General features: G+C 55.4%; 207 protein-coding genes, 2 tRNA genes and 6 pseudogenes (2 of these 215 only partly in view). 144 read left to right on the top strand and 71 right to left on the bottom strand.

Annotated elements, in window-relative coordinates; translation table 11 throughout:
- On the bottom strand, positions 1 to 107 hold the beginning of the coding sequence (locus ACQG1K_RS13405; RefSeq protein ID WP_022648520.1) for a non-heme ferritin-like protein. Its footprint begins 397 nt before the window's first position; the window shows 107 of its 504 coding nt (coding positions 1–107); the start codon lies at positions 105 to 107; the stop codon falls past the left edge of the window.
- A gap of 505 nt (positions 108 to 612) precedes the next feature.
- Here ACQG1K_RS13405 and ACQG1K_RS13400 point away from each other — a divergent pair.
- The 6 genes from ACQG1K_RS13400 to otsA all read left to right on the top strand — a co-directional run bounded on the left by ACQG1K_RS13400 (position 613) and on the right by otsA (position 7,413).
- Positions 613 to 1,170 carry a DJ-1/PfpI family protein gene (locus ACQG1K_RS13400; RefSeq protein WP_426721000.1) on the top strand — a complete coding sequence of 186 codons (558 nt, stop codon included), beginning with the start codon at positions 613 to 615 and terminating at the stop codon, positions 1,168 to 1,170.
- Positions 1,171 to 1,486: 316 nt separating this feature from the next.
- Complete coding sequence (araF, locus tag ACQG1K_RS13395) at positions 1,487 to 2,476, top strand: arabinose ABC transporter substrate-binding protein AraF (RefSeq protein WP_426720838.1); 990 nt, start codon at positions 1,487 to 1,489, stop codon at positions 2,474 to 2,476.
- Positions 2,477 to 2,547: 71 nt separating this feature from the next.
- On the top strand, positions 2,548 to 4,062 hold the full coding sequence (gene araG / locus ACQG1K_RS13390) for an L-arabinose ABC transporter ATP-binding protein AraG (protein ID WP_023300465.1): 1,515 nt from the start codon (positions 2,548 to 2,550) through the stop codon (positions 4,060 to 4,062).
- Between the two features lie 14 nt (positions 4,063 to 4,076).
- The gene (araH, locus tag ACQG1K_RS13385) at positions 4,077 to 5,057 is read left to right on the top strand and encodes an L-arabinose ABC transporter permease AraH (RefSeq protein ID WP_367074269.1); all 981 of its coding nucleotides are present in this window, start codon (positions 4,077 to 4,079) and stop codon (positions 5,055 to 5,057) included.
- 153 nt (positions 5,058 to 5,210) lie between these two features.
- On the top strand, positions 5,211 to 6,014 hold the full coding sequence (gene otsB, locus ACQG1K_RS13380; RefSeq protein ID WP_022648515.1) for a trehalose-phosphatase: 804 nt from the start codon (positions 5,211 to 5,213) through the stop codon (positions 6,012 to 6,014).
- Entirely contained in the window at positions 5,989 to 7,413 is a 1,425-nt protein-coding gene (gene otsA / locus ACQG1K_RS13375; protein WP_426720839.1) for an alpha,alpha-trehalose-phosphate synthase, read from the top strand. Before otsB ends, otsA begins: the two co-directional genes overlap by 26 nt.
- A 15-nt stretch (positions 7,414 to 7,428) precedes the next feature.
- Here otsA and uspC read toward each other — a convergent pair whose 3' ends face one another.
- Positions 7,429 to 7,857: a universal stress protein UspC gene (gene uspC / locus ACQG1K_RS13370; RefSeq protein WP_022648513.1), complete on the bottom strand. Its 429-nt coding sequence runs from the start codon at positions 7,855 to 7,857 to the stop codon at positions 7,429 to 7,431.
- A gap of 797 nt (positions 7,858 to 8,654) precedes the next feature.
- Between uspC and flhD the strand changes: the two genes are divergently transcribed.
- The 6 genes from flhD (at position 8,655) to cheW (ending at position 14,060) form a co-directional block, all read left to right on the top strand.
- A complete protein-coding gene (gene flhD / locus ACQG1K_RS13365) occupies positions 8,655 to 9,005 on the top strand; it encodes a flagellar transcriptional regulator FlhD (protein WP_003859693.1) in 351 nt (116 codons plus the stop codon).
- Positions 9,006 to 9,007: 2 nt separating this feature from the next.
- On the top strand, positions 9,008 to 9,586 hold the full coding sequence (gene flhC / locus ACQG1K_RS13360; protein WP_022648512.1) for a flagellar transcriptional regulator FlhC: 579 nt from the start codon (positions 9,008 to 9,010) through the stop codon (positions 9,584 to 9,586).
- A gap of 123 nt (positions 9,587 to 9,709) precedes the next feature.
- Complete coding sequence (gene motA / locus ACQG1K_RS13355) at positions 9,710 to 10,597, top strand: flagellar motor stator protein MotA (RefSeq protein ID WP_426720840.1); 888 nt, start codon at positions 9,710 to 9,712, stop codon at positions 10,595 to 10,597.
- Positions 10,594 to 11,523 (top strand): flagellar motor protein MotB, encoded by a 930-nt coding sequence (gene motB, locus ACQG1K_RS13350; RefSeq protein WP_022648511.1) that lies wholly within the window; start codon positions 10,594 to 10,596, stop codon positions 11,521 to 11,523. The genes motA and motB overlap by 4 nt, the downstream gene beginning before the upstream one ends.
- A 4-nt stretch (positions 11,524 to 11,527) precedes the next feature.
- Positions 11,528 to 13,537, top strand: coding sequence for a chemotaxis protein CheA (cheA, locus tag ACQG1K_RS13345; RefSeq protein ID WP_353416550.1), 2,010 nt, complete (start codon positions 11,528 to 11,530; stop codon positions 13,535 to 13,537).
- A gap of 19 nt (positions 13,538 to 13,556) precedes the next feature.
- Positions 13,557 to 14,060 carry a chemotaxis protein CheW gene (cheW, locus tag ACQG1K_RS13340; protein WP_003859699.1) on the top strand — a complete coding sequence of 168 codons (504 nt, stop codon included), beginning with the start codon at positions 13,557 to 13,559 and terminating at the stop codon, positions 14,058 to 14,060.
- A gap of 96 nt (positions 14,061 to 14,156) precedes the next feature.
- Here the strand turns inward: cheW and ACQG1K_RS13335 are convergent, their stop codons facing one another.
- The gene (locus tag ACQG1K_RS13335; protein WP_032624032.1) at positions 14,157 to 15,416 is read right to left on the bottom strand and encodes a dicarboxylate/amino acid:cation symporter; all 1,260 of its coding nucleotides are present in this window, start codon (positions 15,414 to 15,416) and stop codon (positions 14,157 to 14,159) included.
- A 426-nt stretch (positions 15,417 to 15,842) separates the two neighbouring features.
- On the opposite strand from ACQG1K_RS13335, the gene ACQG1K_RS13330 reads away from it, so the two are divergent.
- From ACQG1K_RS13330 to ACQG1K_RS13245, 18 genes and pseudogenes are all read left to right on the top strand, one after another.
- Positions 15,843 to 16,415: a spore coat protein U domain-containing protein gene (locus ACQG1K_RS13330; protein WP_022648508.1), complete on the top strand. Its 573-nt coding sequence runs from the start codon at positions 15,843 to 15,845 to the stop codon at positions 16,413 to 16,415.
- 7 nt (positions 16,416 to 16,422) lie between these two features.
- The gene (locus ACQG1K_RS13325; RefSeq protein WP_022648507.1) at positions 16,423 to 16,968 is read left to right on the top strand and encodes a Csu type fimbrial protein; all 546 of its coding nucleotides are present in this window, start codon (positions 16,423 to 16,425) and stop codon (positions 16,966 to 16,968) included.
- 16 nt (positions 16,969 to 16,984) lie between these two features.
- A complete protein-coding gene (locus ACQG1K_RS13320; protein WP_023300459.1) occupies positions 16,985 to 17,746 on the top strand; it encodes a fimbrial biogenesis chaperone in 762 nt (253 codons plus the stop codon).
- Entirely contained in the window at positions 17,722 to 20,106 is a 2,385-nt protein-coding gene (locus ACQG1K_RS13315) for a fimbria/pilus outer membrane usher protein (RefSeq protein WP_032624033.1), read from the top strand. The genes ACQG1K_RS13320 and ACQG1K_RS13315 overlap by 25 nt, the downstream gene beginning before the upstream one ends.
- Positions 20,103 to 21,065: a Csu type fimbrial protein gene (locus ACQG1K_RS13310; RefSeq protein WP_023300457.1), complete on the top strand. Its 963-nt coding sequence runs from the start codon at positions 20,103 to 20,105 to the stop codon at positions 21,063 to 21,065. Before ACQG1K_RS13315 ends, ACQG1K_RS13310 begins: the two co-directional genes overlap by 4 nt.
- Before the next feature lie 86 nt (positions 21,066 to 21,151).
- Positions 21,152 to 22,819: a methyl-accepting chemotaxis protein II gene (tar, locus tag ACQG1K_RS13305; protein ID WP_032624034.1), complete on the top strand. Its 1,668-nt coding sequence runs from the start codon at positions 21,152 to 21,154 to the stop codon at positions 22,817 to 22,819.
- A gap of 44 nt (positions 22,820 to 22,863) precedes the next feature.
- Positions 22,864 to 24,465, top strand: a complete 1,602-nt coding sequence (tap, locus tag ACQG1K_RS13300) for a methyl-accepting chemotaxis protein IV (protein ID WP_032624035.1) — start codon at positions 22,864 to 22,866, stop codon at positions 24,463 to 24,465.
- Between the two features lie 19 nt (positions 24,466 to 24,484).
- On the top strand, positions 24,485 to 25,351 hold the full coding sequence (gene cheR, locus ACQG1K_RS13295) for a protein-glutamate O-methyltransferase CheR (RefSeq protein WP_017384409.1): 867 nt from the start codon (positions 24,485 to 24,487) through the stop codon (positions 25,349 to 25,351).
- On the top strand, positions 25,348 to 26,397 hold the full coding sequence (locus ACQG1K_RS13290) for a protein-glutamate methylesterase/protein-glutamine glutaminase (RefSeq protein WP_014884341.1): 1,050 nt from the start codon (positions 25,348 to 25,350) through the stop codon (positions 26,395 to 26,397). The genes cheR and ACQG1K_RS13290 overlap by 4 nt, the downstream gene beginning before the upstream one ends.
- A 17-nt stretch (positions 26,398 to 26,414) precedes the next feature.
- Positions 26,415 to 26,804 (top strand): chemotaxis response regulator CheY, encoded by a 390-nt coding sequence (gene cheY / locus ACQG1K_RS13285; RefSeq protein ID WP_000763862.1) that lies wholly within the window; start codon positions 26,415 to 26,417, stop codon positions 26,802 to 26,804.
- Positions 26,805 to 26,814: 10 nt separating this feature from the next.
- On the top strand, positions 26,815 to 27,459 hold the full coding sequence (cheZ, locus tag ACQG1K_RS13280; protein ID WP_022648501.1) for a protein phosphatase CheZ: 645 nt from the start codon (positions 26,815 to 26,817) through the stop codon (positions 27,457 to 27,459).
- 149 nt (positions 27,460 to 27,608) lie between these two features.
- Positions 27,609 to 28,757 (top strand): flagellar biosynthesis protein FlhB, encoded by a 1,149-nt coding sequence (gene flhB / locus ACQG1K_RS13275; protein ID WP_022648500.1) that lies wholly within the window; start codon positions 27,609 to 27,611, stop codon positions 28,755 to 28,757.
- Complete coding sequence (gene flhA / locus ACQG1K_RS13270; RefSeq protein ID WP_126291680.1) at positions 28,750 to 30,828, top strand: flagellar biosynthesis protein FlhA; 2,079 nt, start codon at positions 28,750 to 28,752, stop codon at positions 30,826 to 30,828. The genes flhB and flhA overlap by 8 nt, the downstream gene beginning before the upstream one ends.
- Complete coding sequence (gene flhE, locus ACQG1K_RS13265) at positions 30,828 to 31,220, top strand: flagellar protein FlhE (protein WP_063150077.1); 393 nt, start codon at positions 30,828 to 30,830, stop codon at positions 31,218 to 31,220. Before flhA ends, flhE begins: the two co-directional genes overlap by 1 nt.
- A gap of 261 nt (positions 31,221 to 31,481) precedes the next feature.
- A pseudogene (locus ACQG1K_RS13260) lies at positions 31,482 to 33,071 on the top strand (MFS transporter).
- A complete protein-coding gene (locus tag ACQG1K_RS13255; protein ID WP_045308666.1) occupies positions 33,071 to 34,210 on the top strand; it encodes a glycoside hydrolase family 88/105 protein in 1,140 nt (379 codons plus the stop codon). Before ACQG1K_RS13260 ends, ACQG1K_RS13255 begins: the two are co-directional and overlap by 1 nt.
- Before the next feature lie 245 nt (positions 34,211 to 34,455).
- Positions 34,456 to 34,746, top strand: coding sequence for a hypothetical protein (locus tag ACQG1K_RS13250; RefSeq protein WP_022648496.1), 291 nt, complete (start codon positions 34,456 to 34,458; stop codon positions 34,744 to 34,746).
- A 45-nt stretch (positions 34,747 to 34,791) separates the two neighbouring features.
- Positions 34,792 to 35,232 (top strand): DUF3421 domain-containing protein, encoded by a 441-nt coding sequence (locus ACQG1K_RS13245; RefSeq protein ID WP_367074280.1) that lies wholly within the window; start codon positions 34,792 to 34,794, stop codon positions 35,230 to 35,232.
- Positions 35,233 to 35,277: 45 nt separating this feature from the next.
- Here the strand turns inward: ACQG1K_RS13245 and argS are convergent, their stop codons facing one another.
- Complete coding sequence (argS, locus tag ACQG1K_RS13240; RefSeq protein WP_022648494.1) at positions 35,278 to 37,011, bottom strand: arginine--tRNA ligase; 1,734 nt, start codon at positions 37,009 to 37,011, stop codon at positions 35,278 to 35,280.
- A 238-nt stretch (positions 37,012 to 37,249) separates the two neighbouring features.
- Between argS and ACQG1K_RS13235 the strand changes: the two genes are divergently transcribed.
- A complete protein-coding gene (locus ACQG1K_RS13235; RefSeq protein ID WP_023306486.1) occupies positions 37,250 to 37,810 on the top strand; it encodes a VOC family protein in 561 nt (186 codons plus the stop codon).
- A 78-nt stretch (positions 37,811 to 37,888) separates the two neighbouring features.
- Positions 37,889 to 38,632, top strand: coding sequence for a copper homeostasis protein CutC (gene cutC, locus ACQG1K_RS13230; RefSeq protein WP_063841092.1), 744 nt, complete (start codon positions 37,889 to 37,891; stop codon positions 38,630 to 38,632).
- Between the two features lie 260 nt (positions 38,633 to 38,892).
- On the opposite strand, the gene cmoB is transcribed toward cutC, so the two are convergent.
- Genes cmoB through ACQG1K_RS13205 form a run of 5 tightly spaced genes read right to left on the bottom strand, consistent with a single transcriptional unit; the run spans position 38,893 to position 42,473 of the window.
- The gene (gene cmoB / locus ACQG1K_RS13225) at positions 38,893 to 39,864 is read right to left on the bottom strand and encodes a tRNA 5-methoxyuridine(34)/uridine 5-oxyacetic acid(34) synthase CmoB (RefSeq protein WP_032648765.1); all 972 of its coding nucleotides are present in this window, start codon (positions 39,862 to 39,864) and stop codon (positions 38,893 to 38,895) included.
- Positions 39,861 to 40,604 (bottom strand): carboxy-S-adenosyl-L-methionine synthase CmoA, encoded by a 744-nt coding sequence (cmoA, locus tag ACQG1K_RS13220; RefSeq protein WP_003859735.1) that lies wholly within the window; start codon positions 40,602 to 40,604, stop codon positions 39,861 to 39,863. The genes cmoB and cmoA overlap by 4 nt, the downstream gene beginning before the upstream one ends.
- A gap of 40 nt (positions 40,605 to 40,644) precedes the next feature.
- Complete coding sequence (locus tag ACQG1K_RS13215) at positions 40,645 to 41,040, bottom strand: MAPEG family protein (RefSeq protein WP_003859737.1); 396 nt, start codon at positions 41,038 to 41,040, stop codon at positions 40,645 to 40,647.
- Positions 41,041 to 41,091: 51 nt separating this feature from the next.
- Positions 41,092 to 41,910, bottom strand: a complete 819-nt coding sequence (locus ACQG1K_RS13210; protein WP_367074284.1) for a DUF72 domain-containing protein — start codon at positions 41,908 to 41,910, stop codon at positions 41,092 to 41,094.
- Positions 41,907 to 42,473 carry a hydrolase gene (locus ACQG1K_RS13205; protein ID WP_023300447.1) on the bottom strand — a complete coding sequence of 189 codons (567 nt, stop codon included), beginning with the start codon at positions 42,471 to 42,473 and terminating at the stop codon, positions 41,907 to 41,909. Before ACQG1K_RS13205 ends, ACQG1K_RS13210 begins: the two co-directional genes overlap by 4 nt.
- A gap of 263 nt (positions 42,474 to 42,736) precedes the next feature.
- On the opposite strand from ACQG1K_RS13205, the gene aspS reads away from it, so the two are divergent.
- From aspS to ruvB, 6 genes are all read left to right on the top strand, one after another.
- Positions 42,737 to 44,509 (top strand): aspartate--tRNA ligase, encoded by a 1,773-nt coding sequence (aspS, locus tag ACQG1K_RS13200; protein ID WP_023300446.1) that lies wholly within the window; start codon positions 42,737 to 42,739, stop codon positions 44,507 to 44,509.
- Between the two features lies 1 nt (position 44,510).
- Positions 44,511 to 44,954, top strand: coding sequence for a dihydroneopterin triphosphate diphosphatase (nudB, locus tag ACQG1K_RS13195; RefSeq protein ID WP_023300445.1), 444 nt, complete (start codon positions 44,511 to 44,513; stop codon positions 44,952 to 44,954).
- Positions 44,955 to 44,981: 27 nt separating this feature from the next.
- On the top strand, positions 44,982 to 45,722 hold the full coding sequence (locus ACQG1K_RS13190; protein ID WP_003859747.1) for a YebC/PmpR family DNA-binding transcriptional regulator: 741 nt from the start codon (positions 44,982 to 44,984) through the stop codon (positions 45,720 to 45,722).
- 34 nt (positions 45,723 to 45,756) lie between these two features.
- Positions 45,757 to 46,278, top strand: coding sequence for a crossover junction endodeoxyribonuclease RuvC (gene ruvC, locus ACQG1K_RS13185; protein ID WP_014884319.1), 522 nt, complete (start codon positions 45,757 to 45,759; stop codon positions 46,276 to 46,278).
- A gap of 80 nt (positions 46,279 to 46,358) precedes the next feature.
- The gene (gene ruvA, locus ACQG1K_RS13180) at positions 46,359 to 46,973 is read left to right on the top strand and encodes a Holliday junction branch migration protein RuvA (protein WP_022648487.1); all 615 of its coding nucleotides are present in this window, start codon (positions 46,359 to 46,361) and stop codon (positions 46,971 to 46,973) included.
- Positions 46,974 to 46,981: 8 nt separating this feature from the next.
- Positions 46,982 to 47,992 carry a Holliday junction branch migration DNA helicase RuvB gene (gene ruvB, locus ACQG1K_RS13175; RefSeq protein WP_006811035.1) on the top strand — a complete coding sequence of 337 codons (1,011 nt, stop codon included), beginning with the start codon at positions 46,982 to 46,984 and terminating at the stop codon, positions 47,990 to 47,992.
- A gap of 52 nt (positions 47,993 to 48,044) precedes the next feature.
- Here the strand turns inward: ruvB and znuB are convergent, their stop codons facing one another.
- Positions 48,045 to 48,830 carry a zinc ABC transporter permease subunit ZnuB gene (gene znuB / locus ACQG1K_RS13170; protein ID WP_022648485.1) on the bottom strand — a complete coding sequence of 262 codons (786 nt, stop codon included), beginning with the start codon at positions 48,828 to 48,830 and terminating at the stop codon, positions 48,045 to 48,047.
- Entirely contained in the window at positions 48,827 to 49,582 is a 756-nt protein-coding gene (gene znuC / locus ACQG1K_RS13165; protein ID WP_426720841.1) for a zinc ABC transporter ATP-binding protein ZnuC, read from the bottom strand. The genes znuB and znuC overlap by 4 nt, the downstream gene beginning before the upstream one ends.
- A gap of 77 nt (positions 49,583 to 49,659) precedes the next feature.
- Here znuC and znuA point away from each other — a divergent pair, with 77 nt between their 5' ends.
- The 3 genes from znuA (at position 49,660) to lpxM (ending at position 53,030) form a co-directional block, all read left to right on the top strand.
- A complete protein-coding gene (znuA, locus tag ACQG1K_RS13160; protein WP_032622452.1) occupies positions 49,660 to 50,604 on the top strand; it encodes a zinc ABC transporter substrate-binding protein ZnuA in 945 nt (314 codons plus the stop codon).
- A gap of 15 nt (positions 50,605 to 50,619) precedes the next feature.
- Positions 50,620 to 51,939 (top strand): murein DD-endopeptidase MepM, encoded by a 1,320-nt coding sequence (mepM, locus tag ACQG1K_RS13155; protein ID WP_063146310.1) that lies wholly within the window; start codon positions 50,620 to 50,622, stop codon positions 51,937 to 51,939.
- A gap of 119 nt (positions 51,940 to 52,058) precedes the next feature.
- Positions 52,059 to 53,030, top strand: a complete 972-nt coding sequence (gene lpxM / locus ACQG1K_RS13150; RefSeq protein WP_367074289.1) for a lauroyl-Kdo(2)-lipid IV(A) myristoyltransferase — start codon at positions 52,059 to 52,061, stop codon at positions 53,028 to 53,030.
- Between the two features lie 43 nt (positions 53,031 to 53,073).
- Here lpxM and pyk read toward each other — a convergent pair whose 3' ends face one another.
- Both pyk and ACQG1K_RS13140 read right to left on the bottom strand, forming a co-directional pair.
- Positions 53,074 to 54,516 carry a pyruvate kinase gene (pyk, locus tag ACQG1K_RS13145; RefSeq protein ID WP_003859767.1) on the bottom strand — a complete coding sequence of 481 codons (1,443 nt, stop codon included), beginning with the start codon at positions 54,514 to 54,516 and terminating at the stop codon, positions 53,074 to 53,076.
- 114 nt (positions 54,517 to 54,630) lie between these two features.
- Positions 54,631 to 55,500, bottom strand: a complete 870-nt coding sequence (locus tag ACQG1K_RS13140; protein WP_003859769.1) for a MurR/RpiR family transcriptional regulator — start codon at positions 55,498 to 55,500, stop codon at positions 54,631 to 54,633.
- Between the two features lie 354 nt (positions 55,501 to 55,854).
- Here ACQG1K_RS13140 and zwf point away from each other — a divergent pair, with 354 nt between their 5' ends.
- The 9 genes from zwf (at position 55,855) to ACQG1K_RS13095 (ending at position 68,136) form a co-directional block, all read left to right on the top strand.
- Complete coding sequence (gene zwf, locus ACQG1K_RS13135) at positions 55,855 to 57,330, top strand: glucose-6-phosphate dehydrogenase (protein ID WP_022648481.1); 1,476 nt, start codon at positions 55,855 to 55,857, stop codon at positions 57,328 to 57,330.
- Positions 57,331 to 57,564: 234 nt separating this feature from the next.
- On the top strand, positions 57,565 to 59,376 hold the full coding sequence (gene edd, locus ACQG1K_RS13130) for a phosphogluconate dehydratase (RefSeq protein WP_023300442.1): 1,812 nt from the start codon (positions 57,565 to 57,567) through the stop codon (positions 59,374 to 59,376).
- Positions 59,377 to 59,415: 39 nt separating this feature from the next.
- Positions 59,416 to 60,057: a bifunctional 4-hydroxy-2-oxoglutarate aldolase/2-dehydro-3-deoxy-phosphogluconate aldolase gene (gene kdgA / locus ACQG1K_RS13125; RefSeq protein ID WP_367074292.1), complete on the top strand. Its 642-nt coding sequence runs from the start codon at positions 59,416 to 59,418 to the stop codon at positions 60,055 to 60,057.
- Between the two features lie 338 nt (positions 60,058 to 60,395).
- A complete protein-coding gene (locus ACQG1K_RS13120) occupies positions 60,396 to 62,909 on the top strand; it encodes a DUF2345 domain-containing protein (protein WP_367074294.1) in 2,514 nt (837 codons plus the stop codon).
- Entirely contained in the window at positions 62,906 to 65,020 is a 2,115-nt protein-coding gene (locus ACQG1K_RS13115) for a T6SS effector phospholipase Tle3 domain-containing protein (RefSeq protein WP_426720842.1), read from the top strand. Before ACQG1K_RS13120 ends, ACQG1K_RS13115 begins: the two co-directional genes overlap by 4 nt.
- A gap of 9 nt (positions 65,021 to 65,029) precedes the next feature.
- Positions 65,030 to 65,749, top strand: a complete 720-nt coding sequence (locus tag ACQG1K_RS13110; RefSeq protein WP_367074297.1) for a T6SS immunity protein Tli3 family protein — start codon at positions 65,030 to 65,032, stop codon at positions 65,747 to 65,749.
- Positions 65,750 to 65,752: 3 nt separating this feature from the next.
- Positions 65,753 to 66,472: a T6SS immunity protein Tli3 family protein gene (locus ACQG1K_RS13105; protein ID WP_367074299.1), complete on the top strand. Its 720-nt coding sequence runs from the start codon at positions 65,753 to 65,755 to the stop codon at positions 66,470 to 66,472.
- A gap of 12 nt (positions 66,473 to 66,484) precedes the next feature.
- A complete protein-coding gene (locus ACQG1K_RS13100; protein ID WP_022648473.1) occupies positions 66,485 to 66,742 on the top strand; it encodes a PAAR domain-containing protein in 258 nt (85 codons plus the stop codon).
- The gene (locus ACQG1K_RS13095) at positions 66,742 to 68,136 is read left to right on the top strand and encodes a hypothetical protein (RefSeq protein ID WP_367074301.1); all 1,395 of its coding nucleotides are present in this window, start codon (positions 66,742 to 66,744) and stop codon (positions 68,134 to 68,136) included. The genes ACQG1K_RS13100 and ACQG1K_RS13095 overlap by 1 nt, the downstream gene beginning before the upstream one ends.
- A 61-nt stretch (positions 68,137 to 68,197) precedes the next feature.
- Here ACQG1K_RS13095 and purT read toward each other — a convergent pair whose 3' ends face one another.
- Entirely contained in the window at positions 68,198 to 69,376 is a 1,179-nt protein-coding gene (gene purT / locus ACQG1K_RS13090) for a formate-dependent phosphoribosylglycinamide formyltransferase (protein WP_367074303.1), read from the bottom strand.
- Positions 69,377 to 69,548: 172 nt separating this feature from the next.
- Between purT and ACQG1K_RS13085 the strand changes: the two genes are divergently transcribed.
- Both ACQG1K_RS13085 and ptrB read left to right on the top strand, forming a co-directional pair.
- A complete protein-coding gene (locus ACQG1K_RS13085) occupies positions 69,549 to 70,199 on the top strand; it encodes a tellurite resistance TerB family protein (RefSeq protein ID WP_022648470.1) in 651 nt (216 codons plus the stop codon).
- Between the two features lie 75 nt (positions 70,200 to 70,274).
- Entirely contained in the window at positions 70,275 to 72,350 is a 2,076-nt protein-coding gene (ptrB, locus tag ACQG1K_RS13080; RefSeq protein ID WP_022648469.1) for an oligopeptidase B, read from the top strand.
- On the opposite strand, the gene exoX is transcribed toward ptrB, so the two are convergent.
- The 3 genes from exoX to ACQG1K_RS13065 all read right to left on the bottom strand — a co-directional run bounded on the left by exoX (position 72,332) and on the right by ACQG1K_RS13065 (position 73,999).
- Positions 72,332 to 72,994, bottom strand: a complete 663-nt coding sequence (gene exoX / locus ACQG1K_RS13075; RefSeq protein ID WP_022648468.1) for an exodeoxyribonuclease X — start codon at positions 72,992 to 72,994, stop codon at positions 72,332 to 72,334. The genes ptrB and exoX overlap by 19 nt on opposite strands.
- Positions 72,995 to 73,018: 24 nt before the next feature.
- On the bottom strand, positions 73,019 to 73,657 hold the full coding sequence (locus tag ACQG1K_RS13070) for a nitrilase-related carbon-nitrogen hydrolase (protein ID WP_367074306.1): 639 nt from the start codon (positions 73,655 to 73,657) through the stop codon (positions 73,019 to 73,021).
- Between the two features lie 111 nt (positions 73,658 to 73,768).
- Positions 73,769 to 73,999 (bottom strand): DNA polymerase III subunit theta, encoded by a 231-nt coding sequence (locus tag ACQG1K_RS13065; protein ID WP_003859784.1) that lies wholly within the window; start codon positions 73,997 to 73,999, stop codon positions 73,769 to 73,771.
- A gap of 137 nt (positions 74,000 to 74,136) precedes the next feature.
- Between ACQG1K_RS13065 and yobA the strand changes: the two genes are divergently transcribed.
- Genes yobA through ACQG1K_RS13050 form a run of 3 tightly spaced genes read left to right on the top strand, consistent with a single transcriptional unit; the run spans position 74,137 to position 75,734 of the window.
- A complete protein-coding gene (yobA, locus tag ACQG1K_RS13060) occupies positions 74,137 to 74,508 on the top strand; it encodes a CopC domain-containing protein YobA (RefSeq protein WP_023300433.1) in 372 nt (123 codons plus the stop codon).
- 1 nt (position 74,509) lies between these two features.
- Positions 74,510 to 75,379 (top strand): copper homeostasis membrane protein CopD, encoded by an 870-nt coding sequence (copD, locus tag ACQG1K_RS13055; RefSeq protein ID WP_367074308.1) that lies wholly within the window; start codon positions 74,510 to 74,512, stop codon positions 75,377 to 75,379.
- 16 nt (positions 75,380 to 75,395) lie between these two features.
- Positions 75,396 to 75,734, top strand: a complete 339-nt coding sequence (locus ACQG1K_RS13050; protein ID WP_022648464.1) for a YebY family protein — start codon at positions 75,396 to 75,398, stop codon at positions 75,732 to 75,734.
- A 321-nt stretch (positions 75,735 to 76,055) separates the two neighbouring features.
- Here the strand turns inward: ACQG1K_RS13050 and ACQG1K_RS13045 are convergent, their stop codons facing one another.
- From ACQG1K_RS13045 to ACQG1K_RS13015, 7 genes and pseudogenes are all read right to left on the bottom strand, one after another.
- On the bottom strand, positions 76,056 to 77,141 hold the full coding sequence (locus ACQG1K_RS13045) for a tyrosine-type recombinase/integrase (protein ID WP_367074310.1): 1,086 nt from the start codon (positions 77,139 to 77,141) through the stop codon (positions 76,056 to 76,058).
- On the bottom strand, positions 77,110 to 77,382 hold the full coding sequence (locus ACQG1K_RS13040) for an excisionase (protein WP_219939851.1): 273 nt from the start codon (positions 77,380 to 77,382) through the stop codon (positions 77,110 to 77,112). Before ACQG1K_RS13040 ends, ACQG1K_RS13045 begins: the two co-directional genes overlap by 32 nt.
- Before the next feature lie 120 nt (positions 77,383 to 77,502).
- On the bottom strand, positions 77,503 to 78,027 hold the full coding sequence (locus ACQG1K_RS13035) for a hypothetical protein (RefSeq protein ID WP_367074312.1): 525 nt from the start codon (positions 78,025 to 78,027) through the stop codon (positions 77,503 to 77,505).
- Positions 78,028 to 78,083: 56 nt separating this feature from the next.
- The gene (locus ACQG1K_RS13030; RefSeq protein ID WP_367074314.1) at positions 78,084 to 78,299 is read right to left on the bottom strand and encodes a TraR/DksA family transcriptional regulator; all 216 of its coding nucleotides are present in this window, start codon (positions 78,297 to 78,299) and stop codon (positions 78,084 to 78,086) included.
- Positions 78,300 to 78,617: 318 nt separating this feature from the next.
- On the bottom strand, positions 78,618 to 78,836 hold the full coding sequence (locus tag ACQG1K_RS13025; protein WP_006176198.1) for a hypothetical protein: 219 nt from the start codon (positions 78,834 to 78,836) through the stop codon (positions 78,618 to 78,620).
- Positions 78,833 to 79,384, bottom strand: a complete 552-nt coding sequence (locus ACQG1K_RS13020) for a phage N-6-adenine-methyltransferase (protein WP_367074316.1) — start codon at positions 79,382 to 79,384, stop codon at positions 78,833 to 78,835. The genes ACQG1K_RS13025 and ACQG1K_RS13020 overlap by 4 nt, the downstream gene beginning before the upstream one ends.
- Before the next feature lies 1 nt (position 79,385).
- Positions 79,386 to 79,652: pseudogene (locus ACQG1K_RS13015) on the bottom strand (hypothetical protein); the annotation flags it as partial.
- Here ACQG1K_RS13015 and ACQG1K_RS13010 point away from each other — a divergent pair.
- Positions 79,647 to 79,826: pseudogene (locus ACQG1K_RS13010) on the top strand (hypothetical protein); the annotation flags it as partial. The pseudogenes ACQG1K_RS13015 and ACQG1K_RS13010 sit on opposite strands and share 6 nt — an antisense overlap.
- A 58-nt stretch (positions 79,827 to 79,884) precedes the next feature.
- Positions 79,885 to 80,304: pseudogene (locus ACQG1K_RS13005) on the top strand (hypothetical protein); the annotation flags it as partial.
- Positions 80,305 to 81,383: 1,079 nt separating this feature from the next.
- Here ACQG1K_RS13005 and ACQG1K_RS13000 read toward each other — a convergent pair.
- Together ACQG1K_RS13000 and ACQG1K_RS12995 are read right to left on the bottom strand one after the other, a co-directional pair.
- Complete coding sequence (locus ACQG1K_RS13000) at positions 81,384 to 82,499, bottom strand: SGNH/GDSL hydrolase family protein (protein WP_199004918.1); 1,116 nt, start codon at positions 82,497 to 82,499, stop codon at positions 81,384 to 81,386.
- On the bottom strand, positions 82,496 to 83,566 hold the full coding sequence (locus ACQG1K_RS12995; protein WP_047364830.1) for an acyltransferase family protein: 1,071 nt from the start codon (positions 83,564 to 83,566) through the stop codon (positions 82,496 to 82,498). The genes ACQG1K_RS13000 and ACQG1K_RS12995 overlap by 4 nt, the downstream gene beginning before the upstream one ends.
- A 143-nt stretch (positions 83,567 to 83,709) precedes the next feature.
- On the opposite strand from ACQG1K_RS12995, the gene ACQG1K_RS12990 reads away from it, so the two are divergent.
- Together ACQG1K_RS12990 and ACQG1K_RS12985 are read left to right on the top strand one after the other, a co-directional pair.
- Positions 83,710 to 84,015, top strand: a complete 306-nt coding sequence (locus ACQG1K_RS12990) for a hypothetical protein (protein ID WP_182410459.1) — start codon at positions 83,710 to 83,712, stop codon at positions 84,013 to 84,015.
- A 1-nt stretch (position 84,016) separates the two neighbouring features.
- Positions 84,017 to 85,285, top strand: a complete 1,269-nt coding sequence (locus ACQG1K_RS12985) for a Y-family DNA polymerase (protein ID WP_367074318.1) — start codon at positions 84,017 to 84,019, stop codon at positions 85,283 to 85,285.
- Positions 85,286 to 85,714: 429 nt separating this feature from the next.
- Here the strand turns inward: ACQG1K_RS12985 and ACQG1K_RS12980 are convergent, their stop codons facing one another.
- Entirely contained in the window at positions 85,715 to 86,695 is a 981-nt protein-coding gene (locus ACQG1K_RS12980; RefSeq protein ID WP_426720844.1) for a VirK/YbjX family protein, read from the bottom strand.
- A gap of 167 nt (positions 86,696 to 86,862) precedes the next feature.
- Between ACQG1K_RS12980 and pphA the strand changes: the two genes are divergently transcribed.
- A complete protein-coding gene (gene pphA / locus ACQG1K_RS12975; protein ID WP_320683873.1) occupies positions 86,863 to 87,507 on the top strand; it encodes a protein-serine/threonine phosphatase in 645 nt (214 codons plus the stop codon).
- Between the two features lie 34 nt (positions 87,508 to 87,541).
- Here pphA and ACQG1K_RS12970 read toward each other — a convergent pair whose 3' ends face one another.
- From ACQG1K_RS12970 to yebS, 4 genes are all read right to left on the bottom strand, one after another.
- The gene (locus tag ACQG1K_RS12970) at positions 87,542 to 87,781 is read right to left on the bottom strand and encodes a YebV family protein (RefSeq protein ID WP_006811010.1); all 240 of its coding nucleotides are present in this window, start codon (positions 87,779 to 87,781) and stop codon (positions 87,542 to 87,544) included.
- Between the two features lie 104 nt (positions 87,782 to 87,885).
- Entirely contained in the window at positions 87,886 to 89,349 is a 1,464-nt protein-coding gene (gene rsmF, locus ACQG1K_RS12965) for a 16S rRNA (cytosine(1407)-C(5))-methyltransferase RsmF (RefSeq protein ID WP_045308319.1), read from the bottom strand.
- Between the two features lie 56 nt (positions 89,350 to 89,405).
- Complete coding sequence (locus tag ACQG1K_RS12960; protein ID WP_367074323.1) at positions 89,406 to 92,039, bottom strand: PqiB family protein; 2,634 nt, start codon at positions 92,037 to 92,039, stop codon at positions 89,406 to 89,408.
- Positions 92,008 to 93,291, bottom strand: coding sequence for a membrane integrity lipid transport subunit YebS (gene yebS, locus ACQG1K_RS12955; protein WP_022648459.1), 1,284 nt, complete (start codon positions 93,289 to 93,291; stop codon positions 92,008 to 92,010). The genes ACQG1K_RS12960 and yebS overlap by 32 nt, the downstream gene beginning before the upstream one ends.
- A gap of 132 nt (positions 93,292 to 93,423) precedes the next feature.
- Here yebS and ACQG1K_RS12950 point away from each other — a divergent pair, with 132 nt between their 5' ends.
- From ACQG1K_RS12950 to htpX, 4 genes are all read left to right on the top strand, one after another.
- Complete coding sequence (locus tag ACQG1K_RS12950; RefSeq protein ID WP_006811006.1) at positions 93,424 to 93,921, top strand: GAF domain-containing protein; 498 nt, start codon at positions 93,424 to 93,426, stop codon at positions 93,919 to 93,921.
- 96 nt (positions 93,922 to 94,017) lie between these two features.
- A complete protein-coding gene (gene proQ / locus ACQG1K_RS12945; protein WP_003859895.1) occupies positions 94,018 to 94,704 on the top strand; it encodes an RNA chaperone ProQ in 687 nt (228 codons plus the stop codon).
- Positions 94,705 to 94,723: 19 nt separating this feature from the next.
- Positions 94,724 to 96,772 (top strand): carboxy terminal-processing peptidase, encoded by a 2,049-nt coding sequence (prc, locus tag ACQG1K_RS12940; RefSeq protein ID WP_367074327.1) that lies wholly within the window; start codon positions 94,724 to 94,726, stop codon positions 96,770 to 96,772.
- 193 nt (positions 96,773 to 96,965) lie between these two features.
- Complete coding sequence (gene htpX, locus ACQG1K_RS12935) at positions 96,966 to 97,847, top strand: protease HtpX (protein WP_003859899.1); 882 nt, start codon at positions 96,966 to 96,968, stop codon at positions 97,845 to 97,847.
- 51 nt (positions 97,848 to 97,898) lie between these two features.
- Here the strand turns inward: htpX and ACQG1K_RS12930 are convergent, their stop codons facing one another.
- On the bottom strand, positions 97,899 to 99,272 hold the full coding sequence (locus ACQG1K_RS12930; RefSeq protein WP_367074329.1) for an MFS transporter: 1,374 nt from the start codon (positions 99,270 to 99,272) through the stop codon (positions 97,899 to 97,901).
- Between the two features lie 175 nt (positions 99,273 to 99,447).
- Here ACQG1K_RS12930 and kdgR point away from each other — a divergent pair, with 175 nt between their 5' ends.
- On the top strand, positions 99,448 to 100,239 hold the full coding sequence (kdgR, locus tag ACQG1K_RS12925) for a DNA-binding transcriptional regulator KdgR (protein ID WP_022648455.1): 792 nt from the start codon (positions 99,448 to 99,450) through the stop codon (positions 100,237 to 100,239).
- Positions 100,240 to 100,302: 63 nt separating this feature from the next.
- On the opposite strand, the gene ACQG1K_RS12920 is transcribed toward kdgR, so the two are convergent.
- Positions 100,303 to 100,542 (bottom strand): YobH family protein, encoded by a 240-nt coding sequence (locus tag ACQG1K_RS12920; RefSeq protein WP_022648454.1) that lies wholly within the window; start codon positions 100,540 to 100,542, stop codon positions 100,303 to 100,305.
- 160 nt (positions 100,543 to 100,702) lie between these two features.
- Here ACQG1K_RS12920 and mgrB point away from each other — a divergent pair, with 160 nt between their 5' ends.
- The 6 genes and pseudogenes from mgrB to rlmA all read left to right on the top strand — a co-directional run bounded on the left by mgrB (position 100,703) and on the right by rlmA (position 105,061).
- The gene (gene mgrB / locus ACQG1K_RS12915) at positions 100,703 to 100,846 is read left to right on the top strand and encodes a PhoP/PhoQ regulator MgrB (protein ID WP_003859906.1); all 144 of its coding nucleotides are present in this window, start codon (positions 100,703 to 100,705) and stop codon (positions 100,844 to 100,846) included.
- Between the two features lie 74 nt (positions 100,847 to 100,920).
- The gene (locus ACQG1K_RS12910) at positions 100,921 to 101,208 is read left to right on the top strand and encodes a YebO family protein (protein ID WP_023300358.1); all 288 of its coding nucleotides are present in this window, start codon (positions 100,921 to 100,923) and stop codon (positions 101,206 to 101,208) included.
- Between the two features lie 669 nt (positions 101,209 to 101,877).
- Positions 101,878 to 102,022, top strand: a pseudogene (locus ACQG1K_RS12905) (DUF2627 domain-containing protein).
- Positions 102,023 to 102,034: 12 nt separating this feature from the next.
- Entirely contained in the window at positions 102,035 to 102,244 is a 210-nt protein-coding gene (cspE, locus tag ACQG1K_RS12900) for a transcription antiterminator/RNA stability regulator CspE (RefSeq protein WP_001062678.1), read from the top strand.
- 216 nt (positions 102,245 to 102,460) lie between these two features.
- Complete coding sequence (gene ftsI, locus ACQG1K_RS12895) at positions 102,461 to 104,206, top strand: peptidoglycan glycosyltransferase FtsI (RefSeq protein ID WP_023300357.1); 1,746 nt, start codon at positions 102,461 to 102,463, stop codon at positions 104,204 to 104,206.
- Between the two features lie 39 nt (positions 104,207 to 104,245).
- Positions 104,246 to 105,061: a 23S rRNA (guanine(745)-N(1))-methyltransferase gene (gene rlmA / locus ACQG1K_RS12890; protein WP_048966749.1), complete on the top strand. Its 816-nt coding sequence runs from the start codon at positions 104,246 to 104,248 to the stop codon at positions 105,059 to 105,061.
- Here the strand turns inward: rlmA and mntP are convergent.
- From mntP to manX, 5 genes are all read right to left on the bottom strand, one after another.
- The gene (gene mntP / locus ACQG1K_RS12885; RefSeq protein WP_367074332.1) at positions 105,058 to 105,624 is read right to left on the bottom strand and encodes a manganese efflux pump MntP; all 567 of its coding nucleotides are present in this window, start codon (positions 105,622 to 105,624) and stop codon (positions 105,058 to 105,060) included. The two genes, rlmA and mntP, sit on opposite strands and share 4 nt — an antisense overlap.
- A 400-nt stretch (positions 105,625 to 106,024) precedes the next feature.
- Positions 106,025 to 106,483 (bottom strand): DUF986 family protein, encoded by a 459-nt coding sequence (locus tag ACQG1K_RS12880; RefSeq protein ID WP_022648449.1) that lies wholly within the window; start codon positions 106,481 to 106,483, stop codon positions 106,025 to 106,027.
- Positions 106,484 to 106,537: 54 nt separating this feature from the next.
- Positions 106,538 to 107,389 (bottom strand): PTS mannose transporter subunit IID, encoded by an 852-nt coding sequence (locus tag ACQG1K_RS12875; RefSeq protein WP_006810994.1) that lies wholly within the window; start codon positions 107,387 to 107,389, stop codon positions 106,538 to 106,540.
- Positions 107,390 to 107,401: 12 nt separating this feature from the next.
- Positions 107,402 to 108,202, bottom strand: a complete 801-nt coding sequence (manY, locus tag ACQG1K_RS12870; protein WP_022648448.1) for a PTS mannose transporter subunit IIC — start codon at positions 108,200 to 108,202, stop codon at positions 107,402 to 107,404.
- A gap of 47 nt (positions 108,203 to 108,249) precedes the next feature.
- Entirely contained in the window at positions 108,250 to 109,212 is a 963-nt protein-coding gene (gene manX / locus ACQG1K_RS12865; protein WP_022651434.1) for a PTS mannose transporter subunit IIAB, read from the bottom strand.
- Between the two features lie 463 nt (positions 109,213 to 109,675).
- Between manX and yoaE the strand changes: the two genes are divergently transcribed.
- Complete coding sequence (yoaE, locus tag ACQG1K_RS12860; protein WP_367074334.1) at positions 109,676 to 111,229, top strand: CNNM family cation transport protein YoaE; 1,554 nt, start codon at positions 109,676 to 109,678, stop codon at positions 111,227 to 111,229.
- A gap of 6 nt (positions 111,230 to 111,235) precedes the next feature.
- Here the strand turns inward: yoaE and ACQG1K_RS12855 are convergent, their stop codons facing one another.
- From ACQG1K_RS12855 to pabB, 4 genes are all read right to left on the bottom strand, one after another.
- Positions 111,236 to 112,834, bottom strand: a complete 1,599-nt coding sequence (locus ACQG1K_RS12855; RefSeq protein ID WP_023300353.1) for an EAL domain-containing protein — start codon at positions 112,832 to 112,834, stop codon at positions 111,236 to 111,238.
- 130 nt (positions 112,835 to 112,964) lie between these two features.
- Positions 112,965 to 114,329 (bottom strand): L-serine ammonia-lyase, encoded by a 1,365-nt coding sequence (sdaA, locus tag ACQG1K_RS12850; RefSeq protein WP_022648444.1) that lies wholly within the window; start codon positions 114,327 to 114,329, stop codon positions 112,965 to 112,967.
- Between the two features lie 184 nt (positions 114,330 to 114,513).
- Complete coding sequence (locus tag ACQG1K_RS12845; protein ID WP_022648443.1) at positions 114,514 to 115,092, bottom strand: CoA pyrophosphatase; 579 nt, start codon at positions 115,090 to 115,092, stop codon at positions 114,514 to 114,516.
- The gene (pabB, locus tag ACQG1K_RS12840) at positions 115,089 to 116,423 is read right to left on the bottom strand and encodes an aminodeoxychorismate synthase component 1 (protein WP_032622420.1); all 1,335 of its coding nucleotides are present in this window, start codon (positions 116,421 to 116,423) and stop codon (positions 115,089 to 115,091) included. The genes ACQG1K_RS12845 and pabB overlap by 4 nt, the downstream gene beginning before the upstream one ends.
- A gap of 61 nt (positions 116,424 to 116,484) precedes the next feature.
- On the opposite strand from pabB, the gene ACQG1K_RS12835 reads away from it, so the two are divergent.
- Positions 116,485 to 116,664, top strand: coding sequence for a YoaH family protein (locus tag ACQG1K_RS12835; protein ID WP_022648441.1), 180 nt, complete (start codon positions 116,485 to 116,487; stop codon positions 116,662 to 116,664).
- A 6-nt stretch (positions 116,665 to 116,670) separates the two neighbouring features.
- Here ACQG1K_RS12835 and ACQG1K_RS12830 read toward each other — a convergent pair whose 3' ends face one another.
- Entirely contained in the window at positions 116,671 to 117,015 is a 345-nt protein-coding gene (locus ACQG1K_RS12830) for a RidA family protein (protein WP_022648440.1), read from the bottom strand.
- 133 nt (positions 117,016 to 117,148) lie between these two features.
- Here ACQG1K_RS12830 and ACQG1K_RS12825 point away from each other — a divergent pair, with 133 nt between their 5' ends.
- From ACQG1K_RS12825 to rnd, 5 genes are all read left to right on the top strand, one after another.
- On the top strand, positions 117,149 to 119,059 hold the full coding sequence (locus tag ACQG1K_RS12825; protein ID WP_023303884.1) for an ATP-dependent DNA helicase: 1,911 nt from the start codon (positions 117,149 to 117,151) through the stop codon (positions 119,057 to 119,059).
- A 66-nt stretch (positions 119,060 to 119,125) separates the two neighbouring features.
- A complete protein-coding gene (gene tsaB, locus ACQG1K_RS12820; RefSeq protein WP_023300348.1) occupies positions 119,126 to 119,821 on the top strand; it encodes a tRNA (adenosine(37)-N6)-threonylcarbamoyltransferase complex dimerization subunit type 1 TsaB in 696 nt (231 codons plus the stop codon).
- 37 nt (positions 119,822 to 119,858) lie between these two features.
- On the top strand, positions 119,859 to 120,440 hold the full coding sequence (locus ACQG1K_RS12815) for a Slp family lipoprotein (protein WP_023300347.1): 582 nt from the start codon (positions 119,859 to 119,861) through the stop codon (positions 120,438 to 120,440).
- A 203-nt stretch (positions 120,441 to 120,643) separates the two neighbouring features.
- Positions 120,644 to 122,329 (top strand): long-chain-fatty-acid--CoA ligase FadD, encoded by a 1,686-nt coding sequence (fadD, locus tag ACQG1K_RS12810; RefSeq protein WP_367074337.1) that lies wholly within the window; start codon positions 120,644 to 120,646, stop codon positions 122,327 to 122,329.
- An 83-nt stretch (positions 122,330 to 122,412) separates the two neighbouring features.
- The gene (gene rnd, locus ACQG1K_RS12805; protein ID WP_123059168.1) at positions 122,413 to 123,528 is read left to right on the top strand and encodes a ribonuclease D; all 1,116 of its coding nucleotides are present in this window, start codon (positions 122,413 to 122,415) and stop codon (positions 123,526 to 123,528) included.
- An 86-nt stretch (positions 123,529 to 123,614) separates the two neighbouring features.
- Here the strand turns inward: rnd and minE are convergent, their stop codons facing one another.
- From minE to minC, 3 genes are read right to left on the bottom strand one after another with little or no spacing between them, the layout of a single operon-like run.
- Positions 123,615 to 123,881 (bottom strand): cell division topological specificity factor MinE, encoded by a 267-nt coding sequence (gene minE / locus ACQG1K_RS12800; RefSeq protein ID WP_003859937.1) that lies wholly within the window; start codon positions 123,879 to 123,881, stop codon positions 123,615 to 123,617.
- A 3-nt stretch (positions 123,882 to 123,884) separates the two neighbouring features.
- Complete coding sequence (gene minD / locus ACQG1K_RS12795; RefSeq protein ID WP_003859938.1) at positions 123,885 to 124,697, bottom strand: septum site-determining protein MinD; 813 nt, start codon at positions 124,695 to 124,697, stop codon at positions 123,885 to 123,887.
- Between the two features lie 22 nt (positions 124,698 to 124,719).
- Entirely contained in the window at positions 124,720 to 125,427 is a 708-nt protein-coding gene (gene minC / locus ACQG1K_RS12790; protein WP_022648434.1) for a septum site-determining protein MinC, read from the bottom strand.
- 123 nt (positions 125,428 to 125,550) lie between these two features.
- Here minC and ACQG1K_RS12785 point away from each other — a divergent pair, with 123 nt between their 5' ends.
- The 3 genes from ACQG1K_RS12785 to ACQG1K_RS12775 all read left to right on the top strand — a co-directional run bounded on the left by ACQG1K_RS12785 (position 125,551) and on the right by ACQG1K_RS12775 (position 127,067).
- Complete coding sequence (locus ACQG1K_RS12785; protein WP_006810982.1) at positions 125,551 to 125,826, top strand: YcgL domain-containing protein; 276 nt, start codon at positions 125,551 to 125,553, stop codon at positions 125,824 to 125,826.
- 47 nt (positions 125,827 to 125,873) lie between these two features.
- Complete coding sequence (locus ACQG1K_RS12780) at positions 125,874 to 126,533, top strand: fumarylacetoacetate hydrolase family protein (protein WP_022648433.1); 660 nt, start codon at positions 125,874 to 125,876, stop codon at positions 126,531 to 126,533.
- Between the two features lie 93 nt (positions 126,534 to 126,626).
- Positions 126,627 to 127,067: a YcgN family cysteine cluster protein gene (locus tag ACQG1K_RS12775; protein WP_022648432.1), complete on the top strand. Its 441-nt coding sequence runs from the start codon at positions 126,627 to 126,629 to the stop codon at positions 127,065 to 127,067.
- Between the two features lie 99 nt (positions 127,068 to 127,166).
- Here the strand turns inward: ACQG1K_RS12775 and dsbB are convergent, their stop codons facing one another.
- Both dsbB and nhaB read right to left on the bottom strand, forming a co-directional pair.
- Positions 127,167 to 127,697 (bottom strand): disulfide bond formation protein DsbB, encoded by a 531-nt coding sequence (gene dsbB, locus ACQG1K_RS12770; RefSeq protein ID WP_032622423.1) that lies wholly within the window; start codon positions 127,695 to 127,697, stop codon positions 127,167 to 127,169.
- 46 nt (positions 127,698 to 127,743) lie between these two features.
- Positions 127,744 to 129,282, bottom strand: coding sequence for a Na(+)/H(+) antiporter NhaB (gene nhaB, locus ACQG1K_RS12765; RefSeq protein ID WP_323633601.1), 1,539 nt, complete (start codon positions 129,280 to 129,282; stop codon positions 127,744 to 127,746).
- A gap of 202 nt (positions 129,283 to 129,484) precedes the next feature.
- On the opposite strand from nhaB, the gene fadR reads away from it, so the two are divergent.
- Positions 129,485 to 130,204, top strand: coding sequence for a fatty acid metabolism transcriptional regulator FadR (gene fadR / locus ACQG1K_RS12760; protein WP_003859951.1), 720 nt, complete (start codon positions 129,485 to 129,487; stop codon positions 130,202 to 130,204).
- A 112-nt stretch (positions 130,205 to 130,316) separates the two neighbouring features.
- Here fadR and ACQG1K_RS12755 read toward each other — a convergent pair whose 3' ends face one another.
- Positions 130,317 to 131,849 (bottom strand): SpoVR family protein, encoded by a 1,533-nt coding sequence (locus tag ACQG1K_RS12755; protein ID WP_426720846.1) that lies wholly within the window; start codon positions 131,847 to 131,849, stop codon positions 130,317 to 130,319.
- Positions 131,850 to 132,170: 321 nt separating this feature from the next.
- On the opposite strand from ACQG1K_RS12755, the gene ACQG1K_RS12750 reads away from it, so the two are divergent.
- Positions 132,171 to 133,469: a D-amino acid dehydrogenase gene (locus ACQG1K_RS12750; protein WP_022648428.1), complete on the top strand. Its 1,299-nt coding sequence runs from the start codon at positions 132,171 to 132,173 to the stop codon at positions 133,467 to 133,469.
- Positions 133,470 to 133,478: 9 nt separating this feature from the next.
- Positions 133,479 to 134,549 carry a catabolic alanine racemase DadX gene (gene dadX / locus ACQG1K_RS12745; RefSeq protein ID WP_022648427.1) on the top strand — a complete coding sequence of 357 codons (1,071 nt, stop codon included), beginning with the start codon at positions 133,479 to 133,481 and terminating at the stop codon, positions 134,547 to 134,549.
- Positions 134,550 to 134,712: 163 nt separating this feature from the next.
- Here dadX and ACQG1K_RS12740 read toward each other — a convergent pair.
- A pseudogene (locus tag ACQG1K_RS12740) lies at positions 134,713 to 136,380 on the bottom strand (potassium/proton antiporter); the annotation flags it as partial.
- A 98-nt stretch (positions 136,381 to 136,478) separates the two neighbouring features.
- Positions 136,479 to 137,393, bottom strand: coding sequence for a muramoyltetrapeptide carboxypeptidase (ldcA, locus tag ACQG1K_RS12735; RefSeq protein WP_063150099.1), 915 nt, complete (start codon positions 137,391 to 137,393; stop codon positions 136,479 to 136,481).
- Positions 137,394 to 137,500: 107 nt separating this feature from the next.
- Here ldcA and emtA point away from each other — a divergent pair, with 107 nt between their 5' ends.
- The gene (gene emtA, locus ACQG1K_RS12730; RefSeq protein WP_022648424.1) at positions 137,501 to 138,112 is read left to right on the top strand and encodes a membrane-bound lytic murein transglycosylase EmtA; all 612 of its coding nucleotides are present in this window, start codon (positions 137,501 to 137,503) and stop codon (positions 138,110 to 138,112) included.
- 37 nt (positions 138,113 to 138,149) lie between these two features.
- On the opposite strand, the gene ycgR is transcribed toward emtA, so the two are convergent.
- Entirely contained in the window at positions 138,150 to 138,881 is a 732-nt protein-coding gene (ycgR, locus tag ACQG1K_RS12725) for a flagellar brake protein YcgR (protein WP_022648423.1), read from the bottom strand.
- Positions 138,882 to 139,041: 160 nt separating this feature from the next.
- Between ycgR and ACQG1K_RS12720 the strand changes: the two genes are divergently transcribed.
- Positions 139,042 to 141,144, top strand: a complete 2,103-nt coding sequence (locus ACQG1K_RS12720) for a TonB-dependent siderophore receptor (protein WP_367074344.1) — start codon at positions 139,042 to 139,044, stop codon at positions 141,142 to 141,144.
- Between the two features lie 72 nt (positions 141,145 to 141,216).
- Here ACQG1K_RS12720 and ACQG1K_RS12715 read toward each other — a convergent pair whose 3' ends face one another.
- The 3 genes from ACQG1K_RS12715 to ACQG1K_RS12705 all read right to left on the bottom strand — a co-directional run bounded on the left by ACQG1K_RS12715 (position 141,217) and on the right by ACQG1K_RS12705 (position 145,182).
- Positions 141,217 to 142,899 carry an alpha,alpha-trehalase gene (locus ACQG1K_RS12715; protein ID WP_367074346.1) on the bottom strand — a complete coding sequence of 561 codons (1,683 nt, stop codon included), beginning with the start codon at positions 142,897 to 142,899 and terminating at the stop codon, positions 141,217 to 141,219.
- A 213-nt stretch (positions 142,900 to 143,112) separates the two neighbouring features.
- Positions 143,113 to 144,123, bottom strand: a complete 1,011-nt coding sequence (gene gap, locus ACQG1K_RS12710; RefSeq protein WP_023306461.1) for a type I glyceraldehyde-3-phosphate dehydrogenase — start codon at positions 144,121 to 144,123, stop codon at positions 143,113 to 143,115.
- Positions 144,124 to 144,201: 78 nt separating this feature from the next.
- Positions 144,202 to 145,182: a GlxA family transcriptional regulator gene (locus tag ACQG1K_RS12705; RefSeq protein ID WP_022648419.1), complete on the bottom strand. Its 981-nt coding sequence runs from the start codon at positions 145,180 to 145,182 to the stop codon at positions 144,202 to 144,204.
- Between the two features lie 930 nt (positions 145,183 to 146,112).
- On the opposite strand from ACQG1K_RS12705, the gene ACQG1K_RS12700 reads away from it, so the two are divergent.
- From ACQG1K_RS12700 to comJ, 35 genes are all read left to right on the top strand, one after another.
- Positions 146,113 to 146,607, top strand: coding sequence for a hypothetical protein (locus tag ACQG1K_RS12700; RefSeq protein WP_006810964.1), 495 nt, complete (start codon positions 146,113 to 146,115; stop codon positions 146,605 to 146,607).
- A 23-nt stretch (positions 146,608 to 146,630) separates the two neighbouring features.
- Positions 146,631 to 147,134 (top strand): type VI secretion system lipoprotein TssJ, encoded by a 504-nt coding sequence (gene tssJ, locus ACQG1K_RS12695; RefSeq protein WP_022648418.1) that lies wholly within the window; start codon positions 146,631 to 146,633, stop codon positions 147,132 to 147,134.
- A gap of 28 nt (positions 147,135 to 147,162) precedes the next feature.
- Positions 147,163 to 148,506, top strand: coding sequence for a type VI secretion system baseplate subunit TssK (gene tssK / locus ACQG1K_RS12690; RefSeq protein WP_023300335.1), 1,344 nt, complete (start codon positions 147,163 to 147,165; stop codon positions 148,504 to 148,506).
- 17 nt (positions 148,507 to 148,523) lie between these two features.
- Positions 148,524 to 149,762, top strand: coding sequence for a DotU family type VI secretion system protein (locus ACQG1K_RS12685; protein ID WP_003859963.1), 1,239 nt, complete (start codon positions 148,524 to 148,526; stop codon positions 149,760 to 149,762).
- Between the two features lie 2 nt (positions 149,763 to 149,764).
- Positions 149,765 to 153,385 (top strand): type VI secretion system membrane subunit TssM, encoded by a 3,621-nt coding sequence (gene tssM / locus ACQG1K_RS12680; protein WP_023306458.1) that lies wholly within the window; start codon positions 149,765 to 149,767, stop codon positions 153,383 to 153,385.
- A gap of 16 nt (positions 153,386 to 153,401) precedes the next feature.
- On the top strand, positions 153,402 to 154,118 hold the full coding sequence (tagF, locus tag ACQG1K_RS12675) for a type VI secretion system-associated protein TagF (protein WP_045308303.1): 717 nt from the start codon (positions 153,402 to 153,404) through the stop codon (positions 154,116 to 154,118).
- A gap of 11 nt (positions 154,119 to 154,129) precedes the next feature.
- A complete protein-coding gene (tssA, locus tag ACQG1K_RS12670) occupies positions 154,130 to 155,146 on the top strand; it encodes a type VI secretion system protein TssA (protein ID WP_426720847.1) in 1,017 nt (338 codons plus the stop codon).
- 75 nt (positions 155,147 to 155,221) lie between these two features.
- Complete coding sequence (tssB, locus tag ACQG1K_RS12665; RefSeq protein ID WP_022648413.1) at positions 155,222 to 155,746, top strand: type VI secretion system contractile sheath small subunit; 525 nt, start codon at positions 155,222 to 155,224, stop codon at positions 155,744 to 155,746.
- Positions 155,747 to 155,749: 3 nt separating this feature from the next.
- The gene (tssC, locus tag ACQG1K_RS12660; RefSeq protein WP_006810956.1) at positions 155,750 to 157,249 is read left to right on the top strand and encodes a type VI secretion system contractile sheath large subunit; all 1,500 of its coding nucleotides are present in this window, start codon (positions 155,750 to 155,752) and stop codon (positions 157,247 to 157,249) included.
- Positions 157,250 to 157,328: 79 nt separating this feature from the next.
- Positions 157,329 to 157,754: a Rap1a/Tai family immunity protein gene (locus tag ACQG1K_RS12655; protein WP_032624078.1), complete on the top strand. Its 426-nt coding sequence runs from the start codon at positions 157,329 to 157,331 to the stop codon at positions 157,752 to 157,754.
- A gap of 3 nt (positions 157,755 to 157,757) precedes the next feature.
- Positions 157,758 to 158,252 (top strand): T6SS effector amidase Tae4 family protein, encoded by a 495-nt coding sequence (locus ACQG1K_RS12650; protein ID WP_022648411.1) that lies wholly within the window; start codon positions 157,758 to 157,760, stop codon positions 158,250 to 158,252.
- Positions 158,237 to 158,686 carry a T6SS amidase immunity protein Tai4 family protein gene (locus tag ACQG1K_RS12645; protein WP_063147830.1) on the top strand — a complete coding sequence of 150 codons (450 nt, stop codon included), beginning with the start codon at positions 158,237 to 158,239 and terminating at the stop codon, positions 158,684 to 158,686. Before ACQG1K_RS12650 ends, ACQG1K_RS12645 begins: the two co-directional genes overlap by 16 nt.
- 180 nt (positions 158,687 to 158,866) lie before the next feature.
- The gene (locus ACQG1K_RS12640) at positions 158,867 to 159,349 is read left to right on the top strand and encodes an Hcp family type VI secretion system effector (RefSeq protein WP_014884229.1); all 483 of its coding nucleotides are present in this window, start codon (positions 158,867 to 158,869) and stop codon (positions 159,347 to 159,349) included.
- A gap of 240 nt (positions 159,350 to 159,589) precedes the next feature.
- Positions 159,590 to 159,820 carry a hypothetical protein gene (locus tag ACQG1K_RS12635; RefSeq protein WP_123906481.1) on the top strand — a complete coding sequence of 77 codons (231 nt, stop codon included), beginning with the start codon at positions 159,590 to 159,592 and terminating at the stop codon, positions 159,818 to 159,820.
- A 129-nt stretch (positions 159,821 to 159,949) separates the two neighbouring features.
- Entirely contained in the window at positions 159,950 to 160,966 is a 1,017-nt protein-coding gene (locus tag ACQG1K_RS12630) for a hypothetical protein (RefSeq protein WP_367074354.1), read from the top strand.
- Positions 160,967 to 161,359: a hypothetical protein gene (locus ACQG1K_RS12625; protein ID WP_367074356.1), complete on the top strand. Its 393-nt coding sequence runs from the start codon at positions 160,967 to 160,969 to the stop codon at positions 161,357 to 161,359.
- A 254-nt stretch (positions 161,360 to 161,613) separates the two neighbouring features.
- Positions 161,614 to 161,787: a hypothetical protein gene (locus tag ACQG1K_RS12620; protein WP_225648634.1), complete on the top strand. Its 174-nt coding sequence runs from the start codon at positions 161,614 to 161,616 to the stop codon at positions 161,785 to 161,787.
- Positions 161,788 to 161,877: 90 nt separating this feature from the next.
- The gene (gene tagH / locus ACQG1K_RS12615) at positions 161,878 to 163,653 is read left to right on the top strand and encodes a type VI secretion system-associated FHA domain protein TagH (protein WP_032624080.1); all 1,776 of its coding nucleotides are present in this window, start codon (positions 161,878 to 161,880) and stop codon (positions 163,651 to 163,653) included.
- Entirely contained in the window at positions 163,650 to 164,447 is a 798-nt protein-coding gene (locus ACQG1K_RS12610; RefSeq protein WP_367074358.1) for a PP2C family protein-serine/threonine phosphatase, read from the top strand. The genes tagH and ACQG1K_RS12610 overlap by 4 nt, the downstream gene beginning before the upstream one ends.
- A gap of 16 nt (positions 164,448 to 164,463) precedes the next feature.
- Positions 164,464 to 165,450 (top strand): hypothetical protein, encoded by a 987-nt coding sequence (locus ACQG1K_RS12605; RefSeq protein ID WP_367074360.1) that lies wholly within the window; start codon positions 164,464 to 164,466, stop codon positions 165,448 to 165,450.
- 9 nt (positions 165,451 to 165,459) lie between these two features.
- Complete coding sequence (locus tag ACQG1K_RS12600) at positions 165,460 to 166,272, top strand: type VI secretion system accessory protein TagJ (RefSeq protein ID WP_058677558.1); 813 nt, start codon at positions 165,460 to 165,462, stop codon at positions 166,270 to 166,272.
- On the top strand, positions 166,265 to 166,828 hold the full coding sequence (gene tssE / locus ACQG1K_RS12595; protein WP_015570336.1) for a type VI secretion system baseplate subunit TssE: 564 nt from the start codon (positions 166,265 to 166,267) through the stop codon (positions 166,826 to 166,828). Before ACQG1K_RS12600 ends, tssE begins: the two co-directional genes overlap by 8 nt.
- 2 nt (positions 166,829 to 166,830) lie before the next feature.
- Complete coding sequence (gene tssF, locus ACQG1K_RS12590; RefSeq protein WP_023300321.1) at positions 166,831 to 168,702, top strand: type VI secretion system baseplate subunit TssF; 1,872 nt, start codon at positions 166,831 to 166,833, stop codon at positions 168,700 to 168,702.
- Positions 168,699 to 169,742, top strand: a complete 1,044-nt coding sequence (tssG, locus tag ACQG1K_RS12585) for a type VI secretion system baseplate subunit TssG (protein WP_367074362.1) — start codon at positions 168,699 to 168,701, stop codon at positions 169,740 to 169,742. Before tssF ends, tssG begins: the two co-directional genes overlap by 4 nt.
- 38 nt (positions 169,743 to 169,780) lie before the next feature.
- Positions 169,781 to 172,396, top strand: a complete 2,616-nt coding sequence (gene tssH, locus ACQG1K_RS12580; protein WP_045621071.1) for a type VI secretion system ATPase TssH — start codon at positions 169,781 to 169,783, stop codon at positions 172,394 to 172,396.
- Positions 172,397 to 172,420: 24 nt separating this feature from the next.
- Complete coding sequence (locus ACQG1K_RS12575) at positions 172,421 to 173,854, top strand: serine/threonine protein kinase (RefSeq protein WP_023300318.1); 1,434 nt, start codon at positions 172,421 to 172,423, stop codon at positions 173,852 to 173,854.
- 25 nt (positions 173,855 to 173,879) lie between these two features.
- Positions 173,880 to 175,346, top strand: coding sequence for a phospholipase (locus tag ACQG1K_RS12570; protein ID WP_367074364.1), 1,467 nt, complete (start codon positions 173,880 to 173,882; stop codon positions 175,344 to 175,346).
- Positions 175,343 to 176,104, top strand: coding sequence for an ankyrin repeat domain-containing protein (locus ACQG1K_RS12565; protein ID WP_023300316.1), 762 nt, complete (start codon positions 175,343 to 175,345; stop codon positions 176,102 to 176,104). Before ACQG1K_RS12570 ends, ACQG1K_RS12565 begins: the two co-directional genes overlap by 4 nt.
- A gap of 52 nt (positions 176,105 to 176,156) precedes the next feature.
- A complete protein-coding gene (locus ACQG1K_RS12560) occupies positions 176,157 to 176,573 on the top strand; it encodes a hypothetical protein (RefSeq protein ID WP_022648397.1) in 417 nt (138 codons plus the stop codon).
- A gap of 84 nt (positions 176,574 to 176,657) precedes the next feature.
- Entirely contained in the window at positions 176,658 to 179,240 is a 2,583-nt protein-coding gene (locus ACQG1K_RS12555) for a type VI secretion system Vgr family protein (RefSeq protein WP_063148594.1), read from the top strand.
- 1 nt (position 179,241) lies between these two features.
- Positions 179,242 to 179,748, top strand: coding sequence for a hypothetical protein (locus tag ACQG1K_RS12550; RefSeq protein WP_223861994.1), 507 nt, complete (start codon positions 179,242 to 179,244; stop codon positions 179,746 to 179,748).
- Between the two features lie 207 nt (positions 179,749 to 179,955).
- Complete coding sequence (locus tag ACQG1K_RS12545; protein WP_038416219.1) at positions 179,956 to 180,396, top strand: DcrB-related protein; 441 nt, start codon at positions 179,956 to 179,958, stop codon at positions 180,394 to 180,396.
- Between the two features lie 3 nt (positions 180,397 to 180,399).
- Positions 180,400 to 184,902 carry an RHS repeat-associated core domain-containing protein gene (locus ACQG1K_RS12540; protein WP_367074367.1) on the top strand — a complete coding sequence of 1,501 codons (4,503 nt, stop codon included), beginning with the start codon at positions 180,400 to 180,402 and terminating at the stop codon, positions 184,900 to 184,902.
- An 11-nt stretch (positions 184,903 to 184,913) separates the two neighbouring features.
- The gene (locus tag ACQG1K_RS12535) at positions 184,914 to 185,138 is read left to right on the top strand and encodes a hypothetical protein (protein WP_023330151.1); all 225 of its coding nucleotides are present in this window, start codon (positions 184,914 to 184,916) and stop codon (positions 185,136 to 185,138) included.
- A 347-nt stretch (positions 185,139 to 185,485) separates the two neighbouring features.
- Complete coding sequence (comJ, locus tag ACQG1K_RS12530) at positions 185,486 to 185,992, top strand: competence protein ComJ (RefSeq protein ID WP_237764922.1); 507 nt, start codon at positions 185,486 to 185,488, stop codon at positions 185,990 to 185,992.
- A 70-nt stretch (positions 185,993 to 186,062) separates the two neighbouring features.
- Here the strand turns inward: comJ and ychF are convergent, their stop codons facing one another.
- Positions 186,063 to 187,157, bottom strand: a complete 1,095-nt coding sequence (ychF, locus tag ACQG1K_RS12525) for a redox-regulated ATPase YchF (protein ID WP_010432886.1) — start codon at positions 187,155 to 187,157, stop codon at positions 186,063 to 186,065.
- Positions 187,158 to 187,283: 126 nt separating this feature from the next.
- Positions 187,284 to 187,868, bottom strand: a complete 585-nt coding sequence (pth, locus tag ACQG1K_RS12520) for an aminoacyl-tRNA hydrolase (protein WP_006810922.1) — start codon at positions 187,866 to 187,868, stop codon at positions 187,284 to 187,286.
- A 274-nt stretch (positions 187,869 to 188,142) separates the two neighbouring features.
- Between pth and ychH the strand changes: the two genes are divergently transcribed.
- Both ychH and ACQG1K_RS12510 read left to right on the top strand, forming a co-directional pair.
- Positions 188,143 to 188,418, top strand: coding sequence for a stress-induced protein YchH (gene ychH, locus ACQG1K_RS12515; protein ID WP_022648382.1), 276 nt, complete (start codon positions 188,143 to 188,145; stop codon positions 188,416 to 188,418).
- 120 nt (positions 188,419 to 188,538) lie between these two features.
- A complete protein-coding gene (locus tag ACQG1K_RS12510; protein WP_063199318.1) occupies positions 188,539 to 189,597 on the top strand; it encodes a MerR family transcriptional regulator in 1,059 nt (352 codons plus the stop codon).
- Here ACQG1K_RS12510 and dauA read toward each other — a convergent pair.
- The 4 genes from dauA to lolB form a co-directional block, all read right to left on the bottom strand.
- Complete coding sequence (gene dauA / locus ACQG1K_RS12505) at positions 189,583 to 191,262, bottom strand: C4-dicarboxylic acid transporter DauA (protein WP_022648380.1); 1,680 nt, start codon at positions 191,260 to 191,262, stop codon at positions 189,583 to 189,585. The genes ACQG1K_RS12510 and dauA overlap by 15 nt on opposite strands.
- 124 nt (positions 191,263 to 191,386) lie before the next feature.
- Entirely contained in the window at positions 191,387 to 192,334 is a 948-nt protein-coding gene (gene prs, locus ACQG1K_RS12500; protein ID WP_003856663.1) for a ribose-phosphate diphosphokinase, read from the bottom strand.
- A gap of 125 nt (positions 192,335 to 192,459) precedes the next feature.
- A complete protein-coding gene (ispE, locus tag ACQG1K_RS12495) occupies positions 192,460 to 193,329 on the bottom strand; it encodes a 4-(cytidine 5'-diphospho)-2-C-methyl-D-erythritol kinase (protein ID WP_023300294.1) in 870 nt (289 codons plus the stop codon).
- Positions 193,326 to 193,937: a lipoprotein insertase outer membrane protein LolB gene (gene lolB, locus ACQG1K_RS12490; RefSeq protein ID WP_032676197.1), complete on the bottom strand. Its 612-nt coding sequence runs from the start codon at positions 193,935 to 193,937 to the stop codon at positions 193,326 to 193,328. Before lolB ends, ispE begins: the two co-directional genes overlap by 4 nt.
- Before the next feature lie 201 nt (positions 193,938 to 194,138).
- Here lolB and hemA point away from each other — a divergent pair, with 201 nt between their 5' ends.
- Genes hemA through kdsA form a run of 6 tightly spaced genes read left to right on the top strand, consistent with a single transcriptional unit; the run spans position 194,139 to position 199,442 of the window.
- On the top strand, positions 194,139 to 195,395 hold the full coding sequence (gene hemA, locus ACQG1K_RS12485) for a glutamyl-tRNA reductase (RefSeq protein WP_003856666.1): 1,257 nt from the start codon (positions 194,139 to 194,141) through the stop codon (positions 195,393 to 195,395).
- A gap of 41 nt (positions 195,396 to 195,436) precedes the next feature.
- Positions 195,437 to 196,519 carry a peptide chain release factor 1 gene (gene prfA / locus ACQG1K_RS12480; protein ID WP_003856667.1) on the top strand — a complete coding sequence of 361 codons (1,083 nt, stop codon included), beginning with the start codon at positions 195,437 to 195,439 and terminating at the stop codon, positions 196,517 to 196,519.
- Positions 196,519 to 197,349, top strand: coding sequence for a peptide chain release factor N(5)-glutamine methyltransferase (prmC, locus tag ACQG1K_RS12475; protein WP_367074372.1), 831 nt, complete (start codon positions 196,519 to 196,521; stop codon positions 197,347 to 197,349). The genes prfA and prmC overlap by 1 nt, the downstream gene beginning before the upstream one ends.
- The gene (sirB2, locus tag ACQG1K_RS12470; protein WP_023300291.1) at positions 197,346 to 197,738 is read left to right on the top strand and encodes an invasion regulator SirB2; all 393 of its coding nucleotides are present in this window, start codon (positions 197,346 to 197,348) and stop codon (positions 197,736 to 197,738) included. The genes prmC and sirB2 overlap by 4 nt, the downstream gene beginning before the upstream one ends.
- A 3-nt stretch (positions 197,739 to 197,741) precedes the next feature.
- Positions 197,742 to 198,551 carry an invasion regulator SirB1 gene (sirB1, locus tag ACQG1K_RS12465; protein WP_022648376.1) on the top strand — a complete coding sequence of 270 codons (810 nt, stop codon included), beginning with the start codon at positions 197,742 to 197,744 and terminating at the stop codon, positions 198,549 to 198,551.
- A gap of 36 nt (positions 198,552 to 198,587) precedes the next feature.
- Entirely contained in the window at positions 198,588 to 199,442 is an 855-nt protein-coding gene (kdsA, locus tag ACQG1K_RS12460; protein ID WP_022648375.1) for a 3-deoxy-8-phosphooctulonate synthase, read from the top strand.
- A gap of 106 nt (positions 199,443 to 199,548) precedes the next feature.
- On the opposite strand, the gene chaA is transcribed toward kdsA, so the two are convergent.
- On the bottom strand, positions 199,549 to 200,649 hold the full coding sequence (gene chaA, locus ACQG1K_RS12455) for a sodium-potassium/proton antiporter ChaA (RefSeq protein ID WP_003856672.1): 1,101 nt from the start codon (positions 200,647 to 200,649) through the stop codon (positions 199,549 to 199,551).
- A gap of 268 nt (positions 200,650 to 200,917) precedes the next feature.
- Here chaA and chaB point away from each other — a divergent pair, with 268 nt between their 5' ends.
- Together chaB and ACQG1K_RS12445 are read left to right on the top strand one after the other, a co-directional pair.
- Complete coding sequence (gene chaB, locus ACQG1K_RS12450; RefSeq protein WP_003856674.1) at positions 200,918 to 201,148, top strand: putative cation transport regulator ChaB; 231 nt, start codon at positions 200,918 to 200,920, stop codon at positions 201,146 to 201,148.
- Between the two features lie 177 nt (positions 201,149 to 201,325).
- The gene (locus ACQG1K_RS12445) at positions 201,326 to 202,021 is read left to right on the top strand and encodes a gamma-glutamylcyclotransferase (RefSeq protein WP_017384255.1); all 696 of its coding nucleotides are present in this window, start codon (positions 201,326 to 201,328) and stop codon (positions 202,019 to 202,021) included.
- Positions 202,022 to 202,051: 30 nt separating this feature from the next.
- Here ACQG1K_RS12445 and ACQG1K_RS12440 read toward each other — a convergent pair whose 3' ends face one another.
- From ACQG1K_RS12440 to ACQG1K_RS12430, 3 genes are all read right to left on the bottom strand, one after another.
- The gene (locus ACQG1K_RS12440; protein WP_015570352.1) at positions 202,052 to 202,291 is read right to left on the bottom strand and encodes a hypothetical protein; all 240 of its coding nucleotides are present in this window, start codon (positions 202,289 to 202,291) and stop codon (positions 202,052 to 202,054) included.
- A 196-nt stretch (positions 202,292 to 202,487) separates the two neighbouring features.
- Positions 202,488 to 204,272 (bottom strand): methyl-accepting chemotaxis protein, encoded by a 1,785-nt coding sequence (locus ACQG1K_RS12435; protein ID WP_023306429.1) that lies wholly within the window; start codon positions 204,270 to 204,272, stop codon positions 202,488 to 202,490.
- Positions 204,273 to 204,378: 106 nt separating this feature from the next.
- Complete coding sequence (locus ACQG1K_RS12430; protein WP_023300288.1) at positions 204,379 to 204,732, bottom strand: DsrE/DsrF/TusD sulfur relay family protein; 354 nt, start codon at positions 204,730 to 204,732, stop codon at positions 204,379 to 204,381.
- 73 nt (positions 204,733 to 204,805) lie between these two features.
- Between ACQG1K_RS12430 and nasR the strand changes: the two genes are divergently transcribed.
- From nasR to ACQG1K_RS12395, 7 genes are all read left to right on the top strand, one after another.
- On the top strand, positions 204,806 to 205,978 hold the full coding sequence (gene nasR, locus ACQG1K_RS12425; RefSeq protein WP_063138065.1) for a nitrate regulatory protein NasR: 1,173 nt from the start codon (positions 204,806 to 204,808) through the stop codon (positions 205,976 to 205,978).
- A gap of 227 nt (positions 205,979 to 206,205) precedes the next feature.
- Positions 206,206 to 207,453: a CmpA/NrtA family ABC transporter substrate-binding protein gene (locus tag ACQG1K_RS12420; RefSeq protein ID WP_022648370.1), complete on the top strand. Its 1,248-nt coding sequence runs from the start codon at positions 206,206 to 206,208 to the stop codon at positions 207,451 to 207,453.
- Between the two features lie 2 nt (positions 207,454 to 207,455).
- A complete protein-coding gene (gene ntrB / locus ACQG1K_RS12415) occupies positions 207,456 to 208,334 on the top strand; it encodes a nitrate ABC transporter permease (protein ID WP_022648369.1) in 879 nt (292 codons plus the stop codon).
- Between the two features lie 9 nt (positions 208,335 to 208,343).
- On the top strand, positions 208,344 to 209,132 hold the full coding sequence (locus tag ACQG1K_RS12410) for an ABC transporter ATP-binding protein (RefSeq protein ID WP_023300285.1): 789 nt from the start codon (positions 208,344 to 208,346) through the stop codon (positions 209,130 to 209,132).
- Between the two features lie 12 nt (positions 209,133 to 209,144).
- Positions 209,145 to 213,131: a nitrite reductase large subunit NirB gene (nirB, locus tag ACQG1K_RS12405; RefSeq protein WP_426720848.1), complete on the top strand. Its 3,987-nt coding sequence runs from the start codon at positions 209,145 to 209,147 to the stop codon at positions 213,129 to 213,131.
- Positions 213,128 to 215,605: a nitrate reductase gene (locus ACQG1K_RS12400; RefSeq protein WP_367074382.1), complete on the top strand. Its 2,478-nt coding sequence runs from the start codon at positions 213,128 to 213,130 to the stop codon at positions 215,603 to 215,605. Before nirB ends, ACQG1K_RS12400 begins: the two co-directional genes overlap by 4 nt.
- Before the next feature lie 174 nt (positions 215,606 to 215,779).
- Positions 215,780 to 217,198, top strand: coding sequence for a YchO/YchP family invasin (locus ACQG1K_RS12395; RefSeq protein ID WP_063841128.1), 1,419 nt, complete (start codon positions 215,780 to 215,782; stop codon positions 217,196 to 217,198).
- Between the two features lies 1 nt (position 217,199).
- Here the strand turns inward: ACQG1K_RS12395 and narL are convergent, their stop codons facing one another.
- Both narL and narX read right to left on the bottom strand, forming a co-directional pair.
- Positions 217,200 to 217,850, bottom strand: coding sequence for a two-component system response regulator NarL (gene narL, locus ACQG1K_RS12390; RefSeq protein WP_003856701.1), 651 nt, complete (start codon positions 217,848 to 217,850; stop codon positions 217,200 to 217,202).
- A complete protein-coding gene (narX, locus tag ACQG1K_RS12385) occupies positions 217,843 to 219,639 on the bottom strand; it encodes a nitrate/nitrite two-component system sensor histidine kinase NarX (RefSeq protein WP_058677184.1) in 1,797 nt (598 codons plus the stop codon). Before narX ends, narL begins: the two co-directional genes overlap by 8 nt.
- Before the next feature lie 309 nt (positions 219,640 to 219,948).
- Here narX and ACQG1K_RS12380 point away from each other — a divergent pair, with 309 nt between their 5' ends.
- The 5 genes from ACQG1K_RS12380 to narI all read left to right on the top strand — a co-directional run bounded on the left by ACQG1K_RS12380 (position 219,949) and on the right by narI (position 228,387).
- Positions 219,949 to 221,346, top strand: coding sequence for a NarK family nitrate/nitrite MFS transporter (locus tag ACQG1K_RS12380; protein ID WP_367074386.1), 1,398 nt, complete (start codon positions 219,949 to 219,951; stop codon positions 221,344 to 221,346).
- Positions 221,347 to 221,727: 381 nt separating this feature from the next.
- On the top strand, positions 221,728 to 225,471 hold the full coding sequence (locus tag ACQG1K_RS12375; protein WP_023300281.1) for a nitrate reductase subunit alpha: 3,744 nt from the start codon (positions 221,728 to 221,730) through the stop codon (positions 225,469 to 225,471).
- Positions 225,468 to 227,003, top strand: a complete 1,536-nt coding sequence (narH, locus tag ACQG1K_RS12370) for a nitrate reductase subunit beta (protein ID WP_032624103.1) — start codon at positions 225,468 to 225,470, stop codon at positions 227,001 to 227,003. Before ACQG1K_RS12375 ends, narH begins: the two co-directional genes overlap by 4 nt.
- Positions 227,000 to 227,710 (top strand): nitrate reductase molybdenum cofactor assembly chaperone, encoded by a 711-nt coding sequence (narJ, locus tag ACQG1K_RS12365; RefSeq protein ID WP_022648360.1) that lies wholly within the window; start codon positions 227,000 to 227,002, stop codon positions 227,708 to 227,710. The genes narH and narJ overlap by 4 nt, the downstream gene beginning before the upstream one ends.
- Positions 227,710 to 228,387: a respiratory nitrate reductase subunit gamma gene (gene narI, locus ACQG1K_RS12360; RefSeq protein WP_022648359.1), complete on the top strand. Its 678-nt coding sequence runs from the start codon at positions 227,710 to 227,712 to the stop codon at positions 228,385 to 228,387. The genes narJ and narI overlap by 1 nt, the downstream gene beginning before the upstream one ends.
- Before the next feature lie 211 nt (positions 228,388 to 228,598).
- Here narI and ACQG1K_RS12355 read toward each other — a convergent pair.
- The 4 genes from ACQG1K_RS12355 to ACQG1K_RS12340 form a co-directional block, all read right to left on the bottom strand.
- Positions 228,599 to 228,683: transfer RNA gene (locus ACQG1K_RS12355), tRNA-Tyr, on the bottom strand.
- A 34-nt stretch (positions 228,684 to 228,717) separates the two neighbouring features.
- Positions 228,718 to 228,802, bottom strand: a tRNA-Tyr gene (locus tag ACQG1K_RS12350).
- A gap of 157 nt (positions 228,803 to 228,959) precedes the next feature.
- Entirely contained in the window at positions 228,960 to 229,802 is an 843-nt protein-coding gene (gene purU, locus ACQG1K_RS12345; protein WP_003856715.1) for a formyltetrahydrofolate deformylase, read from the bottom strand.
- A gap of 41 nt (positions 229,803 to 229,843) precedes the next feature.
- Positions 229,844 to 230,308, bottom strand: a complete 465-nt coding sequence (locus ACQG1K_RS12340; protein ID WP_022648358.1) for a YchJ family protein — start codon at positions 230,306 to 230,308, stop codon at positions 229,844 to 229,846.
- Positions 230,309 to 230,421: 113 nt separating this feature from the next.
- Here ACQG1K_RS12340 and rssA point away from each other — a divergent pair, with 113 nt between their 5' ends.
- Positions 230,422 to 230,686, top strand: the beginning of a protein-coding gene (gene rssA, locus ACQG1K_RS12335) for a patatin-like phospholipase RssA (protein ID WP_228338640.1). The gene runs 638 nt beyond the window's last position; only the first 265 of its 903 coding nucleotides appear in the window; its start codon is at positions 230,422 to 230,424; the stop codon falls past the right edge of the window.

Raw genomic sequence — 230,686 nt, 5'->3', positions numbered from 1 at the left:
AGGCTTTTTCTGGAACACCAGGCGCTCAAATGCAGATGCAGATTTGAAGCATAAAACTCCAGGTTCATCTGGGCATTCAGTTTTTGCATCATCGTTTGGGTAGTCATACTCATATCCTTATTGACTGTGGGACTTGATGGTCCGCTACGAAACCTGACCCGGCAGGTACTGACAATTGAATAACAGAAAAAGATTTCTGCAAGGTAAACAAACTCGAAAATTCACGTCCTGTGTTCGATTTAAATAAGCATACGCTTCTCTTTGAATTAAGAAAACTCTTAGTTGGGCTGTGTTTACCATACATTACAAATTTAAATATAGCGCAGAACAGAAAACAGGTGGCGAGATAAAATATTTTTTATCTTTATGTTTTTAATGATATTAAAATCAGTGCTTCCCATTTTTATCGTTTCAGGAAACCTTCTGTGGCGGGAAATTCTGTGAAAGTGTTAAATCAGAAATAATAACTGCAAATATATCCTGCTGTAGCAAATTTGAGCTAAATCAATTTTCCCGCAATATACGGTTCTGTGATCGCGTCGTAAGATTGTTATCTAACAAATCTGGAAAATGAAACGATGTTTTATATCTTTTCACTTGTAGGGGTTTATGATGACAAAAGTTGCGGTGCTGCTGGCACCTGGTTTTGAAGAAGCAGAAGCGATTATCATAGTTGATATCCTGCGTCGCTTGCAGATTGAGGTGGAAACGCTGGCCTGCGCGGAGTCCCGTGCGGTAGTGAGTTACCACAATATCCCCATGGTGGCTGACAGTACCTTAACGGAACGTTTTAATAGGCTGTATGACGCGGTCGTGTTACCCGGTGGGCCGCAGGGGAGTATCAATCTGGCGGCTAACCAGGAGGTGATCCGCTTTGTTTCCGCGCATGACGAGCACGGCAAACTCATCTGCCCGATCTGCTCTGCGGCTGCGCGGGTGCTGGGCGCAAACGGGCTACTGAAGGGGCGGCGCTACGTCTGTTCCGGCGATCTGTGGCAGACCGTTGATGATGGAGTATATGTGGATGCGCCGGTCGTGGAGGATAACAACCTCATCAGCGGCAAGGGGCTGGGGCACGCTTTTGACTTTGCGCTGACGCTCTCTGCGCGTCTGTTGGGCGACGATGCCCCCGTGCGCGATCATGCTGAACACATCTATTACCGCTGGTAAATTTTCTGCCGGACGCTAAGGCGTCCGGGTTACAGGGATTACTTAGCTGACCTTATGGATAATCCTGCTTAACTCCTTTCCATTTGTAGGACAATTACGTCCTTTTTTATGTCATTTTTCGCTGAATTTATGTACGCAATTACTGTAATTCTGCGGTGTGATGTCGCTCTCTTATGGATGATTAATTTCCCGCTAAAACTATCTCCAGCAATAACGCTTATAACGAGGTAAGCGCTAATGCCTTGTTTTAAGTCCGATTAAATAAGTTGTTCGCCATTATTCCCTACAGATAAGAATGCTAAAGCTGGAGTTTACCATGCACAAATTTACTAAAGCGCTGGCGGCCATCGGCCTGGCTGCCGTTATGTCACAATCCGCTATCGCTGAAAATTTAAAGCTCGGTTTTCTGGTTAAACAGCCGGAAGAACCGTGGTTCCAGACCGAATGGAAATTTGCTGATAAAGCCGGAAAAGATTTGGGATTTGAGGTAATTAAAATCGCCGTACCTGACGGCGAGAAAACGCTTAACGCCATTGATAGCCTGGCGGCGAGCGGCGCGAAAGGTTTCGTTATCTGTACGCCGGATCCAAAGCTGGGTTCAGCGATTGCCGCGAAAGCGCGCGGTTATGACATGAAAGTGATTGCGGTGGACGATCAGTTCGTGAATGCCAAAGGCAAACCGATGGATACCGTTCCGCTGGTGATGATGGCGGCCACCAAAATCGGCGAGCGTCAGGGCCAGGAGCTCTATAAAGAGATGCAAAAACGCGGCTGGGATGTAAAAGAGACCGCCGTGATGGCGATTACCGCTGACGAGCTGGATACCGCCCGTCGTCGTACCACGGGCTCAATGGACGCCCTAAAAGCGGCTGGCTTCCCGGAAAAACAAATCTACAAAGTCCCGACCAAATCCAATGATATCCCGGGCGCCTTTGATGCGGCGAACTCCATGCTCGTCCAGCATCCGGAGGTGAAACACTGGCTGGTGGTGGGGATGAACGATAACACCGTGCTGGGCGGCGTGCGTGCAACGGAAGGCCAGGGCTTTAAAGCACCGGACATTATCGGGATCGGCATCAACGGCGTGGACGCCGTGAGCGAACTGTCTAAAGCGCAGGCGACCGGCTTCTACGGCTCTCTGCTGCCAAGCCCGGATGTCCACGGCTATAAATCCAGCGAAATGCTTTACAACTGGGTGACCAAGGGGGTTGAGCCGCCGAAATTCATCGAAGTAACCGATGTGGTGCTGATCACCCGCGATAATTTCAAAGAGGAGCTGGCGAAAAAAGGACTGGGCGGTAAGTAATACGCTGTGATTGCGCCCCTCACACGCCGTGAGGGGCCTGACGTACACACTACAGGAATCACGGAGTCGTTATGCAACAGTCTGATCCGTATCTCTCTTTCCGCGGCATCGGTAAAACATTCCCCGGCGTAAACGCGCTGACCGATATCAGCTTCGACTGCTATGCCGGCCAGGTTCATGCCCTGATGGGGGAGAACGGCGCGGGAAAATCCACGCTGCTAAAAATTCTCAGCGGCAACTACACGCCCACCACCGGCACGCTGGCCATTCGCGGCGAAGAGGTGGCCTTTGCCGATACCACGGCAGCGTTAAACGCGGGCGTCGCCATCATCTATCAGGAGCTGCATCTCATTCCTGAAATGACCGTGGCGGAGAACATCTACCTGGGCCAGCTTCCGCATAAAAGCGGCGTGGTCAACCGCTCGCTGCTCAACTATGAAGCGGGCTTGCAACTCAGGCACCTTGGGCTGGATGTCGATCCACAAACGCCCCTCAAGTATCTCTCCATCGGCCAGTGGCAGATGGTGGAAATTGCCAAAGCGCTGGCGCGTAACGCCAAGATCATCGCTTTTGACGAGCCAACCAGCTCGCTCTCGGCGCGTGAAATTGAAAACCTCTTTCGCGTGATCCGCGAGCTGCGCAAAGAGGGCCGCATCATTCTGTACGTCTCCCACCGTATGGAAGAAATTTTTGCCTTAAGCGATGCCATCACCGTGTTTAAGGATGGCCGCTACGTGCGCACCTTCACCGATATGCAGCAGGTCAATCATGACCAGCTGGTGCAGGCGATGGTCGGGCGCGATCTGGGGGATATTTACCACTGGAAGCCGCGCGAGTACGGCCCTGAGCGTCTGCGTCTGGATAGCGTTAAAGCCCCAGGCGTGCGCACACCTATTTCACTCTCGGTGCGCAGCGGCGAAATCGTCGGGCTGTTTGGCCTTGTGGGGGCAGGGCGCAGCGAGCTGATGAAAGGGCTGTTTGGCGGGACGCGTATTACCCAGGGCCAGGTCTTCGTCGACGGGAAAAAGGTCGATATACAGAAGCCTGCGCAGGCGATTAACGCGGGCATCATGCTCTGTCCGGAGGATCGAAAGGCCGAAGGCATTATTCCAGTGCACTCGGTGCGCGACAACATCAACATCTCTGCCCGGCGCAAGTTCATCCGCGCGGGATGTCTGATTAACGACGGGTGGGAGGCGCGCAACGCTGATCACCATATCCGTTCGCTGAACATCAAAACTCCCGGGGCTGAACAGCTGATCATGAACCTGTCCGGCGGCAACCAGCAAAAAGCCATTCTGGGGCGCTGGCTGTCGGAAGACATGAAGGTCATTTTGCTGGATGAACCAACGCGCGGTATCGACGTGGGGGCGAAACACGAAATCTATAACGTCATCTATGAGCTGGCAAAACGCGGCGTGGCGGTGCTGTTCGCCTCCAGCGATCTGCCCGAGGTGCTGGGCGTCGCTGACCGCATTGTAGTGATGCGTGAAGGCGAAATTGCCGGTGAATTGCTGCATGAACAGGCGAATGAACAACAGGCGTTGAGTCTCGCCATGCCTAAAGTTAGCCAGGCTGTCGCCTGAGTAAGGAGTCAATGATGTCCTCTGTTACTACATCCGGAGCGCCGAAGTCGGCTTTCAGTTTTGGCCGCATCTGGGACCAGTACGGCATGCTGGTGGTTTTTGCCGCCCTGTTCGTTGCGTGCGCGATTTTTGTGCCAAACTTCGCGACCTTCATCAACATGAAGGGGCTGGGGCTGGCCATCTCCATGTCCGGCATGGTGGCCTGCGGAATGCTATTATGCCTGGCCTCCGGCGATTTTGACCTGTCGGTCGCCTCGGTGATTGCCTGTGCCGGGGTCACCACTGCCGTGGTGATCAATATGACCGAAAGCCTGTGGATCGGCGTGCTGGCGGGGCTGATGCTCGGCGTGCTGAGCGGTCTGGTGAACGGCTTTGTGATTGCGCGCCTGAAGATTAACGCCCTGATCACGACGCTTGCGACCATGCAAATCGTGCGCGGTCTGGCCTATATCATCTCCGACGGTAAGGCGGTGGGGATTGAAGACGAGCGCTTCTTTACGCTGGGCTATGCCAACTGGCTGGGCTTGCCTGCGCCTATCTGGCTGACGGTAGCCTGTCTGATCCTGTTTGGTTTCCTGCTTAACCGCACCACCTTTGGTCGTAATACCCTGGCGATTGGCGGGAACGAGGAAGCGGCGCGTCTGGCGGGTGTCCCGGTCGTACGGACCAAGATCATTATCTTTGTGCTTTCCGGGCTGGTGTCGGCAGCGGCGGGGATTATTCTGGCGTCGCGTATGACCAGCGGCCAGCCAATGACCTCTATCGGTTATGAGCTGATTGTCATTTCAGCCTGCGTATTGGGGGGAGTATCCCTCAAGGGCGGCATCGGAAAAATCTCATATGTGGTGGCGGGGATCCTGATTCTGGGGACCGTGGAGAACGCCATGAACCTGCTTAATATTTCTCCGTTCTCTCAGTACGTCGTCCGCGGCCTGATCCTGCTGGCAGCAGTGATCTTCGACCGTTACAAGCAAAAAGCTAAGCGTACCGTCTGATTTATTTTTAGCCACTTATCTGCTCAACTATTAACCATAGTTGACCCACTGACCGGCCCGCCAGTTATGCTGACGGGCCGGTTGCTAAATGGCGAGCGCCGTCACACTGTCTATACTTACATGGCTGTTTTGTTCACTGTAAGGAGGATTAGGGTGGCTGACTTGTTAACCGCACCGCCTGTACTGCCCGGAAAATTTGCTTTCTTTTTTGACCTCGACGGGACGCTCGCCGGAATTGAACCGCATCCTGACGACGTCGTTGTACCGGATCTGGTGTTAGAGAATTTGCAGCAGCTCTCCCGACAGAACGAGGGGGCACTGGCATTGATTTCAGGGCGCTCAATGGCCGAGCTGGATGTGCTCGCCAGTCCCTATCACTTTCCGCTGGCCGGTGTGCACGGAGCGGAGCGCCGCGATATCCATGATCAACTGCATATAGTTTCACTCCCCGATACGCTGGTTCAGGCGCTGCATGCGCAACTCTCTTCTGCTCTGGAACTGCTTCCCGGTACGGAACTGGAAGCCAAAGGCATGGCCTTTGCGCTGCACTACCGTCAGGCGCCTCACCATGAGGCGGCGATCTTTTCGGTAGCAAGAAGCGTGGCGGAAGCCCATCCGGAGCTGGCGTTACAGCCGGGTAAATGTGTGGTCGAGATTAAACCAGCAGGAATTAATAAAGGCGCTGCCATTGCAGCGTTTATGGCGGAAGCGCCGTTTAAAGGGCGTACGCCAGTATTTTTTGGGGATGACCTGACCGATGAGGCCGGGTTCAGCGTGGTAAACCAGGCCAGTGGCATGTCTGTCAAGGTAGGGCCGGGTGAAACCGTTGCCGGATGGCGGCTGGAAAACGTCGCCAGCGTCTGGCAGTGGATATCTGATGTCGCTAACCAGCAACAACAACAAATAGCGCAAAACAACGGGAGAAATCATTATGGGTCGCTTAGTCGTCGTCTCTAATCGCATCGCACCGCCGGATGATAAAAAAGCCAGTGCCGGTGGCCTGGCGGTCGGGGTATTAGGTGCCCTCAAAGCCGCGGGTGGACTCTGGTTTGGCTGGAGCGGGGAAATCAGTAATGATGAGAAACCGCTTAAAAAGGTGTCACGGGGCAATATCACGTGGGCTTCCTTCGCACTCAGTGAGAAGGACTATGATGAATATTATTCCGAGTTCTCAAACGCCGTGCTGTGGCCAGCGTTTCACTATCGTCTGGACCTGGTGAAATTCCAGCGTGAATCCTATGAAGGCTATATGCGCGTTAATGCGCTGCTGGCAGATAAACTGCTGCCGCTGATCGAAGAAGACGATATTTTATGGATCCACGACTACCATCTGCTGCCTTTCGCCAGAGAGCTGCGAAAACGTGGTGTGAATAACCGAATCGGTTTTTTCCTGCACATTCCTTTCCCGACGCCGGAGATTTTCACGGCACTGCCGCAGCATGAAGAGATCCTTGAGGCGCTGTCCGATTACGACCTGCTCGGTTTCCAGACGGAAAACGACAGGCTGGCCTTCCTCGACAGCGTGTCCGGTAAAACCCGACTGGTCACTCACGGCGGCAAATCTCACACCGCGTGGGGACGTAATTTCCATACCGAGGTCTACCCGATTGGTATTGAGCCAGACGAAATTGCCGAGCAGGCCTCCGGTCCATTGCCTCCGAAGCTTGCCCAGCTTAAGGATGAACTCAAGCACGTTAAGAATATCTTTTCGGTTGAACGACTTGATTATTCCAAAGGGTTGCCGGAGCGATTCCTCGCGTACGAAACCCTGCTGGAAAAATTCCCGCAGCATCACGGCAAGATTCGTTATACCCAGATAGCGCCGACCTCACGCGGTGAGGTTCAGGCCTATCAGGATATCCGTCACCAGCTTGAGACCGAAGCAGGGCGCATCAACGGGCGCTACGGGCAGCTTGGCTGGACACCACTTTTCTATTTGAATCAGCACTTTGAGCGCAAAATTCTGATGAAAGTGTTCCGCTATGCGGACGTCGAGCTGGTCACGCCCCTACGCGACGGGATGAATCTGGTGGCAAAAGAGTATGTTGCAGCACAAGATCCTGCTGACCCGGGTGTGCTGGTGCTGTCTCAATTTGCCGGTGCGGCAAACGAGTTAACCTCAGCGCTGATTGTAAACCCTTACGATCGCGATGACGTGGCAAATGCCCTGAACCGTGCGTTAACTATGCCGCTTGCGGAACGTATTTCACGCCATTCGGAAATGATGGAGACCATCATGAAGAATGATATTAACCGCTGGCAGGCGCGTTTTATTGACGATTTGCGCGCGATCCAGCCGCAAAGTCAGGAAGGTGATCTGCAAAAAAAGATCGCGACCTTCCCTAAACTCGCCTGATTTTCTCCGGGGGCATTAATTGCCCCCAAGAGGTACCAGCAGGACATCAACCTGGCTTGACGAAACGATAGATTTTGCCGAGCATGCCGCACGAGAAAAAAAACTCTGGTTATGATTTCCGCAAATAACCAGGTCAATATTCTCTTTCTGACAGATGTCGAGTATATGCGCGCTTAATTCACCGGTCGCGATAACGGTCTGATGAATCGGATAGTCTGCCCTCTCCACCAACTCTTGCAGGAATTGGTGCGTTTCCTCCTGCAATACCTCACGTATATCTTCCAGCATCGGCGCAGCCAGCTGATTATACATTTCGGGTTCCGCGGCCAGCGTGATCAGGCTGATGCGGGCATTGGCGGGGCGGGCGATGGATACGGCTCGGGCGACAAGCTGGTGGCTTTCGGGAGAAACAGCAACTGAAACAAGCAGATGGGAGTAACTCATCACGCACTCCTTTGATGTCAGAATGACAAGTTTCCCCAGCTTTACCGCGAAAATGTCATTACTGCAAGAGGTGAATGCGTCATTAGTGTGAAGCTTATCATAATTATTCATTAATTATTCTTATAAGAAGAATAACTGAAAAGATGGCCTAAATGAAAAAAATTAACAGCTTAACGTAAATTACACATTTTCCCTTCCAGGTGGTTAACTCGCCTTAACTCATCATCAACCCGGCGTAGATCGTTACGCAACGAAACTGATTTTTGTGTTGCCAGCGTTAACCTACTGTTTTTACTTTATTAATTAATGGTAGTTTCAACGTGAAGTTTTCCCCATAGCAGATCAATGCGGATTTGCCCTGTCTTTACATTTCCCAGACCCAATTCCCCCGTCCGGATGCATGAGTATTCGTTCCTGAAGAATATAAACAAGCTTGGGTTGGATAAAAAACACCCAAATTACAAGTCACGCTGATGGATTTATGGGTTACATTCGCGTAAATTATGTGACGCAGATCACATTTTTTTTAAATTCCAGGGGGGGGCTGCATTGTATGTGTCAAAACTGACGAGTAGAGTTTGCGTCGAATTAGGAAAAATCTTAGTTATTTGTAAGAAAAGATAAAATGTGTAACCGACATTTTGGCCATGTTAACCGGTCACGCGCTTTACGACGTACAAACCTAAATTCAACTATGCATTTGGCCTTTTCTTTTTATACCGGGTGATTTCCCGGCGACATCACGGGGTGCGGTCTTTCCGCATAAAAATAATAGTTGGTTATTCGGGATGGGAAAAATGCATACATCCGAGTTGCTAAAACATATTTACGACATCAATTTGTCGTATTTATTGCTCGCGCAGCGTTTGATTAGTCAGGACAAACCGTCAGCGATGTTTCGTCTGGGTGTTAACGAAGAGATGGCAACCATGCTGGGGGGATTAACACTTCCGCAGATGGTCAAGCTGGCTGAAACCAATCAGCTTGTCTGCCAGTTCCGTTTCGATAACCCGCAGACCATTACGCGTCTGACTCAGGAATCCCGCGTGGACGATCTGCAACAGATTCACACCGGTATTCTTCTCTCCACCCGCCTGCTCAACGAAATCAGCCAGCCTGACGACGTAGCCCGGAAGAAAAGGGCTTAACAATGAGCGAAAAAAGCATTGTTCAGGAAGCCCGTGATATCCAGCTGGCAATGGAACTCATCACGCTGGGTGCGCGTTTACAAATGCTGGAAAGCGAGACGCAACTGAGCCGTGGTCGTTTGATCAAGCTGTATAAAGAATTGCGTGGTAGCCCACCGCCAAAAGGTATGCTGCCGTTTTCGACTGACTGGTTCATGACCTGGGAGCAGAACATCCATGCTTCCATGTTCTGTAACGCCTGGCAGTACCTGCTTAAAACGGGCTTATGCAGCGGCGTGGATGCCGTGATTAAAGCCTACAAACTTTACCTTGAGCAATGCCCGCAGCAGGAACAGGGACCCCTGCTGGCGCTGACCCGCGCCTGGACGCTGGTGCGTTTTGTTGAAAGCGGAATGCTTGAATTGTCGCGCTGCAACTGCTGTGACGGCAATTTTATTACCCACGCGCACCAGCCTGCGGGCAGCTTCGCCTGTAGTTTATGCCAGCCTCCATCCCGAGCCGTAAAAAGACGTAAACTTTCCCGGGATGCTGCCGATATTATTCCACAACTGCTGGATGAACAGATCGAACACGCTGTTTAACCCGAACCTGTGGGCAAGATTCCAGCAGCGGTAAGCGATTACCGCTGCTTTTTTTTACCCTGCGTTCAGGTCACGCGCTCGAAATGAACGTCCTGCCATAGTCACTAGCGGAAGGATGATGTCGTGCTTATCTTATTAGGTTACCTGGTAGTTCTCGGTACAGTTTTCGGCGGTTACATGATGACCGGCGGGCACCTTGGAGCACTCTATCAACCGGCTGAACTTGTCATCATCGGCGGTGCAGGGGTAGGGGCTTTTATCGTTGGTAACAACGGTAAATCGATCAAGGGCACGCTGAAGGCGATTCCGCTGCTGTTTTGTCGCTCGAAATACACCAAAAGCATGTATATGGATCTTCTGGCGCTGCTCTATCGCCTGATGGCGAAGTCACGTCAGCAAGGAATGTTCTCGCTGGAGCGGGACATTGAAAACCCGAAAGAGAGCGAAATTTTCGCCAGCTACCCGCGTATTCTGGCTGACGCGATGATGCTCGATTTTATCGTCGATTACCTGCGACTGATCATCAGCGGCAACATGAACACCTTCGAAATTGAAGCCCTGATGGACGAAGAGATCGAAACCCACGAAAGCGAATCTGAAGTGCCAGCCAACAGCCTGGCGCTGGTGGGCGACTCGCTTCCGGCGTTTGGTATCGTTGCGGCGGTGATGGGGGTGGTTCACGCGCTGGCCTCGGCGGATCGTCCGGCGGCTGAACTGGGCGCCCTGATTGCCCACGCGATGGTCGGGACTTTCCTCGGTATCTTGCTGGCGTACGGTTTTATCTCCCCGCTGGCGAGCGTGCTGCGTCAAAAGAGCGCGGAAACCACCAAAATGATGCAGTGCGTGAAGATCACGCTGCTCTCCAACCTCAACGGTTACGCACCACCGATCGCCGTCGAATTTGGCCGTAAAACGCTGTACTCCAGCGAGCGTCCGTCGTTTATCGAGCTTGAAGAACACGTGCGCGCGGTGAAAAACCCCAACCAACAGACGACAACTGAGGACGCATGAAAAACCAGTCCCATCCGATCGTCATCGTAAAAAAACGCAAGCATAAGGGGCACGGGCACGGTTCTCACGGCTCATGGAAGATCGCGTACGCCGATTTTATGACCGCCATGATGGCCTTCTTTCTGGTGATGTGGCTGATCTCCATCTCCAGCCCGAAAGAGCTTATTCAGATTGCGGAATATTTCAGAACACCGCTGGCGACGGCGGTCACCGGCGGGCCGCGCATATCGAACAGCGACAGCCCGATCCCCGGCGGCGGTGACGATTACACCCAGCAGCAGGGCGAAGTGAAAAAACAGCCTAACATCGACGAGCTGAAAAAACGGATGGAGCAGGCGCGCCTGAAAAAACTGCGCGGTGACCTGGATCAGCTGATTGAGGCGGACCCTAAATTGCGCGCGCTGCGTCCGCATCTGAAAATTGACCTGGTGCAGGAAGGGCTGCGTATTCAAATCATCGACAGCCAGAACCGACCGATGTTCAAAACCGGCAGTGCCGACGTGGAGCCCTACATGCGCGATATTCTGCGCGCGATTGCACCGGTGCTGAACGGCATTCCGAACCGCGTTAGCCTCTCCGGTCACACGGATGATTTCCCGTACGCCACGGGAGAGAAGGGATACAGCAACTGGGAGCTTTCTGCCGATCGCGCCAACGCCTCGCGTCGCGAGCTGGTGGCGGGTGGGCTTGATGATGGCAAGGTCCTGCGCGTGGTCGGCATGGCTGCAACCATGCGCCTGACCGACCGCGGACCGGATGACGCCATCAACCGTCGTATCAGTCTTTTAGTGCTGAACCAGCAGGCGGAGCAGGCCATCCTGCATGAAAACGCCGAAAGTCAGAATGAGTCACTGGACGATTTAAAACAGCCTGGGGCCGTCCCTTCGGCTGCCGTTCCAACATCGCCACCAGCCAATCCGAGGTGATAGCGTGAGCATGGATATTACCGATTTTTACCAGACATTTTTTGATGAAGCCGACGAATTGTTGGCCGATATGGAGCAACATTTGCTGGATCTGGTGCCCGAGGCACCGGACTCAGAACAGCTCAACGCCATCTTCCGTGCGGCGCATTCCATTAAAGGCGGAGCCGGAACGTTTGGATTTACCATTTTGCAGGAAACGACCCATTTAATGGAAAACCTGCTGGATGAAGCACGACGCGGTGAGATGCAGCTCAATACCGACATTATCAACCTGTTTTTGGAAACGAAAGATATTATGCAGGAACAGCTCGACGCCTATAAAAGTTCGGCAGAGCCTGATGCCGCCAGCTTTGAATACATCTGCAACGCGCTGCGTCAGTTAGCGCTGGAAGCCAAAGGTGAGGCGTCTGCGCCCGTTGTCCCTGCGGCAAAACTGAGCGTTGTTGACGCCGCGGCCAAACCAGACAGTGCGCCTGATGCGCCCGCAGGAAAATTGCGCGTAGTGCTGTCACGGCTGAAAGAGAACGAGGTCAACCTGCTGGAAGAGGAGCTGGGTAACCTGGCGACGCTCAGCAACGTGGTGAAGGGTAAAGACAGCCTGGCCGCGACGCTCGACGGCGGGATCGGTCAGGATGACATTGTGGCGGTGCTGTGCTTCGTGATTGAAGCGGATCAAATTGCGTTTGAAACCGAGGCGGCGGCCGTTGAAGTGCCCGCGCCGGCAGAAATTGCCCCTGCGGTAGTTGCCGCTGCCCCTGCACTGAAAGCCGTGCCCAAAGAGACGGCCGCCCCGGCCCGCGGTGAAAAACCGGCGGCGCGCTCCAGCGAGTCAACGAGCATTCGCGTGGCGGTGGAGAAAGTGGATCAGCTGATTAACCTGGTGGGTGAACTGGTGATCACCCAGTCGATGCTGGCCCAGCGCTCCAACGAGCTGGACCCGGTGACCCACGGCGATCTCATCACCAGCATGGGCCAGTTACAACGTAACGCCCGCGATTTGCAGGAATCGGTGATGTCCATCCGCATGATGCCGATGGAATATGTCTTCAGCCGCTTCCCGCGCCTGGTGCGCGACCTGGCCAGCAAGCTCAACAAACAGATCGAACTCACGCTGATGGGCAGCTCCACCGAGCTGGATAAGAGCCTGATTGAACGCATTATCGACCCGTTAACGCACCTGGTGCGTAACAGCCTCGACCACGGCATTGAGCTGCCGGAAAACCGCGTGGCAGCCGGAAAATCGCCAGTGGGCAACCTGATCCTGTCAGCAGAACATCAGGGCGGCAACATCTGCATCGAAGTGACCGATGACGGCGCGGGCCTGAACCGCGAGCGCATTCTGGCGAAGGCGATTTCGCAGGGCATGGCGGTCAACGAAAACATGACTGACGAAGAAGTGGGCATGCTGATTTTTGCCCCGGGCTTCTCAACCGCAGAGCAGGTCACCGACGTTTCCGGCCGCGGCGTGGGCATGGACGTGGTGAAACGTAACATTCAGGAGATGGGCGGTCACGTTGAGATCCAGTCTAAGCAGGGCGCGGGCACCACGATCCGTATCCTGCTGCCGCTGACGCTGGCCATTCTTGACGGCATGTCCGTTAAAGTGGCGGACGAAGTCTTTATTCTGCCGCTGAACGCGGTGATGGAATCCCTCCAGCCGCGCGAAGAAGATCTGCATCCGCTGGCGGGCGGCGAGCGCGTGCTCGAAGTGCGCGGCGAGTACCTGCCGCTGGTGGAACTGTGGAAATTGTTCGAAGTGGACGGGGCAAAAACCGAGGCCACGCAGGGTATCGTTGTGATCCTGCAAAGCGCCGGACGCCGCTACGCGCTGCTGGTCGATCAGCTGATTGGTCAGCATCAGGTGGTGGTTAAGAACCTGGAAAGTAACTACCGCAAAGTGCCGGGGATCTCTGCTGCCACCATCCTGGGTGATGGTAGCGTCGCGCTGATCGTCGATGTATCGGCACTTCAGGGATTAAATCGTGAACAACGTGTGGCGAACACAGCCGCCTGATTAAGTAAAAGGTAATAACATGACCGGTATGAGTAACGTAACGAAACTGGCGGGCGAGCCCTCTGGGCAGGAATTCCTGGTTTTCACTTTAGGTGATGAAGAGTACGGTATCGACATCCTGAAAGTGCAGGAAATTCGCGGGTACGATCAGGTAACGCGCATCGCGAATACGCCAGCGTTTATCAAGGGTGTGACCAACCTGCGCGGTGTGATTGTGCCTATCGTGGATCTGCGCGTGAAGTTCAGCCAGGGCGATGTGGAGTACAACGATAACACGGTGGTGATTGTTCTGAATCTGGGGCAGCGCGTGGTGGGGATTGTGGTGGACGGCGTGTCAGATGTGCTGTCGCTGACCGCCGATCAAATCCGTCCTGCGCCGGAGTTTGCGGTCACGCTGTCGACGGAATACCTGACAGGGCTGGGTGCGCTCGGCGAGCGTATGCTGATTCTGGTGAATATTGAGAAGCTGCTGAACAGCGAAGAGATGGCGCTGCTGGATATCGCGGCGAATCACGTGGCATAAAATAAAGCCGGGTGGCGCTGACGCTTACCCGGCCTACGTGTTCGAGCCATTCGTAGGCCGGGTAAGGCGAAGCCGCCACCCGGCTCTTTTGTAACCTTACGCCTCCTGCTCCACCAGCTCTGCCTCCGCTTCCCGCGCCCCTTCATTCTGCGACAGCATCGCCGTCGCAATCCCGTTCCCCAGCACGTTAATGGCGGACCGTCCCATATCCAGGAAATGATCAATCCCCATCAGCAGCAGGATCCCGGCCACCGGAATATTAAAGCTCGGAATGGTTGCCGCCAGCACCACCAGCGACGAGCGCGGTACACCCGCAATGCCTTTCGAGGCCAGCATCAGCGTTAACATCAGCACCGTCACCTCGGTGAAACTCAGGTGAATGTTGTACGCCTGGGCGATAAACATTGAGGCGAACGAGCAGTACACCATGGAGCCGACCAGGTTAAACGAGTAGCCGATCGGCAGGACGAAAGAGGCGATATTACGTGAACAGCCGAAGCGCGCTAACTGCTCCAGCGTTTTCGGGTATGCCGCTTCTGAGCTGCTGGTGGTAAACGCCACCAGCACCGGATCTTTCAGCATCGCCACCAGACGGAAAATCTCTTTCTTCAGTACCATGTAACCCACGGCCAGCAATACCAGACAGGTCAGGAGGATCGCCACATAATAACCGCCAATAAACGAGGCATAGTTCAGCAAAATGCCCAGCCCCTGGGTGGCAATGACGGACGAAATCGCCGCGAAAATGGCCAGCGGCGCAACGTACATCACGTAGCCCGTCACCTTCAGCATAATGTGGGATACCACATCCAGCGCCGCGACCAGCGGGGCGTTGAATTTTTGGCCCAGTGACGCGCCGCCAATGCCGAAGAACATCGAGAAGACCACAATTTGCAGGATCTCATTGTTCGCCATCGCGCCGGCAATGCTGGTTGGAATGGTGTGTGACAGGAAGGCTTTCAGCGACATCCCGCTCACGGCCAGGCCGGTATCAACCGTCTCTGTCGGAATGCTCAGGTTCAGACCGCTGCCGGGTTGTTCAAGGGTAACAATAAACAGCCCCACCAGAATGGAAAGTACGGATGAGCTGATAAACCACACCATCGCTTTACCCCCGACGCGCCCAATCGTAGACGTTTCACCCAGCCTCATAATGCCCACCGTCAGGGTGCTGAACACCAGCGGGGCTATCACCATCTTGATCAGCCGCAGGAAAATATCGGTCAGCAGGGTGATGTTCTCCGACCAGGCCTGTATCGCGTCGGACGAAGCATACTCATGGATCGCCGCACCGGAAAGAATGCCCGCCAGCATGAAAATCACGATGAAGAGCGTGAGTTTGTTTGCACTTGCCACAAAAAGATCCTCTATGCGCTAAAAGAGTTTCCTGCGTCAATGCATACAAAATTTTTATTTAAGCGCAGGAAAATATTCGGGGCATAAATTGAAGTAAAGCTGCGTGAGTTACAACTTGTTTTTATTTTTTATGAAATTCGTTGTTTTTATCATGACGATATATTGTGACTCAGATCACACTACAGGCGATATATCCTCAAGTTAAGCAAGAATAATGCCCTTTTTTTTTGCTAACCCTTTGTAATGTTTGTTAATAACCTGTTAATTCGAGCGGGGTTGCCCTCTTTTTGATGAAAGTGGTTGAAGTGCTAACCATAAACTAAATTCTCAGTAACCGCGCCGGGGAATGTTTAAGCGGGGCTAACATACTGAACAGTATGAATAAAATATGGCAAGCGAACCTATATTTCTTCTGGAGGGTGGTAAATGAAAAGAAAACTTCTTTTTATCTGCGCGGGCACGCTGCTGACGGCGGCAACGGTCGGTCAGGCTCTCGCGGTCACCAGTAGCGGCACTATCGGCGCGACGTTGACGCTGACAAACGGCTGCTTGATCAACGGCTCGCCAACGCAAAACGGCATTAACTTCGGGACGCTGGATTTCGGCACTCATCCTGCAACATTCTCCACCCTGACAACCCAGTTAACCGGTGCCAGCGGAGGAAACACCTTTACCATTCAATGTACCACTGCCAGTTACACGGTGGCGATCACCGGCAACACTAACGCTACCGCACCCGGAACCGTTGTCGGCACCCCAGGTACGCCGGGCCGCTATCTGGTCAACACCGCCAATGCGGCGCAGGGCGTTGCCTACAGCCTGTTCAGCGATAGCGGTTACAACAACGTGGTTGCGAACAATGCCGCGTTGCCGGTCGCCTCTACTGCGGGTGGGGTGGATAGCTACACCCTCTACGCACGCATTACGGGCGGCGGCAATAGCGTAACGGTCGTACCGGGAACCTATACCGACACGATTAACGTCAGCGTCACCTACTGATTCAGCCATGAAGGCATTGTTATGTCTGCGCGACAGCGCAGAGGGCGTCGTGCACCCTTTTTTAACCCTGTTGGTCGGGCTGATGTTGATCCCAGACGCCGGGGCGGTGACGTCTCAGTCATTCAGGGTGAGCGCGACGGTTGTGCCTGGATGCTCGGTGAGCACCGGCACCGGCGGGCGTTTCGGTACGCTGAATTTCGGGACCCGCAGCGGCGTGGAGAGCGCACCGGTCAGCACCAGCTTTGTTGCCGACGGCGCGTTGTCCATCGCCTGCACACCGGGTGTGGCGCTAAGTATGAGCATTAATGGCGGTCAGAATTATAGCTCTGTGCGGCGGATGACGCGTTCAGGCGGGACAGAGGTGGTCGGTTACCGGCTCTACAGCAGCAGCTCTTTGGCCGCAAACAGTGAAATTGGGGTTAACCAGGCAATACCGATTACCTATACCAACAGCAATAACATCGCGCTGCCTCTTTTTGGCGTCGCGCTTTTGACCGGGTTTAGCCCGTCAGGAACGTATTCAGATCAACTCACCGTGACCTTGTCATGGTAGGAAAGGGAGAGCATTGATGAAGCCATTTTTCAGGCGGTCAGGCCTGTTGAGTCTGTTGGGGATAACGGCCCTTACAGCGGTTAAGGCGCAAGCAGCCGCAACCATTCTTCTTTGGCCTATCGATCCGTGGCTTTCGGCAGACGCCAGAGCAACTGAATTGTGGATCCAGAATCAGGGCAACAGCGCCACGACAATGCAGATACGCATTGTGCGCTGGAAACAGGAGGGCGGATATGAGCGTTACACCGCCCAGCAGGATGTGGTCGCCAGCCCGCCGATCGTGACTATCGCTAAAGGCAGTAAACAGCTTATTCGCCTGATTAAGCAGGGGACGATCCCGTCCGGCGTCGAGCAAGCCTACCGCATCATTGTGGATGAGATTCCCCAGCCGGATGCAAAAGCGGAACCGTCTATGGGCCTCAAACTGCAAATGCGCTATTCCATTCCCTTATTTGTTTATGGACAGGGGATCCCCACCCTCAACGAAGGAGAGCATCACGCGCTGGCGAACACTCAGCAGCTCAACTGGCGGGTCATTCAGGAGGAGGGGAAACCCGCGCTTGAGGTCCGCAATCAGGGGAACGTTCACGTCAGGCTCAGCCAGGTTGCGGTTGAGCAGGGCGGGCAAAAACGCACGGTTGCCGAGGGGCTGCTGGGTTATGTGCTGCCAGGCAGCACCCGAAGCTGGCCGCTTCCGGCAGGGATTTATCAGCCGAATCGGATGAGCGCGCAAATTAATGCCAGGGATACGCAATGGCAATCGACGCCCGTCAACTGAAACCGGCGATGATGATCCTGCTTTGCGTCAGTACCAGCGCATTTGCCGAAACCGGCGACGACAGTTTACCGCCGCCGCCGGACGCTCGGACGATGAACGGCGAAGCTGTATTCCAGCTCGCCCTGGTGCTGAACCACTATGACACGGGTCTGGTGGTGCCGGTGACGCAGCGCGAGGGCGCCTGGTTTATTTCAGGAGCGGATTTGCTTCGCGCCGGACTGCCGCAGGAGCATGTGCCTGCCGGAGAGGTGAACCTTTCAACGCTCTCATCGGTACGCGTAGAGTATGACAGCAGCGCCCAGCGGCTCATGCTGACGGTCCCCCGGGACTGGGTTGCGGCACGGATCACGTCGTTTAGCGGTCAGAGCGCGCAAAGCAAGCCGCATTATGGCCGGGGCGCGCTGCTCAACTACGACGTTTATACCAACCATACCGAACATACGGGCGGCCAGGCGTCGGTGTGGCATGAGTTCCGCTATTTCAACGAAGACTATTCGTTTTCTTCGACAGGGTACGCCCGACAGAATTTCGCCGGAAGCAGCGGGCAGCAGGAAGGATACGTGCGCTATGACTCAACCCTGCTGATCACCAACGAGGAGGATGCCACCACCTGGACCGTCGGGGACGTCATCAGCGATGCGCTGAGCTGGAGCACCAGCGTGCGGATGGGCGGGATCAGCTACGGGCGCGACTTCTCCCTGCGTCCGGATCTGGTGACCTGGCCGCTGCCGGCGTTTTCCGGTGAGGCGGCCGTCCCGACCTCGGTCGATCTCTTTATTAATGGCTACCGTTCCGGCTCCACCCGCCTTCAGCCGGGGCCGTTTACCCTCACTAATCTGCCGTACATCAACGGCGCAGGGGATGCGGTACTGGTCACCACCGACGCGCTGGGACGTCAGGTGAGCACCACGCTGCCGTTTTATGTCAGCAGCGATCTGCTGAAGCAGGGGTTAAGCGACGGCGCCGTGACGCTGGGCAGCCTGCGGCGCAACTACGGTATAGAGAATTTTGACTATGGCCCGGCGGCGGGCAGCGGATCGTATCGCTACGGGGTGACCGACTGGCTGACGCTGGAGGGGCATGCGGAAGGGGCGGAGTCGCTGGCGCTCGGCGGCGCGGGCACGGTGCTGAAGCTCGGGCGTTTTGGCGTGGTGAACACGTCTTATACCCAAAGCCGGATGCGCGGCGACGAAGGGGGCCAGATGAACTGGGGCTATCAGTACAGCACCAGCGAGTTTAGCGTAGCGACCCAGCATACCCGACGCGACCGCGGCTTCGGCAACCTCGCCCTGTACGATCAGCCCACCGTTTATGATGAATATGATAACCCCGTTGCCAGCCTGAGCCGCAATACCGACCAGTACTCCTTAACCTTTAACCTCGGTGATTACGGCAATATCGGTGCGGCGTGGATCGGCGTGGAGAGTTTTGACAGCCGGAAAACCGAGCTGCTCAACCTCTCCTGGAGCCGAAATCTGTGGCGCTCAAGCAGTATTTACCTGGCGGCCAGCCGTGACCAGCAGCGGGATGACTGGACGGTTGCGCTGTCGTTGCAGGTCCCTCTGGGCGAACGTGACAGCGCCGCCGTTACCTTTGAAAACACGCCTGACGCAGGCAGCACTCAACGCATTAACTACAACCACTCGATGCGGTCTGACGGCGGCTTTAGCTGGAACATGGCCTGGGCCAACCAGTCGCGGTCGAGTAACTATCAACAGGCCACGCTCGGCTGGCGGAATAACAATGTTGAGCTTCAGGGCGGCGGCTACGGTGAGAAGGGGATGATGACCTGGTGGGGCGAGGCGATGGGCTCTGTCGTCCTGATGGACGGTGAGCTGTTTGCGGCGAACAAAATCAACGATGCGTTTGTGGTGATCAGCACCGACGGACATCCGGACGTACCCGTCAGCTACGAGAACCAGCCAGTTGGTAAAACCAATAACAAAGGTTATCTGCTGGTCAGCGGCGTTTCCGCCTATTACCCGGCGAGCTACCGCATTGATACCCTGAACTTACCTGCGGATACCCGGCTGAAAGAGACCGAGCGTCGGGTGGCGATTCGTCGGCATAACGGTTATCTGGTGGATTTCCCGATGGAGCAGGAGCGGGTTGCCAGCGTGATCCTGCATGACGCGCAGGGCAATGCGATCCCGGTGGGAAGCCAGGTCAAACGCGCGTCCCGCAGTAGCGCGGTTGTTGGCTACGACGGCCTCGCCTGGCTGGAAAACCTCAACGATGTGAATCCTCTGGAGGTCATCACCCCGGACGGTAAACGCTGTATCGCAACGTTGAACGTGGGCGCAAATCCCGAGCATAAGCTGCAAACCTACGGTCCGCTGACCTGCCGGGAGGCGCCGTGAAACGCCTGTTGATAGCCATACTGTTGCTGTTCTCGGGCAGCGGCTGGGCGGCCTGCACCGTCAGTACGGTGAACGCCTCGTTTGGCAGCGTCACCTCATTCGCCCTGAGCAGTACGGGGGAGGTGCAAACCACCGGCACGCTGGTGGTGTCCTGCGATACTGTTCTCAACCTGCTAACCAACGACTCGGTGACGCTGACCTACACCTCGGCGTCGATAGCCGCCAACAGCCGCGCCACCATGAAGCGTACCGATAATGCGGCCATCGCGGACGTTATCCCCACGCGCCTGTGCGGTGCCACTGGCTGCGGCGGAAACAGTGAAGTACAAATCAGCAAAACCTATACCTGGAATGGCAACACCCTGCTCGGGCTGCTGGGGTCAAGGCGCTACAACATTCCGCTTTATTTCCGTACTGTGCCGGGGCAGAACGTCACGGCCGGGCCGTACCAGGTGTTGTTAACGTTCAGCATCAACTACAACGTGTGCGCCGTTGGCGCGGGCGGGCTATGCCTGACCCCGCAAACCGGCACGGCAACTACCTCCATTCTCCTCAACATGACCGTGACCAACGATTGCAGCACGATGACCACGCCGGACGTGAATTTTAACAGCGCGCCGCTGGTGCAAAATTTTCCCACCGTTTCGCAGTCGATCGCCGTCACCTGCACCAAGGGCAGCACCTACACCATAGGCATTAATAATGGAGCAAACGCCCTGAACAACGTTCGTCGTATGGTTAGCGGCAGCAATTTTATGAGTTACGACATCTATAAAGAGGCGACCAGCAACCGCTGGGGCGGCAGTGGCAGCGAGCGCTGGGCCAGCGCCAGCTCATCCCAGGTCAGTACCGACGGGCTTTTACGCACCTATAACTACAGCGCTAAGGTCCTGACCAGCCAGGCCACGCCGCCTGCCGGAACCTACACCGACACGCTGATCGTTGACGTCGCGTTCTGACACCCCGCGCTTTTCCCTTTCGCAAATGTAAAGTTCCCGTGGCCCCTGCCGATAACACCGTTAATCAATCGATGAGAAGGTGTTGTATGTTGAACCGTATCCGCGTTGTCACAATGCTTATGATGGTGCTGGTCATTTTCGCACTTCTTCAGCTTATTTCTGGCGGCCTCTTTTTCTCCTCGTTAAAACAGAACCAGGACAGCTTCGCGGCCTCGAACGATTTGCGGATGCAGCAAAGCGAACTGACCACAACCTGGGATCTGATGTTGCAGACGCGTATCAATCTGAGCCGCTCGTCTGCCCGCATGATGATGGATCCGAACAACCAGCAGAGCAGCGCAAAAACGGAACTGCTGAAGAATGCGCGCGCCACGCTGGCAGACGCGGCGAAACATTACGAGGCCTTCAAAAAAATCGCCCCTCAGCCCGCAATGGCGCAGGCGAGCGCGAACATAGATGAAAAATATCTGGCCTACTTCGCCGGCCTCACGGAGCTGGTGCAGTTCCTGGAGAAGGGCAATATGGACGCCTATTTCGCGCAGCCGACCCAGGGCATGCAGAACGCCCTCGGCGCGGCGCTCGGCGAGTACGCCAAAGCCAGCGGCGAGCTTTATCACTCCGCCTTTACGCAAAGCCAGAACGACTACCGTTTCGCGAAATGGCAGATGGCGGTGCTCGCCCTCGCGCTGGTCATCGTGCTGGTGGCCGTGTGGTACGGCATTCGTCATATCCTTCTTAATCCGCTTGGCCGCGTCATTGCCCATATCCGCGATATTGGCCGGGGCGATCTCACGAAAACGCTGACCGTTTCTGGTCGCAACGAGATCACCGAGCTGGCGACCAGCGTCGACCATATGCAGCGTTCGCTGATTGATACCGTCGCCAACGTGCGCGAGGGGGCGGATGCCATCTATACCGGCACGAGTGAAATCGCGATGGGCAACAACGATCTCTCGTCCCGTACCGAACAGCAGGCGTCCGCTCTGGAAGAGACGGCGGCCAGCATGGAGCAGCTCACCGCGACCGTGAAGCAGAATGCCGACAACGCCCGTCAGGCGTCGCAGCTTGCAGAAAGCGCGTCCGACACCGCCCAGCGCGGCGGTCGGGTGGTCGACGGCGTGGTGAAAACCATGCATGACATTGCCGACAGCTCGAAGAAAATCGCCGATATCATCAGCGTTATCGACGGCATCGCCTTCCAGACCAACATTCTCGCGCTGAACGCGGCCGTTGAAGCGGCGCGTGCGGGCGAGCAGGGACGTGGGTTTGCCGTGGTCGCTGGCGAAGTACGTAACCTCGCCAGCCGCAGCGCCAATGCGGCGAAAGAGATCAAAGCCCTGATTGAAGACTCTGTTTCACGCGTGGATACCGGCTCGGTGCTGGTGGAAAGTGCGGGTGAAACCATGAATGACATCGTGAATGCCGTGACGCGCGTGACGGACATCATGGGTGAAATCGCCTCTGCATCGGATGAGCAGAGTCGTGGTATTGACCAGGTCGCTCTGGCGGTATCGGAAATGGATCGTGTGACGCAGCAAAACGCCGCCCTGGTGCAGGAGTCCGCTGCCGCGGCCGCTGCGCTTGAGGAGCAGGCGAGCCGCCTGAAAATGGCCGTCTCGGCGTTCCGTCTTACTTCAAAAACAACAAATACGGTCAGCTCGCGGTCAGCGTACAGCGAAGCAACCCCGGCGCCCGTGACAACACCTACGCGCGCAGCGGTGACCGGACAAGATGAAAACTGGGAAACATTTTGACTGACAATTAAACCGCGGCTGCTTGCCGCTTGATGGGAGCGTGGATGTTAAATCGTATTCGTATCTCGACCACACTGTTTTTGATTCTGATCCTGTGTGGGGTTTTGCAGGTTGGCAGTAACGGGTTGTCTTTCTGGGCGTTTCGCGATGGCTATCAGAATTTGCAGGAAGTTGAGACGAGTAATCAGCAGCGCTCCGCACTGGCACAAACGCGTGCCGTGCTGTTACAGGCAAGCACTGCGCTGAACAAAGCAGGGACGTTAACCGCGCTGAGCTATCCGCCGGATGATATTAAGGCGCTGATGGTCGTGGCCCGCAGCAGCCTGAAGCAGGCCGACGCGCAGTTTAAGGCGTTTACGGCGCAGGAGGCGGTGAGTGAGAAAGAGAAAACGCTGAAGGTCGCCATGAAAAAGACCTTTGATGTGTGGTACGGCGATCTCGACCATCAGGCGACGTGGCTGGAGAACAACCAGCTCTCTGACTTCCTGACCGCGCCGGTGCAGGCGTCTCAGGCGGCATTTGACGACAGCTTTAACGCATGGCAGCAGGATATTAACCAGTTTGTGGCGCGTGCCGGTGCGGACAGCCGTACCAGCTACCGCATGTCAGGGGTGATTTTCCTGACCATGGTGATCCTGGCCGCCCTGCTGACCGGCGGCTCGCTGTGGTGGTCGCGCAAAATGATCGTCCAGCCGCTGGCGATCGTCAGCAGCCACTTCGACAGTATGGCGAAGGGCGACCTGGCGCGTCCGGTGGCCGTGTATGGCAGGAATGAAATATCAGCGATTTTCGCCAGCCTGAAGGCGATGCAGAGTTCGCTGCGGGAAACGGTAAGCAACGTTCGTCAGGGCAGTTACGCCATGCATACCGGGATCTCCGAGATTGCGGCAGGCAATAACGACCTCTCATCCCGCACCGAACAGCAGGCGGCATCGCTGGCGCAGACGGCGGCCAGCATGGAGCAACTGACCGCGACGGTAAGCCAGAACGCCGATAACGCGCGTCAGGCGTCCGACTTGTCAAAACAGGCGGCGATGACGGCGAAACGTGGGGGCGACCAGGCTTCTCACGTCGCCAGCACGATGCAGCAGATTGCCGCCAGCTCGCAGAAAATTGGCGACATTATCAGCGTCATCGACGGTATCGCGTTCCAGACCAATATTCTGGCGCTGAACGCGGCCGTTGAAGCGGCGCGTGCCGGAGAGCAGGGGCGCGGGTTCGCGGTGGTTGCCGGTGAAGTCCGAAACCTCGCCAGTCGCAGCGCCAACGCGGCGAAAGAGATCAAAGGGCTGATAGAAGAGTCGGTCTCCCGCGTTCAGCAGGGCTCCGCGCTGGTGGATACCGCCGCGCAGACCATGCACGAGATTGTCACCTCCGTGACGCGGGTTAACGACATTATGGGCGAGATTGCCTCGGCGTCTGATGAACAACGCCGTGGTATTGAGCAGGTGGCGCAGGCCGTTACACAGATGGATCAGGTTACGCAGCAGAACGCCTCACTGGTGGAAGAGGCGGCGGCGGCTACCGATCAGCTGGCAAACCAGGCGGATCACCTTACCGGGTTGGTCGCCGTATTTAATGTGAAAGAGCACGTTGAAGCAGTAACAGAAGTCGGACGGTCACAGGCCGTACCCGTTGTATCCTGAATGTGATTGAGAAGGCGCTATGACATCACCCATGCCCTCAGGGCAAACGTCATTATTGTTGCAGATGACACAGCGCCTCGCGCTGTCCGACGCGCATTTTCGTCGGATATGTCAGTTAATCTACCAGCGTGCGGGGATCGTGCTTGCGGACCATAAGCGAGACATGGTCTACAACCGGCTGGTGCGGCGCTTGCGCACGCTGGGGCTGGATGATTTTGGCCGCTATCTGAGCATGCTCGAAGCGAACCAGAACAGCGCCGAATGGCAGGCATTTATCAACTCATTAACCACCAACCTGACCGCGTTTTTCCGCGAGGCGCATCACTTCCCGGTGCTGGCGGAACACGCCCGTCGCCGTAGCGGAGAGTATCGCGTCTGGAGCGCGGCAGCCTCTACCGGGGAAGAGCCGTACTCGCTGGCCATCACCCTTGCAGACACCCTGGGAATGGCGCCGGGCCGCTGGAAAGTGTACGCCAGCGACATCGACACCGAAGTGCTGGAAAAAGCCCGTAACGGCGTTTATCGCCAGGATGAACTAAAAACGCTGTCTCCTCAGCAGCTACAGCGTTACTTCATGCGCGGTACCGGCCCGCATGAAGGACTGGTGCGCGTACGCCAGGAGCTGGCGAACTGCGTGGAATTTGCTCCCGTTAATTTACTGGATAAGCAGTACAACGTGCCGGGGCCATTCGACGCCATTTTTTGCCGTAACGTGATGATCTATTTTGATAAAACGACGCAACAGGACATTCTGCGTCGCTTTGTTCCGTTGCTCAAGCCTGACGGTTTACTGTTTGCCGGGCACTCGGAAAACTTCAGCAACCTCGTGCGTGAGTTTAGCCTGCGTGGGCAAACGGTTTATGCGCTGAGTAAGGAAAAAGCATGAGTAAAATCAGGGTATTGTCTGTCGATGATTCGGCGCTGATGCGTCAGATCATGACCGAAATCATCAATAGCCACAGCGATATGGAGATGGTGGCAACAGCGCCCGATCCGCTGGTCGCGCGGGATTTAATCAAAAAATATAACCCCGACGTGCTGACGCTGGATGTCGAAATGCCACGCATGGATGGCATCGATTTCCTGGAAAAATTAATGCGCCTGCGCCCGATGCCGGTGGTGATGGTGTCATCTCTGACCGGTAAAGGTTCAGAAATCACCCTGCGCGCGCTGGAGCTGGGGGCGGTGGATTTTGTCACCAAGCCGCAGCTCGGCATTCGCGAGGGGATGCTGGCGTACAGCGAGATGATCGCCGAGAAAATCCGTACCGCGTCGCGCGCAAAACTGGCGGCCCACAAGCCGATGGCCGCGCCGGCAACCCTGAAGGCCGGACCGTTACTCAGCTCGGAAAAACTGCTGGTCATTGGGGCGTCAACCGGAGGAACAGAGGCAATTCGCCATGTACTCCAGCCATTGCCGCTCTCAAGCCCGGGTATCCTGATTACGCAACATATGCCGCCGGGCTTTACCCGCTCATTCGCGGAGCGCCTGAATAAGCTGTGCCAGATCAGCGTGAAAGAGGCGGAAGACGGCGAGCGCGTGCTGCCAGGTCACGCGTATATCGCCCCGGGTGACAAACATATGGAGCTGGCGCGCAGCGGGGCGAACTATCAAATCAAAATTCATGACGGGCCGCCGGTTAACCGGCACCGTCCGTCGGTGGATGTGCTGTTTCATTCGGTGGCGAAACATGCGGGGCGCAACGCCGTGGGGGTGATCCTGACGGGGATGGGCAACGACGGCGCCGCCGGAATGCTCGCGATGCACCAGGCTGGCGCCTGGACGATTGCGCAGAATGAAGCAAGTTGTGTGGTGTTCGGCATGCCGCGCGAGGCCATCAATATGGGTGGCGTAAGCGAAGTGGTCGATCTTAGCCAGGTAAGCCAGCAGATGCTGGCGAAAATCAGTGCCGGACAGGCAATACGTATTTGACTCAGGAGTATTATTTTATGGCGGATAAAGAGCTTAAGTTTTTGGTTGTGGATGACTTTTCCACCATGCGTCGCATTGTGCGCAACCTGCTAAAAGAGCTAGGCTTCAACAACGTTGAAGAAGCAGAAGACGGGGTGGATGCGCTGAACAAACTCCAGGCTGGCGGGTTTGGTTTTGTGATTTCCGACTGGAACATGCCGAACATGGACGGTCTCGAACTGCTGAAAACCATCCGCGCGGATGCAGGCATGGCCTCTCTGCCGGTGCTGATGGTGACCGCAGAAGCGAAGAAAGAGAACATTATTGCCGCTGCACAGGCGGGCGCAAGCGGCTACGTGGTGAAGCCATTCACCGCGGCGACTCTGGAAGAGAAGCTCGGGAAGATCTTCGAGAAACTCGGCATGTGAGGTGATGGAAATGTTGCAACCTGCTATGAAACCCGTTGAAGAACATTCGCCGAGCGACATTATTGCCCGTATTGGTAGCCTGACCCGCATGCTGCGCGACAGCCTCCGTGAGCTGGGGCTGGACCAGGCTATCGCCGAAGCGGCGGAAGCCATCCCCGACGCGCGCGACCGTCTGGACTACGTGGTGCAGATGACCGCGCAGGCGGCCGAGCGAGCGCTGAACAGCGTTGAGGCGTCACAGCCGCACCAGGATGCGATGGAGAAGGGGGCGAAAGCGCTGACCCAACGCTGGGATGAGTGGTTTGAGAACCCCATTGAGCTGGCGGATGCCCGCGAACTGGTAACGGACACCCGTCAGTTCCTGGGCGATGTGCCAGGGCACACCAGCTTCACCAATGCGCAACTGCTGGACATCATGATGGCGCAGGATTTCCAGGACCTCACCGGCCAGGTGATCAAGCGCATGATGGATGTGATTCAGGAGATTGAACGTCAGCTGTTGATGGTGCTGCTGGAAAATATTCCGGAACCGGCTGCCCGTCCGAAACGCGAGAACGAAAGCCTGCTCAATGGTCCACAGCTTGACACCAGTAAAGCGGGCGTGGTGGCAAGCCAGGATCAGGTGGACGATCTGCTGGACAGTCTTGGTTTCTGATTGCCCTTCTGCCTCAGGCTGTGAACGCGGCCTGAGGTTGTTCAGAACAAAAACAGCGAAAAGAGCCCGAATAAACGGGCTTTTCCCGCCATTGGATTTTCTCTGCGCTGGCATGATACCCGTGAATTAATGGGCTGCGAGCAGGCACAGTGGCAGAAGAGAACGACGACAAAACAGAAGCCCCCACACCCCACCGACTTGAAAAAGCCCGTGAGGATGGGCAGATCCCCCGATCCCGAGAGCTGACCTCCCTGCTGATCCTGGTGGTGGGCGTCTGCATAATCTGGTGGGGCGGGGAGATGCTTGCCCGCAGACTGGCGGGAATGCTCTCTGCTGGCTTACGTTTTGATCACAGCATGGTCAATGACCCCAATCTGATCCTCATTCAGATCATCAACCTGGTTAAAAGCGCCATGATCGCTCTGCTGCCGTTGATTGCCGGGGTGGTCATCGTGGCTCTTGTTTCGCCGGTCATGCTCGGTGGCCTGGTGTTCAGCGGTAAATCGCTGCAACCGAAATTCTCCAAGCTCAACCCGCTACCCGGTATTGCGAAAATGTTTTCAGCTCAAACCGGGGCTGAGCTTCTTAAAGCGATCCTGAAATCGCTTCTTATGGGCAGTGCTGCCGGGTTTTTTCTGTGGCACCACTGGCCGGAGATGATGCGTCTGATCAGTGAATCCCCCATGACGGCGATGAAGAATGCCCTGAACCTGGTCGGATTAGGCTCGCTGCTGGTGGTTCTCAGCATTATTCCGATGGTGGCGTTCGACGTTATCTTCCAGATCTTTTCCCATATCAAGAAGCTGCGAATGTCGCGTCAGGATATTCGCGATGAATATAAACAGATGGAAGGCGACCCGCACGTCAAGGGCCGTATCCGCCAGATGCAACGTGCTGCCGCGCGTCGTCGCATGATGGAAGATGTGCCGAAAGCCGATGTGATTGTCACTAACCCGACCCACTACTCCGTGGCGCTTCAGTACGACGAAAACAAAATGAGCGCACCGAAAGTGGTGGCGAAAGGGGCCGGGCTAATTGCGCTGCGCATTCGTGAAATCGCGACGGAAAACCGCGTACCGATCCTTGAAGCACCGCCATTAGCCCGTGCGCTGTATCGCCACGCGGAAATTGGACAACAGATCCCGGGCCAGCTCTACGCCGCTGTCGCAGAGGTGCTGGCCTGGGTGTGGCAACTGAAACGCTGGCGTTTAGCGGGCGGTCAACGACCTGTAAAACCTGAGAACCTTCCGGTGCCTGAAGCACTGGATTTTTTGAACGAGAAGGACACTGATGGCTAATCTGGTGGCAATGTTGCGCCTGCCCGGCAACCTGAAATCGACGCAATGGCAGATCCTTGCCGGACCGATTCTGATCCTGCTAATTCTGTCGATGATGGTGCTGCCGTTACCGGCATTTATCCTCGACCTGCTTTTCACCTTCAACATTGCGTTGTCCATCATGGTGCTGTTGGTGGCGATGTTCACCCAGCGCACGCTGGAGTTCGCCGCGTTTCCAACGATCCTGCTGTTCACCACGCTGCTGCGCCTCGCGCTGAACGTTGCCTCCACGCGTATCATCCTGATGGAAGGGCACACCGGCGCGGCGGCGGCGGGCAAGGTGGTCGAAGCCTTCGGTCACTTCCTGGTGGGCGGCAACTTCGCCATCGGTATCGTGGTGTTCGTCATTCTGGTGATTATCAACTTCATGGTTATCACTAAAGGGGCGGGGCGTATCGCAGAAGTGGGCGCGCGCTTCGTGCTCGACGGGATGCCGGGCAAGCAGATGGCAATCGACGCCGACCTGAATGCCGGGCTGATTGCGGAAGATGAAGCAAAAAAACGCCGTGCCGAAGTGACCCAGGAGGCAGATTTCTACGGCTCCATGGACGGTGCGAGTAAGTTTGTGCGCGGTGACGCCATCGCGGGCATTCTGATCATGGTGATTAACGTCGTCGGCGGCCTGCTCGTCGGCGTGCTGCAACACGGCATGGACATGGGCAACGCAGCCGAAAGCTATACGCTGCTGACCATTGGTGATGGTCTGGTGGCGCAGATCCCGGCACTGGTGATCTCCACCGCGGCGGGCGTAATTGTGACCCGCGTCAGCACCGATCAGGATGTAGGCGAGCAGATGGTGGGGCAGTTGTTCAGCAACCCGCGCGTTATGCTGCTCTCCGCGGCGGTACTGGGCCTGCTCGGTATGGTGCCGGGCATGCCAAACCTGGTATTCCTGCTGTTCACTGCCGCGCTGCTGGGCCTTGCCTGGTGGATGCGTGGCCGCGAAACTCAGCCTAAGGCAGAGCCAGCGCCGGTCAAAATGCCTGAGAACACCCAGGCGGTGGAAGCCACCTGGAACGACGTTCAGCTCGAAGATTCGCTGGGGATGGAAGTGGGGTACCGCCTGATCCCGATGGTGGATTTCCAGCAGGATGGCGAATTGCTTGGCCGTATCCGCAGCATTCGTAAAAAATTCGCCCAGGACATGGGCTTCCTGCCGCCGGTGGTGCATATCCGGGACAATATGGATCTCCCGCCCGCACGCTACCGCATCCTGATGAAAGGGGTGGAAATCGGCAGCGGTGATGCGTACCCCGGCCGCTGGCTGGCGATTAACCCTGGCACGGCCGCTGGCACGTTGCCGGGTGAGCAGACGACCGACCCGGCCTTTGGTCTGGCGGCCATCTGGATTGAGAGCGCCCTGAAAGAGCAGGCGCAGATCCAGGGTTACACGGTTGTTGAGGCCAGTACCGTGGTCGCGACGCACCTCAACCATCTGATTGGCCAGTTCTCCGCGGAACTGTTTGGACGTCAGGAGGCGCAGCAGCTGCTTGACCGCGTAACGCAGGAGATGCCGAAGCTGACCGAAGATTTGGTGCCGGGCGTGCTGACCTTAACCACCCTGCACAAAGTGCTGCAAAATCTGCTCGATGAGAAGGTGCCGATCCGCGATATGCGCACCATTCTGGAAACACTGGCCGAGCATGCGCCGCTCCAGAGCGATCCACATGAGCTGACGGCGGTGGTGCGCGTGGCGCTCGGGCGCGCCATAACCCAGCAATGGTTCCCGGGAACCGGCGAAGTGCAGGTGATTGGCCTGGACACGCCGCTGGAACGTCTGCTGCTTCAGGCCCTACAGGGCGGTGGCGGGCTGGAGCCGGGTCTGGCGGACAGATTGCTGGCGCAAACCCAGGAGGCGCTGGCGCGTCAGGAGATGCTGGGCGCGCCGCCGGTGCTGCTGGTGAATCATGCGCTGCGTCCGCTGCTGTCGCGCTTCCTGCGCCGGAGCCTGAACCAGCTGGTGGTGCTGTCGAATATGGAGCTGTCCGATAACCGCAATATTCGCATGACGGCGACCATAGGAGGGAAATAATGCGTAAGGGGCTGTGGATCTTATTTTTCCCGCTGGCGGTGCAGGCCGCAGGCGAGGGGGCATGGCAGGCCAGCAGTATTGGCTTAACGCTCAACCATCGGGGGGAGTCGATCTCCTCCCGTCCGCTGTCAGCCTCTGAGCCCGTCTCCGGGCAGATGACGCTGGTGGCCTGGAATTACACCCTGACGGGACCCACACCGGCCGGGTTGCGGGTGCGGCTGTGCTCGCTGACCCGCTGCGCGGAAATCGAGGGCCAAAGTGGCATCACCCAGGCCTTCAACGGGGTGTCTGCTCAGGAACCTTTACGCTTTATCTGGGAAGTGCCAGGCGGCGGACGCCTGATCCCGGCGCTGAAGGTTCAGCGCAACGAGGTGCTCGTCAACTACCGCTAACTGCCCGCCTTTTCGCCAGTCTTCAGGCATTTCTGAAGGCTGGCTCGCAAAATTGACCTTCCCTTTTGATACAAAAGAAACGCTGTTTTATAAATCAGTGACACGCGTATTGACACTCTTTGCATTTTTGCCATTCACCACCCTGTGATGGCAGAAACAGAAAGGTTTCACCAGGTCGATACTTTTACTGTAGCCGTGTAAAAGCTCCCGGACGAGGTTTGCTTACAGGGAGTCTCCCAAAACTGATTAGGGTTGACGGCAATGAAAACACGTAAAATTGGACTCGCAAATTATCTTGCTTACGGTTCAGGGGACTTCCTCGGAGCGGGGACTACCGCCCTGACGGCCGCCTGGCTTTTGTATTTTTTATACGACCTTCTGTGGACTCACACCGATTGAAGCAACCTTTATCTTCGCCGCCGCAAGGGTGCTGGATGCGGTTGTCAGTCCGTTAATGGGCTTCTTAACCGATAATTTTGGTACCACCTGGCTGGGTAAGCGTTTTGGCCGGCGTAAGTTCTTCATCCTGCTCGGTATTCCCTGCGTTTTCAGCTACTCGCTGATGTGGGTAGGGGACATGAGTTTCTGGTATTACCTGCTGACGTATCTGATCTTTGATATTGTTTACACCATGATTCTGGTGCCGTATGAAACGCTGGTGCCGGAAATGACTGACGATTTCAAACAAAAAACCAAATTCTCCGGGGCGCGTATCTCCATGGCCCAGATGTCCGCCATTCTGGCCTCCTTCCTGCCGGGGATCCTGCTCACGCATTTCGGCAAAGACAACGCGATCTCCTTCTTCTATGCAAGCCTGGTCTTCTCCGTACTCTGCGCGCTGATGCTTACTTTCGTCTGGTTCTTCACCTGGGAGCGTCCGCGGGAAGAGTGGTCTGAAGCAGCCCTGCGCGCTGAAGAAGAGAAGAAAAAGCTGACCCTGGGACAGAGCCTGAACCGTCTTTTTGTCGAATTAAGTTCGACGCTGCGTATCAAGATTTTCCGCCAGCATCTGGGCATGTATCTCGGCGGCTATATTGCCCAGGATGTGTTCAACGCCGTATTCACCTATTACGTGGTGTTTGTACTGATGCAGGAAGCATCCATGGCGTCCAACCTGCTGGGCACGATGGCCATCTTCCAGTTCCTCGCCGTGATTGGCATGATCCCGCTGTGCATTCGCTTCGGACCTGCGCCGTCTTACCGCATGGTGGTCGTGCTGTTTGGCCTGGCCTCGCTCTCTTACGCGGTGCTTTATTACGCGGGCCTGAGCGACGTTTACGCTCTGCTGCTGCTGATCTCTGCGGTTGCCGGTCTTGGCCGCGGGGGTATCAACTACGTACCGTGGAATACCTACACCTACATTGCTGACGTGGACGAAGTGATCACCGGTCAGCGTCGCGAAGGGATCTTCGCGGGCATCATGACGCTGACCCGTAAAGCGTCCCAGGCCGGTGCGGTAATGCTGGTGGGGATCGTGATGCAGATGTCTGGCTTTGTCAGCGGTCAAAAAGTGCAGCCTGCGGAAGTGAGCCACACTATCCTGATGATCCTGAGCGTCGGCACCATTCTGGTACTGTTCTGCGGCTTCCTGGTCTCCCTGCGCTTCAAACTCAATTTGCAGACCCACAGCACCCTGCGTGAAGAGACCGCGAAAATGCGCGAGTCCGGCCATGCGATGCCGGAGGCGGCGACCCCGCAGGCCCGCGCCACCGTGGAGATGCTGGCCGGTATGCCGTATGAATCCCTGTGGGGCAACAACAATATCGGTTACCTGAATCGCAACAAGCCGGCGGCCCCTTCACTGAAGGATCGTGCGGTACTGAATTCGACATACAACAGAGGTTAAGATGATGAAAGTTTGGCCTGTCAAACATAGCCCGTTACTGCGTCAGCCTGAGCGCTTTATCGCCAGGGATGAACTGAAATCGCTGATTCAAAAGGTGACGCATAATCTGGTCAATATCCACGACAAAACGGGTGAGTTTTTGCTGCGGCTGGACGACGGACGCGTAATCGACACCAAAGGCTGGGCCGGATGGGAATGGACGCACGGCGTTGGTTTGTACGGTATCTGGCAGTATTACTGCCAGACCGGTGACGCAGGCATGCGCGAGATTATCGACAGCTGGTTTACTGACCGTTTCGCAGAAGGCGCAACCACCAAAAACGTGAATACCATGTCGCCGTTCCTGACGCTGGCGTATCGCTACGAAGAGACCAAAAACCCGGCCTGGCTGCCGTGGCTGGAAAGCTGGGCGGAATGGGCGATGAATGAGATGCCGCGCACCGAACATGGCGGCATGCAGCACATCACACTGGCGGAAGAGAACCATCAGCAGATGTGGGATGACACGCTGATGATGACGGTGCTGCCGCTGGCGAAAATCGGCAAGCTGCTTAATAAGCCGGAGTACGTCGAGGAGGCGATCTATCAGTTCCTGCTCCACGTACAGAACCTGATGGATCGTGAGACGGGGCTGTGGTTCCACGGCTGGAATTACGACGGCAATCACAACTTTGCCCGGGCCCGCTGGGCGCGCGGCAACAGCTGGCTGACCATCGTGATCCCGGATTTCCTCGAACTGGTGGATCTGCCAGAAAACAACGCCGTTCGTCGCTATCTGGTGCAGGTGCTAAATGCGCAGATCGCCGCACTGGCAAAATGTCAGGATGAGAGTGGATTGTGGCATACGCTGCTGGACGATCCTGATTCTTATCTGGAGGCGTCGGCCACGGCAGGGTTTGCCTACGGCATTCTGAAAGCCGTGCGCAAGCGGTATGTCGGTGCAGAGTATGCAGAGGTGGCGGAGAAAGCGATCCGCGGTATCGTGCAAAACATCTCGCCGGAAGGGGAACTGCTGCAAACGTCCTTCGGGACGGGGATGGGCAGCGATCTGGCGTTTTACCGCCAGATACCGCTGACCTCGATGCCGTATGGCCAGGCAATGGCGATTCTGTGTCTGACGGAATATTTACGGAAATATTTTTAATACCTGAATAATAATCTCATTACTGCAAAGCCTCTTTTAGAAGAGGCTTTTTTTTATAATGGCACCGGGAAAATACCTTACGCCATCAATATCAGGCGTGTTATATATTGATGGAGTGAATACTAGGCTGGAAATACATTACGCTTAGTATTAAATCGTGATTTTCTTCACAAAACACAATCCGTATTTATCCTATTTTTTATCTGCGTTAAGATTCTTCTAATATTCATACAAGGAGTGATGCAATGGAAAATACAATGGGCGGTATTATCGTTAACCCTGCTGTAAATATGCATGCCGATAAAATGTCTGATGAACATATCAATATGTTCGACACGGTTTTCAAGGATATTGATGGTGCGGGTTATTTCCCACTACTGTATGTCGGAAGCCAGCTTGTGGCTGGCCAGTTCCATACCTTTATTGCGCTTCGCCGTTTTATCCATGCGGAAGGCCCGGAAAAATCACTGGTTAAGGTGATTATTTTTCAAAGCCTGAATAATGACTTTGCCATTCATTCAATTTCTGAGTTTTAATTATTTTAACTACGGATAATTATTTAGACTGAAAAGGACATCATTATGTGGAAATCAGCGAAAAGGGATGAGTTTATCCCATTGGACGCGCCTGTAGCAGGTTATGAAATAGGTGTTCCTGGTATCAAAGGACCATCTCCATTGTTTATTATTCGCGCAAAAGTGAATGGTGGGATTCATCCGGGGAAATGGGTGTTCGGCAATACGGCATGGGTCCCATGGGGAGGAAGAGAGCACTTTTGTAATGAATTTGAAGTTTACGTGGGCGCTTTAAAATGGGTAGACGTTAAGGATAAACATTTCCCACCGAATATGGTTGAGGCGGGACATGAAGCCAATGGCACTAAGCTCTACATTGCCCGCGCAAAATTCGATAACGGTCTCTTTGTGGGTAAAGCTGGAAGTCACCTCAGCAGAGGTTGCTGCATCGGCTATAACGGCAGAGAGTATGAATTAGATACCTTCCAGGTACTCGTTCACGACTGATGGCGTTCATTTATAAAAAAACCCGGCAACCGCCGGGTTTCTTTTTTACATACGTTCTATGGTTTCGATACCCAGGGTATCCAGACCCAGTTTCAGGGTCTTCGCCGTCAGCTGCGCCAGCTTCAGGCGGCTGTTACGCACCGCTTCGCTCTCGGCGGTCAGGATAGGGCAGTGTTCGTAGAAGCCAGAGAACAGACCGGCCAGATCGTAAAGGTAAGCACACATAACGTGCGGCGTACCGTCGCGCGCGACCACAGAGAGCGTCTCTTCGAACTGAAGCAGGCGGGCAGCCAGCTGTGCTTCACGGTCTTCGGTAAGGGTCACCGTGGCGTTCGCCAGCACGCTTTCGTCAATACTGGCTTTACGGAAGACGGAGAGTACGCGGGTGTAAGCGTACTGCATGTATGGCGCCGTGTTGCCTTCAAACGCCAGCATGTTGTCCCAGTCGAAGATATAGTCGGTGGTACGGTTCTTGGAGAGATCCGCGTATTTTACCGCACCGATCCCAACCGCGTTAGCCAGTTTCTCCAGCTCGTCAGCAGGCATATCCGGGTTCTTCTCGGCCACCAGGCGACGGGCGCGTTCCAGCGCTTCATCCAGCAGATCGGAGAGCTTCACGGTGCCGCCCGCACGGGTTTTGAACGGCTTACCGTCTTTACCCAGCATCATGCCGAACATGTGGTGTTCCAGCGGCACGGAATCCGGCACATAACCCGCTTTACGCACGATAGTCCACGCCTGCATCAGGTGCTGGTGCTGACGGGAGTCGATGTAATACAGCACGCGGTCCGCATGCAGGGTTTCGTAACGGTATTTTGCACAGGCGATATCGGTGGTGGTGTAGAGGTAGCCGCCATCCTTTTTCTGGACGATCACGCCCATCGGTTCGCCTTCCTTGTTTTTATACTCATCAAGGAATACTACCGTTGCGCCTTCGCTTTCCACCGCCAGGTTTTTGGCTTTCAGGTCCGCCACAATGCCCGGCAGCATCGGGTTATACAGGCTTTCACCCATTACGTCGTCGCGGGTCAGGGTCACGTTCAGACGGTTATAGGTAAGCTGGTTCTGGGACATGGTGATGTCCACCAGCTTGCGCCACATCTCGAGGAAGTACGGATCGCCGCCTTGAAGTTTCACCACGTAGCTGCGCGCGCGCTCGGCAAAGGCTTCGTCTTCGTCGTAGTGTTTTTTGGCTTCACGGTAGAAACCTTCCAGGTCTGCCAGCGCCATTTCGCCTGCGTTTTCCTGCTGCTGTTTTTCCAGATACGCAATCAGCATACCGAACTGCGTGCCCCAGTCGCCTACGTGGTTTGCGCGGATCACCTTGTGACCGAGGAACTCCAGGGTACGCACGGCCGCATCACCGATAATGGTGGAGCGCAGGTGACCGACGTGCATCTCCTTCGCCACGTTTGGCGCGGAGTAGTCAACCACCACGGTCTGCGCTTCTGGCTGAGCCACGCCCAGACGGTCAGATTTCAGCGCCGCGTCAACGTGGCTTGCCAGGAACGCAGGCTCAAGGAAAATGTTGATAAAGCCCGGACCGGCGATTTCGGTTTTGCTGGCGATGCCGTTGAGATCCAGATGCGTCAGTACCTGCTCAGCGAGCTGTCGCGGCGGCATGCCCAGTTTTTTAGCCACTGCCATCACGCCATTAGCCTGATAGTCGCCAAACTGTACTTTCGCTGACTGACGAACCTGTGGTTCGCAATCCGCAGGCGCACCTGCGGCAATCAGTGCCTGACTGACTTTTTCTGAGAGAAGAGCCTGAATATTCACCTGGATACCTTACGTTTTTGATGCGGGTAAAAAACACCCACGCCAGTTTAAGAATTTAGGGCGGGAGTATACTGCAAATGCCCTCGGGCGTCAGCCCTGCGGGGGGCGAAGATCGCTCAGAATCCAGGCGAAGACGGTATGCATAATCATGCAGTCGAAAAAACCGTGATTATGCGGTTGGTCGACAGAGGGCAACAGAGTAAATTAGCGGCTTTGCGACACGAAACGAGACTGACCTATGGCGAACTGGCACACCATTGACGAACTGCATGATATTTCCGCAGATTTACCGCGCTTCACCCAGGCGTTCACAGAACTTGCCACCCGTCTCGGGCTGGATATCGCGCCGCTTGAGGCCGATCACATCTCTTTGCGCTGCCACCAGAATGCCACCGCAGAACGCTGGCGGCGTGGCTTTGAACAGTGCGGTGAACTGCTGTCAGAGAATATCATTAACGGTCGCCCGATTTGCCTGTTCAAACTTCACGCGCCGGTTACGGTGGCGCACTGGCAATTCACCGTTGTGGAACTGCCCTGGCCAGGAGAGAAGCGTTATCCGCACGAAGGCTGGGAGCATATCGAAATTGTTCTGCCTGGGGAGCCCGAGACGCTGAACGCCCGTGCGCTGGCGCTGCTTTCCGACGAGGGGTTAAGCCAGCCGGGTATTTTCGTCAAAACCAGCTCGCCAAAAGGTGAGCGCGAACGCTTACCGAACCCTACGCTTGCCGTAACGGACGGCAGCGTGACGGTGAAATTCCATCCCTGGACTATTGAGCAGATCGTCGCCAGCGAAGCGTAAGCACTGTGAGCGTCGATCCAGACACGAATCGGGCAACGTGCCACGATGGTACGTTGAGTAAAATTTAAGGAGGATGACATGGCGCTGCTGGAAATTTGTTGTTACAGCGTGGAGTGTGCCGTCACTGCGCAACGGCAGGGGGCCGATCGCATCGAGCTTTGCGCGGCACCGAAAGAAGGAGGATTAACCCCGTCCTTTGGCGTGCTGAAATCAGCTCGTCAGGCCATCACCATTCCGGTGCACCCAATTATTCGCCCGCGCGGCGGTGATTTTTGTTATACGGCGGGTGAGTTCAGTGCCATGCTTGAGGATATCGCCCTCGTCCGTGATTCCGGTTTTCCGGGCCTGGTGATCGGTGTGCTGGACGAAGAGGGAAACATCGATCTCTCGCGTATGCGCCAGGTCATGCGTGCAGCCCAGGGAATGGCGGTCACTTTTCATCGTGCGTTCGATATGTGTCAGGATCCGATACAAGCCTTTGATACGCTGGCAGAACTGGGCGTGGCGCGCGTTCTAACGTCGGGCCAGCAGCCCTCGGCTGAAAAAGGACTGAAATTAATTACGGAACTAAAAGCACATTCCGGTGTTCCAATAATCATGGCGGGCGCAGGAGTACGCGCCAGCAATCTGGAACTGTTTTTAAACGCAGGGGTGGAAGAGCTACACAGCTCGGCGGGTAAATGGATACCTTCACCCATGCGTTATCGCAATACAGGGTTGTCAATGTCGACGGATGCTGAAGCGGATGAGTACTCGCGCTACGGTGTGGATGGAGAGTCGGTTGCGGAAATGAAATCGCTGATTGAACGTCATCACGTGTAGCAACGTACCGATTTTTACCGCGCATCATGTCGCCCAATATGATGCTTGCTTGTACCAGGCCCCTGCAAATTACACAGGGGCCTTTTTTTCTCCTTCATATTTCAAGCCGCAGCCGCGTTGGCCGCCTCGCTCACCCCGGTCACTTACTGATGTAAGCTCCCGGGGATTCGCTGCGTTGCCGCCTTGCTGCAACTTGAACTATTTTGGAGAAAACGTGCGACGCGTAGGCCGGGTAAAGCGCAGCCGCCACCCGGCACAAACTACGGCTTGGTCGCAATCAATACCGCACGCATCGGGGCCGGATAGCCTTCGACGGTTTTGCTGTGGTCGTCCGGATCGAGGAACTGCTCCAGCGATTCGGTGATCATCCAGTCGGTGCGACGCTGTTCCTCAACCGACGTCACGCACACATCGGCGATGCGTACATCGACAAACCCACATTTCTCCAGCCAGTTCTTCAGCGCCAGCGCGGAAGGGATGAAGTAAACGTTGCGCATCTGCGCATAGCGATCGCCTGGCACCAGAACGGCATGTTCATCCCCTTCGATGACCAGCGTTTCCAGCACCAGCTCACCGCCGCTGACCAGCTGATCTTTCAGTTGCCAGAGATGCTCCAGCGGGGAACGACGGTGGTACAGCACGCCCATCGAGAACACGGTATCAAAGGCTTTCAGAGCAGGGAGTTGCTCGATACCCAGCGGCAGCAGGTGCGCGCGCTGGTCGTTACCTAGCAGCTTTCGCACCGCTTCAAACTGGCACAGGAACAGCTGCATCGGATCGATACCGACGGCCAGATGCGCGCCTGCGCCGATCATGCGCCACATGTGATAGCCGCTACCGCAGCCCACGTCCAGAATGGTGCGCCCGGTCAGGTCGGATAAATGCGGCAGAACGCGATCCCACTTCCAGTCTGAGCGCCATTCGGTATTGATGTTCACGCCGTACAGCGAGAACGGCCCTTTGCGCCACGGCATCAGGTTACGCATCAGCGTTTCGATGCGGTTGATCTGCCCGGCCGGGAGCGGCTCTTCGCTCTCCGCCGTCACGCTGTGCAGTAAATCCAGACGATGAGGCGTCAGTTCAGGCAGAAACTCCACGGCGTTGGACCACTGCTTCAACAGACCATGCTGCTGATCGCGCTGCCAGGTGGCAATTTGCGCAGGCAGGGTTTCCAGCCAGTGGGATAGGTGGTTTTTGGCAATCAGCTGATAGAAATTACCGAACTCGATCATGCTGCGTCTCCGGCTTTCAGCGCCACCAGAGAACCAAAGTTAAAGCACTGGAACCACAGTTCGCTGTGTTCAAATCCGGCTTTGCGCAGGCGCGCTTTGTGTGTTTCAACGGAATCCGTCAGCATGACGTTTTCAAGCATGCTGCGCTTCTGGCTGATCTCCAGCTCGCTGTAGCCGTTTGCACGCTTGAAATCATGGTGCATGTTGAATAGCAGTTCGCCCACGCTGGCGTCTTCAAAGCTGAATTTCTCAGACAACACCAGCGCGCCGCCCGGGTTGAGGCCCTGATAAATTTTATCCAGCAACCGCTGACGATCGTCCGGCACCAGGAACTGAAGGGTAAAGTTCAGGACCACCATCGAGGCGTTCTGGATGTCGATATCGCGGATATCGCCTTCCACCACCTCCACAGGCGTAGGGGCTTTATATGCGTCAATGTGGCGACGGCAGCGTTCAACCATGGCCGGTGAGTTATCGACAGCCACAATCTTGCAGCCTTCGTGATGAACGTTACGACGAATGGACAGCGTTGCCGCTCCCAGCGAACAGCCCAGGTCATAGACCTGCGTGCCGGGTTGAACGAAACGCTCCGCCAGCATGCCGATCATGGAGATGATATTGGAATAACCGGGAACAGAGCGCTGGATCATATCCGGGAAGACTTCGGCTACCCGTTCATCAAAGGTCCAGTCGCCCAGGCTGGCGATAGGCGCGGAAAAAAGCGTGTCGCGATCTGACATAACGTAAAAATCCGGGAAAAATAAAGGGGCATATTGTGCGCTAATGGAAGGAGAAAACCAACTCCCACGGCATATACCAAAGGTTAGCCAGCACCATCAGCAAAAGCGAGCACCAGGTCGCGCTCATGCCGGAACGACGCCAGCGGATCAGGCGGTGGTGAAAACCATAATAATGCATCAAACGCCCTGCAATCAGCAGCAGCCCACAGACGTGCACCATCCAGGTTTCAGCGCCATCCATCTCCATTAACAGCAGTAAAATTAACGCGACGGGAATGTACTCGACCGCGTTGCCGTGGATCCGGATTGCGCTTTGCAGCTCAGAAAAGCCCCCGTCACCGTAGGAGACGCGGTACTGCATTCTCAGGCGCACAACATCAAATGAAAATTTAATCAGCAGTAATGCACCTAACACCGCATACAGCGCGCTGACCATACTAACTCCCTGTTTTTGGCAGATGGCACGTCTCTATGATAGGGGGTGATTTCAGAAAAGAGAAGATTGTTGTGGGATGGACGGCGCGGGGCCAACCGACGGAACCGCCTGCTGCAAGGCCTGCCAGAGAGCATCGACCAGTTCAGGTGCCTGGGCAATATCCGGCGTATGTAAAAACAGGTACGGGGTGGTGGTTTGCTCCCGTTTCGCGAGCGTTTGCAGCCAGACGGCGAACATCTCTTCATTCTGTTGCATGTTATCGCTGCCGATAAACCGCACCATCGGGTTCTGCGCGGTAACAATGGCGTGAACCGGTACTTTCGGTTTTTTGCGCTGGGCATCAACAACGGCTTCGCTGTGCGGGATTGCGCTGTGCACGGGGCGGCTGTCGAGGATCACGCGGTTGACCGATCGTTCATGCAGGCCGCGATTCAGCGCTTTCTCCGCGTCGCCTTTGGCAAAGAAATCTGGATGCCTCACCTCCACACCGTACGTGAAATCGTGGGGCAGGGCGTCGAGAAACTGCCAGAGGGCTTGTAGATCGCGCGGACCGAACGTGGCGGGAAGCTGGAGCCAGTACTGGCCAACACGGTTTGCCAGGGGCGACATCCGGGTGAAAAACTCGTGGGTTAAATCATCGCAGTTTCGCAGTGCGGCGTTGTGGGAGATGGTTGCCGGAAATTTGAAGCAAAAGCGGAAATCGTCGGTGGTTTGCTCGCGCCAGCGCTCGACGATCTCCGCGCGGGGCAAGGCGTACAGCGTGGTATTGCCCTCCACGCAGTTAAAGTGTCGGGCATACTCTTCAAGGCCAGTAATACCCAGGCGCACCCATTTCGGGTGCGACCACTGGGGCAAACCCACGTACATCATAGCGCGCTGAGGATCTCATCCGTGCTGCGCACGCGACCAATACGCGGGAAGATATGGGTCATGCTGCCCTGATGCTGATCCGCAGAGGCTGCGCTGCACGCATCTTCCGCTATCACCAGGTTAAAGCCCAGCTCCCAGGCGTTACGGGCGGTGGATTCCACACCGATGTTGGTGGAGATCCCGCACAGAATAATAGTGTCTATCCCGCGACGGCGCAGCTGGAGCTCCAGGTCAGTGCCATAGAATGCGCCCCACTGGCGTTTGGTGACTTCTACATCGCTGTCGCGTTTACCGAGTGAGACCGGGTACGTCCACCAGTTGTCCGGCAGCGCATGCGCCGGGGCCTGAGCATCAACTGGCTGCTTTAGCGCTTCGGCGAAATCAGTGGACCAGCCGACGCGCACCATGACGACAGGCGCACCGCTGGCCCGGCATTTTTCCGCCAGACGCGCAGCGCGGCTTACGACATCGTCAGCGGTGTGTGGACCACCGGCAAAAGGCAGGATCCCTTCCTGTAAATCAATGACCACAAGGGCGGTTTTGGTGGCATCAAGCGTTAACATTGTCACTCCAGTAAAATTAATTGCTTTTTTACACCTTACGACGGGATGGCCTGTTATCGGTCGGATAATTTTGTTAATTTTTGTGAGAATAGACAATAAGAGCACAGCAAACACGCGTCAGGCCGTGCTTCGCTCTTATCGTGCGGCAGAATTTCCAGTATAATAGCCGCCTTTTTTCATCCAGTTGTGACATACAGAAAGCTGCGACATCGTAGCCTGTAAGACAGGCGACAATCAGCCTGCGGCTAATTAAGGGATATCTCATGCGTACAGAATATTGCGGGCAGCTGCGTCAGTCCCACGTCGGGCAGCAGGTCACCCTGTGTGGTTGGGTCAATCGTCGTCGCGATCTTGGTAGCCTTATCTTTATTGATATGCGTGACCGCGAAGGTATCGTTCAGGTGTTCTTCGATCCGGATCGCGCTGATGCGTTGAAGCTGGCCTCTGAGCTGCGTAATGAGTTCTGCATTCAGGTGACGGGCACCGTGCGTGCGCGTGACGAGAAAAACATCAACGCCGACATGGCGACCGGTGCTATCGAAGTGCTGGCGTCCGATCTGGTGATTATCAATCGCGCAGAAGCGTTGCCGCTGGACTCCAACCACGTCAACACCGAAGAAGCGCGTCTTAAATACCGCTACCTGGATCTGCGTCGCCCGGAGATGGCTCAGCGCCTGAAAACCCGTGCGAAAATCACCAGCCTGGTGCGTCGCTTTATGGATGACCACGGTTTCCTCGATATCGAAACCCCGATGCTGACCAAAGCCACGCCGGAAGGCGCGCGCGACTACCTGGTGCCATCCCGCGTCCATAAGGGCAAATTCTACGCGCTGCCACAGTCACCACAGCTGTTCAAGCAGTTGCTGATGATGTCAGGCTTCGACCGCTACTATCAGATCGTGAAATGCTTCCGCGATGAAGATCTGCGTGCAGACCGTCAGCCAGAATTTACCCAGATCGATGTGGAAACCTCCTTCATGACCGCCGAGCAGGTGCGTGAGGTGATGGAAGCCCTGGTGCGTAGCCTGTGGAACGACGTAAAAGGCGTTGAGTTGGGCGATTTCCCAATCATGACCTTCGCGGAAGCCGAGCGTCGCTACGGCTCCGACAAACCAGACCTGCGTAACCCGATGGAGCTGGTGGACGTGGCAGACCTGGTGAAAGCCGTTGAGTTCGCGGTCTTTGCTGGTCCGGCTAACGATCCGAAAGGCCGCGTGGCTGCCCTGCGCGTACCGGGCGGTGCTGCCCTGAGCCGTAAGCAGATTGACGACTACGGCAACTTCATCAAGATCTACGGTGCGAAGGGTCTGGCCTATATTAAAGTAACCGAGCGTGCTAAAGGTCTGGAAGGCATTACCAGCCCTGTTGCGAAATTCCTGAATGCGGACATCGTGGAAGCTATTCTGGAGCGCACCGGCGCGCAGGACGGCGACATGATCTTCTTCGGCGCAGACAACAAGAAAGTCGTTGCGGATGCGATGGGCGCGCTGCGTCTGAAGCTCGGCAAAGACCTCAACCTGACCGATGAAAGCAAATGGGCCCCGCTGTGGGTGATCGACTTCCCGATGTTTGAAGACGACGGTGAAGGCGGCCTGACCGCGATGCACCACCCGTTCACCTCGCCAAAAGACATGACGGCGGCGGAGCTGAAGGCAGCACCGGAAGATGCGGTAGCGAATGCCTACGATATGGTTATCAACGGCTACGAAGTGGGCGGCGGCTCCGTGCGTATTCACAGCGGTGAAATGCAGCAGACCGTGTTCGGCATTCTGGGCATTAACGAGCAGGAGCAGCGCGAGAAGTTTGGCTTCCTGCTGGACGCCCTGAAATACGGTACGCCTCCGCACGCGGGTCTGGCCTTTGGTCTTGACCGTCTGACCATGCTGCTGACCGGCACCGACAACATCCGTGATGTTATCGCCTTCCCGAAAACCACCGCAGCGGCGTGTCTGATGACTGAAGCGCCAAGCTTTGCCAACCCGGCCGCGCTGGCTGAGCTGGGCATTGAGGTGGTGAAGAAGGAAGAGAAAAACTGATATGGCATATAAGCGTCCCGTTTCGGTTCTGGTGGTCATTTATGCAGAAGACTCGAAGCGGGTGCTGATGTTGCAGCGGCGCGACGATCCTGATTTCTGGCAGTCGGTTACCGGCAGTCTGGAAGAGGGAGAGTCCGCGCCGCAGGCCGCCGCGCGTGAAGTAAAGGAAGAGGTCGCCATTGACGTTGCTCGCGAGCAACTGACCCTGAAGGACTGTCAGCGCACGGTGGAGTTTGAAATTTTTAGCCATTTACGTCATCGCTATGCACCGGGAATTGAGCGCAATACGGAATCGTGGTTCTGCCTTGCGCTTCCCCATGAGCGGGAGATCGTGTTCACGGAACACCTGACCTACCGCTGGGTGGATGCGGCGGATGCCGCCGCACTGACCAAGTCATGGAGCAACCGGCAGGCGATAGAAGAATTTGTAATTAACGCTGCCTGAGAAGGCGCGATTTTTGGAGAACTTTTTATGGCAGGTCATAGTAAGTGGGCCAACACCAAACACCGTAAAGCGGCACAGGATGCCAAACGCGGTAAAATCTTTACCAAAATCATTCGTGAGCTGGTTACAGCGGCGCGTCTGGGTGGCGGCGATCCGGCCTCTAACCCACGACTGCGCGCGGCGGTGGATAAAGCCCTGTCCAACAACATGACGCGAGACACCCTGAACCGTGCAATCGCACGTGGCGTGGGCGGTGATGAAGACGCGAACATGGAAACCATCATTTATGAAGGTTACGGTCCTGGCGGTACGGCGGTGATGGTAGAGTGCCTGTCCGACAACCGTAACCGTACCGTTGCGGAAGTGCGCCACGCGTTCACCAAAACCGGTGGTAACCTGGGCACTGACGGTTCTGTAGCGTACCTGTTCAGCAAAAAAGGCGTCATCTCCTTCGAGAAAGGCGACGAAGATGCGATCATGGAAGCGGCGCTGGAAGCCGGTGCGGAAGACGTAGTGACCTACGACGACGGCGCTATCGATGTCTACACCGCATGGGAAGAGATGGGTGCCGTGCGCGATGCGCTGGAAGCGGCAGGTCTGAAAGCGGATAACGCTGAAGTGTCCATGATCCCTTCCACAAAAGCGGACATGGATGCAGAAACCGCACCGAAACTGCTGCGTCTGATCGACATGCTCGAAGACTGCGACGACGTGCAGGAAGTGTATCACAACGGTGAAATCTCTGATGAGGTTGCAGCGACTCTCTGATGAGAGCCTGTAAACCGTTTACGGGAGACGCGTGATGTCGATTATCCTCGGGATTGACCCCGGCTCACGCGTCACCGGGTATGGCGTTATCCGTCAGGTGGGACGCCAGCTAACCTACCTCGGCAGCGGCTGTATTCGTACCAAAGTGGACGATCTGCCGTCGCGCCTGAAGCTCATTTATGCGGGCGTGTCGGAGATCATCACCCAGTTTCAGCCGGACTTTTTCGCCATCGAGCAGGTCTTTATGGCGAAGAACGCTGACTCGGCGTTAAAGCTCGGGCAGGCGCGCGGCGTGGCGATAGTTGCCGCCGTGAACCAGGACCTGCCAGTGTTTGAATACGCGGCCCGTCAGGTTAAGCAGACGGTGGTGGGCATAGGTAGCGCGGAGAAAAGCCAGGTGCAGCACATGGTGCGTACCCTGCTGAAGCTCCCGGCGAACCCGCAGGCCGACGCCGCCGATGCGCTGGCCATTGCGATTACCCACTGCCACGTCAGCCAGAACGCGATGCAAATGAGCGAGTCGCGGCTCAATCTGGCGCGAGGCAGATTACGATAATGACAAATCAGGCTGGATGTTTATCCAGCCTTTTTTTATTATGTCGGCAGTTAATTTCATCCAGAACGCAGGAGCGTCACGTGATAGGCAGACTCAGAGGCATCATCATTGAAAAACAACCCCCGTTAGTGCTGCTGGAAGTGGGTGGCGTGGGCTATGAAGTCCATATGCCGATGACCTGCTTCTACGAGTTGCCGGAGGCGGGCAAAGAGGCGGTTGTCTTTACCCAGTTTGTGGTGCGTGAAGACGCTCAGCTGCTGTATGGATTCAATAACAAACAGGAACGCACCCTGTTCCGCGAATTAATCAAAACCAACGGCGTCGGGCCCAAGCTGGCGCTGGCGATTCTGTCCGGTATGTCAGCGCCACAGTTTGTGAATGCCGTTGAGCGCGAAGATCCGGCTGCGTTAATTAAACTTCCGGGCATCGGCAAGAAAACCGCCGAGCGCCTGATTGTCGAGATGAAGGACCGCTTTAAAGGTCTGCATGGCGATCTGTTCACCCCGGCGGCCGATCTGGTGCTGACTTCACCGGGCGGGCCAGCGACGGATGATGATGCCGAGCAGGAAGCGGTTGCCGCGCTGGTGGCGCTGGGCTATAAACCTCAGGAGGCCAGCCGTATGGTGAGTAAAGTTGCCAAACCGGATGCCAGCAGTGAAACTCTGATTCGTGAAGCGCTGCGCGCTGCATTGTGAGGTAAAGGATGATTGAAGCAGACCGCCTGGTATCGGCAGGCACCATTCAGCCAGATGACGTGGTGGATCGCGCGATCCGTCCAAAACTGCTGGATGAGTACATTGGCCAGCCGCAGGTTCGTTCTCAGATGGAGATTTTCATCCAGGCGGCAAAGCTGCGCGGCGATGCGCTCGATCACCTGCTGATTTTTGGTCCGCCGGGGTTAGGTAAAACCACCCTGGCGAATATCGTCGCCAACGAAATGGGCGTTAACCTGCGTACCACCTCCGGCCCGGTGCTGGAGAAAGCAGGGGACCTGGCGGCGATGCTGACCAACCTCGAACCGCATGACGTGCTGTTTATCGATGAAATCCACCGCCTGTCACCGGTGGTGGAGGAAGTGCTCTATCCGGCGATGGAGGATTACCAGCTGGATATCATGATCGGCGAAGGCCCGGCCGCGCGCTCGATCAAAATCGATCTGCCACCGTTTACTCTGATTGGTGCCACGACGCGAGCCGGCTCGCTGACCTCACCGCTACGTGACCGTTTTGGTATCGTGCAGCGTCTGGAGTTTTATCAGGTGCCCGATCTTCAGCATATTGTGGGTCGCAGCGCGCGCTACATGGGGCTGGATATGAGCGAAGAGGGAGCGTTTGAAGTGGCGAAACGTTCCCGCGGTACGCCGCGTATCGCCAACCGCCTGCTGCGTCGCGTGCGTGATTTTGCCGAGGTGAAGCACGATGGCACCATTTCGGCTGACATTGCTGCGCAGGCGCTGGATATGCTGAACGTTGATGCCGAAGGCTTTGACTATATGGACCGTAAGCTGCTGCTGGCGGTGCTGGATAAGTTCTTTGGCGGGCCGGTGGGGTTGGATAACCTGGCGGCGGCAATTGGCGAAGAGCGTGAGACTATCGAGGACGTGCTGGAGCCGTATCTAATCCAGCAGGGCTTCTTACAGCGTACCCCGCGTGGTCGTATGGCGACGGTGCGGGCGTGGAATCATTTCGGCATTACGCCGCCCGCGATGCCGTAAGTAGCGATTAATGGTAGCCCCGGTAAGCGAAGCGCCACCGGGGACATGCTGACTACTGCGCGGTCTTTTTCATCATACTGAAAATAAACAACACCGCCGCGCACAATACCACCGACGGCCCTGCTGGCGTGTCATAGAAAGCCGAGAAGGTTAAGCCGCCCGTCACCGCGATCATTCCGATAATCACCGCGATACCGGCCATTTGCTCCGGCGTACGCGCAAAACGACGCGCCGTGGCGGCAGGGATTATCAACAGCGACGTGATGATCAGCGCGCCAACAAATTTCATCGCCACCCCGATGGTTAACGCCGTCACCAGCATCAAGAGCAGCTTCACGCGCTGAAGCTTCACGCCGTCGACAAAGGCCAGATCGGGGCTGACGGTCATTGCCAGTAAATTCCGCCACTGCCACAGCAGGATCCCGAGCACCACCACCACGCCAATGGCAATCGAAATCAGATCTTCGGGCGTGACGGCCAGCAGATCGCCGAACAGATAGGCCATCAGGTCCACGCGGATGTTGGACATCAGGCTCACCACCACCAGGCCCAGCGACAGGGCGCTGTGCGCCATAATGCCGAGCAGGGTATCAATGGCCAGGTGAGGGCGTTTTTCCAGCCAGACCAGACCGGCGGCCAGCAGCAGCGTGACGACAATCACCGCATAAAAAGGGTTCACGTCCAGCAACAAACCAAACGCGACACCCAGCAATGACGCATGGGCCAGCGTATCGCCGAAATAGGACATTCTGCGCCAGACGACAAACGAGCCGAGTGGACCCGCGGCGCAGGCAAGCATAATCCCGGCCAGCCAGCCGGGCAATAACAGTTCAATCATGAGTGTCCATTTCCCCGACGCAGGACAATTCGTCCCTGTAAATCATGGCGGTGATTGTGATTATGGCGATAGATGCCCAGCTGTTCGGCGCCACGATGGCCAAACATGGAGATAAATTCGGGATGCATTGACACCACTTCCGGCGTGCCGGAACAACAGGTGTGATGGTTCAGGCACAGCACTTCGTCGGTTTTGGCCATTACCAGATGCAGATCATGGGAGACCATCAGCACCGCGCAGTTAAGCTCCCGACGGAGCTGGTCGATAAGATCGTACAGCGCAACCTGACCGTTGACGTCGACACCCTGCGTCGGCTCGTCCAGGACCAGCAGCTGAGGGCTGCTGAGCAGGGCGCGGGCAAGCAATACGCGCTGGGTTTCACCGCCCGACAGCTTTTGCAAAGGCGCCTCAACAAGATGTCCCGCCTGAACGCGTTTTAGCGCCGGTAGGATATCCGCTTTACGCGTACCGGGACGGAGACGCAGGAAGCGGCTCACCGTCAGGGGCAGGGTGGCATCAAGATGTAATTTTTGCGGCACATAGCCGATACGCAATTTGTCCTCGCGGACGATAACACCTGCGTCAGGGGCTACCAGGCCTAATACGACGCGCACCAGCGTCGATTTGCCTGCACCGTTAGGGCCGAGCAGCGTGAGTATTTTGCTGGGCTTCAGATTCAGCGACACGTCAGAAAGGACGCGGCGCTGGCCGAATGAGACCGAAACATTTTCAAGAGAAACTAAAGTCGTCATGTCAATTTAAGCTTGCAGAAGTCATCGAATGTTATAATATCACATTCCACGCATTCATTACGATGATTAGTCGCATTATGTTACAGAAAAATACGCTTCTTTTCGCAGCTTTATCCGCTGCTCTTTGGGGGACAACAGCACAAGATGTTAACGCTGCCGTTGTCGCTTCGCTTAAACCACTTGGCTTTATCGCCGCTGCCATCGCCGACGGTGTGACGGACACAGAGGTTCTTCTGCCTGACGGGGCCTCCGAGCATGATTATTCTCTGCGTCCGTCTGATGTAAAACGCTTACAGAACGCGGACTTAGTCGTCTGGATTGGTCCTGAGATGGAAGCGTTCATGCAGAAATCCGCTAAACAGGTCCCTGCGGAGAAACAGGTGACGATTGGTGAGCTGTCCGCTGTGAAACCGTTGCTGATGAAAGGGGCTGAGGACGAGGGCGACGAACACGACCACGACCATGCTCATGGCGAAAAAGGTGACGACCATCACCATCACGGTGAATACAACATGCATCTCTGGCTCTCCCCAGAGATAGCGCGGCTTACAGCGGTTGCAATCCACGACAAATTAGTGGAACTTATGCCGCAAAGTCGAATCAAACTCGACGCCAACCTGAAGGATTTTGAGGCTCAATTAGCCGCAACCGACAAACAGGTAGGTAACGAGCTCGCACCGCTTAAAGGAAAAGGGTACTTCGTTTTTCATGATGCCTACGGGTATTACGAGAAACATTACGGTCTGACCCCATTGGGGCATTTTACCGTCAACCCTGAAATTCAGCCTGGTGCGCAGCGTTTACATGAAATCAGAACACAGTTGGTTGAGCAAAAAGCGACATGCGTTTTTGCTGAGCCACAGTTCAGGCCAGCGGTCGTAGAAGCCGTGGCCAGGGGAACATCCGTGCGCATGGGAACCCTTGACCCGCTAGGTACGAACATCCAGTTGAGCAAAGCGAGCTATTCGCAGTTCCTCAGCCAACTGGCGAATCAGTATGCGAGCTGCCTGAAAGGAGATTAACGAGGAAGTGAATACGTGCAACAGATAGCCCGCTCTGTCGCCCTGGCATTTAACAATCTGCCTCGACCCCACCGCGTTATGCTGGGGTCGCTTACAGTTCTCACGTTAGCGGTCGCCGTCTGGCGGCCCTATGTTTACCACCCGAGTTCTGCCCCTATTATTAAAACCATCGAACTGGAGAAGAGCGAGATCCGCTCTCTGCTGCCTGAGGCCAGCGAGCCTATCGATCAGGCCGCACAGGAAGATGAAGCTATTCCCCAGGATGAGCTGGATGACAAGATCCAGAATGAAACCGGCATTCATGAATATGTTGTTTCTACTGGCGATACGCTGAGCAGCGTCCTGAACCAGTACGGTATCGACATGGGCAACATTAGCCAGCTTGCCGCATCCGATAAAGAGCTGCGTAACCTGAAAATTGGTCAGCAGCTTTCCTGGACCTTAACGCCCGACGGCGATCTGCAACGTCTGACCTGGGAGATGTCCCGTCGCGAAACCCGCACTTACGATCGCACCGCAAACGGTTTCAAAATGACCAGTGAAATGCAGCAGGGCGACTGGGTTAACAGCGTGATGAAAGGGACCGTCGGCGGCAGCTTTGTTTCCAGTGCCCGCGATGCTGGCCTGACCAGCGCTGAAATCAGCTCGGTGATCAAAGCCATGCAGTGGCAGATGGATTTCCGCAAACTGAAAAAAGGCGATCAGTTCTCTGTCCTGATGTCCCGCGAAATGCTGGACGGTAAGCGCGAGCAGAGCCAACTGGTGGGTGTTCGCTTGCGTTCAGACGGCAAAGACTACTACGCCATTCGCGCGGAAGACGGTAAGTTCTATGACCGCAGCGGTACGGGCCTGGCAAAAGGCTTCCTGCGTTTCCCAACGGCGAAACAGTTCCGTGTCTCCTCCAACTTTAACCCGCGTCGTCTGAACCCGGTAACGGGTCGCGTAGCGCCGCACCGTGGCGTTGACTTCGCCATGCCGCAGGGCACGCCAGTGCTGGCGGTAGGGGATGGTGAAGTGGTCATGGCGAAACGCAGTGGTGCTGCTGGCTATTACGTGGCTATTCGTCACGGTCGCACGTACACCACCCGCTACATGCACCTGCGTAAACTGCTGGTCAAACCGGGCCAGAAAGTGAAACGTGGCGATCGCATCGCGCTGTCCGGTAACACAGGCCGTTCGACGGGGCCGCACCTGCACTACGAAGTGTGGATCAACCAGCAGGCGGTTAACCCGCTGACGGCGAAACTGCCGCGCACCGAAGGGCTGACCGGGAAAGATCGCAAAGAATACCTGGCGCAGGTGAAAGAGGTGATGCCACAGCTGCGCTTCGACTAAGCTAACACCCTCAAAAATAAGCCGGCGTCAGTGTGCGCCGGCTTTTTCTTTTGTACGCGGACGGCTGCCTCGCTACACTATCTGAATATATTTTTGCGTCACCAGACCCTGGAACCCGCATGGAAACCAAAAAAAACAATATTGAGTACATTCCCGAGTTTGAAAAATCCTTTCGCCACCCGCGTAACTGGGGCGCCTGGCTTGGCGTATACGCGTTTGCTGGCATGGCGTTACTACCTGCTTCCCTCCGCGATCCGGTTCTTGGAAAAGTGGGGTGCCTGGCAGGGCGCTTAGGTAAAAGCGCACGCCGCCGGGCGCAAATAAACCTTCTGTACTGCTTCCCGGATAAAACCGACGTCGAACGCGAAGCAATCATTGATGACATGTATACCACCGCGCCACAGGCCATGGCGATGATGGCGGAACTGGCGCTGAAAGGGCCGGAAAAGATCGTCGACCGCGTTGACTGGAAAGGGCTGGAAATCATCGACGAGATGCGTCGCAATGATGAAAAAGTGATTTTCCTGGTGCCGCACGGTTGGGGGGTCGACATTCCGGCAATGTTAATGGCATCGCAGGGCCAGAAAATGGCGGCGATGTTCCATAATCAGGGAAACAAAATCTACGATTTCGTCTGGAATACCGTGCGCCGTCGCTTTGGCGGACGCCTGCACGCCCGTAACGATGGCATTAAGCCTTTCATTCAGTCGGTACGTCAGGGTTACTGGGGCTACTATCTGCCCGATCAGGATCACGGTCCTGAGCACAGCGAGTTTGTCGATTTCTTCGCGACCTATAAAGCTACGCTACCCGCGATTGGTCGCCTGATGAAAGTCTGCCGTGCCCGCGTGATCCCGCTGTTCCCGGTTTATGACGGTAAAACGCATCGCCTGAGCATTGAGGTACGTCCGCCGATGGACGATCTGCTGACCGCGGACGATCGCACCATTGCACGCCGCATGAATGAAGAGGTGGAAGTGCTGGTGGGGCCACATAAGGAGCAATATACGTGGATCCTGAAGTTGCTCAAAACGCGTAAACCTGGCGAAATAGAGCCGTACAAGCGTAAAGAGCTTTTCCCGAAGAAATAGGAAACCTTCACCCCTCTCCCCTTAGGGGAGAGGGGATCGGAGCTTACTCTACGGTCAGTACGCGGGTGGTATTGGTTGAGCCGATGGTGCTCATCACGTCACCTTGCGTCACGATAACGATATCACCGGATACCAGATAACCTTTGTCGCGCAGCAGGTTCACAGCATCGTGCGCGGCGGCCACACCGTCATTGGTGCTGTCGAAGTAGACTGGCGTCACGCCGCGATACAGCGCCGTCAGGTTCAGCGTACGCTCATGACGGGACATGGCGAAGATCGGCAGACCGGAGCTGATGCGAGACGTCATTAGCGCGGTACGGCCAGATTCGGTCATGGTGATGATCGCCGTGACCCCTTTCAGGTGGTTGGCTGCGTACATCGCGGACATCGCAATCGCTTCTTCCACATTGTCGAACTGGATATCCAGGCGGTGCTTGGAGACGTTAATGCTTGGGATCTTCTCCGCACCCAGGCAGACGCGCGCCATGGCGGCCACGGTTTCCGCCGGATACTGACCCGCAGCGGTTTCTGCTGACAGCATCACCGCGTCAGTACCATCCAGCACGGCGTTCGCCACGTCCATGACTTCCGCACGGGTTGGCATTGGGTTGGTGATCATGGATTCCATCATCTGGGTGGCGGTGATCACCGCGCGGTTCAGCTGACGCGCGCGACGGATCAGCGCTTTCTGGATACCGACCAGTTCAGGGTCGCCAATTTCCACGCCCAGATCACCACGGGCAACCATCACCACGTCAGACGCCAGGATCACGTCGTCCATCGCGTCCTGATCGCAGACCGCTTCAGCGCGTTCCACTTTCGCAACGATTTTCGCATCGCAGCCTGCATCACGCGCCAGGCGGCGAGCATAGTTCAGATCTTCGCCGCAGCGGGGGAAGGAGACGGCCAGATAATCCACGCCGATCTGCGCTGCGGTCACGATATCCGCTTTGTCTTTATCGGTCAGCGCTTCGGCAGACAGGCCACCGCCGAGTTTGTTGATGCCTTTGTTGTTGGAGAGCGGGCCGCCGACGGTCACTTCGGTGAACACCTTCATACCCTGAACTTCCAGCACTTTCAGCTGTACGCGTCCGTCGTCCAGCAGCAGGATGTCGCCAGGCACAACGTCAGCAGGCAGACCTTTGTAGTCGATACCCACTTTTTCCTTATCGCCTTCGCCTTTGCTCAGGTTGGCATCCAGCAGGAATTTATCGCCGATGTTGAGGAAGACTTTGCCTTCTTTAAAGGTCGATACGCGGATTTTTGGACCTTGCAGGTCACCGAGGATAGCAACATGGCGGCCCAGTTTAGCTGCGATTTCACGCACTTTGTCGGCACGTAATTTATGGTCTTCTGGCGTACCGTGAGAGAAGTTCATGCGCACCACGTTGGCACCCGCGGCGATAATCTTTTCGAGGTTATTATCGCGGTCGGTGGCCGGGCCTAGGGTGGTGACGATCTTGGTTCTGCGAAGCCTTCTGGACATGTAATACTCCGTTGACTGAAACAACTTTGGTGTTGCGTGAACATAGAATCGGCCTTCATCTATCGCAAGGCAGTAGCGAGGGGACCGAATGCCGTAAATCGTACATCGTCGTTATTAGGGAACATCGCTCTTTATAAGCAATTCTTTATCAAAACGCGATTCTTTCAGGGCTTCCTTGACCCGCTTCAAGTTATCCCGGAATTTTGCGCCCCGGCGTAAAGTAAAACCGGTCGCCAGCACGTCGATGACCGTCAGCTGCGCCAGGCGGGAGACCATCGGCATGTACATGTCGGTGTCTTCCGGTACGTCCAGGGTAATGGCGAGCGTTGCTTCCCGGGCCAGCGGCGTACCTGCCGTCGTCAGGGCGATGACCATCGCATCGTTGTCACGCGCGAGTTGCGCCAGCTCCACCTGGCTCTTGGTGCGGCCCGTATGGGAGATGAGTACCACGACATCATCTTCGCTACAATTCATACAGCTCATGCGTTGCAGCACAATGTCATCGGAGTAAATCACCGGCACGTTAAAGCGAAAGAACTTATTCATGGCGTCATGCGCCACGGCGGCGGACGAGCCAAGGCCAAAGAAGGCAATCCGTTTGGCCTGCGTAAGAAGATCGACAGCGCGATTCACTGAACTCATGTCCAGAGACTGGCGAACATGGTCGAGCGTGGCCATTGCCGATTCAAATATTTTTGCGGTGTAAGCATCGACGCTGTCGTCTTCATCTACATTGCGATTAACATACGGGGTACCGTTTGCCAGACTTTGTGCCAGATGCAGTTTAAAATCAGGAAAGCCGCGGGTGTCCAGACTACGACAGAATCGATTGACCGTCGGTTCGCTGACGCCCGATTCCTGTGCCAGAGCGGCGATGCTTGAATGAATCGCCTGAGCGGGCGCGGCGAGAATAACTTCGGCCACTTTGCGCTCGGATTTGCTAAGGTGTTCCAGTTGAAACTGGATTTTTTCCAGCATGTTCATTGTTAACAAGACGCTCATGAGGGCATAAACGATTTCATAGAGTTGAAACCTTGATTCGATTTAGCCGATATTACCCCCGGGACACCCGAAAGGGTAATTGTCGACAAGAAATGTTGTTGTTTTTTTTCATTACTTGATCGACGTCGGGTTTTGCTCTGCCCCTGTTGCGCAAAGAATCGACGTTTGTTGCGTCACCAGACGGGCGTAATGGCCCGCGCGACGAAAAATCACCGTATCGCACGCGTCGTTAAGCGCTAATGGTTTCAGGAAACGCGTAAAAGCAGTACAGTGCATTGTAATAAAATTACAACGATACCTGGCAGAGTACCAGGAGATCTAACTGAGGAGAATGACATGGCGGTAACGCAAACAGCCCAGGCATGTGACCTGGTCATTTTCGGCGCGAAAGGCGATCTTGCACGCCGAAAATTGCTGCCTTCCCTGTATCAGCTCGAAAAAGCGGGCCAGATCCATCCCGATACCCGAATTCTTGGGGTAGGGCGCGCCGACTGGGATAAGGAGGCTTATACCAAAGTCGTGCGCGAGGCGCTCGAAACCTTCATGAAAGAGAAAATCGATGAAAGCCTTTGGGATAAGCTGAGCGGGCGTCTCGATTTCTGCAATCTGGACGTCAACGATGTAAGCGCCTTTACCCGTCTGGGTGAAATGCTGGACCAGGAAAATCGCGTCACCATTAACTATTTCGCCATGCCGCCAAGCACCTTCGGCGCCATCTGCAAAGGTCTGGGCGAAGCGAAGCTGAACGCCAAACCGGCGCGCGTGGTGATGGAGAAGCCGCTGGGTACGTCGCTTGCAACCTCGCGTGAAATCAACGACCAGGTGGGCGAGTTCTTTGAGGAGTGTCAGGTTTACCGTATTGACCACTATCTGGGTAAAGAGACGGTTCTGAACCTGCTGGCGCTGCGTTTTGCCAACTCCCTGTTTGTGAACAACTGGGACAACCGCACTATCGACCACGTGGAAATTACCGTGGCGGAAGAAGTGGGCATCGAAGGCCGCTGGGGCTACTTCGACCAGGCCGGCCAGATGCGTGACATGATCCAGAACCACCTGCTGCAAATTCTGTGCATGATTGCCATGTCTCCACCGTCAGATCTGACGGCCGACAGCATTCGTGACGCCAAAGTGAAAGTGCTGAAATCACTGCGCCGTATTGACCGCTCCAACGTGCGTGAGAAAACCGTGCGCGGCCAGTACACCGCAGGTTTTGCCCAGGGGAAAAAAGTCCCTGGCTATCTGGAAGAAGAGGGCGCGAACAAGTCCAGCAACACCGAAACGTTTGTGGCGATCCGCGTGGATATCGACGACTGGCGCTGGGCCGGCGTGCCGTTCTACCTGCGTACCGGGAAACGTCTGCCGGCAAAATGCTCCGAAGTGGTGGTCTACTTCAAAAATCCGGAACTGAACCTGTTCAAAGAATCCTGGCAGGAACTGCCGCAGAACAAACTGACTATTCGTCTGCAACCGGATGAGGGTGTGGATATTCAGATCCTGAACAAAGTGCCGGGTCTTGATCACAAACACAACCTGCAAACCACCAAGCTCGACCTGAGTTACTCTGAAACTTTCAACCAGACGCATCTGGCCGATGCTTACGAGCGTCTGCTGCTGGAAACCATGCGTGGTATCCAGGCGCTGTTCGTCCGCCGCGATGAAGTGGAAGAGGCGTGGAAGTGGGTGGACTCAATCACCGAAGCGTGGGCAGCCGACCAGGACGCGCCAAAACCGTATCAGGCGGGAACATGGGGACCTGTCGCCTCCGTTGCGATGATCACCCGTGATGGCCGCTCCTGGAACGAGTTTGAATAACCCCCATCTTTAGCCCAAAGGTGTTATTTTACCGGTAACATGATCTAACACAGCAAGTGGCATAATTTTTAATCTTTTAAGCTCCGCGTGGATTCACCCGCGGAGCTTTTTTTATTACACTCCCTTCAGACATTTTGCCCCTGTGCTCCGGATATCAGGCGTTTCAGCGTTGTTAACAACCGTCAGAAACTGTGTAAACTCCCGAGCCTGGACAGATAAATTAGAGGAGCTTTTATGAATCCGACATTGTTACGCGTAACACAACGCATCGTTGAACGCTCGAAAGAGACCCGTGCTGCCTACCTTGCCCGCATCGAACAGGCGAAGAGTGAAACGGTCCATCGCTCACAGCTGGCCTGCGGGAATCTGGCCCACGGCTTTGCCGCCTGCCAGCCTGGTGATAAAGACGCGCTGAAAAGCATGCTGCGTAACAATATCGCCATCATTACTTCCTATAACGACATGCTTTCAGCCCACCAGCCGTATGAGGTTTACCCGTCTATCATCCGCAATGCGCTGCACAGCGTGAACGCGGTGGGCCAGGTTGCAGGCGGCGTGCCGGCCATGTGTGATGGCGTGACTCAGGGACAGGACGGTATGGAGCTGTCTCTGTTGAGCCGCGAAGTGATCGCCATGTCGGCGGCAGTGGGCCTCTCTCACAATATGTTTGATGGCGCGCTCTACCTGGGCGTATGCGACAAAATCGTCCCGGGACTGGTGATGGCCGCGCTGTCGTTTGGCCATCTGCCAGCGATTTTTGTGCCGTCAGGCCCGATGGCAAGCGGTCTGCCAAACAAGGAAAAAGTCCGTATCCGCCAGCTGTATGCCGAAGGAAAAGCGGACCGTCAGGCGCTGCTGGAAGCGGAAGCCGCGTCCTATCACGCGCCGGGCACCTGTACGTTCTACGGTACGGCCAACACCAACCAGATGGTGGTCGAGTTTATGGGGATGCAGCTACCGGGCTCGTCGTTCATCCAGCCGGATGCGCCACTGCGTAAAGCGCTGACCGAAGCCGCAGCCCGTCAGGTGACGCGTCTGACCGGTAACGGCAACGAGTGGATGCCAATGGGCAAAATGGTGGATGAAAAAGTCATCGTCAACGGGATTGTCGCCCTGCTGGCGACCGGCGGTTCAACCAACCATACCATGCACCTTGTCGCGATGGCGCGCGCGGCGGGCATTCTGATCAACTGGGATGACTTCTCCGAGATCTCTTCCGTGGTACCGCTGATGGCTCGTCTGTACCCGAACGGTCCGGCGGACATTAACCACTTCCAGGCCGCGGGCGGCGTGCCGGTGCTGATGCGCGAGCTGCTGAAAGGCGGCCTGCTGCATGAGGATGTCAACACGGTGGCGGGCTTTGGCCTGCATCGCTATACCCTTGAGCCGTGGCTGAACAACGGTGAGCTGGACTGGCGCGAGGGGGCGAGCAACTCGCTCGATCCTCAGGTTATCGCGACCTTCGAACAGCCGTTCTCTCCTCACGGCGGCACCAAAGTGCTGAGCGGTAACCTTGGGCGTGCCGTAATGAAAACTTCTGCCGTGCCGGAAGAGAATCAGGTTATCGAAGCCCCGGCGGTGGTGTTTGAAAGCCAGCACGACGTTTTACCTGCCTTCGACGCGGGTCTGCTTGATAAAGACTGCGTAGTCGTGGTGCGTCATCAGGGACCAAAAGCGAACGGGATGCCAGAATTACATAAACTTATGCCGCCGCTTGGTGTATTATTGGACCGCCGTTTCAAAATTGCGCTGGTGACCGATGGACGCCTCTCGGGGGCATCAGGTAAAGTGCCTTCAGCGATTCATGTCACCCCGGAAGCCTACGACGGCGGCCTGCTGGCGAAAGTCCATGATGGAGACATGATCCGCGTTAACGGTCAGACAGGCGAGTTAACCCTGCTGGTGGACGAAGCAGAGCTGGCGGCGCGTCAGCCACATATTCCTGACCTGAGCGCATCCCGAGTGGGTACCGGACGCGAGATGTTTGGTGCGTTGCGTGAGAAACTCTCCGGTGCGGAGCAGGGCGCAACCTGTATTACGTTTTAAGACGACTTGATTTTAACGATCTGGCGAGAGAAAACTCTGATGAAAAACTGGAAAACAAGTGCAGAAGCAATCCTGACTACTGGCCCTGTCGTGCCGGTTATTGTGGTAAACAAACTGGCGCACGCTGTCCCAATGGCGAAGGCGCTGGTTGCGGGTGGCGTTCGTGTTCTGGAAGTGACCCTGCGTACTGCCTGTGCGATGGATGCGATTCGCGCTATCGCCAAAGAAGTGCCGGAAGCGATCATCGGTGCTGGTACGGTTCTGAATGCGCAGCAGCTGGCGGAAGTGACCGAAGCGGGCGCACAGTTTGCCATCAGCCCGGGCCTGACCGAGCCGCTGCTGAAAGCCGCAACCGAAGGTTCTATTCCGCTGATCCCGGGTATCAGCACCGTTTCTGAACTGATGCTGGGTATGGACTACGGCCTGAAAGAGTTTAAATTCTTCCCGGCTGAAGCGAACGGCGGCACCAAAGCGTTGCAGGCGATTGCAGGCCCATTCTCCCAGGTGCGTTTCTGCCCAACGGGTGGCATCTCTCCGGCCAACTACCGCGACTACCTGGCGCTGAAAAGCGTGCTGTGCATCGGTGGCTCCTGGCTGGTTCCGGCGGATGCGCTGGAAGCAGGCGACTGGGATCGCATTACTAAACTGGCTCGCGAAGCGGTAGAAGGCGCGAAACAGTAACAAATGCTCAATGCATAAAGCAGGCCCTCTGGCCTGATGCTGGTCACTTTATGTGACCAGCATGTATAAGTTCTTCTTCTTCTTCCCACAAACATTTTTAATATCCCTAACCCCCAGGCGTATCATTCTTCATTATTAAATAATCCCTCACTTATATACTTGATGAATAATTCATTCTTAATTTATCTGTGATGAGATTGTCTGGGCTCTTTTTATTTATTTTGTGAATAATGTTACTTCCTTTGAGTCAATTCAACTTGAGGTTGGGTATTTTAATAGGAGAACGATAGGTGTATTGTTTTTAATAAACGGAACGTTTGTTAAAAGGATAGATAATAATGTCAGGGGAATCTGAGGTGGCTCAACGGCGGGACACGTTAAACAGATACTTATTGTATTTCCCGCGTAGCAAAAATGTTATTTCTGATGTTCATTCTTTTACAGGAAAAGAGATATTAAGCGAGCCTTATCGCTATACCATTCGCTTTACCAGTCCGGATCAAAACATTGCCATTAATGCTGTTCTTAATCAAAGGGCTGAGTTTATTCTGCGTGCACCCAATCTGGAAGCCTCATGGCATGGGCAAACCTCCTGGCTGCCGGTTCGCCAGATTAATGGCACGATCACCCAATTTTCCCGGCTGATGTCTTCAGGTGACGAAGCACTGTATGAATGCGTGCTGGAGCATGAGCTGGCGCTGCTGGATCAAAATTACCGTTCTGCGGTTTACATGAACATGACAGTCCCGGAGCTCGTTACAAAGCTGATGAAGGACAGTGGTCACTTTGACGGCTACAACATTGATTTTGAGCAACTGAGCCACAGCTATCCACGACGGGAAATGATCATTCAGTGGAAAGAAACCGATTTGCGGTTCATCCGTCGGCTGCTGGCAGAGATAGGGATCTGGTTCCGTTTTGAGAATCACAACAAAGTGAAAACGGAAACCGTCGTTATTTTTGGGGATTCTGCGCGTCGTTACAACTTCAGCGACAAACAGATGCCTTATGTCCGACATTCAGGCATGACCAGTTATAACGAATACATCACCGATCTGGAGGAGCAGCACGGCCTGATCCCAAAAAATGTGTTGGTTCGCACCTATAACTACCGTGACCCGCAATCGCCGCAGACGGATAAGACCATTAAAACGAGCGATATTCCCGAAGGTGTAACGACAGGCCAACACTATCACTATGCCGATCACTATCTTGCTGCGGGGGATTTTCACGGTGAAGAGGCGGAAACCGCCGCATTTTACGCTCGTCTGCGTTATGAACGCCTGTTGAACGGACAGAGTCTTCTGGGGGCGACAAACAGCGATCCCGAGCTTCAGCCAGGCATTATGTTTTATCCCTCAGGGCCTGTACCTGACGGGTTTAAGTCCGGGTTTGTGATAACTGCGATGATTATCCGCGGCAGCCGTGCTGAACACTATCGCGCCGTACTTTCTGGGATCCCCTATATCCACGGCTATAGCTTCCGTCCTGAATACATATCCCGGCCGGTGATAGCCGGAACGGTGCCCGCCAGAGTGATGGCTATCGGGGGAGATAAAACCTATGCCGGACTTGATGCGGTTGGACGCTACCGGGTTAAGTTCGATTTTGACCTTGATGAAAAACGGGTCGGATTTGAAAGCGCCCTGGTACGCCTCGGCAGGCCGTACGCCGGTGACACTTTTGGTATTCACTTTCCGTTGCTGGAGGGGACTGAAGTTGCCGTTGGTTTTGAAGGCGGCGACCCGGACAGACCTTTTATCGCCCATGTCATGCACGACGGCAGTCACCCGGATTTAGTCACAAACCGTAACGATACCCGAAACGTGATCCGCACGGCCGCGTTGAACAAGATCCGTCTTGAAGATCGTCGCGGGCAGGAACACATCAAAATCTCTACCGAGTACGGCAAAGGGCAAGTGAGTGTGGGCCACCTGGTTGATGCTGAGGGCAAAAAGCGCGGGGAAGGTGTGGAGGCTCGCACCGACGACTGGATGGCGCTGCGTGCTGCCAAAGGCGTGATGATCACCACGGAAGCACAGTCCCGCGCGGGGGGTAAGCAACTGGATATGACAGCGGCTATTGCACAACTCGAAAAGGCGTTATCGCTGGCGATGACCCTACAGCAAAGTGCGCTTACGGCAGGTGCGAGTAATGTGGAAACCGATCGGCAAAATGCGCTCAGCCAGACGCTGAGTCATCTCGCGGAGCCCGGTATTTTGGCATATGGAAAAAGTGGAATTGCGCAGGTTACGCCGGACAGCCTGCAATTGTCAGCCGGGAAAGACCTGATTGCCACAGCGGGCGGGAATGCCAGCGTGAATGTGGTGAAAAAATTCTCGTTGGCCGTAGGGGAAAAACTGTCGCTGTTTGCCCGCAAACTCGGCATCCAGATGATTGCCGGTGCGGGGGATATTACGACGCAGGCGCAGCGGGGCGAAATGCACATGCTGTCGCAGCAGGATTTCACGCTGACGAGCACCGCCGGGAAAATGAACGGCAGTGCCAGAATGGGAATGCAGTTTGTCTGCGGGGGCGGCGGGATCCGGATCAGCCCGACCGGACTGGTCACGATTTTCTCGCCGACGGGCATTGAGCTCAAAGCGCCGAGCCTGAAATACGACGGTCCGGAAAGTGTGTCGGTACCGACGCCATCCTTTGACAAAGGCGCCTTTAAACTTCGCTACAAACTGCACGCCTGCGATGATCCGGAGCAAATTCTGGCAAACAAAAAATTCAGGCTGACCAGTGCATCCGGTCAGGTGGTGGAAGGCGTGACGGACAGCTCCGGTCGTTCAACACTGCTCGATGCTGACGACCTCGACAGCTATAAAATGGAGATAATGGAATGACGGAGGCGAAGACAAAACCCTACGCTCCACGGGTGGTATCAGAAGGCGATATTCCGGTACACAAAACCCTGGGCGAAGTCGCCCAGACGCGCAACGTCGGGATACCGCGCCCGATGCCCGGCATTGTGATCCTCGTCCATGGCGTGAACGATGTGGGTGAAGCCTACCAGAATCAGGAGAAAGGTATACTTACCGGGCTGGGTAAGCGACTTAACCGGCAGGATTTTTACGCCCACGAATGGAAAGACTACGGAATTATTACTCCCGGGCGTTCTCCCATCATCCCGTTTTACTGGGGATATAAACCGGTTACGCATGCTGACTACCGGGCGGACCAGAAGCGCTACCGGGAGGAAGTCGGGAAGCTGAGTGACAATGCGCATCTTCCCTATGATGCGTACCAGGAAGATAACGAGACGAATAAAAAGTCGCTGGGTAATGACGGAAAAGGGCCGTTTCAGTACCAGAACGATAACTTTAAGAACGCACTTGATAAGAGTTTTGCCAAGGGGGGCGGGACCTTTGCCAACGCGACGACGACGATCCCGGATATGCTGGGGCCCGGCGCCGGTGGCTTCGGCGTTGCCGCTGCGGGATTTGCCTCGCTGCACTTCAATGATGGCGATTTTACCCATCCCATTTATGAAAACCCGCACCGCATTTACCAGTTTTTTGCCGCTCAACGGCTGGCGGATTTGATTTTAACTATCCGCCGAAATCCGGTCACAGCAAATGATGTTATCAACGTAGTGGCGCACAGTCAGGGCACTATCCTTACCATGCTGGCGAATATGTTGGTCAAACAAGAGGGATTAAAGCCTGTCAACTGTGTCATTCTTAATCACTCACCGTATTCTCTTAAGTCGCGCGTGGCTGAAAATATTCAGCCGGGTTATCAACAGACCGACGATGCCAGACAGCAGACATTTAAAAATTTCTGTCGCCTTATGCATACGCAATGGAAAGGTGGCGGGAAAATAGCAGAGAGCGAATTACTGGCTCTGGAGGCCTCCTGTACCCTGCGTAAACCTTCCGATAATCCGCTGCGAACGGATGACAGATATTGCCGAAGCAACGACGGTAAAGTGTATAACTACTTTTGCCCGAATGACGGCGTCGTGTCGCTGGAGAATGTGCAGGGGGTTGGCTGGCGGGGCATTCCTCAGAATATTGCCAGTGATATACCGAATCTGTTTCAGCGCGTGTTTTACCAGCATGGTGAAGTAGGAAAAATCCCTGACGCTAACCCCTTTGAGCTACCATCGCGAAATGAGGGGGATGCAAAATATGCCTTTCTCACGAACGCCAGTTACAGCGCTCGCGATGTGTTGATAAACGGTGAGGAGTTACCGGAACCTTTTATTTTCAAACTCCAGGGGGAGGATAATCACCCGGATAACGATCCTAAAACCAGTGATAAACCGTATACCTATTATGTCGATCCGGACAGCCCGGATGCCTACATTTCCTATTCCGCCAAAGCCAGCGCCATTAAGCGCACGGTAACGACAACCTTTGCTGTGAACCGCTATCAAAATATTGGCTGGCAGCCTGGTCACGTTTTATCTGCTTCAGAGCTTAAAGAAGAGAGTTTTGAACGCAAGCATGAAGTTATTTATGGTGAGGTGTCAGGTTCGCGTGATTTTCAGTTAGTTACCCTTACCTGGAAGAAAACACCGGAAGAACTGCAAGCGGAATGGCAGAAAATCGACCCGGTAGGCTACAGCCAGCACTCCTCTATTGTGATGAGCGAATTTGTGCCATCGCACGCTATGGCGTTTGATTTGGCTATTGGGCAGTGCAAATCATTCGATTATCAGGCGGGGAAATTTTGGGAAGGGTTGCTACATCGTGCGGACTGGCGCGATCCGCAGAACGGTTATCAATTTGCGAAAGATTATTACAAAACGGGACGACTCAATGAGCAGTTTACAAAGAACTACATGAACAAACCTGACGAGGTTTTACCGACAGGAGTATTTGGGGTAAAGAACCACTTTAACAATTCCACAATGGTTAAACCGTCCCGCGATCTGGCTGTTGGAAATCAGGAAATAGCAAACCTGCAATGGGATATGCCGAAACCCAAGAGTGAGAGTCAGCTGGCTTAAGGATTGAGCATGAAAAAATTATGTGTGGGTCTGTCAGCAGCAGTATTGGTGCTGGCGACCGGATGCCAGGCGAAAGAACCGCCGACACAGGTTGTTTATCGGTTCGATGATCATCGTTATCTCGAACTGAAAGGCTGGGATTGCGAAGGTGAACTCTGGTTTAGCGATATTAAGAAAGGTATCCATTCACAGATTGCCAGTCAGTTTTATCGAATCTTCACCAAAAAATTCGTGCATCCTTCAGAGCACTATCTTGCTATTCCGTGGTGGGGAAATGTTACTGGTGGTTTTTCAGTATCAAAAGACTATGGGAAAACGTGGGAAAGAGGTGGTGCATCTATGTCATCAGGGAGCAATGAACCTGATGGAAGTAACGCTCCTTATTATGATGATGTTATATCTTTCACCGTCGTCAGCGATCAGGGCTTTTTACTGACCAAACACCGGCTGTATATGTCGTCAAAACCATTTGAAGACCCGCGCATTCTGCCCGGCGGGCCGGGGATTGCCTATACCGTGGATGACGGAATGGGAAACAAAGTCAGCGGGAAGCTGGAACCCGGTTCTTCTGGTCCTGCTTGGGGGCTGGATTACATCACCAAAGAAGGTCTGCACGAAGATATAGCTCAATTTAAGACAAACTATCAGGACCTACCCGACAGCGTACCCGACGTGAAAGGCTATACCGGCTGGGATCATATGCGCTGTGATATGGATGCGGGGCGATAACTGATGAAAGGATTATGTACCGTTCTCGCAGCTACTTCCGTTGTGCTGGCAACCGGATGCCAGGCGAAAGAACCGCCCACACAGGTTGTTTACCGGTTCGATGATCATCGTTATCTCGAACTGAAAGGCTGGGATTGCGAAGGTGAACTTTGGTTTAGCGATACTAAGAAAGGTATCCATTCACAAATTGCCAGTCAGTTTTATCGAATCTTCACCAAAAAATTCGTGCATCCTTCAGAGCACTATCTTGCTATTCCGTGGTGGGGAAATGTTACTGGTGGTTTTTCAGTATCAAAAGACTATGGGAAAACGTGGGAAAGAGGTGGTGCATCTATGTCACCAGGGAGCAATGAACCTGATGGAGGTAACGCTCCTTATTATGATGATGTCATATCTTTCACCGTCGTCAACGATCAGGGCTTTCTACTCACCAAGCACCGGCTGTACATGTCGTCAAAACCATTTGAAGACCCGCGCATTCTGCCCGGTGGGCCGGGGATTGCCTATACCGTGGATGACGGAATGGGAAATAAAGTAAGCGATACGCTGGACCCCCGTTTCCCTGGCTGGGCCTGGGGAATGGTCTATATGACTAAGCAGGGGCTTAAGCACAGCACGCAGCAATTTAAGGCTAACTGGCAAGATTTACCCGACAGCGTACCCGAAGTGAAGGAGTACACCGGCTGGGATCATATGCGCTGTGATATGGATGCGGGAAAATAGGGAGATAAAGCGATGAAAGGCGTCATTAGGTTAAACGATCCGCTGATAAGCGGAGGAAAAGTCACTAAGGCCTCTGGGGCAGACTTTATGGGTCAGCCCGTGGCCTTGAAAGATGATCTTGTGCAGTGTCCGCTCCATAAAGGGACGTTCCCAATCACTGAATGTCACCCAACCTGGACCATGCATGGCCGTGGGGTTGTGGTAGATGGCTGTCGCGCGGCGTGTGGATGTGAAATCAAAAGTACCTTACCTGTGGCGGGAGCTTCGTAATGCGCGCGTGGTGGTTATACAAAAAACAGCCAGACCCGGATTCCACTCTGCCAGTCGTCATGATTGTTTTCCTCTATGTGATAGCCGTCGCAATGGGCCTCGCGATCCGGGCTCTAACCTGGCCTGAACAGGAACACGTTACGGCTCTCTTTTTTGTGCCTTCAGTTATTCTGCCCATCTGTGTTGTGTCGTTGTTAGTTTTTACAAGTTTCATATTTCATGACGCCAACATTCATTATGCTGAAACCCGAAAATTCATAGCAAAAGAGCAGGAGATTAATTTAAAGGCGTATGCGCGGAAAAATATGGCTATCGCAGCATGGTCTTCAATAACCCCCCTGGAGCAACCCGCGCTGAATATGTTGAAACTGGAAGGCGAATTTCCGCTGGCACCGAAAACGCCGGTTAACATTCAGTTGGAAGATCGCTTCGACCAGACCAGGAATGAACAGATGTTTTACCGCTTACTGGACCCGATGGCAGAAAAATTGAAGGGCTATAACTACCGTATTTTTGAAACCGTTGTCTGGGTTCGCGGAGGGAGCGGATCCTGCATTGATGAACTGAGACGCACTCTGGAGCGGTTGGGTATTGAAACGGCCAGCACGTGTAAAATTGAGTACAGCACAGAATGCCCTGACTACGCGATCGTTAGCCAATGGATGAACTTATCTGATTACAAAGTTGAAAACCGACTGATTGTTATCGTTCATTTACATGAAGAAAGCGGCGAATCAAAGAGCATGGAAAATGCATGTGCATTCCTGCTGACCAGTCATTATGTCCGGGAGGAGGGCGAAAAACCGGTATATTTATATCAGCCTATGTCTGATGTGACCGATGTAGAGGACAACATGGCGGTCTTCCTTGAGACGGGTTCGGTACTTACGCCGAAAAATCTCTGGTATACCGGGCTGTCCCGTATTGAAAAATATCCATTAATGCAGGCACTGGACAAAAAAGCGCTCACGGTGGAACGGCTGGATATCGATGCCTCTCTGGGCGCAAAGAGTGCCGGGTATCGGTGGCTGGCTCTGGCATTTGCGGCGGATGCGGTAAAATATGCCCAGGGGGAGCAACTGGTAGCATATTCAGACAAAAACAAATTTTGTATTACTGCGCTTTCCTCCATGAAGACAGCTATCCCAAATAAACTTACCTGGTGTAACTGGAGTAATCCCCTTTATCCTGCGGGGATGGCGGCTTTATTCTGCGTGTTATCCCTCATTGCCTATCGTATCAGTTTACTGGCGCAAAACGATCCGCCAGCAATCTGGGAACTGATTGCGAGCATAATCATTCCCTTCGTTATTTTTATAGGCCTCGGTAGTTTTGTTTTCATCTCGAAAACGAATGAAGCCTACGAGGACATGGAATACGAATGGAAGCGATAGAAACGAAACAACGTTAATCATGCTATGTGGCTGGTCGCTTACTTGACCAGCCTTTAGTTATTTACCCTGTCACTTTCACCGCAGTGGCCGCTTTTTTCGCTCTCGCGACGGCTTCGTCCACGTTTTCCCCGGTCGCTAATGCCACGCCCAGACGACGGGCTCCGTCGATCTCCGGTTTGCCGAACAGCCGAACCTGCAAGCCTGCGCCTACCGCACCTTCGACGTTGTCAAAGGTGACATTCTGGCTGGTCAGCTGCGGCAGGATCACCGCCGAGGCTGCCGGGCCGTACTGACGGATGCCGCCAACCGGCAGGTCGAGGAAAGCACGTACGTGCAGCGCGAACTCAGAGAGATCCTGCGAAATCAGCGTGACCATCCCGGTATCGTGCGGGCGAGGGGAGACTTCACTGAAGATCACCTCGTCGCCGCAAACAAACAACTCCACGCCGAACAGGCCGTAGCCGCCCAGCGCCAGCACCGTTTTGCGGGCGATCTCCTGCGCGCGTGCCAGCGCCAGCGCGCTCATCTGCTGCGGCTGCCAGGATTCGCGATAATCGCCGTCTTCCTGGCGATGACCAATCGGGTCGCAGAAATAAACGCCATCCACGGCGCTGACGGTGAGCAGGGTAATTTCAAAATCAAATTTCACCACGCCTTCTACGATGACGCGCCCGGCACCGGCACGGCCGCCCTGCTGGGCATAGTCCCAGGCTTTGTCCAGCGTGCTGCTGTCGCGGATAAAGCTCTGCCCTTTGCCAGAGGAGCTCATTACCGGCTTAATGATGCACGGGTAGCCAATCTCCTCTACGGCCTGGAGAAACGCAGCTTTATCCCCGGCAAAACGGTAGCTGGAGGTCGGGAGCTGTAATTCTTCTGCCGCCAGGCGACGAATGCCTTCCCGGTTCATGGTCAGTTTTGCCGCTGTGGCACAGGGCACCACGCGCTGGCCTTCCTGTTCAAGGGCAACCAACATCTCAGTGGCAATGGCCTCAATTTCAGGTACCACGAAATCCGGTTTTTCGTCGGCAATTAACGCCCGCAGGGCATTACCGTCAAGCATATCGATGACGTGCGAGCGATGCGCGACGTGCATGGCGGGCGCATTCGCATAACGGTCCACCGCAATCACTTCCACACCCAAACGCTGGCATTCAATGGCCACTTCTTTACCCAGTTCACCCGATCCCAACAGCATGACGCGCGTCGCGGCAGGACGCAGCGCAGTTCCTAAACGAGTCATAAAAATCCCCCTGAAAAAGATGCAGGCAGTATAAACGAAAACGTTTGCGTCTGTCTTGTATAGGGATAACCCGGACAGGGGAGAAATTTGCGCTTCTTTAGCACTGACAGACATTTCCTGACACCCGCTCGCTTAGGCTGTGAAGGTTACGCACTGTTACGTGAGGAAAAATATGTCAGGCTGGATGAATCAACTGCAATCCCTGTTGGGACAAAAAGGCTCGTCGTCCGGCGAGCAGGGTCTGAGCAAGCTGCTTGTGCCGGGTGCGCTCGGCGGGCTGGCCGGTTTGCTGGTTGCCAATAAATCATCGCGGAAACTGCTTACCAAATACGGTACCGGCGCGCTGCTGGCGGGCGGAGGGGCTATTGCAGGCTCCGTCTTATGGAACAAATACAAAGACAAGGTGCGCAACGCGCATCAGGATGAACCGCAGTACGGGAAGCAGGTATCGCCGTTAGATTTACGCACCGAGCGTCTGATCCTCGCCCTGGTCTTTGCAGCCAAGAGCGACGGGCATATTGATGCCAGTGAACGTGCCGCAATTGAACAGCAGATGCGGGAAGCGGGCGTTGAGGAGCAGGGCAGGGCGCTGGTGGCGCAGGCCATCGAACAGCCGCTCGATCCGCAGCGTCTGGCGCAAAGCGTGAAAAACGAAGAAGAGGCACTGGAACTCTATTTTCTGAGCTGTGCTGCCATCGATATCGATCACTTTATGGAGCGCAGCTACCTGAACGCCCTGGGTGATGCGCTGAAGATCCCACAGGACGTTCGTGAGGGAATTGAGCAGGATATTCAGCAGCAGAAGCAGACCCTCGCGGGCTAGAAGGCCATGTTTCGCTTGCATCATACGCGTGTTTTGCCAACCTTATAGGATGTAAAACGAAAAAGTAAGAATGCCATGCCTCCAAAAGCCCGACGTACTCCTTATGCGATCACCACGCATGGCGATACGCGTATCGATAACTACTACTGGCTGCGGGACGATTCTCGTTCCCGGCCAGAGGTGCTCGACTATCTGCACGAGGAAAACGACTATGGCCGCCAGGTCATGGCCAGCCAGCAGGCGCTTCAGGATCAGCTCCTGAACGAAATGGTGCAGCGTATCCCCCAGCGTGATGTCTCTGCCCCGTGGTGCAAAAACGGTTATCGCTATCGCCATATTTATGAGCCGGGAAACGAATATCCCATCTACCAGCGCCAGTCTGTGCTGAGCGCCGAGTGGGACGAATGGGAGATCCTGCTGGATGCTAACAAACGTGCTGCCCACAGTGAGTTTTATACGCTGGGCGGCATGTCCATTTCCCCCGATAACGCCATTATGGCGCTGGCTGAGGATTACCTCTCCCGCCGCCAGTACGGTTTGCGTTTCCGCAATCTTGAAACGGGAAACTGGTATCCCGAAATGCTGGATAATGTCTCCCCCGATTTCGTCTGGGGTAACGATTCAGAAACGGTCTACTACGTTAAAAAGCATGCCTCAACGCTGCTGCCTTATCAGGTCTGGCGTCATACGGTGGGGACCGATTCCGCCGACGATGAGCTTGTGTATGAAGAAAAAGACGAGACGTTCTACGTCAGCCTGCATAAAACCTCGTCTCGCCACTACGTGATTATCTTCCTTGCCAGCGCCACCACCTCTGAGGTGCTGCTGCTGGATGCCGAACTGCCGGATGCCCAGCCGTTATGCTTCCTGCCGCGCCGTAAAGATCATGAGTACAGTCTGGATCACTTCCAGCACAGCTTTTACCTGCGTTCGAACCGCGAGGGCAAAAACTTTGGCCTTTATAAAACCAAAGTGCGCGATGAACGGAAGTGGGAAGTGTTAATTCCTGCGCGCGATCAGGTGATGCTGGAGGGGTTCACCTTGTTTACCGACTGGCTGGTGGTGGAAGAGCGTCAGCGCGGACTGACCAGTATCCGCCAAATCAACCGCAAAACCCGCGAAGTGGTGGGCATTGCGTTCGATGACCCGGCTTACGTGACGTGGATCGGCTTTAACCCGGAACCGGAATCGTCCCGCCTGCGGTACGGCTATTCGTCAATGACTACCCCGGACACGTTGTTTGAGCTGGATATGGACACCGGGCAGCGTCAGGTGATTAAACAGGCTGAGGTCCGGGGATTTGAGTCGGAAAATTATCGCAGTGAACACCTGTGGGTGACCGCGCGCGACGGCGTTGAAGTCCCCGTGTCTCTCGTCTACCACAAGGATCACTTCAACAAAGGTAAAAACCCCATCCTCGTCTACGGTTACGGCTCCTACGGATCCAGCATGGACGCCGATTTCAGCAGCAGCAGGCTGAGCCTGCTCGACCGCGGTTTTGTTTATGCGATTGCCCATATTCGCGGCGGCGGCGAGCTGGGTCAGCACTGGTATGAAGACGGAAAATTTCTCAAAAAGAAAAATACCTTCAATGACTACCTTGATGTCTGCGATGCGCTGATCGCGCAGGGTTATGGCGATCCGCAACTCTGCTTTGGCATGGGGGGCAGCGCCGGAGGCATGTTAATGGGAGCCGTGGTAAACCAGCGGCCTGAACTGTTTAAAGGCGTTATCGCTCAGGTGCCGTTTGTGGACGTGGTGACGACCATGCTGGACGAAACCATTCCGCTGACCACCGGGGAGTTTGAGGAGTGGGGGAACCCGCAGGATGAAACCTATTACCGCTACATGAAAGAGTACAGCCCGTACGATAACGTCGAGGCGAAAGCCTATCCGCATATGCTGGTGACCACCGGCCTGCACGATTCCCAGGTACAGTACTGGGAGCCCGCGAAATGGGTGGCGAAGCTGCGTGAGCTAAAAACTGACGATAATCTGCTGCTGCTGTGTACCGATATGGACTCGGGGCACGGAGGGAAATCAGGGCGATTTAAATCCTATGAAGGGGTGGCGCTGGAGTACGCCTTTTTGATTGGCCTGGCGCAGGATACGCTGCCAGGCCGCGCGGGAACTCAGGCTTCGCCTAAATAATGCTTCAGCGTCAGGCGCAGTTCCGGGCTCATTCTGTCGAGGTTGTTGTACAGCCAGCGCAGATAGCCCGGATCGTTGTCCGCCACTTCCGATACCGGTTTTCCACGATATTTACCGAACGTGAAGGTGGTCAGTAGGGCGGGGCGGCCGGTAATGGTCGCCATATCGTCCGGCGTCCAGCCGGAAGTATTCATGATATCAATCAGGAGCGCTGCGGTGATGTAGCAGTCATAGAGGGCGCGGTGATGATGCAGTCCTTCCGGCGTCCGCACGCTTAGTTTGCGCGACTTATACAGCGCCATATTGCTGTATTTGATCCCCGGCCACAGACGGCGCGCCAGCTTCATGGTGCAAATCCATTCACCGGGCATCTCCGGCAGCACGCGGCGGTCAAAGCTGGCGTTATGGGCGACATACCACTGGCTACCGTGGTAAAGAGGGATGATCTCTTCAATCCACGGCTTATCCGCCACCATCGATTCCGTAATGCGATGAATTGCCATCGCCTGCGCACTGATGGGACGGTCCGGGCGCACCAGGTGGCTCATTGGATTGACTATCTTTCCGTCAACCACGTCGACAGAGGCGACTTCCACAATTCCACCCTGCAAATCGCAGGTTTCGGTATCGATGACGCGCAGCATTGATCGCTCCTGATCCTAAAATGCCTAGCCTAATGGAATGATATCCCCTTGCCAACCCTGTCGGCCCAAAGAACCGGTTAACAGCAACTCTCCCTTATCGGCACGCACGATCAGCTGACCTTTTTCATCCCATAACGCGCTACCGCTGCGCGCGTTCGCCATTAATACCGCGATGGCGTACTTATGCGCGAAGCGTTGTAACGAACTGATGGATTGCCGCCAGCGTTGCTCACCCACCGCCAGGCTGCTGGTGAACAGCGTTGCCTCTGGGTCCAGTTCCGGGGCGTCAGCCTGATTATCAACGATGGTTAACCGTTTATTGCCAGGATTAACACCCGCACCGTTACCCTGCGGATAACGCCGGATGGTCGACAGGTTAGGGGGGAATAGCGCGAGTCCTTTCTGTTGCTGGAGAGTAATACCGGCAATCACCGTGATGAAACGTGACTGCGCCGCGTGAAGGAGGGGGGCAAGCTGCAAATCGTCAGGGGGTGGGGGTAAGGTTGTTCCGCCAGGGCCGGTAAGCGAAAGCTCCGGAAAGACGACTAAATCGCACCCATGCGAGGCAGCCTCGGCAATAAAGTGCAGGTGATGTTTTACGTGCTCATCAACACAGTTGTGCCGCGGAGCATACTGAGCCGCGGCAATAGTCCATCGTGACATCGTGACTTCCTTATACACTAAGTCGCTGGGATTTTAAGATTACACCTAAATTTATCAGGGTTTTCTTATCCTGCCACATAACGCGTAAGGAAGTGTAACGGGACGTTAAGCTTATTTAACTTTAGGTTCGTACGGCAGGCGCGAGAGATTAACGGAGGCGAGGCGATGCGCAATAAGACGTTCGCGGAACCAGTCGCGCAGATGCGCAGGTTGTTCACGCTCTACCACTTCAGCCACGACGGGCATGTTGTAACGCTCTTTGAATGCGACCCCCGCGGCGGCGAGATCGACATTCACTTTGTCCATCTCGTCCTGAGGAAGGGCGGCCAGGTTAACGTTCATTTCCTTCTCCTTTTTCTGCGGCGGCAACGTTACCGCGATTGTTCAACGATGACAAGGGAGCAAAGGATGTTCCTCGACTCGTTAATTATACAGAGTTATTCTTTAGCATTCAGGCATAACGAAAAGGAATGATTGTGATGCACTTTACCCCTTCCCGCGTCGCGTGTGCGCTGGTGTTTCTGCTCTCTTCGGCAATCGCGCCATCAGCTCTGGCCCATGCGCACCTTAAGCAACAATCCCCGCAGGAAAATACCGTCGCGACGGCACCCGACGTCATTACCCTGAATTTCTCGGAAGGCATTGAACCTGCCTTCAGCGGCGTCGTGGTGACGGACGCGCAGCAGCACAAAATCCAGACCGGCGCGGTGAAGCGTGACGAGAAGGATAACGCAAAGCTGATTGTTCCTCTTGAGAAACCGTTGACGACCGGCACCTATACGGTGGACTGGCATGTGGTCTCCGTGGACGGCCACAAAACCAAGGGCAGCTATCACTTTAGCGTGAAATAGTATGCTGGCCCTGAGCTACGTAGCGTTTCGCTTTATCCATTTTGTTGCGCTGATACTACTTTTCGGCAACGCGCTATACAGTGTCTGGTTTGCACCGTCTTCGTTGCAGCGCCTCATGACGCAGCGTTTCCAGCGCCAGCAGAATATCGCGGCCTTAATCAGCCTGATGGCTGCTCTGCTGATGTTCGGCCTGCAAAGTGGGTTAATGTGCAACGGCTGGGGTGATGTCATTCGCCCGCCGGTCTGGCGCAGCGTGCTGGGCACGCAGTTTGGTGGCGTCTGGCTGTGGCAAATGGTGCTGGCCGCTGTGACCGCGGGTGCTGCATGGCTTACCCCGCAAAAGGGCTCACGGCTGTTACTGCTCGCGATGGGGCAACTGGTGCTGCTGGCGGGCGTGGGACATGCCGCGATGAACGGTGGCGCGCCGGGTGCGTTGCATCGTCTGAACCATGCGCTTCACCTGCTCTGCGCCGCCACCTGGGTGGGCGGTTTACTGCCGCTGCTGTTCTGTATGCGGCTGGCGAAAGGCCGCTGGCAGCCAGCCGCTATCTTTACCATGATGCGCTTCTCCCGTGTGGGGCATTACGCCGTGGCGGGCGTGCTGCTGACCGGGATAATCAATACGCTCTTTATTGTGGGCATAGACGTGCCGTGGGAAGCGCCTTATGTACGGCTGTTGTTGTTCAAATGTGCGCTGGTCATCATGATGGTGGCAATTGCGCTGGCGAATCGGTATTTTCTTGTGCCACGCTTTCGCCCTGATGCCGGGCGGGAACAACAGATTTTTATCAGGATGACACAGGCAGAAGTGGTGCTGGGCGCGCTGGTACTGGCGGCCGTCAGCCTGTTCGCGACCTGGGAACCCTTCTGACAAGGTTTAATAACTTATGAAAAAGACACTGCTTTCTCTTTTACTTCTCACCTGTGCCAGCAGTGCGCTGGCCGCGCCGCAGGTCATCACCGTCAGCCGGTTTGAAGTGGGTAAGGACAACTGGGCATTTAATCGTGAAGAGGTCATGCTCACCTGCCGTCCCGGTAACGCGCTGTATGTCATCAATCCCAGTACGCTCGTGCAGTATCCGTTAAATGACGTAGCGGAGCAGCAGGTTGCCAGCGGGAAAAGTAACGGACAGCCTGTCAGCGTGATCCAGGTGGATGACCCGGCAAACCCCGGGCAGAAGAAGAGTCTGGCACCGTTTATTGAGCGCGCTAAAAAGCTCTGCTAGCCGTCAGGTTTCCAGTAAAAAAAACCGCAGGTGCTTGTAAAAGCTCTGCGGTTTTTCACATTTAGTGATGTTCTGACGCTTTTTTTCAGACCACTTTTACTGTGGACTGGAAAACCTGACGTCGTCATCTATTCTTAAAGGGCAAGGCGATTGAGCCTGCATTAATGCCAACTTTTAGCGCACGGCTCTCTCCCAAGAGCCATTTCCCTGGACCGAATACAGGAATCGTATTCGGTCTCTTTTTATCTATTTGTTTCATAAGAGTTTTTTCGGTCTCAACACGAAATCCCCCGAAAATTACTCGAATATTCCATATCCTGTCTAAACCATAACATACTCTGCACCGCGTGCGTCCAGGTATTTTTTGGTCATTGTTAAATTTTTGTGGCCGAGTAAACGCTGAGCAAATTCTTCCCCTCGCTCCTTTTCATAGAGCCTGCTCGCCAGACTTCTGATCTCATGAAACGGCGGTGGGTTAGGGCCGAATTTTAACCCGGTCGAATCCCTTATCTCTGCGAACGCCTGGGTGAGTCCGTCAGGAGTTAGCGGCCCTGGCTTTCTTCCCCCGCGGCGAACCGGCGAGTAGAGCATGAAATCGGAAGGGTTGTTCACCCGGCATCGATCAATGACATCCTGCAACACAAGCCCGGCGACGTCCAGCCTCAAATCAAGGGGGAGCGCCAGTTTGTGACCTGTTTTCTCCTGAGTAACGAAAAGCCTCCCGTCTTTAACGTCACTGAACCTGAACAGTGAGATATCCTCCCGCCGCTGGCCGGTGATTAGCGCAAGATCGCATGCGTTAGGTGCCCAGTCAGAATGAGTTAACGCGGCCCGGCGGATGACGGTGAAATGCTCGAGCAGCAGGCGCTCTCGCTTAACTTTCGGCGTCGGCGTTCGCGTCGGCTCAGCCGGGTTCCTGTCGACATGTCCTTCTACGATCGCTTCCCTGAAGATGTCCATCAGTACAGACCGCAGTCCGGAAGCCATGCTCTTTTTATCGCAGAGAATGTATGCTTCAAGAAATGAGGCGATATCCTTAGTCGTGACTGATGCGAGGGGTATTTTCCCGAACTCTTCCTTTATGGTAGCGATCTGGTTTCGCCTGACCTTCATCGTATTTGGTTTCAGCTCGCGCCGCTCGAGAATCACCTCGTAACGCTCCAGCCATGCGGCCACTGTGAAAGTGGGCACGTCCTTTATGCGATCCAGGAGAGAAGAGGGAAGGTAATTCTGGTCGATGTAGTTATTGGCCTCAATGGCCTGCGCAACGGCGTCCTTGCGATCAATCCGCCCAAGAGAAATCTCCTGCCCGGTCACCGGATTGCGCCAGCTGTAAAGTCTGTCTCTTTTACGATAGGTCAGGTTACGGGGCAGGTTAGCGTCGTAACGTACTGGCCTTTTCGCCATGAGTCAGTCTCTCCAGTAAGGTGCCGCCGGACGGCAGTTTGGTGTGTTTCGGTTTAGCGCGCAGATTCTTCTTGCGCGGGTCCACGTAGATAGCGTCAGGCTTGACCTTATATTCCTTTCCGTGCAGCTCCGGCGCGGGATAAATTCGCCCCTCCCGCGTCCATCGACGCAGAGTAGAAAGGGAGGGCGGAGTCGTGTAGACCTCAGCAGCCCATTCCTGCAAGTTGAGAAGCTTAGCCATGAGAACTCCTTAGCCGCCTGGCATTATATGCGAGGCGGCGTTGACGTGTTGATTAATCGAAATCAGATAAGAAAAAACCGCCCGTAGGCGGTGAGAATTAGTTGTTAGTGGTTGTAAATATTACTTTATTTTCAGTGCCCTTTTAGCTTCCTGCACAAGCCCATCCAGTAATGTTTCTGATGCCTCAAGATCTGCTTCAGCGGCCTCAAGGGAATTTATTGCATCATCCCTATAGTAGTCAGAGCGAGTTTCTGCCCTCATTTTGACAAAATCATTCAACAACTTAGATGCTTTTGGGGTCAACGTAAAATCAGAAAGTTGAGCTATTCGTTCAAGTTCCTGTATATCCTCCCAATAAAGGTCTCTGAGTAACTTTTCCTGTTCAGGAGGGTGTCTGTTAAACGTTTCATCTTGTTCCTGCGTGAGGCTATATTCTAGATTCAGAAAATAGCGGTCAGTCATTTTGACCCTATAAGCTTTATCGATTACATCGGTGAATGAGCCCAGTCGTTTTTCCCACCACTTTTCTTTGTAAAATCGATTGAGAGCAAATTTAGCGGTTAAGAATGCAGCTACAATACCGGTTACCAGCCCAATGATTATTTTTGAAGTTAGGTCGTAATAATCGAACTCATTCCCACTCATGAGCATATCCTTGTAAATGTTAGTAGGATCCAAGAAAACACTATCTGCATATTACTTCACCTGAAAATTTTTAACTTCAACTCAATCTCTTCTTGGCAACTGGCGCACGTCTTGCAGCCGGGAACGGCAGCGCGCCGCGGCGCCGGGATATCCTCACCGCATTCAGCGCAATGCTCAGCTGATTCGGCGTTGCGGTTTACTCGGTGAGCGGAAAGGGCAGCGTTACGCTGAAGCTCTTCAATCTCTGCTGCGGTATCGATGATATCGGCCATGGTCAATGCTCCCGGAACTGTCGGTTAATTCGGTTGAAGGTGAACGCCAGCAATAAAAAAGGCCGCGATAGCGACCTAGTGATTTGCGATTTCATGGCTGTATCCACCCCTTGCCTTTGACGTGCTGGATGACACCAAGCTTCCTGAGCGACTGGAGTCGGCGGTCAAGGATGCGGAAGACGTCCATTGGGTGCTTTCCTTCTGCCTCAGCAATGACGAGGCACTCCTGTCTGACGGAAGGGCTAAATATCTTCGAAAACGAGGTTGGCTGAGCGCCGATAGCGCTTAACACTTCGCTATCCAGTTTCGCGTATTTGGTCACGATTCCACTCCGAAGCGGCGATTAAGCCTGCCTGTGTATACGACGAACTCCAGGAGGCTAACTCCCAGAGCTTCAATTTTCTTGTGATGCTTATTGATGATGGGAGGCACCGTTTCGTTCCAGTTAGGCTTTGGCTTCTTGCGCATGGCCTGCTGTATTTCTTCGGTGCAGCGGCGGCAGGCGGCGCGGATGGCGTTGTCTGTTTCTGGCGTCATGCGGCCTCCCGTCGGGCGAGAAGTTTCGCCCCGAAAGCCATCAACTCGTCCCGGTCCACAGTTGCGAAGTGGCAGTGTGTACGCGGGTACGGTCGCCAGATGATGAGCATTGAGCCTTTGTTGTTGCCGCTAACCGGCTTACCGGTGACCGGGTTGATAAAAGCCAGCCGCCCGGCGGTGATGAAGCGAACTTCGCTGGCGGTCTGGATAGCCTCCTTAAACCAGCCAACCGATGTGTCTGCCGGAACCAGCATGACCGTGCCGATCTGATTTGCGCTTTCCGTAGCGGCCTTCTTAACGAACGGTGTGATGTCGCTGTATGGCGGGTTCATCCAGACGTAGCCAGGTAAATTCAGGTAATCAGCCCAGGGAGTCTCCAGTGTATTCTGCTCGGCGGTGATGAACTTCCGGCACAGTGCGTTATGAGGCGCCGCGGCGGCATCCAGCTGGAAGCAGAACTCAGCATCAAGGGAGGCGAAGAGGGCTGGTGGAGTGCGCCAGAGGTCGCGCTGATCCGCTGGCGTGTTGCTGCCGGTGTAATCGGTCATATCAAACCTCGAAAGCAAGTTGTGGCGTGAACCGATCGCGATCTGCGTCGTAATTCAGCGAACTTGCAGAGTTAAAGGCTTCAATGCGCTCAACCAGCACCGCAGCGCGTGTTTCTTTGCTTGCCGGCGCGTAGGCTGATTTATCCCACGCTTTGTCGATGCCGATGTTTCGCGCCACATTAGTACTGTCGGCTGACGACAGTGGGATGTGTCGGAATATATCGGCGTTCAGCATGCGCAGGCCGTGAAGCTTTGTTATCGGATACCCAACATTCAGCTCAATATCTGGAACGGAGACACTGTGCAGCTTCCGTCGCGCTACCTCATCGCGACCGTTGAGGAACTGGACAGTCAGCTATGGACGGTCAACAGCATCAAACCGAACACAGATAACACGGTATCTCTGACCGTCGCGGAATACAGCGACGCCATCTACCAATAAGAACCGTCCCCGACCAACCAGACCCGGCCACTGCGCCGGGTTTTTTTATGGAATCAATATGGCTACGCAACCAACGCAAGATGCAGTACCAAGCGAATCACCTCGCGACCTGAAATTCAACGCGGGGAAAATTGACGAATTCGTTACATCGATGGGGTGGACATACACCGACCGATTCGGTGTGCAGCATTACACCATTGAAGGCATGCGCTGGCTTGCGCAGCAGGCTATTGCCGCATTTGGCTACATCACTCTGGATAGCTTTGAAGATGGAAATACGCTCACCCTCCCTAACCAGGTTCTTCGCCTTGAGGCGACAGGCGAATACTACCGCTGGGATGGTGCATTTCCAAAAGACGTTCCTGCTGGTTCAACGCCAGATTCTGCTGGTGGCGTAGGGGTAGGAAAGTGGCTCAGTGTAGGAGATGCTACTCTGCGCTCAGACCTTGCAGAAAGCGATGGTTTGAAGCTCACCGGTCAAAAGGTTAACTATGGAATTCCTTCCGGTTCGAGTTTAACGCGGGGGCTGATCTGGGCGTTTGATAAGATTAAGGGCTGGTTACGCGTAGGCGGATCTGATCTCGAACCACTTGACGACGAAAAAGACTTTTGGCGCGGACTGCCCTCTAAAAACTCATGGGGTGATCCTGCAAACATAGGTGACTATTCTGTTTCATTTGGCCGAAATGGGGCATCTTTTGCAGTTTATACCGCAACATTTGGTCATGACTGTGTGACCTATGGGGTGGCTTCCTTGGCTGGCGGTGCTGGCAGCGCGACAGGTAACCCGGATGACATCACCTCACCAAATGCTGAAGGGTACTGTTCTTTTGCATTCGGGAAAAATGTCATTGCCCTTGGCGCAAAGTCTGCAGCGCTCTGCGAAGAAACGGAAGCCAACTCGCGCGCTGCATTTGCAGCAGGGTACTTTACTCAGGCCAGGGCGGGATTCACTACTGACCCGGGAGGGGTGGCAAGCGATGGAATTGGCGCAACAGCGCTGGGTCACTCAACGAGAGCAGCGGGTGATGGTGCGTTTGCCGTTGGTCGTTATGCTCAGGCATACGGCGGTGCTATTGTCATCGGATCTGGCATTAACTCCGGCAACCAAGCTGTAAACTCAAGCACTAAATCCGTGGCAATCTTTGCCAATTCTGTCGTGCCTGCGATAACGGCAAAGGCGGCAGGTGGTGGTGTTACTGATATGCCGTTTGTTGGCGTTCATACGTTAGACCCAAAAGAGCCATTGGATGTTGCGATGCCCAACGGCACTAACGCCGCTTTCAGAATCACTGGAAGTGGCGGTGCAAAAATAAAGCTTCAGGGAACATCTAACACTGATACAGGGCTCGACATAGCCTCTCTTGAATGGACCAGCACTAATGGAGGGAGCGCGGTAGGAACCTTGAAGATCAACATGAACAACGGAGCGCAGAGCATTGAACTATCAGCTGATGGAATGGTGGCTTTGAAAAATGTTAAAACACTTGATGAAATATCCGGTGCCCCTGCGGGCACCATCTATAAAGATGCTTCAAACTTCCTGAAAATTGTTGTTTAAGAGAAGTCATCGCCAAGGAAGGCTGTGAGCAGCGCTTCTGCGATCACCCTGTGACCAAAATCGGCAGGGTGGTTAGCGCCATTACCTGTAATAGCGTAGATGTTTTTGCGCTGAAGCATCTGAACCCAGACGTTTGTTATATCGACAAATGTCACATGATTATATTTCAGAGATAACTTTTTCAACTCTTCGCTGTATAGCGGGAAATACTCTTTCTTCGGCAGCACCCACTCAGGATTCGGAAGGGTAGAAGAAAGCAGTACGATTCGCGCATGCTTATTTTTGCTTTTGATATTTTTTATCAGGGCATCGATGCTGAAATAGTATTCTTTTGGCGGTAGATCATTCGAATCGTTCATACCGAAAGAAATGATATAAACATCAGAATCAAGCTTCGTGAGTCTTCCGTCAGTGCTGTAGTAGGCGTTATTAGAGGTCCATCCCGGCACCGATGGGTTGTAGTAATGATATTTGCCGCCCTTCATCATAGACATGTAAGCAGACACCAGTCCGACATATGGTGGCTGATGTGGTTCTGAGTATATGTCGCTGGCATTCGCTCCGAAAGTAATGCTATCCCCGTAATACGTCACCTTCATTTCCTGCAGGCTTTTAACGTAATTACGTAAGTCTGTAACCCCGCCACTCATTTTCAGGTAAAGGCGATCTGCCTTCTTGTAAGACGCCGAAATCTGATATTTCTGGTATTCAGTCGTAACGTTGATGTTAAAGTTTTCATCTTCTTTCAGCGGCTTTTTAAATCCTGATTTAGCTACCGGGATAGCAGAGCCATCAGGGATTGCTATTTTGTCGCCTGATACCCTGAAATCGGTACCGTTATGATAGAGCTCACCGGTAGTCTGATTGAACATCATGACCGGGCCGGTAGGCCTGAACAGTAGTCTTTCGCGTTTAAAATCCTCAGATGCGTAAATAGTATCCGAATAAACGAATTTCCCACCAAAGAAAGAAGGGTGAATATTAAACTTATTCACAATGTAGTTGCTGCACTTTACATCCGTGCACGTCGTGTAGTCATCAGGTGCAGCTGGTATTTCAGCTGCGGCACAAAATGACACAGACAATAGTGAAGCAATAATTAATTTTTTCATTTAGCTTTTCCGTATGCTTTTTTCTTTATCCAGCCATTAACAGGCTTTTCAATAAACTTATAGCAGGCAAGGGCGATAACCTGGCAGTAGATGTAATAGACGATAACATAAGGAACTATGCTCACTGTCTTATCAAGGCCAAGTTGCGTCCAGATAAACAGAAATACCGGCGCTGAGATACCGTGAGACAGATACAGGCTGTAAGATGAGTCGCCCAGCAGCAAGAAAGTGCGGTTGTGAGGAATAACCCCTTCAAGGCTCAGAGCCGACCAGACAATCACGAACGCCGGGATGCCCCATGTCAGCAGTCGGGAATAATCGTTATAAGCAAAAACACCCGAGTTAGCGAAAGCAAAAAGCGGGAAGAAAGAAGCAATTCCCACCCACGCCAGCCACTTCGGCAGGACGCATCCTGCTGAGTACATGCGGTAAAGATACATACCGAGGATGAATTCGATAAACATCTGGCTGGACAGAGTTACCAGAACTTTACTTTCACCGTGAGCTAAGGCGTTACCTGCGCCGAAAATTACCAGGGCGCAGACTGAATAAAACTCGAGTGAGTTGGCTTTTTTAATGCCAATCGCAAGAAGACCCGCAAGCAAGAAATAGAACAGGAATTCAAACTGCAAAGTCCAGCCGATTCCAAGAATTGGTGGCTTGTCAAAGTTCATGAACGTCATCGTTTTGATGATCCACATGAGGTCTAGCCGCGAGCCGTTGAAGATATATGCGAAATCTGCAGTAGGTTGGGATATAGCACCAGAGTCAACCAGCCATGATATGAACACAACAACCAATGTTGCCACAAGGTACAACGGCCATATGCGAGTAATGCGGCGCTTTATGAAACCCAGCGGTGTTAATTTTGGCGTCATACCATCCTTATAGAGGCCGCCGTAAATAATGTACGGCATTATAAAGCCGCTGATGATGAAAAATATGTCAACGCCAACACCGCCAAGGTTTGTGATCTGTGGGGTGATGCCATAAACGGCAAGGTTTGCGTGAGCATAAATCACGAGGAAGGCGGCAAGGAACCGCAGGTACTGGATGTTGGCAATCATCGTCAACTTTCTTGTCTGTTAAAAGGCGAGTGATTTTAACAGTTAAGATGAATCCGATCATTCTCTTTGGTTTGAACATTGACCTCCCTATCAACATTAATAATACTGTATGTACATACAGTTATTTTTTGATGGGGCCCAGAATGCACTCTACTACACCACGATTCAGGCTTGACGAGATCTGTAAAGTTAACGGCAACTCTCGCCTAGTAGAAACCACAGGTGGTTACGCTATCTTCCAGACTGACCATTTGCCGGGCAATGGCGCGCGCGTTTTGCTTTGCGTATCAGGTCGTCTGCAGTTTGCTGTTGTTATGGGACAGTCACTCATAACTGAAGAAGGAGAGTGCATAGAGGGCGATATCCTGAAGGATGTTGTCGTGATGGGAGTCGTCACGTTCTTCATAAATGGCGCCACGGCATTCACTGATGAAAACCCGGTGATATGACATGTTTGCGCTTGTAGATGTCAACTCGTTCTATGCGAGCTGCGAGACAGTATTCAGACCGGATCTACGGGGGAAGCCGGTTGTCGTGCTCTCAAATAATGACGGCTGTGTAATTGCACGCAGCTCCGAGGCCAAGGCCGCTGGAATTACCATGGGTGAGCCATTCTTCAAGCAAAAAGAGCTGTTCCGGCGCGCTGGTGTTGTTTGCTTCAGCAGCAACTATGAGCTGTATGCTGATATGTCGAACCGGGTAATGACAACGCTTGAAGAAATGAGTCCCCGCGTCGAAATTTACAGTATCGATGAAGCTTTTTGTGACCTGACGGGCGTTCGGAACTGTCGGGACCTGACGGAGTTCGGCAAAGAGATCCGCGCTACGGTTCTGAAGCGTACGCATCTAACCGTCGGGGTTGGCATCGCGCAGACAAAAACACTCGCTAAGCTGGCAAACCACGCCGCCAAGAAATGGCAGAGACAGACGGGTGGGGTAGTGGACCTATCAAATGTCGATCGGCAGCGTCGGCTGTTGGCGATCGTGCCTGTAGAGGATGTTTGGGGCGTTGGTCGCAGAATCAGTAAAAAGCTTAATGCCATGGGGATCAAAACAGCTCTGGACCTTTCTGAACAGAGTACGTGGATTATTCGAAAGCACTTCAATGTGGTCCTGGAGCGAACGGTCCGGGAACTGCGCGGCGAACCATGTCTTGAACTGGAGGAGTTTGCACCGGCAAAGCAGGAAATCGTCTGCAGTCGCTCATTCGGCGAACGCGTCACCGAGTACGAACAGATGCGCCAGGCTATCTGCAGCTATGCCGCCCGTGGTGCTGAAAAACTTCGGGGTGAGCATCAGTACTGCCGTTTTATCTCCGCTTTCGTCAAGACCTCTCCATTTGCCCTTAATGAGCCGTATTACGGAAACAGCGCATCGATAAGGCTGCTCACGCCAACGCAGGACAGCAGAGACATCATCAACGCCGCGGTAAAGTGTCTGGACAAAATATGGAAGGACGGTCACCGGTACCAGAAATCGGGCGTCATGCTGGGTGACTTCTTCAGCCAGGGCGTGGCCCAGCTCAATCTGTTCGACGACAGTGCGCCTCGAGCTGGTAGCGAGAAGTTAATGGAAGTGCTGGATCACCTGAATGCAAAGGACGGAAAGGGAACGCTCTATTTTGCCGGGCAGGGTATACAGCAGCAGTGGCAGATGAAGCGTGAAATGCTGTCGCCTCGATACACTACGAGATTTTCAGATTTGCTTGTTGTCCGATAAAAGAGGTGCGCACCTGATAAATCTTACAATCGGATCGGTGGTGATTATGGTGACGGCAGTGGCGGGAGTAAAGCGGCATGTTGCGAAACTGGAAGGAGCTACGCAAAGTTGGGGAGATTTCGGATCGAAGCGATCTCGAAGTTCACTCGTCGCCCACTCGAAAAAGATGGCAACGGTTTGATCTTGAATCGATGTATTGGTAAGCATTGAAACCCGAATTTAACGGGTTTCTGATGTGTAAGTGTTTGAATATAATCAAAAAAGACTGGTTGAAGCGGAAACAGGAATCGTATTCGGTCTCTTTTTATCTGCATGAAAATAAACGATAAAATCCGGTTTTCGTCTCAGCAGAAGGTTCACTTCCTGTGCGCCTGCTTCAAACATACCACAACCCGGCAGGCGTAAGTCCAGTCCTTTTTGGCTGTTTTGTTAAATTTTTGTTTGTATTTTGCCTGAGACGACTGCGGGATCAATGCGCGCATGTACGGAAGCCGCAATATCATCAAGTAACGCAAAGCGGCGACGGTATTCGGCGCGTTTTTTGCTGGCAATCTCCTCCAGTGCTTTACGCTCCATCTGGAGCGGCAACTGCCAGCAGAAGGAGGAGAGTTTCTTTCCGTTCAGGCCTTCCCAGAACTCGTCGTAGCTGGCGTGAAAATGACGCCCTTTGCTCAGACGGTAGCGCAGCGCGCGGAAAACATGGCCTTCATCGCTGACGGCAAAAATCGCGCTGATGTTCGAGCGTGAGGCAAGCTGGAAGATCACCTCCATCAGCACGCGTTTCGGGAAAAGCCCATGGCAGGCACGGGTAGCCTGCTTAATCACCTCCCGTGAAACATGACGACGGGGACCCTGGAGGCCGACGATCACCAGCACCATACGGCCGTTACTGCGTGCGACACAGAACGTCAGGCTGGCAAGCAGCGTGTTGTCATTGTCATGCAGCCAAAGCGTGCTTTCGCCTTCACGTTCAGCCTTACCTGCGGACGAGACGTGGACGGTATAGATTTCGCCGTTTTTTGCCTCGAACTGGACAACCGGCACCTCTTGCGGATTGATCAGCGCGTGGGCGAGGGCGGTATTTGTCAGACTATCAATCCACTGATAGTGGCTGACGATAGCATCGGCCCGGTCGTTTGAGTTCAGGCCACGCATCAGATACTGGCGGTGAGTTTTGCTCGGCAAGGTAATTTGAGAGGTGAGCAGCCTGTCGAAATCATCGCGTCCGGATAGCGCCTCCAGCATGCGATGGGTGGAGGACCAGAATAAAAGCGAGCGCAGAAGGAACTTTAACCGGTAATCACGTTTGTGCCAGATTGGGCCGGGAACGCGTTTCCCTCTCACCAGTTCAGAAATAATATTTGTGCGATGCGGATAAAAAACATCGTTTTGCAGGTGTATGTTTGACACGTGAAAATCCCTCTTTTTATTCCGCATTATTTTAAAGGCCAGGGAATAAGGGATTAATAGCGCAGCGATCTTTATTTCCGGCTGGTTTATGGTTTGTTTGGATTCGCGATATCCATCGTCGGCTCATGACATTTTCTGTGGCAGCTATACTTCTTACAGGAGGCGTTATGTATCAGAAAATAGAGGGAGAACACTGGCGTCATGTCTGGGTTGTCAGCGATATTCATGGTTGCTATCAGTGGCTTATGGAAGAGCTGAAACGACGGCATTTTAATCCTGCTGCGGATCTGCTTATCTCGGTGGGGGATATTATCGACCGCGGTCCCGACAGCATGAAATGTTTACAGCTGATGCAGGAAAAGTGGTTTTATGCGGTACGCGGTAATCACGAGCAAATGGCGTTAGATGCGCTTGAAAATAATGATTTTAGTCTCTGGAAGATAAATGGCGGTAACTGGTTTACCGGGCTTACGGTCGCTCAACAAAAGCAGGCGAAGGATTTACTCGACGCGTGTCGGGACTTACCGCACATTATTGAAATAACCTGCAAAAACGGTCTGAACGTGATTGCTCATGCGGATTATCCCGCCGCCGAATATGCCTGGCATAAGCCGGTAGATGCCCAGCGGGTGCTGTGGGATCGCGACCGGTTAATGGGCTTTATGGTGGGTAGAGGGCAGGGCATTAGCGGTGCGGATCACTTCTGGTTCGGACATACGCCTGTGGACAAGCGCTACGATTTCAACAATCTGCACTACATTGATACGGGAGCGGTGTTCGGGGGCTTTCTGACGCTGACGCAGCTTCAGTAATAAATAACCCGCCTTCGGGCGGGTTCTCTTTGGGTTATGCAAGACGCAAGACCCAGGCATCGGTTTTACTGTCGTAATGTTCACGGTACAGAACGGAATGTTCCCCATCAAGGATCGCCGGGACGCTGGTATCTGCATCCCAGGCGTCCAGTTGCATGCACAAATCCGGATCGGATTTGCAGGGAATACTTAACGTTCGTTCGCCTTGTGCTTCGCCACGCAATTCAGCGTCGTCGATTTCAAAAGCGCCAATGCGTACGCTGGTTTTCGTCATAATGCTCTCCGGTTTGTTGCCCAAAATCTGGTATGACCAGTGCAGTCATCCATTTTTGATCCTAGACAAGGAGAGCGAAATCGCCAGTAAAAAAATGCGTTTTTTCAGTCAGTGCGGCTGTTACCGGTAAACAGGCGACCATCGCGTACCAGTTCACGCGGATAGCTGTTTTTCAGCCGCGAGCCGACTTTTTTCGCCAGCCCGAGCGGATAGCCCTGATACGTCACGATGACTTCATCCTGTGACGGGCCGTCTTCCGGGTAAACGTCACGACCGCGATACCACTCTTCCGCTTCATGATGCGTCAGGGCGAAGGTGTTCTCATTGCCTGCCAGCGCAATGACCGCTTCGTGCTGCCAGCGATAGCCTTTGTTGTGGATCTCCGCCAGGCGAATACCGAGGCGGGAGAAACGCACCTTACCAATCAGCGGTTCGATGTTGACCGGGAACAGCCACAGCTCTTTGTCACGCATCCAGAGGCGCAGGCTCTCATCCCAGTGCAGTCCCACTTTGCTGGCAGCCGCTTGCGCCTGTGCCGCCTCACGGCCTTTGACCGGCGCGAACGGGAAGTTGCCGACCTTAAACTTAGGGACAGGCAGCGGATCGACGGCGCGGGTTTTACGCAGTCGTGCGACAAAGAACCCCTCGCAATCGTAAATCTGCGGGAAGACGTGCAGGAAGCCTTCAGGGGTGGCCGCGTGACTGGCCGAATCGAAGAGGGTGTCCAGCGGCAGAAACTCGACGGCATCCGCATAGCGTTGCCTGAGCCACAGGCAGACGTCCTCGTTTTCATCGCGGTTCAGCGTGCAGGTGGAGTAAACCAGCGTTCCACCGGGGCGCAGGGCATGAAACGCACTGTCGATCAGTTCACGCTGCGTGGCGGCGATCTCCAGGTTGCTTTCAACGGACCAGTTTTTTAACGCATCAGGATCTTTACGCACTACGCCTTCGCCGGAGCAGGGCGCGTCGAGCAGGATGGCATCAAAAGCTTCCGGCAAGGCAGCGCCAAACACGCGACCGTCGAAGTGTGTTAACGCGACGTTGTGGATCCCGCAGCGGCTGATATTGGCGTGCAGGACTTTGACGCGGCTGGCGGAAAATTCGTTGGCGAGGATCGCGCCGCGGTTGTTCATCCGGGCGGCAATTTGCGTGGTTTTAGAGCCCGGCGCCGCCGCGACATCCATCACCCGCTCAGGCTGGTTTCCGTCGGCAAACAGCGCGGCAACCGGCAGCATGGAGCTGGCTTCCTGAATATAAAACAGCCCGCTCAGGTGCTCGGCGGTGCTGCCGAGTGGCAGGCTCTCCTCGTCATCCCGCTCGATCCAGAACCCTTCCTCACACCACGGCACCGGCGTCAGCTGCCAGCCGTAGGAGGAGACGAGATCCAGAAACGCTCCGACGCTGATTTTCAGCGTATTGACGCGAATACTTCGACGCAAAGGGCGCTGGCAGGCGGCGACGAAATCGTCGAAAGAGAGATGAGCAGGAAGCGCCTCGCGCATCTGTGCGAGGAATTGTTCAGGAAGAAATACGGAGTTTTGAGCCACGGGCACACCACAGGGAAACATTCAGGCGCGCAGTGTAACATAAAGGCTCCGGCGCGTTGACACCGGAGCCTGCGAGATTAACGCGGCAGCGCCGTTCCCCATTCGCGCCACTCTTTCGGTTCACTTTCCAGCAGCAGGAAGTGTTTTCCTGCCTGCGCCTTAGGCGCCAGAGGCGTGCCAGGCGGCGTCGCGAAGGCAATGCCGCCGCGAATGAACTGGTTAAAGGTCCCCGTTTTGACCACGCCACCGGTCAGGCCGAAGTCCAGCGAGTAGCCTGAAGCGAGCCAGAACACTGAGTTGTTGCGAACCAGATGCTGATAACGCTGGCTGATGCGCAGGCCGACCATCACGCGGTCGGACAGATTACCCAGCGTCAGGCTTGTTACTGTCCCCACTTCAATACCGCGGAACAGGACCGGCGTACCGATGCCCAGCGAACCGGCTTCCGGTACCTCAACCACAATGCTCAGACCGTCCAGATAACGGGAATCGGTGATGGTCGCCTCCTGCAACTCAAACTCACGACGCGCGTTGCCCCGACCCGGTTCAACGTTAATGTACGGCTGAAGTATGGTGTCGAGATGCTCAACCCCTGCGGCAGAAATTTGCGGCGTAACCACCGAGAAGCGCGAGCCTGCCCGGGCGAACGTCTGTACATATTCCGGATAAAGCACGGCGGTAGCCTGAACTTCATTGCGCGCGGTGATCAGCGTCAGCTTCTGAACCTGCCCGATATCAATTCCGAGATAGCGGATAGGCATGCCTTCTGCCAGTTTACCGGCATCAAAGGTGTGCAGGGTAATCTGTCCCCCGACGGCGCGCGCCGCGGTTTCAGACGGGAAGAGGATCCGCTTGTCACCTTTACGCATGTTGCCGCCCGCGCCGCTCAGGTTATCGAAGCTGATCGCACCGCGCAGGGCACGGGAGAGGGGAGACGCCTGTACGGTCAGCCCGTTGCCGTTGAGCTGCACTTTCGCGCCGCCTTCAGCCCAGAACACGCTGTTTGGCGTGAGCAGCTTGCGATACTCCGGCTTGATATGCAGTTCGATATCAAACGCTTCCGCACGAGGACGAACGGTGATCACTTCTCCGACCTCAAACTTACGATAAAGCACGACGGAGCCTGCCTGGACATCCGGCAGCGTTTCAGCGCTTAAGGTCAGCGTGGTGGTCGGCAGGTCGCCGAGGCTGTTTTCAATGGCTTTGTCCAGATTGGCGAACAGTGGATAGCTCTCACGCAGCGCGCCTTTGCTGCCCGGCAGAATGCGGATCCCGCCGTTAACCCACTCGCTGGCGCTGGCGCCGAGGAACTCAACGCCGTCCAGACCCACCTTCACGTCGACCCGGCTGTTCACCACAAATTTACTGTCGCCGTGCACAAGGTTGCCGTACTGCGGATCGATGGCGGCGGAGAAGGAGACCCCTTTTTCCGTCAGCTTTCGTTCCAGAACCTGACCCACCTGCACACCGTGCAGGATTAGCGGTTGACCGGCTTCGATACCATAGCTTTCCGGCGCATTCAGCTTAACCGTCAACACGCCCGGTTTTTGCAGCAGAGCTTTATCCGCCGGCGCGATGACAAAGTTTTTATTCGGCGCACCTTCACCGGGGATCAGCTCAAAGGTGCTTCCCGTCAGCAGGGAACTGATGCTAGCGTCGCTGAGGGAGAGCTTCGGATTACGCAGCTCGATGCGTGTTTTTTCCCGCAGGAGGTCCACAACGCTCGGATCCACCGTCATTTCGCCGGTAACGGAGCCGCCCGCGTTGAGGGTTAATTTTGTCAGTTGCCCGACCTCTAAACCCTGGTACATCAGCGGGGTCGAACCGGCTTTCAGGCCTTTGGCATCCGGCAGGGTCAACTTGACGATGACACCGCGCTGGCTGTGTGCCAGGTCGGCGTACAGACCAAAGGTATCCTCTGCGGCGGCAGGGCTGGAGTCAGCAGGTGAGTCGAAGGCGATAGCGCCATTCACCAGCGCCGCCAGGCTCTCAAGCTTCACTTTCGCACCGCTTAAGCTCAGGTCGGCATCGACACCGGAGACGTTCCAGAAGCGGCTGCCTTTTTTTACCAGGTTGGTAAAACGGCGATCGATCAGTACATCAATGGTCACGCCATCTTTGTTCGGGTTAATGGCGTAGTCGTAAACGCGGCCAACCGGAATTTTGCGGAAATAGACCAGAGAACCACTGTTCAGCGAGCCCAAATCCGGCGCGCGGAGGTGGATCATCAGATCGCCGTTATTCAGCCGATATTTCGGCTGGGTATCCAGCGCAACAAAGTGATCCTGTGGCTCACCTTTGCCAGGCATCATGCCGATATAGTTACCGCCCACAAGCGCATCCAGCCCGGAAACGCCGGCCAGGGAGGCTTTAGGCGTGACCAGCCAGAACTGCGTTTCGGCGCGCAGGGCATCCTGCATGTCAGACTTAATGCTCGCCCGGACCTGGATTTTGTTCAGCCCTTTGCCGAGGGAAATATCCTGCACGGTACCCACTTCCACCCCCTGGAAGCGAACGGGGGTACGTCCGGCGACAATGCCGTCCGCAGACTGGAAATCAATCGTGATGGTACTTCCGCGATCTTCATAGCTCGTCCAGATAAGCCAGCCTGCGATCATCAGCGCGATGACAGGCAGCAACCAGAATGGCGAAATGCGGCGTTTTGTTTTAATTCTCGCTTCAGTCGGCGAAGCGGGCGTTTCCTGACTCATGTGCGTCCCAAAGTAAGCGGCTGTCCAGCCATTCCACTGCAAGAATAGTCAATATCACCGCAGAGCCGAAATAAAAAGCTGCGGGTCCCATGGTAAAAGCAAGTAACTGATCGCGATTGATGAGCGACATCATCAGCGAAATCACGAACAAATCCAACATCGACCAGCGACCAATCCAGGTCACGAATCGCAGAAGCAGGATGCGGGTGCGTAGTCCTTGTTCGCATTTAAAGTGAATGCTGATAAGTAGCGTAAACATCACCACCACTTTGGTAAAGGGCACCAGAATACTGGCGATGAACACAATGGCGGCAACCCCCACGTTACTGTGCGCCAGAGAGATAATCCCCGAAAGGATAGTATCTTCCTGTCGGGCGCCGTTCACATAAATTACGGAGATCGGCAGCATATTGGCCGGGAATAAAAATATCAGTGAGGCGATAAGCGCCGCCCAGCATTTTTGCAGGCTGTTGTTGCGCCGCAATCTTAACGGAATGTGGCAGCGAGGACACCTCCCGCGTTTATCCGGAAAACCGGTGTAATGGCACCCCAGGCAGACGCGCAGGTTTTCATCAGGCCGGGTCGCGGGACGCTGAGGGTAAAATCGCTCCCAAAGCTGTTCAACATTCAGATGAATCAGGGTCAAAATACTCAGCAGGACCAGTGAAATAAACGCAAAAAGGCCAATGCCGGGTTGTAAAAACGCATAATCCTGCACCTTAATGGAGGCCACGCCGACGCCCACCAGATAGATGTCCAGCATCACCCACTCCTTGAGCTTTTCCAGCATGAGCAGGACAGGGCGCAGGTTCATCCCCAGAATGTTGCCAAACCACAGGTAGGCAATTGCCGCGACCAGCACCAGCGGCGCGCCGACGACGCAGAACAGCACCATAGCGCCGGTGAGCGGATCGCCCTCGCGCGTCATCTGCCAGATCCCCTGCAATACGTTAGCGTCAATACGCACGCCAAGCAGGTAGAGCTTTAACAGCGGCTCGGTCCAGGCGAACGGCATCAGCAGCAGCATGGTAACCGCCATTGCCGCCAGACGCGTCAATGACCAGTCCCGGCCATCGCGAATTTTGGCATCGCAGCAAGGGCAAAAAGCACTTTGGTGCGATTTCATCTTCGGCAACATAAAAAGCGTATCGCACTGGGGACAACGCTGATAATGTGCACGAGGCAGAGCCTGGCTTACCGTACGGACAACGATCTTTCTTGTCGGCGTAATTTGGGGTGTTTTTAGGGCCATCAGTCGCACACAGATAAGTATTGTTGAAAGTTATAATAACTCATGAACGGATTCATCTTGAGCATGAGCGCATTTAATGCTTATTTTAATAGGCTATGCGGTAATTATGTAAGATAACTAAGTGATTGAATAATGAACAAAACAGAATTCTACGCGGATCTGAATCGCGATTTTAAGGCATTAATGGCAGGGGAAACCAGTTTCTTAGCCACTCTGGCAAATACCAGTGCGTTACTGTTCGAACGCCTTTCTGACGTGAACTGGGCGGGCTTTTATCTGCTGGAAGGCGACACGCTGGTGCTGGGGCCTTTCCAGGGGAAACTCGCCTGCGTACGCATCCCGGTAGGTCGCGGCGTGTGCGGTACCGCAGTGGCGACCCGTCAGGTTCAGCGTGTCGAAGATGTACATGCGTTTGACGGCCACATTGCCTGCGATGCCAGCAGCAATTCTGAAATCGTACTGCCGCTGGTGGTTAAAAATCAGATTATTGGCGTTCTGGATATCGACAGCACGGTCTTCAGCCGCTTTACTGCCGAGGATGAGCAGGGGCTGCGCGCGTTGGCCGCAAACCTGGAAAATGTTCTGGCAGAGACCGATTATCATAAATTCTTTGCGAGCGTCGCAGGATAATCAACGGATAACGTAGCATTTACTGATAGCGTCATTATAATGTCGCCTGTTCATGCCTGCGCTTGTTGGCAACGTCCGTTGTAATCAGGAAATTTCATGGAAAATCAACCTAAGTTGAATAGCAGTAAAGAAGTTATCGCATTTCTGGCCGAGCGTTTCCCGCAGTGCTTCAGCGCTGAAGGTGAAGCGCGTCCTCTGAAAGTCGGTATCTTTCAGGATCTGGTCGCGCGCGTTGAGGGGGAGATGAACCTCAGCAAAACGCAGCTTCGTTCTGCCTTGCGCCTTTATACCTCGAGCTGGCGTTACCTGTACGGTATCAAGCCGGGTGCGACCCGTGTCGACCTTGACGGCAACCCGTGTGGTGAGCTGGACGAGCAGCACGTAGAACATGCGCGTAAGCAGCTTGAAGAAGCCAAAGCTCGCGTTCAGGCACAGCGTGCTGAACAGCAGGCCAAAAAACGCGAAGCCGCAGCGGCAAACGGTCAGGAAGACGCCCCTCGTCGCGAGCGTAAACCGCGTCCGGCACCGCGTCGTACTGAAAATAACGATCGCAAACCGCGTGCTGACAAACCAGCAGCTAAAGCCCCACGTGCGCCGCGCGAAGAGCCGCGCCACACCCCAGTTTCGGACATCAACGCCCTGAGCGTAGGTCAGTCTCTGAAGGTTAAAGCGGGTAACAATGCGATGGATGCCACCGTACTGGAAATCACCAAAGATGGCGTTCGTGTACAGCTGACTTCTGGTATGTCAATGATTGTACGCGCAGAACACTTGTTGTTCTGAAACGGAGGCCGAGCCTGGCATGAACACTTTTTTTAAGCTCACCGCGCTGGCTGGCCTGTTTGCTATAACAGGCCACGCTTTCGCTGTGGACGATATTACGCGTGTTGATCAAATTCCGGTTCTCAAGGAAGAGACTCAGCACGCGACGGTGAGTGAGCGCGTGACGTCGCGCTTTACTCGTTCGCACTATCGTCAGTTCGATCTCGATCAGGCCTTTTCGGCCAAAATCTTTGACCGTTATCTGAACTTGCTGGATTACAGCCATAACGTACTGCTGGCCAGCGATGTCGAACAGTTCGCTAAACGCAAATCCGAAGTGGGTGATGAGCTGCGCTCCGGAAAGCTGGATCTTTTCTACGATCTGTACAACTTATCGCAAAAGCGCCGTTTTGAGCGTTATCAATACGCGCTGAAAGTGCTGGAACGTCCGATGGACTTTACCGGCAACGACACCTTTAATCTGGACCGCAGCAAAGCGCCATGGCCGAAAGATGAGGCTGAACTGAACGCGCTGTGGGACGGAAAAGTCAAATATGACGAACTGAGCCTCAAGCTCACAGGCAAAGACGAGAAAGAGATCCGTGAGACGTTAAACCGTCGCTACAAATTCGCAATTCGTCGTCTGGCGCAGACCAACAGTGAAGATGTTTTCTCGCTGGCGATGACCGCGTTTGCGCACGAAATTGATCCGCACACTAATTATCTCTCTCCACGTAACACCGAACAGTTCAATACCGAAATGAGCCTGTCTCTGGAAGGTATCGGTGCTGTGCTTCAGATGGACGATGACTACACCGTTATCAACTCCATGGTGGCCGGTGGCCCTGCATCGAAAAGCAAAGCGATCAGCGTAGGCGACCGTATTGTCGGTGTAGGTCAAACCGGAAAGAGCATGGTGGACGTGATTGGCTGGCGACTTGATGACGTAGTTGCGTTGATCAAAGGGCCGAAGGGCAGCAAAGTTCGCCTGGAGATCCTGCCTGCCGGAAAGGGGACCAAAACCCGTATCGTTACTCTGACCCGTGAGCGTATCCGTCTGGAAGATCGCGCGGTGAAAATGTCGGTGAAAACCGTGGGTAAAGAGAAGGTTGGCGTTCTGGATATCCCTGGCTTCTACGTTGGCCTGACCGATGATGTGAAAGTGCAGCTCCAGAAGCTTGAAAAGCAGAATGTCAGCAGTGTGATCATCGACCTGCGCAGCAACGGCGGCGGGGCATTGACCGAGGCCGTCTCGCTCTCAGGGCTGTTTATCCCGTCTGGCCCGGTGGTTCAGGTGCGCGATAACAACGGTAAAGTGCGTGAAGATGCCGATACCGATGGCGTGGTCTACTATAAGGGTCCGCTGGTGGTGCTGGTCGATCGCTTCAGCGCCTCTGCATCGGAAATCTTCGCTGCTGCCATGCAGGATTACGGCCGGGCGTTAATCGTCGGCGAACCGACGTTTGGCAAGGGCACCGTTCAGCAGTACCGCTCTCTGAACCGGATTTACGACCAGATGCTGCGTCCTGAATGGCCGGCGCTGGGCTCAGTACAGTACACCATTCAGAAGTTTTACCGTGTTAACGGCGGCAGTACGCAGCGCAAAGGCGTGACGCCGGACATCATGATGCCGACAGGTACCGAAGAGACGGAAACGGGCGAGAAGTTTGAAGATAACGCGCTGCCGTGGGATAGCATTGATGCCGCGACATTCGTGAAATCGGGTGATATGAAACAGTTCGGACCGGAACTGCTGAAAAATCACAACGACCGCATCGGGAAGGATCCGGAATTCCAGTACATCATGAAGGACATCGCGCGTTTCAACGCTCTGAAAGCGAAACGGAACATTGTCTCTCTGAACTACGCCCAGCGTGAGAAAGAGAACAATGAAGATGACGCGACACGTCTGGCGCGTATCAACGATCGCTTCAAACGTGAAGGCAGGCCTCTGCTCAAAAAACTGGACGATCTGCCTAAGGATTACCAGGAGCCCGATCCGTATCTGGACGAGACGGTGCATATCGCGCTTGATCTCGCGAAGCTGGAAAAAGAGAAACCTGCCGTTCAACCTGCTCCGACAAAATAATCCCCCAACAGGCACAAGAAATTGTGCCTGTTTCTTTTTGTTCCTCATCCTTCCGTCAGGCAGATTTCCAATTGTGTAAAGTTGTGTCTTTCTGGTGACTTACGCCGTCTGGATGCTTGAAAATAGCCGCAATACCCATACGATGTGGGTAATCGCATAGTGCGTTTTGTTAAACTGAGGTTAAAAGAATATTATGATGCGAATCGCGCTCTTCCTGCTCACCAACCTGGCGGTGATGGTGGTATTCGGGCTGGTGCTAAGCCTGACGGGAATTCAGTCGAGCAGCGTTCAGGGTCTGTTGATTATGGCGCTGCTGTTTGGTTTCGGTGGCTCTTTCATTTCACTGCTGATGTCGAAGTGGATGGCACTGAAATCCGTGGGCGGTGAAGTTATTGAGCAGCCGCGTAACGATATGGAACAGTGGTTGATGAGCACGGTTGCTCAGCAGTCAAAGCAGGCGGGCATAGCCATGCCGCAGGTGGCGATCTACCACGCGCCGGATATCAACGCGTTTGCTACCGGTGCGCGTCGTGACGCGTCCCTGGTGGCCGTCAGTACCGGTCTGCTGCAAAACATGAGCCGTGACGAAGCGGAAGCGGTTATTGCTCACGAGATCAGCCACATCGCTAACGGCGATATGGTCACCATGACCTTGATCCAGGGCGTGGTGAACACCTTCGTTATCTTTATTTCCCGTATTCTGGCGCAGATTGCTGCCGGATTTATGGGTGGCAACCGTGATGAGGGTGAAGAGAGCAACGGTAACCCGCTGATCTATTTTGCTGTTTCAATGGTGCTGGAGCTGGTGTTCGGTATCCTGGCAAGCATCATTACCATGTGGTTCTCCCGTCATCGTGAGTTCCACGCGGATGCCGGTTCTGCGAAACTGGTGGGTCGTGAGAAGATGATTGCTGCGCTGCAACGTCTGAAAACCAGCTACGAGCCGCAGGAAGCAAACAGCATGATGGCCTTCTGCATCAATGGTAAATCAAAGTCGCTGAGCGAGCTGTTTATGTCACACCCGCCGCTGGATAAACGTATTGAAGCGCTGCGAAGCGGCGAGTACCTGAAGTAATACCCGCCGGATGAAAAAAACCGGGCAGGAGACAATCTCCGCCCGGTTTTTTTATGCCTGCGCCTTTGGCTGGGTCACACGAAGGCCGCTAATGATAGCCGCGAGGGTCGCCAGTGTCCCTGCGGTAATCAGCGCAACGTGTGTCGCATTTTGCCCGGCAAGGTTAAACATCAACGCCACCATTGCGGCCCCGGTGCTTTGCCCTAACAGTCTTGCCGTACCCAGCATCCCGCTGGCACCACCGCTGCGATGACGTGGGGCAGAGGTGATAATTGTGTGGTTGTTAGGTGACTGGAACAGACCGAAACCTGCCCCGCACAGGATCATGCGCCAGATAATATCCAGATCCCCCGGCGAGGAGGGCAGGAGCGACAGCGCAAACAGTACTGCTGCCATGACGATCAGCCCGATAGCCCCCAGCAGTCCGGCATGAACGCGCTCAATAAGGTACCCGGCCAGCGGGGCCATCACCATGGTTGCCAAAGGCCAGGGCGTGAGCAGCAAGCCTGTTTCCACTTCCGAACGGCCAAGCACGCTCTGCAAAAAGAATGGCAGCGCAACCAGCGCCAGCATCTGGGCGCAGAACGAGCAAATGGAGGTACAAATTGATAGCGAAAATAGCGGAATACGCAGCAAATCGACCGGCAGTAACGGCACGGGCAGCGCCAGCTGGCGTCGTACAAAGAAAAAGCCGATGATAAGCAGGGCAACGATTTCTGTGGCAATGAGCGACAAAGACTGTCCCTGCGCAAATCCGCTCAGCGCAGTAATCAGCAGGCCAAAGGTCAGCGCGTTCATCACAGCGCTGGGCAGGTCAAAACGTGGCATGGTGTTTTTCGGACCATTTTCCGGAAGATAGCGCAGGGCGAAGAAGATCGCCACAATGCCCAGCGGCACGTTAATGGCAAACAGCCACTGCCACGAGGCTACGGACAGAATGGCGGCGGCAATCGTCGGCCCGGCGGCGGACGACACGGCCACAATAAAGGAGTTAATGCCCATGCCGCGCCCCAGATGGCGATGAGGATAGATAAGCCGTATCAGGGCCGTGTTCACGCTCATTAGCGCCGCACCGCCAAAACCCTGTGCGATACGCGCAAGCGTAAGGGTGTGCAGTGAATCGGAAAGGGCACAGAAGAGCGAGGTGAGAGTAAAGACCACCAGCCCGCACTGATAAACCCGGCGATAACCAAACATATCGCCCAGGAAAGAGAGTGACAAAAGGGAAATCACAATCGCTATCTGGTACGCGTTCACAATCCAGATGGAGCTTGCCGGAGAAGCATTAAGGTCTTTGGCAATGGTAGGAAGAGCCACATTGGCAATCGCACCGTCAAGGACAGCCATCGAAATGCCGATGACAATAGTGGCAATTGCCCCGTACCGCTGGGGTAAGGGCAGGCCATCAGAAACGTTTTTTTGCATGGGAAAAGAATGACTCAGTGTGAAATTATTTTCAGAGTAACTATTTTAGCATCTTTATTTCGGTTTTATGTCGCAGATTTGTAACGAAGTAAACCCAGATAGATTGCAGTGCGCATCACACGAATTTATAATAACCGGTTCTGATTTTTATAAAACACTCTCCATGAGGTGATAAATGGCAATCGCAGATTTGGATAAGCAGCCAGATTCTGTTTCTTCCGTGCTGAAGGTGTTTGGCATCTTGCAGGCGCTCGGAGAAGAGCGTGAAATTGGTATTACAGAGTTGTCGCAGCGTGTGATGATGTCGAAAAGCACCGTTTATCGCTTTTTGCAGACGATGAAATCATTGGGTTATGTCGCGCAGGAAGGAGAATCAGAAAAATATTCTCTGACCCTGAAACTGTTTGAATTGGGCGCCCGCGCCTTGCAGAACGTGGATCTGATCCGCAGCGCTGACATTCAGATGCGTGAACTTTCGCGGTTGACGAAAGAGACCATTCACCTCGGCGCACTGGATGAAGACAGCATCGTTTACATCCACAAAATTGACTCCATGTACAACCTGCGCATGTATTCACGCATCGGTCGTCGTAACCCGCTGTACAGTACCGCAATTGGTAAAGTCCTGCTGGCCTGGCGCGATCGTGAAGAGGTTAAGCAAATCCTTGACGGTGTGGAATACAAACGCAGCACCGATCGCACGATTACCAGTACGGATGAACTGCTGAGCGTGCTGGATAAAGTGCGTGAGCAGGGTTATGGGGAAGATAACGAAGAGCAGGAAGAAGGGTTGCGCTGCATCGGTGTGCCGGTGTTTGACCGCTTCGGCGTTGTCATTGCGGGACTGAGCATCTCTTTCCCAACGCTGCGTTTCTCCGAAGAGCGTCTTCATGAGTATGTGGCAATTCTGCATACCGCAGCGCGCAAAATTTCAGAGCAGATGGGCTATAACGAATACCCGTTCTGATCAATGCCTCCAATAAAAACGCCGCACTCTTGCGGCGTTTTTGTAAGCGAAATTTAGCTCTGATTAGCCGTTATCCACCACAACAGATGATTTACGCAGCACAGGACAGTTGGTTAACCCGATGATCCCGCTGTCGGAATGGATGTACTGAGCCGTGCTTACCCCCTGGGCGGTGAGATATTTACACTGAATACCCAAACCCGCGGCATTCTCTTTGCTTCCCATTAATACGCCATACCCACTTAACAGCAGGCCGATCCACACAAGTGCCAGTACAATTATCGTACGAACGAGTAAACGCATCGATGCCTCTTTTTTCTTTGTTGTCATGGAGTAAGCGTAACGGGTTTACGCAGTGAAACAAGTGCACGATTCCGAAAAGCGTCTGTTGAAGGTACAGTTAGCCCCTGTTTAAGATAGCCGTGATAACCTGGCTACATCAGGTCATAAGACGGAGTGTGGAGTGAAAAAAATACGCTGGGTAATTCTGATTATAGTGCTGATAGCATGCGTGGTGCTGTGGACGCAGACTATCAATGTGATGTGCGATCAGGATGTACAGTTCTTTAGCGGCATTTGTTCAATCAATAAGTTTATCCCCTGGTAGTGGCTATTTTTGCACTGAGCGATGTCCTTACGTGGCTGCAGTGGTAAAATGACTGTTTTTACTGAGGTGGTGAAATGGGTGAGTTAATGAATTCGGGGCTGCTGAGCATTGCATCCCTGGTAATGTCTTTGGTGGTGCTGGTCGTTGGACTGGTGCTGTGGTTCTTCGTTAATCGCGCCAGCTCCCGCACAAACGAGCAGATTGAGCTGCTGGAAGCATTGCTCGATCAGCAGAAACGGCAGACTGCGTTGCTGCGTCGTCTGTGCGAAGCCAACGAGCCGGAGGAGAAAGCGGTGCCGAAGGAAGCTGATGCTCAAAAACAAGACGAGGAAGAGTTCATTCGCCTGGTGGCCGAACGATAGTCTGCCCTGAACGGGGAGGTGGCCTGACGTGCGGCGTAAATCTCCTCCCTTATCAAATGTGACCCATAACATCCCAACATATAATTAAGCAGCAGTTAACTACTGTTTCAGTATACTGAAAACTGGCGAATATTTATCCTTATACAAGTCATACCGTTTCGTTGAATAAATTGTGAGCTTTAACTTTCCCGAAGTGTTTTATTTTTATCGAAACGTTTTGCTTGCCTTGTTTTGAGGCAGAGTCATAAAAATTTCATTATTTTGGTGCAGAATAACGCTTATTAAATGGTGGATTTTAATACAGTTAGCAAAATGTATTTAACATCGTTTATTCACTGTCACACTCTGGTGCATTGCGATGTTTTCAGCATAACTTTTCACAAAATGTTCTAACTCAGTCATTCCTTTAAAGAAATTCAGGGATTGGGATGGACGCTTTGAAATGATTGAGCTATGTTTAAAAAGTCTTTGATTACAGGGCGCGCCAGCGCACCCTGTGGGCGGTGAGGTCAGGTGGCGCTTCATTTGACAATTCGCATAACTGTGCAGATTGTTATGGAGTAACGCCTGAATTTGTGCGGCGGATCGAGACACGTTTAAAAATGGCTTGCCATATTAAACGTTGTGTGTGATAACACGTTTTGGGTCAAACGAGGTACAGTTCTGTTTATGTGTGGCATTTTCAGTAAAGAAGTCCTGAGTAAACACGTTGTCGTTGAATACCGCTTCTCTGCCGAACCTTATATTAGTGCCTCAAGCAGTAATGTCTCAGTTTTATCTATGTTAAAGCCTGCGGGCTAAGAAAACACTCTAAGGAATTTTGCAAATGGCAAAGATTAAAGGTCAAGTTAAGTGGTTCAACGAGTCTAAAGGTTTTGGTTTCATTACTCCTGCTGACGGCAGCAAAGACGTGTTCGTACACTTCTCTGCAATCCAGGGTAACGGCTTCAAAACTCTGGCTGAAGGCCAGAACGTTGAGTTCGAAATTCAGGACGGCCAGAAAGGCCCAGCTGCGGTTAACGTAACTGCTATCTGATCGAATCACTGCTGACTGAAGCGCTTAGCGCTTCGATCTCAGACATAAGCCTCGCCGATGCGGGGCTTTTTTATTCACTTATTTTTCAAAATGTTACGTATTCCTCCTCTGTTATTATCTTGTTGCAAACCCGCGAGATTATTAGCATTGTTTTCCCGCCTTATTATCCCTTTTTCCCGTTAAATCAGGGCGTTGATTAACAGCCCTGGGGTTAAAGTGAAAAAAAAGACAATAACGGCCAACGGAAACTTTACACCGGCACGTTTTGCACTTCTGTGTCTCGCCATCTTTTGTAGCCTTGCTTTTCTGTTAGGCCGCGTGGCATGGCTACAAATTATCAAACCGGATAATCTGGTGAAGCAGGAGGATATGCGTTCTCTGCGCGAAGTGGCGATAGACGCCCCGCGCGGGATGATTGTTGACCGTGAAGGGCGTCCCCTTGCGGTAAGCGTACCTGTTCAGGCCGTCTGGGCCGATCCTAAAACTGTGCTTGATAAAGGGGGGATCGGCTTTGATTCGCGCTGGCAGGCCCTGGCAAATGCTTTACACCTTTCTCTGAGCACGCTCGCATCGCGAATAAACAGCAATCCGCACGGGCGATTCATTTATCTAGCTCGTCAGGTTGATCCCTCCCAGGCAAAGTGGATTGATAAGCTGCGTCTTCCCGGTATCAACCTACGCGATGAGTCCCGTCGCTTTTATCCTGCCGGACACGTGGCGGCAAACCTGATTGGCTTCACTAATATTGATGGTCAGGGTATTGAGGGCGTCGAGAAAAGCTTTAACACGCAGCTCACCGGGAAGGCAGGCGTGCGGCTGGTCAGGAAAGATCGATACGGGCATGTGGTTGAGAACCTCACGGAGGTAGCGCCCGTACCGGCACATAATATCCAGCTTAGTATCGATGAACGCCTGCAAACTATCACCGAAGACGCGCTGGATAATGCCGTGGCGTGGAATAAAGCCGAGTCAGGCGCGTCGGTGCTGATTAATATCCAGACGGGCGAAATTCTGGCGATGGCGAGCTTCCCTGACTTCAACCCCAACAATCGGGAAGGGGCAACGCTGGATGACTTTCGTAATCGCGCGATCAGCGACACCTTTGAACCGGGTTCGACCGTTAAGCCTCTGGTGCTGATGACGGCGCTACAGCAGGGGCTGGTGCAGCCTGACAGCGTGATAGACACGCATCCCTACACCATTGATGGTCATCGTATTCGCGATGTGGGTTACTACCCCGAGCTGACCATGACCGGGATCCTGCAAAAATCCAGCGACACGGGCGTATCCCGTCTTTCTCTCGCGATGCCCGTGCAACGGTTACTTGATACCTATAAAAACTTTGGTTTTGGCGAGAGTACCGGGCTTGGCTTAACGGGAGAAAGCTCAGGTTTACTGCCGCAGCGAAAATTCTGGAGTCAGTTAGACAGGGCGACCTTTGCCTTTGGGTATGGCCTGATGGTTACCCCCCTCCAGCTGGCGCATGTGTATGCCACCATCGGTAGCTATGGCATTGAACGGCCTCTGTCCATCACCCGTATCGATCCCCCCGTGATTGGCAAACGGGTGATGCCCGGGGAGATTGTTCACGAGGTGGAACACATGATGGAGAGCGTCGCGTTACCCGGCGGTGGCGGGATCAAAGCGGCGGTGCGTAACTATCGTGTGGCGATTAAAACCGGGACGGCCAAAAAAATCGATGAACACGGTAAGTATGTGGATAAATACGTCGCCTACACAGCAGGCGTTGCGCCCGCCAGCGATCCCCGTTTTGCACTGGTGGTGGTGATCAACGATCCGAAAAACGGAGCCTACTACGGCGGGGCCGTTTCCGCGCCCGTGTTCAGCGAAATTATGGGTAACGTCTTGCGCCTGGAAAACGTGAAGCCAGACGGACTGCCGGCAGATTCTGACCATCTGATCGTGATGCGTCACCCAGCCGTTTATAACCCTGGCGAATAGCGGTACACTTCGCCTTTTGGTTTTCGCCCTGGAGCTGTCATGTCTTTCAGTTGTCCCCTTTGCCACGCGCCGCTGACGCGCGCGGAGAAAACGTTTATCTGTCCACTGGGACATCAGTTTGACCGGGCTAAAGAGGGCTATGTCAATCTTCTGCCGGTACAGCACAAGCGCTCCCGGGATCCGGGTGACAGCGCGGAGATGATGCAGGCGCGCCGGGCGTTTCTTGACGCCGGGCACTATCAACCGCTCAGGGATGCCGTTGTCGACTTACTCCGTCAATATCTGACAGAAGGCGCATCCGCCATGCTGGATATCGGCTGCGGTGAGGGCTACTACACCGCCACGTTTGCTGACATCGCGGCTGGGAAAGGCGCCGAAACTTACGGGCTGGACGTGTCGAAAGTGGCTATCCGTGCAGCAGCAAAACGCTACTCAGCGGTAACGTTCTGCGTGGCCTCCAGCCACCGCCTGCCGTTTGAGGAAGCGAGTATGGACGCCGTGGTGCGTATCTATGCCCCGTGCAAGGCAGAGGAGCTGGCGCGCGTCGTTAAGCCCGGCGGGTGGGTTATCACCGTTACGCCGGGACCGCGTCATCTGCTGGAGCTAAAAGGGCTGATCTATGATGAAGTTCACCTGCATGCGCCGCACTCTGAACAGCTGGCGGGCTTCGCGTTAAAGCAGGCGCAGTCAGTGGCGTATGAGATGACGTTGCAGGGAAGTGAAGCGGTGGCGTTACTGCAAATGACGCCGTTTGCGTGGCGGGCAAAACCAGAGGTGTGGGAAACGCTGGCAGCACAGACAGAATTTCGCTGCCAGACGGATTTCAGCATCCATTGCTGGCAGCGCGAAGATTAACCCGCGAAGTGTGCCCAGAGTATTTGGGCACCAATTCCGATCAACACGATACCGCCCAGAATTTCGGCGCGTTTGCCTAACAGCGGGCCAATGAACCGCCCCACCATCATCCCCAGCGTTGACATAATCAGCGTGGCGCAGCCAATCGCCAGCGCGGTGGCGATAATATTGACCTGCAAAAACGCCAGACCGACACCGACGGCCATTGCGTCCAGGCTGGTTGCGATAGCGGTTGTCACCAGAAGCCAGAAGCCGTGGCGTTGCAGCGGCCCATCATCTTCATCGCTGTTGCCACGAAAACCTTCAATTACCATGCGTCCGCCGAGGAACACCAGCAGCACGAAGGCGATCCAGTGGTTCCACTCCAGCACAAACTGGCTGGCGAGCATCCCCAGACCCCAGCCAATAAGCGGCGTCAGCGTTTCGATTGCGCCAAAGATGAGACCAGTGCGCAGGGCTTCGGAAAATTTAGGTTTATGGAGAGTGGCACCTTTACCGATAGAGGCGGCAAATGCGTCCATGGACATGCCAAAAGCCAGAAGGATCGTAGCGGAGATGTTCATAAGTGCGTCCAGACCGGGGATATCCATATGACACATCACTGCCCCCAGTAAACAGCAGTTGATGTATCTATGGTCTCGCCTGATCGCTTTTGGCACAGTAAGTGTGCTGAATACGATCCGTACGCGCCACGTTTTGCAACGAGTATGTTGACACGTACATTTCCCGCAGGCAGGAAATCGGCTACTCCCCAACGACGGGCGCAACCTTAACATATTTTGAGAATATAAAACAACAACGAAGATGGCTTTATAAAGCCACTATGTTGATAACGATTTTCATTTAGGTTTATGCGTAAAAGTATCGTTAATAAATATAAGTTAATTCGCAGGGGAGATATAGCATCGGCTATATTTCTGGTTTGAGAATAATACAATACATAGCCGATGCTATAAAATTAATTCATTGAGTTTTAAGGAGTAATTTGTAGATTTTTTCCAGGTCGTCAATATTTTTGACCCGAATGAGCAGGCGGCGTTGTTCTAATTGCATCACCAGAACTCCGTCTTCGGATAAATTCATCTCTTTAATGCGGTTATATTCTATCCAGACATTGGCGAAGAAGAATCCGTGTTTTTTAAAAATGAGTTTTGGCGAGCGGATCCAGAACAGGTAAATCGCCATTAATGCCAGCGCACATAATAACCATGTGGTTAATATTGCGCCGTGGCTGGTCACATTATTGTAAATCAGGATGACTACCAGACCGGCGAAGATAAACGCATCAATGCGCCCACGGCGTAAGAGGGGAAGGGTCAGCAGCGTCTCGCCGTGGCGGCGAGGCATAATGAACTCGTCATAGATCGCGTAAGCCAGAAGGGCAACAATAAATAAAACCAGTACGGTGTCCGTGACAGTCATTCATCCTCCAGATAAAAAGACCGGGGGCAAGCCCCCGGTCGGTAACGCATTTTATTACAGACCCAGCAGGCCGACGGCGTAGCCCGCGATACCGATGACGAAGAAGCCAACGATGATCCACAGCGGGTTCACTTTCTTACGCAGCAGCCACATACAGGCGAAGGTTAACAGCAGCGGTACCAGGCCAGGCATCAGCTGGTCCAGAATGGTCTGCACGGTGGTGACGCGCGTCTGACCATCCTGACCGGTGATCGTCGATACCACCAGCGGGATGTTCACGTGCGTCCACTTGTTAACCAAAGCCCCCATTACAAACAGGCCGAGGATTGACGCCCCCTCAGTCAGTTTTTGCAGGAAGCCGCCGCCCATATCCTTAACGATATCCACCCCTTTACGGTAACCATACGCCACGCCGTAGTAGCGGGTCAGCAGACGCACCGCGTTGAACAGGATAAAGAACAGCAGGGGACCAAGCAGACTGCCGCTCATGGCGATCCCGGCGCCCAGTGCCGCAAAGACCGGACGCACGGTACCCCAGAAGATCGGGTCGCCCACGCCTGCCAGCGGCCCCATCAGACCGACTTTAATACCGTTGATAGCACCATCGTCGATCTCAGCCCCGTTTGCACGCTGCTCTTCCATCGCCAGCGTTACGCCCAGAACAGGCGCCGCTACGTAAGGGTGAGTGTTGAAGAATTCCAGGTGACGCTTAATTGCCTGACGGCGTGCTTCGTTGTTTTCCGGATACAGGCGTTTGATTGCCGGCACCATGGAGAAGCAGAAGCCGAGCGCCTGCATACGTTCGAAGTTCCATGAACCCTGAAACAGGTTAGAACGGATGAACACGCCACGAATATCACCCGGAGTGAGTTTTTTCTCAGTGGTAGTTTTTGTCATATCAACCATTTCGCTCACCTGTTAGTCCAGTTCGTTATCGAGATCGTTGTTACCAGCAGCCTGCGCAGGGGCACCCGCGACACGGTTGTATTTCGGGCTGAGCTGGATATAAAGAATCGCCATCACCGCACCAATCACACCCAGCGCAACCAGGTTGAAGTTGGTGAATGCAGCGGTAACGAAGCCAAGGTAGAAGAACGGCATCAGATAGCCTGCGCGCATCATGTTGATGACCATCGCGTAACCTACGACCACAATCATACCGCCCGCGATATTCAGACCGCCGGTGACCACTTCTGGTATGGCGTTCAGCATACTTTGAACTTCACTGGTCCCAACGGAAATCGCCACGATAACGGCCGGAATAGCGATACGCATCGCCTGCAGGAACAGGGACGAGACGTGGATCCAGGAGAGCGCTGTCAGGTTGCCGTTATCGGCCGCCTTATCCGCCGCGTGCTGGAAGGCAACGGTGATGGTACGAACAATGATGGTCAGCACCTGGCCTGCCGCGGCTAGTGGAATGGCCAGCGCGATACCGGCACCGATACTCTGATGACCGGCGATAACCAGAACGGTCGAAATAATGGACGCCAGCGCGGCATCTGGCGCAACTGCCGCACCGATGTTCATCCAGCCGAGGGCGATCATTTCCAGGGTACCACCGATGATGATACCGGTTTTCATGTCACCGAGAACGGCGCCAATCAACGTACAGGCCACCAGAGGGCGGTGGAACTGAAATTCATCAAGTACGGACTCCATACCCGCAATACACGCGACGATGAACACCAGCACAATCTGAAGAGTAGTAATCTCCATTGCACTTCTCCTATTACATAAGCTCTATATGAAAAACCGGCCCGGGCTTATTTCCCCACTTTGCCGATCAAATCCATCATTTTCAGTTTCTGATCCGTGGAAACCTTACGGGCTTCCAGCTCGATACCGCGTGCATTCAGCTTGTTGAAGGCCTCGATATCTTTCGCATCCACTGAAATCGCGTTGTTGACCTGCGTTTTGCCCTGACGGAAAGCCATACCGCCAATGTTAACGGAGGTGATTTTCACGCCGCCTTCAACAATGCGTTCAACGTCTGTCGGGTTGGTGAACAGAAGCATCACGCGTTCGCCCGCATATTTCGGGTTGTTGTAAACGCGGATCATTTTGGCGACATCCACGACGTGCGCGGTGACGCCCGGCGGTGCAACCTGGGTAAGAAGGGTTTTACGGACAGTGTCGGCGGCCACTTCGTCACTGACCACGATGATGCGTTGTACGTTGGTCTCTTTGGTCCAGCGCGTCGCCACCTGGCCGTGGATCAGACGGTCATCAATACGCGCAAGGCCGATAACCATGTAATCGTTCGGACCCATTGGCTTCGCCGGTGCCGCGGCTTTTGGTGCAGCAGGGGCAGGGGCAGGTTTTTCAACCGGCTGTGCTTTCAGCGCCTTCACGCCTTCGCGACCGGTTTCCACCGCCAGCGCCACCAGCTCGTCAAAGCCTGGGTTGTCGTCACGCGCCATGAAGGTTTCCACCAACATTGGGATATTTACCCCGGCGACGACTTCATAATGCTCTTTATCGACGACAATGCGGCTGGCAGCGTTGAACGGGCTGCCGCCCCATGTATCCACGAGAAACAGCACGCCTTTGCTGGTATCCAGCTTCTCAAGCTGAGCAGTGTACTTTTCAATCAGCGTCTCGGCGTTTTCACCGGGAACGAAATCGATCCAGCCGACGTTTTCCTGCTCGCCCAACAGCATTTCTGCCGTTTTGAGTAACTGCTCCGCAGCCCAACCATGTGTGCCTATGACAATAGCAATGGTCACTTGCTACCTCCTATTATTATCATTTATACGTCTGCCAGGCAGGCGTACTGAGAATCGTATTGGCGAACCGAATCGATTCAGATAAGGGTTAGAGTTCTAAAAAACCAAGACTTCCGCGAATTATTTTAGATAGTGAAAAAATAATTTATGTGATGAAGATCCGTAATTTAGCTACGCCTTACAGATTTTTCTGTAAGATAAACCACGTGTGTTACAGAAGTTTGCAAAGGAACGTAAATCTTTGCTAAAAACCCATTGTCTCTGATATGTTTAGCGTCCGTTTAATTATTCAGGAGTATAGGGCTACAGCCCACTATATGGACCGTCACCGACGTCAGTCATCTTCCAGGCCATTCCGCGCCTTATTCACCGGCGACCTTCGCCACGCATCGACCCCCATTCCCTTTGAAATGCCCGAAATTAGCGGGGCACCGTTTTGTCATTCCTTTAGCAGGAGCGTGTCATGGAATTCTTAATGGACCCGTCAATCTGGGTAGGCTTGCTTACGCTGGTCGTGCTGGAGATCGTTCTCGGTATTGATAACCTGGTGTTTATTGCCATCCTTGCGGATAAGCTGCCGCCGAAACAGCGTGATAAAGCCCGTCTGATCGGCCTCTCGCTGGCGCTGATCATGCGACTGGGCCTGCTGTCCGTGATCTCGTGGATGGTTACGCTGACTAAGCCTCTGTTCACCGTCATGGATTTCACCTTCTCCGGCCGTGATTTAATCATGCTGGTGGGGGGGCTTTTCCTGCTGTTCAAAGCTACAACAGAGCTGCATGAACGGCTGGAGAACCGGCAGCATGATGATGGCCACGGTAAGGGGTATGCCAGCTTCTGGGTGGTGGTCCTGCAGATTGTGGTGCTTGATGCGGTCTTCTCTCTGGATGCGGTGATTACAGCGGTTGGCATGGTGAACCATCTGCCGGTGATGATGGCGGCTGTTGTGATTGCGATGGCGGTAATGCTGCTGGCGTCGAAACCGCTGACGCGTTTCGTCAATCAACATCCGACGGTCGTCGTGCTGTGTCTGAGTTTCCTGTTGATGATTGGTCTGAGCCTGGTGGCAGAAGGTTTTGGTTTCCATATACCGAAAGGCTACCTGTACGCCGCGATTGGCTTCTCGATTCTGATCGAGCTGTTTAACCAGATTGCGCGCCGTAACTTCATTAAGCAGCAGTCGAATCAGCCGCTGCGCGCGCGTACCGCCGATGCGATCCTGCGCCTGATGGGCGGGCGTCGTCAGGTGAACGTGCAGGCGGATAACGAGAACCGTAACCCGGTTCCGGAAGGCGCGTTTGTGGAAGAAGAACGCTACATGATCAACGGCGTGCTTTCGCTGGCCTCCCGCTCCCTGCGCGGCATTATGACGCCGCGCGGTGAAATCAGCTGGGTGGACGCCAACCTGAGCGTCGACGAAATTCGCCAGCAGCTGCTCTCCTCGCCGCACAGCCTGTTCCCGGTCTGTCGGGGCGAGCTGGATGAGATCATCGGTGTGGTGCGCGCGAAAGAGATGCTCGTGGCGCTGGAAGAGGGCGTCAACGTCGAGGCCGTAGCGGCCGCGTCGCCTGCCATCGTGGTGCCGGAGACGCTGGATCCGATTAACCTGCTGGGCGTGTTGCGTCGTGCTCGCGGGAGCTTTGTTATCGTCACCAACGAATTTGGTGTGGTACAAGGTCTGGTAACGCCGCTGGACGTGCTGGAAGCCATTGCCGGTGAATTCCCTGATGCGGATGAAACGCCAGAAATCGTTGCCGACGGTGACGGCTGGCTGGTGAAAGGCACCACCGACCTGCATGCGCTCTCGCACACGCTGGGCGTCGAAAACGTGGTCAATGACGATGAAGACATCGCCACGGTAGCGGGGCTGGTGATTGCCGTTAACGGGCAGATCCCGCGTATCGGTGATGTGCTTGAGCTGCCGCCGCTGCAAATTACCATCGTTGAAGCCAACGACTATCGCGTTGATATGGTTCGTATTGTTAAAGAGCACTCTGTACACGACGAAGAAGAGTAACGCTATCTAGCGTAACGGCAATAAAGGCACGATGTGTCCGTTGTGACGGGCTGGCGGAGGGTTACTTTCCGCCAGCCATTTCGGAAACTCCCGCAGCGGCATCGGCCGCGCATACAAGTACCCCTGCAAAATATGTACGCTGTGGCGGCGCAAATAGCGTGACTGCTCCTCGGTTTCAACCCCTTCTGCAACCAGTTCAATATTCAACCTCTGGCCCAGCGCAATAATAATATCCGTTACCGTTGAGTTCACGGCGTCGGTGCCGATCGCGGTGGTGAAGGATTTATCAATTTTCAGCACGTCCGGGTGAAGTTTTTCAAGCCACGAAAGAGAACTATTGCCCGTACCAAAATCATCAATCGCAAGCTTCACCCCTTTGCGATGCAGCTCCCGCACGATGCGGTAATCCACATCGAGCAACGCATCGCGTTCGGTTAACTCTACAATCAACTTTTGAACAGGGTTCGCCTTAAACCAGATGCGGTTGAGATCCCGGATCAGCGCAGCGCGGCGAAAATGGCTGGCGGCCACGTTGATGCCAATATGGAAATCCCGTGAGGCCGGGAAAAAGCCTATCTGCCGCACCGTTTCGCTGATGACGTAGCGGGTAAGCGGAACAATCAGGCTATGTTCTTCAGCCAGGGGGATAAAGACATCGGGAGAAATCCAGCCCTGACGCGGGTTGTTCCAGCGCAGGAGGATCTCGACGCCAACGCATTCCCGGGTGCGGGCGTTTACCAGCGGCTGGCAGAAGAGTTCAAACTCCCGGGCAGCAATCCCCATATTAATTTCCCAGGTGAAACTTATGCGTCGCGCCGTGGCAAGCCAGGCGATATAGCCCATCAGTAAACTGAGCATCAACGCCAGCGGTAGCTGGGTAGGCAGATTTTTCAATGCCATTTGGCCTGCCCCCGGGCCGCTGACCGTGACGCTGAAAGGGTAGTGCTGTGAAGACTGTTCCAGCAGGGAGGCGTGTTCATCGAAGGTCGGCGTATTCGTCACCTGCTGCCCGTCGCGGAGAAAATTATCGCCTACTCTCAGGACCACGTCGGTGATTTGTGGCCGCTGTGGCTCCAGAATCATTTTGGTGATGAGATCGATATTCACTACCTCCATCAACCCGTCACTGCCGTCGCCCGCAAGGGGTGACCACTGAATCAGTACCGGACTGCCCTTTAACAGCCACCGATCGGTCAACAAGATCAGCCTGGGTTCACTGGACGGAAGCATCGGCTCAATGTCACTGACGGGCATATTTCGGCTGCCAAATACGCTCGAGCAATACAGTATTCCGTCTTTGACGAGGGCGATGGAGCGCACGGTCTGGAGGATCGCCGCCTGTTTTCGCAGAATCGGATTCGCTTCAGCGCAGGGCATATCAACCAGAAAACGTAGAGTTTCACGCTGGGTTTCTAACGCAAGAAGCACCTTATCAAGCGCACGCACGGTGTGGTGAGTAAAGTCGTGGATCCGATCCTGATTAATGTTGCGCTGTGAAATAAAGCGAATGCCCAGCGTCAGGACGAGCGTAACGAGCGCAACCGTAACACAGACGATAACGCGTTTTCGGCGATAGTCTTTAATGATCGTTTGTGCAGTTTGCATGAACGGTCGCCTGATAAGCACCGGCCGGAAAAGCCAGACGCAACAGTGACAGTGTAGTGGGGAAAACGTGAAGCGACGAGAGGCGGTGGGAAAATTCGCCCATCTGTTGCAGATGGGCGAAAAGGAAGGTTTAGTCGCACTGCACCTTAATGGCCAGACCGCCGCGCGAAGTCTCACGGTACTTCGCGTTCATGTCCTTGCCGGTTTCGTACATTGTTTCAATAACCTTATCCAGTGACACGCGTGGCTCGCTGGTACGGCGCATCGCCATACGCGAGGCGTTGATCGCTTTGACGGAGGCGATGGCGTTACGCTCAATGCACGGTACTTGCACCTGGCCGGCAACCGGGTCACAGGTCAGACCGAGGTTGTGCTCCATGCCGATTTCCGCCGCCACGCACACCTGCTCAGGGCTTGCGCCCAGCAGTTCCGCCAGACCGGCCGCCGCCATAGAGCAGGCCACGCCCACTTCACCCTGACAGCCTACTTCGGCACCGGAGATGGAGGCATTCATCTTGTACAGCGCGCCGATAGCGCCTGCCGCGAGGAAATAACGGATATAGATCTCCGGTGTCACGGGCTCAATAAAGTGATCGTAGTAGGCCAGCACCGCCGGAACGATACCGCACGCGCCGTTGGTTGGCGCCGTCACCACGCGACCGCCCGCTGCGTTCTCTTCGTTAACCGCCAGCGCAAACATGTTCACCCAGTCAACCACATTCATAGGGTCATTGGAGAATTTGTCGGTGGTGACCAGCATGCGGCGCAGCGCAGAGGCACGACGCGGTACGCGCAGAGGCCCAGGCAGAACACCCTCGGTGTTCATCCCGCGGTCAATACAGGCGCGCATGGTTTGCCACACGTTAGCAAAATAGTCTTCGATCTCTTTCTTGCTGTGCAGCGCCAGTTCGTTCTGCATCACCATGCCGGACAGGGACAGACCGGTCTCTTTGCAATAGGCCAACATCTCGGTGGCAGATTTAAACGGATAGGGCACATTCACATCGCCCGCGCTCTCTTTGCCAAAGTGTTCTTCGTCAACGATAAAGCCGCCGCCGATGGAGTAGTAGGTTTTACTGTAGATCTCTTTTTCGCCGCTCCAGGCGTGGATGGTCATACCGTTTTCATGCAGCGGCAGGTTGTCGCTACGAAAACGCATCCCGTCATCCTGCGGGAAGTCCACTTCGTGCTGACCGTTAGCCAGCAGCAGACGACCGCGCGTTTCCACGTCGCGGATAAATGCCGGAATGGCATCAATATCAACTGTGTCCGGCATATTGCCCGCCAGACCCATAATAATGGCGATATCGGTGTGGTGGCCTTTACCCGTTAATGACAGTGAACCGTAAACGTCTACGGCGACACGGGTAACGCTTTCCAGTAATCCTTTTTCGACCAGATCATCGACGAACTGTTTACCGGCCTTCATCGGCCCTACAGTGTGGGAAGAAGATGGACCAATCCCCACTTTGAACATGTCGAATATACTAATCACTTTCACACTCCTGACAGGGTTACTGGGGTTCCAGTAACGATGTTATAACTGCGCATAGTGTAAGAGGGAACACTAACCTCGGCTTAACTATTCACATGAATTAAACTAATGGTTAACGATGGTTTAGCTAATAGCGCGACGCCGATCGCAAACCTGCCAGAAAAGGGTGGAATGTAAAGTATAGTCAAGGCTTCAGGCCGATTTGTAGCGCAAGCTCACGAATGATGCCTGCCGTCATGCCCCAGACAAAATAATGCTGATACCACGACAGCCAGACCCGATGATCGTGCCCGCGGCGGTGAATATCCAGAGGATGATAGCGGCCCAGACGAAGGGCCTCTTCAAGCGGCATTTCGAACACCGCTGAAACTTCATCGACGCTGGCGTGATACTGAAGATCGGGCGGAATAATGCCGACGACCGGCGTAACCTGAAAACCGGTTACGCTGTCCACTGGCGGCAGCACGCCAATTACCTCGACCGCCTCCGGGGGGATCGCCACCTCCTCATGCGCTTCGCGCAGCGCGGCGGCAATCAGGGAAGCATCGGTGCTGTCCACCGCGCCGCCCGGAAACGCAACCTGACCGGCGTGTTTTCGCATATGCGGTGAGCGCTGGGTAAGCAACAGACCCGGCTGTTCACGACGCACGACCGGGATCAGTACCGCCGCCTGACGTTGATTCAGCGCGGCGCGGTTAACCTGGGGCCGCAGAAGCTGAAAACGCGACAGAAAATCATCCAGCGTCAGGTTGTCTTTCTTCACCGTGAGTTCTCCAGTTGTTTCAGGATACGATTCACTTTATCAAAGGTTTCCTGATATTCCGCCCCGGCCTGGCTGTCGGCTACAATGCCGCCGCCTGCGGAACAGTAAAGGTTACCGTCGCAGGCCGTCAGGGTGCGAATAGTGATGCTGGTATCCATGGTTCCGCACAGGCTCACATAGCCGATGCTGCCGCACCAGGCGTTGCGGCGATGCGGTTCCAGTTCGTCGATGATCTCCATCGCGCGGACCTTCGGCGCGCCGGTGATGGAGCCGCCCGGAAACGCGGCGCGGAGCAGATCGCAGGCGGTCCGCGAGGCCGGCAGGCGTGCAGTGATAGTACTGACCAGATGATGTACCGCCGGGAAAGGCTCCACAACGAACAGCTCCGGCACGCGCACGCTGCCCGGCTCGGCGACGCGGCCAATATCATTGCGCATCAGATCGACAATCATCAGGTTTTCAGCGCGATCTTTCGGCGAGGCCGCCAGCGTCTCCGCCTGCTGGCGGTCGGCGTTAGCATCGGCAAGGCGCGGCAGGGTGCCCTTGATCGGGCGGGTCTGAATAATACCGTCAGCCAGATGAATAAAACGCTCAGGCGAAAGGCTGAGGATGGCGCCGTGTTCAAGGCGTAAAAATGCGCTAAACGGGGCCTTATTGCTGGCATTGAGGCGGGTAAATGCCTGCCATTCGTCTCCCCGGTACGCCGCCTGGAAACGCTGGGCAAGGTTGACCTGATAACAGTCGCCGCTGTGAAGATACGCCTGCACGCGAGAGAATTTTTCCGCATATTCCGCCGCGCTCATGTTCGAGTGCCAGCCAGAGGTCAGCATAAAGTGTTCCGCTGTGGCGGGCCGTTGCGCCTCAAGCCAGGCCAGACGCGCCTGCACGTCTCGGTGGCTAAGCAGGGAAACCGTCTGCTTACGGTGATCCACGATTAGCGCCCAGTCATACAGCCCCACCGCCATATCCGGCAGGGAAATATCCGCCTGCGCATGCTCGGGCAGCTTTTCGAAACGGCGACCCAGATCGTAACCAAACAGGCCCAGCGCGCCCCCCTGGAAAGGCAGATCCGGATCCGGTGTGGCAGATAAGCCCAGAGCATGGATCTCGTTCTGAAGCCGCATCAGCGGATCGTCCGTGGGTGACAGCGCATCGGTCGTCAGCGTTTTAACCGGGTCGGCCACCAGAATATCAAAGCGGCTGTAGGGGTGATCCGCATGCCCGGAGTGCAGCAGCATGGCAAAAGGAAGGTGGCTCAGACGGGCAAACCAGAACTCGGCGGCGTCTGCACGCCAGGGTAAGGTCATAACAGTGGGGAAGCGCATGTTCATGTATGGCATACTACCGGGTAGCGTGAAATAATTAGCGCGAATAATTTAGCAGGAGTTAACGATGTTTGCAGGTTTACCTTCTCTCAGTCATGACCAACAGCAGAAAGCGGTAGAGCGGATTCAGGAACTGATGGGCCAGGGTATGAGCAGCGGAGAAGCGATCACCGTCGTCGCTCAGGAAATTCGCGCCAGTCATACCGGCGAACGGATTGTGGCGCGATTTGAAGATGAAGATGAATAACCGGGCTTAAACTGCCGCGATAATCTTAATCTCCACCTTATACTCCGGTTTCATCAGCGTGGCCTGTACGGTGCAGCGTACAGGCGCGTGACCCGCCACTACCCACGCATCCCAGGCTTTATTCATCTCCGCGAAGTCGTCTTTATTCGCCAGGAAAATCGTCGCGTCCAGAATGCGGGATTTATCGCTGCCCTGTTTTTCCAGTACGGCGTCGATCTGCGCCAGGGTGTTAGCGGTTTGCTCGAAGGCGTCGGCGTCCAGATTGGCAGGGACACCGGTGTAGTACAGCGTCTGGTTGTGGATCACCACATCAGACCAGCGGGCTTCGGCATCAATGCGCGTAATTGTCATAAACGTATCCTCGTTATCTTTCATCGTCAGGCGGCAAGACTGCCATATTGTTCCGCCGTCGTCACTATTTGGGGTGGCACCGGAGAGAAGGGGCTGACATAATCCCTGTGCAAAAATACAGTGAGAGAACACCGTGGCAGACGATTTTTCCCCTGAAGGTCAGTTAGCACAGGCAATTCCCGGTTTTAAACCGCGCGAACCCCAACGTCAGATGGCGCATGCCGTCGCGCACGCCATCGACAAGGCGCAGCCGCTGGTTGTGGAGGCCGGCACCGGTACGGGGAAAACCTACGCTTACCTCGCTCCTGCGCTGCGGGCGAAAAAAAAGGTGATCATCTCTACGGGATCAAAAGCGCTCCAGGATCAGCTCTACAGCCGCGATTTACCCACGGTGGCGAAAGCGCTGAAATACAAAGGGCGTCTGGCCTTGCTGAAAGGGCGTTCTAACTATCTGTGTCTGGAGCGTCTCGAACAGCAGGCACTGGCGGGCGGTGACCTGCCGGTACAAACACTCAGCGATGTGATCGTCCTGCGCGCCTGGGCCAACCAGACGGAGGAGGGGGACATCAGCACCTGCGCGAGCGTGCCGGAAGACTCCCCGGCCTGGCCGCTGGTGACCAGCACCAACGACAACTGCCTCGGCAGCGACTGCCCGCTGTATAAAGACTGCTTTGTGGTGAAAGCGCGTAAAACGGCGATGGACGCCGACGTGGTGGTGGTGAACCATCACCTGTTTCTTGCGGATATGGTGGTCAAGGACAGTGGTTTCGGCGAGCTGATCCCGGAGGCGGAGGTGATGATCTTCGATGAAGCCCATCAGCTACCGGACATCGCCAGCCAGTATTTTGGCCAGTCGCTCTCCAGCCGTCAGCTTCAGGATCTGGCGAAAGATATTACTATTGCCTATCGCACCGAGCTCAAAGATACCCAGCAGTTGCAGAAGTGCGCGGACCGCCTGGCGCAATGCGCACAGGATTTCCGCTTACAGCTTGGCGAGCCGGGCTATCGCGGCAACCTGCGCGAACTGCTCGCGGACAAAAATATCCAGCGCGCGCTGCTGCTGCTCGATGATGCCCTTGAACTCTGTTACGACGTGGCGAAGCTATCCCTCGGACGTTCAGCGCTGCTGGACGCCGCCTTCGAGCGGGCCACGCTCTACCGTGGGCGGCTGAAGCGGCTGAAAGAGATCAACCAGCCGGGCTACAGCTACTGGTATGAATGTACCTCGCGCCACTTCACCCTGGCGCTCACGCCGCTGACCGTTGCCGATAAATTCAAAGAGGTGATGGCGCAAAAGCCCGGCACCTGGGTCTTTACCTCGGCCACGCTGTCGGTCAACGACGATCTGCACCACTTTACCGAGCGTCTCGGCATTGAGCAGGCTGAATCCTTACTCCTCCCAAGCCCGTTCGACTATGAGAAACAGGCGCTGCTGTGCGTGCCACGCAATCTGCCGCTGCCTAACCAGCCAGGGGCGGCGCGCCATCTGGCGGCCATGCTAAAGCCGATGATTGAGGCCAACAACGGACGCTGCTTTATGCTCTGCACCTCTCACGCCATGATGCGCGATCTGGCCGAGCAGTTCCGCGCGACCATGACGTTGCCGGTGCTGTTGCAGGGGGAAACCAGCAAAGGCCAGCTGCTCCAGCAGTTTGTCAGCGCCGGTAATGCCCTGCTGGTGGCGACCAGCAGCTTCTGGGAAGGGGTGGACGTGCGCGGCGATACGCTCTCGCTGGTGATTATCGATAAGCTGCCATTCACATCGCCGGACGATCCGCTCCTGAAAGCACGCATGGAGGACTGCCGTCTGCGCGGGGGCGATCCGTTCGACGACGTCCAGTTGCCGGACGCGGTTATCACGCTTAAACAGGGGGTAGGGCGACTGATACGCGACGTCACCGACCGCGGAGTGCTGGTGATCTGCGACAATCGCCTGGTGATGCGTCCCTACGGCGCCACCTTCCTCGCCAGCCTGCCGCCCGCGCCGCGCACGCGGGATATTAAACGCGCGGTCCGCTTCCTGGCGAACCCGACGGCGGAGTAATTCTTCCCGGAGTGTGTTAAGATGCGCGCCATTTTGTGACTGACCATTGCGAGAGCGCGACGACTGATGCGAATTCTGGCTATTGATACCGCGACAGAGGCCTGTTCCGTTGCCCTGTGGAACGACGGTACGACTTTTGCTCATTTCGAAGAGTGCCCACGGGAACACACCCAACGTATTCTGCCCCTGGTAAAAACCATTTTAACCGAGGGCAACACCGCCCTGACTGACCTCGACGCGCTGGCCTACGGCCGTGGCCCGGGCAGCTTTACGGGCGTACGTATCGGGATTGGCATTGCGCAGGGGCTGGCGCTGGGCGCTGACCTGCCGATGATCGGCGTTTCAACGCTTGCGACCATGGCTCAGGGTGCCTGGCGCATGACCGGCGCCAGCCGCGTGCTGGCCGCGATTGATGCCCGCATGGGTGAAGTCTACTGGGCGGAGTACACCCGTGACGAAAACGGCGTCTGGCACGGCGAAGAGTCGGAAGCCGTGCTTAAACCTGAAGCCGTCACCGAGCGCCTGAAACAGCTCACCGGTGAGTGGGCGACGGTCGGAACCGGCTGGCCGGCATGGCCTGAGATGGCGAAGGACACCGGCCTTACGCTGGTGGACGGTAACATGCTCCTGCCTGCCGCCGAAGATATGTTGCCTGTTGCCTGTCAGCAGCTTGCCGCAGGAAAAACCGTGGCCGTTGAACACGCCGAGCCGGTTTATTTACGAAACACCGTCGCGTGGAAGAAACTTCCTGGCCGCGAGTGAATCTCAGTAACAGGAACTGAGAAAAAGGAGTCGCATCATGGCGGTTCAGACTAAAGTTGTACGCTTTTTTATGGCAGGCGCGGTTGCCATAGCACTGAGCGGGTGCGTCACCGTTCCTGATGCGATCAAGGGCACCAGCCCGACGCCACAGCAGGATCTGGTACGCGTGATGAATGCTCCGGAGCTGTATGTCGGGCAGGAAGCGCGCTTTGGCGGCAAGGTGGTTGAAGTGCTAAACCAGCAGGGGAAAACCCGGCTGGAGATTGCCACCGTTCCACTGGACAGCGGCGCACGGCCTGTTCTGGGTGAAGCCTCGCGCGGGCGGATCTACGCTGACGTCAGCGGCTTCCTCGATCCGGTAGATTTCCGCGGGCAGCTGGTGACCGTCGTCGGGCCGATTACCGGTTCGGTGGCGGGGAAAATCGGCAATACGCCATACAAATTTATGACCATGCAGGTGAACGGCTACAAACGCTGGCGTATCGCCCAGCAGGTGGTGATGCCGCCACAGCCAATCGATCCGTGGATGTGGGGTCCACATCCGTATCGTTACGGCTACGGTGGCTGGGGTTGGTACAATCCAGGCCCTGCACAGGTTCAAACAATCGTAACTGAGTAACTTACTGTTATTGTTAGGAAAGAGACAGCGGCTCAGCCGCTGTCTCTGTTTTTTTACGGACAAAACGAAAAAAAAGAGTGACGCGCTTCGCAACCTGCAATCTGAGCAATTAATAAACTGGTACGCTGAGTTAATATAATGTTAACAAACTGTTTATTATCGGGGCTGTGATGACGACGAACACTCATTTCAGAGGTGATGCATTGAAAAAGGTTTGGCTTAACCGTTATCCCGCGGATGTCCCTGCGGAGATCAATCCTGACCGTTATCAATCCCTGATTGAATTATTTGAACACTCGGTACGGCGCTACGCTGACCAGCCCGCATTTGTGAATATGGGCGAAGTGATGACTTTCCGTAAGCTGGAAGAGCGCAGCCGGGCGTTTGCGGCCTATTTACAGGAAGGGTTGGGCTTGCAGAAAGGGGATCGCGTCGCGCTGATGATGCCAAACCTGCTGCAATACCCGGTGGCGCTGTTCGGGATCCTCAGGGCGGGGATGATCGTGGTTAACGTTAACCCGCTCTATACCCCACGCGAGCTGGAACATCAGTTGAATGACAGCGGTGCGGCGGCGATTGTGATTGTCTCCAACTTTGCCCACACGCTGGAAAAAGTCGTTGAAAGAACTCAGGTTAAGCACGTCATTCTGACGCGCATGGGCGACCAGCTCTCTTCCGCGAAAGGTACGCTGGTCAACTTTGTCGTGAAATACGTTAAGCGGCTGGTGCCGAAATACCACCTGCCGGATGCCATCTCTTTCCGCCGCGCGCTGCATGCGGGCTATCGGATGCAGTACGTTAAGCCGGAGATCGTGTCAGAAGATCTGGCTTTCCTGCAATACACCGGCGGTACCACCGGCGTGGCTAAAGGGGCGATGCTGACCCATCGTAACATGCTGGCGAACCTTGAACAGGTGAACGCCACCTACGGGCCGCTACTGCACCCGGGCAAGGAGCTGGTGATCACCGCGCTTCCGCTGTATCACATTTTTGCGCTGACCATGAACTGCCTGCTGTTTATCGAGCTTGGCGGTCAAAACGTATTGATCACCAACCCGCGCGACATTCCGGGGCTGGTTAAAGAGCTGGCGAAATACCCGTTCACCGCCATGACCGGCGTGAACACCCTGTTTAACGCGCTGCTTAACAATAAAGAGTTCCAGCAGCTCGATTTCTCCACGCTGCATCTTTCTGCGGGCGGCGGGATGCCGGTTCAGCAGGCGGTTGCCGAGCGCTGGGTAAAACTCACCGGACAGTATCTGCTGGAAGGCTATGGTCTGACGGAGTGCGCCCCGCTGGTCAGCGTCAACCCGCATGACATCGACTACCACAGCGGCAGTATCGGTCTGCCGGTCCCGTCGACGGAAGCTAAACTGGTGGACGATGAGGGTAACGAAGTGCCTCACGGCGAACCGGGCGAGCTGTGCGTCAGAGGGCCGCAGGTGATGCTGGGCTACTGGCAGCGCCCAGATGCCACGGATGAGATCATCAAAGACGGCTGGCTGTACACCGGCGACATCGCGGTGATGGATGACGAAGGTTTTCTGCGTATCGTCGATCGCAAGAAAGACATGATCCTCGTTTCCGGTTTCAACGTCTATCCGAACGAAATCGAAGACGTGGTGATGCAGCACAGCGGCGTGCTGGAAGTGGCAGCGGTGGGGGTTCCTTCCGGCAGCAGTGGTGAAGCGGTGAAGATATTTGTGGTCAAGAAAGATCCTTCTCTTACCGAGGAAGCGCTGATAACGTTTTGTCGCCGGCAGCTGACGGGCTATAAAGTGCCGAAGCTGGTGGAATTCCGCGATGAGCTGCCGAAATCCAACGTCGGGAAGATATTACGACGAGAATTACGTGACGAAGCCCGTGCCAAAGTGGACAATAAGGCCTGAGCTTCACGTTAATCGCCCAGACGCCGGTTAAGCCGGCGTTTTTTATGGGCGCAAACAAAAGAGAGTCCGATTTGAATTACCAGATGATCACTACCAACGACGAGCTGGCTTCGCTGTGCGAGGTGACGCGTGATTTCCCCGCTATCGCCCTGGATACGGAATTTGTCCGTACCCGCACGTACTACCCGCAACTGGGCCTGATCCAGATGTATGACGGCAAACACGTGTCGTTGATTGACCCCCTCGGCATTACCGACTGGGCGCCAATGCGCGAGCTGTTGCTTGATACCGCCGTGACCAAATATCTGCACGCCGGCAGTGAAGATCTGGAAGTCTTTCTCAACACCTTTGGCATCATGCCGCAGCCGCTGATTGATACCCAGATCCTCGCGGCGTTCAGCGGTCGTCCGCTCTCCTGGGGCTTCGCGGCGATGGTGGAAGAGTACACCGGTCTGACGCTGGATAAGAGCGAATCGCGTACCGACTGGCTCGCGCGCCCGCTGACGGCGCGTCAGCTTGAATACGCCGCGGCAGATGTATTCTACCTGCTGCCGATTGCTGGCCAGCTTATGAAAGAGGCTGAGGCGTCCGGTTGGCTGTCTGCCGCCCTGGACGAGTGCCGCATGACGCAGCAGCGTCGTCAGGAAGTGGTTGATCCGAAAGAGGCCTGGCGTGACATCACTAACGCCTGGCAGCTGCGCACCCGTCAACTGGCCTGTCTGCAACTGCTGGCTGACTGGCGGCTGCGTAAAGCGCGTGAGCGCGATCTGGCGGTTAACTTCGTGGTGCGTGAAGAACACCTGTGGGCGGTGGCGCGCTATATGCCGGGTAGCCTTGGCGAACTGGACAGCATTGGCCTTTCCGGGAGTGAGATCCGTTTCCACGGTAAAACGCTGCTCGCGCTGGTAGAGAAAGCTCAGCAGCTGCCGGAGGACGCACTGCCAGAACCACTGCTTAACCTGATGGATATGCCGGGCTACCGCAAGGCGTTCAAAGATATCAAAGCGCTGGTGCAGACGGTGGCGGGGGAAAGCAAACTGAGCGCCGAACTGCTGGCTTCACGTCGTCAGATTAACCAGCTGCTGAACTGGCATTGGAAGTTGAAACCGCAAAATGGTTTACCTGAACTGGTCGCCGGATGGCGGGGGGAACTGATGGCTGAACGCCTGAACACCCTGCTGGAAGGGTATCCGCGCTAAAGAATTGTAGCCCCGGTAAGCGCCGCGCCACCGGGGAAATTGCCGGGCGGTACGATGCTTGCCCGGCCTACAAAACCACAAACGGATTAACGCGACTCTTCCGCTTCCGGAAGCGTCACGTTCAGCTCCAGAATCGAAATATCCCCGTCTTTTTGCTCCAGCTGAACGGTGACCATTTCCGGGTCGATCTGTACGTATTTGCAGATCACTTCCAGAATGTCTTTGCGCAGCTGCGGCAGGTAGTGCGGTTCGGCGTCGCTACGACGACGTTCCGCCACAATGATTTGCAGACGTTCTTTTGCGATGTTGGCGGTGCTTTTTTTCCGCGAGAGAAAAAAGTCCAGTAATGCCATAACTTATCCTCCGAACAGGCGTTTGAGGAAACCTTTCTTCTCTTCTTCAATGAAGCGGAAAGGACGTTCTTCTCCCAGCAGACGGTCAACGGTATCCGCATACGCTTTACCCGCGTCTGCCTGTGTATCCAGGATCACGGGCTCGCCCTGGTTAGAGGCGCGCAATACGGACTGATCTTCCGGGATCACGCCAACCAGTTTGATGCGCAGGATCTCCAGCACGTCTTCCATGCTCAGCATGTCACCTTTGTTCACCCGACCCGGGTTGTAGCGGGTCAGCAGAAGGTGCTCTTTGATCGGCTCCTGGCCATTTTCCGCGCGACGAGATTTCGAGGCCAGAATGCCGAGAATACGGTCGGAGTCACGTACTGACGAGACTTCCGGGTTAGTAGTGATGATGGCTTCATCCGCGAAGTAGAGCGCCATCAGCGCGCCGGTTTCGATACCGGCCGGGGAGTCGCAGACCACGAAGTCGAACTCCATCTTTTTCAGATCGTCGAGGACCTTTTCCACGCCTTCACGGGTCAGCGCGTCTTTATCACGGGTCTGGGACGCCGGGAGAATGTAGAGGTTCTCGGTACGCTTATCTTTAATTAGCGCCTGGTTAAGCGTGGCATCGCCCTGAATGACGTTCACGAAGTCATACACCACGCGACGCTCGCAACCCATGATCAGGTCCAGGTTACGCAGACCGATATCGAAGTCGATTACGACGGTTTTCTTTCCCTTCTGGGCCAAACCAGTAGCGATGGCCGCGCTGGAGGTGGTCTTGCCAACGCCTCCTTTACCCGAAGTCACAACAATAATGCGTGCCATAGAAATTCCTTGTTAAAAGGGATCAATTTAACGGTTGAACGGTCAAAGCGTTATCTGCCAGCTGCAGACGAGCCGCTTTGCCATAAAATTCGGCTGGGATTTTATCGCTCAGCCAATATTCACCTGCGATAGACACCAGTTCTGCCGTCAGGTGAGTACAAAAAATTTGTGCTTCTCGATCGCCGCTGGCGCCCGCAAGCGCACGCCCACGCATCATACCGTAAACGTGAATATTGCCGTCTGCAATCAGTTCTGCGCCCGCACTGACGTGGCTTGTAACAATCAGATCACAGTTTGGCGCATAAATGCGCTGACCGGAACGAACCGGCAGATCAATCAATCGCGTTTTTGTGACTGGGGCTACATTTTGCGCCGAAGGCGGGGGAGCGGGAACGGTTGCAGGCGTTGCGCGCGGGGATTTTTCTTTACCCTCGTTTAACAAGGGCAAACCCGCGCGTTCAATTTCGGCTTTTAACTCTGCGTCTTTACAGCCGCTTATACCCACGATGCGCAACCCCGTGGAGACGACGGCCTGCTGGAGTCGCTTCCAGTTAACCGGCCCCTCAAGGTCGCTTACATTAACGACAACAGGAGCATGCTTAAGAAAAGCGGGAGCCTGCGCGATTTTGTCTTCTAACGCCTGACGAATAACCTCGGGTTTTGCATCATGCAAATGAACCACTGATAAGGTGAAGCTACTGCCTTTAAGCTCGATGGGCGTATTTGACATCCTGGCCTTACTCAATTTGCTATTAACCGCAACACATCGCCGCGATATTCCGAAGAGTATCAGGCATGTTATAGTCAGGAGTATATAGAGGCAAGCAACCACCCATTAATTCAGAGTAAAAACATGTTTTGTGTGATCTACAGAAGTACCAGCCGCGACCAGACCTACCTTTATGTCGAAAAGAAAGACGATTTTTCCCGCGTGCCTGAGGAATTAATGAAAAGCTTTGGCCGACCGCAACTGGCGATGCTGCTGCCGCTGGACGGCCGTAAGAAGCTGGTGAACGCCGATCTGGAGAAAGTCAAAAAGGCGTTAACCGAGCAGGGCTATTATTTACAGCTTCCGCCGCCACCGGAGAATTTATTAAAACAGCATCTTGAGGTGAGCGGAAAGAAATAAGCCCGGGTCACTCCGGGAACAACTCATCAACCGATTAGGGGTCGACCATGTATCAACATCATAACTGGCAAGGTGCATTACTGGATTATCCCGTCAGCAAAGTGATCTGCGTGGGCAGCAACTATGCAAAACATATTCAGGAGATGGGCAGCGCCGTGCCGGATGAGCCGGTTCTGTTTATTAAGCCAGAAACCGCACTGTGCGATATTCGCCAGCCGCTGGTTCTGCCGCAGGGGCTGGGCTCGGTGCATCATGAAGTGGAGCTGGCGGTGCTGATCGGCGCGACGCTGCGCCAGGCGACCGAAGAGCATGTAGAGAAAGCGATTGCGGGTTACGGTGTCGCGCTCGACCTGACCCTGCGCGACGTCCAGAGCAAAATGAAGAAAGCGGGGCAGCCGTGGGAAAAAGCCAAGGGCTTTGACAATTCATGCCCGATTTCCGGTTTCGTTCCGGTGAGTGAATTTACCGACGACCCGCAGAATACGCCCCTCAGCCTGAAGGTCAACGGCGAGATTCGCCAGCAGGGGACGACCGCTGACATGATCCATAAGATCGTTCCGCTGATTGCCTACATGAGCCGCTTCTTCACCCTGAAACCCGGCGACGTGATCCTTACCGGCACTCCGGAAGGTGTGGGGCCGCTGCACAGTGGCGACGAGCTGGACGTCAGTTTTAACGGCCTGTCGCTGAAAACCCGCGTGCTGTAAAAGCACCTTGCCGCCTGAAAAGGGCGGCAAAACTTGCATCAACGTGCCAGACTCGTTATAAGGTGCGCTCTATTTTGACGTGTGGACATCCCGATGAACGACATTCCTTTCTGGCAAAGCAAAACTCTCGACGACATGACCGACGCGGAGTGGGAATCGTTGTGTGACGGCTGTGGGCAGTGCTGCCTGCATAAGCTGATGGATGAAGATTCGGATGAGATCTATTTCACCAACGTAGCCTGCAAGCAGTTAAACATCAAAACCTGCCAGTGCCGCAACTACGAGCGCCGTTTCGACTATGAGCCGGACTGCATCAAGTTAACTCGTGAAAATCTGCCGACCTTTGAGTGGCTGCCGCATACCTGCGCGTATCGCCTGCTGGCGGAAGGTAAAGATCTGCCCACATGGCATCCGCTGTTGACGGGGTCGAAGGCGGCGATGCACGGCGAGCGTATTTCCGTGCGCCACATTGCGGTGAAAGAGTCCGAGGTGCAGGACTGGGAAGACCACATTATGAATCATCCTAATCGGTGATAATAAAAAACCCGCCGAGGCGGGTTTTTTATTGTGCGCAATTTTGTCGGGTGGCGCTGCGCTTACCCGACCTACAAAACTGACGTTGCCGTTTTGCTTTTACCTTCCAAAAAGATCGCGTTTCTTTGGCTTGAACGGCTGGGCAATCAGCACCAGCAGCGCTACCACGAAGTAGGCGACAAAAATGCCCACCAGCCACTGCGGCATCTCCAGCGTCAGAAACTCCCACTGGCGTACAGAGCAGTCACCGGAGGCCACAAACACCTGCGGCAGCCATTTATCCAGCGGCAGCCAGCTCGGGAAGCGGGCGGCAAAGTCGCAGGTCATAAACGGCGACGGGTGAAGCTGCATCTGGGTGTGCTCCCAGGCAAGCGCAATCCCTTTCCCGGCGCTGTACAGCCAGATGGCAATTGCGGCATAGCGTAACGGTGTTTTAGGTGCAATCGCACCTACCAGACCCGCGCCCATAATGCCGAACAGCGCACAACGCTCATAAATACACAGGACGCAAGGTTTCAGCCCCATCACATGCTGAAACCACAGCGCGACCATTTCCAGCGCAAAGGCGGTCAGGGCCATCAACAACCACGCTCCGCGACCGCGTGAGCACTGGTTCAAAAATCGCAACATAATCATTTCCCTGGAACATGCTTAGACAGCGCAGTGTAAACGAATTTTAATGCGCCGCAAGTATACCTGCTTGCAACAACCATTGCGTACAGGGAACGAGAGTAATTTTGATGCACAGCAAACCAACAAGGGTAAGCACCAGCGTGTACGGCAGCGCCATCCAGACCATTCTTCCATAAGAAAGTCGTATGAGTGGCGCCAGCGCCGAGGTCAGCAGGAAGAGGAAGGCCGCCTGACCGTTCGGGGTTGCCACGGAGGGGAGGTTGGTTCCAGTGTTGATCGCCACCGCCAGCAGCTCGAACTGTTCACTGCTGACAATCCCTTGCTCCATCGCGGCTTTGGCCTCATTGATGTATACCGTCCCGACAAAGACGTTATCGGATATAGAAGACAACAGACCGTTAAACAAATAGAACAGCGTTAGCTGCGAATCTGGCGTGGCCTGAAGCACAAACGCGATGATTGGCGCGAACAGATGTTGGTCAATAATCACCGCCACGACGGCGAAAAACACCGCCAGCAGGGCGGTAAACGGCAGCGCTTCGGTAAAGGCTTTTCCGATAGCATGTTCGTCCGTGACGCCGCTCAGGCTGGTTGCAAGAATAATTACCGACAGACCAATCAGCCCCACCTCGGCAAGGTGGAAGGCCAGCGCAGCGATAAGCCACACGCCGATGATGCCCTGTGCAATCAGGCGCAGCGTCTCCTGGCGCGTGCGTTGTTTGCGGCTCTGCTCGTCAAACTTATGCAGCTCCTGACGGACCTGATCGGGCAACTTCGCGCCATACCCAAAAAGGTTGAATTTTTCGACCAGCACGCAGGTCGCTAAGCCGCAGATCAGAACGGGCACGCTGACCGGCGCCATGCGCAGGAAAAATTCGCCAAAATGCCACTCAGCCGCTTTGGCGATAATCAGGTTTTGCGGCTCTCCAACCATTGTCATCACGCCGCCCAGCGCCGTCCCCACGCCCGCATGCATCATCAGGCTGCGCAGAAACGCGCGGAACTGCTCGAGCACATCGCGGTTGTGCGCCTCAACGTGGCTGTCGTCCTGCAAGTTATCGCCAGGACGAGACGAGGCGACCCGGTGGTAAATGCCGTAAAAGCCGACGGCGACGCTGATCACCACCGCCACAACCGTCAGCGCATCCAGGAAGGCAGAGAGGAAAGCCGCGGCGAGGCAAAACGCCAGCGAGAGCAGCGTTTTCGACGGAATGCTCAGCAGCATACGGGTGAAGATAAACAGCAGAAGCTGCTTCATAAAGTAGATCCCCGCCACCATGAAGATCAGCAGTAGCAGGACTTCAAGATTCGACGCAATCTCGTTTTTAACATGCTCCGCGCTGGTCATTCCAATGACCACGGCTTCCAGCGCCAGCAGCCCGCCGGGCAGCAGCGGATAGCACTTCAATGCCATCGCCAGGGTAAAGATAAACTCGGCGACCAACATCCACCCGGCAACGAAGGGATCCAGCAAAAAGATAACGGGATTAACGACCAGGAATACCAGTAGAGTGAGTTTGTACCAGTCAGGTGACTGACCTAAAAAGTTGCGCCACAGCGCGCGCCCAAATGAAATTTCCACGACAGACGTCCTTTCCCCGTCAAATAAGACAAGACATCAGTATACGCAAAAACGGCGGCGGAGAGGGGGATAAAGCCATTTTGTAAATTTCATAAAAATGAAACGGCGATCCCTCTTTTCTGTCTCTGCTGCGCTATCTGCCTCTGCGCGCCTCTGGTATGATGAGTGCAATTTGCTAAAGCTGTGTAATGGAAATCTCACTATGGTCATTAAGGCGCAGAGCCCGGCGGGTTTCGCGGAAGAGTACATCATTGAAAGCATCTGGAATAATCGTTTCCCTGCGGGATCAATTCTACCTGCTGAACGCGAACTCTCTGAACTGATTGGCGTCACCCGTACCACGCTGCGAGAAGTGCTCCAGCGTCTGGCGCGCGATGGCTGGTTGACGATACAGCATGGCAAACCCACTAAGGTGAATAACTTCTGGGAAACGTCCGGGCTGAATATTCTGGAAACGCTGGCGCGTCTCGATCACGAAAGCGTACCGCAGCTGATTGACAATCTGCTTTCGGTGCGCACCAACATCGCTACCATTTTCATCCGCACCGCGTTTCGTCAGCATCCTGAAGATGCGCTGAAGGTGCTTGCCACCGCCAATGAGGTGGAAGACCACGCGGACGCCTTTGCGACCCTCGACTACAACGTGTTCCGCGGTCTGGCGTTTGCTTCCGGCAATCCGGTTTACGGTCTGATCCTGAATGGAATGAAAGGATTATATACACGCATTGGTCGTCACTACTTTGCCAACCCTGAAGCCCGCAGCCTGGCGCTCGGCTTCTACCATAAACTGAGCAAGCTCTGCACCGAAGGGCTGCACGATCAGGTCTATGAAACGGTGCGTCGTTATGGCCACGACTCCGGTGAAATCTGGCACCGAATGCAGAAAACCCTGCCGGGCGATCTGGCGATTCAGGGCCGGTAAAAGAAAAAACCTCTCTATTGAGAGGATTTTTTTCGCCCGGTGGCGCTTCGCTTACCGGGCCTACAAAACCCTTAGGCCGGGTAAGGCGTAGCCGCCACCCGGCTAAAACGCACTACAGCGTATTCATCCGCGCCGGACACCGGTCCAGCAGCTCCACGCTGCCATCTTCATTCTGCTGCTCCAGCGACACGTCAAATCCCCACAGGCGATGCACATGCTTCAGCACTTCCTTACGCCCCTTATCCAGCGGTGCGCGGTTGTGAGGGATATAGAGCAGCGTCAAAGAGCGGTCACCGCGCAGATCCACATTCCAGACCTGAATGTTCGGTTCAAGATTGCTCAGGTTGTATTGAGACGACAGGCGCGAGCGGATCTCACGATAGCCCTCTTCGTTGTGGATCGCAGAGATCTCCAGGTAGTTGTTGCGGTCATCATCCAGTACGGTGAAGAAGCGGAAATCACGCATGATCTTCGGCGACATGAACTGGCTGATAAAGCTCTCATCCTTAAAATCACGCATCGCGAAGTGCAGCGTTTCCAGCCAGTCAGAACCGGCAATATCCGGGAACCAGTATTTGTCCTCTTCGGTGGGCGACTGGCAGATACGCTTGATATCCTGGAACATGGCAAAGCCGAGTGCGTACGGGTTAATGCCGCTGTACCACGGGCTGTTATACGCTGGCTGGAATACCACGTTGGTGTGGCTGTGCAGAAACTCCATCATAAACCGCTCGGTGACTTTTCCTTCGTCATACAGGTGGTTAAGAATGGTGTAGTGCCAGAAGGTCGCCCAGCCTTCGTTCATCACCTGGGTCTGCTTCTGAGGATAGAAATACTGGCTCACCTTGCGCACGATGCGCAAGATCTCACGCTGCCACGGCTCCAGCAGTGGGGCGTTCTTCTCCATAAAGTAGAGCAGGTTTTCCTGCGGCTCGGAAGGGTAACGACGCGCCTCGGCGACGGTTTTCTCCTCCTCACGTTTCGGCAGGGTGCGCCACAGCATATTCACCTGGCTTTGCAGATACTCCTCGCGGCTCTTCTGCCGGGCTTTCTCTTCCTGCAATGAGATCTTCTGCGGACGCTTATAGCGATCAACGCCGTAATTCATCAGCGCGTGGCAGGAGTCCAGCAGCTTCTCTACCTCGTCCACGCCGTAGCGCTCTTCGCAGTCGGTAATGTATTTGCGGGCGAAGATCAGGTAATCGACGATGGAGCTGGCGTCCGTCCAGCTGCGGAACAGATAGTTATTTTTGAAGAACGAGTTATGTCCATAGCAAGCGTGCGCCATCACCAGCGCCTGCATGGTAATGGTGTTCTCCTCCATCAGATAGGCAATACACGGGTTAGAGTTAATAACGATTTCATACGCCAGCCCCTGCTGTCCGTGCTTATACAGTCGCTCCGTTTCAATGAATTTTTTACCAAACGACCAGTGCGGATAGTTAATCGGCATCCCGACGCTGGAGTAAGAGTCCATCATCTGTTCCGAGGTGATGACTTCAATCTGATGGGGATAGGTGTCCAGACGATAGAGTTTGGCCACCCGGTCGATCTCCGCCAGGTAGACATCCAGCAACTCGAAGGTCCAGTCGGGTCCATCGCTCAGACGTGTGCTGTCCCTTGACATGGAATCTAGTGTAGCCATTAGCGCGCCCTCGTTGTTGGTCGCTCTCTCTGACTGGAGAGCCTCCTTTCAAGCATAGATCACCCCATTCAAATACGCGGGGCGCAGAAATTTTTTCTTTGCGATTTCCCGTTTTCGATACGGCAAAAAAAGCGGTGCTAGCAGAATTTTCTACTGGTTAAAAATAACGCGCAGCAGGAGATCCCAAATAAGCGCCATCCCCTGATACAGCGGGATATGTGAGTTGAGTCACCATAAAAAAGTCATATGTTGAATAATATTTTCAGCTAGGTTATCAATCTGTAATTAGATGATTGTTCTTTTGCTCATAATGGAGTGGCTATGCGTGTTGTCATACTGGGAAGTGGTGTCGTTGGCGTAACCAGCGCCTGGTATTTAAGTCAGGCGGGACATGAGGTTACCGTTATCGATCGCGAATCCGGTCCGGCGCTGGAAACCAGTGCGGCGAATGCGGGGCAGATCTCCCCGGGCTACGCTGCGCCGTGGGCGGCCCCGGGCGTTCCGCTGAAGGCGATCAAATGGATGTTTCAGCGACATGCGCCGCTGGCGATAAGCCTTGACGGCACACAGTTCCAGCTTAAGTGGATGTGGCAGATGCTGCGCAACTGCGATACCCGCCACTACATGGAAAACAAAGGGCGCATGGTGCGCCTCGCAGAATACAGCCGCGATTGCCTGAAAGCGCTGCGTTCCTCAACGGGGATCGAATATGAAGGGCGCCAGGGCGGCACACTTCAGCTGTTCCGTACCGCGCAACAGTACGAAAACGCGACCCGCGATATCGCCGTGCTTGAAGATGCGGGCGTACCGTATCAGCTGCTGGAAGCCAGCCAACTTGCCCAGGTGGAGCCAGCACTTGCCGAGGTCGCGCACAAGCTGACGGGCGGCCTGCGTTTACCGAACGATGAAACTGGCGACTGCCAGCTTTTCACCCAGCGTCTGGCGCGCATGTGTGAGCAGGCCGGGGTGAAATTCCGCTTCAACACCTCTGTCGACAAGCTGCTGTCGGAAGGGGAGAAGATTTACGGCGTGAAGTGTGGAGAAGAGGTGATCAAAGCCGATGCTTACGTGATGGCGTTCGGATCCTATTCTACCGCGATGCTGAAAGGGATCCTGGATATCCCGGTCTATCCGCTGAAAGGCTACTCCCTGACCATTCCCGTGAAAGAGGACAGCGGCGCGCCAGTATCAACCATTCTTGATGAAACCTACAAAATCGCCATCACCCGTTTCGATAACCGGATCCGCGTCGGCGGCATGGCGGAAATCGTGGGCTTCAATACCGAACTGCTCAAACCACGTCGTGAAACGCTGGAGATGGTCGTCGGCGATCTCTTCCCGCGCGGCGGTTTCATTGAGCAGGCGACGTTCTGGACCGGCCTGCGTCCAATGACCCCGGACGGCACGCCGATTGTGGGCCGTACGCCATACAAAAATCTGTGGACAAATACCGGCCACGGTACGCTTGGCTGGACCATGGCCTGCGGTTCGGGCCAGCTGCTTAGCGACCTGATTTCCGGGCGGACGCCGGCAATTCCGTTTGACGATTTAAGCGCCGCACGCTATCAATCAGGGTTTACCCCCTCGCGTCCACAACACCTGCACGGCGCGCATAATTAAGGAGTCGTCATGTCCCGTCCCATTCTGGCCCAGCTGGATTTGCAGGCGCTGAAGGATAACCTGCAAATTGTTCGTCGTGCTGCGCCGGGTTCTCGTGTCTGGTCGGTGGTGAAAGCCAACGCCTACGGTCATGGTATCGACCGTATCTGGAGTGCGCTCGGCGCCACCGACGGTTTTGCCTTGCTGAATCTGGAAGAGGCCATCCTGCTGCGTGAGCGCGGCTGGAAAGGACCGATCCTGCTGCTGGAAGGATTCTTCCATGCGCAAGATCTGCCTCTGCTGGATAAGTACCGCCTGACGACCAGCGTTCACAGTAACTGGCAGATCAAGGCCATTCAGGACGCGAAGCTGCATGCCCCGCTGGATATCTATCTCAAAGTGAACAGCGGTATGAATCGTCTGGGCTTCCAGCCTGAACGTGTGCACACGGTCTGGCAGCAGCTTCGTGCGCTGAAAAACGTCGGTGAGATGACGCTGATGGCGCATTTTGCCGATGCGGAAAAGCCGGACGGCATTGCCGATGCTATGGTCCGCATTGAGCAGGCGGCAGAAGGGCTGGACTGTCCGCGCTCGCTGTCGAACTCAGCGGCAACGCTCTGGCATCCCGAGGCGCATTACAACTGGGTGCGCCCGGGGATCGTTCTGTACGGCGCGTCACCCTCAGGTCAGTGGCAGGATATCGCCAACAGCGGCCTGAAGCCGGTGATGACGTTACGAAGCGAAATTATCGGCGTGCAAACCCTGAAAGCGGGCGATACGGTGGGCTATGGCAGCCGCTATCGGGCAGCGGGCGAACAGCGTATCGGTATCGTGGCGGGGGGCTATGCAGATGGTTATCCGCGCATCGCCCCGAGCGGCACGCCGGTGTGGGTCGATGGCGTGCGTACGGGCACGGTAGGCACCGTCTCAATGGACATGTTGGCTATTGATTTGACGCCATGTCCTCAGGCGGGGATCGGCTCACCGGTTGAGCTGTGGGGCAATGAGGTTAAAATTGATGATGTGGCCGCTGCGGCGGGTACTGTCGGGTATGAACTGATGTGCGCGCTGGCGTCAAGAGTGCCTGTTGTGACGGTGTAACATGTGTGTGCCGGGTGGCGGCTTCGCCTTACCCGGCCTACAAAAGCCCGAACGTAGGCCGGGTAAGCGTTAGCGCCACCCGGCAAAAAAGCAGCTACTCCGCCGCCTCCTCCTCCATCGGCCTTACGCCGACTTTGCGCACCGCGTTATCCTCTTTCTCGGCCACCGTCCAGACCATCCCGGCAAACTCCACCTGGTCACCGACGACCGGTGCAGCCCCTAATAATTGCTGAATAATCTCGCCCAGTGTTTGCTGGTTATCGCGATTCTCCATTCCTCCCTCCAGGCCATAAATCAGCGCCACATCCGCAAAGCGGGCGCTGGCTTCGAGGATAAAATCGCCGAAGAAACGCTGATCCAGCGCCACCGGGGGCGACTGGCTGAACAGCTTGCCAAGGGCAGGCAGGTCGCGCTCGCGGCCAATCACGCAGAGGATATCGTTCTCTCGCAGCCGCGTGCTGCCGGTCGGGTGAAGCAGGGCGTTATCCCGGAACAGGGCGGCAATACGCGTTTCAGCGGGCATATGCAGATCGCGTAGCGAAGCACCCACGCACCACTTATCGGCGCTTAGCTGATAGACAAACTGTTCCCACGGGTTGTCTGGGTGAATATCCAGCCCCACGCGGGAGACCGGCCAGCCAACGGGCGGTACCACCACTTTGGCTTTTTTCGCCGCCCAGCCCAGCGACGTCCCCTGGAACAGCAGCGATACCAGCACCACGAAGAAGGCGACGTTGAAGAACAGACGAGCGTTGTCCAGCCCGGCCATCATCGGGAAAACCGCCAGGATAATCGGCACCGCGCCGCGCAGCCCCACCCAACTGATAAATATCCGCTCACGCAGGTTAAACCCGCGGAACGGCAGCAGCCCGGCAAACACCGACAGCGGACGGGCGATGAAGATCATCCAGGCCGACAAAAGCAGCGCTGGCACGACGATAGGCAGCAGGTCGGAAGGCGTCACCAGCAGGCCCAGCACCAGGAACATGGCGATCTGTGCCAGCCAGGCCAGCCCGTCAAAGTTTTGCAGTATCGCATAACGGTTACGAATCGGTCGGTTGCCCAGCAGGAATCCACAGAGGTAAACCGCCAGAATACCGCTGCCGTCCAGCGCGGTGGTGACGGCAAAGATCAGGATCCCGCCGCTCAGGGCCAGCAGCGGGTAAAGGCCGGAAGGCAGCGTAATACGGTTGATTGTCTGCTGTAACAGGTAACCGCCGCCGAGACCAATGATAATCCCGAGGCCAAACTGCTGGAGGATGTGCCAGGCGAACATCCAGCTCAGGCCAGTTTCGTGCTGCTGGATCATCTCAATCAGGGTGATGGTCAGGAACACCGCCATCGGATCGTTGCTGCCGGATTCAATCTCAAGCGTGGAGCCAACGCGCTCGTTCAGCCCCTTGCCGCCGAGCAGCGAGAACACCGCCGCCGCATCGGTAGAGCCGACAATCGCGCCAATAAGCAGGCCTTCCATCATATCGAGGTTAAACAGCCAGGCTGCCATCATACCGGTCAGGCCGGAGGTGATTAGCACGCCGACGGTAGCCAGAGACAGCGCCGGGCCTAAGGCAACGCGAAACGAACTTGCCTGGGTGCGCATGCCGCCGTCCAGCAAGATCACCGCCAGCGCGAGGTTACTTACCATATAGGCGAAAGGGTAATTATCGAAGGGGATACCGCCGATTCCGTCAACCCCCGCCAGCATGCCGATAGCCAGGAAAATGACAAGAATAGGTATGCCAAGGCGCGATGAAAATGAACTTAATAAAATGCTGAAGGTTACCAGGATGGAACCCAGAATGAAAAGACTGATTATCGCTGTGGCACTCAATGTCGTCTTACTCCCACCTCAATGTGAACGCTGTTATTAAAACCCTAACATATTAACAACTGTATCTGCGTTTTATTGAGGGGGGAATAACGGCTTTTTTATGCCTTTAAGACCGGATGACCGCTGATTGTTAACCGACTGCCTGAATTACCGTGTGCAAGGTGCGCCCGGGCACCCAGTGGCAAGGTAACGGTTTGCTGCTCATGGCCGAAATTCAGACCGGCGATCACCGGAATATCCAGCCGGGAACGAATGAAATCGACCATCGTCTCCAGCGTGTAGCCCGCGTCGTAATCGTTGGGGGCTGACCCGCTGAAACTGCCCAGCACAATGGCCGACTGCCGATCCAGGATCCCGGCGTGATAAAGCTGTAACAGCATGCGTTCGACGCGGAACGGGTGTTCGTTGATATCTTCCAGCACCAGAATGCCGTCCTCGATCTGCGGCAGCCACGGTGTCCCAATCAGCGATACCAGCATCGCGAGGTTTCCGCCCCACAGCTGCCCTTCACATTCCCAGTGCGGTCCGTTGCCTTGCCACTCGACGGTAAACGTCGGGTTTTGCAGGGCGCGCCAGAAATGGTCCTGCGTAAACGCATCCAGCTCCGGCGCACCAAAGTTGCCGGCCAGCATCGGGCCGCTAAAGGTAATGACGTTATGCAACGCCAGCAGGCCGAGCTGGATCGCCGTGAAATCGCTGTGTCCGCAGATTAACAGCGGATCCTGCTGCTGGCGTGCGGCTAGCCCGGCCCAGTCGATGCTCTCCAGCAGCCGGCTTGCGCCATAGCCGCCGCGCACGGCCAGCACAATGGTGTTTTCACCTTCCAGCGTTGCCAGGCTGTTGATATCGCTCAGTCTCTGCGCCTCCGTACCGGCAAAACGCTGCATGCGGCGGGGGATAATTGTCTGATTTTCTACCTGATGGCCCATTTCCAGCAGGCGCTGAACGCCCCGCTGTGCCGCCTCCTGGTTGATGCAGTAGCCCGACGGTGCAATGAGATGAAACTGAGGCATGGCAATTCCTTGCTGAATGAGAATCTAATTGTCTATATCATGCCGCTTATACGCCGCCTGCTTCAAGGGGCGACGTACCGCGATGACCGGCTATAAGGATAGATGACGTGAAATTGAGATGGTTTGCTTTTTTGATTGTGTTGCTCGCTGGCTGTAGTTCAAAACATGATTATAAAAATCCCCCCTGGAATCCTGAAGTCCCGGTAAAGCGGGCCATGCAGTGGATGCCGATCAGCGAACAAGCCGGGAAGGCCTGGGGCGTGAGCCCGCGCCTGATCACCGCGATCATCGCCGTGGAGTCCGGCGGTAACCCGACGCTGGTGAGTAAATCGAATGCGGTGGGGCTGATGCAGTTAAAAGCCTCTACGGCGGGAAGAGAGGTCTATCGCTACATGGGCTGGAAGGGACAGCCATCCACCAGCGAGCTGAAAAACCCGGAACGTAATATCTCTATGGGAACCGCTTACCTGAGCATTCTGGAGCATGGCATTCTGAAGGGGATTGACGATCCGGAAGTGATGCAATATGCGCTGGTGGTGTCGTACGTTAACGGAGCTGGCGCGCTGCTCCGAACCTTCTCATCCGATCGTAAAGAGGCGATAGAAGAAATTAACGATATGGATAAAGATGAATTCTTCGAACACGTTGTGAAGAATCATCCGTCAGCACAGGCTCCACGTTATATCTGGAAAGTACAGAAAGCAATGGACGCCATGTAACGTCTTTGTCGGGCGGCAGCACGCTGCCCGACGCCTTTCAGCGCACTTTATTCGCGCGTTCCCGCGCTTCACGCTCCAGTGAAAAAATGATGCGCTGTAGTTCGCGCTCGGCGCCTGGCCCGACATTCAGAAAGCGAAAACTCAGTCGCGGCGTGGTAATGGTTTCGTTTTTGCCGTCCACCACCTTGCGCTCGCTGATGGCAATCAGCTGGGCGTCAAACCAGAAGCGTCCCCATCCGCCCATATCCAGCTCGATCTGACTAAAACGCATACCTTCCACCAGCCCTTCCGGCTTCGGCATATCCATCAACGCTCCCATGCCGCCCAGCGACAGGTCGAAGAGACGAAAGCGGATCTCTTTTTTGTCCGGCATTTTCGCCTTACAGAAGTAGGCCGGGTGAAGCGGGGCGCTGATGCGAAAATACTCGCGGCGCTGCACGAACCAGAGATTAGCGGGCAGGGGGGTGATAAACGCAGGCAAACCCTGGTACACGATCGTGGTCAGGCGAGGCAGTATAAACTCAACTTTAGCCCCCTGCGTTTCGGCCATCACCGAGAGGTTTTCTGCCTGTAGCGCGGCACGGTTTTCATCGCTCTGGCTACCCAGATCCACGATCAGGTGTTCTGCCGTCACGTCCAGGATCTTGCTGATAAACTGGCTGGTTGACCAGTTGATGCGCAGCGGCACCTCGCCCTTTTTCAGGTCGCGTAACACCCCTAATACAGCCAGCGGATTTTGTTTCAGGAACTGCTCACTGTAGCTACTCACGCCAGATGGCTCCTCGATAGATGACAGACTGTCTCTGGGTTATCGGCACGCTGGCATGAAACTTAATACAAACGATCTGTTTTTCTCCGCTGATATTGATTCGGTAATAAAAATGATAATAATTGTCGTTCCCAATATCATCTAATAATAAGACGACACTATGAGCACCTCACGTTTTGCGTTAGGCGCGTTGGCAGGCGCCGTTACGCTGGCATTGCAGACACAGGCTTTCGCAGAAGAACCCACCATCGTGGTAACCGGTACAGAGCAGGGCAGCGCGCTCCCTGCCTGGACCAATAGCGCCACGAAATCAGCCGTCGCGGAAAGTAAAACGCCGCAGGTGATCAACACCATCGCCGCTAAAGAGATTGAGCAGCGGCACGCCAGTTCGGTAAACGAGATCCTGCGCTATGCGCCGGGCGTTTCCACGGAGGTGCGCGGGAGCACCTCTTACATGAGCGAGTACAAAATCCGCGGGTTCAACGTCGATCAGGAGTTCTACAACGGCCTGCAACTTCCCTATAACGTCACCGGGAACACCAAAGCGCGAATCGATCCGCTGCTGATTGAGAGCGTCGATATCCTGAAGGGGCCGTCATCCGTGCTGTATGGCGGCGGCTCCCCGGGTGGGCTGGTCAATATTCAGAGTAAAAAGCCGCAGAAAGAGGCGAAAACGGAACTGGGCTTTAATACCGGAAACCGCAATCTGAAAGAGGGGTACCTGGATTCCACGGGGCAGATCGCGAACAGCGACTGGAACTATCGTCTGCTGGGCAAAGCGACGGAAAGTGACGAACAGGCGCACACCACGCGCTATGAAAACTATCTGGTGGCCCCCTCCGTGACCTGGCAGCCGGATGACAAAACGCGCCTGACCATTGACGTGCTGGCGCAAAATACGCCGAGCCTGACGCCGTCTGATCCGATGCCGCTAAGCTATCTGCGGTCTAAATACGCCGATCGTCGTGACTATGCCGGGGATGAGTGGAGCGGTTTCAAACAGCGCCAGTGGATGCTGGGCTACAGCTTTGAACATGAGTTTGACAGTGGCTGGGGCTTTAACCAGAAAGCGCGCTACTTTGACGTGGATACCCACCAGCGCAGCGCCTATTCCACCGGGACGGGCAGCGAGGTCTACCAGCTTAACCGCTTCGCCTATACCACGGATGAAGATTTGCAGAGCTTCAACATTGATAATCAGGTTACCCGAACCGTCGCGCTGGGGGACTGGCAACATCATCTGCTGGCGGGCTTTGACTACCAGAAGCTGAACTCTCACTTCCATTATCGTTACGCCTCGTCCACACCGGGTATCGATATGCGCAATCCGGATCACTCGCAGATCGATAACGATGCACTGGGGCTTGAAACAGCGCAGAAAAACCGTCTCGGCTATCAGCAGAATGGCTATTACCTTCAGGATCAGATTGCGTTTGGCGGGCTTAACGTGCTGGCCAGCCTGCGCTTTGACGACTACCGTTCCGTCACCACCAACTATCTGCAAAACGGTGACAAAGCCTGGGTATCGCAGGATCGCCTCACCAAACGACTGGGGGCGCTTTATGCCTTCGAAAATGGTCTCTCGCCGTTTATCAGCTATTCGGAAGGTTTCGCACCGGTATCGCCGCAGGGTACGCTGACCGCGAAAGGCGTTAAGCCCACCACCAGTAAGCAGGTGGAGGGTGGGGTGAAATATCTGCTGGCGGAATATGCAACTACCTTCACCGCCTCGGTGTTTAACATTCGTCAGAAAAATGTGGTGACCAGCGATCCGGGCTTCCTCAACTACCGCCAGACCGGGGAAGTAGAATCGAAAGGCGCGGAGCTTTCCGCTATTAGTCGTCCAACGGATAACCTGACGCTGATTGCCAATTATGCCTACACCCACGCCATCAATACCGAAGATGACAAGTACCAGGGCAAACGACCGACGCAGGTCCCTGAGAACGCCTTTAATCTGTGGGGAGATTACACCTTTGACAGCACGCCGCTGAGAGGGTTAACGCTGGGGGCTGGTGCACGCTACACCGGGCCGATGGAGATCTCGCCAGCCAATGATGCAGGCAAGCTGGGCGGTACGACGCAGTACGATCTGGCGGCATCTTACCGCATGGGCGAACTGGCGCCATCGCTGGAGGGGCTGGCGCTGAAAGCGAGCGCGCAGAACGTCACCAACAAAGAGACGCTCACCTGCTATGACGCGACCAACTGCTGGATAGGCCGCGACCGCACCTTCCAGGTCGGGGCGAGCTACAGCTTCTGAAAAAAGCCCGGTGGCGCTACCGCACTGAACAGTCCCCTCGCCCCTTTGGGGAGAGGGTTAGGGTGAGGGGCGCTACTGCGCCGCCTGTTTAGCAGGTGCAACATCATCGTTTGCCGCAGGCTGATTCTCCGGTACGCTGTCGCACGGCTTCTCTTTCGGGCAGACCATGTCCAGCATCCTGAGCGTCACACCGTTACTCCAGCCGAAACCGTCCTGCAACGGATACTCACCGCCGCCACCGCCGGTACCTGTCGAAGAGACATCGTACTTCTCAACCAGTTTCTTCTCGCGATCGTAGGTATGCTGAACGTTTTTCAGGAAACGCCAGGTCACGTCCATCGCCACTTTCTGCTGACCATAGTTCTGCAACCCTTCCACCGCTACCCACTGCAACGGCGCCCAGCCGTTCGGCGCATCCCACTGCTGCCCGCTGTTGATGGTGGTGGTAGAAATACCGCCCGGTTTCAGCAGGCGCGACGATGCGGCTGCGGCCACTTTATCGGCGCGATCCTGTGATGCGGCCTTCACATACAGCGGGAAGAGGGCCGCGGCAGTCAGCTGATTACGCACCTTCCTGGTTTTCAGATCGTAATCCGCATACCAGCCCTCTTTATCGTTCCACAGGTGGCTCTCCATGGCTTTCTGACGTGCGGAGGCCAGCGCGTCATATTTACTTGCGCTTGCGGTATCCCCGTCTTCCTGGCTGGCACGGGCCAGCAGTTTTTCCATCTTAAACATCAGCGCATTCAGATCCACCGGCACGATGCTGGTGGTGCGGATGGTACCCAGCTTCTGGGGATCGTCCATCCAGCGGGAGCTGAAATCCCAGCCCGAGGCCGCGGCAGAGCGCAGATCACGGTAAATCTCGGTGGCCGGACGGTTAGGGTTATTTTTGGCGGTGGTCACGTCATCCAGCCACGACTCAGGGCGTGGCGTGTCCAGATCGTCCCAGTAGCGGTTGAGGAGGGAGCCGTCATCCAGCTTCACTACGCGTTTGTTTGCCTGACCAGGCTGGAGCCCAGCAGCCCCCTCCATCCAGTAGGCATACTCCTTCTCCATCTGCGGACGGTATTTCTTCAACGCGTCGCTGTCATGCGTGGCCAACAGTTCCACCATCAAAGAAAAGAACGGCGGCTGAGAGCGGCTCAGGTAGTAACTGCGGTTACCGTTAGGGATATGGCCCCAGGTATCAAGCTCGTATGCGAAGTTGTCCACCATGTCGCCGATCTTATCCCAGTGGCCGCTCTCGGCCAGCCCCAGCATGGTGAAATAGCTGTCCCAGTAATAGACTTCGCGGAAGCGTCCTCCCGGCACGACATAAGGTTTTGGCAGAGGCAGGAGGGAGTCCCATTTGTTCGCTTTGTCGGTGGTGCGGGTCAGCACTGGCCACAGATCGTCTATGTGTTCGCGCAGGCTCTGGCCCTCAGGGGGAACATATTTCTCACCCTCCTTCGGCAGGATAAAGTTCATCTCCACGAAGTGACGCAGGTCAAAACCGGACTGGGTATGCTGCATCCGGTAATCCGCCAGGATCATCAGCGGGTCGCTTTTGGGAACGGCATCCGCGAAAGTTTTCTGATCCGGGAACAGTTTGGCGCTCTGAACGTCATTAAAGAGGGGGCCAAGAAGAATATCAGGTGAGCTTTGCTGGCTCGTTGGCTGGTCTTCAGCATAACCAAATGCGGTAACACCGAGTAGTGCGCCTGCCAACGCAAGGGGTAAAAAAGCGGGGCGTCGTGCGCGAGGTCTTATCATCGGTTCGTCTCCTGTCTTCGCTGAGCAGCGTGACCGCTGTTGTCAATTACCTGAAAACCTTAGACGAATATCGATAACTTCGCGTGTTGAATGTCCCATTTTTCGCATAACCAGATAATTCGGGTGCGCTTTCACTACACCAGGGTTGAATTACTTAATTTTTAACCACACCACGGAAAAGCCGGGTAAGCTTCACGCCACCCGGCTTAAGCCCTACAACCCTTTTTTATCCATCAGCACCGCCAAATCCACCAGACGGTTTGAGAAGCCCCACTCGTTGTCATACCACGACAGGATCTTCACCATATTCCCGCCAATCACCAGCGTTGAAAGCCCGTCGATAATGGATGAGCGCGGGTCGCCCTGATAATCACTGGAGACAAGCGGTTCATCGCTGTAGCCCAGGATGCCTTTCAGCGGCCCGCTACCGGCAGCCTGACGGAACGCGTCATTCACCTCTTCAGCGGTCACGTTGCGGCTCAGCGTCACCGTCAGATCGACAATCGACACCACTGGCACCGGCACGCGCAGGGAATACCCGGTGAGTTTACCGTCCAGTTCGGGGATTACTTTCCCGAGCGCTTTTGCCGCGCCGCTGGAATAAGGCACAATCGATAATGCTGCCGCACGCGCGCCGCGTAGATCTTTTTCTGGCTGGTCATGCAGCGCCTGGCTGTTGGTGTAGGCATGCGTGGTGTTCATCAGCCCGTGTTCAATGCCAAACTGCTGGTGCAGCACCTGCGCCGCTGGCGCCAGACCGTTAGTGGTGCAACTCCCGTTACTGACCACAAAATGCTGGGCCGGATCGTACAGCGTGTGGTTCACGCCCATTACCACCGTAAGATCATCATTTTTAGCCGGGGCGGAAATAATGACGCGTTTTGCGCCGCCGCTCGTGATATGCACCGCCGCTTTATCACGTTCGGTGAAGAAACCGGTGGCTTCGATTACCACCTCAACGTCAGCGTCTTTCCACGGAATGTTTGCCGGGTCGCGTTCACTGAATACGGTGATGCGTTGCCCGTCAACCTGTAGCGCGCCGTCCGCCGCTTCCACAGGTACCGGTAGCGTGCCAAGCAGAGAGTCATATTTCAGCAGATGGGCGAGGGTTTTACTGTCCGTCAGATCGTTAATGGCCACAATCTGGAGATCCGGATTGCCCAGCGCCGCGCGCAGGACATTACGTCCGATACGGCCGAAACCGTTAATACCGACCTTAACCATGATGCACTCCTTATCTGTGTTGTCTGGAGTTACTGTAGGTGTCAGGTCGGTTGGCGTAAATGACAAAAAAGGATCAGATTACGCCATTCTGCGGCAGTGGAAGCGCTGGCGATATTCGCCCGGCGTGAGATGAAGCTGCTTTTCAAAAACGCGGCGCAGGTTGATGCTGGTCCCAAACCCGCTTTTTTCGGCAATGACCTCAAGCGGATACGGGGTCTGCTCCAGAAGCTGTCGTGCGGCGGCCAGGCGCGCTTCGGTGACATAACGGGCCGGAGGTACACCGACGTCACGCGTGAACACGCGGGTGAAATTGCGCGGACTCATGGCGACCCGTTCGGCCAGCCTTTCGACGCACAAATCTGCGGTGAGGTTTTGCAGGATCCAGCTTTGCAGTTCGCTAACCGGTCCGGTCGCGCCGGACTGCTCCAGATTATAGCGGCTGAACTGTAGCTGGCCGCCAGGCCGACGCAGGTACATCACCATATCCTGCGCCACGTTGCGGGCGAGGGTGAAGCCGTAATCATCCTCTACCAGCGCCAGTGTCAGATCAAACCCGGAACTGACGCCGCCGGACGTCCAGACGGGACCATCCTGAACATAGAGCGGGCCGCCCTCAACGTTGACCGCAGGATAGCGGGTTTTCAACGTTTCCAGAAGCCGCCAGTGGGTCGTTGCCCGGCGCCCATCGAGCAGTCCGGCCTGTGCCAGCAGCAGGGCCCCGCCGCAGACAGAGGCGACGCGTCCCGCATGCGGCGCGGCCAGGTGCAGCCAGTCCACCACCGCAGTGCTTTCCTGCTCATTCATGCCACGGCCGGTGATGATAATCGTGTCCAGCGGCTCGCGCGGATCCAGCTCCGGCAGGCGATAGTCCGCCAGCAGATTTAAGCCGGACTGGCCATGGATCACCAGGTGAGGCTGGGTAGTGGCAATAATGATGCGGTAGCGGGGCTGCGCCAGACCGTCCGGGTGCAGACGGTTGGCCTGCATCAGAATGTCGGCTATACCGGCGGCTTCAAACAACATGCCACCATCAGGAACAATTATCAGGATCTTCTTCATGTCCTGAAAAGTACCTTTCTTACAATATAAGTCAAGTGGAGGACGTTGACAGTTACCGAGCACGGTTATGGTCAACCCCGATGTCGGCACCGGCACATATTTTGATACCTACTTAACCTGTTTTTACCGCTCGGCCTGTAAGCTATGGTGCGGGAAAACAAAGAACTCATAACAAATTTTCATCATGTTTGTAATAAATCGTCGGAGTGGTGGAAAGCAAGCAATAGTGTAGTGACGGTAAAATGCCAAATGAAGTTCGCCTGTCGAAAGCAGCGTCTTTATTCATTACCTGGGAAGGGTGGGTTATATTTTGAGCAATGCTTTGGCGAGCAAGAGTGTAGTCAGGCTTAATTATTCATACGGCCCAGACGAAAGAAAATTATCTTAAGAAGGGGGGAGAGCATAAAGTTAATTTGCGGCGTGAAATTAATTTTTTCATCCTTACTGTGTTTTCTTAATTTGATGGGACATCGTCCTGAGTATTGACGATTTGCTATCGATACAACAAATAATTCGTGTGAGATATATTCATATGCAACTGAAAAATTCTCCGTTCTACTAATTATGGTAGTGGCAGAAATAGTGGTATTACGTTAGTGATAATGGTTCTCTTTTGGGTTTTTTTGTCTTTAAATCAGTTAATTGCGCGATTTCTCTATTTTTCAGATTAATCTCAGAGTGAGGCGAATGCCTCATGAATCAGCAGTAGCGAAAAAGGAAATATTGAAAAGGCGATAAGCTCATGTAAACTTGTTTACCGTTTGTCAAAATATGTCAGGATTACGCTGGGCCTTATTCTCGAAGGCTCGTGCGGTAGCTATGCCCAAATAATAGTAACGCCCCGGAAAAACCTGACTATTTTTAACAATAGCACCTAAGTCAAATTTTATCCCCTCTCTTCATCCTCTAAATATCGCTACGGAAAAGCATATGAAACTGCGTGTATTGTTATCACTTCTGTTTGTTATGGCGGTGGCGGGCTGTAAGGCGCCGCAAAAACCAGCGATCACCGATGATACGATTGTGACCAGCCAGGTTAATGGCATCACGCTGACGCACCGTCACGCTGTTACCCCTCCGGCGGAGTTCACTCAGGTGAATGAACCGTATCGTGCTATGTACCCGGCATCCCTGATGAGCCGTCCTGACTACGGTGGAAAAGTGATCCGTACGCTTGAGACCGGAAAAACTTACGTCGTGCTTGGGCAGGTTGAACATTTCTGGATGGCGCTGGCCGATGAAGGGAGTGAACAGCTGATTGGTTACGTGCCGATGCGTGCCGTGATCAAGGCCGACCAGTACGAAGCCACCGTGCGTAAACAGGCACTGCGCCCTAAAGCGCGCAAGAAAACCACCTGTGTTGATGTCGATGGCAACAGCAAAGCCTGCAAAGACAGCGCGAACGGTACCTGGATCCTGAACTAAACGGGTTTCACGAGCATATTTTTATGAATAATAAAAATTTCCATCGGATGTGGTTCCCTTTTTTTGCGTTGATTCTCGCGCTGATCGGTGGTTGTACGTCGTCTTCACACAGCGACCCCTCCCGCTACAATCTTCAGTTTCAGGCTCATCCTCAAATCAATGATTCTGCACCGCTTAAGGTCAGAGTATTGCTGCTGAAATCTGATGCGGATTTCATGTCCAGCGACTTCTACTCCTTACAGAACAACGCGTCAGCCACGCTTGGCGCGAATCTGCTGAACAGCGATGTGTTCTTCCTGATGCCGGGCCAGCTTTCGAAAACACTGAGCGGTCAAAGCTCACCGGAAGCGCGCTATATCGGCGTAATGGCGGAATACCAGGCGCTTGACGGCAAAAAATGGCGCGTCTCACTTCCTTTGCCTGTTCCCGGCGAAAACGCGATTTACCAGTTCTGGAAATGGTCCGCAGATGAACTCCAGGCCAGCGTCTTCCTTGACGTAAATGGTATCCGGGTCATCAGCCAGTAACGCCCTTCATAACAGGAAAGAGATCATCATGACGAAAGCAGAAAAGGTCGTCTGGACCGAGGGCATGTTCCTGCGTCCCCACCATTTTCAGCGGACAGAAAGTTACCTCCTCAACCACGTTCGTGAGTGGGGGGCCTTGCAGCGTTCGTATCTCTGGGGCTTTCTCGACCTTGAGCTGGATGAAGCGATGCTTCGCCAGGGCTGTATTGCCCTGAGCTACTGTAGCGGTTTGCTGCCTGACGGCACCTTTTTCCAGGTGCGCAGCGACCGCAACGGTCCGGCCCCGCTAAAAATCCCCGATAATCTTACCAATGAAAAGGTGGTGCTTGCGCTGCCGGTTCGTCGCGGTGGACGTGAAGAGGTGATTTTCAGCGAGGAGCACTCTTCTCTGGCGCGTTTTATTACGTTTGAACAAGAGGTAGAAGACGACAACGCCATGTCGGTCGGGGAAGCGACGGTTCAGTTTGGCCGCCTGCGTCTGACCCTGATGCTGGAGAAAGATCTGACGGCAGAATGGACCGCCATCGGCGTGGCGTGCGTCGCTGAAAAGCGCAACGACAACCACGTGCGGCTGGATAACAGCTACATCCCGCCAATGCTGAACGCCAATAACAGCCCGCAGCTGTACGGCATGATCAATGACCTGCACGGCTTGCTGGTGCAGCGTAGCCAGCAGATCGGCGGCCGCCTGCGCCAGCCGGGGCGTTTCAATACGTCCGAGATGGTTGAGTTCACGCTTCTTTCGCTGATCAACCGCCACCTTGGCGACATCTCACATTTAAAAACGCTGCCGCTGCTTCACCCTGAAGCGCTCTGGCGAAGCTGGCTGCCGTTTGCCACGGAACTCGCCACCTGGACGCCGCAGCGTACCGCAGAGAGCGTACTGCCGGTATACGACCATGACGATCTCGCCCTTTGCTTCGGCAAAATGATGCTGATGCTGCGTCAGGGGCTGTCGCTGGTCATGGAAGATCATGCCATCCAGCTGCCGCTGCACGAACGCTCTCACGGTCTTAACATCGCCACCGTGCCGGAGACCAGCATGGTCCGCGAATTTGGCTTCGTGCTGGCGGTAAAAGCCAATGTCCCCGGCGAACACCTGCAAACCCATTTCCCTGCCCAGATGAAGGTTGCGCCAGTCTCGAAAATTCGCGATCTGGTTCAGCTCCAGCTGCCGGGCATCATGCTTCGGGCAATGCCCGTCGCGCCGCCGCAGATCCCGTGGCATGCAGGCTACAGCTATTTCGAGCTCGAGAGGGGCAGCGAACTGTGGCACGAGATGGACAAGTCTGGGGCATTCGCGCTGCATCTCGCAGGGGAATTCCCGGGTCTCGATATGGAGTTCTGGGCCATCCGTAGCCCGACAGAATAATAAAGCGAGCGCTTAATATGCAGGAACGACAGGATACCGGCAGTGATGCCGTGTTTACCGGAGCCAGTGGGAACAATCAGCTGGTGGCGGCCGCCAATCCGCTGCTCAATGCGATTCCGCAAATCCGTCATTCGGTTTCCCACGACGATCAGGTCGGGCTGCGCCAGCGCCTGATTGACGAAATTCGCCGTTTCGAGGTGCGATGCCAGCAGGCGGGCTTACCATATGAAGTGATTGTCGGCGCGCGCTACTGCCTCTGCACGGCGCTGGACGAAGCCGCCGCTCTGACCCCCTGGGGAAGCAGCGGCGTCTGGTCAAGCAATGGTCTGCTGGTGACGTTTCATAACGAAACCTGGGGTGGCGAGAAGTTTTTCCAGCTGCTGGCACGTCTTTCGCAGAATCCGCGCGAACACATTCTGCTGCTGGAGATGATCAACTACTGTCTGCTGCTCGGCTTTGAAGGCCGCTACCGCGTACTGGACAATGGCCGGACCCAGCTTGAAACCATCAAACAGCGCCTGTGGCAGATGATCCGTGGCGTTCGCGGCAGCTACCCGCCGCCGCTCTCGCCGCACCCGGAAGATCGCCCCGTTCTGCGCAAGCTCTGGCGGCCGATGATTCCACTCTGGGCGTGCGTGGCGCTGGTCGGCTTTATCGCCTGCCTGTTCTATATCGTGCTGAACTGGCGTCTCGGTGATAACACCAGCCCGGTGCTGGCGAAAATTTACCAGTCCCAACTGCCGGAAACCACGATCCAGCAACCTGCGCGCCAGCTGCCGGCGGTACTGAACCTGCGCGGCTTCCTGAAACCGGAAATTGATGCCGGTCTGGTGGCCGTTAAGGATGAGGCGGATCGCAGCGTGGTGATCCTGAAAGGGGACGGACTCTTTGCCTCGGCCTCAACGGTGGTGCGCGATCGCTATGAGCCGGTCATCGACCGCATCGCCCAGGCGATGAATAACGTCAGCGGCAAAATTCTGGTGGTGGGGTACAGCGACAACGTGCCGATCCGCAGCGCACGCTTCGCCTCTAACTATGAACTCTCGCTTGAGCGCGCCCGTTCGGTGCAAAAACAGCTCCAGGGTAGCCTCTCGCAGCCTGAGCGCGTCAAAGCCGAAGGGCGGGGCGAGATCAACCCGGTAGCGCCTAACACGACGCCTGAAAATCGCGCCCGTAACCGCCGCGTGGAGATTACGCTGCTGGTATCGCCTGACAATACCCAGGCCGAGCTGAACGGATTGCCGCAAGGAAACTAAGGATGCTGACTACTCTACTTTCTATACTGACCAATCGCATTCTGTGGAGCTTCCTGGGCGTAACGGCACTCGCGGCGGTCATCTGGATGATTGGCCCGCTGTTGTCCATCGTGGACACCCGGCCCCTTGAATCAGAGCAGAACCGCGTCATCAGCATTGCGGTGGTCTACCTGATTTGGGCCCAGAGCCACATTCTGCCGCGGCTGTATAACGCCTGGCTGAACCGTAAGCTGATGGACAAGCTTAACGAAAATACCACCAGCCCGGAGGCGGCCGATCCGCAGAAACGTCTGAACAGCGAGGAGCAGATCCTTGCCGGGCGTTTCGATGAAGCCGCCCAGATGCTGAAAAAAGCCCACTTCAGCAAAGCGGGACATGGCGCGCAGTGGACGCAGCGCTTCAGTACGCAGTACCTCTATCAGCTGCCGTGGTACGTCATTATTGGCGCGCCGGGTTCAGGTAAAACCACCGCGCTGGCCAACTCCGGGCTGCAATTCCCGCTGGCGGACCGCTTCGGTAAAACCGCGCTGCGCGGCATTGGCGGCACGCGCAACTGTGACTGGTGGTTTACCAACGAGGCGGTTCTGCTGGATACCGCGGGGCGCTACACCACTCAGGAGAGCGAGCAGGTTCAGGACGCCGGGGAGTGGCTGGAATTTATCAACCTGCTGCGTAAATACCGCCGTCGCCAGCCCATCAACGGCGTGATTATCACCATCAGCATTTCCGACCTGCTTTCGCAGTCCGCTGAGGCCTCCCGCCAGCAGGCGGTCAACCTGCGCCAGCGTCTCTCCGAGCTGCATGAACAGCTGGGTATTCGCTTCCCGGTGTATGTGATGGTGACCAAAGCGGATCTGCTTAAAGGCTTCCGCGCCTGGTTTGCGGATTACGACAAAGCCCAGCGCGATCAGATCTGGGGCTTTACGCTGCCGTGGGAGCAGACCAAACACGCCGATTACGACCTGATGGGCAACTTCCAGCAGGAATTTTCCCTGCTGCAACAGCGTCTGGATGCTGGCCTGCCGGAAACCATGCTTAAAGAGCATGACGCCAAAACCCGTGCGGAAGCCTATCTCTTCCCGCAGGAGTTCGCCGCGCTGCGTCCGCTGCTGGCAGACTACCTGAGCACGGTCTTTGCCCGCTCAAACTTCGAAACCGAATTTTCGCCGCGCGGCATCTACTTTGCCAGCGGCACCCAGGAAGGGATGCCGTTTGACCGCGTGATGGGCGAGCTGAACCGCGCGCTCTCCTTACCTGAAGGGGAGGAAAGCACGCGCTGGGATTCGGTAAGCAAAGAGGCGCCGATCCCGGGCGCGAAGGGCCAAAGCTTCTTCATTAAAAATCTGCTGCAAAACGTGATTTTCCAGGAAGCGGGCATCGCCGGGGAAAACCGCTGGTGGGAGCTGCGCAACCGCGCCGTGATGTGGTCCGGCTACGCGGCGCTGCTGGCCCTGCTGGTGATCCTGGGTGGTCTGTGGCTGACCAGCTACGCCAAAAATAAAGCTTATCTGGAAGAGGTAGATGCAAAAGTGCCGATGCTGGAGCAGCAGAGCAAGGCGCTGCAAAATCAGCCCCAGCGAGATCTGTTTGCGCTTCTGCCGCTGCTTAACAGCCTGGTGGATCTGCCGAAAAGCGATGCCTTCGACGTTAACAACCCGCCGGTTTCCCGCCGCATGGGGCTTTATCGCGGGGATGACGTCAGCGATGCCTCGCAGTCTCTGTATCAGAAGGCGCTGGATCAGATGCTGCTCCCCGCCGTGGCGATGCACATTACCACCTGGCTGCGCAACGACAACGGCAGCGACGTGGAGTACAGCTATGAGGCGCTGAAAGCCTATCAGATGCTCTACCAGCCTAAGCATTATGACGGTAAATTCCTGCACTCGTGGGTGATGCTCAACCTGCAACGCAACCTGCCGCAGAACGTGACGCAGGCGCAGCTTCAGGAGCTGGAATGGCACCTGACGCAGCTGCTGGAGCCAAAAATTCAGGCTTCACCGTATGCGCAGGATGAGGATCTGGTGGCCCGTGAAAGGGCGCTGATCAACCAGCAGCCGCTCTCAACACGCGTATATGGGCGCCTGAAACGTCTGCTGGAGCATGATGAGAACCTGAAGCCGGTTTCGCTTTCTGATCTCGGCGGCCCGCAGAGCGAGCTGGTGTTTTCGCGCAAAAGCGGCAAGCCGGTGAGTGAGGGCGTACCGGGCCTCTACACGCCGGACGGCTACTGGAAAAGCTTCAACGACCAGATCGACAGCGTGACCACCGCCCTGCACGAGGACGATGCCTGGGTACTGGGAGCGACCACTGCCCAGGAAGATAAACAGCAGATCGACAACGCCGTGCGTCAGCTCTACATGCGCGACTTTATCGTTAACTGGGATCGCTTTCTCGCTGACATTCAGCTCAACAACAGCGCCGATCTTTCCCAGCGTATCAACACCGCGCGCCTGCTTTCAGGCACCAATTCGCCGCTGCGCCGTCTGGTACTTAACCTGAGCAAGGTGCTGACCCTGTCGCGCACTGCGCCTGCGCCGGAAGATGCGCAAAAAGCGGAAGACCAAAGCAACCGCGCCACCCGCACGCTGGAAGCGCTGTTCAGCAACGGTGACAATGCCCCGACGCAGGGCGCGGTTGTGACGCAGGCGCCTGAGCAACTGGTGACCGACCACTATGCGCCGATGATTGAGCTGGCGCAGCCGCTGGAGAAGGGCGGTAAGACCATCGTCTTTGATGATTTTCTCAAGCAGGTTGACGAGCTTTATCGCTACCTGACTGCCGTTCAGGATGCAGCAAACAGCGGTATGCCTGCGCCGGGCGGCGATGCAATTAGCCGCCTGCAAGCCAGCGCGGGACGTCTGCCGGGCGGGCTGCAAACCATGTTCAGCAATATGGCCGTCGGCGCCAGCAGCGACACTCAGCGTCGCGATCTGGAGAACGTGCGTAAGCGCATTAACGTGGAAGTGGGTGGGTTCTGCCGTCAGGCGATTGCCGGGCGTTATCCGCTGGTGCGCAGCGCCAGCACCGAGGTGACGCCGGACGATCTCGCCCGCATGTTCGCGCCGGGCACCGGACTGATGGACACCTTTTTCCGCGACAACCTGACCAACAAGGTGGACACCACCCAGGCGAACTGGCGCTTTATGCCGGGCATCGACGGTAAAACGCTTCCGGGCAGTGAAGGGCTGCTGCGTCCGTTCCAGCAGGCGCAGTCTGTCCGCGATGCCTTCTTCGCAAACGGCGCGACCACGCCATCCTTCAAGGTGACGGTGCGCACCGTGCGTATGGACAATACCATTCTGAACCTGACGCTGGACGTGGACGGCCAACTGCTGCGCTACAGCCACGGTCCGCAGGCGGTGCAGATCATGACCTGGCCGGGGCCGGGCGGGACGAACCAGGTGCGTATGCAGCTCGGTCTTGCCAATGGCAGCACCGCAACGCTGGTGACCAACGGTTCCTGGGCGCTCAACCGCTTTTTCGACAAGGCGCGCACCAGTCCTGGCGCGGGTAGCCTGAGCCGTCAGGCGACCTTCAACGTCGACGGACATCAGGTCACGCTGGAGTTTGCCCCGAACAGCATCCGTAACCCGTTCCAGCTTCCCCGTTTCTCATGCCCATAACCGCAAGGACAGCCGTATGACGAATACCCCTGCGATGAACCGTTATAGCTGGTATGGCAAATTACCCAGCGCCGGAGATTTTTTGCAGCGTCGCTTTCCGGATACCCTGCAACGCCAGTGGTCGCACTGGTTTCAGGTCGGCCTGCTGGCCTGGCAACAGGAAGAGCAGCGCAGCGGCGAGCGCCCGTTTTCTAAAGCCCCGGTGTGGAACTTTGTCGTCCCGCCGATGCTCGGTAGCCAGATGATTCAGATGGGCTGCCTGCTGCCGGGCCGTGACAGCGTAGGCCGTCACTATCCGGTATGCCTGCAACTGAGTTTCACCCCGACCGAGTGGTCATCCCGTCTGCTCGGGCAGGCTGAAAGCTGGTACCAGCAGCTTGGCCGTCTGGGGCTGCACGCGGTGCGTAACAGCTATTCTGCCTCCCAGCTGGATGAAATGCTGATGACCATCCCGGCGCCCCAGCCGGTTGAGCCGCAAAAGCGTTCCGACATTCTCGACGTGATTGGCTATGACGACGAGGGTCAGAGCACGCTGGGCTGGCCGCAGGCGGCGGAGTGTTTTGATCCGCTGCGCCAGACCAGCTACTGGTGGACAAACCGCTGCGACGGCTATCCGCTTTACACCCACGTCCACAGCGGAAACTTCACCGGGCAGCTCTTTACGCTGCTGTTCGATCCGGCAGGCGGCGCCCGTCCGGGCCGCCACGGTCTTTACCCGCCTATGTTTGAATAAGCAGGGATCTTATGAATATCGATGAATTTCTCGCGCCGATAAGCCCCGATAACCCCTGCGGTGAAAACCTGGAGTACGACGCTGATTTCCAGGCCATGGGGCAGGCCAGTCAGGGCAAAGCCGAACAGCAGTTTGGCGACACCATCATTCCGGCAGAGCCTGCCGACTGGAACACGGTGGAAAAACTCGCCACCAGCCTGCTGGGCCGCACCAAAGATCTTCGCGTCATGCTGGCGTTAACCCATGCCTGGACGCGTCGTCGCGGGCTGGCAGGTTACGCCGACGGGCTACTGCTGGTGCAGGAAGCCCTGTCCCGTTACTGGGAGCAACTTTACCCGCTGCTGGAAGAGTATGGCGAAACCGATCCGTTCTACCGCATTAACGCCCTCGCCGGGCTGAGCGATAAATCTGACCTGACGGTCGCGGTGCGTAACGCCTCACTGCTCCGCTCTAACGGCGATGAGATTTCGCTCCGTGACGCCCAGGCGCTGCTTGACGGCAGTAAAACAGAGTGTCCGGATTATCCGGGCGGTCGTCCACGACTGATCGATGAGCTGGCCCGGGGCGATCAGCCCGGCACCGAAGCGGTAATCGTGATCAACGAACGCCTGCTCGCCATCCGCGAACTGCTTACCGGCTATCTCGGGGAAAGTGGCGTACCGGAGATGGAACAGCTGCAGAAAACCGTCGGGCAGGTTTCGAGCGCCTGTCAGGTGACCGATATCAGCAAGTTGCTGCCGAACCGTGACGCGCAGGCTGAGCAGCACGCCGAGCCGCAGCCGGTGACCGCGTCGCCCGTTCAGCAGGTGACGGACTGGCGCAGCGTGCAGGTGACCAGCCGCGCCGACGCGCAGCTGATGTTGGAAAAAGCGAAACAGTATTTTGCGCAGTACGAACCCAGCCACCCCGCACCGCTGATGATTGAACGGGTGCAGCGGCTGTCTGAACTCAACTTTATGGACATTATTCGCGACCTGGCGCCAGACGGCGTTAACCAACTGGAAAACATCTTTGGACGCCGCGAATGACGCGTCCTGGCATTATGACGACAGGCATGGAGTCTGCCGTTTCACCTTCACCGCGCATCTTTGATGGAGAACATCATGGCAATGAGTAACAGTGGACAGAAATTCATCGCACGCAACCGTGCTCCCCGCGTGCAGATCGAATATGACGTAGAGATCTACGGCGCAGAACGCAAAATTCAGCTGCCGTTTGTGATGGGCGTTATGGCCGATCTGGTTGGCAAGCCGGTGGAAAACCTGCCAGCCGTCGACGAGCGTAAGTTCCTTGAAATCGACATCGACAACTTCGACGAACGCATGAAGGCGCTGAAGCCGCGCGTGGCGTTCCAGGTGGATAACACCCTGACCGGCGAAGGTAAGCTCAACGTCGATCTGACCTTTGACAGTATGGACGACTTCCTGCCGGACGCGGTGGCCCGCAAGGTTGAGCCGCTGAACAAGCTGCTGGAAGCGCGCACCCAGCTCTCTAACCTGCTGACCTACATGGATGGCAAAAACGGCGCGGAAGAGCTGATTGCAAAAATCCTTCAGGATCCGACGCTGCTAAAATCCCTGAGCCAGATGCCAAAAAATGACGAAAGTGCAAAAGGTAGCGAGGAATAATCGATGAGCAACCAGACCCAACAACACGATCAGCAGGCGGGCCAGGCCTTCAGCCAGGACGAGTTCAGCGCGCTGCTGAATAAAGAGTTCCGCCCGAAAACCGATCAGGCGCGCTCTGCCGTAGAAAGCGCGGTAAAAACCCTGGCGCAGCAGGCGCTGGAAAACACCGTGACCTTTTCAAACGATACCTACCGCACCATTCAGAACCTGATTGCCGGTATTGACGAGCAGCTTTCACAGCAGGTGAACCAGATCATTCACCACGAGGAGTTCCAGAAGCTGGAGAGCGCCTGGCGCGGGCTGAGCTATCTGGTGAACAACACCGAAACCGACGAGATGCTGAAGATCCGCTTTATGAGCATCTCCAAGCAGGAGCTGGGCCGCACCCTGAAGCGCTACAAGGGCGTGGGCTGGGACCAGAGCCCGATCTTCAAAAAAATCTACGAGCAGGAGTACGGCCAGTTCGGTGGCGAGCCGTTTGGCTGCATCGTAGGCGACTACTACTTCGACCACAGCCCGCAGGACGTTGAGCTGCTGGGCGAGATGGCGCGCATCGGCTCTGCGGCCCACTGTCCGTTCATCACCGGCACCGCGCCGGGCGTGATGCAGATGGAGTCCTGGCAGGAGCTGGCTAACCCACGCGACCTGACAAAAATCTTTCAGAACACCGAATACGCCGCCTGGCGTTCACTGCGTGAATCGGAAGATGCCCGTTATCTGGGCCTGGTCATGCCGCGCTTCCTGTCGCGTCTGCCGTACGGCATTCGCACCAATCCGGTCGACAGCTTTGACTTTGAAGAGCAGACCGACGGCGCAAACCACAACAGCTACTCCTGGGCGAACGCGGCTTACGCGATGGCCGCCAACATCAACCGTTCCTTCAAAGAGTACGGCTGGTGCACCTCGATTCGCGGCGTGGAGTCCGGCGGGGCGGTGGAAAACCTGCCGTGCCACACCTTCCCGAGCGATGACGGCGGCGTGGACATGAAATGCCCGACCGAGATCGCCATCAGCGATCGTCGTGAAGCCGAGCTGGCGAAAAACGGCTTTATGCCGCTGGTTCACCGCAAAAACTCCGACTTCGCCGCCTTCATCGGCGCGCAGTCCCTGCAAAAACCGGCCGAGTATCACGACCCGGATGCCACCGCTAACGCGCGCCTGGCCTCCCGTCTGCCTTACCTGTTCGCCTGCTGTCGTTTTGCTCACTACCTGAAGTGCATCGTGCGCGACAAAATCGGCTCCTTCCGCGAGCGCGAAGAGATGGAACGCTGGCTGAACGACTGGGTGATGAACTACGTGGACGGCGACCCGGCTAACTCCTCCCAGGAAACCAAGTCTCGCAAACCGCTGGCGGCTGCGGAAGTGCAGGTGCAGGAAATTGAAGACAACCCGGGCTACTACGCCGCGAAGTTCTTCCTGCGTCCACACTACCAGCTGGAAGGCCTGACCGTTTCCTTGCGTCTGGTATCTAAACTGCCGTCGCTGAAGACGAAGGACGCGTAATGATGATTGCCGGCCCGAAGGGGCCGGCAATTTGAGCGGAAGAGCTTAGCTTGTTTCTGTCAGTGAATAAGGATAGACGGTGAAACATATACTTTTGATCGCGACCAGTTTGCTGGCAGTTTCTACTCTCGCAAGCGCGGAGGCAGGAAATTACAAATACCCTCAAGCGGAAGCATTGCCTCAGGATGACACATCAAACTTCCAACGCGATCCGACGCTGTTAACAGGGTACGATTTAAATCTGAGTGCAGAGCGTTTTGCTAAAGCCTGGCTGTCGAAAACGAATGAACGTGAACGCATTAAGGCAAATATGTATCTTCTCGGCGTAGTCGACGCGTCTGAGGGCACTGCATGGTGCAAGGGCAGGCCTTTTTTGCCAAATACAATACATGAGTTTCTCTATTCTCGTTTTGCGAACTTATCGAAACAGAAAGGCGAGGAGCGCGCTTCAAAAATCATCATTGACGGCATGAAAGAATTACGCCCGTGCAAAAAAGGAGAGTGACAAATGAGACCATTATACGAACAACTTAAACGTCAGCATTACTCTTCAAATCACACACGCGCGGGTTTTGCCTCGGGTGAACAGGTTTTTTCAGAAATTGGCTACGATTATTCGACGATTATCAAGCAACAACCGGCATACGAAAATACCTGTGCGGTAAGAATGAGCCTGGCATTGTTAAAATGCAATGTTGAATTTACAGGGCGTTTACCCATAAAGACCGGTCCCTATAAGGGAAAAACAATCGAGCCTGGCGCAAAATTACTTGCCGATCAGCTTTATAAATCCCATGTGTTTGGCAAGGCAGAAATCTTTAAAGACCGCGAGGCTGGTGCACGCTCAATGTTGGGCCGAAAAGGTGTTGTTTTCTTCAATAAAATTGATGGGTATGGGGGTGGTCATATCGACCTTATCGAGCCTCTGAGTAATAATTCGTTTATATGTAACTCCGATTGCTTTCCGTACTGTCAGGAAATCTGGTTTTGGGAATTAAAATAATTATATTCAGGTTTCTAAAGGCCGCATTTCTTTTGCTCACTTGCTTATCTTTTTCTGCTCGCGGTGACAACCCTTACGTTGATTTTTATCAGCAGCAAACATACCGGCAGGTGGTAAAAGATTTGGTCCTGGCGCGCTGCCTTGCGCAGGTTGCAGATAAAGGCAGTCAATTTTCTGCTGATGCGGCCCGCAGTGCGAGTGCATTTATTGAATGGATACCGTTTGATGCTGAAAACGGTACTGACAAAGTTAACGCCATTATTGGGAAGTATAAAAACCAAATTAATGGTTTCCACTCGGAGCGCAAACCTGATGTAAAAGGCGTAACCTTAAATTGTCTACGTCTTTATCATAGCGACGAACTGAATAAACTGGTTCCGCAGCTCATCATTGGCGATCCTGATCGTACCTGGATTCAGGATAATCCGCAGTAGTAAAAGACTTCACATTCTTTCCGTTCATTCAGGGGGAATGTAAGACTGTCAAATGACACGGGTCGTTTGATATGAGGCAGAGGTAAAATATGGACGGTTTTATTCAGCCCCATGCTTTCCTGTTTGCCATATAAGGGCTTTTTCGAAAGCAATATTGTTCATCCACGAAGAGTAGATATTATGGCTATTGATATGTTTCTGAAGGTCGAGGGTGTTACGGGCGAATCTAAAGATTCTAACCACACCGGCTGGACTGATATTACCTCCTTCTCCTGGGGCGCGTCCCAGCCGGGTAATATGAGCGTTGGTGGCGGCGGCGGTGCCGGTAAAGTTAACTTTAACGATCTGCACGTTAACGCTCTGATCGACAAATCCACTACAGCAATCCTGAAACACTGCGCAAGCGGTAAACACCTGACCAAAGTTGAACTGTCCGTCTGCAAAGCGGGTGGTCAGCAGGTTGAATACACCCGCATCACCCTGGAAGACGTTCTCGTAACCTCTGTTCAGTACACCGGTGCAGACAACGGCGATACCGTTGGCGTGACCTATGCATTCCAGGCTGCGAAAGTGAAACAGCAGTACTGGGAGCAGACCACTGCCGGTGGTAAAGGTGCTGAAAGCAGCGCTGGCTGGAACATTAAAGAAAACAAAGAAGCGTAATTGTTCATCCATGACCGGGGAACCTCCCCGGTCATGATGATTGATTCCAAATATGTTGCAGGTGAATGATGATTAGAGAGTTAAACGTAATATCAATCGCATTAGCCTGTAGTGCTTGCATTTCACCACCTGCACAGTATAAGAAACTTTCTGTTACGTTAAAAAAACAAAATCCCTTGTTTTGATATCAGGCTGGATTCAAATTTTATTGGGCCTGTATCAGTTTACGCACCATCTGTAATGAAACGCGTTGGTAATCAATGGAAAACTATTAATTCTCATGACCAACTTCCAGCAATGCATATCTTGATTACAGAGGAGTGTATTCGTCTGAATGAGGTTGACTGGCGCAAAAGTGAGTATGATGTTGTATTGAAGATTGTCAATGAAAAAACTGCTATTCGATATGCTGCACGGTTAATATTAAAGAAAGGTATAAGTTGCGAGTTACTTTTAACGGCAAGTGAATGATATAATTTTCAAACCTCGGTGTTTTCGAGAGTGCATCGGCGTTTGAATGTTTATTTAATTATAAAATAATTAAACAATTCACCACTGCAAACTCTGGACAACTATGTGTGTTGATTAAAGGGTTTAAATATGACACATCGTTCAACCGTTAGCCCGGGCTACTGTGTGGTCCAACATCCTGGAACTTTAGATTATCAAGCTCGATTATTGTTTAATAATGTCAATAGCGAAGCCGCTAGATACTTTATGCAAATAAACAATGACACACCTTGGTTGAAACCAGGGCAGTTACTCATCGTGGCTGACCCAGACAACACGAATCAGTCATCGCAACTGAGTATTCTTTCCAGGGCAAAACAGAAAATTAACCATGCGCTAGCATCATTAAACACATCGGTTGCAGAGTATCTCCACGCTAATTATGACAATATTTCTGCATTGACTTCTTTAGGTGATAAACTAGCTGGGAATGCTGGTGATTTAGGTGAGAAATATTTCAGGCAAATTGAAAATATACTCATTAAAATTGAGAAGACTTATCAGAATCAGTTTATATCCCAAGGTTCTTTAATTGGTCAGCAGTTTTATATGGAAAGAAGGGCGTTATTCTCTCAGCTAAAACCTTTATTAAATAACGTAAGCAAGCTAACACTTAAGATTCAAACCTGCGAAAATATTAAAAAAGCATTGAACTTATCAAGCCGCTCTATCGTCCATGAATGGAGTACGGTTGGTATCGGCGCGATCCCTGGATATTCAGATTATATTGTACGCTCTTCTCGCGCGGCTAGTATTATGAAAGCAGGGGGCTGGATCTCACTAGGTTTCTCTTTTTTGAATACTTCTAATGATGTTTATAAAGCCTGTACTGTCGATCGTGAAGATGAATGTGGAAAAGTTGCTGTTACTGAATATAGTAAGTTTGGTGGAGGTACGCTTGGTGCTGCGGGAGGAGCCTGGGCTGCGTCTTTAGGTACTGGCGCTCTTTGCGGTGCAATGGGAATACCTACGATGGGTACTGGTGCCCTTGTGTGTGGAATTGTTGTAGGACTAGGCGCTACTTCTGCGGGAGCCTGGATGGGTACTAAAGGAGGGGCTGAATTGGGTGAAGGGATTAGTAACTTGATTTTTTCTGGGGACGAATAAATGTATGGAGATTTGCGTTTAATATTGCTTTTATTGGTTTTTTTAGGACTGTTTGCTTCTTTGTTTTTTTATTTTTATTTTTATCGTAAATATTCCCTGGAGCTATCAAAATCATTTCATATTTTGAGTGATAAGCAATATTTAGATGTAAACGATTATCTTTTTTATGAACAACTTGGTCTTCCCGGATTTGCGCATCGTGTGTTCCTTATGAAAAGGATTTTGGCTGGAAAAGCCACAAAGCAAAATAGCAAAAAAAATCTCCCTCCGGAGGCAGAGGCATTAGTATCATCGATATACGATTTCTCATGGATAAAAATGTTTTACAGGATGACACTTTTTGTTGTCTTTTTGATGCTTCTATTGTTCTTATTGATTGCTACAGGTCCCTAAAAGCATGTCATCTTTATGCCTGGCAAATATAACGTTATTGTTTCTTGTGCTTTTATTTATTAACGTTGTAATCATGGATGTTTACAGTTCTCGGTTTTTTAAAAAACACGAGTAAGATTATAAGTGGCTTCTCTCTGAATATCGCCAAAAAGGCTACGATCTCGATCTGGTGACAAATTACGCATCTTTTTTTGGCTCGCTGGCGAACTATCAAAAAAATAATCTGGTTTGTTCGTCTTCGCAAAGGCGTGAAGATGAAATTTACCAAAGACAGAAATGTTCAGGATGATGCCTATAAATTCGTTCAGGCTTTACCGGAAGAGAGAATCGGCTGGATATTAAAACTTCATCGACGCTATAAAGTTCAGGCCTTACTTTTTACGCTATGGCTGCTTATCGGCATTATTTTCCTGAATGTAGTCAAATAGCTTTAATCAGCCCTTAACCCCCAAACCCCGCCGTTCTCACCCCCGAGAGCGGCAGCGTTTGAGCGCTAATCATACCAGCAGGAATACGCCATGCGATTCACGATTATTTCTACGAAACCCGGTCATCAGCCGCCGCAAAGCAGCTGTGATTTTTATGCCCCGGGCGGCACCATTGGGCGCGGTACGGATAACAATCTGGTGCTGCCGGATAATGACCGCACCATCTCGCGTTTGCAGGCCATCGTTCACGTCGACGCCAGTGGCGAATGCCGCGTCACGAACCGCGGCAGCGTTACCCGCGTGGTACTGAATGATATCCCGCTGGAGCGTGGGCGTCAGGTTGAGCTTCAGGATGGGGATATTCTCGGTATTGATGATTATCGCATTGAAGTCAGCGAACTCATTCATGACACCCAGCCCGTAAGCCGCATGGCGGCCAGCATGCAGCAGGCGCGCCCAGCGGCGACACCTGCTCCGGCGGCACAACCGAAACCGGCCAGCGCCGCGCCGCGCGGAAAAGCTGAACCTACGGCCGTGCCGTCGGAAATCTGGGACAGCCTGATGCAGGAGTTCTCCATCTCCGACAGCATCTCCAGCAATCGGGCAAAGCCACAGCCCGCGGCCTCCCACGACCCGTTCTCCCAGCCTGCGGCCCCGGAGCGGAATGCCGAAGACCCGCTGGCGATGTTCAACGATGCCGATCCGTCGCTTGAACGTAAAAACGTGGACCCGGACACGCTGTTCAGCGATGAAGCGTTGTTTAAAAAAGAGAGCATCTTTGACGATGTCACCCCTTCAACGCTGGTACAGCCGGACGAAAGCAAACCTGCCCAGCCAAAGGAAGAGGCGTCGGATGAACTCGATCCGTTAGCCCTGTTTGGCGGGTCGGCGAGCGCGCCTGCCGCGCGTCACGATGACCCCCTTGGCCTGATGGGCGGCGCGCCGTTAACCCATCCGGATGAAATCGTGGCTGATAAGCCGGAGCCAAAGCCTGAAGCGCAAGCCGCACAGGAAGAGGATGCGCTTGCCAGCTCACCGCTGTTCGATCCGGAACCGACTGAACCACAGGACGCGCCGCGCGCGGAAGAGGAGCCCGCGCGTCCCGATTACGCTGGCTTCACCATGCCAACACCGCAGGCCGTGGCGCGCAGCAACGCGCAGGCGCCGAAAGGCCGCCTGCGTATCGACCCGGTTAAAAACGCTGCATCGCCTGCCGCCTCCGCGCAGACCGGCGAGCGGGGCGAGGTGCTTCAGGGCGAACTGCTGGAGGCGCTGCTGGAGGGCATGGGCCTGAGCGAAATGCAGCCGGTGCCGCAGTTTGACCGGGAAAATATGCGTCAGCTGGGGCAGATCCTGGGCATGTTCTCGCAGGGGACCGTGGCGCTGCTCTCCTCGCGCTCCATCCTCAAGCGTGGGGTGAAGGCCGATATGACCATGGTGCTCGACGATGCCAACAACCCGTTCAAGCTGCTGCCAACCGGTAAAACGGTCCTGATCCAGATGTTCGGCACGCCGATGCCGGGCTTTATGCCGCCGACCAAATCGGTGCGTGATGCGCTGATCGATCTGCAGGCGCACCAGCTGGGGATGATCTCCGGTATCCGCGCCATTATCGCCGCCATGCTGCAATCCTTTAACCCGGAACAGCTGGAAGAGCAGGCGAAACAGAACGGAATGACGTCACGCCTGGCGCTGCCGGGCAGCCGTAAAGCCGCGCTGTGGGATTATTTTGTTCGCAGCTATGGCGAGACGGCGGGCGAGATCGAGGACGACTTCCATACCCTGTTTGGCGAAGCCTTCCTCCATGCCTATGACATGGAGGTCAATCAGTACAAAGACTCACAAAGCGGATCGGAAGAAAAATGAATATCGCAACGGCTTCTCTCTCCCGCCAGGGGACGCGCGCCAGCAACCAGGATCAGACGGGAGAAACCATCGGGGAACGTTCAGCCTGCTTTGTCGTCTGTGACGGCATTGCGGGCCTGCCGGGCGGCGAGGTGGCCGCTGAGCTGGCCCGCAATAGCATTATTTCCCGCTTTGACGGCGACAAGCACCTGAATGCGCAGCATATTCGTGACTACGTCCAAACGGCGAACCGCACCATCCTCAGCGAACAACAGGCCGTGCAGGACTATCGCCGGATGGGTACCACGCTGGTCAGCCTGTTTATCGACAGGGATTACCGTCTGGCTTACTGGGCGCACGCCGGAGACAGCCGCCTGTACCTGTTTCGCCGCGGCTGGCTGTGGCACGTCACCACCGACCACAGCCTGGTGCAGCAGATGAAAGATGCCGGGCATCAGACCGACGATCTCAACAGCAACCTCCTGTATCTGGCGCTGGGTATTGAGAATGGCGGACCGGAAGCGAGCTACAGCGATGTCGTGCAGGTTGAAGACGGTGATGCGTTTTTACTCTGCACCGACGGTTTCTGGCACGGCGTCAGCGAAGAGCAGATGAAACAGTCGCTGCACATGGTCAATACGCCACAGGAGTGGCTGACCTTGATGAACCAAATCATTCAAAAGAATGCTGAACAGGAGGGCAATGCTCAGGATAACTATACCGCCGTGGCGGTGTGGATGGGCAACCCTCAGGACATCACTTTGCTGCATACGCTCTCTGACGCAGCACAATTTCTTCCCTGCGGAACTGATTAGACACACAAGGATTGATATGAAACTTTGGCTATCGGGTTTGGCTCTTCTGACGGTGGCGACCACCGCACAGGCTGAAAACTTCCGCATCGTGCAGTCTCCTGCGCAGAAGCTGGATATCTGGATCGACAACATTAAAGACAATACGCCGCAAAGTTGGTGTAAGGCGGACGTGGCGCTGCGTATCGTGGCGAACGGCAAGAAAGAGGTTTCGGTGCTGGAAAACTTCGTGCCGCGCCTTGGCTCGCTGCTGGAGCACCAGTGTAGCAAACTGAATACCCTGAACTGGTCGCTTAACGATCCGGAAGGCACGACGCTTGCCCGGGGCACAGCGGCTAAAGCGCAGGACTGGGCGCTGGTGGTGAAACAGCAGGAAACGGCGGCGGCAACGACCACCACCTCAGGCGCGCTGCTACCGCCTGACCAGAATCCGGAGACGCACACCGTGGCGGCAGATCGTACGCCATGGCAGGAGTTCACCCTTCAGGACGGTTGCCACCTGCGCACCTTCTGGGAGGGCGGTTCCTCCGCGCCAGCGCTGTTTATTCCCGATTCCGACACCACTCGCTGCGGCAACGGCAGCTGGCTCAGCGGCCACACCGTGGTGACGCAGAATCGTAACGGGACGCAGAAAGCGATTCCGGTCACCTACATTCACGGCTTCCCGGTGATGGGACTGAACAACGCGGTCGATCCTGAAAAGGCGCTGATCACCTCCGTCAACAAAGAGCGCATGGTCTTCAGCACCCCGAACAGCGACCAGAGCTGGATGATCCTGCCGTACGACAGCACCCTGAACGGCTGGAAGAGCAACGGCACGGTGGCGGTGGAAATCACCCGTGAGATCGCCAGCGACGACGCCAGACTCCAGGCGCGTATCGCAGAGGTGAAGAAGATCTGGAGCGCATGGGTTGCACCGGGCGCGGAGCTGAACGTTGTTCTGATTGACACGCTGCGTCCGCAGCTACGCGATCCGGCTGTGGGCGCCTGGCGCGCGGCGAATTAAGGAGGGGCTATGAATACGCTTTATCAACGTCTGGCGGGTGAGTCGATTAGCGACGCGCTGCTTCGCCTGGAAGCCGAAATCAAAGCTCGTCCGGCGGATGCCGATCTGCGCGCTGCGTTTGTGCAGTTTCTGATCCTCAGCGGCAACTGGGCGCGCGCCCTGACCCAGCTGAAAAGCTGGCTGGCGCTGAAGCCGCAGGCAAAACCAACCGTAACGCTGCTGGAGCAGGCCATTCAGGGTGAACAGCAGCGGGCGCGCGTGTTCGCGGGAGAGGTACGACCGGCAATGCCCGAGGCGCAGTGGCCGTGGCTGACCACGTTAGCCCAGGCGCTGACCGAAAGCGCAGGGCATGCGCAAACGCTGCGCCTGGCGGCACTCGAACAGGCCCCGGCAAGCCGCGGGCAGGTCACGCTGGAGAATGAAGAGAGCCACACCTTTGAATGGCTGATGGACGGCGATGCCCGTCTGGGGCCGGTGTGTGAAACCCTGGTCAATGGCCGTTATTTCTGGGTGCCGTTCTGCGCCATCGACACGATCCGTTTTCAGGCTCCGGACAGCGTGACCGATCTGGTGTGGCGTCATGCGCTGGTCCGCCTCACGGACGGCACCGAGCAGGTGTGTCAGATCCCGGCGCGTTATCCGTTTGCTGACGGAGCGCCAGACAGCGTTAAGCTGGGGCGCACCACCGAGTGGCTTCCACTCGACGATGACGGCACCCTGTATGAAGGCATGGGGCAGAAAGCCTGGCTGAGTGAGCAAAGCGAAAGCCCGCTGCTCACCCTGAGCCTGGTGACGTTCGCCGCGGATGGCGCGGATGAGTAATCCCGCTGGCGAAGGCGATCTGCTGCGCAGCGGCTGGCAGGCCCGCAGCAGACAGGAGAAAGTGGGGGCGCGCGACAAAATGCAGCCGTCACTGCTGGATCGCCTGACGGATAACGATCCGGAAAAAAAACGCGAGTCCGCCAACAGTAATCTGATTACCCACGCCGCGCTGCGTCGTAACGTCCTGCGGGATTTACAGTGGTTGTTTAACACCATTAACCACGATGCCTCCAGCGATCTGAGTGGTCTGACGCAGGTGAGCCGTTCTGTCGTTAACTTTGGCGTGGCGCCGCTGGCGGGGAAAAGAATGTCCGATATCGAATGGCACGACATTCAGCGCAAGCTCACCGAAGCGATTATTAACTTTGAACCGCGGATCCTGCCGCAGGGGCTTCAGGTTCGCTGCGTGTCCGATACCTCCTCATTAGATCTGCACAACGTGCTGTCTATCGAAATCAAAGGCCGCCTGTGGTGCGTACCGTATCCGCTGGAGTTTCTCTTTCGCACCGACGTCGATCTTGAGAACGGCCATTTTGAACTGAAGGATGCGGGGTAATTATGGAAAGCAAACTGCTCGAATATTACAACCGTGAACTGGCCTATCTGCGCGAGATGGGCGCGGAGTTCGCCGAACGCTACCCAAAAGTGGCGGGGCGGCTCGGCATGCGCGGCATCGAAGTGGCGGATCCGTACATAGAGCGCCTGATGGAAGGTTTCGCCTTCCTGACCTCCCGCGTGCAGATGAAAATGGACGCCGAATTTCCACGCTTTTCACAGCGTATGCTGGAGATGATTGCGCCAAATTACCTGGCGCCTACGCCGTCGATGGCGATCGCTGAGATTCAGCCCGACAGCAGCCGGGGCGACCTGAGCAAAGGCTTTATTGTGCCGCGCGGCACCATGATGGACAGCCTGGCGCTGAAAAAAACCGGCGTTACGTGCAGCTATACCACGGCGCACGAGGTCAACCTGCTGCCGTTAAAAATTGAGCGGATCGAGCTGGGCGGCGTTCCCGCCGATCTGCCGCTGGCCCAGCTCGGCCTGAGCCAGCGGGGGATCAGCAGCGCCTTACGGATCCGCATTGCCTGCGATGGCCCGCAGCATCTTGGGCACCTGGATTTTGACCGCCTGGAGTTCTTCTTAAGCGGCCCGGACATCGAGGCGCTGAAGCTGCTGGAGCTGGTGATGGAGCACCACGCGGGTATTGTCTGCCAGACGGTCAGCAAGCAGCCCCAGCGCCAGCTGCTGTCGTCTGACGCCCTGCGTCAGGAAGGCTTTGATGCGGATCAAGCGCTGCTCCCGGACGATCTGCGTAACTTCGACGGCTATCGCCTGTTGCAGGAGTACTTTGCGTTCCCGGCGCGTTTTCGCTTCATCAGCCTGAGCGGGCTGGGCAAGCTGATCCAGCGCTGCGAAGACGAAAAAGCGTTTGATATCTTCATTCTGCTCGACAAAAGCGACGATCAGCTGGAGCGCGTGGTGGATGCCAGCCACATGGCGCTGCACTGTACGCCGGTGATCAACCTGTTCCCGAAAGTGGCGGCCCGGCAGAAGCTGAGCGAAAGCCAGCATGAATACCATCTGGTGGTGGATAACATCCGCCCGCTGGATTATGAAATTTATGCTGTGAAAAAAATCTATGCCAGTGCGGATGGTCAGCGGGACGACCAGACGTTTCGTCCGTTCTGGAGTACCTGGAGCGGAGACGCGGGCAACTACGGCGCCTATTTTTCCCTGCGCCGTGAACAGCGCGTCCTCTCTGAACACGCGCTGCGCTACGGCACCCGCACGGGCTATATCGGCTCGGAGGTCTTCGTCTCGCTGGTGGATGCGCAGCACGCGCCGTGGCAGGAGAATTTGCGCTACATTTCCGCCGAGGTGCTGTGTACCAGCCGCGACCTGCCGCTGATGCTCCAGCAGGAGCTTGGGCAGTTTATTATGGCCGACTCCATGCCGGTGAAGGCGTTAACCCTGCGTAAAGGCCCGACGCCGCCGCGTCCGGCGCTGGCGGAAGGGTTCAGTACCTGGCGGCTCATCAGCCAGCTGCAAATGAACTACCTCAGCCTGATGGACAGCGAAAACGAAGAGGGCGCTGCCGCGCTGCGTCAGCTGTTAGGGCTGTACGCTAACCTCGCCGAGACGCCGGTTGCCCGTCAGGTGGATGGCGTTCGTCACTGCGTGCTGGAGCCGGTGCACCGCCGCGTGCCGGAACCCGGCCCGGTGGTGTTCGCCCGCGGGATCGGCATCACCCTGACGGTGGACGAACGCGCCTTTTCCGGTGCCAGCCCGTGGCTTTTCGGCAGCGTGCTGGAACGCCTTTTTGCCCGCCTGGTCTCCATCAACAGCTTTACGGAGTTCACGCTCAAGAGCCAGCAGCGCGGCGAAATCGGCTACTGGGCGCCGCGCATGGGTAAAAGGGCGCTGGTATGAGTGAAGTTGCCCCTGCAACGCTGCGCGTGCATCGCCTGACGCCGCTGCCCGATGCGTTCTGGCGCGGAGTGCGCGAGACGCCGTGGCGCTACGATCTGTTTCAGCTGTTAAGACGTATTGATGCCCAGGGCGGTGAACGTTACCCGCTGGGGCGCGCGCCGCTGCCTAAATTTGAGCCGCTGCGTATTGGTCAGCAGCCTTCAATGGGGTTTGCGCCGTCAACGGTTGCCGAGGTCCGGCAGCGGGAAGAGAACGGACTGCATGAGGTTTCCATTCTGAGCTTCGGCCTGTTTGGTCCTAACGGCCCACTGCCGGTGCACATGACCGAGTATGCCCGCGAGCGTATTCATCATCATCAGGATCACAGCCTCAGCGCGTTTGCTGACCTCTTTCACCACCGCCTGACGCTGCTGTTTTACCGCGCCTGGGCGGACGCGCAGCCTGCCGTTTCACTGGATCGCGACGACAACAGGCGCTTCGAAGGGTATCTTGCATCGCTGATTGGCATGGGTCAGCCCGGCCAGATGTCGAAAGGCAGCCTGAGCCCGCATGCCCGCTTTACTCACGCCGGGCACCTGACCCGCCACGGGCGGGACCCGGAAGGGCTGGAGAAGATCCTGCGCAACTATTTCAACATTCCGGTCAGGTTGGTGGCCAATGTACCGCAGTGGATGCCGCTCTCAACGCGGGAGCAGGCACAGCTGGGTGAGGGGCGTCGCCTGCCGCGCATGGGGGAGTCCGCTTTTCTCGGCATTGCGGTACGCGACGTGCAGCATAAATTTCGTCTTGAGATTGGCCCGTTGAGCGAAGACGAATACAACCGTTTTCTGCCGGGCGAAGGGTGGGTCACCGAGCTGCGCGACTGGGTGCGACAGTACGCCGGGGTGGAATTTGAATGGGAAACACGGGTGATCCTGCGCGCCGATGCGGTGCAGGGCACCACGCTCGGCAGCGCCGGGCGATTAGGGTACAACACCTGGCTGGGCCTTCAGCCTCAGCCTGTTCCGCGTGGCGATCTGGTGTATCGCGCAGAGCGATAATCCTTCCGTATACCGAATCATTGTTAATGGAAACTAACATGTCAGAAATTAGCCGTGCCGTGCTTTTCGGCAAACTGGATACGCTGTTATTTACCTCTCTGGAAAGCGCGACTGCCTTCTGTAAGCTGCGCGGCAACCCGTACGTTGAGCTGGTGCACTGGCTGCATCAGCTGATGCAGCAGCAGGATGGCGATCTGCAACAGGTCATCCGTCACTTCGCCCTTGATGAACAGCAGCTGACGCGCGATATCGTGGCGGCGCTGGATGCCCTGCCGCGTGGCGCAAGTTCCGTCTCTGACCTTTCCGAGCATATCGACAGCGCCGTCGAGCGCGCCTGGGTCTACGGCTCGCTGAAGTTTGGCGTCAGCCGCATCCGCGGCGGCCATTTGTTGATCGGCATACTGAAAACGTGGAATCTGGCTAACGTGCTGAAAAGTATTTCGGCGCAGTTCACCCGTCTTAACGTCGAGGTGCTGATCGAGCAGTTCGACGCTATTTGCGCCAGCAGCAAAGAGAGCCAGCAGGCCGCCGCTGCTGCGGACGCAGCTGCCGGGGCAGTACCGGCTGCGCAGGGCACGCTGGCGCAGTATGGTCAGGATCTGACGGCGCGCGCCCGGGATGGGAAAATTGACCCGGTGGTGGGGCGCGATGAAGAGATCCGCCAGATGGTCGATATTCTGATGCGTCGTCGCCAGAACAACCCCCTGCTGACCGGGGAAGCTGGCGTCGGGAAAACGGCAGTGGTGGAAGGGCTGGCGCTGCGTATCGCTGACGGCGACGTGCCTGAGCCGCTGCAAAACGTTCAGCTGTGGCTGCTGGATATCGGCATGCTTCAGGCCGGAGCGGGCATGAAAGGGGAATTTGAGGCGCGCCTCCAGGCGCTGATTAACGAGGTGCAGTCCAGCGCCACGCCGATTATTCTGTTTATCGATGAGATCCACACCCTGATTGGCGCTGGCGGCCAGCAGGGCACCGGCGATGCCGCTAACCTGCTCAAGCCTGCCCTGGCGCGTGGGCAACTGCGCACCATCGGCGCGACCACCTGGGCGGAATACAAAAAATACATTGAGAAAGATCCGGCGCTGACCCGCCGTTTCCAGACCGTACAGGTTCACGAGCCGGATGAAGCGAAAGCTGTATTGATGCTGCGCAGCACCGTGTCGCCGCTGGAAACTCATCATCAGGTTTTACTCCTCGACGAAGCGGTCAGCGCGGCGGTGAAACTGTCGCATCGCTATATTCCTGCGCGTCAGCTGCCGGATAAAGCGGTGGCGCTGCTGGATACCGCCTGCGCGCGCGTGGCCGTCAGCCAGAGCGCGCCGCCTGCCCAGCTGGAAGACTGCCTGCGTCATCTGGCGGCCCTGGACGTGGAGCTGGAGATTGCCGAACGTGAAGCGCGCGTGGGGGCGGGCGATCCGGCGCGCGTGGCGACATTAAGCGCCGAACGTGACGCGTTCGAAACCCAACGCGAGGCCCTGGCTCGTCGCTGGGAAGAAGAGCGCACGCGGGTGCAGGAAATTATCCGTCTGCGTGCCGCACTGTTTGCGGCGAGTGATGAGGATACGGCTGAACTGCGCGGCCAGCTGGCAGAACAGCAGCAGGCGCTGAAGACCTTACAGGGTGACGAACCGCTGCTGTTTGCCGCGGTCGATGAAAACGTGGTGGCTGCGGTGGTTTCGGACTGGACCGGGATCCCGCTGGGCCGGATGGTGAAAAATGAGATCGACGCGGTGCTGAACCTGGCTGATACGCTGAACCAGCGGGTTATTGGTCAGCGTCACGGTCTGGATCTGATTGCCCGTCGGGTAAAAACCTCGCGGGCGAAGCTTGACGATCCGAACAAACCGGTCGGCGTATTTATGCTCTGCGGGCCGTCCGGCGTGGGCAAAACCGAAACCGCGCTGGCGCTGGCGGAGTCGCTTTACGGCGGCGAGCAGAACGTCATTACCATCAACATGAGTGAATTCCAGGAAGCGCACACCGTTTCGACGTTAAAAGGTGCGCCTCCGGGCTATGTGGGCTATGGTGAAGGCGGCGTCTTAACCGAGGCCGTGCGCCGCCGTCCCTACAGCGTGGTGTTGCTGGACGAAATTGAAAAAGCGCACCCGGACGTGCACGAGATCTTCTTCCAGGTCTTCGACAAGGGCTGGATGGAGGACGGCGAAGGGCGTCACATTGATTTCCGTAACACCATTATTATTCTGACCTCTAATGTCGGTACCGAGCTGATCGCAGCCATGTGCGCCGACCCGGAACTGATGCCGGATCCTGACGCGTTAAGCGGCGCCCTGCGCCAGCCGCTGCTGGAGGTGTTTCCGCCTGCGCTGCTGGGCCGCCTGCTGGTGGTGCCGTATTACCCTCTGAGCGACGAGATGCTGGGGCAGATTGTGCGTCTTCAGCTCAGGCGCATTCAGCGTCGTCTGGAAGAGAATCACAATATTATTTCTGAATTTGACGACAGCGTGGTCGAACAGATTGTTCAGCGCTGTACCGAGGTTGAGTCGGGCGGGCGTATGGTGGATGCGATTCTGACCAATACGTTGCTGCCTCAGATGAGCCAGATTTTACTTACCGCCAGCCGCAGCGACGAGCAGTACCGACGTCTGCATGTCACCTGCGAGCAGGGCGAGTTCCACTGTCAGTTTGCCGCGTAATAATCATCAAGAGAACTGTAAAAGATGACGGATAATGATAACAATCGGACTGTCCCAAACGCGCTCCCGGTCGGGTACCGTTTCAATGAGTTTGAGATAAAAGAGGTGATTGGCGGCGGCGGATTCGGCATCGTCTATCGCGCCTGGGATCACCAGCTCGAACGCACTATCGCTATCAAAGAGTTTATGCCTTCCTCCCTCGCCGTGCGCGGCGAGGATATGACGCTGGTGCTGCGCAGCGAGCGCTTCGGCAAAGCGTTTTCTGCCGGTCTGAACAGCTTCATCCAGGAAGCCCGCCTGCTGGCGCGCTTTAACCACCCGAACCTGCTGCACGTGCTGCGCTTCTGGGTGCAAAACGACACGGCCTATATGGGGACGCTGTTTTACAGCGGCACCACGCTGTCGCGTCTGCGCGAAGAGAAACCGGAGCTGATTAACGAGGCGTGGATCCGCCGCATGCTGCCAATGCTCTTCGGCGCCATCAAAACGATCCACGATGAGGGCTACCTGCACCGCGACATCTCGCTGGATAACATTCAGATTCAGGATAACGGCCTGCCGGTGCTGCTCGATTTCGGATCGGCGCGCCGCACCATCGGTAATCTCTCGGATGAGACGGAAACCATGCTGCGTCCGGGGTTCGCGCCTATCGAGCAGTATACCGACGACAATGAAAGCGAGCAGGGGCCGTGGACGGATATCTACGCGCTCGGCGCCGTATTGCGCACCCTCATCGTCGGCTCTCCGCCACCGGTCAGCGTGGTGCGTTCGATTCAGGACACCTGCAAACCACTGGTGGAGCTGATGCCGCAGGGGTATTCCATTCCGCTGCTTCAGGCCATCGACAAGGCGCTGGCGCTGCATATGGAAGACCGTCCGCAATCTATCGAGGAGTTCGCGGCGCTGATCGAGATGCCCGTCGCCGGTATCGACGAGGTGCTGACCGCGAAGAAGACCGGCACGATGCTGGTGCCGGTGGAAGAGGAGACATCTGCTTCCGCGCTGGACTGGCGACGTTACAAGCTTCCGGGGCTGGTGGCCGCGGGCGTGCTGGTTGGGGTGGTTGCCGGTGCGATGCTGTTCGGCGGCGGCAGCCAGGAAACGCCAGCGCAGACGGCGCAAACCCCTGCCGTGAGCCCTCCGGCTGAAACCTCCGCCGCAGCGGAAACCAGACCGGCAACGGCCGACGTGAGCGAGCCGGTAGCGCCACCTGCTACGGCACAGCAGAGTGCGCCGCCAGTCGACGCCAGCCCGGTCGCGCTGGTCTATATCCGCATGCTTGATGGCGAGACGCTGAAGGTGAACGGCGAGCCGAAAGCGCTGCGTCCGGGGAATAACGGTTACGCATCGCTGAAACTGCCTGCGGGCGAGACCCGCATTGAACTGGAAGGCAATGGAAGAACGCGTACCCAGACGCTGGATATTGCGAAGCCAGGCACCTGGCTGGTGAATCCGTAAGCCTGCGGGTAACAGGACGGAGCGAATGTATAACATCAAGTTTGTCTATCTTTTCCACGAGAACGTCTCGCCGGCGCTGTTTGCGAAAATAATCCGCCCGTCCGTTGCCGGGCAGTGGATTATGTCGGTTCCCGACCACTCGCTGCGCTCGCTCTTCACGCGCTACGATTTGCTGCGCACGATCACCGGCGCGAATCCTTACCAGTCCGGGCGTGATACCCGCACGCTGATCGCGCAGGATCTGGAGATGGGCAGGGTGGTCGCCATTGATGAAAGTTTTCGTGACTGGTCATCAGTAACGGAAATTTTTTATATCAACGCCAAAGGGCAACTTCAGGCTGCGTCCCTGGTCGGGCTGGGCTGGTATCCGGTGAGTACGATCGTCGACCGATATGAAACCATGGTGAGAACGTACGGATCTCGCCCTGCGCCAACGGTACTGCCAAAACAGGTAGTGAAATCTAAAACGGCACAGGTGCCGGATGAACCTACTCCCGGCAAGGACGGTAAAACCTATGCCGCACAGCTTCAGCAGATGACCAAAGCAGAACGCTGGCAGGCGCGTAAAGATCTGATCGCGAAGGGGAGCAGCAGCCTGTATCCGGACGCGCAGATCGCGGCTAAGCGGCTGGCGGCGAATAATATCGCGGTGGAAAAAGCGAAGCTGGCGGAGAATATTTACAAGACCGTCAACCCGCTGGAAGCCACGCCCGGCGTGCCGGAGGGGTGGACGGATATCAGTAATGACGATGCGCTGTTAGGAAAGTTCGGGCTGAACAAATCCATGCTCTTTGACGATGATACGTCCCCCAATTTTCTGGCGCGTGTCTATCAACCGAAGCCGGAAGTGTTTGGTGCAGATATGAACCCCACGCTGGTATTCAGGGGATCGCGCGAGCCTGGTTTCGCCTCTCTGTCTGAGAATGTCTCCTCTCTACTGACCAAAGGGGAACTGGCGCCGGTGGTAAACGGGGCTGACTGGTCGAATAACTTCTCACAGGGCATGGGTATGGCTTCAGATTATTATAAAAAGGCCGTGAGTATCGGTAAGGAGCTGGCAAGGTCAGGGCAGAATATTGATATTGCCGGTCATTCCCTTGGCGGTGGTCTCGCCTCTGCAACCTCTATGGGCAGCGGGAAAGCGGGGTGGACGTTTAACGCCGCCGGCCTCAATGCCGGAACCGTAGAAAAATACGGCGGTAAGATATTAGGCAGTACGGATAATATACAGGCGTATCGGGTTGAAGGTGAACTGCTGACGAAGATTCAGGAAGTTAACCCCTGGGAAGATCTGAAAACGATGAAAGGACATGTCCCTTCGTGGATCCTCAAAGAGGAAATCTCTGCGCTGAGCCCTAATGCTGCCGGAATACCCCATGATCTTCCCGGTGGAACCGGAAGCGCGCTGGACCGCCACGGAATTAATCAAGCGATTGATTGCATAGAGCAACAGAAGGATGAGGATATTTCGATAATCGGGAGTCGATTGTGAAAAAAGGGTTGATGGCTTTTGTCGCGTTATGTTTTTTATTCATGATTCAGGGGTGTAAGCAGGATATGGACCTTAATCCACAGGACTACTTCAGCGGCCAGCAGCTTGAACTGGCGAAAGCGATTGAGGAAGGCGACGTCGATGCGGTGAAGACGCTTGCGCCAGACAGCGACCTTAATCAACCAGGAAAGCAGGATATGACCCTGCTTTTCTGGGCCCTTGGCAACGCAATTAATGATAAAAAAACGTCGAGCCATTTAAAGGTGATTACGTTGCTAGTTAAGGATGGCGCAGATCCGCTCCAGCCTCGACCGCAGGGAAAAAGCAGTCCTGCTGAATTTGCCCTAAAGGGAGACAGTGCGGACTGGATCGACGCGATGTTGGACGGTGGCCTCTCACCCAACGTGAAAGATAAGGTTTTCCACGAACCGATCGTCTTCCAGTCGCTTAAAGCGAAAAATACAGAGACGCTGGAAGCCATGCTCGATCGCGGTGCTGACGTCAACTCAACCAACTCACTGGGTAAAACGCTGGTGTTTGATGCGCTGGATAACCAGGCTTACGATCATGTCTTGTTGCTGCTCGATCGGGGAGCGGATCCGTCAATTAAGGCCAAAAATGGCTGGTCGATGAGCAATGCGCTCGCGGACGCGCTGAATGGACTTGACCGAGGCAGTGAGCAATACGAGAAATTAAACGAAATAAAAGAGAAGCTCATCCAGAAGGGGGGCGAATGGCCACCCGCGCCGGTTAAGTGATTGCTCAACTGTCATGAACGCCAGAGATAAGGTTTTCGTTTTCTGGGGATGCATGGATGCCCTGGCCATTGTGCTCTATTGTGCCCAGTCCGTGCGACATGACAGAATCCCTTTTATTTCCGATATACACGCCTTCAGTACGGTTGTGAACACGCTGTCTGCTGGTGGGTATAGCGCTCTGGTTATTCTTTTCTTTATTCTCGATTTCTTGTTGTTGCTCTCTTTTATTGCCTCAGCATGGTGCTTCTTCGCCCGGAATTTATACGCGAGAAGACTGGCGCTCTACCAGGAAATACTGCGTCTGGTTGGATTTCGCTACTCAGTTTCCCTTTTTCCCCTGGTGTTAAGTTTCACGGGCGTGATGAATGTCTGGCTAAATGGCTTTTTGTTCTTTTTGTCAGAGTTTCTGAAAATCTATTCCCTGTGGATTTATAAATATGAAGGGGAATGGCCCCCGGTTAAAGAGTAAGACGGCCAACAACCAGAACATTCACGTTTAAAAAAACCTTGCGTTAAAAATACTCTCAGCATAAACCATTACGGAATAAAGATTATGCTCAACCGAATTACCGTTCAGCTCCCGGTTGAGGGGCTGCTTTTCTGGAAACTATCCGGCCGCGAGGCGATGTCGGAGTCGTTCGCGCTGACGCTGACCCTGCTCGGCACGGATGCGCGCATTGACCGCAGCAGGCTGCTCGGTCAGCCGGTCACGGTGACCATCCCCACCCAGAACCTGCTTACCCCCCGCTATATCAACGGCAAGGTGACGCGCGTGGCGGTGAGTGCCGTGGAGCTGACGGGCACCCGCTATGCGGTCTACCAGCTGACGGTGGAGCCGGACCTGTGGCCGATGAAGCGCGACCGTAACCTGCGGATTTTCCAGGGCCAGACGGTACCGCAGATTGTGAAAACCCTGCTGGGTGAGCATCAGGTTAACCTCGAAGACAAACTCACCGGCAGCTACCGGGTGTGGGACTACTGCGTGCAGTATCAGGAATCGAGCCTGGACTTCATCAGCCGCCTGATGGAGCTGGAGGGGATTGCGTATCACTTCAGCCACGAGGCGGACAAGCACACCCTGGTACTGACCGACGCCGCGACGCAGCATCAGCCGTTCAGCGGCTATGAGGTCATTCCTTACCATCAGACGCCGTCCGGCGGCAGTACGGATGAAGAGGGCATCAGCCAGTGGGCGCTGGAGGACAGCGTGACGCCGGGGATTTACAGCCTCGACGACTACGACTTCCGCAAGCCGAACGCGTGGCTGTTCCAGGCGCAGCAGAACCCGGCGTCACCGAAACCGGGCAGCATCGACGTGTACGACTGGCCGGGCCGCTTTGTGGAGACAGGCCATGCGGAGTTCTACGCCCGCATTCGTCAGGAGCGCTGGCAGGTGGAGCATCAGCAGATTCAGGCGACGGCCACGGCGGCGGGCATTGCGCCGGGCCACATCTTTACCCTGACCAACGCGCCATTCTTCAGCGATAACGGTGAGTATCTGGTGACGGCGGCCGGGTATCACTTCGAGGAGAACCGCTACGCGAGCGGCGAGGGGGAAACCATTCACCGCACCGATTTCACCGTTATCCCGGCGGCGGTGTCGTACCGTCCGGCGCAGAGCACGGCGTGGCCGCGGACCTACGGCCCGCAGACGGCGAAAGTCGTGGGGCCGCAGGGGGAGAGTATCTGGACGGACAAATATGGCCGCGTGAAGGTGAAGTTCCACTGGGACAGGCTGGCGAAGGGTGACGACACCAGTTCCTGCTGGGTGCGTGTCTCCAGCGCATGGGCGGGCCAGGGCTACGGCGGGGTGCAAATCCCGCGCGTCGGCGATGAGGTGGTGGTGGACTTTATCAACGGTGACCCGGACCGACCGATTATCACCGGGCGCGTGTATAACGAGGCGAGCATGCCGCCGTGGGCGCTGCCGGCTGCGGCGACGCAGATGGGCTTTATGAGCCGTACGAAAGACGGTTCCGTGGACAACGCCAACGCCCTGCGCTTTGAGGACAAGGCGGGAGCAGAGCAGGTGTGGATCCAGGCCGAGCGCAACATGGACACCAGCGTCAAGAATGATGAAACGCACAGCGTTGGCGGCGCGCGCAGCCATTACGTGAAGAAAAATGAGCTGCATCGTGTTGAAGCGAACCAGATCCAGGCCGTGAAAGGCGGAACCGAGATCCTGACGGGAAAAGGCAAGCTGGATGCAGCGGTAGAGCAGTATGTCATTGCTTCCGGGACGAAGCTGCGGCTGGTCTCGGGTGAGAGTGCTATTGAGCTTAACGCTAACGGCAAGATTAACCTGATTGGCAAAGAGTTTAACTTTTTCGTTGAGGGAGATGGGTATATCACCACGGGTGGTAAGCTGCATCTGAATACCTCGGGAACCAAGCCGGGCACAACGGCACCGGGATCGGGGCATAAAGGGGATATTGATGCGGCGGTGCAGGAGAAGTTTTCTCCAAATAAAAGTGCTAAGAATCCGGCTCCCGCAGTTTCAGCGCCAGCAGCATCCAGACCAAAACCAACAACAAAATTTGCAGCAGCTCCACCATTAAAAGGGAGTTACGTTTATCAAAATAATTCCTACAACTCTGATGTGATGCCCTTCAGTGAAGATGTAGTTAAGGAAATCAATAAGTCACCAACGCTTCAGACACAATTAAAAGATCTAAAAGATAAAGGGTGGGCTATCCAGCCGGGAGCCGCAGGAGGGGGGAGTTACGCTGATACTAATAACAAATTGATTGTCATGGACCCTGAACACATGGAGGATACAGCCACAACTGTGCAAACTCTGGCACATGAGGCAGGGCATGCAACTTATCCTGTTGCGGTAGATGCTTCGAGTAAGGAAAACTTCATCAACAGCCAGCTTATGGATGAAGGTGGAGCAACGCTGAATAACATTAAAATACAACGCGAGATCCTTGCAAACGGCGGTATTGATATTGATATAGCGGGAAGTGCCGAAAACCTAAAAGCATATAATTCTGCATATGATAAAATGGTGAGCGGTGAGTTATCTCGCATTGATGCAGCCAAAGCAATAGGAAAAGTGTATGGTAAAGGCGAAATAGCCTCAGGGACTAATTTAAATTATAATGATTACTATGGAGGATTCTATGGAAAGTAGGATGATTAAAGCTACATTCCTCATTGTTCTTCCACTATTTTCAGCATTTACCTATGCAGGGCATAATAAAATGAATCAAGATTCGTTGTGGCAAATGATCAAAGAAATGAAATCAGTGTGGGGTAAACAAGTTGAGGATGTCAGTAAACTGTTTAACCAACCGCTGATTAATAATACACAGGAGAAAGAAGACCGTTATACTTCAGCTCCCTTTACGTTAACTGATGGCACACGGATCAGCGATGTGGATGTTCGTTTATGGGGAAATGGCGATAACAGCGTATCTTTGATTTCTTTCGTAATTAATCATCCATGTATTACTCTTGAACAAGTCAAATCTCATTTTCCAGATCTGAAATTGTCTAATATCCCTCGCGGAAACACGCCGGGACAATCAGTTGGATATCGCACTCCTACCGATGAACGCGGGCTGGCATGGGCATTTGGCTTTCCAGTTTTGAATCAGGAATGCCTGAGCAGGGTAGTTATGTCACGCTACGAACATTAAGTTGCGAGGCAACTTTACGGGCTGTGAAAGAAGATAATTATCAAACGGCCAATAATATCGCTGCCCCTAAAGTTTTTGCGGAAAAAAAAGAAAGTGCTAACGTTGTAATGATCTTGTCCCTCTGAGTCGCTAAGCAGTAATTAATATTGGCTGTATAAACTTTAGCGCTTTTAATCTTATTTTTCTAATATCATCCCGAGTTCACTTATGAAATACACCCTCCAGGAAGGTTCGTTTTCCCTTTTCCCTGCTGCCTGGCAGGATAACAGCATGAACATTATTCGCGATGACGAAAGCGGGTTATCTGTAGTGGTCAGTCGCGGCGTCATCCCGGATGGCAGCAATTACGAACAAGAGTTTCACCGCCAGTGGGATGTGCTGCGTTCTCAGATGGGTGAGATCGCCCAGAGCGAATTTCAGCACGTAAAAGCCGGGCCAGACGGAAACATTAGCGGACTGGAAGTTGAGACCACCTTTGACCGTAACGGCCAGCGCCTGTGGCAAAAACAGCTGGCCGTGCAGACGCCGGGCAAACCGGTACTGATGATTTTTACCCTCTCGGCCTTAAAAGCCTTTACGGAAGAGGACGAGGCGCGCTGGAGCGCACTGAAGCAGAGTCTGACGCTAAACGACAACCGGAATGTGTAAGGCATGAGCGATAACAACGCGGCCCGTAAGGGCGACGAGATTATTCACTCCAGCATTTTTGCTGATATTACCAGCATTGTGGCGGAAGGCGCTGCCTATGCGGTGATTGGCGCGGCGGTGGGCGCGGCAGCGACCGTCGCGGCCCCACTGCTGGGAGCCGGGGCCGCAGCGGCAGGCGTGGCGGCAATTGGATCCAGCTGTCTGTTGAGCGGCATTATTGGTGGGGTTCTGGCGAACGTCGCGGGGATCACCGACGATATCAGCAATGCTGCTGAAGGGCTGGGCAACGCGCTTTTTCCGCCGTCGCCTGCGGGTAAGATCACCACCGGTTCAAATAACGTTCTCACCAACGCAATCCCCGCCGCGCGCGCGGCAGGCACGCTGACGCCCGCCGATACCCCTTCCCCTGAGCCGCAGTCGCCGGGCAGCTTTGCCGATTACGCGGGCATGCTGCTTGCCGCTGCCGGACAGTTCGGCAGCGAAATGTGGCAGCCGAGCGTGGCCTCTGCCGCTGCCTGGACCTCGCCGCTGGAAGAAGACAAGGTGGCGTGCGAGAAACACTCCGGGCCGCAGTATCTGGCGGAAGGCTCGAAAAGCGTCTTTATCAACGGGCAGCCCGCGGTGCGTGCAAAAGATCGCACCACCTGCGAAGGCACCGTTTCCGACGACGTCTCCCCGAACGTGATCATCGGCGGCGACACCCTCACGGTTCGCGATATTAAAAGCGGCAAAACGCCGGGCCTGGCGCTGGGGATGATTGCGCTCTCCCTGCTGCGCGGGCGTCCGGGCAAGATCCTGAAAAACATGCCCTGCGCGCTGGCTGCTGCCGGTGGCGGGATGCTGGCCGATATGGCCGTCAACGCCGTGTTCGGCTCCTCGCACCCGGTTCACGCCGCTACCGGTGTGAAGGTGCTGAATGACGACGACGAACTCGATTTCTCGCTGCCGGGGCGCTTCCCGCTGCGCTGGCAGCGCAGCTACAACAGCCTGACCACCCGCGAAGGGCTGTTTGGTCTGGGCTGGGCTACCACCTTTGACAGCTATCTGACGCTGGAAGAAAACAACGCCACCTGGTTCGATGAAACCGGGCGCGAGCTGAGCTTTGAACTGCCGCCGGTCGACCGCGCGTTTTACAGCATCAGCGAAGGCATTATCATCCGCCGCAATGAGAGCGGCGACGTGGCGATTGCCGACGATGACGGCGCGGTGTGGCGTCTGTATAAACCAACCCGGGCGAACTCCTCAATCCTGCGCCTGGCCTCCCTCAGCGACGAGTACGGCAACGCGTTGCTGACAGAATGGGATGAGCACGGGCGGCTGGTCGGTCTGCACGATGAGCCGCGGGCGATCGATGTCACCCTGCGTTATGAAAATGAACGTTTCCCGCAGCGGGTTACCTCGGCGAGCCATTTTGACGGCAACCAGATATGGCCGCTGATGCAGTGGGGGTACGACGTGCGCGGCCAGCTGGCCAGCGCAACGGATGCCTCCGGCGTGGTAACCCGTGAATACCGTTATAACGGTGATGGCCTGATGGCCTGGCACCGTCTGCCGGGCGGTCTGGAGAGTGAATACCGCTGGCAAAAATTTGACCACTGGCGCGTGGTGGAAAACCGCACCAGCACCGGCGACGGCTGTCGCTTTAGCTACGATTTAGCCGCCGGGCTGACGACCGTCGATCACTACGACGGCCAGACGCGAAAGCATTACTGGAACGCGCAAAACTTGATTGTTCGCTACGTTGACGAGCGCGGTGAGAACTGGCGCTACGAGTGGGATGACAACGAACTCCTCACGCGCCGCATCGATCCGCTCGGTAATGCCGTTACCTTCGTCTATGACGACATGGGTAACCGGGTGCAGGAGATCGACGCCGACAGCAATACCCGCACCACCACCTGGCTGGAGCACCGTGCGCTTCCGGCCTCCATCATCGAAGCCGACGGTAGCGCCACCCGTTTCCTGTATGACGAACATCACGGGCTGAAGTGCGTGGTGGATCCGATGGGGCAGACCACGCTGCTTCGTCGGGACGAGTTTGGTCAGGTCGTGGAAGAAGTTGATGCCGCCGGCAACAGCCGCTACCAGGAGTACAACGAGGCCGGGCAGATGGTGCGTGTTACGGACTGTTCGGGCCGTGTGACACAATACCGTTATCATCCGCTGGGCTGGCTGGCGGCTGAGATAAGCGCCGACGGCGAAGAGACGCGTTACCGCTACGACGCCGCGGGGCGTCCGGTGCAGCTCGATCGCCCGGAAGGGTGGACAGAGTCGCTCAAATGGAACGAACGTGGTCTGCCGGTGAAGCATGCGGGCGCCGACGGGAAAGAGAGCGAGTTCAGATACGACGAGGCAGGGCGCTTAACCGCCACCCGTAATACGCAGGGTGAAGAGGTGCGTCGCCGCTGGGACAGCCGCGGGCGTCTGATTGCCCTGGAAAACGAAAACGGCGAAGCGTATCAGTTCCGCTGGGGTGCGGACTCGCTGCTGCTGGAAGAGGTGGGGCTGGATGGCGTGGCCTCGCAGTATCGCTACGACGCCTGCGGGCGTACGATAGCGCGCACCTTTGCCGCCGGACATCCGGAGGCCATTACCCATGCCTTCGCCTGGAGCGCGAGCGGCCAGCTGGTCGCCCGCACCACGCCGGAATGGCAGACCCGCTACCATTACACCCCGTCCGGCCTTCTGAGCCGGATTGGGCTGCATCCTGCGCTTTCAGTCGATGCCTGGAGCGCCGAAGCCGAGCAGGAGCTTGTGTTTGTGTATGACGCGCTTGGACGCGTCACGCGCGAAACGGGCGAACACGGAGAGCTGGCGTGGCAGTATGACGCCCTCGGTAACCGCACCTCCGTCACGCTGCCCGATGGCCGGGAGCTGAAACAATTCTACTACGGCAGCGGGCATTTGCTCAGCATTGCCCTTGATAAGCTGTCGGTCTCCGACTTTACCCGCGACGAACTCCATCGTGAAACCAGCCGTACGCAGGGGCTGCTGACCACCCGCAGCGAATACGACCGCCTTGGCCGACTGCATCGCCGGGACGTTTTTACCGGCAATGCCCAGCGCCCGTCGCCGCGCCGCTGGTCCCGCCGCTGGGATTACGACTATCGCAATAATCTTGTCCGCGAAGAGCGGGACGATAACCCGTTCAGCTGGTACCGCTGGCAGTACGACAGCGCAGGGCGCCTGCTCGTTCAGGACGGCACGCTGCCTGGCCAGGAGCAGTGGCGCTGGGATGCGGCCGGTAACCCGCTTGAGGGGGCTGCTGAGAAAGTCACGCACAACCGTCTGACGCAGCTCAACGGCATTCGCTGGCGTTATGACATCCATGGCCGCACCGTGGAGAAGGATAACGGCCAGACCCGCTGGCACTACCGCTACGACGGCGAGCACCGCCTGACGGAGGTCATCAGCCAGCCGCGGGACCGCAACAGACCGCAGACGGAGGTCAGCTTCCGCTATGACCCGCTCGGGCGACGCATCAGCAAAACGCGCCGCCAGATGCTGGGCGGCCAGCCAACCGGCAAACCGGTCACCATCCGGTTTGTCTGGGAAGGGTTCCGGCTGTTGCAGGAAGTACACGGGGATGTGCCGCTGACCTACGTCTACAGCGATCAGGACAGCTACGATCCGCTGGCACGTATTGACGGCGTTGATGCCCCGGAGATCTTCTGGTTCCACTGTCAGCCCAACGGCACGCCGGAGCGGATGACGGATAGCGAAGGGCAGGTGCGCTGGGAAGGGGTGAACAGCGCCTGGGGCAAACTGCTGCGGGAAAGCGAGACGCAGGTATCAGGATATTCCCAGAACCTGCGTATGCAGGGGCAATACCTGGATCGTGAGACAGGGCTGCACTACAATCTGTTCCGGTATTACGACCCGGACTGCGGAAGGTTTACGCAGCAGGACCCGATAGGGCTGGCGGGGGGGATAAATCTTTACCAGTATGCGCCGAATGCGCTGGGGTGGGTGGATCCGTGGGGGTTATCGTGCAGAAATAGCTGGAATGATTTCCAGAATAAAACAAAAGGGGTTTTCTCAAGTAGGGCTTGGGCAGCAAAGGCGTATAATTCTTTAAAAGGCACGACGAAGCCCAATCGGCCAAACCCAACGAACTATCTAGACCCTTCTTATGTTAAGCAACATCTTGCTTTATTTAATGATGGTATTTCTAAAATTGCATGGGGAGTGAATAGAGCTGAGATTGGCCCTCCATCTGGTCATTTTGTGATGCCAAAATCAGTTGCTGATAACATTATTAAGAAAGCTGGCGGAGATGTCGGGAAGTTAGAGAAAATGTTAGGATTAGACCCTGGAGATCTTGGCGATTCACCGGTCCGAATAGATATCCTTAAACCTCAAGGGCTTAGGATGCCTTCAGGCAACGAGGGAGGGGCTAATGATTTTTGGGTTCCTGGAGGTAAGACGTCAGGAGGGATCCCTGAAGCCGTAATAGATCAAACGCCTGTCGGTGATGCTTTGATTACACCGATTATAAACAAATAGAGGTACGAAAAATGAGTGAAGTTATTTTTACTGGTTTTGGCATTGACATAATTAAAAGAGATAATGAATATTTTATCCGATATGATGCTGGAACTATTGCTATGATTGATAAAGAGTCGAAAATTACATCCGAAGAAGCATTGAAAGCACAAAGAAGTGAAAGAGATGCTTATGAAGTTATTGTTGCCACTCAGACTAGAGAAGGGAAAAATAAGCCCTTTTTTTCAAAGGATTAATAGTTTTATGCAGGGGGGATATTTTACAGCCAAAAAATCAGGAGTTGTATAATTGATAGCGTTGAAATTGTAGCTTACTATATTCTATAGTTGTAATTAATTAATATTTTAAAATAGTTATTGTTTTATTTTGTACGTAACTATTGTTGTATAGTTAATTTCATTGCTAAACTCGGTGACAAACCGCTCGTTTTTATTTATATAGCATAATTACAACGAATTTTTTACTCAATTAGCATTTGTCAACTTCAGTTATGGGGGCATCCTTGCGTAATAATCGCTATCTTTATGGTCAATCAATCCTCAAAGAGAAGATATGTACATAGCAACAAAAACGATAGAAGAATATGAAAAATAGTCTTTTTTACATAATGAGGCATAGATATAGTCAACATGTTGACCTACTGATTTCACATAGTCAAATATTGCTACGATCACGAGACTATGATGAAAAACTGAGTCAGTGGGGTAAAGGTAATGTATCTCAAGGTGCTGTGATTCATAAAGATTATGTTATTTTTGATCCTTTACCAGAGGACGCATTTGGAGCAAACGTAAATATCAAAATAGAGAATGCTTTTAATTTAGATGAAAATGCTCAACGCTGCATTGTAGTGCCATTTTTTATTACAGATAAAAATAAGCTTCAGGTGGCTTCTGCGACAGAGAAATTTGACATTAACATAAATGTAACCAACAAAACGTATTCGCTCTATTATGAGATTTGTGAAGGGGATGAAATTTATTACAATTTCACTCTTGTGCCGGAAAAAGACACTGTCACAGCTAAGTTTTTATTAGACGACCCTTGGGGCGGAAAAAAAGATAATCCACTCAAAGAAGGTGTTTTTTAACGTTAATAATAACTAAATAAGAACGAAAAAAATCCACGCCAAAGCGTGGATTTTTTTCATTCAAAACTAATCAGACGTTAAACAGGAAGTTCATCACATCGCCATCTTTAACGATGTAGTCTTTCCCTTCCGCACGCATCTTGCCTGCTTCTTTCGCGCCTTGCTCACCCTTGTAGGTGATAAAGTCTTCAAACGCGATGGTCTGCGCACGAATAAAGCCTTTCTCGAAGTCGGTGTGAATTTTACCAGCCGCCTGAGGCGCAGTTGCACCCACAGGGATGGTCCACGCACGCACTTCCTTCACGCCAGCGGTGAAGTAGGTTTGCAGGTTCAACAGCTCATAGCCCGCGCGGATCACGCGGTTCAGGCCCGGCTCTTCCAGACCCAGTTCGGCCATGAACTCTTCACGGTCGGCATCGTCCAGCTCGGCGATATCAGATTCAACGGCCGCGCACACGGCAACAACCACAGAACCTTCAGCCGCGGCAATTTCACGTACTTTGTCGAGGTACGGGTTGTTCTCGAAACCGTCTTCGTTAACGTTGGCGATGTACATGGTTGGCTTCAGGGTCAGGAAGCTCAGGTATTTGATCGCCGCTTTGTCTTCTTCAGTCAGGTTTTTCAGCGCGCGCAGCATGCCCGCGTTTTCCAGCTGTGGCAGACATTTTTCCAGGGCAGCCAGTTCCGCTTTCGCGTCCTTGTCGCCGCCTTTCGCTTTCTTCTGCACGCGGTGAATGGCGCGCTCGCAGGTGTCGAGGTCAGAGAGGGCCAGCTCGGTGTTGATGACGTCGATGTCGTCAGCCGGATCCACTTTGTTGTTAACGTGGATAATGTTGTCGTTCTCGAAGCAGCGCACAACGTGGCCGATCGCTTCTGTTTCACGGATGTTGGTCAGGAACTGGTTGCCCAGGCCTTCACCTTTGGATGCGCCTTTTACCAGGCCCGCGATGTCCACGAACTCCATGGTGGTCGGCAGAATGCGCTGCGGCTTCACGATTTCCGCGAGCTGGTCCAGACGCGGATCGGGCATAGGAACAACACCGGTGTTCGGCTCGATGGTACAGAACGGGAAGTTCGCCGCTTCAATACCTGCCTTGGTGAGCGCGTTGAACAGGGTGGATTTGCCCACGTTTGGCAGACCGACGATACCGCATTTGAATCCCATTTCTAAATCACCTTAATATCTTGATAATCAATCCGTTAACGATAACCGATTGAAGAAAAGTAAATAACTACGCCTATTATACACGTAACCCGCGCGACGCGCGGTAAAAAAGCCCCAGGGCGTCGATTATTGCGCTTTGAAAGCGTGCAGTCGATTGGTGGCTTTCGTCAGGCCGTCCTGAAGCCAAATCTCGGTGCAGCGGGCCGCTTCGTCCACCGCTTCGTCAATCAACTTCTGCTCAGAAACCGGTGGTTTACCCAGTACGAAACCAACAACTTTGTTTTTATCGCCCGGATGGCCGATTCCCACGCGCAAACGGTGGAAATTAGGGTTATTACCCAGTTTGCTGATGATGTCTTTAAGGCCGTTGTGGCCGCCATGACCGCCGCCCAGCTTGAACTTCGCCACGCCTGGCGGCAGATCCAGTTCGTCGTGGGCCACCAGGATCTCATCCGGATTGATGCGATAAAACGTTGCCATAGCCGCCACGGCTTTGCCGCTCAGGTTCATAAAGGTGGTTGGCACCAGCAACCGCACGTCAGCACCCGCAAGATTGATGCGTGAGGTATACCCGTAAAACTTGGGTTCTTCACGCAGGGGCGCGCGCAGACGTTCCGCCAGCAGATCAACATACCAGGCGCCGGCGTTATGGCGGGTAGCGGCATACTCTGCGCCCGGATTGGCGAGGCCGACAATCAGTTTAATCGTCACGATTTGCTTCCTAATGGGTTCCAGATCTGGCGCGTAGTTTACTGTCTGGCGCGCCGCTTGACAAAGTTCTGCCTGCTGTACACCGAAATGCGAATAATTTCTTCTTTGAACAATTAGAATTTCAAGCTGTTCAATGTCTTATTTGTAAATTTTTGTCCGGGAGTTATTTGTAAATGTGATCATTCACGCAACTCATATAAGTGGCGTTGTCTATACTTTACACACAAGGAGAAGGGGTTTTTCCCCTGACAACCCAAAGTTCCGGAGGTGACATATGAAACGCAAAAACGCTTCAATGCTCGGTAACGTGCTAATGGGGTTGGGACTGTTCGTGATGGTCGCCGGTGTCGGTTATTCAATTTTAAACCAATTACCGCAGCTTGACCTCCCACAATACTTTGCGCATGGCGCGGTGCTGAGTATCTTCCTCGGTGCGGTATTGTGGCTCGCCGGGGCGCGCGTGAGCGGACATGAGGAAGTCTGCGATAAATACTGGTGGGTGCGCCATTACGATAAACGATGCCGCCGCGACCAGCATAAGCACGGCTAGTGCCCCATAAAGAACACCGAAACGACTTCATCTGAAGTCGTTTTTTTTTGCATGACGCATTGACCCTCACGTAACGTAAGGCTTCAGAGTAGCGACACTGGCAGAACAAAAGGAGCCGTTATGTTGATTCAGGTGGGTGAACTGGCGAAACGTGCTGGGATCACCGTGCGGACTTTGCATCACTACGAGCAAACAGGGCTGTTGTTACCTTCTGCCAGAAGCGCGGCAGGCTACCGGCTTTACAACCTGGCGGATGTGCAGCGTCTGCATATGATCCAGACGCTGGCAAAAGCCGGGCTGGAGCTTGCCGAAATCAGGGGTTTTCTGGAACAGCGTTCGCTGTCATTAGCGGAATTACTCGACGGGCAAATCACTTTGCTGGACAAGCAACAGCGTAGCATCCATACGCTGCGCAACCGGCTGGTGGAATTGCGTACCGGGCTGACCGACGATGCGACGCCGGATCTGGAATCCTGGCTACAGACTCTGGAGTTAATGAATATGTACGATCGCTGGTTTAGCAAAGAAGAGTTGCAGCAACTGCCGTTTGCGGTAGAGAAAGAGGCGCTGGCGGATATCTGGTCGGGTCTGGTGACGGAGGTTAAACACTTGCTGGAACAGAACGTCAGCGTCACGGACGCGCGGGCGACCGATTTGGCTTCACGGTGGATGGAACGCCTGGAACAGGATACCGCAGGCAAACCGGAATTTTTGACCCGTCTGAACGAAATGCACAGCGTGGAGCCGCAGATGCAGGAGCAAACCGGCATTACGCCGGAGATTACGGATTACATCACGCGGGCGTTTGCCGAATCAAAGCTCAGCATCTGGGAGCAATATCTCACTGCCGAAGAGATGGCCTTTACCCGGGCGCACTACTTTGACCGGATGATGGAATGGCCGCCGCTGGTGGCAAAGCTGCATCAGGCGCAGCGGGATAATCTCGGTCCCGCTTCTGACGATGCGCAAAAGCTGGCAGAAAAGTGGCTGGTTTTATTCCAGTCCTATGCGGGAACAAACCCGCAGACCCAGCAAAAATTTCGTCTCGCCATGCAGCAGGAGCCGCATCTGATGAAAGGTACGTGGATGACGCCTGCCGTGCTTGAATGGCTCCAGCAGGCGATCGGGGTGATGATGCAAAGACGTGTCTCTGCATCAGATGACTCACAGATCCGCTAATGCAGCTTCACGGTTAGGGTAGAAGGACAATCGGCCAGGGATCGGCTGCACGCCCGCGCGCGCCATGGTGCGCAGGGGCTGGAATTCGAGGTTACTGATCCGCAGCTCGCAGCCTTCCGGCAGGCGGGCAATAAAGCGCTGGAAGGCATCCAGACCGCCGGCATCCAGCACCGGGACGGCATCCCACTTCAGCACCACAATCCGTTTGCCCGCGACGCGGGACGCCAGATCGCTGAACAAACCTTCCGCCGCGGCGAAGAACAGCGGGCCAATCACGCGCAACACCAGCACATCGTCAGGCACCTCAACGTTAACCGGGGAGAGACGCGTCATCTGCGCGATGCGGCGCATAAACAGCAGCGAGGCCAGCACTATGCCGACGCTGATAGCGATAACCATATCAAACAGCACGGTCAGCGACATGCAGATCAGCATCACGATAATGTCGTCTTTCGGCGCACGGCGCAGCAGATTCACCACCTTATGCGCCTCACTCATATTCCAGGCCACCATCAACAGCAGCGCAGCCATGGCCGAGAGTGGAAGCCATGAAAGCAGCGGGGCAAGGATCAGCAGCGCCATGATCACCAGCAGGGAGTGAATGACCGCGGAAACCGGTGATGTCGCGCCCGCACGTACGTTCGCGGCGGAACGGGCAATCGCAGCCGTAGCCGTAATACCGCCGAAGAACGGTGCAACGATGTTCCCTAAGCCCTGACCGACTAGTTCGCTGTTGGCTTTGTGCTTTGTGCCGGTCATGCCGTCGAGCACGACGGCGCAGAGCAGGGATTCAATCGCGCCCAGCATTGCCATGGAGAACGCGGCAGGCAGCAGAGCGCGAAGGGAATCCCAGCTCAGGGTGAAGCTGGAGCCCGGCATGTCCCACGGCAGAACCAGCTGCGGCAGCAGCTGCGGAATACCGTTACCCTGTGAGCCATCCGCCAGAACATAGTGGAACTGGGAGCCAATGGTGGCGACCTGTCCACCGAGCAGGTTGACGACGCCCATCACCGCGCAGCCCAGCAGCAGAGCGGGGAGATGCCCCGGGAGACGAATGCCTAAGCGAGGCCAGACGATGAGTGTGCCGAGGGTAACGATGCCAATGGCTGCATCGCCCAGGTTGGCCGTCGGCAACGCCATAAACAGCGCGCCCACTTTCTGTAAGTAGTGCTCCGGAACATGGGCCATTTGCAGGCCGAGGAAATCTTTAATCTGCATGGTCCCGATGGTAATCCCAATCCCCGAGGTGAACCCCAGCGTCACGGAAAGGGGAATATATTCAATCAGGCGACCAAAGCGGGCCAGACCGAACAGAATTAAAAAGATGCCGGACATCAGGGTGGCAACCAGCAGGCCTGCCAGACCAAACTGTTGGGAAACCGGGTAGAGGATCACCACAAAGGCGGCAGTTGGGCCGGAGACGCTGAAGCGGGACCCGCCCGTCAGCGCAATCACAATCCCCGCAACGGCTGAGGTGTACAGCCCGTACTGCGGCGCGACGCCGCTACCAATCGCCAGTGCCATCGCCAGCGGGATGGCAATAATCCCGACGGTGATCCCGGCTATCAGGTCACGAACAAAGCGTGACGACGTGTATTTCTCTTTCCAGCAGGCGTCGATGAGGGCGCGAAAGGGCAGAACATGTGAGGAGGTTACGTTTTTCACAATTATCTATCATCCGTGTGCGCATCATCTGTCATATGAATGGCAGGTGAAGGAGGCATAAGTCATACAAATAAATACTATAAACAAAAAAACCCGCCGTAGCGGGTTTTTTGGCCGTGTTCGATCAGTGTTCGAACATTGCGGAGATCGATTCTTCGTTGCTGATACGACGAATCGCTTCGGCCAGCATCCCGGACAGAGTCAACGTACGCACGTTTGGCAGCGCTTTGATCTCGTCGCTCAGCGGGATGGTATCGCACACCACAACTTCGTCGATGACGGAGTTACGCAGGTTGTTTACCGCATTGCCGGAGAAGATCGGGTGAGTTGCGTAAGCGAATACGCGTTTCGCACCACGCTCTTTCAGCGCTTCAGCGGCTTTACACAGCGTACCGCCGGTATCGATCATGTCGTCCACCAACACGCAGTCGCGGCCAGCCACGTCACCGATGATGTGCATCACCTGAGAAACGTTAGCACGCGGACGGCGTTTGTCGATGATCGCCATGTCGGTATCGTTCAGCAGCTTCGCGATAGCTCGAGCACGTACCACGCCGCCGATGTCTGGAGAAACCACAATCGGGTTGTCCAGATTCAGTTGCAGCATGTCTTCCAGCAGGATTGGGCTGCCGAAAACGTTATCAACCGGCACGTCGAAGAAGCCCTGGATCTGCTCTGCGTGCAGGTCGACCGTCAGTACGCGGTCAACGCCGACGCTGGAGAGGAAGTCTGCGACAACTTTAGCGGTGATTGGCACACGCGCGGAACGGACGCGACGGTCCTGACGTGCATAGCCAAAGTAAGGAATAACAGCAGTGATACGGCCAGCAGAAGCGCGACGCAGCGCGTCGACCATAACAACCAATTCCATCAGGTTGTCGTTCGTTGGAGCACAGGTGGACTGGATGATGAAAATATCACCACCGCGTACATTTTCGTTAATTTGTACGCTGACTTCGCCGTCGCTAAAGCGACCTACAGCGGCGTCGCCGAGGGAAGTGTACAGGCGGTTGGCAATACGTTGTGCTAGTTCCGGGGTGGCGTTACCAGCAAAAAGCTTCATATCAGGCACGAGAAGAACCTCAGGCATGCGTCCAGTGGTGGATAGCGTTCGCCGCAAACTGCGGGGCCTAAGCAAACGCTATCCAGGCGGTGTATTAAAGAGCGCGATGCAACGTCTGGAACAGGGTGACGTTGTCACCGAAACTCAGTCTGCGCCAGAATGGCCTGCTGTAGGGGGGAGGTGTTCATCCCGCGTGCTACAAAACCATGCAGCCAATCCGGCGCTTGCTCAAGCACCTGACGGGCGGCGGATTCGGTGTCAAATTCAGCAAAGACACAGGCCCCTGTACCGGTCAGGCGCGACGGCGCGTATTCTAACAGCCAGGAAAGCACCGCATCAACCTCGCGAAAACGTTTTCTTGCGATATCCTCGCAATCGTTGCTGAATTCACAATTTAATAACGTTTTTATTGACCGTACCGGGGTATTTCTTTTCAGGTCAGGATCTTTAAAGATGACCGGGGTAGGAATGCTCACGCCAGGGTGAACGATCAGATACCATTTTTCCGGCGGATCGACCGGCGTGAGGATTTCGCCCACCCCTTCAGCAAACGCCGCGTGGCCGCGCACAAACACTGGTACATCGGCGCCCAGCGTCAACCCTAACGCTGCCAGCTCGTCCGTTGTCAGACCGCAACCCCACAGATGGTTAAGCGCCACCAAAACGGTTGCAGCATTTGACGAACCGCCGCCAAGACCGCCGCCCATCGGCAGGCGTTTGTCGATACGGATATCCGCACCGCTTCCCGCTGGCAGACGATCCGACGACGACGCCGTTTTCATCAGCAGGCGGGCAGCGCGCACGATCAGGTTATCGTCATGCGCCACGCCGTCGACTGGCGTCAGCAGGCAAATCTGCCCGTCCTGACGCGGTTCGATTGAGATCGTGTCGCCGTAGTCGACAAATTGAAACAGGGTTTGCAGGGTGTGATAGCCGTCAGCGCGCTGCCCGGTAATGTAGAGAAACAGGTTCAGTTTTGCGGGAGAGGGCCAGTGGGTCATCATTTAACGATCCAGTTGTCCATTTTCAGCTTAATACGCTGGCTACCCTGCGTCAGCTCCATATTGGACGGCAGCGATGGTTGAGTCTTGCTGTCATACGCGCTGTACACCACTTTCCAGGTTTTACCGCCCTGGGTGTAGTTAACCTGGCTCAGACGGTATTGGTCATCAAGCGTATAGTCGGTGGCGTCACCCGGCAGGCCAAGGATCCACTGGCGCAGACTATTGAGCGGAATCGGCATCCCGGTCAGCTTGCCAATCATCTCTTCGGCGTCAGTCGCGGTGTAGTGCTGGCCTTTGTTATCGGTGATCTGCGCTTCGCCAGGCTTCGCGTTAAGCTCCAGCTCGGTGCTGCCCAGCGGGTTGAGCAGCAGCAGGCGATAGTTGTCCTGCCCCGTTTGCTGCCAGAAGAAGCGAGCATAAACTTTTTGTTCGTCAGAGAGATATGCAAATGCACCGCGGGTCTGGTACTGGCTTAATTTCAGCACATCCTGCTGGTGCTGATGCCACTGCGGTGAGTCGGGGCTTTTGCCCGGGCCCTTCGGCTGATGAACGGAACAGGCGGTCAGAACCAGGGCCGCCAGAGGCAGCAGGCGAATCATTCGGGTCATAATGATGACAAATCCTTGAGATACGTTGCAGTTATAACTGTTAATGCTAGCGTTGAAGGGTGCCACCGTCTACGTTCAAATTATCTCAAAGCGCGGCGTAAGCTATTACTCCGAAAGGGGGCAGTCTCTTTTATTGATCTCGCGCATCCTGTATGATGCGTCCTGCTAACCTTATTAACGCTGGTACTACTCCCGCTCAACATGACCCTATTAGCACTCGGTATTAACCACAAAACGGCCCCGGTTTCACTGCGAGAACGCGTTACGTTTTCGCCGGATACGCTCGACCTGGCGCTGGATAGCCTGCTTGCACAGCCGATGGTGCAGGGTGGCGTGGTGCTGTCGACGTGCAACCGTACCGAGCTCTATTTAAGCGTGGAAGAGCAGGACAACCTGCACGAGGCGCTGATCCGCTGGCTATGTGACTATCACAACCTCAACGAAGAAGAGCTGCGCAACAGCCTGTACTGGCATCAGGATAACGATGCGGTCAGCCATCTGATGCGTGTGGCCAGCGGTCTGGATTCGCTGGTGCTGGGCGAGCCGCAGATCCTCGGCCAGGTGAAAAAAGCCTTCGCGGATTCCCAGAAAGGGCATCTGAAAGCCAGCGAACTGGAGCGAATGTTCCAGAAGTCATTCTCCGTGGCGAAGCGTGTGCGAACCGAAACCGACATTGGCGCCAGTGCGGTTTCGGTTGCTTTCGCGGCCTGTACTCTTGCCCGTCAAATCTTTGAATCGCTGTCGACCGTCACCGTACTGCTGGTGGGGGCGGGCGAAACCATCGAGCTGGTGGCGCGCCATCTTCGCGAACACAAGGTGAAGAAGATGATCATCGCTAACCGCACCCGCGAACGTGCGCAGGTGCTGGCAGATGAAGTGGGCGCTGAGGTGATTGCGCTGAGCGACATCGATGAACGTCTGAAAGAGGCGGACATTATTATCAGTTCTACCGCCAGCCCGCTGCCGATTATCGGGAAAGGGATGGTCGAGCGTGCGCTGAAATCCCGCCGCAATCAGCCGATGCTGCTGGTGGATATCGCCGTTCCGCGTGATGTCGAACCGGAAGTGGGCAAACTGGCGAACGCCTACCTGTACAGCGTGGATGACCTGCAAAGCATCATTTCGCACAACCTTGCCCAGCGTAAGGCGGCGGCTGTGCAGGCGGAAACCATCGTTGAACAGGAAACCAGCGAATTTATGGCCTGGCTGCGCGCGCAAAGCGTCAGCGAGACCATCCGCGAATACCGCGGTCAGGCGGAGCAGGTGCGTGATGACCTGACGGCCAAAGCGTTAGCGGCCCTTGAACAGGGCGGCGACGCGCAGGCGATTATGCAGGATCTGGCCTGGAAACTGACCAACCGCCTGATCCATGCCCCAACCAAATCTCTTCAGCAGGCTGCCCGTGACGGGGACGATGAACGCCTGACTATTCTGCGCAACAGCCTCGGGCTGGAATAGCGCCCTATACCCATTTTCTAAGACAAGGTGCATTTACGCCTATGAAGCCTTCTATCGTCGCTAAACTGGAAGCTCTGCACGAGCGCCATGAAGAAGTCCAGGCGCTGCTCGGCGATGCCGGGACCATTGCCGACCAGGAACGTTTTCGCGCGCTGTCGCGTGAATACGCGCAGCTAAGTGATGTTTCAAAATGCTTTACCGACTGGCGACAGGTCCAGGAAGATATCGAAACCGCGCAGATGATGCTCGACGATCCTGAAATGCGCGAGATGGCCCAGGAAGAGTTGCAGGACGCTAAAGCACGGTCAGAAGAGATGGAGCAGCAGCTTCAGGTCCTTCTGCTGCCAAAAGATCCGGACGATGAGCGTAACGCTTTTGTGGAAGTCCGCGCCGGTACCGGCGGCGACGAAGCGGCGCTGTTCGCCGGAGATCTGTTCCGTATGTACAGCCGTTATGCGGAATCACGCCGCTGGCGCGTGGAGATCATGAGCGCCAACGAAGGCGAGCATGGCGGCTACAAAGAGGTTATCGCCAAAATCAGCGGCGACGGCGTTTATGGTCGGCTGAAGTTTGAATCCGGCGGTCACCGCGTGCAGCGCGTGCCTGCGACAGAATCTCAGGGACGCATTCACACCTCGGCCTGTACGGTGGCGGTCATGCCCGAGCTGCCGGAAGCGGAACTGCCGGATATCAACCCGGCGGATCTGCGCATCGACACCTTCCGCTCTTCAGGGGCGGGTGGTCAGCACGTTAACACCACCGACTCCGCTATCCGTATTACTCACCTGCCCACCGGGATTGTGGTTGAGTGTCAGGACGAGCGATCCCAGCACAAGAACAAAGCTAAGGCGTTATCCGTGCTGGGTGCCCGTATCCACGCGGCGGAAATGGCGAAACGCCAGCAGGCGGAAGCCTCTACCCGCCGTAACCTGCTGGGCAGCGGCGACCGTAGCGATCGTAACCGCACCTATAACTTCCCGCAGGGGCGCGTAACCGACCACCGCATCAACCTGACGCTCTACCGTCTGGATGAGGCAATGGAAGGCAAGCTCGATATGCTGATTGAGCCTATCGTGCAGGAATACCAGGCCGACCAGCTGGCGGCGCTGTCCGAGCAGGATTAATGGATTTTCAGCGCTGGTTACGTGAGGCAGCCCGTGAACTTTCAGAAAGTGAAAGCCCGAAGCGGGACGCCGAAATTCTGCTTGAGCATGTGACGGGTAAAGCCCGCACGTATCTGCTGGCTTTCGGCGAAACCGAACTGACAGCGGAACAGCTATCGCAGCTGGAGGCGCTGCTCGCCCGCCGTAAAACCGGCGAGCCGGTGGCGCATCTGGTTGGCGAGCGCGAGTTCTGGTCACTTCCGCTGTACGTCTCAGCGGCGACGCTGATCCCGCGCCCGGACACAGAGTGTCTGGTGGAGCAGGCGCTGGCGCGGTTACCGGCGCAGTCGTGTCAGATCCTCGATCTCGGTACCGGCACCGGTGCGATTGCGCTGGCGCTTGCCAGCGAGCGGCCGGACTGTACCGTGATGGCGGTAGACGTGATGCCTGATGCGGTCGCCCTTGCGCGGCGCAACGTTGAACGGCTGAGGCTGAACAATGTTTCCGTTCTGCAAAGCAGCTGGTTTGCCGCGCTTGAAAACCGCATGTTCGAAATGATTGTCAGCAATCCGCCCTACATCGACGAAGACGATCCGCATCTCGCGCAGGGCGACGTGCGTTTTGAACCGTTGACCGCGCTGGTCGCTGCGAATCAGGGACTTGCGGATCTCGATCACATTGTGACAACGTCACGGAAACATTTGCTTCCCGGTGGCTGGCTGCTGGTGGAACATGGGTGGACGCAGGGAGAGGCGGTGCGAGCGCTGTTTACGCGTGCCGGATACGCCGCCGTGGAAACCTGCCGGGATTACGGCGGCAATGAACGTCTGACGCTGGGGCAGTGGTCATGAGCCTGTTTACGCTGCTAATCTCCGTTCACCTGGTTTCCGTTGCTATGACCATCGGCTTTTTCATTGTCCGCTACTGGTGGCGCTACAGCAATAATCCGCTGATTAACGCCCGCTGGGTACGTATCGCCCCACACGGTATCGACACAGTGCTGTTCCTTTCCGGAGCCGGGTTAATGTGGAAGACCGGCTATCTGCCATTTACTGATAAAGGCCTATGGCTGACTGAAAAGCTGTTTGGCGTTATCATCTACATCGTTTTGGGTTTTATCGCGCTTGGGCGTCATCGTCCGCGCAGCCAGCAGACAGGGTTTATCGCCTTTCTGCTGGGTCTGGTGGTGCTGTACATCATCATTAAACTCGCCACCACAAGAATACCGTTACTGGGGTAAGTCATGAGGTCCTTAGCCGATTTCGAATTTAACAAAGTGCCGCTATGCGATGGTATGATCCTGATTTCAGAGATGATCCGCGACGATTTCACATCACAGTACGTTTACGCTGAACTGGAAAATCTGGTCAGCCTGGCGCGCGAAGAGATCAATCAGGCACGTCCGCAAGACTGGCAATTAGAGAAGCTGATTGAGCTTTTCTACGGCGAATGGGGTTTCTGCGACACGCGAGGCGTGTATCGCCTGTCTGACGCACTGTGGCTGGACCAGGTGCTGAAAAATCGACAGGGTAGCGCCGTCGCGTTGGGCGCCATTTTACTGTGGGTTGCGCACCGACTGGATATTCCACTGGTGCCGGTCATTTTCCCGACGCAGATGATTTTGCGGGCGGAGTGGCTGGACGGTGAGATGTGGTTAATCAATCCGTTTAACGGCGACACGCTGGATGAGCATACGCTGGACGTCTGGCTGAAAGGCAACATCAGCCCGATAGCGGAGCTGTTCAATGAAGATCTCGATGAAGCCGATAACGCCGAAGTGATCCGCAAGCTGTTGGATACGCTGAAGTCTGCGCTGATGGAAGAGCGTCAGATGGAGCTGGCCCTGCGCGCAAGCGAAGTGCTGTTGCAGTTCAATCCGGAAGATCCGTACGAAATCCGCGACCGCGGCCTGATTTATGCGCAGCTCGACTGCGAGCACGTGGCGCTGAATGATTTGAATTATTTCGTCGAGCAATGTCCGGAAGACCCGATCAGCGAAATGATTCGCGCGCAGATCAACGCGATCGCGCATAAACACATTACACTGCATTAATCTTAATTCCGATTCACACCTGAATAAGGCGATCCTATGAAACAAAAAGTGGTTAGCATTGGTGATATCAACGTGGCAAACGACCTGCCGTTCGTGCTGTTTGGCGGTATGAACGTTCTGGAATCCCGCGATCTCGCTATGCGCATCTGCGAACACTACGTGACCGTGACCCAGAAGCTGGGCATCCCGTACGTGTTTAAAGCCTCTTTTGACAAAGCCAACCGCTCCTCCATTCACTCCTACCGTGGCCCGGGCCTGGAAGAGGGGATGAAGATTTTCCAGGAGCTGAAACAGACGTTTGGCGTGAAAGTGATCACCGACGTGCACGAAGCGTCTCAGGCACAGCCCGTGGCTGATGTGGTAGACGTGATTCAGCTTCCGGCGTTCCTGGCGCGCCAGACTGACCTGGTAGAAGCGATGGCGAAAACCGGTGCCGTGATTAACGTGAAAAAACCGCAGTTTGTGAGCCCTGGCCAGATGGGTAATATCGTCGATAAGTTTATCGAAGGTGGTAACGACCAGGTGATCCTGTGCGACCGTGGTTCAAACTTCGGTTATGACAACCTGGTTGTGGATATGCTGGGCTTCAGCGTAATGAAGAACGTCTCTAACCAGTCTCCGGTGATTTTCGACGTGACCCACTCCCTGCAATGTCGCGACCCGTTTGGCGCCGCGTCTGGCGGGCGTCGTGCGCAGGTGACCGAACTGGCGCGCGCCGGTATGGCAACCGGCCTGGCGGGTCTGTTCATTGAAGCGCACCCGGATCCGGTTAACGCGAAATGCGACGGTCCTTCCGCGCTGCCGCTGGATAAGCTGGAGCCATTCCTGAAACAGATTAAAGCGATTGACGATCTGGTGAAGAGCTTCGACGAGCTGGATACCAGCAACTAATAAAAAAAACCGCTTCGGCGGGTTTTTCTTTGCCCGGCGGCGCTACGCTTGCGCGGGCCTACGGGTTTCGTAGGCCGGGTAAGCGCAGCGCCACCCGGCAAAAAAATTACGCAAATATCGTCATCAGATACGCAATAAACAGCGCCATATGCGCCGCGCCGTTCAGCACATTGGTGCGGCCGGTGGAGAAGGATATCTGGCACAGCAGCAATGAAGCTACCATCACAATCATCTCTGGGGCACCCAGCGCAAACTGCAATTCATTCCCCGTCATAAAGGCAATAAGCGTTACCACCGGAACGGTAAGGGAGATGGTCGCCAGAACGGAGCCAAAGAACAGATTCATCGCACGCTGCACCTGATTATTGAGCACCGCTTTCAGCGCTCCCAGGCCTTCTGGCGACAGGATCAACAGGGCTACCAGGAAACCGGTAAAGGCGACCGGCGCGTTCAGTTCAGTTAACAGCGCCTCCAGCGGGTTCGCATTCATCTTGGTGACCGCAATTACCGCAATCAGATGCACGATCAGCCAAACCGTGTGCCACGCGCTGCTGTGGGCCGACGGCTTACCGTGATGCGGGTCATCATCGTCGCCGTCGTCTTCATGCTCGTAAACAAACAGGCTCTGGTGCGTTTTGGTCTGGATCAGCAAGAACACGCCGTACATTGCCGCGGAAATCAGCGCCACCAGCAGCGCCTGGCCGGTGGTGAAGTTTGCGCCCGGCAATGCCATCGGGAATACCAGCACGATAATCGCCAGCGGGAATAGGGCGATCAGATACTGTTTAATGCCAAAAAGGTTCATGTACTGGGTGGCAAATTTGCGGCCACCTAATAAAAGCGAAAAACCGACCAGGCCGCCGGTAACAATCATAATGATGGAGTAGAGCGTATCGCGCATTAACGTTGGTGCGGCGTCGCCGGTGGCCATTAATGCGGAAATTAGACTGACCTCAAGAATCACAACCGAAAGGCTTAAAATTAATGACCCATACGGCTCTCCAAGACGGTGGGCTAAAACATCCGCATGGCGTACCACGCTAAATGCACTGGTTAAAATACCCACCAGAGCCAGAATATTGATCCCCACAACCACTGGCAATGACTGACTGCTTCCCCAGAAGAGCAGCACAGCCAGTGCCAGAACCGGGAAAATGAGAGAGGTCTCCTTGTGGCGGGTCTTTACCGCCTCGTGTGTTGCTGTCATGTGTTTCTCCAACAGTGCAGGTGCTTGTAATTATAGATAGATTTTGAGGGTGTTAAATTAACAGAAAACGGTTAAATACCCTGTATTTTTTACTTAATTTTACCCTTTAATGGGAATTTTCTTCCTGAAGCTTATAATACCTTATTTACACAAAATATTAATTTAATAACAACGCCTTGCGCTCTTAATTAGTTCATTTCTTGCTGTCGGCTGGCACCCTGGCGTATCGTCGTCCACACTTATCTTTTAGCCAAAAGAGAGGTTAACGATGCCATACAAATCGAAAAGCGAATTACCGGATAACGTGCAAAACGTACTGCCTGCCCACGCTCAGGATATCTACAAAGAAGCCTTTAACAGCGCCTGGGATCAGTACAAAGATAAAGAAGATCGCCGGGACGATGCCAGCCGTGAAGAGACGGCGCATAAAGTGGCCTGGGCCGCCGTAAAAAATGACTATGAGAAAGGGGATGATGACAAATGGCACAAAAAGAAATAGCTGCCGAATAATACGCTGCCTCCATTTTGACATTTCAGGCGGTTGAACTGCCGCTGTATTGCATCTGGCCCGCGAATTGCTTATCGTTGCTCAACTGCTGTTAAAATGAACAGCACAGAATGCCGGGAAGGCGCATTAAAGATGTCGCAAGGAAGCATGCAGTGGCGGAGGTGGAATGTGTTAACGCGTGATTTCTTGATGAAGGCAGATTGTAAGACGGCATTTGGTGCTATTGAGGAATCGCTTCTGTGGTCGGCTGAACAACGTGCGGCGTCGCTTGCGGCAACGCTGGCCTGCCGCCCGGATGATGGCCCGGTCTGGATTTTTGGTTACGGCTCTCTGATGTGGAACCCGGCGCTCGAGTTTGTTGAATCGGCAACCGGAACGCTGCCTGGCTGGCACCGCGCCTTCTGTTTGCGCCTGACCGCCGGACGCGGCAGCGCCTGTCAGCCTGGACGTATGCTTGCACTAAAAGAGGGCGGGCGCACCACGGGCGTGGCATACCGGCTGCCGGATACCACGCTGGAAGATGAGCTCACGCTGCTGTGGAAGCGCGAGATGATCACCGGCTGCTATATGCCCAGCTGGTGCAAGCTGGAACTGGACGACGGCCGCACCGTCAACGCGCTGGTGTTCATTATGGATCCGCGCCACCCGCTGTATGAAGCCGACACCCGAACCCAGGTGATTGCCCCGCTGATTGCCGCCGCCAGTGGACCGCTGGGCACTAACGCCCAGTACCTTTTCTCGCTCGATCAGGAGCTGACGCGTCTCGGTATGCAGGACGACTGTCTGAGTGAGCTGGTGGTGAAGGTTAAAGCGCTGCTGGAAGGGAACCCGCTCAGCAATACGCTGCGCCCGGGTTTTGCCTGATAATACGCCCGGCTGGCCGGGCGTTTATGGTTATGCTGCCACGTAACTTACGGAATGTTCGAGCGACTGGCTGTGGCTGTCGATCAGCACATCCCAGGTGCCGGTGTAAGGCACCGTCAGCCAGGCCTTATCATCCTGGACGGTAAGGATATCTGCCTGCGATTGCTTTTGCCCTTTTGTACTCATCAGATGGATGCGGCAACGTTCTGAGCAACGCACCACTACCGTATCCCCGCCAAACAGTTTCAGACTCGTTTTAACTCGTGCCATTTTTTATACCCCGTCGTTTTTGCCCATCCCGAGCGTGATGTTGTTCACAATTTACTCATTGCATAACACCAAAGGGGAAGGTGGGTGATGCTGATTTCGATCAAAAAATGGCGCAACGATTAAACAAAAATGACAAAATTTCTGAAACCTTTCAGCCGACGCGCGTTTTCCCTGCTTAACGCGCGTCCGGGAAAAATTATATGCGGAAATGGCCAGCGGTCTCAGCAAGGTCGCCCGCCTGGCTTTGCAGCGCGCTGGCCGCCGCAGCAGACTGTACAACGAGTTCAGCGTTCTGCTGCACCATGCGATCCAGGTGAGTCACCGCGTGGTTAATTTCATGGATCCCTTTCATCTGCTCGCGGGTGGCAATAGATATTTCACGCATAATGCCAGACACGCTCCCGACGCTGGCGCGGATCTCATCCATGCTGTCGCCCGCAAGGTGCACAAACCGGGAGCCGGTTGCAACGCTTTCGGTAGTTGAGTCAATAAGGGATTTGATCTCTTTCGCCGCCTGAGCGCTGCGGCTGGCCAGATTACGCACTTCCCCCGCAACGACCGCGAACCCACGGCCCTGCTCACCGGCACGAGCCGCTTCGACGGAGGCGTTAAGCGCCAGAATGTTGGTCTGGAAGGCGATGCCGTCAATCACGCTGGTGATATCGCCAATCTTTGCAGAAGCCACTTCGATGGACTGCATGGTGCTGATTGCCTGCGAGACAACTTCGCCGCCGCGCGCTGCGGCCGCAGAGGCCTTACTGGCCTGGTCGTTGGCTTCTTCGGCCGATTCATTCGACTGGGTAACGGAGGCGGTTATCTCTTCCACGGCGCTGGCGGTCTCACGCAGGCTGGACGCGGCCTGCTCGGTACGTCCGGAGAGATCCTGGTTGCCTGCCGCAATCTCCTGCGCGGCGTTTTTCACTGAGGCGCTGGCGTCGCGAAGCTGGACCATCACCACCGAGAGCTTATTGCTGAAGGCGTTAAACGCCTGCGCAATTTGCGCCACTTCGTCATCACCGCTATCCGGCAGACGCTGGGACAGATCGTTGGTGCCGTTGGCAATGCTGTGCATCGCGTCGCGAATGTCGGACAGGCGCTTAAGCAGGCGGGCTATCAGGAGGTGGACAATGGCGCCGCTCAGAAGCGCCAGAATCACCAGCGAGATTGCCGACGCTTTCAGCAAGGAACGCATGCCGGAGGTGGCGTCGCTGCTGTCGAGGGCGACGACCAGCAGCCAGTTCGTGCCCGGCACGGCTGAGGCGATAAAGGTTTTTTCCTCATCATTCAGCGTCCCGTCGACCGGATTACCGCTCTTCAGCGCCGCAAGGTCGATGCCTTTGATCGTCCCGGTAAACGGCTTCAGCGTCAGGGTCGGCTCGTTGGCGGCAATAACCGTGCCGTCGCTGTTCAGGAGCAACCCGCTGCTGGCAGGCGTTGGGTGGATCCCGCGCACGTTCGCCACCACGCTATCCATGGCGACATCGCCCGCTACCACTGCTTTCAGAGTACCATTCTCCTTCACCGGTACGGCAAACGTCACCACCAGCTTCCCGGTCCCGGCATCAACGTAGGGCGCCGTCACAACCGGGCCGTCCGTGCTCACCACCTGCTGATACCAGGGACGAATGGTTGGGTCATAATCCGCCGGGACCCCCGCAGGATCGGAGAATTTCGCCGTCTTGCTGGCGTAGCCTGCGTAGACGTTGGTGAAGCCGCCCGCCTGGGCTAATTGCTTAAACACCGGAACCGGATCGTCAGCCAGCGCGATACTCTGCGCGGAGGCAATCACCGTCATTTTGCTTTTGACCCAGTCGGCAATCGCCATATTGTGGCTGGCGCTGGTGCTGGTCAGTATATCGCGCTGCGACTGCTGATTATCCTGGCGCGTGACCTGAAAGTTGATAATGGTATTAAGAAGAAGGGCGACGACCATACAGCCTGTCGTCGCCGCAATGATGCGGGCGCGAATGGATCTGAACATAAGTGTAATACCTGCTGTGTTGTTTCCATGCCTATCGGCAATGGCGCAGGTAAACTTGATGCTGAAACCGCGTCCATAAGAAAATAATATTTTTGGCGATTTATTATTAAAAAGTTAATACTTTATCAGCGGTAAGAGTCCATTCAGCCAGTTCAACCAGCGTGCCAATTTCCACGCCATCAATCAGGGGCAGCCCGGTAATGCCGCGACCGTCGGTACAGGTTTTGCACAGCTTGACCGGAACGTTTTGCGCGGTCAGGATCTCCAGCATGTGTTGTATGTTGTAGCCCTCAGCGGGTTTCTGCCCCTTCAGCGCGGCCGTGACGGCATCGGACATCAAAAAGAGGCGCAGCTCCAGCTCACTCTCCTTATCGCGCAGCGCGATTGCCAGGCGCAGACTGTTAAAAAGGGATTCACTGCCGTAGGCCGCACCGTTGGCGACGATCACAATCTTCTGCATGTTGACTCCTGTTCTTTGAAAAGGCACGAATATTGCTTCTCATACCGAAGAATATGTATCGGAGAGAGAAACGATGACGATAGTGGCTGGCAGTTCGCCTGGCGCGACCGAATGGTTCCAGCGTGCAAGAATGCTGCGGGAGGAACAGCTCGGCAGATTAGCGCAGCTGGGCGCACTGGTGAACGGCATCAGTCGACTGGTGCATATGCTACAGTGCGAACGCGGTGCGTCAAATGTCTGGCTCTGCTCGCAGGGTAAATTGTACGGGCCTGAATGCAAGGCCAGCAGGGCTTTGGTGGATGAAAACCTTGCGGCATTGCACCTCCTGTTTAGCGAACCGCTGCCGGGCAGCGCCCTCTGCGAACGTATCGCCAGCGCACTGCACGGCCTTGAAACGCTAACGGTGCTGCGTGATGGCGTTACAGGTCAACGCGTCACCGCGCCGCAGGCGATGGAACACTACAGCCGCATACTGCGTCATCTGCTCAATATCGTACCTCAACTCAGCGACAGCATTGACGATCCGCACATCGCGGGCCGATTTGTGGCCCTTTACAGCCTGATGCAGGGCAAAGAACTTGTGGGACAAGAGCGGGCGTTAGGGGCTATTGGTTTCACCCAGGGATTCTTTGACGATGAAACTCGCCAGCGGCTGGTGGATCGCATTGATGGCCAGCAGGCCTGCTTTGAGGTTTTTATCTCCCATTGCACTCCAGACGTGCAGGAGACGTTTACCCTCAACTGTCAGCCGGGTCTGGAGACTGAAAAACTCAGGCGTGAAGCGTGCACCCGCCAGCCTCCGGCAGATAATGGCGATACCGCCCTCAAATGGTTTGCCCTGCAAACCGCGCGTCTTGAGCATCTGCGCACGCTGGAGGAGGTGGCCATTGCCGATCTGATGACGGCAGTTGAGGAGCGTCGCTATAGCGAAAACCTGCACGTAGATGATGAGTACGACGATATCCTGGCGCGATTTCCGGATAGACCACTGCTGCCGCTGGTGCGCCAGCAGGCGCGTGAAATTGAGCAACTCTCCCGTCAGCTTGCTTCCCTGCGCGACACGCTGGAGGAGCGCAAGACCATCGACAAGGCCAAAAGCGTGCTAATGACGCATCAGAACATGAGCGAGGAGCAGGCGTGGACAGCCCTGCGCAAAATGGCGATGGATAAAAACCAACGCATGGTGGATATCGCCCGTGCGCTCCTTACGGTGAAAAATCTGTGGAAGATACCCCCTGGGGAGTAGTTGCACGATCAGTGGGCATTTAATGCCTGATTGAGGTGCGTAAAACAGCGCTCTCCTTGCAGAAACCCCGTAACGCCGGGGTTAAAAAGCTGGCATCACCTTTGCATTAACAGATTAACTATTTTTGACGATGCGCCAACGGCGGTGCATACGTCTTCGGGATAAAGGCGTCCAGCGGTGCTTCAGCACCGTCGGGCGCTTTTTTTTGCCTTTTTTCAGGAGCAATTATGGCGGATTTGTCGAGACGGCGTTTATTGCAGGCCAGCATGCTGGCGAGTGGTGCGATGCTGTTGCCGGGTGTCATGCAGGCCGCATGGGCGGCGGGGTCAGATAAGCCGGAGCAGGATACCGTGCGTATCGGGTTTATCCCCCTGACCGATTGCGCGCCAGTGGTTATCGCGGCCCTGAAAGGGTTCGATAAAAAACACGGCATTACCATTGTACCTACTAAAGAGGCGAGCTGGGCGGCGGTGCGCGACAAGCTGGTGGCAGGGGAGCTGGACGCCGCACACATTCTTTACGGCCTGCTGTACGGACTGGAGCTGGGTATCGCGGGCAAGCCGCAGCAGATGGCGAACCTGATGACTCTCAACCAGAACGGTCAGGCCATTACGCTCTCCAGCGATCTGGCGGAGAAGGGCGTTCGCGATCTCGACGGGCTGAAAAAGCTGATTACACAGCAGGCACCGGGAACCTACACCTTCGCGCATACCTTCCCGACGGGGACACACGCTATGTGGCTCTACTACTGGCTGGCCAGTGCGGGCATTAACCCGTTTGACGACGTGCGCACTGTGGTGGTCCCGCCGCCACAGATGGTGATGAACATGCGCATCGGCAACATGGTCGGGTTCTGCGTCGGCGAGCCGTGGAACGCGCGGGCGATTAACGACCGCATCGGGTTTACCGCCGCCACGTCACAGTCCATCTGGGCCGATCACCCGGAAAAGATCCTCGGCACCCGACGCGACTGGGTGGTGAAAAATCCGCACACCGCACGGGCGCTGGTGAGTGCCGTGATGGAAGCCGCGCGCTGGATCGAGGCGTCAGCGGAAAACAAACGTGAAACCGCGCAGATCCTCTCGCGCCGCGCATGGCTCAACTGCAAGGAACAGTACCTCACCGGACGCATGCTCGGCGAATACGACAACGGGCTCGGTCAGCGCTGGCAGGATGCGCACCCGATCCGTTTCTTCAATGAGGGTGCCGTGAGCTACCCGTATCTCTCCGACGGCATGTGGTTCTTAACCCAGTTCCGTCGCTGGGGCTTGCTCAACGCCGCGCCGGATTATGCGGGCATCGCACAGCGCATTAACCAGACCGCGGTCTGGCAGGATGCCGCGACCGCCGTGGGCGGCATGTCCACACCGTCATCACCGTATCGCAGCAGTACCCTGATGGACGGCACCGTCTGGAACGGCACCGATCCGGAAGGGTACGCCAACCGCTTCGCCATTCACCGTAAAGGGGCCTGAGTATGCAGCATCTGCAAAATACGCAACCACAAGAGAAGTCAGAGAGCGGGGAAGTGATTGTCCTGCCTCCGCTACAGGTTCGCCGTCGTGCGCCAGCGTTTACGCGTCGGATGAATGAGTTTTTACAGCGCGTCATCCCGGCGCTGCTCGGTCTCGGTCTGCTGGTGGTGCTCTGGCAGCTGGCGGCGATAAACAGTAAAGGTTTCCCGACGCCGCTCAGCACGCTCGATTCGGCCATGACCCTGTTTGCCGATCCGTTTTATCGCGACGGGCCAAACGATATGGGCATTGGCTGGAACGTACTGGCGTCGTTGCAGCGCGTCGCCATCGGCTTCGGTCTGGCGGCGCTGGCGGGCATTCCGCTGGGCTTTTTGATTGGGCGCTTCACCTTTTTCTCCCGCATGTTCAACCCGCTGATCGCGCTCCTGCGTCCGGTCAGCCCGCTGGCCTGGCTGCCTATCGGCCTGCTGCTGTTCCAGAAAGCGGAGCCCGCGTCGAGCTGGACCATTTTCATCTGCTCCATCTGGCCGATGGTCATTAACACCGCCGAAGGGGTGCGCCGTATTCCGCAGGACTACCTCAACGTGGCCCGGGTGCTGCAACTCTCAGAGTGGACCATCATGCGCCGCATTCTTTTCCCCGCCGTGCTGCCTGCGGTGTTGACCGGGGTACGTCTCTCCATTGGCATTGCCTGGCTGGTGATTGTCGCCGCCGAGATGCTCACCGGAGGTTTAGGCATTGGCTTCTGGATCTGGAATGAATGGAACAACCTCAACGTTGAAAACATTCTCATCGCCATCGTCATCATTGGCGTGGTCGGGTTGCTGCTGGAGCAGGGGCTGATGCTGATCGCCCGTCGCTTTAGCTGGCAGGAAAAATAAGGAGTGAAGATGAAACCTTTAATTCAGGTCCAGGCCGTGAGCCAGCGTTTTTCCACCGCCAGCGGCGAGTTTCTGGCACTGCAAAACGTCTCTTTTGATATCCACGAGGGCGAAACCGTCAGTCTGATTGGTCACTCCGGCTGCGGCAAGTCGACGCTGTTAAACCTGATCGCCGGGATCACGCTGCCGACGGAAGGCGGGCTGATTTGCGACAACCGCGAAATCGCCGGGCCGGGGCCTGAGCGTGCGGTAGTGTTCCAGAACCATTCGCTGCTGCCGTGGTTAACCTGCTTCGACAACGTGGCGCTGGCGGTGGATCAGGTCTTCCGTCGCACCATGAGTAAGGCCGAGCGCAAAGAGTGGATTGAGCACAATCTCGACCGGGTGCAGATGGGCCACGCGCTGAATAAGCGCCCCGGGGAGATCTCCGGCGGTATGAAGCAGCGCGTCGGTATTGCCCGGGCGCTGGCAATGAAGCCGAAAGTGCTGCTGATGGATGAGCCGTTTGGCGCGCTCGATGCGCTGACGCGTGCCCATCTTCAGGACTCGGTGATGCAGATCCAGCAGGCGCTGAACACCACTATCGTGCTCATCACTCACGACGTGGACGAGGCGGTACTGCTCTCTGACCGCGTAATGATGATGACCAACGGCCCGGCGGCCACCGTGGGTGAGATCCTGCGCGTCGATCTGCCGCGCCCGCGCAACCGGGTGCAGCTGGCGGACGATAGCCGCTATCACCATATGCGCCAGCAGATCCTCCATTTCCTCTACGAAAAACAGCCGAAAGCGGCGTAATGAGGGGGCACGATGCGACTGGTCATTATCGGTAATGGTATGGCGGCAACCCGGCTGATTGCATCGCTCACCGGGCGTGTGCCCGGTCGTTTCGCTATCACCGTCATCGGTGACGAGCCGGAGCAGGCGTACAACCGCATCCAGCTTTCGCCGGTGCTGAGTGGTGAAAAGCAGGCGGAGCACATCTGTCTGCACGATGAAGACTGGTACACGGCACGAGGCGTGACGGTGCTGCGAGGAGAAACGGTGCTCGCAGTAGACGTTAACGCGCGTAAAGTGCGTACCTCTGCTCGCACGCTGGGCTGGGATGCGCTGGTGTTTGCCACCGGGTCTACCCCTGTAGTGCCGCCGATCCCCGGCGGCGATGCGCCGCATGTGTTCACCTTTCGCACCCTGGCAGAGACCCGCGCCATCCAGAACCTCTCCGGTCCGGCGGTAGTGCTGGGCGGTGGCGTACTTGGCGTGGAAGCAGCGGCAGCGCTGGCGCGCAACGGTGACAACGTCACGCTTATCCATCGTGGTCCCTGGCTGATGGAACAGCAGCTGGATCAGCAGGCGGGACTGCTGCTTGAAGAGGCGCTGGCGGCGCGGGGTGTTAGCTGTGAATTCGCCTCTGGCATCGCGGCGATTAACGGCAAGAGCGTGACGCTACTCAACGGGCACAGCGTCACCGCCGCGCGCGTGGTGCTGGCCACGGGTGTACAACCCAACGTTGCGCTGGCAAAAGCCAGCGGCATTCACTGCGCGCGCGGCATCGTGGTGGATCACCAGATGCAAACCTCCGTGCCGGATATCTACGCCATCGGCGAGTGCTGTGAAATTGACGGCCAGACATTTGGCCTGGTCGCCCCCTGTCTGGCGCAGGCGGATATTCTCGCCGCGCGGCTGGCCGGGGAGATCACCGCGCCGTTTACCCGGACCGACAACGGCGTGCGTCTTAAGGTGACCGGCGTGGAGCTGTTCAGCCTCGGACGCGCGACGGCGCAGGCGGACGATGTGGTATGGAGTTCATGGGATCCGCTGACCCGTCACTATCGACGTTTACTGATCCATCAGGGGACGCTGGCTGGCGTGCTGCTGCTGGGTGACTGCCGCAGCGCGGCAACCTTTACCGATTTACTGGCAACGGCTGCGCCCGCCCACGCGGACTGGCTGTTCGATCGTTTCACAACGCAACCGCAGGTTGCAGGACAGAGCGCTATGACAAAACCTACTCTGGTGGTGGTTGGGCACGGTATGGTCGGCCATCATTTCCTCGAAGACTGCGTTAACCGCAATTTGCATCAGCAGTATCAGATTATTGTTTTTGGCGAAGAGCGCTATGCGGCCTATGACCGCGTGCATCTGTCGGAATATTTTGGCGGACGCAGCGCGGACTCGCTCTCGCTGGTGGCGGGGGAGTTCTTTGCCGATAACGGTATAGAGCTGCGCCTCTCGCAGCAGATTGTCGCTATCGATCGTGATGCACACGTTGTGCGTACCGCCAGCGGCCATGAAACCCACTGGGATAAGCTGGTGCTGGCGACCGGCTCGTACCCGTTCGTACCGCCCGTTCCGGGCAGCGATCTGCCGGGTTGTTTTGTCTACCGCACCCTCGACGATCTGGACAACATTGCGGCCCATGCGGCAGGCTCTCGCCGCGGCGTGGTAATTGGCGGCGGCCTGCTGGGGCTGGAGGCGGCGAATGCGCTTAAGCAGCTAGGGCTGGAAACCCACGTGGTGGAGTTTGCGCCGAACCTGATGGCGGTGCAGCTCGACAGCGACGGTGCGGCAATGCTGCGCAGGAAAATTGAGGCGCTGGGCGTAGGGGTACACACCAGTAAATCGACGACGGAGATTGCCACCGCAGACGACGGGCTGGTGCTGCGTTTTGCCGAGGGTGAACAGCTGGAAACGGACATGGTCGTCTTCTCTGCCGGTATTCGTCCGCAGGACGCGCTGGCGCGCAGCAGCGGGCTGGCTATTGGCGAGCGCGGCGGGATCTGTATTGACGACGGCTGCCGGACCTCCGATCCGGACGTGCTTGCCATCGGGGAATGCGCGCTGTGGGAGGGGAAAATCTTTGGCCTGGTGGCCCCGGGCTACCAGATGGCGCGCGTGGCCGCCGCTGTGCTGGCGGGTGAGGAGAAGCGCTTCACCGGCGCGGATATGAGTACCAAACTCAAGTTGCTGGGTGTGGATGTGGCGTCGTTTGGCGATGCCCACGGGCGCACGCCGGGGGCGCTGAGCTACCAGTGGACGCACGGGCCGCAGCAAATCTACAAAAAAATTGTGGTCAGTCACGACAGCAAAACCCTGCTGGGTGGCGTGCTGGTGGGCGATGCCAGCGAATACGCCACGCTGGTGCAGATGATGCTTAACGGCATCAGTCTGCCAAAAGAGCCGGAAACGCTGATCTTACCCGCGTCGTCAGGCTGCACGCCAAAAGCGCTGGGCGTGGCGGCGCTGCCGGAAAGCGCGCAGATCTGTTCGTGTCATAACGTCAGCAAAGGGGATATCTGCCTGGCGGTAAGCGCGGGCGCAACGGATATCGGCGCCATTAAGCAGTGCACCAAAGCGGCGACCGGCTGCGGAGGTTGTAGCGCGCTGGTGAAGCAGGTGATGGAGTTCCAGCTTGCGGAGCAGGGCGTGGAGGTGAAAAAAGATATCTGTGAGCACTTCCCGTACTCGCGTCAGGAGATATACCACCTGGTGCGCGTCAACCATATCCGGACCTTCGACCAGCTTATCAGCCGTTACGGACAAGGGCACGGCTGTGAGATCTGTAAACCGCTGGTGGGATCAGTGCTGGCCTCCTGCTGGAACGAATACCTGCTGAAACCGGCGCATCTGCCGCTGCAGGACACCAACGACCGCTACTTTGCCAATATTCAGAAGGACGGAACGTATTCCATCGTGCCGCGCATGCCTGCCGGGGAAGTGACGGCCGACGGGCTGATCGCCATAGGCCAGATTGCGAAACGCTATAGCCTTTACAGCAAAATCACCGGCGGACAGCGTATTGACCTGTTTGGCGCCACGCTCGAACAGTTGCCGGAAATCTGGCAGGCGCTGGTGGAGGCCGGATTTGAGACCGGTCATGCGTACGGGAAATCCCTGCGCACGGTGAAATCCTGCGTCGGGTCGACCTGGTGTCGCTATGGCGTGCAGGACTCCACCGGCCTTGCGGTCAAACTGGAGCATCGCTACAAGGGGTTACGTGCGCCGCACAAAATCAAAATGGCGGTCTCCGGCTGTACCCGTGAGTGCGCAGAGGCGCAGAGCAAAGACGTGGGGGTGATTGCCACGGACAAGGGCTGGAACCTTTATCTGTGCGGCAACGGCGGGATGAAGCCGCGCCACGCGGATCTCTTTGCCAGCGATCTGGACGACGAAACGCTGATCCGCACCGTTGACCGTTTCCTGATGTTCTACATTCGCACGGCAGATCGTCTGCAACGCACCAGTACCTGGATGGATAACCTGGAAGGCGGCCTCGACTATCTGCGCGAGGTGATCCTGAACGACAGCCTTGGGATCGCCCACGAGCTGGAGCAGGAGATGACCCGGGTGGTGGAGACCTATCAGTGCGAATGGCAAACCACCCTCAACGATCCTGATCGCCTGGCGCTGTTCCGCACCGCGGTGAATGTCCCTGCCGCGGCGGAGAGCAAGCGCTGGCAGGAAATTTGCGGCATCAATGATATCCCCGAGCAGGCGGGCATCGGCGCGCGGCTTGGCCGAAAACCGATTGCGCTGTTCCGCTTTGGAACGTCCGTTTATGCCCTGGACGACCTGGAGCCGGGCAGCAGCGCGAACGTGCTTTCGCGCGGCATCCTTGGCGATGCAGCGGGCGAGCCGGTGGTGATTTCCCCGCTTTACAAGCAGCGCATACGTCTGCGCGATGGATGTCAGGTGGAGAACGGCGAACCCGTGGTGCGCGCCTGGCCGGTAAAAATTGAAAACGGCAAGGTTTGGGTTGGAAGCCAAGAGCTGGTGATGCGTGCGGAGGCCTCATGACGGAAACCCGTACAACGTGCCCTTACTGCGGGGTGGGCTGCGGCGTGGTCGCCAGTGTGGAAGATGGCGCGGTAAGCATTCGTGGGGATGAAACTCATCCGGCGAACTTTGGTCGCCTGTGCGTAAAAGGATCTGCCCTCGGGGAAACGACGGGGTTGCAGGGACGTCTGCTGCGCCCGGTTGTTGACGGCATGGAGGTGGCATGGCCGCAGGCGCTGGGTGAAGCGGGCGAGCGGCTACGGAAGATCATCACCGAATGGGGGCCGCAGGCGGTGGCGTTTTATGCCTCCGGCCAGCTGTTGACCGAGGATTACTATGCGGCCAACAAGCTGATGAAAGGCTTTATCGGGGCGGCGAACATTGATACCAACTCGCGGCTGTGCATGTCGTCGGCGGTGGTGGGCTACAAACGCGCCTTCGGTGAAGACATTGTGCCGTGCAGCTACGAGGACGTGGAAAACAGCGATCTGGTGGTACTCGTTGGCTCAAACGCGGCCTGGACGCATCCGGTGCTGTATCAGCGGCTGGTGCAGGCAAAACGCAGCAACCCGCAGATGAAAGTGGTCGTGATCGATCCGCGCAAAACCGCCACCTGCGATGTCGCTGACCTGCATCTGGCGCTTAAGCCCGGCAGCGACGCCGGGCTGTTTGTGGGATTGCTCAATCTGATTCAGGGTAGCGGCGAGTGGCCGATTCCTCACGTGGCCGCGTTTTGCGATCTGCCTTCAGACGAGATTGGCACCTTCTACGACTGGTTTGTCACTGCGCCACGCGCGATCACGCTCTACACCATGGGGATCAACCAGTCCTCCAGCGGCAGCGACAAGTGTAACGCCATCATTAACGTGCATCTTGCCAGCGGGAAGTTCAATCGTTCGGGCTGCGGCCCGTTTTCGCTGACCGGACAGCCAAACGCCATGGGCGGGCGGGAAGTGGGTGGGCTGGCGAACCAGCTGGCGGCGCACATGAACTTCGAGCCGGACGATCTTTCGCGTGTGGCGCGTTTCTGGGGAACCGAGCGGCTGGCACAAACGCCGGGGCTGATGGCGGTAGAGCTGTTTGACGCGATTGCCCGCGGCGAGGTGAAGGCGGTGTGGATCATGGGCACCAATCCTGCCGTGTCACTTCCCGACAGCCACGCGGTGTGCCAGGCCCTGGCAGCCTGCCCGCTGGTCATAGTATCTGAGGTGATGCAGGAGACGGACACCAGCCGGTTTGCTCATATCCGTTTTCCCGCCCTGGGCTGGGGCGAAAAAGACGGAACGGTGACCAATTCCGAGCGGCGTATTTCGCGCCAGCGCGCGTTTCTGCCTGCGCCGGGCGAGGCCAGACCGGACTGGTGGATCATCGCCCGGATCGCAGAGCAGCTCGGTTATGGCGATGCCTTCGCCTGGGAACACCCTCATGAGATATTTTGTGAACATGCGGCGCTGACGGCGTTTGAAAATAACGGCGAACGGGCGCTAAACCTGCGCGAACTGGCGTCGCTGTCGCGAGAGGCGTGGGACGAGCTGGCGCCTTATCAGTGGCATGCCGGTGATTTCCCGCAAAGAAATCTTGTACCGGTTGATCCTTTCTCACATGGGGCAGGCGTCGACGAATTGTACCCCTTGATACTGAATAGCGGGCGGATCCGCGATCAGTGGCACACCATGACGCGCACGGGGTATGTTCCGCGCCTGATGCAGCATATCGATGAGCCTTTTATTGAGATGAACGCAACCGATGCGGCGCGCGCGGGGCTGACTGACGGCCAGCTGGCGCGGATAAGTTCCCCGCGCGGGGTCATGGTTGCCAGAGTACGTATCTCTACCGCACAGCGTGCGGGCGAGCTGTTTGCGCCGATGCACTGGAACGCGCAGTTTGCCCGGCAGGGGAAGGTCAACGCGCTGGTGGAAGGGCGGGTTGATGCCTGGTCCGGCCAGCCGGAGAGTAAACAAACCGCGGTGAGGATCCTGCCCTGGCTACCCGCCTGGCAGGGGGAGCTGTATGCCCGCGAGTTGCCAGCGCTGCCGCCGTCGGTATGCTGGTGGCGTAAAGCCTCACGTCTGACGGTGGCGGGGGAGCAGCCGTTGCTGTCGTGGGTCATGGCGTACGCCAGCGGTCGGGGCTGGCAGTTACAGGTGGCACAGACGGGAGAACGCAGCAGCGTGCTCGCCTGGCATCACGGCGAGCTGATGCTGGGCTACTGGGAAGGCCAGACACTGCCGGCGCTGGCGCATGCGTTTATTGAAGAAGCCTTTGCTGCTGCGCCCGTACAACTCGCTGAACGCCACGCGCTGCTGCACGGACAACGGCCGGGCGAAGATGCCGATCCCGGGCGAATTATCTGTAGCTGCTTTAGCGTGGGTGAAAATACGATACGTAAGGCGATAGCCGGAGGCTGTAATTCTGCCGCAGCGCTGGGCGTGAAGCTGCGTTGCGGTACGAACTGCGGCTGCTGCCTGCCGGAGCTGAAAGGGTTGTTGGGATAATAGTGTAAAGGCGTCAGGTGGCGGCTTCGCACCGGCACGAATTTGTAGGTCGGGTAAGGCGAAGCCGCCTCCCGACAATTCTGTTCAGGATATTCCTGAAATTTCTGTTAAGACTGGTTTTCAGGGCTTATGGCGTTAACATAATAAGTGTTTGTTCATAAACACAGGTTCTTATTGACGACGTTGAAGGCTGTATCGTCCCGCATCCATTTTTTGCTGTTACTCCCCCTTCTTACGGCTGGAGCCGTTCACGGTGCGCCGAAATCCTTCGTGCAGCAGGCGCAAAATCCGTTTGATAATAACGGCGATAGTCTGCCGGATCTCGGTATGGCGCAACCGACTACCGAAGGCGAAAAGCACCTGGCTGAAATGGCAAAGGCCTTCGGTGAAGCCAGTATGATCGATAACGGCCTGACGGCCGGTCAGCAGGCGCGACAGTTCGCGTTTGGCAAGGTGCGGGATGCCGTCAGCGGGGAAGTCAACGAGCAGATTGAATCCTGGCTTTCCCCCTGGGGTAACGCCAATGTCAATGTACTGGTGGATGATGACGGTAACTTTAACGGCAGCAGCGGAAGCTGGTTTATCCCCTGGAGCGACAACACCCGCTATCTGAGCTGGAGCCAGCTTGGCCTGACGCAGCAGACAGACGGGCTGGTGAGCAACGTCGGGATCGGGCAGCGCTGGGTTGCCGGAAACTGGCTGCTGGGCTACAACACCTTTTACGACAACCTGCTGGAAGACAACCTGCAACGTGCCGGACTGGGCGCAGAGGCGTGGGGCGAAAACCTTCGCCTGTCGGCCAATTACTACCAGCCGTTCGCTGGCTGGCAGCCGCGTTCCGACATCCGGGAGCAGCGCATGGCGCGCGGGTACGACGTAACGGCCAAAGCCTGGCTTCCCTGGTTTCATCACCTGAACACCAGCGTCAGCTTTGAACAGTATTTTGGCGATAACGTCGATCTGTTTAACAGCGGTACGGGGTATCACAACCCGGTTGCGGTCAACCTGGGGCTGAACTATACCCCCGTTCCGCTGGTCACCCTGACGGCTGCCCATAAGCAGGGGGAGAGCGGCGTTAGCCAGAATAACCTCGGGCTGAAGCTCAACTATCGCTTTGGTGTGCCGCTGGCGAAACAGCTTTCCGCCGGGGAAGTGGCGGCGACGCGCTCGCTGCGGGGCAGCCGCTATGATTCACCTGAGCGTGATAATCTGCCCGTGATGGAATTCCGTCAGCGTAAAACCCTCTCGGTCTATCTGGCCACGCCGCCGTGGGATCTTAAGCCAGGCGAAACTGTGATGCTGAAGCTGCAAATTCGCAGCACGCACGGTATCCGTCAGATCCACTGGCTGGGTGATACCCAGGCGCTCAGCCTGACCTCACCGGCAAACAGCAACAGCAGCGATGGCTGGAGCATAATCATGCCCGCCTGGAACGACGCGGAAGGGGCGAAAAACGAATGGCGGCTTACGGCCGTGGTGGAAGATAAGGATGGGCAGCGTGTCTCCTCCAATGAGATCACGCTTTCCGTGGTGCAACCGCTCGTCGCAATGCCTGCCGACGATCCACGGTGGAAGTTGCTGCCGGATGAGTAAGTTAAAAAATGCGCTCCTGATGCACCCAGACGGCGGCTTCGACGCGGGATTTTAACTTCATTTTCTTCAGCATGTGTTTGACATGCACTTTGACCGTGCTCTCGGTGATGTCCAGACGGCGGGCTATCATTTTGTTCGGCAGACCCTGAGCAATCAGCTTCAGAATGTCGCGCTCGCGCGGGGTCAACTGGCTGACGTCACGGTCAGACGTGGCGCGGTTCGCACGCAGGCTGGCGGCCAGTACCGGCGTTAACGCTTCACTCAGCACCATCTCGCCTGCGGCAGCCTGTTGCAGCGCCTTGAGCAGATCTTCCGGCTCCATATCTTTCAGCAGATAGCCGTCTGCCCCCCGCTTGAGGGCGGTGACCACGTCTTCTTCATGGTTTGAGACGCTGAAGACCACCACCCGGCCAGAGAGGGATTTCTCCCGCAGCTTGTCGAGGGTTTCCAGGCCATTCATGCCCGGCATGTTGAGATCGAGCAAGATCAAATCAGGATCGAGCGATTCGGCAAGTTCAATACCCTGTTCGCCGTTGCTGGCTTCCCCGACGACGGTGATATCGGGCGCCATGCTGACAAGCTGTTTAACGCCAGTGCGCAGCATCGGATGATCGTCAATCAACAGGATAGATGCCGGTTCCTGATTAGTCATGGTTTTCTCCTTGAGCAGTTATGAGGGGCTTTTCGGGTATAAAGGTGACCACGACTTCGGTGCCACCTGACTCTCCCCGGCGAACCTGGCAATCACCGCGCAGGCTTTGCGCGCGGTCTCGCATGATGATTAAACCATAATGGTTCGTTCGTTCGGCATTTTCCGGCACGCCGCGGCCGTTATCCTGAACCCTGAGCTTCACCTGATTATCCTGGCAGCTGACGGTGACCGTGACGGCCGTCGCCTCGGCATGCTTGAGCACGTTGCTCAGGGCTTCACGGGCAATTTGCAGCAAATGGATCGCCTGGTGAGAGGGGACAAAACGCGGTGGCAACTGGTAATCCAGCTTCACCGGGAAGCCCAGCCGGGCACTAAATTCCTGACAGCTGGACTCCAGCGCAGGGCGTAGCCCCGGCTCGGTGAGCTGTAAACGGAAGGTGGTCAGCAGCTCGCGAAGCTGAATCCACGAGGTGTTAAGCTCGTTGCGGATCTGGCTGAGCAGCTGTTTGCTGCTCTCGGGCATGCCTTCGTCCTGCATTTGCAGGCAACTCACCTGCATCTTCATGCAGGAGAGGGACTGGGCGATGGAGTCGTGCAGCTCGCGAGCGATGGTGGCGCGCTCCTCCATCACGATCAGCTGCTGCTGTTTTTCCTGGTGACGGTCGAGCGCCAGCGTGGCCGTGAGCTGCTCTACAAGAGTATCGACCAACTGCTGCTGGTCGTGGCTCAGATGACGTCCGGCGGGCAGGGTGGCCAGCAAAATACCGTACTGGGTATGGCTGTCCATCAGCCGCCACTTGAGGGTCGTGCCGCTGGTGGTAAGCGGCGGCAAGCCGCGCGGGCACAGATGACACCCTTTATCGTCGCAGGAGATGTCCGACTGACAGGTAAATTCCTGATGGTTTTCCTCATCTTCAACGTCATAAACCCGTAGCTCAAGATCGTGGAGCAGAGTCAGGTTTTGCAGGCCGTTCAGTACCGGCGAGAGACGCTCGCAAAGCGGTACCTGCATATGCAGGCGACGGTTCGCCTGCCAGAGGAAAGAGAGGATCTCGTTTTTCTGCTCAAGCCCGGCGGTTTTCTCCTGGACGCGTTTTTCCAGTACCGCGTAGCTTTCAGATAGCTCCGCCGACATGGTGTTGAGCGCCTCGCCGAGCATCGCCATTTCGTTGCGCCCGCTGATGTGCGTGCGTTGGGTAAAATCGCGCTGTGTGACGGCGCGGGCCATCGCCAGGAGTTGCTTCCAGGGGTTAAGCAACCGCGCGCGCAGCCAGATAACCGTGAAAATCAGCAGCAAACCCATAAACAGCGCCATTGCGCGGTGAACCATCACCACGCGGTCAATGCGTAACTCTGTGGTGCGATCGAACGAGGAGACGAGATGATCGATGCGTGACACAAACCCGGCGACATCCTGGGCGACCGTTTCCCGGTCTTCCGCCCGCTTTAACCCGGGCTCCAGCTGGGTATGCCAGTAGCCCTGAAGCGCCTTAAGCTGAGATTGCTGGCCGTCACGGATGGCGGCTCTTTCCAGTTCAGGGCTGAATGCGGTACGCTCCATTTCGTCGATAAGCGGTTGGTCAGCCTGCGTCAGCGGCACCGACGCCAGCAGCCGGTAACTCTGCATACGTAGCGAGCCTGCCTCGTTGATGGCATGCGCATTACCCTGCACACCCTGTACCAGCCAGCCAGAAATAGCCATGCCGGTCACACCGATAGCGGTGGACAGCAGAACAATAAGCGCCAGCTGGTTAACCAGCGTCAGCGGAGATAAACATCTTTTTAACATAGAGTTGCCGGGCTCCTGACGTGACCTGATTGCAGGAATGGCGCTATTCTGGTGCATACCCTGGAGTATACCCATACCAATAAAGGATTACCTCTAAATTGCCAGGGAGGTAACGGTTAGTGGGTGGACGAAGCAGGGATGCGTCAGCACCGTGAAAAACCACACCTTTTTTACGTTTTGCATCTACTCATTAAGAGTGATGGCTTTTTTTTCGCCGCAAAACCTCCCACTTTTCCTTTGATTTATATCAACTTACCGCCGCCCTAAAGCCCTAATGTTTGCAGCATCATTCGAGAATCAGAGGTGTCTATGAGTCACTCTTCCGCTCCCGAAAGGGAAACTGGTGCCGTTATTACAGACTGGCGTCCAGAGGATCCGGCGTACTGGCAACAGCGCGGCCACCGTATAGCAAGTCGTAATCTGTGGATTTCCGTGCCATGTCTGTTACTGGCGTTTTGCGTCTGGATGTTGTTCAGTGCGGTTGCGGTTAACCTGCCAAAAGTGGGCTTTACCTTTACCACCGATCAGCTGTTTATGTTGACTGCGTTGCCGTCGCTTTCAGGCGCACTGCTGCGCGTTCCTTACGCGTTTATGGTGCCGGTCTTTGGTGGTCGTCGCTGGACGGCTTTCAGTACCGGGATCATGATCGTGCCGTGCGTGTGGCTCGGTTTTGCGGTGCAGGATACCTCTACACCGTTTAGCGTGTTCGTGATTATCTCTCTGCTGTGCGGTTTTGCGGGGGCGAACTTTGCGTCCAGTATGGCAAACATCAGCTTCTTCTTCCCGAAAGCGAAGCAGGGTGGTGCGCTGGGCATTAACGGCGGTCTGGGTAACATGGGCGTGAGCGTGATGCAGCTGATTGCTCCGCTGGCGATCTCGGTCTCCATCTTTGCGGCGTTTGGCGGCGGCGGTGTGACGCAGCCCGACGGTTCAGTGCTGTTCCTGCAAAATGCCTCCTGGATTTGGGTACCGTTCCTGGTGGTCTTTACCCTGGCGGCATGGTTCTTCATGAACGACCTGTCCGCGTCCAAAGCGTCCCTGAGCGAGCAGCTGCCGGTTCTGAAACGTGGCCACCTGTGGGTAATGGCACTGCTGTATCTGGCGACCTTCGGCTCGTTCATCGGTTTCTCCGCAGGCTTTGCCATGCTGTCGAAAACCCAGTTCCCGGACGTACAGATCCTTCAGTTTGCCTTCTTCGGTCCGTTTATTGGCGCGCTGGCACGTTCGCTGGGCGGGATGATCTCCGACCGTCTGGGCGGAACGCGCGTTACGCTGGTGAACTTTGTATTGATGGCCATCTTCTGTGCGCTGCTTTTCCTGACGCTGCCTGCGGGTGGTGAGGGAGGTAACTTCTTTGCCTTCTTCGGCGTCTTCATGGTGCTGTTCCTGACCGCCGGGCTGGGCAGTGCGTCTACTTTCCAGATGATCTCTGTCATCTTCCGCAAGCTGACCATGGACCGCGTGAAAGCGCAGGGCGGGAGCGACGAGCAGGCGATGCGTGAAGCCGCCACCGATACCGCTGCGGCGCTTGGGTTTATCTCTGCGATTGGCGCGATTGGCGGCTTCTTTATTCCAAAAGCGTTCGGTATCTCACTGGATCTGACCGGCTCTCCGGCGGGTGCGATGAAGGTATTCCTCGTCTTCTATATCGCCTGTGTGGTCATCACCTGGCTGGTATATGGCCGTAATACCAAGAAAAACAAGTAAGCTTGATTATCCGTTTGCGCGGCCTGAGTGCCGCGCTTTTTTTAATCGCTTAATAGTTACAACATACTAATAGCGTTTCCCGTAGTCGCACGCAGGTAACGCTGTGATCGCCATCGCTTTACAGGTGTCTCTACCCCTTAATACCTAAGATGTTAAATTTTGCTCCGCTTATTGTACGATAAATAAAATATATCCATATAAATCATTAATTTAAAAAATATTAACAGCTACCGCTTTGGTGGTATTTGATCTAATCCCCCCCTCAGAGACCCCCCTCCGTCTTGATCGTTATCAATTCTCACCATCTTTCATAGCGTTACCTTCGCTGCAAATCAGCAATGTCGATTTAGAGAGCCACAGGCTCCACACAGGAGATACCCGATGAGCAAATTTTTGGACCGGTTTCGCTACTTCAAACAGAAGGGTGAAACTTTTGCCGATGGGCACGGCCAGGTTCTGGATACCAACCGGGACTGGGAAGACGGTTACCGTCAACGCTGGCAGCATGACAAAGTTGTCCGTTCTACCCACGGTGTAAACTGCACTGGCTCATGTAGCTGGAAGATTTTCGTTAAAAACGGTCTGGTGACCTGGGAAATGCAGCAGACCGACTATCCGCGTACCCGTCCGGATATGCCGAACCATGAACCGCGCGGCTGCCCGCGTGGGGCCAGCTACTCCTGGTATCTCTACAGCGCCAACCGTCTGAAATACCCGCTGATGCGTAAACGCCTGATGAAAATGTGGCGTGAAGCGAAAGTGCAGCACAGCGATCCGGTTGATGCCTGGGCCTCCATCATCGAGGACGCCGACAAAGCGAAAAGCTTCAAACAGGCGCGTGGTCGCGGTGGTTTCGTTCGTTCTTCCTGGAAAGAGGTGAACGAGCTGATTGCGGCCTCCAACGTCTATACCGTGAAAACTTACGGTCCTGACCGCGTGGCAGGCTTCTCGCCAATCCCGGCGATGTCGATGGTCTCTTACGCCTCCGGCGCGCGCTACCTTTCACTTATCGGCGGTACCTGCCTGAGCTTCTACGACTGGTACTGCGACCTGCCGCCAGCGTCGCCGCAGACCTGGGGCGAACAGACCGACGTGCCGGAGTCCGCTGACTGGTACAACTCCAGCTATATCATCGCCTGGGGCTCTAACGTTCCGCAGACCCGTACCCCTGATGCGCACTTCTTTACCGAAGTACGTTACAAAGGGACCAAAACCGTTGCCGTGACCCCGGACTACGCCGAAATCGCCAAACTGTGCGACCTGTGGCTGGCACCGAAACAGGGTACTGATGCCGCCATGGCGCTGGCGATGGGCCACGTCATGTTGCGTGAATTCCACCTCGACAAGCCAAGCCAGTATTTCACCGATTACGTGCGTCGCTACACCGACATGCCAATGCTGGTGATGCTTGAAGAGCGTGACGGCTATTACGCCGCTGGCCGTATGCTGCGTGCTGCGGATCTTGTGGACGCGCTGGGTCAGGAAAACAACCCGGAGTGGAAAACGGTCGCCTGCAACAGCAACGGCGAGCTGGTGGCGCCAAACGGTTCTATCGGCTTCCGCTGGGGAGAAAAAGGCAAATGGAACCTGGAACAGCGTAACGGCACCACGGGTGAAGAGACAGAACTTCGCCTCAGCATGCTGGGCAGCCAGGACGAAATCGCCGATGTCGGCTTCCCGTACTTTGGTGGTGAAGGTTCCGAGCACTTCAACAAGGTTGAGCTGCAAAACGTTCTGATGCACAAACTGCCGGTTAAGCGCCTGCAACTGGCGGACGGTTCTACCGCTCTGGTCACTACGGTCTACGATCTGACCATGGCGAACTATGGCCTGGAGCGCGGTCTGAACGATGAAAACTGCGCGACCAGCTATGACGACGTGAAGGCTTATACACCAGCCTGGGCGGAGCAGATCACCGGTGTGCCACGCGCCCAAATCACCCGTATCGCCCGCGAATTTGCGGAAAACGCAGACAAAACTCACGGTCGCTCCATGATCATCGTCGGTGCCGGTCTGAACCACTGGTATCACCTCGATATGAACTATCGCGGCCTTATCAACATGCTGATCTTCTGTGGCTGCGTCGGGCAGAGCGGCGGCGGCTGGGCGCACTACGTGGGCCAGGAAAAACTGCGTCCGCAGACCGGCTGGCAGCCGCTGGCGTTTGCCCTTGACTGGCAGCGTCCGGCTCGTCACATGAACAGCACCTCCTACTTCTATAACCACTCCAGCCAGTGGCGCTACGAGACGGTGACCGCGCAGGAGCTGCTGTCTCCGATGGCAGATAAATCCCGCTACAGCGGCCATCTGATTGACTTCAACGTGCGCGCTGAACGCATGGGCTGGCTGCCGTCTGCACCGCAGTTGGGCACTAACCCGCTTCGCATTGCGGAAGCGGCGAAGAAAGCGGGCATGTCACCGGTGGACTACACCGTGAAATCGCTGAAGGATGGCTCAATCCGTTTTGCGGCAGAACAGCCTGAGAACGGCAAAAACCATCCGCGTAACCTGTTCATCTGGCGCTCCAACCTGCTGGGTTCGTCCGGTAAAGGCCATGAGTACATGCTGAAATACCTGCTCGGTACCGAAAACGGTATTCAGGGTAAGGATCTCGGCAAGCAGGGCGGCGTGAAGCCGGAAGAGGTGGAGTGGAAAGACAACGGTCTGGACGGCAAGCTGGATCTGGTGGTGACCCTCGACTTCCGTCTGTCCAGTACCTGCCTGTACTCCGATATCGTGCTGCCTACCGCCACCTGGTACGAAAAAGACGACATGAATACGTCGGATATGCATCCGTTTATTCATCCGCTGTCTGCGGCCGTTGACCCGGCGTGGGAATCAAAAAGCGACTGGGAAATCTATAAAGACATCGCGAAGAAATTCTCCGAAGTCTGTGTAGGGCACTTGGGCAAAGAGACCGACGTGGTGACGCTGCCAATCCAGCACGACTCCGCTGCCGAACTGGCGCAGCCGCTTGACGTTAAGGACTGGAAAAAAGGCGAATGCGATCTGATCCCGGGTGTGACCGCGCCGCACATTATTCCGGTTGAACGTGATTACCCGGCAACGTACGAGCGCTTTACCTCTATCGGTCCGCTGATGGAGAAGATCGGTAACGGCGGTAAAGGCATCGCCTGGAACACCCAGAGCGAAATGGACCTGCTGCGCAAGCTCAATTACACCAAAGCTGACGGCCCGGCCAAAGGCCAGCCAATGCTGAACACGGCAATTGATGCAGCGGAAATGATCCTGACCCTGGCACCGGAAACCAATGGCCACGTGGCGGTGAAAGCGTGGGCGGCTCTGAGTGAATTTACCGGCCGTGACCATACGCATCTGGCGAAGAATAAAGAAGAAGAGAAAATCCGCTTCCGCGATATTCAGGCTCAGCCGCGCAAGATTATCTCCAGCCCGACCTGGTCTGGCCTCGAAGATGAACATGTGTCCTATAACGCCGGATACACCAACGTTCACGAGCTGATCCCATGGCGCACGCTCTCTGGCCGTCAGTCTCTGTATCAGGATCACCAGTGGATGCGTGACTTCGGTGAAAGCCTGCTGGTTTACCGGCCGCCAATCGATACCCGCTCCGTGAAAGCGGTGATGGGGGCGAAATCAAACGGTAACCCTGAGAAGGCGCTGAACTTCCTGACGCCGCATCAGAAGTGGGGTATCCACTCCACCTACAGCGACAACCTGCTGATGCTGACGCTGTCACGCGGGGGGCCGATCGTCTGGATGAGCGAAGCGGACGCCAAAGATCTGGGTATCGAAGATAACGACTGGATCGAAGTGTTCAACAGCAACGGTGCCCTGACGGCACGTGCGGTGGTGAGCCAGCGTGTACCAGCCGGGATGACCATGATGTACCACGCGCAGGAACGTATCGTTAACCTGCCGGGTTCAGAGATCACCGAGCAGCGCGGCGGTATTCACAACTCTGTGACCCGTATTACGCCGAAACCGACGCATATGATCGGCGGCTATGCCCAGCTGGCCTACGGCTTTAACTACTACGGCACTGTAGGATCAAACCGCGATGAGTTCGTGGTGGTACGTAAGATGAAGAATATTAACTGGTTAGATGGCGAAGGTAATGACCAGGTACAGGAGAGCGTAAAATGAAAATTCGTTCACAAGTCGGCATGGTGCTGAATCTGGATAAATGCATCGGCTGTCATACCTGCTCAGTCACCTGTAAAAACGTCTGGACCAGCCGTGAAGGTATGGAGTACGCCTGGTTCAACAACGTGGAAAGTAAGCCGGGCACCGGCTTCCCGACCGACTGGGAAAACCAGGAGAAGTGGAAGGGCGGCTGGATCCGTAAAATCAACGGCAAACTGCAACCGCGCATGGGTAACCGTGCGATGCTGCTCGGTAAAATCTTTGCTAACCCGCATCTGCCGGGCATCGACGATTACTACGAGCCGTTTGATTACGACTATCAGAACCTGCACAACGCGCCGGAAAGCAAACACCAGCCGATCGCCCGTCCTCGCTCGCTGATCACCGGTAAGCGCATGGACAAAATTACCAGCGGTCCAAACTGGGAGGAAATTCTGGGCGGCGAGTTCGAAAAACGCGCCAAAGACCAGAACTTCGAGAACATGCAGAAGGCGATGTACGGCCAGTTCGAAAACACTTTCATGATGTATCTGCCGCGCCTGTGCGAACACTGCCTTAACCCGGCGTGCGTGGCGACCTGCCCAAGCGGCGCCATCTACAAGCGTGAAGAAGATGGCATTGTGCTGATCGACCAGGACAAGTGCCGCGGCTGGCGTATGTGCATCACCGGCTGCCCGTACAAAAAAATCTACTTTAACTGGAAGAGCGGTAAGTCTGAGAAGTGTATCTTCTGCTACCCGCGTATCGAAGCCGGTATGCCGACCGTCTGCTCAGAGAGCTGCGTAGGGCGTATCCGCTACCTCGGCGTGCTGCTGTACGACGCGGATGCGATTGAAAATGCCGCAAGCACCGAGAACGAGAAAGATCTGTATCAGCGTCAGCTGGACGTCTTCCTCGATCCGAACGATCCGAAGGTGATCGAGCAGGCGCTGAAAGACGGTATTCCGCAGAGCGTGATTGACGCCGCACAGCAGTCCCCGGTGTACAAAATGGCGATGGACTGGAAGCTGGCGCTGCCGCTGCACCCGGAATACCGCACGTTGCCGATGGTCTGGTACGTGCCGCCGCTGTCTCCGATTCAGTCTGCGGCGGACGCGGGTGAACTGGGCAGCAACGGCATTCTGCCGGACGTGGAAAGCCTGCGTATCCCGGTTCAGTATCTGGCCAACCTGCTCACCGCAGGGGATACCCAGCCGGTACTGCTGGCGCTGAAACGTATGCTGGCGATGCGTCACTTCAAACGTGCCGAAACCGTTGACGGCGTTAACGATACCCGCGCGCTGGAGGAGGTTGGTCTGACCGAAGCGCAGGCGCAGGAGATGTACCGCTATCTGGCAATCGCTAACTACGAAGATCGTTTCGTGGTGCCGAGCAGTCACCGCGAGCTGGCTCGCGAGGCCTTCCCGGAGAAAAGTGGGTGTGGCTTTACCTTTGGCGACGGTTGCCACGGGTCAGACAGCAAATTCAACCTGTTCAACAGCCGCCGCATCGACGCGATGGATGTGACCAGCAAAACGGAGCCGCACCAATGATTGAACTCGTCATTGTTTCGCGTCTGCTCGAGTACCCTGATGCTGCGCTTGTGCAGCATCAACAGGAACTCTTTGATGCACTCGCGTCATCTGAAAACCTGGATAAAGAGGATGCCCAGACGCTGGGCATTTTCCTCCGCGACCTGCTGGCGCGCGATCTTCTTGATGCGCAGGCGGACTACAGCCAGCTGTTTGACCGTGGTCGTGCCACGTCTCTATTGCTGTTCGAACACGTTCACGGTGAATCCCGCGACCGTGGTCAGGCGATGGTGGATCTGATGGCCCAGTACGAGCAGCACGGTTTGCAACTCGACAGCCGCGAGCTGCCGGATCACCTGCCTCTGTACCTGGAATATCTGGCGCAGCTGCCGAAAGAGGAAGCGCTGGGCGGGTTGCAGGACATCGCTCCCATTCTGGCGTTGCTCGGCGCACGTCTCCAGCAACGTGAGAGCAATTATGCAGTCCTGTTCGATCTGCTGGTGAAACTGGCTAACGCCTCGGTTGACAGTCAAAAAGTGGCGGAAAAAATTGCGGATGAAGCCCGTGACGACACCCCACAAGCACTGGATGCCGTCTGGGAAGAAGAACAGGTGAAATTCTTTGCTGATCAGAGCTGTGGCGAATCTGAAATCTCCGCGCATCAGCGTCGTTTTGCCGGAGCGGTGGCTCCGCAATATTTGAATATCTCTAACGGAGGACAGCACTAATGCACTTCCTGAATATGTTCTTCTTTGACATTTACCCGTATATCGCGGGCACCGTGTTCCTGGTGGGAAGCTGGCTGCGTTATGACTATGGCCAGTACACCTGGCGTGCTGCCTCCAGCCAGATGCTGGATCGTAAAGGGATGAACCTGGCGTCAAACCTGTTCCACATCGGGATTTTGGGTATTTTCGCCGGTCATTTCCTGGGGATGCTGACGCCGCACTGGATGTACGAAGCGTGGCTGCCGATTGAAGTGAAGCAGAAGATGGCGATGCTCGCCGGTGGCGCCTGCGGCGTGATGACCCTGGTGGGTGGGCTGCTGCTGCTGAAACGCCGTCTGTTCAGCCCACGCGTGCGGGCTACCACGACCGGAGCGGACATCCTGATCCTCTCCCTGCTGATGGTGCAGTGTGCGCTGGGTCTGCTGACCATTCCATTCTCTGCGCAGCATATGGACGGCAGCGAGATGATGAAGCTGGTGGGATGGGCGCAGTCTGTCGTGACCTTCCGCGGTGGTGCCTCTGAGCATCTGGACGGCGTGGCGTTCATCTTCCGCGTTCACCTGGTGCTGGGTATGACCCTGTTTGTGCTGTTCCCGTTCTCTCGCCTGGTGCACATCTGGAGTGCGCCGGTGGAGTACCTGACGCGCAAATATCAGATCGTGCGTGCTCGTCGCTGATTCGCTGTATTGATACAACCCCGCATTTGCGGGGTTTTTTTTGTCCTGGAACCAGGGTTTCGTGCGGATGCCGGGTGGCGGCTGCGCCTTACCCGGCCTACGGAATTCACTATGCTCGGATCGAACCCTGGTCGAAGCTTCTCATCTTTCCCCGCATGGGAGAACCATAGGGCATTGTGCTTTTGGAGAGTGCTAAAGAATCTGGAAGTGATGGTGGTGGGGGAAGGATTCGAACCTTCGAAGTCGATGACGGCAGATTTACAGTCTGCTCCCTTTGGCCGCTCGGGAACCCCACCAGGGGTAATTCATATTTTGAGGTAAAGCTGGAGATGGTGGTGGGGGAAGGATTCGAACCTTCGAAGTCGATGACGGCAGATTTACAGTCTGCTCCCTTTGGCCGCTCGGGAACCCCACCACGGGGTAATGCTTTTAACTGGCCTGCTTCCTGTTGGAAGCGGGGCGCATCATATCAAATGAGACGCCCCTGTAAAGCATTCCTTTAGGAAAATGAAGCTGTTTGCCTGCTTTTTATCCGTAAAGGCGTAAAGCTAATCAATTCATTTTCCGAAGGATTAAAGAATAATCGTTCTGTTGCCGTACACAAAGACGCGCTGAGCAAGTACCTGATAAAGCGCACGGCTCAGTACGTTCTTCTCAACGTCACGGCCAGCTCGCATCATATCTTCTGCCGTGTAGGTGTGATCCACGTGGATCACGTCCTGCATGATGATTGGGCCTTCGTCCAGATTATCATTCACGTAGTGCGCGGTTGCGCCAATGATCTTCACCCCACGCTCGTACGCCTGGTGGTACGGACGCGCGCCAATAAAGGCTGGCAGGAAGGAGTGGTGGATGTTGATAATTTTGTTCGGGAAGCGCGCCACGAAGGATGGCGTCAGCACGCGCATGTATTTTGCCAGCACCACGTAGTCCGGGTTATGTGCTTCAATCGCAGCAGCCATCAGGTTGTCGTGCTCTTCGCGGGTATGACCTTCATGGCTGACCAGTTCAAACGGAATGTCGAAACGTTCAACCAGCGTACGCAGCGTCTCGTGGTTGCCAATGACGGCGGCAATTTCGACGTCCAGGCCACCGTAGTTGGCTTTCATCAGCAGATCGCCCAGGCAGTGCGCCTCTTTGGTGACCAGAATGACAATGCGGCGACGACCCGCCGGGTTTAGCTCGCGCACCGAGCCTTCCGGCAGGGCGCTGTCCAGATCGGCAAGCAGGGTTGTGTCGTTGAAAATACCTTCCAGCTCGGTACGCATAAAGAAGCGACCGGTACGGTGGTCAACGAACTCGTTGTTCTGCACGATATTCAGTTCATGCTTGTAGCAAATGTTGGTAATTCGTGCGATCAGTCCTTTTTGATCGGGACAGATAGTGCGCAGAACTTTACGTTGTAATGATTGCATCGCCGGGAAATCCTGTTTATGTATTTGCGAAGTCTGAGTTGTCAGGCATTACTGCCGCAACACTTTTTAAATTTTTTTCCTGAACCACAGGGGCAGGGATCGTTACGACCGAATTGCGGACGTGTGCCGTCAATATAATACCATTGCCCGCTGTCCTTTAAGAACCGTGAGCGTTCAATGATGGCGCCGGGTTTGTTTTGTTCGCTAAAGCGGGCGACAAAACTGACATAGCCCTCGTTGGCATCGCGGCCGGGAGCGGCATCAAAGACGGTAAGGCCTAGCCAGACGGTGTTGGCAAATCCGGCTTCAATCTCTTGCCGAAAATCGGCAGCATCACAGGACGGATGCCAGGTTTTAATCAGGTAGTCTGCGTTTTTGATCACAAAAGCAGTATACCGCGAGCGCATAAGGTGTGACGGGTCTGGTGCAACCTGCTCGCCAGAAAGATATCGCTGGCAACATAGGCTATACTCCAGAGCGCTACCACAGGGGCAGAGTTGAGACACGATTCTCTTCCTGGAACAAAAAATAAGGCGTTAAACGCTTAAGGTAGCAATATGTTAACTGAGCAGGTGCGTTGACGCTATGTCGGGAATCCAGGGGAAGTAAAACAGGGCTAATGAGAAAGGTAAAAATTGGACTGGCGTTGGGCTCAGGTGCAGCCCGGGGTTGGTCACATATTGGCGTTATCAATACCTTAAACCAGATGGGGATTGACGTTGATATTGTTGCAGGATGTTCTATCGGGTCGCTGGTCGGATCCGCGTACGCCTGCGGTAAGCTCCCGCAGCTTGAAAGCTGGGTGCGCTCCTTTAGTTACTGGGATGTACTGCGCCTGATGGATCTCTCCTGGCAGCGTGGCGGCCTGCTGCGCGGCGAACGCG

Source organism: Enterobacter cloacae complex sp. 402C9, from assembly GCF_050030745.1.
In the GTDB taxonomy this organism is placed as follows: Bacteria; Pseudomonadota; Gammaproteobacteria; order Enterobacterales; family Enterobacteriaceae; genus Enterobacter; species Enterobacter intestinihominis.
The sequence above is the reverse complement of the archived record's forward strand: the minus strand, read 5'-3'. Positions and strand labels throughout refer to the sequence as shown.

Excerpts from the sequence above, each read along its gene's own strand:
- ACQG1K_RS13400 (WP_426721000.1), top strand. The coding sequence starts at position 613 with ATGACAAAAGTTGCGGTGCTGCTGGCACCTGGTTTTGAAGAAGCAGAA.
- araF (WP_426720838.1), top strand. The coding sequence starts at position 1,487 with ATGCACAAATTTACTAAAGCGCTGGCGGCCATCGGCCTGGCTGCCGTT.
- araG (WP_023300465.1), top strand. The coding sequence starts at position 2,548 with ATGCAACAGTCTGATCCGTATCTCTCTTTCCGCGGCATCGGTAAAACA.
- araH (WP_367074269.1), top strand. The coding sequence starts at position 4,077 with ATGTCCTCTGTTACTACATCCGGAGCGCCGAAGTCGGCTTTCAGTTTT.
- otsA (WP_426720839.1), top strand. The coding sequence starts at position 5,989 with ATGGGTCGCTTAGTCGTCGTCTCTAATCGCATCGCACCGCCGGATGAT.
- uspC (WP_022648513.1), bottom strand. The coding sequence starts at position 7,857 with ATGAGTTACTCCCATCTGCTTGTTTCAGTTGCTGTTTCTCCCGAAAGC.
- flhD (WP_003859693.1), top strand. The coding sequence starts at position 8,655 with ATGCATACATCCGAGTTGCTAAAACATATTTACGACATCAATTTGTCG.
- flhC (WP_022648512.1), top strand. The coding sequence starts at position 9,008 with ATGAGCGAAAAAAGCATTGTTCAGGAAGCCCGTGATATCCAGCTGGCA.
- motB (WP_022648511.1), top strand. The coding sequence starts at position 10,594 with ATGAAAAACCAGTCCCATCCGATCGTCATCGTAAAAAAACGCAAGCAT.
- cheW (WP_003859699.1), top strand. The coding sequence starts at position 13,557 with ATGACCGGTATGAGTAACGTAACGAAACTGGCGGGCGAGCCCTCTGGG.
- ACQG1K_RS13330 (WP_022648508.1), top strand. The coding sequence starts at position 15,843 with ATGAAAAGAAAACTTCTTTTTATCTGCGCGGGCACGCTGCTGACGGCG.
- ACQG1K_RS13325 (WP_022648507.1), top strand. The coding sequence starts at position 16,423 with ATGAAGGCATTGTTATGTCTGCGCGACAGCGCAGAGGGCGTCGTGCAC.
- ACQG1K_RS13320 (WP_023300459.1), top strand. The coding sequence starts at position 16,985 with ATGAAGCCATTTTTCAGGCGGTCAGGCCTGTTGAGTCTGTTGGGGATA.
- ACQG1K_RS13315 (WP_032624033.1), top strand. The coding sequence starts at position 17,722 with ATGGCAATCGACGCCCGTCAACTGAAACCGGCGATGATGATCCTGCTT.
- tar (WP_032624034.1), top strand. The coding sequence starts at position 21,152 with ATGTTGAACCGTATCCGCGTTGTCACAATGCTTATGATGGTGCTGGTC.
- tap (WP_032624035.1), top strand. The coding sequence starts at position 22,864 with ATGTTAAATCGTATTCGTATCTCGACCACACTGTTTTTGATTCTGATC.
- cheR (WP_017384409.1), top strand. The coding sequence starts at position 24,485 with ATGACATCACCCATGCCCTCAGGGCAAACGTCATTATTGTTGCAGATG.
- ACQG1K_RS13290 (WP_014884341.1), top strand. The coding sequence starts at position 25,348 with ATGAGTAAAATCAGGGTATTGTCTGTCGATGATTCGGCGCTGATGCGT.
- cheY (WP_000763862.1), top strand. The coding sequence starts at position 26,415 with ATGGCGGATAAAGAGCTTAAGTTTTTGGTTGTGGATGACTTTTCCACC.
- cheZ (WP_022648501.1), top strand. The coding sequence starts at position 26,815 with ATGTTGCAACCTGCTATGAAACCCGTTGAAGAACATTCGCCGAGCGAC.
- flhA (WP_126291680.1), top strand. The coding sequence starts at position 28,750 with ATGGCTAATCTGGTGGCAATGTTGCGCCTGCCCGGCAACCTGAAATCG.
- flhE (WP_063150077.1), top strand. The coding sequence starts at position 30,828 with ATGCGTAAGGGGCTGTGGATCTTATTTTTCCCGCTGGCGGTGCAGGCC.
- ACQG1K_RS13255 (WP_045308666.1), top strand. The coding sequence starts at position 33,071 with ATGAAAGTTTGGCCTGTCAAACATAGCCCGTTACTGCGTCAGCCTGAG.
- ACQG1K_RS13250 (WP_022648496.1), top strand. The coding sequence starts at position 34,456 with ATGGAAAATACAATGGGCGGTATTATCGTTAACCCTGCTGTAAATATG.
- ACQG1K_RS13245 (WP_367074280.1), top strand. The coding sequence starts at position 34,792 with ATGTGGAAATCAGCGAAAAGGGATGAGTTTATCCCATTGGACGCGCCT.
- ACQG1K_RS13235 (WP_023306486.1), top strand. The coding sequence starts at position 37,250 with ATGGCGAACTGGCACACCATTGACGAACTGCATGATATTTCCGCAGAT.
- cutC (WP_063841092.1), top strand. The coding sequence starts at position 37,889 with ATGGCGCTGCTGGAAATTTGTTGTTACAGCGTGGAGTGTGCCGTCACT.
- cmoB (WP_032648765.1), bottom strand. The coding sequence starts at position 39,864 with ATGATCGAGTTCGGTAATTTCTATCAGCTGATTGCCAAAAACCACCTA.
- cmoA (WP_003859735.1), bottom strand. The coding sequence starts at position 40,604 with ATGTCAGATCGCGACACGCTTTTTTCCGCGCCTATCGCCAGCCTGGGC.
- ACQG1K_RS13215 (WP_003859737.1), bottom strand. The coding sequence starts at position 41,040 with ATGGTCAGCGCGCTGTATGCGGTGTTAGGTGCATTACTGCTGATTAAA.
- ACQG1K_RS13210 (WP_367074284.1), bottom strand. The coding sequence starts at position 41,910 with ATGATGTACGTGGGTTTGCCCCAGTGGTCGCACCCGAAATGGGTGCGC.
- ACQG1K_RS13205 (WP_023300447.1), bottom strand. The coding sequence starts at position 42,473 with ATGTTAACGCTTGATGCCACCAAAACCGCCCTTGTGGTCATTGATTTA.
- aspS (WP_023300446.1), top strand. The coding sequence starts at position 42,737 with ATGCGTACAGAATATTGCGGGCAGCTGCGTCAGTCCCACGTCGGGCAG.
- nudB (WP_023300445.1), top strand. The coding sequence starts at position 44,511 with ATGGCATATAAGCGTCCCGTTTCGGTTCTGGTGGTCATTTATGCAGAA.
- ACQG1K_RS13190 (WP_003859747.1), top strand. The coding sequence starts at position 44,982 with ATGGCAGGTCATAGTAAGTGGGCCAACACCAAACACCGTAAAGCGGCA.
- ruvC (WP_014884319.1), top strand. The coding sequence starts at position 45,757 with ATGTCGATTATCCTCGGGATTGACCCCGGCTCACGCGTCACCGGGTAT.
- ruvB (WP_006811035.1), top strand. The coding sequence starts at position 46,982 with ATGATTGAAGCAGACCGCCTGGTATCGGCAGGCACCATTCAGCCAGAT.
- znuB (WP_022648485.1), bottom strand. The coding sequence starts at position 48,830 with ATGATTGAACTGTTATTGCCCGGCTGGCTGGCCGGGATTATGCTTGCC.
- znuC (WP_426720841.1), bottom strand. The coding sequence starts at position 49,582 with ATGACGACTTTAGTTTCTCTTGAAAATGTTTCGGTCTCATTCGGCCAG.
- znuA (WP_032622452.1), top strand. The coding sequence starts at position 49,660 with ATGTTACAGAAAAATACGCTTCTTTTCGCAGCTTTATCCGCTGCTCTT.
- lpxM (WP_367074289.1), top strand. The coding sequence starts at position 52,059 with ATGGAAACCAAAAAAAACAATATTGAGTACATTCCCGAGTTTGAAAAA.
- pyk (WP_003859767.1), bottom strand. The coding sequence starts at position 54,516 with ATGTCCAGAAGGCTTCGCAGAACCAAGATCGTCACCACCCTAGGCCCG.
- ACQG1K_RS13140 (WP_003859769.1), bottom strand. The coding sequence starts at position 55,500 with ATGAACATGCTGGAAAAAATCCAGTTTCAACTGGAACACCTTAGCAAA.
- zwf (WP_022648481.1), top strand. The coding sequence starts at position 55,855 with ATGGCGGTAACGCAAACAGCCCAGGCATGTGACCTGGTCATTTTCGGC.
- edd (WP_023300442.1), top strand. The coding sequence starts at position 57,565 with ATGAATCCGACATTGTTACGCGTAACACAACGCATCGTTGAACGCTCG.
- kdgA (WP_367074292.1), top strand. The coding sequence starts at position 59,416 with ATGAAAAACTGGAAAACAAGTGCAGAAGCAATCCTGACTACTGGCCCT.
- ACQG1K_RS13120 (WP_367074294.1), top strand. The coding sequence starts at position 60,396 with ATGTCAGGGGAATCTGAGGTGGCTCAACGGCGGGACACGTTAAACAGA.
- ACQG1K_RS13115 (WP_426720842.1), top strand. The coding sequence starts at position 62,906 with ATGACGGAGGCGAAGACAAAACCCTACGCTCCACGGGTGGTATCAGAA.
- ACQG1K_RS13110 (WP_367074297.1), top strand. The coding sequence starts at position 65,030 with ATGAAAAAATTATGTGTGGGTCTGTCAGCAGCAGTATTGGTGCTGGCG.
- ACQG1K_RS13105 (WP_367074299.1), top strand. The coding sequence starts at position 65,753 with ATGAAAGGATTATGTACCGTTCTCGCAGCTACTTCCGTTGTGCTGGCA.
- ACQG1K_RS13100 (WP_022648473.1), top strand. The coding sequence starts at position 66,485 with ATGAAAGGCGTCATTAGGTTAAACGATCCGCTGATAAGCGGAGGAAAA.
- ACQG1K_RS13095 (WP_367074301.1), top strand. The coding sequence starts at position 66,742 with ATGCGCGCGTGGTGGTTATACAAAAAACAGCCAGACCCGGATTCCACT.
- purT (WP_367074303.1), bottom strand. The coding sequence starts at position 69,376 with ATGACTCGTTTAGGAACTGCGCTGCGTCCTGCCGCGACGCGCGTCATG.
- ACQG1K_RS13085 (WP_022648470.1), top strand. The coding sequence starts at position 69,549 with ATGTCAGGCTGGATGAATCAACTGCAATCCCTGTTGGGACAAAAAGGC.
- ptrB (WP_022648469.1), top strand. The coding sequence starts at position 70,275 with ATGCCTCCAAAAGCCCGACGTACTCCTTATGCGATCACCACGCATGGC.
- exoX (WP_022648468.1), bottom strand. The coding sequence starts at position 72,994 with ATGCTGCGCGTCATCGATACCGAAACCTGCGATTTGCAGGGTGGAATT.
- ACQG1K_RS13070 (WP_367074306.1), bottom strand. The coding sequence starts at position 73,657 with ATGTCACGATGGACTATTGCCGCGGCTCAGTATGCTCCGCGGCACAAC.
- ACQG1K_RS13065 (WP_003859784.1), bottom strand. The coding sequence starts at position 73,999 with ATGAACGTTAACCTGGCCGCCCTTCCTCAGGACGAGATGGACAAAGTG.
- yobA (WP_023300433.1), top strand. The coding sequence starts at position 74,137 with ATGCACTTTACCCCTTCCCGCGTCGCGTGTGCGCTGGTGTTTCTGCTC.
- copD (WP_367074308.1), top strand. The coding sequence starts at position 74,510 with ATGCTGGCCCTGAGCTACGTAGCGTTTCGCTTTATCCATTTTGTTGCG.
- ACQG1K_RS13050 (WP_022648464.1), top strand. The coding sequence starts at position 75,396 with ATGAAAAAGACACTGCTTTCTCTTTTACTTCTCACCTGTGCCAGCAGT.
- ACQG1K_RS13045 (WP_367074310.1), bottom strand. The coding sequence starts at position 77,141 with ATGGCGAAAAGGCCAGTACGTTACGACGCTAACCTGCCCCGTAACCTG.
- ACQG1K_RS13040 (WP_219939851.1), bottom strand. The coding sequence starts at position 77,382 with ATGGCTAAGCTTCTCAACTTGCAGGAATGGGCTGCTGAGGTCTACACG.
- ACQG1K_RS13035 (WP_367074312.1), bottom strand. The coding sequence starts at position 78,027 with ATGAGTGGGAATGAGTTCGATTATTACGACCTAACTTCAAAAATAATC.
- ACQG1K_RS13030 (WP_367074314.1), bottom strand. The coding sequence starts at position 78,299 with ATGGCCGATATCATCGATACCGCAGCAGAGATTGAAGAGCTTCAGCGT.
- ACQG1K_RS13025 (WP_006176198.1), bottom strand. The coding sequence starts at position 78,836 with ATGACGCCAGAAACAGACAACGCCATCCGCGCCGCCTGCCGCCGCTGC.
- ACQG1K_RS13020 (WP_367074316.1), bottom strand. The coding sequence starts at position 79,384 with ATGACCGATTACACCGGCAGCAACACGCCAGCGGATCAGCGCGACCTC.
- ACQG1K_RS13000 (WP_199004918.1), bottom strand. The coding sequence starts at position 82,499 with ATGAAAAAATTAATTATTGCTTCACTATTGTCTGTGTCATTTTGTGCC.
- ACQG1K_RS12995 (WP_047364830.1), bottom strand. The coding sequence starts at position 83,566 with ATGATTGCCAACATCCAGTACCTGCGGTTCCTTGCCGCCTTCCTCGTG.
- ACQG1K_RS12990 (WP_182410459.1), top strand. The coding sequence starts at position 83,710 with ATGCACTCTACTACACCACGATTCAGGCTTGACGAGATCTGTAAAGTT.
- ACQG1K_RS12985 (WP_367074318.1), top strand. The coding sequence starts at position 84,017 with ATGTTTGCGCTTGTAGATGTCAACTCGTTCTATGCGAGCTGCGAGACA.
- pphA (WP_320683873.1), top strand. The coding sequence starts at position 86,863 with ATGTATCAGAAAATAGAGGGAGAACACTGGCGTCATGTCTGGGTTGTC.
- ACQG1K_RS12970 (WP_006811010.1), bottom strand. The coding sequence starts at position 87,781 with ATGACGAAAACCAGCGTACGCATTGGCGCTTTTGAAATCGACGACGCT.
- rsmF (WP_045308319.1), bottom strand. The coding sequence starts at position 89,349 with ATGTTTCCCTGTGGTGTGCCCGTGGCTCAAAACTCCGTATTTCTTCCT.
- ACQG1K_RS12960 (WP_367074323.1), bottom strand. The coding sequence starts at position 92,039 with ATGAGTCAGGAAACGCCCGCTTCGCCGACTGAAGCGAGAATTAAAACA.
- yebS (WP_022648459.1), bottom strand. The coding sequence starts at position 93,291 with ATGGCCCTAAAAACACCCCAAATTACGCCGACAAGAAAGATCGTTGTC.
- ACQG1K_RS12950 (WP_006811006.1), top strand. The coding sequence starts at position 93,424 with ATGAACAAAACAGAATTCTACGCGGATCTGAATCGCGATTTTAAGGCA.
- proQ (WP_003859895.1), top strand. The coding sequence starts at position 94,018 with ATGGAAAATCAACCTAAGTTGAATAGCAGTAAAGAAGTTATCGCATTT.
- prc (WP_367074327.1), top strand. The coding sequence starts at position 94,724 with ATGAACACTTTTTTTAAGCTCACCGCGCTGGCTGGCCTGTTTGCTATA.
- htpX (WP_003859899.1), top strand. The coding sequence starts at position 96,966 with ATGATGCGAATCGCGCTCTTCCTGCTCACCAACCTGGCGGTGATGGTG.
- ACQG1K_RS12930 (WP_367074329.1), bottom strand. The coding sequence starts at position 99,272 with ATGCAAAAAAACGTTTCTGATGGCCTGCCCTTACCCCAGCGGTACGGG.
- kdgR (WP_022648455.1), top strand. The coding sequence starts at position 99,448 with ATGGCAATCGCAGATTTGGATAAGCAGCCAGATTCTGTTTCTTCCGTG.
- ACQG1K_RS12920 (WP_022648454.1), bottom strand. The coding sequence starts at position 100,542 with ATGCGTTTACTCGTTCGTACGATAATTGTACTGGCACTTGTGTGGATC.
- ACQG1K_RS12910 (WP_023300358.1), top strand. The coding sequence starts at position 100,921 with ATGGGTGAGTTAATGAATTCGGGGCTGCTGAGCATTGCATCCCTGGTA.
- cspE (WP_001062678.1), top strand. The coding sequence starts at position 102,035 with ATGGCAAAGATTAAAGGTCAAGTTAAGTGGTTCAACGAGTCTAAAGGT.
- rlmA (WP_048966749.1), top strand. The coding sequence starts at position 104,246 with ATGTCTTTCAGTTGTCCCCTTTGCCACGCGCCGCTGACGCGCGCGGAG.
- mntP (WP_367074332.1), bottom strand. The coding sequence starts at position 105,624 with ATGAACATCTCCGCTACGATCCTTCTGGCTTTTGGCATGTCCATGGAC.
- ACQG1K_RS12880 (WP_022648449.1), bottom strand. The coding sequence starts at position 106,483 with ATGACTGTCACGGACACCGTACTGGTTTTATTTATTGTTGCCCTTCTG.
- ACQG1K_RS12875 (WP_006810994.1), bottom strand. The coding sequence starts at position 107,389 with ATGGTTGATATGACAAAAACTACCACTGAGAAAAAACTCACTCCGGGT.
- manY (WP_022648448.1), bottom strand. The coding sequence starts at position 108,202 with ATGGAGATTACTACTCTTCAGATTGTGCTGGTGTTCATCGTCGCGTGT.
- yoaE (WP_367074334.1), top strand. The coding sequence starts at position 109,676 with ATGGAATTCTTAATGGACCCGTCAATCTGGGTAGGCTTGCTTACGCTG.
- ACQG1K_RS12855 (WP_023300353.1), bottom strand. The coding sequence starts at position 112,834 with ATGCAAACTGCACAAACGATCATTAAAGACTATCGCCGAAAACGCGTT.
- pabB (WP_032622420.1), bottom strand. The coding sequence starts at position 116,423 with ATGAACATGCGCTTCCCCACTGTTATGACCTTACCCTGGCGTGCAGAC.
- ACQG1K_RS12835 (WP_022648441.1), top strand. The coding sequence starts at position 116,485 with ATGTTTGCAGGTTTACCTTCTCTCAGTCATGACCAACAGCAGAAAGCG.
- ACQG1K_RS12830 (WP_022648440.1), bottom strand. The coding sequence starts at position 117,015 with ATGACAATTACGCGCATTGATGCCGAAGCCCGCTGGTCTGATGTGGTG.
- tsaB (WP_023300348.1), top strand. The coding sequence starts at position 119,126 with ATGCGAATTCTGGCTATTGATACCGCGACAGAGGCCTGTTCCGTTGCC.
- ACQG1K_RS12815 (WP_023300347.1), top strand. The coding sequence starts at position 119,859 with ATGGCGGTTCAGACTAAAGTTGTACGCTTTTTTATGGCAGGCGCGGTT.
- rnd (WP_123059168.1), top strand. The coding sequence starts at position 122,413 with ATGATCACTACCAACGACGAGCTGGCTTCGCTGTGCGAGGTGACGCGT.
- minE (WP_003859937.1), bottom strand. The coding sequence starts at position 123,881 with ATGGCATTACTGGACTTTTTTCTCTCGCGGAAAAAAAGCACCGCCAAC.
- minD (WP_003859938.1), bottom strand. The coding sequence starts at position 124,697 with ATGGCACGCATTATTGTTGTGACTTCGGGTAAAGGAGGCGTTGGCAAG.
- minC (WP_022648434.1), bottom strand. The coding sequence starts at position 125,427 with ATGTCAAATACGCCCATCGAGCTTAAAGGCAGTAGCTTCACCTTATCA.
- ACQG1K_RS12785 (WP_006810982.1), top strand. The coding sequence starts at position 125,551 with ATGTTTTGTGTGATCTACAGAAGTACCAGCCGCGACCAGACCTACCTT.
- ACQG1K_RS12780 (WP_022648433.1), top strand. The coding sequence starts at position 125,874 with ATGTATCAACATCATAACTGGCAAGGTGCATTACTGGATTATCCCGTC.
- ACQG1K_RS12775 (WP_022648432.1), top strand. The coding sequence starts at position 126,627 with ATGAACGACATTCCTTTCTGGCAAAGCAAAACTCTCGACGACATGACC.
- dsbB (WP_032622423.1), bottom strand. The coding sequence starts at position 127,697 with ATGTTGCGATTTTTGAACCAGTGCTCACGCGGTCGCGGAGCGTGGTTG.
- fadR (WP_003859951.1), top strand. The coding sequence starts at position 129,485 with ATGGTCATTAAGGCGCAGAGCCCGGCGGGTTTCGCGGAAGAGTACATC.
- ACQG1K_RS12755 (WP_426720846.1), bottom strand. The coding sequence starts at position 131,849 with ATGGCTACACTAGATTCCATGTCAAGGGACAGCACACGTCTGAGCGAT.
- ACQG1K_RS12750 (WP_022648428.1), top strand. The coding sequence starts at position 132,171 with ATGCGTGTTGTCATACTGGGAAGTGGTGTCGTTGGCGTAACCAGCGCC.
- dadX (WP_022648427.1), top strand. The coding sequence starts at position 133,479 with ATGTCCCGTCCCATTCTGGCCCAGCTGGATTTGCAGGCGCTGAAGGAT.
- ldcA (WP_063150099.1), bottom strand. The coding sequence starts at position 137,393 with ATGCCTCAGTTTCATCTCATTGCACCGTCGGGCTACTGCATCAACCAG.
- ACQG1K_RS12720 (WP_367074344.1), top strand. The coding sequence starts at position 139,042 with ATGAGCACCTCACGTTTTGCGTTAGGCGCGTTGGCAGGCGCCGTTACG.
- ACQG1K_RS12715 (WP_367074346.1), bottom strand. The coding sequence starts at position 142,899 with ATGATAAGACCTCGCGCACGACGCCCCGCTTTTTTACCCCTTGCGTTG.
- gap (WP_023306461.1), bottom strand. The coding sequence starts at position 144,123 with ATGGTTAAGGTCGGTATTAACGGTTTCGGCCGTATCGGACGTAATGTC.
- ACQG1K_RS12705 (WP_022648419.1), bottom strand. The coding sequence starts at position 145,182 with ATGAAGAAGATCCTGATAATTGTTCCTGATGGTGGCATGTTGTTTGAA.
- ACQG1K_RS12700 (WP_006810964.1), top strand. The coding sequence starts at position 146,113 with ATGAAACTGCGTGTATTGTTATCACTTCTGTTTGTTATGGCGGTGGCG.
- tssJ (WP_022648418.1), top strand. The coding sequence starts at position 146,631 with ATGAATAATAAAAATTTCCATCGGATGTGGTTCCCTTTTTTTGCGTTG.
- tssK (WP_023300335.1), top strand. The coding sequence starts at position 147,163 with ATGACGAAAGCAGAAAAGGTCGTCTGGACCGAGGGCATGTTCCTGCGT.
- ACQG1K_RS12685 (WP_003859963.1), top strand. The coding sequence starts at position 148,524 with ATGCAGGAACGACAGGATACCGGCAGTGATGCCGTGTTTACCGGAGCC.
- tssM (WP_023306458.1), top strand. The coding sequence starts at position 149,765 with ATGCTGACTACTCTACTTTCTATACTGACCAATCGCATTCTGTGGAGC.
- tagF (WP_045308303.1), top strand. The coding sequence starts at position 153,402 with ATGACGAATACCCCTGCGATGAACCGTTATAGCTGGTATGGCAAATTA.
- tssA (WP_426720847.1), top strand. The coding sequence starts at position 154,130 with ATGAATATCGATGAATTTCTCGCGCCGATAAGCCCCGATAACCCCTGC.
- tssB (WP_022648413.1), top strand. The coding sequence starts at position 155,222 with ATGGCAATGAGTAACAGTGGACAGAAATTCATCGCACGCAACCGTGCT.
- tssC (WP_006810956.1), top strand. The coding sequence starts at position 155,750 with ATGAGCAACCAGACCCAACAACACGATCAGCAGGCGGGCCAGGCCTTC.
- ACQG1K_RS12650 (WP_022648411.1), top strand. The coding sequence starts at position 157,758 with ATGAGACCATTATACGAACAACTTAAACGTCAGCATTACTCTTCAAAT.
- ACQG1K_RS12640 (WP_014884229.1), top strand. The coding sequence starts at position 158,867 with ATGGCTATTGATATGTTTCTGAAGGTCGAGGGTGTTACGGGCGAATCT.
- ACQG1K_RS12635 (WP_123906481.1), top strand. The coding sequence starts at position 159,590 with ATGAAACGCGTTGGTAATCAATGGAAAACTATTAATTCTCATGACCAA.
- ACQG1K_RS12630 (WP_367074354.1), top strand. The coding sequence starts at position 159,950 with ATGACACATCGTTCAACCGTTAGCCCGGGCTACTGTGTGGTCCAACAT.
- ACQG1K_RS12625 (WP_367074356.1), top strand. The coding sequence starts at position 160,967 with ATGTATGGAGATTTGCGTTTAATATTGCTTTTATTGGTTTTTTTAGGA.
- ACQG1K_RS12620 (WP_225648634.1), top strand. The coding sequence starts at position 161,614 with ATGAAATTTACCAAAGACAGAAATGTTCAGGATGATGCCTATAAATTC.
- tagH (WP_032624080.1), top strand. The coding sequence starts at position 161,878 with ATGCGATTCACGATTATTTCTACGAAACCCGGTCATCAGCCGCCGCAA.
- ACQG1K_RS12610 (WP_367074358.1), top strand. The coding sequence starts at position 163,650 with ATGAATATCGCAACGGCTTCTCTCTCCCGCCAGGGGACGCGCGCCAGC.
- ACQG1K_RS12605 (WP_367074360.1), top strand. The coding sequence starts at position 164,464 with ATGAAACTTTGGCTATCGGGTTTGGCTCTTCTGACGGTGGCGACCACC.
- ACQG1K_RS12600 (WP_058677558.1), top strand. The coding sequence starts at position 165,460 with ATGAATACGCTTTATCAACGTCTGGCGGGTGAGTCGATTAGCGACGCG.
- tssE (WP_015570336.1), top strand. The coding sequence starts at position 166,265 with ATGAGTAATCCCGCTGGCGAAGGCGATCTGCTGCGCAGCGGCTGGCAG.
- tssF (WP_023300321.1), top strand. The coding sequence starts at position 166,831 with ATGGAAAGCAAACTGCTCGAATATTACAACCGTGAACTGGCCTATCTG.
- tssG (WP_367074362.1), top strand. The coding sequence starts at position 168,699 with ATGAGTGAAGTTGCCCCTGCAACGCTGCGCGTGCATCGCCTGACGCCG.
- tssH (WP_045621071.1), top strand. The coding sequence starts at position 169,781 with ATGTCAGAAATTAGCCGTGCCGTGCTTTTCGGCAAACTGGATACGCTG.
- ACQG1K_RS12575 (WP_023300318.1), top strand. The coding sequence starts at position 172,421 with ATGACGGATAATGATAACAATCGGACTGTCCCAAACGCGCTCCCGGTC.
- ACQG1K_RS12570 (WP_367074364.1), top strand. The coding sequence starts at position 173,880 with ATGTATAACATCAAGTTTGTCTATCTTTTCCACGAGAACGTCTCGCCG.
- ACQG1K_RS12560 (WP_022648397.1), top strand. The coding sequence starts at position 176,157 with ATGGATGCCCTGGCCATTGTGCTCTATTGTGCCCAGTCCGTGCGACAT.
- ACQG1K_RS12555 (WP_063148594.1), top strand. The coding sequence starts at position 176,658 with ATGCTCAACCGAATTACCGTTCAGCTCCCGGTTGAGGGGCTGCTTTTC.
- ACQG1K_RS12550 (WP_223861994.1), top strand. The coding sequence starts at position 179,242 with ATGATTAAAGCTACATTCCTCATTGTTCTTCCACTATTTTCAGCATTT.
- ACQG1K_RS12545 (WP_038416219.1), top strand. The coding sequence starts at position 179,956 with ATGAAATACACCCTCCAGGAAGGTTCGTTTTCCCTTTTCCCTGCTGCC.
- ACQG1K_RS12540 (WP_367074367.1), top strand. The coding sequence starts at position 180,400 with ATGAGCGATAACAACGCGGCCCGTAAGGGCGACGAGATTATTCACTCC.
- ACQG1K_RS12535 (WP_023330151.1), top strand. The coding sequence starts at position 184,914 with ATGAGTGAAGTTATTTTTACTGGTTTTGGCATTGACATAATTAAAAGA.
- comJ (WP_237764922.1), top strand. The coding sequence starts at position 185,486 with ATGAAAAATAGTCTTTTTTACATAATGAGGCATAGATATAGTCAACAT.
- ychF (WP_010432886.1), bottom strand. The coding sequence starts at position 187,157 with ATGGGATTCAAATGCGGTATCGTCGGTCTGCCAAACGTGGGCAAATCC.
- ychH (WP_022648382.1), top strand. The coding sequence starts at position 188,143 with ATGAAACGCAAAAACGCTTCAATGCTCGGTAACGTGCTAATGGGGTTG.
- ACQG1K_RS12510 (WP_063199318.1), top strand. The coding sequence starts at position 188,539 with ATGTTGATTCAGGTGGGTGAACTGGCGAAACGTGCTGGGATCACCGTG.
- ispE (WP_023300294.1), bottom strand. The coding sequence starts at position 193,329 with ATGATGACCCACTGGCCCTCTCCCGCAAAACTGAACCTGTTTCTCTAC.
- lolB (WP_032676197.1), bottom strand. The coding sequence starts at position 193,937 with ATGACCCGAATGATTCGCCTGCTGCCTCTGGCGGCCCTGGTTCTGACC.
- hemA (WP_003856666.1), top strand. The coding sequence starts at position 194,139 with ATGACCCTATTAGCACTCGGTATTAACCACAAAACGGCCCCGGTTTCA.
- prfA (WP_003856667.1), top strand. The coding sequence starts at position 195,437 with ATGAAGCCTTCTATCGTCGCTAAACTGGAAGCTCTGCACGAGCGCCAT.
- prmC (WP_367074372.1), top strand. The coding sequence starts at position 196,519 with ATGGATTTTCAGCGCTGGTTACGTGAGGCAGCCCGTGAACTTTCAGAA.
- sirB2 (WP_023300291.1), top strand. The coding sequence starts at position 197,346 with ATGAGCCTGTTTACGCTGCTAATCTCCGTTCACCTGGTTTCCGTTGCT.
- sirB1 (WP_022648376.1), top strand. The coding sequence starts at position 197,742 with ATGAGGTCCTTAGCCGATTTCGAATTTAACAAAGTGCCGCTATGCGAT.
- kdsA (WP_022648375.1), top strand. The coding sequence starts at position 198,588 with ATGAAACAAAAAGTGGTTAGCATTGGTGATATCAACGTGGCAAACGAC.
- chaA (WP_003856672.1), bottom strand. The coding sequence starts at position 200,649 with ATGACAGCAACACACGAGGCGGTAAAGACCCGCCACAAGGAGACCTCT.
- chaB (WP_003856674.1), top strand. The coding sequence starts at position 200,918 with ATGCCATACAAATCGAAAAGCGAATTACCGGATAACGTGCAAAACGTA.
- ACQG1K_RS12440 (WP_015570352.1), bottom strand. The coding sequence starts at position 202,291 with ATGGCACGAGTTAAAACGAGTCTGAAACTGTTTGGCGGGGATACGGTA.
- ACQG1K_RS12435 (WP_023306429.1), bottom strand. The coding sequence starts at position 204,272 with ATGTTCAGATCCATTCGCGCCCGCATCATTGCGGCGACGACAGGCTGT.
- ACQG1K_RS12430 (WP_023300288.1), bottom strand. The coding sequence starts at position 204,732 with ATGCAGAAGATTGTGATCGTCGCCAACGGTGCGGCCTACGGCAGTGAA.
- nasR (WP_063138065.1), top strand. The coding sequence starts at position 204,806 with ATGACGATAGTGGCTGGCAGTTCGCCTGGCGCGACCGAATGGTTCCAG.
- ACQG1K_RS12420 (WP_022648370.1), top strand. The coding sequence starts at position 206,206 with ATGGCGGATTTGTCGAGACGGCGTTTATTGCAGGCCAGCATGCTGGCG.
- ntrB (WP_022648369.1), top strand. The coding sequence starts at position 207,456 with ATGCAGCATCTGCAAAATACGCAACCACAAGAGAAGTCAGAGAGCGGG.
- ACQG1K_RS12410 (WP_023300285.1), top strand. The coding sequence starts at position 208,344 with ATGAAACCTTTAATTCAGGTCCAGGCCGTGAGCCAGCGTTTTTCCACC.
- nirB (WP_426720848.1), top strand. The coding sequence starts at position 209,145 with ATGCGACTGGTCATTATCGGTAATGGTATGGCGGCAACCCGGCTGATT.
- ACQG1K_RS12400 (WP_367074382.1), top strand. The coding sequence starts at position 213,128 with ATGACGGAAACCCGTACAACGTGCCCTTACTGCGGGGTGGGCTGCGGC.
- narL (WP_003856701.1), bottom strand. The coding sequence starts at position 217,850 with ATGACTAATCAGGAACCGGCATCTATCCTGTTGATTGACGATCATCCG.
- narX (WP_058677184.1), bottom strand. The coding sequence starts at position 219,639 with ATGTTAAAAAGATGTTTATCTCCGCTGACGCTGGTTAACCAGCTGGCG.
- ACQG1K_RS12380 (WP_367074386.1), top strand. The coding sequence starts at position 219,949 with ATGAGTCACTCTTCCGCTCCCGAAAGGGAAACTGGTGCCGTTATTACA.
- ACQG1K_RS12375 (WP_023300281.1), top strand. The coding sequence starts at position 221,728 with ATGAGCAAATTTTTGGACCGGTTTCGCTACTTCAAACAGAAGGGTGAA.
- narH (WP_032624103.1), top strand. The coding sequence starts at position 225,468 with ATGAAAATTCGTTCACAAGTCGGCATGGTGCTGAATCTGGATAAATGC.
- narJ (WP_022648360.1), top strand. The coding sequence starts at position 227,000 with ATGATTGAACTCGTCATTGTTTCGCGTCTGCTCGAGTACCCTGATGCT.
- narI (WP_022648359.1), top strand. The coding sequence starts at position 227,710 with ATGCACTTCCTGAATATGTTCTTCTTTGACATTTACCCGTATATCGCG.
- purU (WP_003856715.1), bottom strand. The coding sequence starts at position 229,802 with ATGCAATCATTACAACGTAAAGTTCTGCGCACTATCTGTCCCGATCAA.